The sequence below is a fragment of the Bacillus sp. FSL W8-0629 genome (assembly GCF_038593225.1).
GTDB classification, from domain to species: domain Bacteria; phylum Bacillota; class Bacilli; order Bacillales; family Bacillaceae; genus Bacillus; species Bacillus altitudinis.
Genome location: NZ_CP151975.1, coordinates 2,264,238 through 2,494,923 on the forward strand (window position 1 = coordinate 2,264,238; position 230,686 = coordinate 2,494,923).

Sequence of the window (230,686 nt, forward strand, 5' to 3'; positions counted from 1 at the left end):
ATCCATGTTTGATATGGCTTTTCAAAACCTTCAAGCAGCTTGAGTGTTCTATTGTACAAGGCGACATGAGCTTTAATATGCTCTCTTCTTATTTTCAAGCTATTTTTCCCAACACCCCAAAAATCAAGATGGGTATGAAAAAAATCGAACCAATAATCATGATCAAGTTGTAAGTCAAAAGTATTCACTTCCTCCCACAAATTACGGAAGTATCTTTTCTTTCCTCGAAATTTTTTCAATATATGCCTCCTGCTAGCTAAAATGCCATGAGCTAATGAAACGATCTCAACACAAAAAGCCCGTTTTTGGACAATGAGCGGGCTTTCACTTTTGATATAACGTACCTTTTTCACTGACAATCATAGACACCGGTATGTCGTGCGCTTCAGCCGGAATATGCCTCGTCTGCTGTAAAGACAAGCAAAGGGCAATGGTTACGCCGTGGTAGTCCGCTAAGTAGCGATCATAATAGCCCCCACCAAACCCAATCCGGTAACCACGTTGATCGAAGCACACCCCAGGGACAATGATCAAATCAATGGCTTCTTTATGTACAACTGTAGCCTCAAGAGGGTCTGGCTCCATTAGTCCAAAGTAGCTGGATGTCATCTTTGTTTCAGGTGTATATTCATAAAACACCATCTCTTTTGTTTTCGGAAAACAGGTGGGAATACAAACTGTTTTTCCTTCTTCCCACGCTTTTTCAATCAGAGGCATTGTCGGTATTTCTTTTCCCCTAGACATAGTCAAAGCAATCGTTTTCGCCTGTTTCCATTCTGACAGCTGCAGCACGTGTTCATGAAGTAGAGAAGCGTGGCGATTGAACTCTTCAGCGCTTATCTGATCAAGCATGGCCAATGTTTGAAGGCGGAGCTCCTTTTTCATACAGGTTCATCTCCCATCATAAAAAAACAGCAGGAAAATTCCCTGCTGCTTACTTTGTTTCACGATGTAAAGTTTGTTTTTTATCACGTGAGCAATACTTTTTGAATTCAACGCGATCTGGATTGTTTCGCTTATTCTTTTTAGTAATATAGTTACGCTCACCGCATTCAGTGCAAGCTAGAGTAATATTTACGCGCATGTTTTTCCCTCCAAACTAAAATCAATTCACATTCAGACCTAACTATAATACCACTTCTAGCTAAGGAATGCTAGAATGTTTTTTCACCAATTTCATTTTTCAATGCATTCCACCTGCATCCTGATCCATATTGTCTGGTCATGTGATGAAAAATCGCCTTCTCCCCTATAAAAACACGTTCTTTGTCGTACTGTATACATGAGAACCCCCTCTTTGTTCCACAGCTTTTTTTCATCTGATCCGTCTTCTTTTATTTTAACAGCGGGCAAGGTTTTCATACTTGGTTTCCCTATAAAAAGAAAAATGATGAAAAAAAGGTGATTTTTTCAGCAATTCCTTTTGAAACTAGCTTTTTTATGGTATAAAAAAGAAGGGTCGAAAACTGTCTGAAACAATCATGAGAGCCTTTTTTGGCTTTCAGCATTAAAATATGAATAAAAGGTGATGAAACATGGAAATTGCAATTATCGGATTGCTTGTTGTCAGTATTGTACTGATCGCATTCTCATATTTTCAAAGAGAGCCGATTAAAGAAGTCGAACAGGAACTTGAAACACTTCAACTATCTGCAATGCAAGAAATCTATAAACTGAAAAAGAAAATGAAGGTTCTTGAAGAAGAATTGCTTGAAACAAACATCGTTGTCCGCAAGCATTCAGAAATTGATCCATCTATTGCAAGACAAATCATTTCAAAGCATCAAAATGGCATGTCTCCTGAGGCGATTGCGCGCGCTGAGCATGTATCTGTAGAAGATGTGAACATGATCATTAAAGACAACGAGAGGGTGCTTGTATGACGAAAAAAAGCATCCAAACGTTTGCAGCAGGTATGATTCTTGCAACTGGTGTTCTGGCGATCGTCTTTTTCCTTACTGGAAAAGATGAAGCGGCAGCTGATTCTACAACAAAAGAAACCCTCGCAGCGAAAGTGACAGACACTGACGTGAAAAATTACTTAGACTCTAAAAAAGAAGTCTCCGTCAGCCGTGAAACATATCAACAACTTCTTGATTATAAAGAAAAAGCGCTGAAAGCAAATGAAGACGGCGATTCTCAGAACGATAAACAAACAACGGACAAGCCAAAAGGCAAAACGGTTAAATTCGTGATTAAAAACGGTATGAGCACAAGTGATGTTTCAGACATGCTTGAAAAGGACGGAATCATCAACTCGTCTAAAGATTTTAATGATTACGTGATAGACGCAGGCTACCATAAAGAAATTCGTGCCGGCAAATTCAATTTAAAAACAGGTATGACATTTAAACAAATTGTCAAAGCCTTAACAAAATAACATCAAAAACCCCCCTGGCGGCATTGACCTCCAGGGGGGTTTTTGATTATCCAAATCGTCCTGATATATAATCATTTGTTCTTTGATCATTTGGCTCTGAGAACATCACATTCGTATCATTGACCTCAACAAGCTCGCCCATCAAGAAGAACGCTGTTCGGTCTGATACCCTTGCCGCTTGCTGCATATTATGCGTCACAATGGCAATCGTATATTTCTCTTTCAGTTTCATGATTAATTCTTCAATCTTTAATGTTGAAACAGGATCAAGCGCAGATGTTGGTTCATCCATTAATAGAATATCCGGGCTTGTGGCAATGGCTCTTGCGATACAAAGACGCTGCTGCTGACCGCCGGAAAGACCTAATGCAGGCGCACTTAATCGATCTTTCACTTCATCCCAAAGGGCAACATCACGAAGCGCTTTTTCAGCGATTTCTTTCAATTGCTGCTTGCTCTTCACCCCGTGAATTCTTGGCCCGTAGACGACATTATCAAAGATAGATTGAGGGAATGGGTTTCCTTTTTGAAAGACCATCCCGACGTTTTTACGCAGTTCCACTAGATCGACACGGCCTTTTAAAATATTGTCACCGTTATACATCATATCCCCGGTGATTTTCACACCTGGCACTGTTTTGACCATGAGATTTAAGGTCTTTATAAATGTTGACTTTCCGCAGCCGGACGGACCGATAATCGCTGTGACCTCATGCTCTTTAATGTCTAAATCAATATGCTTCAGTGCGTGATGCTGTCCGTACCAAAGGTTCATATCATTCACACGAAACACTTCTTTTTTGGCTGTTTCAGTTGCTACTGCATTCATCAAAATCCACCCGCCTTATCCGAATCGACCATTAATATAGTCTTCTGTTTTTTGCTGCGCAGGACGTGTAAAGATACGTTCAGTCGCATCGTATTCCACTAGATCACCGTTCAGGAAAAAGGCTGTATGATCAGATACACGTAACGCTTGCTGCATATTGTGTGTGACAATGACAATCGAATAATCATGTTTTAATTCCGATAATAGTTCTTCAATTTTTGCATTTGAGATCGGGTCTAAGGCAGAAGCCGGTTCATCTAATAAAAGCACGCTAGGTTTCATCGCAAGGGTACGTGCAATACAGAGGCGCTGCTGCTGGCCGCCTGATAATGATAAGGCAGAGCGGTGCAAGCGATCTTTGACCTCATCCCATAGCGCTGCCTTTGTTAAACTTTCTTCTACCGCATCATCAAGCACTGATTTCCTTTTTTCACCCGCATATTTTAGCGCATGCGTAATGTTGTTGTAGATGGATTTAGGAAATGGATTTGGCTTTTGGAAGACCATCCCGATTTCTCTTCTTAAATTCACCACATTAATACGGTCATCCAAAATATTTAACCCTTCGTACATGATCGCCCCTTCACTTCGTGCACCTGGAATTAGGTCGTTCATGCGGTTAATGCTGCGTAAAAAAGTCGATTTTCCGCACCCTGATGGGCCGATTAATGCAGTAATTGCATTTTTTTCAATTTCAAATGAAATTTGATTGACTGCTCTTTTTTCACCATAATAAATACTTAAATCCTGCACCTGTAGAATCTGTTCCGCTTGAAGTGGAGCCTTTTTTGCTGCAATCTCTTTTTTTTCTGCTAGCATTTGAACCATATCCCCTTCACACCTCTCACTATTTATTTTGACGTAAGCTTCTTATGAATAAATGAACCAAGCCATCTAGCTGCTAAGTTGAATACTAATACAGAGAGCACAAGTACGGCTGATGCACCATTTGCAATGGCCTCTGCATCTGGAATAATCCCCTGTGTATTGACGTTCCATATATGAACGGCTAATGTTTCTGCCGGTCTAAAAATATTGAGTGGTGACGTATCGGAGAAAGGACTCCAGTTTGTAAAATCAAGACGCGGTGTTGAAAGGCCTGCTGTGAAAAGAAGAGCAGCCGCCTCACCGAAAACTCTTCCCGATGCTAAAATTGCTCCAGTTATAATGGATGGAATCGCACCTGGGATCAGAACCGTCTTCACTGTATGCCACTTTGTCACACCGAGCGCAAGCGATGCTTCCTTTTGATCCTTTGGTACAGATCGAAGTGCATCTTCTGTCACCCTGACCATCACTGGCAGGTTAAAGACAGTCAGCGCAAGGGCTCCTCCGATGATCGTATAGCCCCATCCTGTTAAATTAACAAACATCAGCAAACCAAACATACCGATGACGATCGATGGCAGAGAGGATAACACTTCAATACATGTACGAATAAAATCGGTTACTTTGTTTTGAGGTGCATATTCTGCCATGTACACCCCGCCGCCCACGCCAAGAGGCACGGTAAACAGCATCGTAATAAATAAAATGTAAAACGAGTTAAACAGCTGATCCCTAATACCGCCGCCAGAGCCAATCGCACTTGAGCGGGTAGTCAAAAAGTCAAAATTTAATTCTTTGGCACCGTTGAAGATGATATAAGAAAATAAGCCAACAAGTATCGCCGTAATAATGGCGGCACATAATCCAAAAACAATTGTGGCAAAACGATCGGTCATTTTGCTATTCATTAAATCTTCCTCCTAGATGACAAGTATCTGATAATGAGTATGAACATAAATGATACAACTAGAAGGACAAGTCCCATTGACCAAAGTGTATTGTTTTCAACACTTCCATACGTTGTATGTCCCATGTTTAACGTAATAATGGTTGTTAATGTACCAGCTGTGTCCATAATACTTTCTGGTAGATTACGCGTGTTTCCAATGACCATCTGAACGGCAAGGGCTTCTCCAAATGCTCTTGCCATTCCAAGCACGACTGCTGTCATTAATGTCGGAAGCGCTGCCGGTACAAGAACACGTCTGATCGTTTGCCATCTTGTTGCGCCTAATGCATACGATCCCTCACGTAAACTTTTTGGAAGTGAAGCCATTGCGTCAGTTGCAATGGATGTAACAGTCGGCAAAATCATAATAGAAAGGACAATCGTTCCTGCTAAAACACTGTGCCCTGAACCGCTTGACTTAAAATGTCCAATAAACGGCACCAATACTGTAAGACCTATGAATCCGTAAACAACGGATGGAATCCCTACAAGCAGTTCAATCACTGGCTGGAGAATTTTCCGTCCCCATGCAGGTGCAATTTCTGTCATAAAGATCGCTCCTGCGATGCCTAGCGGTGCTGCTATGAGTGCTGATAGAAGCGTGACAGCGATTGATCCAAAGATAAATGGAAATGCGCCGTATTGCGGATTTTCTGCTGTAGGGTTCCAATTGATACTGGTTAAGAACTCAATTGGGCTTACACCATTTACGATGAAAGATTGTAAACCCTTAATGCCAAGGAAGATTGTGATGGCAATTGATACAGCAATCATTAAGAATGCGCAAAATTTCACCAAAATACTTCCTCTTACTTCATCCATTTGCCTATTTTTTTTCGAGCTGATCAGTCGATCGCTCGCTTCTGTATGTTCTATCTGTTTCATCTTTTTCTACACTCCTATGAATGTCATAAAAGGAAAAGTGAAAAGCTCCACTTTTCCTTCATCATCAATTCAAGACCTTTTACTTATCTGTTTGTTTGCCTGTTGCGTCTCTTTCTACTTTCATATTAGAGACTGAGATGTAGCCTTGGTCTTTAACGATTTCTTTTTGTACTTCGTCACTCATCAAGTAATCTAAAAATTGTTTTGCTAAACCTTCTGGCTCACCTTTTGTATAAGAGTGCTCATATGCCCAAATTGTATATTTACCGCTTTCTACATTGCTTTCTTCTGGTTTCACACCATCAATGCTAAGCGGTGTAATTTTGTCATCTGTTAAATAAGAGAATGCTAGGTACCCAATCGCACCTGGTGTTTCTGCAATCAACTTTTTCACTGTGTTTGAAGAATCCTCTGTGATTCCTTCTGCAGGAGTCGCGCCGTCAAGTGCATATTTCACAAATGTTGCACGAGTTCCTGATGAGTCAGGTCTGTTCACAAGTGTGATTTTTTGGTCTTTCCCGCCAAGCTCTTTCCAGTTTTTGATTTTACCAGTGAAGATTTTTTTCAATTCGTCCTTTGTGATGTCTTTGACACCAACTTCAGGGTTAACAGCTGCCGCCATTCCAACAACTGCTACTTTGTGGTCTTTTAAAGCTTTTGCGTCGATTCCGTCTTTCTCTTCTGCGAATACATCTGAGTTCCCAATTTGTACAGATCCTTCTGATACTTGAGAAAGTCCTGTTCCTGAACCGCCGGCTTGTACTTGAATATCGGCTTTTGGATGTTTATCCATGAATTTTTCTGCTGCCGCAAGAACTAAAGGCTGCATCGCAGATGATCCTGAGATGGTAATGGAACCTGATGCCTCATCTTTGTTTGAAGCATTTCCTTTACTGTCTTTTGAATCTCCGCTTGAGCTACTGTTTCCGCATGCTGTGACGAATGCTAACAATGCGATAGTAAGGAAAGTAAGCAGCCATAATTTGTTCTTTTTCATTTCAAGAATACCCCCTGAATAATTTGTCCTACGAGTAATACATTAAAGGTTCTTTATTAATTTCGTTTAAATGGAATGTTAAGGTTTTGTAAATGTCGAAGATTTGTAGAGAAATTGCGGGGTTTTTTATGATTTTTGTCAATTTATATCGAAAAGTTTGAAGAAAATATAAAAAAACGCCCACAAAAAGTGAGCGTTTTTACCTAGAAAAGGTCTAGTTATTTGTTTCTGCTTCATTTTCAATTTTGTTTTTGTTCTTCGCTTGTGTATCATTGCTTTCCTGTTTTGATTTCAGTTCAAAGTACTTGTCTAATACTTGTTCACCAATATCATTTGTAATCGGATAGCGCTGGTTGTAATCTTGATACACCCAAGGCACGACAACTGAAATCGCTACTTCTGGATTATCAGCAGGCGCATACGCAACAAGTGTTGTGTTATACGTTGGTGTGCCGCGTTTACTTTTAATCGGGCCGTCATAGAATGATTGAGCGGTCCCTGTTTTGCCAGCTGGATTGTATTTTTTGTTGCCAAAATTCGAATATGCTGTCCCTCTTGGGTTCTGCATCACAAGCTTGAATCCTTGCTGTACGCGTTTGATCTCATCACTTGTCATATCGAGCTTATTCAGTACATCCGGCTTGACGGACTCTGTTACAGCCCCAATGCCTCTTTGCGGATCTGGCTCTCTCACTTCTTTTACGAGCTGAGGACGTAAACGATAGCCGCCATTGGCAATCGTAGAAACGTATTGCGCCATTTGCAGCGGTGTAAACGTGTCATATTGTCCAATCGCATAGTCAAGTAAGAGACCGGATTGTGTAGACGTTCCACGATAGCCAGTTGCTTCGTTTGGCAGGTCAATACCTGTCTCCACTCCAAGACCAAATTTACTAAAATTGTAACGGAACGTATCAAACGCCTTTGTATCAATTGGGAGCGGCTGATTCTTACGATATTCCCCTTTCCCAATTGCAATCGCTGTTTTAAACATATACACGTTTGATGAACGTTCTAGTGCGGTTAAATCATTAATGAGTCCCATATTTTGATAGGATTTTTTCGGCGGTGACTGAGCGATATAGAGCGGTTCATCGTATTGGGTGCTTCCAATGTGAAGGACGCCTGTTTTATAACCTGTCAGTACCGTTGCCCCTTTTACTGCTGATCCCATCGCATATGATGATGTCATCGTTCCTAGTGCATAGTCATCAAATTTGTATGTCCCATTCTTATTGGTAATCTGTTTACCCGCAATCGAGAGCACTTCCCCATTTCTCGGGTCCATCATGACAACAAACGCACGATCAAGAAGTTCTGTGCCGCCTCTTTGCTTCGCACTTTTCAAGTTCTTTTCGATGATTTTTTCCACCGCTTTTTGCAGCTGAATATCAATCGTCAGCACAAGGTCTTTTCCGCTCTTTCCTTCTGTTAACACTTTAGAGCTTGTGACATTGCCTTCTTTATCCGTTGTACTTTGTTCTTTTTCTTTTTGACCTTGCAGGACATCTTCATATTGATATTCAAGATAGCTTTTTCCTACACGATCATTTCGGCTGTAGCCGAGTGATAGATAATGTTCAAGCAGTGACGACGGAAGACCTTCATCACTTGAAGACACACTGCCGAGCATACTGCGGAGCAGTCCTTTATAAGGATAGCTGCGTGACCAGTCTGTTGTGACATCTACACCTGGCAGCTCGTCCAAATGCTCAGAGACGTAAGCAATTTCACTTGGTTTAACATCTTCGTTTTTAATGAATTGAGGCGTAAGTGCATAGCCTGCATCCATTTGTCTTTTAATCGCAAGCACTTGCAAATCTTTTTTCGTCAGTTGATTTAATTCCTTGTCTGTGATGCGTTTCAGCTGGAGCTCGTATAGTTTATCATCAGAGACCTTTTCGTCACCCTTTAAATCGGCTTCTTTTTGAACAAGCTTTTTCGCTTCATTCGGATGGGTTAAGATCCAGAAATCTTTTTTATCACGATCTGTGATTTTCTTCGTACTTACATGAATCATATCTGCTAATTTTGTTGCCACTTTGAGCCGCTCTTCTTGTGAAGTCGTCGAGGTTCTCGTATATGTAATGGCATTTAGCGCTTTATTGCTGACAATCGTGTTATAGTTTCGATCATAAATTTTTCCGCGCGGAGCAGATGAGCTGACATTTACGTCTTCTTGTTTTTCTGCCTGCTTTTTATAATCTTCTCCATTCACAATCTGCACAAAACCGAGTCTGACCACAACACCGGTAAAAATAATAAACGCAGCTAAAAATAATAAATTCAGCCGGATCGGAAGTGTTTTGCGCCCTTCCTTCGCGTCTTTTTTGTTTTTCTTGTTTCTCATCACATCACCTTTTCTATCAAGAAAGAAATGGCACCCCTTTTTGTGTATAAAAGGTGCCATCATCATTTTAGCGGTTTTTCTATCATTTATCTAGAAATTTGATGTTCCATTGGTAAGAAATTTTACCTTTCTCCCTTCATAAGGTTCGTTTGAGAAACAGGCTTTTGACCGTCAGCCTCTTCTATATCAGCTGTTTTCTCTTTTAAATGAATGTCCTTTACAAAATAATAAATAAGGGTGTGCCCCGCTCCGAGTACGACAAGTGAAGCAGGAATCCCAAGCCGATCGCCCAGTAAGGTGACAGATAAAAGAAAAAAGACAATCGAACAAATACGCCCTGCATTTAAAAATAGTTCTCTGACGACAATATATTCAATTCGGGCTTTTCTTGCATATCTGGCATGACCGATGACATCGTAAGTTAAAGAGACATACGGAACAAGCAGAAGCGGGTAGCCGATCGCAATGGCTACTGCGTACATAAGCAGTGATACATAGGACAAGTGAAAGACGATTAAAAATAAAGCGCCGTATAAAATAAGCCCGCCAAACATAATCGCTTTTTTGCGCCATTTTTTCTTAATCAAACGGGTAGCAAAAAAATAGGCAAAAAAGGCAACACCTGAATTGACTAGACCAAATGTGCCTAAAGCAAGCTCACTGTTTGTTGCAATAAACACAAAGACACTGATTAAAAAGACAAACACGCCTTCACGGAGCCCCTGAAAAAAGTGAGCAGTTGTGATCTTACGCCAATTCTCGTCCGCATGGCGCTCTTTCCAAATTTGCTTAATGATAAATTTTCCTTTTGATTGTCTCCTCTTGAGGAAAAAACTCATCACCACCGCTAGTGAAAACAAAAAAAGCGATAAAGTGAAAATCACTGTATAGCCTGTATCATCCGTTAATTGAGAAATCACAATTCCTGCAATGAGCGGCCCAATCATACCAGCTGTAGAGGTAAGCACTCCTAAAAATCCATTAAAGAAATCCCTTGTTTCAGGTTCAGTGATCTCAAAAGTGAGCACGTTAAAGGCAAGCCAGTAAAAACCATAGCCGATTCCAAGCACACTGCCTAATAACACGAGCCGAGCTGCCGCTTGCTCTCCTGCCATGAGAACAATTAAGTAAAAAGCGGCTAAGAAGATGACACCGAAACGAAGGACAAATGCACGATCTATTTTTTTAGCGAGCCGACCAGCAAATAAAAAGGTAATGGGCTGAAGGACAACTATCGCCAAGTTATAAATCGCAAGGTCTGTAAATCGCCCAGACTGTTTCCATAAATACACGTTCACAAACGTATTCGAAAGCGCAATCGCAAGTGCGTATAATCCGCCAATCGTGAGGAGGAGCAATAAATCTCTTGTGACATCCATGTCCCCGAACATTTTCTTTAATCTGCTCATATCATTCATTCTCCTTTTCTACACAATAGTCTGTCTCATCAAAAGGCAGATATGTAAAAAAAGGAGGGAAAATATAAAAAGACCCGCTCTCAGAGAGAAGCAGGTCTTTTCAAATCAAATCATTTATTTAGCTTCGCTGTAAAGGCGAGCCACTTCATCCCAGTTCACAACATTCCAGAATGCTGAAATGTAATCAGGACGACGGTTTTGGTAGTTTAGGTAGTAAGCATGCTCCCAAACGTCTAGTCCTAGGATTGGTGTTTTTCCTTCAGTTAAAGGAGAATCTTGGTTTGGTGTGCTTGTGATTTCAAGTTTGCCATTGTTCACAACAAGCCATGCCCAACCAGAACCAAAGCGTCCTGCAGCTGCTGCAGCGAAATCAGATTTGAATTTTTCAAATCCGCCTAATTCTTTTTCGATCGCATCTGCAAGTTCACCAGTTGGTGCGCCGCCACCGTTTGGTGAAAGAAGCGTCCAGAATAATGAGTGGTTTGCATGTCCTCCGCCATTGTTACGTACAGCTGTACGAATGTTTTCAGGCACAGAGTTCAAGTTAGCCACTAGCTCTTCAATTGATTGATCTTCAAGAGCTGATACACCTTCGATTGCTTTGTTTAAGTTTGTTACATAAGTGTTATGGTGTTTTGTGTGGTGAATCGTCATTGTTTCCTTGTCGATATGTGGTTCTAATGCATCGTAAGCATATGGTAATTCTGGAAGTTTAAAAGCCATGGTTAAATTCCTCCTTAGAAATGTATGTACTGAAATGCTTCCTTAGTAAGCAAGCAATTCACCCTAATCAAAGAGTATCAAAAGAAACGGCTTGTTTCAACGTTATTGCTCATGATCTGAAACATTTCAGTGTTTATTTTGTATTTAACCCTTCAGAAAGAGTGTTAAACACCGATTTTCCATTTAGCGAAGCACATAAAACAAAAAGATTCCCAGCATCAGTGCTTGAATCAACCCTTTTGCAAATACGCCTGACACAAAACCAATTAATGAGCCAAGCCCAACTTTCACACTTGTCTTCAGATCTTTTTGATGAACGAGCAGCTCTGCGATGACACTGCCGATAAATGGACCAATGATAATTCCAGCAATCGGAATCACAAAAGGACCGGCTAAAAGCCCAATGGTACTTCCCCAAATTGCCGCCCGGCTGCCGCCAAAGCGTTTCACCCCAATCAGATTGGAGACATAATCCGCAGCAAATAACACAGCTGTAAACATGGCTTGAATGAGCCAAAAGGTGAGCGTCAATTTCTCAAAGCTAAAAAAGAGCCCATATAAAATAAACCCAAGAACCATGAAAACCACACTAGGAATGATTGGATAGACAAGTCCCACAAACGCAATGATAAATGCACAGCCGATCAAAATCCAATACAGCACGTCCAATCCGCTGCCGCCTCCTTTTTATATGCTGTATACATTATGCCTCATTCCTTCTATCTTAACCAGTAATGAAGGCCGTACTTGTACTGGATGGATAGACATTGATACAATGTGAGAAATAGAAAAGAATGTAGGAAGTGAATCGGTTGAACGTATTTAGTTTATTGTTAAAAGGAATTTATTCACCAAAAGATATTGCCAGAGCACGTTTTACTGGGGTTGGAAAGGCCATTTTATTCATCTTTATCCTTTCGATCATCGCAGCTGTCCCCCAGGGCTATCATATGAGCCAAGAGATTTCAAATGCGATGTCAGGATTTCAACATGTGATTAAAAAAGATTTACCCGACTTTTCCATTGAAAAAGGAACACTTCAAGCGGATCAAAGCACGCCGATCGAAAAAGAAGAAAACGGCATCACGATTATCTTTGATCCCAATGAAAAAATAAAATCAAGTGAGCTTGAATCAAAACAAACAGCCATTGCGTTATTGAAAGAAAAAGCAGTGATTGCCATTGACGGACAAATGACAGATATTCCATACCAGCTGCTTGGCGGAACACTCACAAAAGATGAACTTGCCAGCGTCACAAACCAGAATCAAGCGATCATTATCCCTGTCATTTGTGTCTTGCTGTACCTATCTACTGCTGCTCTCATGTTCATCAGTGCAACATTCTTAGCCATGCTTGGCACATTTATTAAACGAATGCAGCAAAAAGAGCTGTCCTTTCAAATGCTTTGGAAGCTCTCTGCCTATTCACTCACATTAACAACCGTCTTTTTCGCCATCATGAGTGCATTAAACACGCCGGTTGCAAACTCATTTTTATTAAATTGGGTGATTAACTTTATTTTCTTATATCTTGTCGTTAAAGAAATACCTGCAAAAAAATAAGCTCCCTCATTTTGAGGAGCTTTTTTATTTGTTTTGACCCTATGACTCATCTGGATGGATGATCGCAAACAAATAGTGATCCTCCCACTTATCATTGATCTTTACTTTTTTACGATGAAGTCCCTCATTTTCAAACCCTGTCTTCTCAAGCACACGAATGGAACCAATGTTAGATGGTTTTACGCCAGCCTCAATGCGGTGAAGGTACAGTTCATAAAAGGCATAATCGATAATCAAACGAATCGCCTCTGTCATATACCCCTTCCCGCCTTGCTTTTCATCAAGTACATATCCAAGCAAAGCCCCTTGAATGGGTCCTCTTTCAACAGAATTGAGTGAGATCGTTCCAATTAATGCATCTGTTTCATTTAAGAAAATACCGTGCATATAGGCTTCATCTTTTGCACGCCTTTGCATACTGCGGTTAATCCGTTCCTTTTGACGAGGTACAGTAAAAAAATCATCCTGAACCAAAGGAGTGAATTGCTGAAAATAAGTGCGGTTTTCTCGTTCAAGTGTTAATAGTGCTTCTGCATCACTTTCTGTTAGTGTTCTCACATATATATGCTGACTGATTTTCTTCATATACTCTCCCCCTGTTTTGATTTTATCATAATAAAGAAAGGGCTTAGGCTTGCTTTTTCCAAACTTTTTTCACTTACAAGTCATACTAGAACTCACTAGAACCACCCTTCCTAGCTTTTTCACTCTTTTTTGTTCTATCAACTCAGGGACATGCATAATCTGAAGTAAACTCTTAAAAGCGGTGAGTAAAATGCGGCGAATTATTTTTTTACTAGTCAGTTTGTTTGTCCTCTTTATTATCTTTTTTGATTTAAAAAATGGAACGATCCCCGTTCAGGATGGCCCTGCTGTTCCCGCCAGCGCCTTTCAAACAGCTGAAAAACAGGCATATAAAACTGTCACTGTTAAACAAGGTCAAACCGTCGTCTCTATCGTACATACAAGTAAGCCATTAGATGAAGTGATCGAAGACTTTGAAGCACTGAATCAAGGCGTCAAAGCGAACGAAATTCGGGCAGGCAGCACATACAAGTTTCCGGTCTATAAGAGATAAAACGTTAATTCCTTGTCATTCATACAAAGAGACTGTTACAATATGAGATGTAAAACACGTCGTACACTGCAAACGAATTGCATGTACACTAAGGAGCGATTGACAAGTGAGTGAAGTCACACATCGTACAAAAACGCGTCCCGTCAAAGTGGGACCTTTAACTATAGGTGGAAACAATGAAGTCGTCATTCAAAGTATGGCGACAACCAAAACACATGATGTCGAAGCGACAGTAGCTGAAATTAAACGTTTAGAAGAAGCTGGCTGTCAAATCGTGCGTGTCGCATGCCCAGATGAGCGTGCAGCAAATGCGATTGCGGACATTAAAAAACAAATCAACATCCCCCTTGTTGTCGACATTCATTTTGACTACAAGCTTGCACTGAAAGCCATTGAAGCAGGTGCAGACAAAATTCGTATCAACCCAGGAAACATCGGAAGACGAGAAAAAGTCGAAGCTGTTGTGAAAGCGGCAAAAGAAAAAGGCATTCCAATTCGTATTGGGGTAAACGCCGGTTCGCTCGAGAAAAAAATTCTTGATAAATACGGCTATCCAACAGCAGATGGTATGGTTGAAAGTGCACTGCATCACATTAAAATTTTAGAAGACCTAGATTTTCATGACATCATTGTCAGTATGAAAGCATCTGATGTAAACCTTGCGATTGAGGCATACGAAAAAGCAGCAAAGGCCTTTGATTATCCTCTTCATCTTGGGATTACAGAATCAGGTACGTTATTTGCAGGTACGGTCAAAAGTGCAGCTGGTCTTGGCGCAATCTTGAATATGGGGATTGGTAACACACTCCGTATTTCATTAAGTGCTGACCCGGTCGAAGAGGTCAAAGTGGCACGTGAATTATTAAAATCATTTGGCCTTGCATCAAATGCAGCAACACTCATCTCATGTCCAACTTGTGGACGAATTGAAATTGACCTCATTAGCATTGCAAATGAAGTCGAAGAATATATTTCTAAAATTAAAGCACCGATCAAAGTAGCTGTTCTCGGATGTGCTGTAAACGGTCCAGGTGAAGCGCGTGAAGCTGATATCGGCATCGCTGGCGCTAGAGGTGAAGGCCTCTTATTCCGCAAAGGTGAAATCGTTCGGAAAGTGCCAGAAGAAACAATGGTCGAAGAACTGAAAAAAGAAATCGATAAAATCGCTGAAGAACATTATGCAAAAATGGAAGCTGAAAAAGCAAAACAAGCGAACGCATAACAAAGAACGCCTGACATCACTGTCAGGCGTTTTTCTGTTCCTGTCCTGTTAAAAGAACGGGGTGATAAAGATGCCGAGGATGACGGAAACGATTCCGATCCCGATTGACCACGCGCCAAGCGCATGTGCTCCTTTTCTTCTTGCAATATAACCAACGACGATTGCCGCTACGCCTAATAGCACCGGCAAGACAAATAATGAGATAATCGCAATCGCGAGTGCTGTATAGCCTATCCCCTTACTGCCTGAATCGTCACCTACATGGTCACGTTCTCTTCTGTCTTCACGATCTCTTGATGCTTGATATGGCTCTGCTATTTCAGCAGCTGTTTCCTCTAAATAGCCATCATCATTACTAAAGTGTGTGTCGATTTCACGATCATTTCTTCTGAAATCTTCGTCTCTTTCCATGATCAATTCCCCCTTTTGGTTAATAGAAAGGAGCTTTTTTAGTATGAGCAAAAATGTCTGTTTCATGTTTGCTAAAACTTGCTGGAATTGTGAATTGATTATGTTACACTTTAAGAGGATAAATATGAGGAGTGTGGGCATGTTACGTTTAGGAATTGATATCGATGGCACAGTCACGGCGCAGGACACCTTTGTCCCCTACTTAAATGAGTCGTTTCAATGTGACATCACACTAGATGATATGACGGAATATGATTTGACGAAGCTTTTAAAGATTTCAAATGAAGAATTTTGGGGCTGGATGAATGAGTATGAGCCTCTTATTTATAAACAGGCAAAGCCTGCCGAGGGTGCAAAAGAAATCCTCAATCAAATGAAACATCATCATCAATTGATTTATATCACAGCCAGAAGGCAGCATCACTCAGACATCACCTACAAATGGTTTGAGGAGAATCATGTCCATTACGACGATATCGAGCTTGTTGGCGGACATCATAAGGTGGAAGCTGTTCAAAAACATAAGATCGATGTGTTTTTTGAAGATCACCATGGCAATGCCACAATGATTGCAAAAGAAGCTGATATTCCAGTGATTCTGTTTAACTCACCGTATAATCAAATGCCAATTGATGAACGGATCATTCGCGTTAATAACTGGCAAGAAGCATCCCAATGGATCAAACAGTATGAAAAGCGTCTGCAAACTGCTTACTAAAACAGATCAAAAGCCGATACGTTTTTAATGTATCGGCTTCAGATTGTTGACAAAGGGCTAAAATGAAATTTATTTTAGCCCTTTGTCTTCGTTTCAGCGTGATAGAAAACCTTTGCAGCCCTAGGAAGGACGAGTACTGGCGCGGAGCGAATTTGACATTCGTGAGCACCAGCACGCAGGACTGACAAAGAATGCGACGGTTTGTCTACACGCTGAAGCCGATCCGTTTAATGTATCGACTTTTTGATTGTACGATGATGTCCTTCTTTTATTAAAAAATGATAAAGTGCACCCATCATACCTGCCTGATTGAAGTAATAGCACGTTTCCAGTGTCACCTGTATGTTTTTCCATGCATGCAAAGTATGTAAATGTTTCTCAATGTTTGGAATCAAATCGGGCCTTGCACTCACGCCCCCGCCAATGAGGATTTTCTCTGGATTGAGAACTGTTGCCACATTGTAAATACCAATTGCGATTCGTTTGTACCACTGATCGATCATCTTCTCAATGGCCGGATCTTGCTTGGCTTTTTCAAAGATTTCTTGACCGTCGATTTGCTGACTTTGTGGAATGCCCTGCTGCTCTTTGTAACTTCGTATCAATCCAGCTGTCGAAGCACTGCTGTTGAGTGTGGTAAACTGACCATTTTCTGTTTCTGTCAGCATCATACCAAATTCACCGCCGCGAAAAGAGGCACCGCGAACAAGCTCGCCACCAGCAAAAATACCGCCGCCGACACCAGTCCCTAGCGTCATACATATAAAGCTGTCACACTCTTTCGCATGACCACTAAATTTTTCAGCCAGCGCTGCACAGTTCGCATCATTTTCTACTTCTACACGAAGTGATGTTTTTTCTTCCAAAAGCGTTTTGACATTTTGGCCATTTAAAGCAATAATCGCTCCTGCAAATTCCGTATAACCCGTTTGACTGTCAACAAAACCCGGAAGACTCATCGCAATCCCTTTGATATCCCAAGTCCTTTGATACTCTTTCACCACGTTCTCCATGTCCTCTAAAAATGGCTCAAGTTGTCGGCAGTTTGTTTCGTAGTCGCCGCTCGTGATCAGCTCACCATTTCGATCCATGACCCCATGCTTTGTTTTTGTTCCGCCTACATCGAAAACAACATAATATGCCACCTTTGACCACTCCCCCTATTTCTAAAGACTCAAATCTGCTTCTATAGATGATCTGTTGTTCTCATTTTAATGAAACAGTTATCCTTTGTAAAACGTTTTCAACATGACAAAACAAAAAGCCAGCCCATCGGCTGGCTTCTTTCATGAATGAACTTCTTTCGGTTCGCAAGAAGGACACGTTCCGTAAATTTCAAATTTATGTCCGCTAATGTGATAATCCTCTAGATCGGCATCAAGCTTGTCCATAGGGCAAGCATCGATTTCCTTTGTTTTACCGCACGTCAAACAAATAAAGTGATGATGATGATGGGAAAACGAACATTTAAAACGGAACAGTTTCTCCCCTGATAATTCCGTTGTCTCTAATATCCCAAGATCTTCATATAAAGACAGGTTTCGATAAATCGTATCAAAACTAAGCCCTGGGTAATCTTCACTTAAAGCTGTTAATACATTTTTAGCGGTCAAGTATTTATCAGAATCAGAAAACAATTGAAGCATATCTTCACGTTTGCTTGTATATTTATAGCCTTTTTCCTTTAATAAATCAAGCGCTTCTTGTACGTTCATGATGATTCCCCCTTCTGAATTTCCCAATACTAATACAGCCGATTAAAATCAAGATAGACAGCATCACAATGGTTCCACCCGGCGCTAAATCAAGATAATAACTTAAAATCAAGCCGACCATAACAGACAATTCCCCAAATAAGATGGAAAGGAAAATCGCCTGTTTAAACCCTTTGGCAATCCGAATACTTGCCGCAACTGGCAGTGTCATGAGTGCGGACACTAGGAGTGTACCGACAATACGCATCGATGCTGCGATGACAAGTGCAACGACTAAAATAAAAATAAAATGAATCCACTTAGCTGAAATACCAGAAGCCTTCGCATGTTCTTCATCAAAAGAAAGCAAAAACAATTCTTTATACAAGAGCACAACCACTAATACAACGACCAGTGAGATCCCAACAATAATCCAAAGATCGAGCCTTGAAACCGCACTGACACTTCCGAACAAATAACTGAACAAATCTGTATTAAAACCATTTGCAAGTGAAATGAAAATAACAGAGATCCCAATACCACCCGATAAAATAATGGGAATCGCCAGCTCCTGATAATGTTTATACACAGAGCGCAGACGTTCGATAAACAATGAGCCAGCCACAGAAAAAGCCATTCCTAAGTAAAGCGGGCTAACCCCTGTCAAAAGTCCAAACTTTTTATCAAGGAATAAACTTGCCGCTATCCCAGCAAGTGACACGTGACTAAGCGCATCTGCGATGAGAGAGAGCCTTCTCACGACAATAAATACACCAAGTAAGGGCGCAATAAAGCCGATCAGCATACCTGCGATAAACGCATTTTGTAAAAATTCATAATGAAAAAATGGAAATAGCATTATTCATGTCCCCCATGATGGTGATGATCGTGATGAATCACTTGAATGTCATGCCCGTAAAACTGAGAAAGCGCCTGATCATCCATCGAATCAAACGTTTCCGCATCTCCATGAAAATGAAGTGTCTGATTTAAACAAGCCACATGCGTGACTTTGTCAGAAACGGTTCCTACATCATGTGTAACGAGAATTAAAGACATTCCTTTTTCTTTGTTCAATGTTTCTAACAGCTGATAAAAGCCCTCTACTGTTCTTTGGTCTACACCCACAGTCGGTTCATCTAAAATAAGCAGCTTCGGCTGACTGACGAGTGCACGGGCAATAAATGTACGCTGCTGCTGACCGCCTGAAAGCTCACCAATGTTTTGATGTTTTAAGTCTTGTATACCAACTGAGCGGATCGCCTCATCTACTTGAAGCTTATCCTGCTTACTCATGCGTTTGAATAAACCAATCTTCGCCGTTAAACCACTTGCCACGACCTCGTATACAGAAGCAGGAAACCCTGTATTAAAGCTATTCGCCTTTTGAGAAACAAATCCAATTTGATCCCAGTCTTTAAATTTTTGAGCAGGTGTGCCAAACAGCTTTAATTCTCCCTGCTGGGGTTTAATCAAGCCAAGCAGGCATTTTAATAAGGTTGTTTTACCAGAACCATTCGGTCCAACAAGTGCTAGAAAGTTTCCTTCCTCTACTGTTAAATGAATGTGATCAATGACATTTCGCTGTCCATATGAATACGAAATGTCCTTCATTTCAATAATTGGCTTTGCCATAAATCTTCCACCTTTAATCCAATATAAAAAGAATGATTACGATTTATACAACAAAAAGAAAATGGCAAAAGCCATTTTCTTTGTCCATACATACATTTCATTATATAAAAGAAAGATAAAAAAGTAAAATAAAAGCTAATGAATGGCTGTTTTGAATTTACCGCCTTTTGTTTCATGCGTATCCATAATCGTAATAAAGGCTTGACCATCAATTTCAAACACGATAGATTTCAGCTTCGTAATTTCAAGTCTTGTCACGACGGCGTAAATGACATCTTTTTCTTCATCGGTATAACCGCCTTTTCCTCTAAGCTTGGTGGTTCCCCTGCCGAGACGATGAAGGATTGCATCTGAAATTTCATCATAATAATCCGAAACGATAATGACCGCTTTTGTTTCATCTAGTCCTTGAATGACAGCATCAATTGTTTTCATTGCCAAATAATATGTCATGACAGAATACATAGCTTGCTCCGGTCCGAAGACAAAGCCCGCCCAAATAAAAATGAACACATTGACGATCATGACAAACTCACCGACGGAGAAAGGAATTTTTTTCGTCAGAAGAATTCCTAAGATTTCCGTTCCGTCCATTGAGCCTCCATTCCGTATCACAAGCCCAACGCCAAACCCGAGTAACAGCCCTCCAAATACAGTAGCTAAAATCGGCTGCGTCGTAAATGCTTCTACATGATGAAGTGAAGATTCAATCACGGCCAAGCTGACAATCCCAATCACAGTGGAAACCAAAAAGGTTTTCCCAATATGTTTGTATCCTGATATCATAAATGGAATATTTAAAATGACAACAATCGTCGCGAAATTAATGAATGGGTTATCCGTAAAAAGATAATCCAAAATAAGCGAAATACCGATGATGCCTCCATCAATAATATTGTTTGGCACTAAAAATAATTCAATGCTGACTGCTGCACATGCAGCTCCTACTAGAATCAGAAAAATTCTCAAAATAAAATGAGGCACTGATTCCTTTTTATGCTGTTTACTATTTGCCATACGTTCTCCCTTCTACACATGTTTAGTTTTCAATGAACATTTTATTCACTTTACTATTTTATCATTTCACAGAGTAAAATAAAATTTTTTGCACATTTTCCGTTTTCGCCCATACATTGATACAGAGGGGAGGAATGGAATTGATTTTAATTCAAAAAATTGTGTTGCAGCGTCTGAATCAGATCACAGCAAATGACTTGTTAAGGTATGCGAAACAGTATGGGGTCAGCTTAACATCCAATCAGGCTGCAGAGGTCGCCAAACTCATGAATGGGAAAAACGTCAATATTTTTAATGATGCAGAGCGCAACCGGCTGCTTAAGCAAGTGGAAGCGATTACGTCTAAACAGACAGCACAGACCGTCAATGATCTGTTTAATCAATTCACAAATTAGGCAAAAAAGGGCCGCATTTAGCGGCACCTCATCACATTGCATGCACTTTTTATTGACCCGTAATCTTATCTAGTAAACCTTCATCAAATTGCTTTTCTTTCAGCATCGCAATTTCGAATTTATAAGGTGGTTTCTTGTTCTTTTTATCTTCACCTACATAAGGCGTTTCTAGAATCTTCGGCACATCTTGAAGCTGTGGATGATGAACGATATAGCTCAGGGCATCAAAACCAATTTCTCCAAAACCGATATTTTCATGTCGGTCTTTTCTTGCGCCTTGTACATTTTTACTATCATTAATATGAAGAACTTTGATTCGGTCGATCCCGACAATTCGATCAAATTCTTCTAATACTCCATCAAAATCACTCACAATGGGATAACCTGCATCGTGCGTGTGACACGTATCAAAGCAAACAGAAAGTGCTTCGTTATGTGTCACACCGTCAATAATTTGGGCAAGCTCTTCAAAGCTTCTTCCGCACTCTGATCCTTTTCCCGCCATTGTTTCCAGCGCAATTTGAACCTCCTGCCCCTTCACAATGACTTCATTGAGACCTTCAATGATTTTTTGAATTCCAGCATCTGCACCTGCTCCGACATGCGCACCTGGATGAAGAACAATTTGTCTTGCACCTAGCGCTTCTGTACGCTCTATCTCAGAGCGAAGGAAGTCCACTCCAAGCTCAAATGTCGCTGGATTCACTGTGTTCCCAATATTGATAATATACGGTGCATGAACGACGATATCTGTCATACCATGCTCTTTCATATGCGCTTGTCCAGCTTCAATATTGAGATCTTCAATTTTTTTACGGCGCGTATTTTGCGGTGCACCTGTATAAATCATAAAAGTATTTGAACCATAAGAGGCAGCTTCCTCACTCGCTGCAAGTAGCATATGTTTTCCGCTCATGGATACATGTGATCCAATCTTCAACAATGTGTCCCCCTACTTTCCGTTACGCTTTGACTTTCTACGTTCTTGTCTTTTGATTTTATCCATCTCACGTGTCATTTTCTTTTTATATCCAGGTTTGACGGCTTTCGGTTTTCTGACAAGACGTTTTGCTTTTTCTTCAATTTCATTTGGTGCTTTTTTACGTCTTTGACGCTTCAAACGATCATCTGCATCTCGCCATTCGCCATGAACAATCGTTTTGTTTTCAAACACAACACCCATTTTTTCAATTTGAACGAGTGCATCCTCATCAGCAAGATCATAAATGGTCATTGCAATGCCAGATGAACCAGCGCGAGCCGTTCTTCCCACACGGTGAACATAAAAATCAAGATCGGATGGGAGCTCATAGTTAATCACGTGGCTGACGCCCTTAATATCAATCCCGCGGGCAGCAAGATCAGATGCCACAATATAGGTGAACTCCAAATCTTCAATTTGTTTCATCACTTTTTTACGTTCACGAGGCGTTAAACCACCATGAAGTACCCCAATTTTCATTCCTTTTTCCTGTAGGAATGAGGCAATTTCATCAACAGTTGATTTCGTATTGGCAAAGATGATCCCTAAATAAGGCTGTACATTCGTCACCATTTCATGAAGTAATTTTAATTTATCACGCTGTTTAGATGGAACTAAAATATGCTGAATGTTTTCAGCCGTAATGCGTTTCGGTTCAACATGTGCATATTTCGGATTATCCATATATTTTTTGAGGAAAGGTTTTAATTTTTCTGGAATAGTTGCTGAGAACACGAGCATTTGCAACTGTTCTGGCATTTGTGAGCCAATACGATCCACATCTTCTAAAAAGCCCATATCCAGCATCAGGTCTGCTTCATCAATGACAAGAGATGTTGCTTTGTACACATTCAGCGCTTGCTCATGAATAAGATCAGCAATACGTCCAGGAGTGCCGACCACTAAGTGCGGCTGATTCTTTAGCTTTTGAATGGATTTCTGCTTGTCCGTTCCGCCAATGTAAAGCTTTGCCTTGATTTCTTCTTCTGGAGGCGTATTTTTTAAGATCGTTTGTGCTTCTTTAAAAATTTGATTCGCTAATTCTCGTGTCGGTGCAGTAATGACCACTTGTACTTGCTCTTTGCTTGGATCAATTGAATGAATAAGCGGCAATAAATACGCATGGGTTTTCCCTGTCCCTGTTTGAGACTGTCCAATCACGCTTTCACCTTTTAAAACAGCAGGTATGATTCTTTTTTGAATATCAGTCGGCTCATAAAAGCCCAGTTCATGAATAGCATCTATAATAAAAGACTTTAATTCATATGTCGTAAATTTCGTTTCTTTCATGTTTTCACTCCTTAAGGCAATGCCTTTTTGCTCATCTCCTCATTATAGCTGATTTTCCGCAAAAAAACCATGTCCGCTTTTCTCACAGGAAACCAAATGATACTTCCCTGCATAACCTATGAAGAGAAAGAGAATGCAGTAAGGGAGGTACAAGTATGTTAGGGCAAAGGCCTATGGGCGATTTTCAGCCGCATCGCCCCTCACGCCGGCACCTTGGAAATGGCGGACAGCCCGGAATTTTTCAACGGAGACAGCAGGCTCCGATCGAACAGCCTTTTCAAGGGCAAGGCAACCAATTTCAACAAATGATGCCTCGCTCTCCGTCTGTACAAGGCGGCGGTCTACGCGGGATGGGTGGCATTCCTAGAGGCGAAAGCCGTGCACTAGGCGGCGGAGCCGGAATTAAGGGCATGCTGGCAAAATTTCTTCCTGGAGCTGGAGGAGCAGGGATCTCTGGAGCTGGAGGTGGTGCGGGATTACAAGGAATCCAGAGCTTCGCAAACCCCGCGAACCTTTCAAGCATGTTAGGAAATGTTCAAAAAGTACTCGGAATGGCGCAGCAATTCACGCCTATGATTCAGCAATACGGTCCTTTAGTCAGAAATTTGCCTGCCATGATTAAACTCTATAGCCAGCTTGGCAGTGCGGATGATGATGAAACAAATACGAATGATGCAGACAAAGAACCAAAAGAAATCACTGCAGAAACAGACGTTCCGCACGAACAAACAGCACCGGTTGATGATGAAATAGAAGAAGGAAAAGAAGAAGAACCAGAGGACATCCTTGTCAAAAAAGGGACTGTACACACATCAGCTGCTCCTGAAGCAAAACCGAAAAAAAGATCGGGCAGTTCCATTCCGAAACTATATGTCTAGTGATCTTTTAAAGGCGAAGTGTTTCCCATGTATAACAATCTTTGATATATGCGCTTACTTTGGCTATAATGAAGGAAGAGAATGATCAAAAGCCGTTTTTCACGGCTTTTTATATTGTTCTTCTCTAGCAGCACTTCCCTACAGGAGGACGAATAAATGAATGTAATTAAAATTTCGCCGCGTGGCTATTGCTATGGCGTTGTAGATGCAATGGTCATTGCTAAAAATGCCGCACTTGATAAAAACTTGCCACGCCCAATTTATATATTAGGTATGATTGTGCACAACAAACATGTCACAGATGCCTTCGAAGAAGATGGAATTTACACACTGGACGGACCAAACCGTCTGGATATTTTAAAACAGGTTGAAAGTGGCACAGTGATTTTCACCGCTCACGGCGTATCTCCTGAAGTCCGTCAAATTGCAGAAGAAAAAGGCCTTGTCGCCATTGATGCGACCTGTCCAGATGTCACGAAAACACATGAACTCATTTCAGAAAAAACAGCTGATGGATATGACATTATTTATATCGGGAAAAAGGGTCACCCTGAGCCAGAAGGAGCCGTCGGTGTTGCACCTGACAAAGTCCACCTTGTCGAAACAGAAGCTGATATTAAAGCGCTCGATTTAACGTCAGATAAACTGCTCATCACCAATCAGACGACAATGTCTCAGTGGGATGTTCATGATCTGATGGAGCTCATTAAAGAAAAATATCCTCACGTCGAGTACCATCAAGAAATCTGCCTTGCGACACAGGTACGTCAGGAAGCTGTGTCACAGCAAGCAGGCCAAGCCGATCTGACCATTGTGGTCGGCGATCCAAAAAGCAATAACTCAAATCGTCTGGCGCAAGTGTCAATGGAGATTGCAGGAACGCAGGCTTACCGAATTGGTGATCTCAGTGAGTTAAAGCTTGAATGGCTCCAAGGGGTAAAAACAGTTGCCGTTACTGCAGGTGCTTCCACACCAACACCTATTACAAAAGAAGTCATTCGTTTCTTAGAAAACTACGAACCTGATGATGAATCGACATGGAAAATTGAACGGACGGTTCCTCTTTCTAAGATATTACCTCGCGTGAAAACAAAGAAATAAAAAAACGTCAGAGCTGCTATGCTCTGACGTTTTTGCTTACACAAATTGAAACGGGTTTGTGTTTGATTCTGATACAAAGAACTGCACATCATATTTTTTATCTGTACATAGCGATTCTAGTTTTGTCTTCACGCCTTCTTTCATGATCTTTTCTGCGTAATGACCCGGGTCCACTACATTCAGTCCGAGCATCATGGCATCGTGAGCGACATGGAAATAAAGGTCGCCAGTCACGTACACATCTGCCCCCATTCTTTTCGCTTGATGGATATATTTATTTCCGTCTCCTCCAAGCACAGCTACTTTTTTCACGACCGCTTCCTGATCTCCTACAAAACGCGCTCCATTCACATCTAACTTCGTTTTCACAAATTGAGTGAAGTCTTTAAGTGTCATAGGTTCTTTTAATTCTCCAATACGGCCAAGGCCTTTTTGAATAGGAGGAAGATCTGTCGTGTGTACACTGTAAGCCACTTCTTCATAAGGGTGTGCTTTGATCATTTCACGAATCACTTGTTTTTCAATACTTGCTGGGAAAATGGTTTCGATTCGTACTTCTTTCACAAATTCCAATTTACCCGTCTCACCAATAAATGGCACAGCTTCTTCTGATGGCAGAAAACTGCCTGTCCCTTCATTTGAAAAAGCGCAATGACTGTAGTTGCCAATATGGCCAGCTCCCGCATTTCCTAAAGCCGTCCTGATGGCCTCTTCAAATTCCACTGGAACATACAAGGCTAGCTGCTTAATTGGATCTTCGTATGTTGGAACTAGCACTTTTGTTTCCCCGAGCTCTAAAGCCTCTGCAAGCAAGTCATTGACTCCTCCATCAGCCACATCCAGGTTTGTATGTGCTACATACACCGCAATATCATGTTTGATGCATTTCTCAATGATCCGTCCTGCCGGCTGATCTGTCGCCACATGTTTTAATGGACGGAAAATTGGCGGATGGTGGGCAATAATGAGATCCACCTTCCGCTCAATTGCCTCATCTACCACATTTTCTAATACATCTAAGGTGATCATGACATTGGTCACTTTTTTATTCAGCGTTCCAATCTGGAGCCCGATTTTATCACCTTCCACCGCATATGCCTTTGGTGAAAATTGCTCAAATAATTGGATGATTTCATGCCCGTTCACTGTTTTAGCCAACAGTCAAAACCTCCTTTAGAATTTTTATTTTCGCATTCAGCTCTTTCAGACGTTCTTTGTTCTCTTCCGTCGACGCTGCTTGTTGAATCTGGCCTTCTATATGCTCCATGTGCTGAAGCTCATTCATCCATTTGCGCCGGAAGACATCATTTTGCTCTTTGGCAAGAAACGGACCAACGAGCATGCCTGTTTCAATCGACATGCCTTCATAGGCTTTATCTTTGTCGCCAGTTTCGGCAATGATGATTTCGTATATTTTGCCATCTTCTTCTAAAATCACTTCATCCATCAGTTCATACCCCTCTTGATAGAGCCATAAACGAATATGGTGGGCATGAATATTAGGCTGAAGAATAAGCCGCTCCTGCCCTGTGAGCTTGTGTTTACCTTCATTTAGAATGCTTGCAATGAGTGCTCCGCCCATTCCTGCAATTGTGACAGCATTCACTTCGCCTTTTTCAATCACTTCAAGGCCATTGCCTTTTCTGACTGAAATCTGCTCATCTAATTCAAGCCTATGTACTTGCTGCTTCGCAGATTGAAGCGGTCCATCAGTAATTTCACCAGCAATGGCTTTCAATGCTTTATGATGTAATATCGCATAACATGGCAAATAGGCATGATCTGAGCCGATATCAGCAAAGACCGCCTCTTTTGGTAAAAAGTCTGCGACTCTTTTTAATCGTTTTGACAAATTCATTTCATTCATCCATATCACTACTTTTCTTTAATGTTCATACTTGTCTATCTTATATAAATTATGGACTTTTTAAAAGTCGTTTTCAAATGAAAAAAGCTCTTCTGATGAAAAAGAGCTTTTTGCGCTTTATTATTTAATTTTGGATACCCATTCTGACATTTCATCGAGCTTTTCATTCGGAATTAGCCCGCCCGGCATCCCATTTCCGCCTTCTTGAATTTTCTTCTTGATGTCTGCCACTTCAAGCTTGTCGCCAACACCTTTTAATGCAGGACCAGCGCCACCTTCGTAGTTTTCCCCATGACAGCTAATACAGTTCTGCTTATACAATTCTTCCGGCGTCGCATTTGCGGTCTCTTCTTGCTTTTGCTCTTTGCCCCCAGAGGCAATTTTGTCTTCATCTTTCAGCCCCTTCATTGATAAGAAAAAAGTGAGTCCAATACCTAAAATGGCAATCAATAAGAATGGTATAAGTGGATTCCGTTTCATTTCTTTCATCCTCCCCTTTGTGAAAAACCCCTTTGAGACTATGCAAACAATTCTAATTCTACTTTAATTTTACAAAAAGTAAACGAATTATGATACAAAACTTTGGTCAAGTTCACAGATTAGACAAAAATGATTCAAAATGAGAAAAGAAAGCCTTCAGCACATTTAGATGTATTTTTTATACATCTTTTCTCTAAGAACGTTGCAAATTCATTTGTTATTCAGTAAAATATAATCAGATCAAAAAAGCGTTTTCATTTTGATGAAGAAAGAACGGATCTCTCTCAAGATCCGTCCGGTTTCTATTCTAAGAAGTCTTTTAATCGTTTACTTCTGCTTGGGTGTCTTAATTTACGAAGAGCTTTCGCTTCAATTTGGCGAATACGCTCTCTTGTTACGCCAAACACCTTTCCTACCTCTTCTAATGTGCGTGTTCTTCCGTCATCTAGTCCGAAACGCAGTCTCAGCACATTTTCTTCACGGTCCGTTAGCGTATCTAATACATCTTCAAGCTGCTCTTTTAAGAGCTCATAGGCTGCATGGTCTGATGGAGAAGTCGCCTCTTGGTCTTCGATAAAATCACCAAGATGCGAGTCATCTTCCTCACCAATAGGTGTTTCTAAAGATACTGGCTCTTGCGCAATTTTAAGAATTTCTCTTACTTTCTCTGGTGTTAAATCCATGTCTTCCGCAATTTCTTCTGGCGTTGGTTCTCTACCTAGATCTTGTAGAAGCTGTCTTTGAACACGGATTAATTTATTAATGGTTTCCACCATATGAACCGGGATCCGGATTGTTCTCGCCTGATCGGCAATCGCACGTGTGATCGCCTGTCTAATCCACCAAGTCGCATATGTTGAGAATTTGTATCCTTTGCGGTAATCAAACTTCTCAACCGCCTTCATGAGCCCCATGTTTCCTTCTTGAATCAAGTCAAGGAACAGCATACCACGACCAACATAACGTTTCGCAATGCTGACAACGAGACGAAGGTTCGCTTCCGCTAATCTTCTTTTTGATTCCTCATCGCCTTCTTCAATCTTTTGAGCATACGTAATCTCTTCTTTAGCAGATAGCAAATTGACGCGCCCGATCTCTTTTAAGTACATACGAACAGGATCATTAATTTTGACACCTGGTGGTACGCTTAAATCATTCAGGTCAAATTCCTCTTCTGCCTTAGCCAGCTGCTGAACATTTGGGTCTTCAGTCTCTTCATTTTCACTGATGAGTTCTACACCCTGTTCGCCTAAGTATTCATAGTATTCATCCATCTGGTCTGATTCAATTTCAAAGCTAGACATACGCTCTGCAATTTCTTCGTATGTTAAAACGCCCCGTTTTTTACCCGTTTCAGTGAGCTTATCTCTCACCTGTTCAAAGGTTAATTCAGTTTCAGTTTCGTGGGCTTGTTTATCAGCCATTATGGATCCCTCCTTCCAAAGCTTGCAACGAATTCTAAAGTAACTTGCGATTTGCTTCTGCTCTGCCTTTCTCTCTCTATCAAACAGAATGAGCAAATAGGAATAAAATAAATAATGATGAAGGCAAGATGCTTGCGGTCTTATGCTCCTCCCATTAAAGGATTCATTGCCAGCCGTAAGTCTTGTCATAAATAGTAGACGTATTACTTCAGCGAACGGTTCAACTGAATAATTTCTTTTGCAAGTGTTGCCGCTTTGAAGAAATCTTTTTGCCTCTCCGCCTCTGCACGTTCTAGTTCTTTTTCCTTTATCATTGACAAATTCCGATGATTCAACACTTTTTTTACATAATCACTTAATTCAGCTTCACTTAGTTCGTCTCCAACTTGAATCATGAATATATCCGTCAGGAGCTGATTGATCACATCATCTTCTATACGGTTCATCAGATGCTGCGGGGTCGGCTCCTTGCCTTCTTCATACAATGCATAAATGTATGTTGCCAGCGCTCTGTGCGAATCTATATTAAATTCAAACCCTATCCTATCAAGCACTTTTCGGATCACGTCATCATTTTTCAACATATGTGCAAGGAGCATTCGCTCTGCGTTTTCATATGCCGGCCTTAGACGTTTTCGTCTTACCTGTGTTGACAGATGTGCACGCCGCTTTTCAAGTCCATTTTCTTCTTGCGAGCTTTTGGCCTCTTGTCTCTGCTGCTTTTCAAAAAGCTCCAATTGCTCCTTTAATGAGTCAAGTGAAATGGAGAACTCCCCAGCCAGCTGCTTCATGTAAATCTCTTGTTCCAAGGAACCGTTTAATCGGCTAATTTCTCGGAGAACCTGCTTCATGTAAGTCAGGCGGTCTCCTTCGTCAGACAAATTCTTTCCTCTTCGGAAAAAGTTCATCTTAAATGTCATTAATGTCACACTTGCATCTATGATGTCATTCCTAAATTTCTCGCCGCCATATTTACGAATGTAATCATCTGGATCAAGTCCATCTGGTATCATGGCAACGCGAACTTTACATCCTCTTTTTCCAAGCAAATCTGATGCTTTCATGGTCGCTTCATACCCGGCCGTGTCAGAGTCATAACATAAAATGATCTCTTCAACGTTCCGCCTAAGAAGCTTTACGTGCTCTTCTGTTAAAGACGTACCCATTGTTGCAACACTTTCGCCAACACCACTTGTGACAGCCGAGATGACGTCAGCAAATCCTTCGAAAAGGACTGCACGTTCGCGTTTTCTAATATGCATACGCGCGTCATGAAAGTGATAAAGCAGCTTACTTTTATGAAAAAGTGGCGTTTCAGGACTATTCATATACTTTGGCTGCTGATCACCAAGTGATCTTCCAGAAAAAGCGACGACCGTCCCGTGATGATCATGAATTGGAAACATGACACGATCTCTAAAGCGGTCAAAAAAACCTGTGCCGTTTTCTCGTTGAATCAAAAGACCAGCCTTCTCCATCATCGCAGGATCAAACCCTCGTTTTTCTAAAAACTTGGTCACGAAATCCCACGAGTCGAGAGCATACCCGATCTCAAACTTGGCAATTGTTTCATCCGTAAAGCCCCTGGACCTTAAATAATCGAGTGCGTTTTGACCTTCCTTTGTATTTACCAGCAAATGGTGGTAAAATTTCTTAAGAAGCTCATGCGCCTCAATCATTTTATGATCTGCTGTATCCTCTTGCTGTGAGGAACTGATCTGCGCATTCGCTACATGATCCGGCAAATCAATATGGTACTTATCAGCAACATGTGAAACGGCTTCAATAAATGAGTAGCCTTCCATTTGTCTGAGGAACGAAAATACATTGCCTCCTGCACCACAGCCAAAACAATGGAAGATTTGCTTATCTGCTGAAACAGAGAATGAAGGAGTATTTTCACCATGGAATGGACAAAGACCGAAGTAATTCCGACCTTGTTTTCTAAGCTGTACGTATTCTCCAATCACTTCGACAATGTCTGCGTTTTTTTGGATTTGCTCCAAAAGTTCATCTGGTATACGTTTGCTCATCCTAATAACACTCCGTCGTACATTATTCGCCTTTTAATTCAAAAATCCTTCATGATTCGACAGGATTTTTTGTAGTTGGGCAATAAATCGCTTTTTATCCTCTTCTAAAAGCTTTTTGGGACCTTTTCCGTATACACCTTTTCTTCGCTGTTTACTGGAAACATGCCTGCGTTCCAAATCAAAATCAATTGTTTCGTTTGTGTACATTCGTCCTCTTTCAGACAGAACAATGACTTGTCTTGGAAGCAGTAAGGAGGCCAGACCAATATCCTGGGTGACAACAATATCGTGCTTGACAGCTAAGTTCGCAATGACTAAATCTGCTGCTTCCTTATGTGTATCAACAAACCGCCAATCTTCAAGTGGTGATCGTTTGGTTTGAAAATGCTCATATGAAGCAATGAAAGTCACAGGTACTTGAAATTGAGATGCGACAGAAAGGATTTCGTCTTTTACAGGACAAGCATCTGCATCGACATAAATCGTCCTTTCTTTTTTACGTTCATTCAGGTGACTAATTCTCCATCCCTCCACCTTATTCCTGCTTTAGAGAAGCAAAAAGACCATACTTTTCCCCCATAAAGCAATCAACAGTAAAACTCATTTTGTCGAAAAGTTATGTTCAGAATCACTTGACTTCTGCCAATATTAGTTTATTCGTTCTTGACTTAACTTAAACCTAAAATCAATCATTTTATCACAATTTTTTATTATAATACAAATGCAGCAAATATGCCATTGTTTTTGTTTACCCGTTTCCCACCATAGGAAAAACCCAGGAGGAGCATCCTGAGTTTATTCGGAACCTCTTTTGGTCAGCATTTGATGAATGACATTTGCTGTCTCCTCAACTGCTTTATTCGATACATCCACAACTTGACAGTTAATTCGGTCAACCACTTTTTCGAAATATTCTAGTTCCTCTTTAATCCGCTCGATATTCGCATAAATGGCACGGTCATTTAAACCGAGTGATTTTAAACGTTCTTTACGGATATGATTTAGTTTGTCTGGACTAATTTTCAGACCGATGCATTTTTTTGGATCAACTGAGAATAACTCCTCTGGCGGATCAACTTCAGGAACAATCGGAACGTTTGCTACCTTCAAGCGTTTATGTGCTAAGTACTGAGAAAGTGGTGTCTTAGACGTACGCGATACACCAATCAGCACAATATCAGCCTTTAGAATACCTCTTGGGTCCCGGCCATCATCATATTTCACAGCGAACTCAATGGCTTCTACCTTTTTAAAATAGTCCTCATCTAATTGACGTACACGACCTGGCTCATGTTTCGCTTCATTTCCATATGCCGTCTCCATTTTATCAATAAGTGGACCGATAATGTCATAGTACACGACGCCATTCGCTTCTGCTTCTTCTATTAAGAATTGGCGCATTTCTGGCACAACAAGAGTAAAGCAAACGATCCCATTATCTGCTTTCGCCAATGAAATCACTTCTTTAATCGTACCGACATCCTCTACATATGGGATTCTTCTAATATTTGAATGGTCGGATGAGCCGCCATCAAATTGGCTAAGTGCCGCTTTGACCACGAGCTCTGCCGTTTCTCCTACTGAATCTGATACAACAAAAATTACGCGATTACTCATAACATCCCCTCGCAGTCTTCTGTAATTAGATAATTTCGTTCTCTGATAAGCTAACAAGTATTTTCGTCATGTTTGTTTTCGTAATTCTGCCGACCACTTCAAAGCCTTTATCCGTATCTTTTATAACAGGAAGTGCATCTATTTGCTTTTCAATCAAGTGCTTGGCCACATCCATAATAAAATCTTCTTTGCGGCAAACGGTAATGTTCGGCATTCTTGTCATAATAATATGGACAGGTATAGATGGAAGCTCTTGTTTCCCAATACTTGCTCGAAGGAGGTCTTTTCTTGATAACACGCCTGTTAAAATAGAGTGATCGTCCACAACGAATAATGTGCCCACATCCTCTAAAAACATCGTACAAATCGCATCATAAACCGAAACATTTTCGTGTATCACGACCGGAATGGACTGAAAATCTTTCACTTGAAGTTTTTTCAGCTTATCTGCCAGAAGCTGCGTGCCTGTTTTGCCTGTAAAAAAGTAGCCGACCCTTGGTCTTGCTTCTAAAAAGCCAGACATCGTTAAAATGGCTAAATCCGGTCTGAGGGTAGCCCTTGTTAAGTTCAGCCGATCGGCGATATGCTCTCCAGTGATCGGACCATTCTCTTTGACAATCTGTAAAATCTGCTCTTGCCGTTTATTTAACTCGATTGTACTCACCACCTTTAAATAGAGAGAGCGAATCTTTACTTTATGTATATCAATTTCATAACTCATCATATTATAGCGCATCTTCGTCCGAATGAAACAAAAATCCACTCAAAAACCGTGAATTAAATGAGTAAAAAACGATTGCCCTTCGAAAAAGGCAACCGTTCTTAGGTATTTATTTTACAATTAAATTGTTCATATTCGCAAATGATTGAATGACTTTTGCAAGTTTGACCATTTGTGCCAAACGATTTTGTTTCAGTTTTTCATCATCCGCATGAACCATGGTATGGTCGAAATAATGAACAATTGGTGCTTTTAACGTATCTAACGCTTCAAGTGCTGAATGGTACTGTCCTCTTGCCATATACTCGTTGACGGCTTTTTCCGCTTGCTGATACGCTTCAAATAGCTTTTGTTCGTGTTCATTTTCAAACAGTTCAGGCTGAATCTGTGCGTCTTCCCCTTTTTTACTGATTGAAATGACGCGGCCTAGTGCCTCAGCCGTTTCTTTGAAACTCTCCTGTTTCACGCTCTCTTCAAGAACAGCCGCTTTTTTCACAACCGCATATGGTTCAATATTTTCAACATCAAGGACTGCTTCCACCACGTCATGACGGATATGTTCTGCTTGAAGGACATATTTCAAACGGTGTGTTAAAAATTCAATGAGAGCCGCTTCATGTTTTGTCTCTACTTGAGCTAGTGCTAAAAGCTCTTTAAATGAAAGATTCCATTGGCGGTCGAGCAGGATTTGAACGATACCGCTCGCTTGTCTTCTTAATCCATAAGGATCTTGAGAGCCCGTTGGAATGACATCAATTGAGAAGAATGAACAAATAGAATCTAACTTATCCGCCACTGCAACAATCGCCCCAATAAGTGTTGACGGCGCATCGTCACCGGCAAAACGCGGCATATAGTGCTCGTTGATACTCTTTGCCACTTCTTCATGTTCGCCAAGTGCTCTAGCATATTTTTCACCCATGATTCCTTGCAGTTCTGGGAATTCATAGACCATCTGAGTCACAAGGTCAAATTTAGAAATACTGGCTGCTCTTGCAGCGCGTTTAGACGTTTCTTCATCTGCACCCACATGACTAGCAAGGCGGACGGCAATGTCTGTTACTCTTTTCAGCTTGTCGCCAATCGTGCCAAGTTTCTCATGGAATACGACTTTATCAAGCCTTTGAATGTTGTCTTCAATGACAAGTTTTTCGTCTTCTTTATAGAAAAATGCCGCATCTGATAAACGTGCACGAAGGACCTTTTCGTTCCCTCTTGCCACATTTTCAAGTGCCTCACTGTTCCCGTTTCTGACCGTAATAAAGTGCGGCAGTAATTCCCCTTGTTCATTTTTCACTGGGAAATAACGCTGATGCTCTTTCATTGTCGTAACAAGCACTTCTTCTGGCAGCGCAAGAAATTCTTCTTCAAAAGAACCAAATAGAACGGTTGGATATTCAACGAGATCGTTCACTTCTTCTAGAAGCTCAGGATCAACTGGAATGACCCAGCCTTTTTCGGAAGAAAGGGCATGTAATTGCTCAGTAATTAATTGTTTTCTTTTATCTGAATCAACAATGACAAATTGATCTCTTAATGTTTGCTCATAAGAAGCTGGTGTGTCAATGCTGGCTGTCGTCCCTAGGAAACGATGTCCTCTAGTCTCCCGTCCGCTTTTCACTCCTGCAATTTCGACAGGAATGATCTCTTGACCAAATAAGCAAACAATCCATTTAATTGGACGGATATAGCGTAAATCCTCGCTTCCCCATCTCATGTTCTTTGGAAAACTCAATGAAGCGGCAATGTCCCCCAATGCTGGAAGAAGGTCTTTGACTTGCTTACCTTCTTGAAACTTTTGGACATGAACATAATCCACACCTTTGATGTCTTTGAAATACAGATCATCTGTTGAAGCGCCTTGCCCGCGGGCAAAACCTTCGGCAGCTTTTGTCCAATTGCCTTCAGCATCTTGAGCAATCTTTTTAGCCGGTCCTTTTGCTTCTTCTTTGATGTCCTCTTGTTTTTCTGCAACACCTTTGACGAGTACAGCTAGACGTCTTGGTGAATTATATAAAGCAACGTCTTCGAATGAAATATTTTGCGCTACGAACCAAGCTTTTACTTTGTCACCTAGCTGCTTTGTGCTTTCTGGCATGAAACGAGCCGGCATCTCTTCTAAGCCGATTTCAAGTAATACATCTTGTTTATTCATGAGAAGCCGCCTCCTCTTTTAGCATAGGGAATCCTAGTTTTTCTCGTTCTTCGTAATATGTTTTGGCTACTTTTCTCGCTAACTGACGTACTCTTCCGATATAGCCTGTTCGCTCAGTCACAGAAATCGCGCCTTTGGCATCAAGCAGGTTAAATGTGTGAGAACATTTGAGTACATAATCATATGCCGGGTGAACAAGCCCTTTGTCCATTTGGCTATGTGCTTCTTTTTCATATGTTGTAAATAAATCGAACAGCATATCCGTATTAGATGTTTCAAACGTATACACAGAATGCTCGTATTCAGCCATTAAGAATAAATCTCTTACAGTAAAGCCATCTGTCCATTCAAGATCAAATACATTTTCTTTGTCCTGGATGTAAGAAGCAAGACGCTCAATTCCGTATGTGATTTCAACAGAAACTGGCTTACATTCTAAACCGCCGACTTGCTGGAAATACGTAAATTGCGTAATTTCCATTCCATCAAGCCAAACTTCCCAGCCAAGTCCTGCGCAGCCAAGAGATGGGTTCTCCCAGTTGTCTTCAACAAAACGAATATCATGTTTCAGCGGGTCAATGCCAAGCGCCTTCAATGATTCCAGATACAGTTCTTGAATATTGTCAGGTGATGGCTTAATGATCACTTGAAATTGATGATGTTGATACAATCTGTTTGGGTTTTCTCCATATCTGCCGTCAGCCGGGCGTCTTGAAGGTTCTACATAGGCTACCTTCCATGGCTCTGGCCCAATGCTTCTGAGGAACGTGTATGGGCTCATCGTTCCAGCACCTTTTTCTGTGTCATATGCCTGCATTAATACGCAGCCTTCATTTGACCAATGCTTTTGCAGTGTCAAAATCATGTCTTGAATATTCAATGATCGCACCTCCATCTTTTTTACACCATCCGCTATGTATGGCGGTGGGGCCTAGAACCTTTTTGCAAAACACAAAAACTCCCGTCTCTATGCTCACAAGGTTCCTTGCAAACATAGGGACGAGAGTTTTTCCCGCGGTTCCACCCTATTTGCTGGTGTCGTAGCACCCAGCCGCTTTGTTTTACGTTGCTCAAGAATGCCTTTCGTTACGTGTCCATCCTTAGCTCACACCGCCCTAAGGTCGCTTTTATGGCTGATACGTAAGTACTTCTTTCTGTCAATGCAACATATTTGATCTTAGATGATCTTACAAAAAGTCACGAGAGATGTCAACTTTTGTTTTCACCGTCCATTAGCTTTTTCATGGATTCCATTTGATTCATGAATTTTTTTGATTTTAAATAAAGACCTGAATACTCTTCATAATAATGATCGAGCACTTGACGAATTTCTTGTTTCGTTTGTGGTTTCACGTCAACCTGACCAAGCCTTGATAAATCAAAATAATGAAACAAACGGAGCAGTCTTGCTGCTGCTGGGGATAAGGGCAGTTTATATGGATCTTTAGAAAAGCATTGCTTACAGATGAATCCGTTATCTCTAATTGAGAAATGGAACTGCCCTTCTTTTTGACCGCAGTGTACACATTGGTCCAGTTCAGGCTTCAACCCCATCACTGACAGCATTTTAACCTCTACGATAAATAAAATAATATCAGCATCTGTGCCTTCATTGAGATGGCGTAAAGATTGAAGAAGAAGTTCAAACAAGTAAGGGTTTGGCTTCTTTTCTTCTGTTCCTTTATCAAGTAATTCTGTCATATATGCGGCATATGCGGTCAGAAATAAATCTTCCCGAATGGTTCGCATGCTTTCCATCATTTCACCTTGCTGGAGCGTTCCAAGTCCTGTTGATGATTGGATCAGGAAGGTTCCGTATAAAAACGGCTGGCTTATGGCTGACAGGCGGCTGTTCGATTTCTTAGCGCCCCTTGCCATCACACCAATTTTCCCATGTTCTCTAGTGAGCAGCGTGACAATTTTGTTTGTTTCGCCATAATCTGTTGTTCTAAGGACGATTCCTTCACTTTTAATGAGCATTTGTCTACACTCCGAGCGTTGGAGGGGGTCAAGAATTATAAGATTGGAAAATCAAGTCGTGCTATTTCTTCTTCAAGTACATCGGGTCTTTCCAGGTTCTCCTTTTCTAACTCTTTGAAAAGCAGATACGTGTCAACGCTTCCTGTTTGTGAAAATACGTTCCATGTAAAATTCAACATAAAAACCCCACCTTTCTTTATTAGAAGCAGCAACGCTACATCCAACATATTAACTTTATCTTGACCAGGCTACCTCCATTTCATGATAAACAATTTTTACTAATCGAACCGCACCATTGTCAGATCTACTAACAACTGTATCGGTTTTTAATATTCGTCTTCTCTAAATCCGAAATCACGAAGATGTGTGGATTTATTACGCCAGTCCTTCTGCACTTTTACCCAAAGCTCTAAATACACCTTTGAGCCTAAAAGTGCTTCAATGTCTCTGCGCGCTTTTTGTCCCACTTCTTTTAATAAGCTGCCGCGCTTACCAATCACAATCCCTTTTTGTGAATCACGTTCGACGACGATGGTCGCTGCAACATGAATCTTGCCGTTTTCATCTGGCTTGATCGATTCAATCGCAACCGCAATACTGTGAGGGATCTCTTCTCTCGTTAAATGCAGCACTTTTTCACGAATTAATTCAGAAATAATAAATCGCTCTGGGTGATCTGTTACTTGATCTGCCGGATAAAATTGAGGGCCTTCTGGAAGATAACCTTCAATTTGCTGAAGAAGCGTATCAATGTTGTTGCCTTCAAGTGCTGAAATTGGCACAATTTCCTTAAATGGGTAACGTGTGCGGTATTCATCAATTAAAAGGAACAGTTCATCCGGATGAATTTGGTCAATTTTATTGACGACAAGGAACACCGGTGTCGATGTTTGCTTTAGTCGTTCAATGATGAATTCATCACCTTTTCCATAGCCTTCCTGTGCGTTGATCATAAACAAGATCAAATCAACTTCCTTGAGTGTATTTTGAGCCACCCTCATCATAAAATCGCCAAGTTTGTGCTTCGGTTTATGAATTCCTGGTGTATCGATAAAAATCGTTTGTGACGTGTTCGTTGTCAGAACACCTTGCACTTTGTTTCGAGTCGTTTGGGGCTTATCACTCATAATCGCAATCTTTTGCCCAATCACACGATTAAGAAAGGTCGATTTCCCTACATTTGGTCTTCCAATAATTGATACAAATCCTGATTTGAAGCTTTCGTTAGTCATTTAAATCCTCCGGTGAAAATGCGCCTGGCAATAGTTCGTTTACTGTCGTTTCGTATATATGTCCTTTTAAGTTCGTTAGAATCACTGGCATATCAGGTGCACATAGCTCTGAAATGACCTGTCTGCATGCGCCGCATGGTGAAACAGGTCGATCTGTATCAGCCACTACTGCAAGCATTTGAAAAGATGTGATGCCCTCTGAGTAAGCTTTAAAAAGTGCTGTTCTTTCTGCACAATTACACATACCATATGCTGCATTTTCAATATTGCAGCCGCCATACACTTTTCCGTCATGCGATAATAATGCTGCACCGACTTTGAATTTAGAATAGGGTACATATGCAAAATCTCTTGCTTTGACTGCTTCTGAAATCAACTCTTGTTTGTTCATTCTAGTTCCCACTTTCAGAAGAAATGGTACCACTGTCACATTTATATTTTACATAATTCACGTGACATTTTCACGCCCATTTCTAAAAATGTTAATAAATAGTAATATTGTTCTATTGCATGATCTTCGGTAAGAAGATCATCAACCCAATCATAACCGAAATGGCGGCGTAAACGCAAACAGCGCCTGCTGCCGCGTCCTTCGCTCTCTCAGCAAGAGGATGCTTCTCTTCTGTGAAAAGATCTACTGTATGTTCAATCGCTGTATTCACAAGTTCTAACGCAAACATCCCGCCGCATAAAAGCAGAATGATCATCCATTCAACCGGATGAATGTGAAACCAAAAGCCGCAAATCACCACGATGATGGCTGCGACTGTGTGAAACCGAAAATTCCGTTCATTCAAGAAAGTTCGCCATATTCCTCTAAATGCATAATAAAAACTCCGAAAAAAACGGACAAGCGGCGTTCGCTTCTTACGATGATCTCGAAAGGCCATAATCATCCAAGATTTTTGTCTGTTTGGCGAACATTTCTTTTTCATCTTCTTCTGTCATATGATCATAACCAAGCAAATGAAGAAAACCATGAATCGTTAAAAATCCTAGCTCTCTCATGAAGGAATGTCCATATTCCTCTGCTTGCTCTTTCGTACGATCAACACTAATGATAATGTCACCAAGTACAGGCGGAATGTCATCAGCTCCAATGATTTCAATTTCCCCTTCGCCTTCTTCCTCAAGGGCAAATGAAATTACATCTGTTGGTGCATCTTTTCCTCGGTATTCTTTATTAATTTGATGAATTTCTTCATTTGAAACGATCGATACTGATACTTCTGCTTGATCTTTTACTTCAAGAGCATCCGCAGCAAATTGAAGAAGTTTTTCCACTTCTTCAAGCTGCTCTTTCGATACTTGTCCTGTTTCATCTATTAAATCGATTAACAATGTCATTTACTTCACCTTCTGCTTCGGGGCATCTGGATATTCAATCCGAGAATGGAAAATCCCCTTTAATGTTGTACAAATTGTTTGGCTAATAATATTTAATTCTTTAAATGTCAGATCACATTCACTAAATTGTCCATCCTGCATCTTATCTGAAATAATGCCTTTGACAAGCTTTTCAATCCGCTCAGGGTTTGGATTATGCATCGAACGAACCGCCGCTTCCACGCTGTCAGCTACAGAAATAATGGCCGCTTCTTTCGATTGCGGTTTTGGACCAGGATAACGAAATTCTTCTTCTGTCACCTGATCATCCCGTTCTTTTGCCTTATAGTAAAAGAACTTCAGCAGGGACTTTCCGTGATGCTGTTCTGCAATGTCCACAAGTTCCTCTGGAAACTTCTTTTCTCTCAGCATTTCAGCACCATCTGTCGTATGGGCAATAATAATATTCTTGCTCAGCTGAGGAGAAAGCTTGTCGTGCGGATTATCAATGTTCATTTGGTTTTCAATAAAGTATTGTGGCCTTTTCGTTTTCCCAATGTCATGATAATAAGCTCCAACCCTTGCTAACAATCCATTTGCACCGACTGCTTCACATGCAGCATCCGCTAAATTCGCCACCATGACACTATGATGATATGTACCTGGCGTCTCTGTTAAGATCTTTTTCAGCAGCGGATGATTCGGGTTCGATAATTCAATAAGCTTCATGGTCGAAAGAATGCCAAACATGCTCTCAAAGACTGGCATTAACCCAATAACCAGAATAGCCGATGCAAACCCTGACACAATCGCCATGATGAGGTTTACACCTATTTCAAGCCCTGATGGAGAAGAATTTTGAATCAGCGTAATGGACAGCACGACAAGTACATTAACTAAAGCCACCCAAAGCCCGGCCTGCAAAATTTTCGATCTCGCATTATGTGTTCTCAAAAATAAAATTCCCGCCATCCCGCTTATTAGATAATAAGCACAGATGACATAGTTAAAGACACCTGTTACTCCTTGATTAAACATCATACTGCCGCAAAGGGCAAATACAAGGCCGGAGAAGATCGCCAGCCGCTCATTGATCAGCAGCTTAATCAGCATCGTGCCAAGTGCCACAGGCACGACATAGCCTATGGTCGTATACTTCGTTTCCTGGAAGAGACTGAATACTTCCATGATGATTAAAATAATGGTGAAAATGAGCGAGTACAGCAGTAACGATTTATTCTTATGGACGAGCGACTTTTTCCTCGATTCCAGTGAGTGGACAATCGCCGCTAAGAAGAGACCGATTAAGATGATAAGACCGCTTACAGGCTTAAACAAATTGGAACTGTTTAAAAGGCCGGTCAGTTCTAATTTGCGATAAACTTCGCGGTCAATGAGCTCGCCTTCTTCTACTAAAATTTGCCCTTGCTTGATTTGAACCGGCTGGATATTATCAGCTGCTTCTTGTCTTTTCTTCTCTGTTGCGACCGGGTCAAATACATAGTTTGGAATAATCGCAAATTCACCAATTTCTTTCGCTGCATTTAAATATTTTGATGGAATCGAATTGTTTTCAAGCTCTGCTTTCACTTGTTTCTTTTCATCTTGCAGCTTAGAAGCTGTGATTTCTTTACCCATGAGAGAATTGACCACTGTGATGATGGAATCCTTTGTAAAAGAAAGGTTTTCGTCACTTGCTTGGAGCAGTGCTTTAATCGATTGATCCGAAACAGCTTCCTGCATATCAGTTGTGAGTTTCTCTTTTACACGCTTCACCATCTCTTGATCTGTTGGCGGGTTCTCTTTATCATCAGCTGCTGCTTTCTTCTCTTCTTTAATGGCTTCAAAGAGGGATGAAATGAGGTCAACACGATTATCAGAATACGCTTTTTTGAGTGTATATTGGTCTTCTACTTGATCCGTTGCTTCTTGTTTCTTTTCTTCTGTTGCTTCTTGATCATCAACGGTAGACGGAGAATAGATGGTCTGCTCGCTCACTGAAAACAAATCTAGGTCGAGCGATTCAGGCTTTACATGGAAGAAGAGCACCACAAACAGAATGGCTGCTAAACCAGCGTATAGCAGTACGTTTAAATAGCGTGAGCGCTCCATTTTTTGAGGTTCTTTTTTAGACAGCAGTCTTTTTCGCTTACTGCCTTTCTGATTCTTTCTCAAGGAAAGTACCTCCTTTTTTACTTTAAACCACGATCGAAACAAAATGACCCGATTAAGGCGATCGGGTCACTCAGTTCATTTTTGCTTTTCGTATGCTCCAATGATCTTCGCCACAAGCGGGTGTCTGACCACATCTGTCTGATCTAATTCAATGAATGAGATACCCTTGATCTCAGCAAGCATGTCCTTTGCAGCTGCAAGGCCTGACTGCATACCTTTAGGCAGATCAATTTGTGTAATATCTCCTGTAATGACCATTTTAGAACCAAAGCCTAGTCTCGTCAAAAACATTTTCATTTGAGCTGGTGTTGTATTCTGCGCTTCATCTAAAATCACAAATGCATCATCAAGCGTCCGCCCTCTCATATAAGCAAGAGGGGCAATTTCAATGACACCGCGCTCAATTAAGCGTTCCGTATGATCACTGCCAAGCACATCGTGCAGAGCATCATATAGAGGTCTTAAATAAGGATCGACTTTTTCTTTTAAATCTCCTGGCAAAAAGCCAAGACTTTCCCCTGCTTCAACAGCTGGCCTTGTCAGGATAATCCGTTTGACATGTCCATTTTTGAGGGCATGTACTGCGTTGACCACTGCCAAATACGTTTTACCTGTACCAGCAGGGCCAATCCCAAAGACCAGATCATCTTTTTTCATTGCCGCAGCATATTCACGCTGGCCGATCGTTTTGACTCTGATCGACTTTCCTTTGGCATTTTTCGTAATTTCATCTTCATACATATTTTCAAAATAATTGAGCTTGTCTTTTTGCGCCATTTTAATGGCATAGACGACATCCCGTTCAGAAATCTCAATTCCTTTACGAATGAGATGTAAGAGAGATGTTATCAAACGGCTCACAGTATCTCTCGATGCTTCCTGACCAGAAACATACACTTTCTCTCCACGTGTGATAATGGAGACATTCAGCTCGTTTTCCATCAGTTTCAGATAAGCATCTTGATTGCCAAATAAAGCAATGGCTTCGTTTGGGCTATCCAATTTTTGTTGAATCTCAAGTAAATGTTCTGTCATTCTCTAGTCTCCCTGAACAATAGGTGTTGGTTGAACAATATCTTCTATTACTTGGTAAAGGATGATTAACTTAACTTTACCATTCCCTGTTGTCTCGTGCAAAACTTTTTCACTTTTCACCTCACCTGTTTGACCTAGCTTTTCTTCTAATTCTTTTTTACCCATTTTAATCCCTGCTTGAACCGCTTCTTTATTTGTGTATTCTCGATTTATTTTTTCACTTTCTCGTGTGATTTCCTTTTCATAGGAGAACGGTAGTTGCATATTCAAAAAATGAAGCGGGTGAACTTCTGTTTCTGTTTTCGGCTGCTGAAAATCATCTTTTTTAAAGGAAAATCCCCAAAATGGGATGGAGCCTCCAAACAAGGATAGCTTGTGCTTTGTCTTCATTTTACCCGTAAAGACATCAAAAGATGTTCGGAGAGGGACAGAAACTTCAGATCGGTACCATGTTTCACCATAGATTTTCGCTTTTGCTCCGACCGTTTTTTTCTGATCTTCACTCCCAATTAAACCTGAGACGAGCATCTGCCCTTTTTTCACATGTTCATCGACTTGGGCAAGCGGTTCCCCCTTTTCTACATACATTCTCGTAATGACCGCCTTTTTCTTGGCAACGATGTGCTGAGGACTCGTATATTTCTCCTTTTCAGGTTCATTTTTTTCGACCACTTTCATTTGAAACGTCGTTCCGTTCAGTTCAACTCCGACCCATGTAATGCTCTGAATATTGGTCGTCAATGACTTTTGTATTTTTTCAGGTGTCCCCATAAGAAACTGAAAACGCCCTTTTTGTACCCCTATTTCGTCCAGATGCTTTCTCATTTGGTGTTCTGTTTCTGGATTCGCACCTTTAATCTCAATTTTCCACACCATATTTGAAAGAGCCAATATCGTCACTAGGAAAAAAGCCATCCCGAGGGTAAATCCAATATTTCTTCTCGACCATAGAAGAAGAAACGGGAACCCTTTCTTTTGATGAAATGAACATTTCACCTCATGATGTCTGCGCACTTTTCTAAAGGCATGTACATCTGAGAGGCGAATAAATAAGCGCACGCTGTCTTGACGGCGGCTCACTTGAAAAATTGTGATCCCCTGTCTCGTGCACTCATTGATTAACCGCTCAATACCGCTTCCTCTTATCTCCACTTCCACTCTGCCAATAAAATAAGCAAACCATTTGTTCTTCACGTTTCTCCCCTCCGTCAGTTAAGAATCAATATAACGGACCTCATCGATTTTCCCCTCTAATAAGATCTCTTCTGGCAAAATCGTTTTAATCACAAAGTCTTTTCCTGAAATAATGCACTGTCCTTGCTTGAGCATCAGCCTTACCTCTTGATCACTGAAAAGTAAAAGCCCTTTATGGTTCTCTATGTAAATATGGAGTCTGCCAACCATCGTAATACGGGGAAGATCCATCATCACGTCCGGAGGGATTTCAAGTGTTCTTGTCAGCCATGCTTTAAGTCGATTTTTTCTTTTTCCCATTCAATAAGAACCCCTTCCCACCTCATGTGTATGAGATCAAACTGAAAGATGGTGAGACTGATGAGAAAGCCTCTATATCATCCTATTCCTCAGCGGTTCATATCATGCTAATGAATCCCGTAAAACAGCCGTTTCATCATTTTGACTAAGAAAAGTCTCCATTACACAACAAAAAAGCCCCCTTAAGGATGAGGGGGCTTACTTCTTTATCTTTTATATGGTCGTTTCATCGTTCGATGCGGCTTTTTCGCACGAGGCTCTCCAAATACTTCACCAAGGATCATCCCTTGAACGACCGTATCTTGGTTGAGTTTCTCAATCATTTTCGGCTTCATTCCAGCAGATGCTGCTTTTGGCCTTGTAAGTTCTCTTTCAAGCGATTGAAACTCTTTATTCAGCTCGCTTTTTCTTTCTTCCATTTCGGCAAGTGTAGCTGTATAACGATCCTGTAAGGATTGTGAACCTTGTTTTTTCATCCCGCCATGATCATGTACATCGCCAAAATCGTCAAGCTGGTCCGTTACGACCGGATCTGGACTTGTTTGTTTTGTTTGCTTTTGCGGCACTGGTTTACGCTGAGGAGCCGGTTTGTTTTGCTGGTTCTTTTGTTCGTTCTCCTCTTGTTTACCGATTTTCCCAAAAACCGCAGAAATGATACCGATGATAATCGCGATTAATAGCGGATTTTCAAATAGAATGTCCAATGGGCTCCCTCCTTAAAGCGTGAGAGGATGCTTATTTGTTTTCATTATCAGATGGACCTTTTGTCATTTTGCCAAATGAATCTCTCATATCCGTATCAGCATCGATATTCTTAATGTTCATGTAGTCCATGACACCGATATTACCTTCACGTAGTGCTTCGGCCATTGCAAGTGGTACTTCCGCCTCTGCTTCTACTACTTTCGCGCGCATTTCTTCAACTCTCGCACGCATTTCTTGTTCTTGTGCAACAGCCATTGCCCGGCGTTCTTCTGCTTTCGCCTGTGCAATGTTTTTGTCGGCTTCTGCTTGGTCTGTCTGCAGGATTGCCCCGATGTTCTTACCGATATCAACATCTGCGATATCAATCGAGAGAATTTCAAATGCTGTACCTGAATCTAATCCTTTACCAAGAACCGTTTGAGAAATCATATCAGGATTTTCAAGAACCTTTTTATGATTATCTGATGAACCGATTGTCGAAACAATCCCTTCACCTACACGAGCAATGATCGTTTCTTCCCCTGCACCACCGACAAGTCTGTCAATGTTTGCACGAACTGTAATACGTGCTTTTGCTTTTACTTCAATCCCGTCCATCGCAACACCTGAGATAAATGGTGTTTCAATGACTTTAGGGTTTACACTCATTTGGACAGCTTCAAGTACGTCACGGCCTGCTAGGTCGATTGCCGCACAGCGAGCAAAGTTCAATTCGATATTCGCACGCTGAGCTGCGATCAGTGCGTTGATCACGCGGTCTACGTTACCACCTGCAAGATAGTGGCTTTCTAATTGGTTAATCGTCGCATCAAGACCTGCTTTATGCGCTTTGATGAGCGGGTTGACCACTCGGTTTGGAATCACTCGGCGAAGCCTCATTCCTACAAGTGTAAAAATGCTCACTCTTACGCCAGCCGCTAGGGCAGAAATCCACAGCATCACCGGTACAAAGGTGAAGAAGATCGATAGAACGATCAAACCTGCTGCGATAATCACAAATAATAGTAAAGTAGATGGATCCATTTTATTCCTCCTATAAAATCAGTATATCTATACTTTCCTCACGACAATGCGTGAGCCTTCCGCTTTCACAATTTTTACTTGTTCATCCTTATCGATAAAAGCACCTTCTGACACAACATCAATGCGCTCGTCTCCGAATACAATCGTACCAGATGGACGAAGTGCTGTTGCTGTCACTGCGATTTGTCCTACAAGATCATCTCTTGTTTCATTTGAGACATAACCACTTTCTTTATTGGTTGAATCGGTTAAAATGAACTTTTTAAAAAATTTCATACGTTTCCCCAACACCTTTGTCAATAAAATAACTGCTATGATTGAAACAGCAGTGGCAATCAAGATGGAAATCGCCATTTCTGTAAAGCTTCCAGCTGCTAAAAATAAGCTGACAACGACACAGATTAGTCCAATGACACCCACGATTCCCCCTGGCAAAAATAATTCCAGAATGATCAACACAATCCCTGCCAAAAACAGGAACAATGTCTCATATCCTGCAAAACCTGCCACGAGATGACCATAAAAGAATAGAAGAAGCGCTGTGACTCCCATGGTGCCTGGAACCCCAAAGCCGGGAGAATATAATTCAACAATTAATCCTAAGCTCGCAATGGATAAAAGGATAGGAATGACGATCGGATGCGTGAGAAAACGCGCAACCTTTTCAGCAAAGCTCACTTCATCGTATTGAACAGAGGCATCTGCTAAGTTCAGCTTCTGAACCAAGTCATCCATATTTTTCGCTTCTCCTTCTGCATAACCGAACTGAAGCGCCCGATCTGTGTTAAAGGTCAGCAATTCTCCTTTTGGTGCACCAGCTTCTTTTGCGTCTATATCTACATCTGCCATCGCAAGAGCATATTTTGGATCACGCCCCTGCTTTTCAGCAGCGTCACTCATTTCAGCAAGCCATAGAGATTCAGATTTTTGATCGGCAGCGTTGCCTTCACCGTCAATGATCGCAGCAGCCCCCATCTTTCCGTTTGGGGTCATATAAATTTGATCGGCATTTAGGGCAATGAATGCCCCGGCTGAAAGCGCTCTATGATTCACAAACGCTGTCACTGGGATGTCGGATGCACGAATGGTATCGGCTATTTCAAGTGCCGCATCGACTGCACCACCTGGTGTATTGATGTCGAGAATGATGTGCTTCGCCCGTTCCGACTTTGCCTGCTCAAATGATCGTTCAATGAATTTAGAAAGTCCTTTTTCTACTGTATCTTCAATTGGGATTACATGAACTTTCTGATCTGCTGATTTCGCGGTCAATTGAACCCCTAATAACAAGCATATTATAAAACAACTGAAGAGAGCAATAGAAATTTTCATTTTTTTCATCTATTTGGTGATCCCCCCTCTCTTTCTTTCATTTTACCGTTCCTTTACATACGTTACAAATGTATCATAGGTTTCATTTTTATATGACAGGTTTATGGAGGCATAAAAAAAGTACCCTTCTAACATGAGAAGGATACTTTTTTATTGAGACAGTTGCTCGCTGACAAGTCTGTTAATCACAGCACCATCAGCTTTACCTTTTACTTTTGGCATAATAGCGCTCATCACTTTACCCATATCAGCTTTCGATGAAGCACCGGTTTCGGCGATTGTTTCTTTCACAACCGCCTGCAGTTCTTCTTCAGAAAGCTGTTCAGGTAAATAAACGTCTAAAATGTCAATCTCTTTTTGAACTTTATCTACTAAATCTAAGCGATTAGCTTTCGAAAATTCATGGAGGGAGTCTTTACGTTGCTTAATCTCGCGGGAAAGGACGGTTAGTTCCTCATCTCCGGTCAAACTGTCTTTCTTAAGCTTTATTGCTTCATTTTGCAGTGAAGCCTTTACCATACGAATGACAATAAGCTTGTCTTTCTCTCGGTTTTTCATAAAAAGCTTCATATCAGAATTTAATTGCTCAAGAAGACTCATAAAATCCACCCTCTTTAGAATTTACGTTTTCTAGCAGCTTCAGACTTTTTCTTACGCTTTACGCTAGGCTTTTCATAAAATTCACGCTTTCTTGCTTCTTGCAATGTTCCAGTTTTGGATACACTGCGTTTAAAGCGACGAAGAGCATCTTCAAGCGATTCGTTTTTTCTAACGACCGTTTTTGACATTCTCTTTCCCTCCCTCCGAATACACCAATCGACTGCATTAAAAAAAGATATACATATGCAAAACATGTACCTAGACATTATAATATAAGCCTAGGTTGAGGTCAACTAAGTGATTTGGAAATATATTTTCGTCATGAGCAGGTAGACAAGTCCATATATTCATTGGTAAGAGGAGGACTTTTCTATGATGGCGATCATTTATTTTTGTGCACTTATTTTCATTTTTTTATGGGCAATGGGTTTGCTTAGGAAAGGATTAATGGCACTCACGTCGTCTCGTATTGAGAAATCACTTCTTCTCTTTACAGATCATCCAGTCAAAGCATTCTTGGTCAGTATTGTGTTTACAGGGGTTCTTCAAAGCAGTTCGGCGTTTATGGTCATCGTTATCGGCTTTGTGAGTACAGGCATTCTCACGTTTAAAAAATCCATACCCATGATTCTTGGAACGAATATCGGCTCAACATTTACGACAGAATTTATTGCCATTAAGATGGACGTGTTTATGTGGGTTCTGATTGCAGCTGGTCTTTTATGTATCATTTTGGGCAGGAAGTCTTTTCGATATGCAGGAAAAAGTTTATTTGGGCTTGGCATGATCTTTTTTTGTATTCAAGGTTTTTCAAAAATTGCAGGTATGATGACCAGTCAGCCAGAGACACTGCGTTTCCTTGAAATGATGCAGCATTCCGATTGGACAGCTCTTCTCTCTGGTACAGTGTTCACGGCGATTGTTCATTCAAGCTCTGTATGTATCGGTATTTTGATGGGATTTATGAATGAAGGGACTGTCGCTCTAAAAGAAGGCATCAGCTTTGTTTTAGGGTCCAATATCGGAACATGTATTACTGCCGTGATGGCTGCTATCTCTGGCGGTTATGCAGCCCGCCAAACCGCGTATGCACACGTCGTGTTTAATGTTCTAGGTGTTCTTTTATGTCTTCCTTTTCTCACCTTTATCACAGAGTTTGTTGCACTTTTAGCAAGCTCTCCTGCCCAGCAGATTGCGCACTTTAGTCTGCTGTTTAATGTTGCAAGTTCTCTCCTCTTTTTCCCGTTCATCCGCCCTTTTCACGCCTTGATTTTGTTCCTTCTTCCAAATCAGTCAACATAAAAGAAACCGGCTTGCCTAATGGCTGCCGGTTTTTCATTCATTATGAGGTCATTCTCACTTGATCCGTCTGCACGTCATCACTTATACGGACGAATTGTCCTTCGTTATAAGGATAGCCTGCTTTCGTAATCTTCACTTTTACCAAACGGCCGATCATGTCCTCTGTTCCTTCAAATACGACCTTCATGTAGTTATCAGTATATCCTACATACAGATTGTGCGTTCCGTCTTGTTCTTTGAAGGATTCTTCTGGAATAATCTCTAAGACGTCGCCTTCATATGCCGATGCATATTCTTTTGCAAGCTGATCAGAAAGAGCAATGAGGCGGTGAACGCGTTCGTTTTTCACATTCTCATCTACTTGTTCTTCCATTCTTGCAGCAGGCGTACCTGTCCGTTTGCTGTAAGGAAACACATGGAGCTCAGAGAATTGATGGTCTTTGACAAAATTGTATGTTTCCATAAATTCTTCTTCTGTTTCTCCTGGGAATCCAACGATCACATCTGAAGTGACAGCAAGACCTGGCAATGCTTTTTTGAGCTTCGTTAAACGCTCTGCAAAGAATTCCATTGTGTATTTACGGCGCATTCTTTTCAGTACAGTATTAGAGCCAGATTGAAGCGGAATGTGCAAGTGTCTCACAATTTTATCTGACTGATCGAGCACTTCAATCACTTCGTCTGTAATTTGACTTGCTTCAATGGATGAAATGCGGATTCGTTTTAATCCAGCCACACGTTCATCTAATTCTTTCAGAAGCTTAGCAAAGTTATAATCCTTTAAATCTTCACCGTATCCACCTGTATGAATACCTGTTAATACAATTTCTTTGTAGCCAGCATCGACAAGCTGCTGCGCTTGATTGATGACTTCTTCTGGATCGCGAGAACGCAGTAATCCGCGAGCCCAAGGGATAATGCAGAATGTACAGAAATTGTTACAGCCTTCTTGGATTTTTAATGAAGCACGTGTTCTATCAGTAAACGCAGGAACATCTAGTTCTTCAAAGACCCGTGCTTTCATGATATTGCCAACTCCGTTGATCGGCTGTCTTTCTCTTCTGTATTCTTCAATATAACCAAGCAGTTTATGTCTGTCTTGTGTGCCAACCACAATATCAACACCAGGAATCGCCATGATTTCTGCCGGAGACGTTTGTGCGTAACAGCCTGTTACACAAATGACACCATCCGGATTATGACGAATGGCTCTTCTAATGACTTGGCGGCTTTTTTTATCGCCTGTATTGGTGACGGTACATGTATTAATGACATATACGTCTGCTTTTGATTCATAATCTTTTCTTTCATAGCCAGCTTCTTTAAACAGCTGCCAGATGGCTTCTGTTTCGTAGTGATTGACCTTACAGCCAAGTGTATGGAACGCTACTGTTCCCATCATGATTCACCTCTTAATAACTCTGTTTGATAAGATATAGCAGAAAGCGCGTAAAGAGGAGCTGTTTCTGTTCTTAAAATGCGTGGTCCAAGCCCGCAAATGACTGCACCATGCGCTTCAAGTTCTTCAATTTCCTTTTCTGCTAAACCGCCTTCTGGACCAAAAACCACTAATAAGGTTTGTCCGCCCTTCATCTGTTGGAGCACCGTTTGAAACCGGCTTTGCTCGCCTTCTTTCGATGATTCTTCGTATGCAACGACACATTTATCGAATTCACCGGCCAGTTGAATCAGCTCTTTAAATGTTGATACTGGATGAACGCGCGGAATGATATTCCGGTAAGACTGCTCGGCAGCTTCTTTCGCAATTTTTTCCCAGCGATCTCGTTTTTTTAATGACTTTTTTTGGTCAAGTTTTGTAATCGAACGAGTCGCTTGAAACGGAATAAAAGCACTTGCGCCAAGCTCGGTGCCTTTTTGGATAATCCATTCAAGCTTATCCCCTTTTGGCAGACCGCTTGCAATCGTCACCTTGATCGGAAGTTCTCGATTCTGATTCGTCCAGCCTTCCAAGTGACAAATCACTTCTTCCTTTGTTATTGTATCAATTTTACTGAGCGCTTCAAAGCCGTCTGTCGTTAAGCAAAGGATGTCTTCTCCTGCTTTCATCCGCATGACGTTTGCAAGGTGATGAACATCTTCACCCTTTATGACGATGTTTCCCTTTTCCGTCACTTCTTCTTTTGTGAGGTCGATAAAATATCGTTGCATACGTGTCCTGACACCTACTCGCTTTATTTTTTCGCTATTATGCTGACCCAATCTTCCATTGACAGCACTTCAACAATCTCAAAACCGGCTTCTTCTAAAGCAGTTTTGACTTGTAATTTCTTTTGTCCGATAATGCCTGATGTAATAAAGTAACCGTCTTTCTTCAATAGATCATACGCTTGATCTGTAAAGCGCATGATGACCTCTGCAAGGATGTTGGCCACAATCACATCGCGTTCACCTGAAATCCCATCAAGTAAATTATTTTGTTTTACCGTTACTTGCTCGCTCACACCATTTAATTCGATGTTCTGCTTTGCACTTTCCACTGCAACGGTGTCGAGATCAAATGCATGAATGTCTTTTGCACCGAGCATTGCAGCGGCAACACTTAAAATGCCAGATCCTGTTCCAACGTCAATCACCGTGTCGTTTTCCTTCACATAGCGCTCAAGCGCCTGAATGCAAAGAACCGTTGTTGGATGTGTACCGGTTCCAAATGCCATTCCAGGGTCCATTTCGATGATCAATTCATCAGAATGAACGGGTGTGTACTCTTCCCATGTTGGGACGATGGTAAATTTCTCAGAGATTTTCACAGGATGATAGTATTTCTTCCATGCAGTCGCCCATTCTTCTTCGTTTACTTCACAAATTGACAGTGTATTTCGTCCAAGGTCAATATCGTATAGAAGAAGATTATTGATGGCTTCTTTGATCTCATCTACCGTTTCCATCAAAAAGCTATTCATCGGAAGGTAGGCTTTGACGATGACCCCTTCCTCAGGATAATCATTCGGATCGAGCTGGTAGATCTCACCGTATACATTTTCACGTTCCTTGACTAAATCAAGCGGGTCCTCAATCACGACACCACTTGCACCTGCTTCATGCAAAATATTGGTGATCGGTTCCACCGCTTCATTTGTTGTATGGACGCTTATTTCTGACCACTTCAATACTACCAACTCCTTATCCGTCTTACTCGCCTTTAAATGCGCGTTTCACCTTATCGAAAAAGCTCATTTCTTGTTCGTCCGGTTTATTTCCGCTCACTTCAGCAAATTTTCTAATGATATCTTTTTGATTTTCAGTTAAATTCGTCGGTGTTACGACGCGTACAACGATATGCTGATCGCCTTGACCATAACCGCGTACATTTTTTACACCTTTTCCTTTGAGTCTAAACTTCGTGCCCGTTTGTGTGCCCGCAGGAACTTTTAATTTGACTTTCCCATGTAATGTCGGCACTTCAATTTCATCACCTAGTGCAGCCTGCGCAAAGGTAAGCGGCATTTCGCAGTAGATGTCATCTCCATCTCGTTCGAAGAATTCATGCGCCCTCACATGGAAAACAACAAATAGATCGCCTGGAGGTCCTCCATTTACACCTGGTTCACCTTGACCAGATACTCTAAGCTGCTGACCATCGTCCACACCTGCTGGGATCGTCACATTGATTTTCTTACGCTTACGCACTTTACCAGATCCACCACATGTTGAACACTTATGTTCAATTTGTTTACCAGTTCCGCTACAGTAGTTACATACTCTGCGGTTGACTACTTTACCAAATGGCGTGGATTGCTCGACATTTAGTTGACCTGATCCGCCGCAATGTGAGCATGTCTTCGCCTGTGTTCCAGGTTTTGCACCTGATCCATGACACGTTTCACATGATTCCTCGCGGGGAATCTCGATCGTTGCTTCTTTCCCAAATGCCGCTTCTTCAAATGAAAGGGTCATTGTATATTGAAGGTCCGCTCCTTGACGCGGTGCATTTGGATCTCTTCTTCTGGCTCCGCCGCCAAAAATACTAGAGAAGATGTCATCAAATCCGCCGAAGCCGCCAAAGTCTCCTCCACCGCCAAATCCGCCGCCACCAAATCCTTGGTTTGGATCGGTGTGACCGAACTGGTCATACTGTGAACGTTTTTGATCGTCAGAAAGGGTTTCATAGGCTTCTTTTACTTCTTTGAATTTCTCATCTGAGCCAGCTTCTTTATTAATATCAGGGTGATACTTTTTTGAAAGCTTGCGGTATGCCTTTTTGATTTCGTCCTTTGAGGCGCTCTTACTCACGCCAAGCACTTCATAGTAATCACGCTTACTCATCTCTTCACACTCCCGATTTTCTCACATAAATACGATTGTATCATTTTAAATTGATCTTTTTCAATTCCTTTTCATCGTTGAAAAGAAAAAAGTCAAAGCCAAGAGATCCTGACTTTGACTTTCTGACGAGTACGTTTCAGCAGTCTTTTTCAAAAGTAAAGGTGATTATTTTTTCTCTTGATCGTCGTTTACTTCTTCGTATTCTGCATCCACTACATTGTCATCTGCTTTTTGAGCACCTTCAGCGCCTTCTTGCTGAGCTTGTGCTTGTTTTGCAGCTTCTTCATAGAGCTTTGTCGTTAGTTCTTGAACGATTGTTTGCAGCTCATCTTTTTTCGCTTTGATGTCTTCAAGCTCGCCTTTTTCGATCGCAGCTTTTAGTGCATCTTTCGCGTCGTTTGCTTTTTTCACTTGCTCTTCATCGATTTTGCCTTCAAGATCTTTTAATGTTTTTTCTGTTGTAAACACTAATTGATCTGCTTCATTGCGCACTTCGATTTCTTCTTTTTTCTTTGCATCTGCTTCAGCATTTTCTTCTGCTTCTTTGACCATTTTTTCGATCTCATCATCAGAAAGACCTGAAGAAGATTTGATTGTGATGTTTTGTTCTTTTCCAGTACCCATATCTTTCGCACGTACGTTTACGATACCGTTTTTATCGATATCAAAAGATACTTCGATTTGTGGTACACCGCGTGGTGCTGGTGGAATGTCAGTCAATTGGAAACGACCTAATGTCTTGTTGTCTGCTGCCATTGGACGCTCACCTTGTAAGACGTGAATGTCTACAGCAGTTTGGTTGTCAGCAGCCGTTGAGAATACTTGAGATTTACTTGTTGGAATTGTTGTATTACGTTCAATCAGCTTTGTGAATACGCCGCCCATTGTTTCAATTCCTAAAGAAAGTGGTGTGACGTCAAGAAGAACAACGTCTTTGACATCTCCCGTGATAACTCCACCTTGAATTGCCGCACCAAGTGCAACCACTTCATCAGGGTTTACGCCTTTATGAGGCTCTTTACCTGTTTCTTTTTTGATTGCTTCTTGTACTGCAGGAATACGAGTTGATCCACCAACAAGGATAACTTTATCAATCTCGCTAGCAGATAGACCAGCATCTTTCAGTGATTGACGTACAGGTGTCATTGTACGCTCTACAAGGTCTGCAGAAAGCTCTTCGAATTTAGCACGCGTTAGCGTTAATTCTAGGTGAAGAGGACCTGCATCTCCAGCTGTGATAAATGGCAGTGAGATTTGTGTAGAAGATACACCAGAAAGATCTTTTTTCGCTTTTTCAGCAGCATCTTTTAAACGCTGAAGCGCCATTTTATCTTTAGAAAGATCAATGCCGTTTTCTTTTTTGAACTCAGCCACTAGATGATCGATGATGACTTGGTCAAAATCGTCTCCACCTAGACGGTTGTCCCCAGCAGTTGAGCGTACTTCAAAGACGCCGTCTCCAAGCTCAAGGACTGATACGTCAAATGTACCGCCACCAAGGTCATATACAAGGATCGTTTGATCTTCATCTGTTTTATCTAAACCATAAGCAAGTGCAGCTGCTGTTGGTTCGTTGATGATACGTTCTACTTCAAGACCAGCAATTTTACCAGCATCTTTTGTTGCTTGGCGCTCTGCATCGTTGAAGTAAGCAGGAACTGTAATAACCGCTTTTGTTACTTCTTCGCCAAGATAAGCTTCAGCGTAAGATTTAAGGTGTTGAAGGATGATTGCAGAGATTTCCTGCGGCGTGTAGTTCTTGCCCTCAACTTCTACTTTATAATCTGTACCCATATGTCTTTTAACAGACATGATGGTGTTTGGGTTTGTAATTGATTGACGTTTTGCTACTTCACCTACTTGGCGCTCTCCATTTTTAAAAGCGACAACAGATGGTGTTGTACGTGCTCCTTCAGCGTTTGCAATAACTTTTGGCTCGCCGCCTTCGAGTACTGCAACACATGAGTTTGTTGTTCCTAAGTCAATACCAATGATTTTACTCATATTCGATGACCTCCCATTATGTAGTTATTGATTTACTTTTACCATTGATGGACGAATAACTCGGTCTTTGAGTTTATAGCCCTTTTGCAATTCTTCTACAACGATGTTTGAATCGTAGCTTTCATCTTCAACTTGCATGACGGCTTGGTGAAGGTTTGGATCGAACTCTTTGCCGACAGCTTCAATTGGTTCAACGCCTTCATTTTTCAACGCTTCTACCAGCTGGCGGTAAACCATTTGCATACCTTCTAACAAACTTTTCGTCTGCTCATTGTCTGGATCGATTCCAAGCGCTCTTTCAAAGTTGTCGAGAGCTGGGAGAAGGTCGCTGACAACATGTTGAGAACGATATTTTTGCACGGTCTCCACTTCAGTTCGAGCACGGCGTTTATAGTTTTCAAAATCTGCTTGAACACGCAGAATTTTGTTTTCTTTTTCATCTAGAAGCTGCTGCAATTCATCAATCTTCTCTTGGAAGGCAGACTGTTCATCGTGCTTTACTTCCTCAGTTTCTGCTTGAACTGCTTCTTCTTGTGCTTCAACCTCTGCTGCTTGCTCAGGTGTCTGTTTTTCTTCTGACATTGTGTTCACCTCCCTCAAAAGATTCAATTATACGAAGGGGCTGTGCCCCCACCTTTTATCACCCTACTCATCATACAAATTGGAAAGTGCGTTTGACAAGTCTTTTGATACATGATGCAAAAGACTAACGACTCGCCCGTAATCCATACGGGTTGGACCAATGACAGCGATGGAGCCGAGTGATTTTTGATCAATCGCATAAGTTGCTGTGATTAAACTGCAGTTCTCCATTGCTTCCAAATTGTTTTCTGAACCGATTTTAATGGTGATTCCTTGCTGATTTGGATGAAACAGCTGCATGACATCGTTCTTTTGTTCAATCAGCATCATGAGTGAACGAATGCGGTCAATGTCATGAAACTCTGGCTGGTTCAACATATTAATCTTCCCGCCAAAGAAAAGTTTTGATTCATTTTGTGTTGAAGTGAATGTGTTACCAAGTGCATCTAAAATATGATCATAGTCTTTTAAATGCGTGCGAAGGAGCATCACTACTTCTTTATACATCCTGTCCTTCAGCTGATCCATCGGGACTCCGGCTAAGCGGCTGTTTAAAATATTCATCAGCTTCTCAATATCGGAGACATCAAGATGCTCAGAGAAGGTAATGGTTTTGTTTTCAACATGCCCGCTGTCTGTAATCATAATCGCTACTGCTTTATTAGGCTGGACAGGGACAAGCTGAATTTGCTTCAATCGATTTTCACTTAGCTTTGGACCAAGGACAATCGATGTGTAGTTTGTGAGATCTGATAAAATTTCCGCCGATTTTTGAACTGTTTTTTCCAGCTCAAAAATTTTCTCCTGAAATACTGACTGGATGAGCACAAGCTCTTTAGATGACAGTTTTCGCGGAGAGAGCAAATGATCTACATAATAACGATATCCTTTTTCGGAAGGAATTCTTCCTGATGAAGAATGGGTCTTTTCAATAAAACCGAGTTCCTCCAAATCAGCCATTTCGTTTCTAATCGTCGCAGAGCTGAATGTAATGTCTTCTTTTTTGGAAAGAGTCCTTGATCCAACTGGCTGCGCCGAACGAATAAAGTCATTAATAATGACTTGTAGAATCAAAAGCTGACGATTTGTTAACATCATCATCACCCCTGTTAGCACTCTCTTTCAACGAGTGCTAATTGTATAAACAAAATTACCAAACTCAAATTAAAATGTCAATTATAACTCACCGAGAAACGCTTGAAATACTTCATTCCCTAACAATTTTCCTTTTCTTGTTAAACGAATGCCAATCTCATCCTGTTCAATGAGACCTTTTTCTGCTAATTCTTCAAGAACGGCGGGAAAGAGTGCTTCTGGTGATGCTCCAAATTTCGCTTGAAAATGAGCACTTTTCACGCCTTCAATTTTCCGCAAACCTAAGAACATTTCTTCTTCGATCTGTTCTGCTTTTGTCACCTGATGCGTTTCCTTATATGGAAACCCTGTTTGTTCAATGAGCTCTAAGTAATGCTTCACTGGTCCAGCGTTCACATTGCGGACGCCATCTACATACCCGTGCGCTCCTGCGCCAAAACCAAAGTAATCTTCGTTGCTCCAATAGGTGAGGTTATGCTGGCTTTCAAAACCTGGTTTGGCGTAATTGCTAATCTCATATTGTTTGAGTCCGTGCCGCTCCATTTCATCCATGACGAGCTCATACATTTCAGCCTCACGTTCTTGCGGTGGTAAATGCAGTTTCCCTTTTTGCATCAAATTGTAAAAGACCGTCTTTGGCTCGACAATCAACGAATAAACCGAATAATGTTCTGCACCTAATGAAAAAGCGGTCTCTAGTGAATGCATGACATGATGCTTCTCTTGATGAGGCAAACCAAACATAAGATCAAGACTAATGTTGTCAAACCCAACTGCTCTTGCTCGCTCGAAAGATGTGAGAACATCTTTCTTTTGATGAACCCGTCCGATTTTTTTGAGCAGGTCATCTTCAAATGTTTGAACACCAAAGCTCAGCCGATTAACGCCTGCTGATTTTAAGACATTCAATTTCTCAAGCGATAGTTCGTCTGGGTTTGCTTCTACTGCAAACTCGATTAAGTTTTTGGTTGGTTTTAATACGCGGTGAATGCTGTCCATAAGCTGATCTAACTGGCTGGTTGTCAGTGATGTCGGGGTTCCCCCGCCAATAAAGATCGTCTTTAGTTCTTGCTCCCCTTTTTGATCGATCGTGTGCTGCATTTCTTTTTCAAGAGCGGCTAAGTATTCATCGACCGGCTGGGTTTTAATGAAAAATTTATTAAAATCACAATAGTGACAAATGTGCTCACAAAATGGAATGTGAATGTATGCTGCTTTCATTTGTTGACACCTTCTTTACAGGTAAAGAGCCGCAGTTTATCGCTGCGGCCTCTTCGTTTGTTTTCGACTATAAACCGTCAAGGCGAGCATTGTAAAGCAGGTTGCCTTGAGGATGTTATTTTTTCGGTGTGCTGTCGTCCATTTTCAGCACAGCCATAAATGCTTCTTGTGGGACTTCTACAGAACCCACTTGCTTCATGCGCTTTTTCCCTTCTTTTTGCTTCTCAAGAAGCTTTCTTTTCCGGGAAATATCTCCACCATAACACTTCGCTAGTACGTTCTTGCGCATTGCTTTAATGGTAGACCGAGCAACAATCTTTTGACCGATCGCTGCCTGAACTGGTACTTCAAAGTGCTGGCGCGGAATCAGTTCTTTCAGCTTTTCTACAATGATCTTTCCGCGTTCATATGCATAATCGCGGTGAACAATAAAGGAAAGCGCATCGATTTTTTCGCCATTGAGCATGATATCCATTTTCACTAGAGTGGATGGGCGATAGCCGATCAGCTCGTAATCAAAGGATGCATACCCTTTTGTATTGGACTTTAATTGATCAAAGAATTCGTATACGATCTCTGCCAGTGGAATTTCGTACACAATGCTCACGCGGTTTGCATCAAGATATTGCATATCAATGAAATTGCCGCGCTTTCCTTGGCAAAGCTCCATCACAGAACCAACATAATCATTTGGCACCATCATTGTTGCCTTCACGTATGGCTCTTCAATTCGCTCAATCTTTTGCGGATCAGGCAAATTGGACGGGTTATCTACAACGATTTTTTCTCCGTCTGTCATATACACATCGTAAATAACACTTGGCGCTGTCGTAATAAGGTCGATTTTAAATTCACGTTCAATCCGTTCTTGGATGATTTCCATATGAAGCATGCCAAGGAAGCCGCAGCGGAAACCGAAGCCCAGTGCTTGGGATGTCTCTGCCTCATATTGAAGTGAAGAATCGTTTAATTCAAGCTTTTCTAACGCTTCACGCAAATCGTTATATTTCGCTGTGTCAATTGGATAAAGGCCGCAGTACACCATTGGGTTCAGCTTTCTATATCCAGGTAGAGCTTCTTTCGCAGGGTTTACCGCACTTGTGATCGTATCCCCTACACGTGTATCGCCAACATTTTTAATAGCAGCTGTTAAATAGCCAACATCTCCAACAGTGAGTTCGTCTGTTGGCATTGCTTTCGGTGTAAATACGCCGACTTCAAGCACTTCAAATTCTTTGCCTGTCGCCATCATCTTGATTTTTTGACCCGGTTTGACGGTTCCTTCGACAATTCGTATGTAAGCAATGACGCCACGATACGCATCGTAGAGAGAATCAAAAATGAGGGCTTGAAGTGGTGCTTCTGGATCTCCAGCTGGTGCCGGCACCTTTTCGACGATTTGTTCTAAAATATCCTCGATCCCGATGCCCGCCTTAGCAGAGGTAAGAACAGCTTCAGATGCATCCAACCCGATGACATCTTCAATTTCTTGTCTTACACGTTCAGGTTCTGCACTCGGCAGATCAATTTTGTTAATGATCGGCAGGATTTCTAAGTTGTTATCAAGAGCTAAATAAACGTTCGCAAGTGTCTGTGCTTCAATGCCTTGTGCTGCATCCACCACAAGAATTGCACCTTCACAGGCAGCTAGGCTTCGAGATACCTCATAGGTGAAGTCGACATGCCCTGGTGTATCAATCAGGTGCATAATATATTCTTCTCCATCCTTCGCCTGATATTTCAGCTGGACAGAGTTTAATTTGATCGTAATGCCGCGTTCACGCTCTAAGTCCATGGAATCAAGTAATTGTTCTTTCATTTCTCGTTGCGTAATCGCCGCTGTTTTTTCCAAAATACGGTCAGCCAATGTGGATTTCCCATGGTCAATATGGGCGATAATGGAGAAATTTCGAATTCTTGATTGCCGTTCTAATCGTTTTTCTTTATCTGTCACAATCTATCACTCCTACTATAAAACGCGGGTTGCGCTAGGTTAGATTATATCAATAGGGCTGTAAAGATTCAATCGAAATCAAGAAAAGCCGCTCATCGGTTAGCGGCTTTCACGAAAAGGTGTGATATCTTATGAAATAACATCCAACATGATGCTTACTACAGTTTATTTACCATTCACCCAATCATAAAGTGTACGGGCTGCATGCGTCATACCATCTGATAATGCTTTTCCAGCCTTAGAGAAGGCATTAAAGCTCTCCATTTCTTCTAGCTGCTTTTGTTTTTCTGCTAAGTCTTTTTGTGTGACAGCTGTTCCGAGGATAGAAGCTTCTTTTTCTTGATCATCATTCGTTTGGACAGTGAAGGCCCCTTTTAATTGCGGATCATGATACCCTTTCATTTGCAACATGCCATTATTGGCTTGCTGCATTCCTAAAAAGACACCGAATAGCAATACGAGCGATAAAATAATGGTTTTTCCGATAAATGAGCCCATGTCCTCCACCACCTTAAGACCGTTTTTTCTCATCCTTTGCTTTGCCGTCTACCTTTTCTGCGTCCCAGAAAATTTCACTGAACACATCAGCTGCTGCATTGGATGCGTTTTTCAGTTCTTCCATATTATTATCCACACCGCCAAATTCTAATAGGAGGGCTTTGTCAGATAAATCTTGATTATAGATTCCATTATCACCAATTTCTCCTTTGGCAAACACACCGACACTTAGTCCTTTATATTTTTTCTCCATCAAATGGTGGAACTCTGTCGCCAGCTTTAAGTTTTTCTCATAGCTTTGATTCTTCTTCCCTACAACAAACGCGATTCTCGCATATTTCTTGCCTTTGATTTCTACTGTCGTATCTTTCTTTCTTCTTGAATCCCGGTGAATATCGATTAAGTAATCTAGGTCATCATTTTTAGCGAGAGCTTCTTTTACAACCAATCTGGATTCATTATACGATTGTGGGTACTTCAACCCTTTTTTCAGCAGTCTTTTTTCAATTTCTGTTTTATCCACTGTGTTGCCGATTCCTTGCTGATCGAGCGCTTTACCAAACATCTCCCCGACAAGGGTGACGTTCACTTTTGAGTGGCGCGCATTGTTTGGGTTTGTTTCTCCTTTTAAAAATGGTAAATATGATTCCGTATTATGTGTGTGATAAATGTACACAGCTTTTCGTTTTCCTGTCGACTGGTCCGGCTCTTTTGCAGGCGTTTTCGGTTCATCTTCATCAAGCTTGTCCAGCTCAGCTAGATTTGCTTCTTTTTCATCTTTGATGACTTCACTTGGAGGCGGCGATTCCATTGGCATATTCGTATAGTCTGTACCTTCACCTGCTAGGATGATTTTTGTATCAAAATGTTCAAAGCCTGGCAGCTCTCTTCCTAGAAAACTGCGGGGGTCTTCTAAATTGATACTTGTGGCAAGTTTGAGTGACAGCCCAGAGAAATGAAATCCTTTTTGATCTTCAGGGACTGCTGAGGCAAAATATTGATTTTCCATCCCCATTAGAGTTGCAAAGAATGCCCCTGACAGCTCATCTGCCACACCATATAATGATGCTTGAGGCCTAAGCTCAGGTTTTAAAGACGTCAAAGCCCCTGACATGACAAACACAACCACCAGAGAGACAATAAATAAAAAAATACTCTTCACTACTTTTGTTCCATTAATCGCAACGACCAACTGTCGAGGACGGCGAGGTCTTTTTTTCATGATTTACTCCCTCCAGCACGCTTTCTAGTAATTACACTATGAGCGAGCTAGAGAAAGTAGAACTGATTAATGATTATAGGAACCCATGTTGTCTTGAGAGATTTTTTGATGAAGTGCTGTATTTAACCCATTGGCGAGTACGTTCGCCATGTCATCAATGAATGTATCCACTTCCTTCGGTGTGACCATTAGATTTTGTCCAAGCGGTGCAAGCACTTCATGGATCAACTGTCTTTTTTCTTCTTCAGGAAGCGTTCCAACGATTCCTAAAAAGGATTGACGCATTTCATCATCTGGCAAATCTTCTTCATTCAGCACTTTTTTCTTCCCAAATGTCAGACCCGCTGGTACTAAAGATCGGGAAGGTCTATCATCTTTCAGTTCTCTACCAAAATGCTTTAACACGTAATCAATCGTGTCACTTGCGATCGTCACTGCATCGACCACTGTCGGTACACCAATGGCAATGACTGGAATCCCCAAGGTCTCTTTGCTTAATTCTTTTCGTTTATTTCCGACACCCGATCCTGGATGTATACCTGTATCAGAAATTTGAATCGTTGTATTCACCCGTTCTACTGCACGTGCAGCTAGTGCATCGATGGCGATCACAAAATCTGGTTTAGATCGTTCAATGACACCTTGTATAATGTCACTTGTTTCTATACCAGTCAGTCCCATGACTCCAGGCGATAATGAAGACACTGGGCGATAGCCTTCCTGCACATTCTCAGGCTGTAATTCAAATAAATGGCGTGTCACCAGCAAATTCTCAACTGTGAGCGGCCCTAATGCATCCGGCGTGACATTCCAGTTTCCGAGTCCTACGACAAGACAGCTCGCATCTGCCTGAATGCCGTGATCTTTTAAAAACTGAGCAAAATGATGGGCAAAAACTTCAACCACTTTTTCTTGCATCTCAGAGTCTTTCTCCCGAATTCCTTGCGCCTCAAGCGTCAAGTATGTCCCTGCCTTTTTTCCGGTCAACTCTTCTCCTTCTGTCGTAATCTCCACAGTGCGGATGCGGATGCCGTGCTCTTCCTTCTCCTTCTCAACAATTCCTTGAATACCGTCCTTTTTGACCACATTCGGATCGTTCTCTTGTTCTAGTATCTCTTTTGTTTCAACGGCCAAATCGGTCCGGATTTGATAAGCGCTTAAATCGAGTTTCTGTTTCTTCATGAAAAGGCTCCTTCCATCAAGTAATTAACAGTAGTCTTTCCATCTCTTTCAAGAAACATTCGAGCGCTTCATCAATGAAAAATACTTTACATTTATATTGCATTCTAAAGGTGTGTTTGATAGAATACAATTTGTTCTATTGTGAAGATTTAACCTTAAGACAATTGTGTTTAGGTTGTATCTTAGGAGGTGAAACACATGCCAAATATTAAATCAGCGATCAAACGTACAAAAACGAATAACGAACGCCGTGCACACAACGCAACAATCAAGTCTGCGATGCGTACTGCGATTAAACAAGTTGAAGTTTCTGTAGCTAACAACGATGCTGAGCAAGCAAAAGCTGCTCTTTCTTCTGCTGCAAAACGCATTGACAAAGCCGTTAAAACTGGTCTTGTACACAAAAACGCAGCTGCGCGTTACAAATCAAGACTTGCGAAACAAGTAAACGGACTTTCTGCATAATGTTTGCAACGCCTCAGTGATGAGGCACCTGTTTAACTGTACGTCCGTCCTGAACGGCTCAGCCATAAGGACAGACTGGCAATTATACATCTAAACAAAAACGACCCTCTTTTGAGAAGGTCGTTTTTTTTATGTTCAAGCCCCTAATAACCGAAGCAGGAACAATTCTAATAATAGCTGCTTGTCCTTTTTACCCGTTTTCATTTCATAATCAATCGTGGAGAGCTCTTTGACGATGTACTTTAGCTCTTCTTCTGAAAACAGTCTTGCCTGATCCATCGCGAGTTTGACCCGAAATGGGTGGACTTTCAAGTTTGACGCAATTTGTTTTTGCCCGTATCCCTGCTGAGCAAAGTACTTTGTCTGCAATATCAACCGAAATTGATTTGAAATGAGTGCCAATATTTTAATGGGCTCCTCATTTTGCTTTAGGAGATCATAAAACATTTGCATCGCTTCAGACCGGCGCCTGTTCACGATTTGGTTAATCAGTTCGAAAATATTCTGCTCCAAACTTCGTGCAACGAGCTGATTGACATCCGCCAGCTCAATTTCCTCTCGCTGCCCAATATATGTACTTAGCTTTCGAACCTCTTGAAAAAGTGAGGACAGGCTCCCGGCACATAACATGACAAGCTGTTCTGCTGCTTCAGCCGAGATTGTTTTTCCTTCTGTTTTCACTAATGTAATGGTGAAATCTGTTGTTTCTTTCGGATTTAACTCTTTCGCCTCAACCACAGCCGCTTTCTTTTTTAACAATTTGGTGATTTTCTTACGTTCGTCCAGTTTTTCATATGGTGCTAATAACACGAGAATCGTGTAGGGTGCTGGCTTTTCTAAATAAGCTTCTAACACAGAAAGCTGATGCTCGATCTTTTCTTTTTTCTTTTCTGCAGTGAGGAAATAAGGGTTTTTGATCACAACGAGACGCCGCTCTCCCATAAACGGAAATGTTTCTGCGTCCGTCACAGCCTGCTCAAGCGGCACCTCTTCCATATCGAAGACAGAGTAATTAAAATCCTTTGTTTCTTCGTCGACGACAGCTTGTCTCAATTTTGCAGCTGTCTCTTGAAGTAAATACGTTTCTTTTCCATATAAGCAATAAACGGGATGGATATCCCCTTTTTTTAAATTGTTCCATACTTCAAAGACCATTCGCTTAAATCCCTCTCTTTCACTTCCTCCTCTATCCTAAAGCGTGTAGAGACATTAGTAAAGAGGAAGCTGAAAGTGCCGCCTCCTCATTTATAGTAAACGTCTCACGTAAGCTCCCGGGTCAGCTTACAGTCAGACGATATTCACAAAATGATCATGAAAATGGAAAACGGTTACTTTACCTTCTAGCAATTCCAAATGAGTTCAAGTATACTAAAAATAGCCAGGAGGGATGAAAATGAATGAATTTGAAAAGAATGTTCAAAGCAAGCGGAATGATGTGACCGACTCAGCTGTTGGTTTTATCGTCACATTCGGATTTTTCGCCTCAATGTTTATTTTGGCAACAGTGATACACCTCGTTGGATCTTAACTACATGAATGCAAGATGACTGCCGTTTTGGCAGTTTTTTTATTGATTTTGTAAGATATCATATGGAGGATGAGCGTAAAATGTTCCATCCTCTTCAAGAAATTCATAGGTCACACTTCCATCGATATCTGTACGATACACCTTTGTTTGATACTCATTTAATTTTTTCAAAACTTCTTGATGAGGATGGTGATACCGATTTCGTTCACCTGCTGAAATCAGTGCATATGACGGGTTCAAATGCTGAAGCCATTCTTCACTTGTTGATCCTTTACTCCCGTGATGTCCAACCTTCATGACATCCACTCGTAGTTTGGGGTAAGCTTGAATGATGTCTCGTTCCCCTTCTTGTTCAAGATCCCCAGTCAGCATAAAACGCTTGCCGCCAAGCGTAAAGGTGAGGACCAGTGAATCATTATTTTTACTCGTCACCTGGTCACGTGCGGGATGCAGAACGTCAAATTTTTGTCCTCCAATTCTCAGCTGATCCCCTCTTTCCAACTCATCTACAGGAATCCTTTGATCAGCCGCTTCCTTTAAGAGCTGCGCATCCTCTGGATTTCGAGCAAAGCCTTTTGGGATTGCAAGGCGCTTGACTTTATTTCGCTTTATTAACCGCATCGCTTCTCCCATATGATCTTGATCTGCATGGGTAAGGATGAGGACATCAAGTTTTGCTATGCCTTTAGAATGCAGAAATGGAATAAGCGTTTGATCCCCAATTGTAGATACTTTACGTCTTTTTTTCCATGGCTCTTCTTCAAAAGAAAGTCTGCCTCCTGTATCGACTAATATATGCCCGGTTCGATAAGGTAGCTGAATAAACAAACTATCCCCTTGTCCTACATCTAACATCGTGACCTCTCCTTTTTGAAGAAAATTCGGCGTGAAATAGTGTACAGCCAGCACACAAACGAGAATCAAAATCGGCACAAGATAAGATTTGATAGAAGTTTTACATTCCATCACAACGAATAGAAAAACAATGGAGGAAACCTCTAGGAGCACATGCCACCATGTCGATTTCATAAAAATGAGAGTAAGACTATCGTAAGCAGCCATATGTGCAGACAATTGATGACTAAACTGGATCACCCAATCAAGCAGCTGAAACAGTGTTTGTCCAAGCGGAAGATAAATGATAGATAAAAGAAAAAAGAATAAGGACAGAGGCATGACAACCATTGTATAAAAAGGAACAAACATCATATTTAAAGGAACACTCAGCAAGGAAAATTGTTGAAAATAATATAAAAGAACAGGAAGCGAAGCAAGCTGTGCAATCAAGGAAATGAGGAATAACTGCATCACCGAACTTTTTGCTTTTGATAAAATACTAGTGGATAGCAAAATAAATAAGGTCACCACAAATGACAGTTGAAAACCGACATCAAATATATAAAGTGGTTGAATGGCTAATAAAAGCAAGAACGCTGCACTTAACACGACCGCAGAAGGCTGTTTCATTTCTTTTGGCAGGCTTGTGATGACTAAATAAATTCCAGCCATGAGACAGGCTCTTAACACAGACGGTGCAGCACCTGTTAAACAAGCATAAACCGGCAAAAAGGATAATAAAAGAATACGCGCTGTCTCTCTTGTCACGCCAGCGCGGAGTAGACACCAAAATAGACAAGCGAGCAATGTTTGAACATGAAGTCCTGAAATGGCTAATAAATGAATGATGCCAAGCATTTGATAATCTCTTAATGTATCAGGGTCTATTAAATCACGATCGCCAAAAATAAGTGCCTGCACAATCCCAACAGAACTCTTCGGAACGTGATCTTCTAGAAATTTCAACCCCTTCTGCCTAATAGATGAAAGGTAATGTGAAGGGCTGTCATGTTTCGTGCAGCTTTTCATAGACTGCGTTAGGAAAATAGCATCAATGCCTTTTGTTTTTAGAAATTGATCATATTGAAAGCCATTCGGTATGGTTGCATGTTTGGGCAACCGCATCTCACCTGTCATATGACAGCTCATACCTGGCCCAACATCTTTTAGCGCTTCTTTTTCACGCTCCGTTTGAATCGTATAAAATGCCGCTAGTCGACGATTCTCTGATGAAACAGTCGCTGAAAAGCGATTGCCATCTATTTTCGGAATCGTTTCAATCACAACCGAATCAGAAAATGCTTTTTCTTGTACAGGATGATCCGTTTCAAAAGACTGATGCACCATAAAAATGAGCATATAGATCATTCCACACAAACTGACCATTAGAAAGAGCTGGGGTGTTTTTTTCAGCAGACTGAAAAGAAGACATACAAGAAGAAAAAGGAGAAAATACAAATGAAGATGATATGCGGCCAGAGCAATTCCAACAGCTGCTGAAATCGCCCCGAACGGCAAATACTTAAACATAGGAAGTAAATAATTGATTCGCCTTTTCATGCATTTGACGAATTTCTGTTTCGCTACATCCTGATTCACTTAGTTTGCCTATTAAATCCGCAACAAAGGCTAATTTTTCTTGGTTTTTTAAGTCAATAATCATCTCATCTAGTTCAACCTGTTCTGTTTGAACTCCGGCCTGTTCAAATAAATCAACAGCATATGGGTGATTTTTATAATCCTTCGCATAATACACTGTTCGAATACCTGCTTGAATAATCGCTTTACAGCACTGCAAGCAAGGAAAATGCGTCACATATATTTCAGCATCAGCCGTTGGTGCACCAAATTTGGCACATTGTAAAATAGCGTTCATCTCCGCATGGATTGTACGAACGCAGTGATGATCTATCACATAGCATCCTACATCTGCACAATGTACGTCGCCGGCAATGGATCCATTATATCCACCTGCAATGATGCGCTTGTCTCTTACAATCGTTGCCCCAACAGCTAGCCGCTCACAGGTGCTTCGCAAAGCAAGCAAATGGCTTTGAGCCATAAAATATTGATTCCATGAAATTCTCTCCACGAGCTGATCCCTCCAGAATGATGTATGGTATTAAGTGTACATGCCTTTCTTCTATACCGTCAATTCTACTTAACCGTCAGTTGATTTTTCAGCCGTTCAATGGTCTTCTCTCCAAAACCCGAAATATTCCGCAAATCTTCAATTTGCTGAAATTCTCCATGTTCTTCTCTATACGCAATGATGGCTTCCGCTTTGGCTGGGCCTATTCCGTTAATGGTCTGCAATTCCGCTGCATCAGCTTGATTGACATTCACCCCTTGACTCTGTTCATTTCCGGGCGGCGTATCAACCGCTGCTGTTTGTCCCTGCTTGTCACCTTCCCCCTTCTTTCGTACATAAATCATCATACTGTCCTCTAATTTTGCTGCTTGATTGATGTCAACTGTATCTGCCTTGCTCGTAAAACCACCTGCTCTTTTAATCGCTTCTTCAACTCTGTCCTCAGCCATAAATGCATAAACGCCCGGCTTCCGTACAGCTCCTTTGACCTCTACTACGATGGATGTTGGCTCTTTTTCTGCACTCTCTTGTTTTTCTTCTAATGTGACCCGCGTTTCATGTTGTTCTTTCAATACACTTGGCTCGGCGCTGCCTTTCTCTTTTCCTACTAAAAAGCAGAAACAGATGATGATAAGGATGATGATTCCCGCTATCAGATAAAGACGGTATTTTTTCAACGAATTGAGCTGCTTCACTTGTTCACGCTTCTTTCAATCATATTTTCACGCTGCTTCACATACTGTTTAGAAGATAACAGATCCTATGCGTCTAAGGAGGGAGAACGTTTGAATATAGGGTTAATCGGTACAGGAAACATGGGTACCATACTTACTGAGGCATTTATTGAATCAAAAGCAGTCAATCCCTCATCCATCACCATTACAAATCGGACCATCGAAAAAGCGTTCAATATAAAAAAGAATCACCCAGAGGTCGAAGTGACGAAACAGCTTTCAGGAGCTGTAACAGATAAAGATTTCATCTTTGTTTGTGTCAAACCACTTGATATTTATCCGCTTTTAAAAGAGCTGAGCCCACTTTTAAAAGAACAGCAAACCATTGTCATCATTACAAGTCCGGTTCATCCTGAACAGCTTCAAGACATTGTTCCTTGTCAAACAGCCAGACTGATCCCAAGCATCACCAACCGCGCATTATCAGGCGCATCACTTTTAACATTTGGTTCATCATGCAATGTCACGACAAAAGCAGCGCTCAGACAACTCGCTTCCCGCATTTCAACACCAATAGAAATTCATCATTCAATCACACGGGCAGCCTCAGATATTGTCAGCTGCGGTCCTGCCTTTATTAGCTTTCTTGTTCAGAAAATGATTGAAGCCGCTGTTGAAGAAACGGATATTTCAAAAGAAGAAGCCACCACCTTATCAGAAGATATGCTTGTAGGACTTGGCCGTTTGATTGAAAAAAGGGTGTATACCCTGCCTACACTGCAAGAGAAGGTGTGTGTAAAAGGCGGCGTCACCGGCGAGGGCATTAAAGCACTTGAAGCAGGTGTTCAAGATATGTTCCATCAGCTTTTTCAGAACACTCATGACAAGTTCGATGAGGATGTAGAAGCGGTTGCGCATCAATACCCACCGAGTGTGTTTACTGATGATCTCAGAAATTAAACATGTTCGCAACAAGCGAAAAAAGGGTTTTAAAAAAACCATCGTCCATTAAACGATGGTTTTTGGTTTCTTCGCTGAAATAAAATATCTTTCTGCACATTCCTGAGGTGCTTCATTTGTAAAATCAGCGGTCACTTCAATCTGTTCAAAGCCAGCGGACTCAAGGAACGCTGCATAAGTTTCAAAAGGAAATGTACGTTGTTCGTGCGTTTCATCATAACGCTCATACACGTCTCCGTCTTTTACAAAAAAGCTTAAATCATGAATAACCGAATATGGGTCATCCCCTTTATCACTCTGCCAAATGTAGCTGATTTCTTCATCTTGATCGGCATAAGTAGAGCCAGGAAATACCTCTTCCATTTTATAAGGGGTATGAACATCAAACAGTAAAACCCCACCTGTCTCTAAAAGCTGAAACATGTTTTTAAAGGTTTTTTTGACGTCATTTTCGTTTTTTAGATAATTCAAAGAATCACAGCAAATAACCGCTGCTTGAAAAGTTTGTTCAAACCCCTCAAGCTCTCTCATATCTTGATGTAAAAATTGAATAGACTGCTTATGAGCCTGTGCTTTTTGCTGCGCAAATGCCAGCATCTCTTCACTTAGGTCAATTCCTGTGACCATGTGACCTTTTGCAGCTAACCGAAGAGAGATCTCTCCAGTTCCACAACCTACATCGATAATCGCACTATTCGGCTTGATATACCGCTGTATCCACTGAACCCATTCATCATAAGGGGCATGTGTCATGAGCTCATCATACACACCTGCAAACCCTTGATAAATCATGAGTTAATGCCAAGCGAAAGCGTTTCTCTCGGCGCATCTCCCCAAAGCTTCTCTAAGTTATAGTATCCTCTTTCCTCTTTGTGGAACACATGAGCAATGACATCTCCTAAATCAATCAAGACCCATCTTGCTTCGTCAAAGCCCTCCATCTTTTTAACTTCGATGCCGCCTTCTTCTGCAAGGTGTTTCACTTCTCTTGCAATGGCCTGTACTTGTTTGTCAGAATTCCCGTGACAAATGAGAAAATAATCTGCAACAAGTGAGATCCCTTGCATATTCAGGGCAATAATGTCCTCTGCCCGTTTATCATCGCACGCTCCTGCTGCGATGTTTAAAATTGATGATGCATCCATCAAAATTCCTCCTTAGTTGTTCTTTTGCACAAGTGAGTTATAAGTAGCAAGTGTATCTGGGAAAACTGGCTGATTCTTTTTCATTAAAAAGCTGACGGTGTTTTTTAAAGATTGAATCAAGGCAAGGTCCAAATCCTGCTCTGCTAACTCTCTTACTTCCTCTACACCAGGAAAATGGCGTCCTGGCTCTATATAGTCGGCGACATAAATCACTTTTTCAAGCAATGTCATGTTCGGTCTGCCGGATGTATGGAATTCAATGGCTGTTAAAATATCTTGGTCGTCAATTCCAACTTCTTTTTTGACCAAATAGGCACCAACTGGGGCATGCCAAAGCTCAGATGAATATTTAAGCAATAGAGGGTTCATCTGTTCTTGCTGGATGATGCCCTTCATTTCTTCTTTCGGTCTAAATTTAGCATAATCGTGGAAAATAGCCGCGACCTCTGCTTTTTTCACATCTGCACCAAAACGTTCAGCTAATGAAATGGCCGTCTCCATTACCCCAATTGTATGTGTATATCTATGCTCTGTTAACTGCTGTTTGACACAGTTTAAAGCTTCTTCACGATTCATATAAATGATGCTCCTTTATATAACACTCAACCGCTTTCGGAATCAAATAATCAACAGGTTGCCCCTGCTTCATTCGCTGCCTAATCAATGTCGATGATACATCAAAAGCCGGAACATCTGCAAACAAAAGAGGATACGCCGTACTTCCTTCATAACCTGGTCTTTTCATCCCAATAAAGGTGATCATCTGAAGCAAATCATCGATTCTGTGCCATTTCGGCAAATACTCGACCATGTCCGCTCCAATCATAAAAAAGAACTCATCTTCAGGATGGCGCTTCTTTAACAGCTCAACCGTATCTACTGTATAAGATGGGCCCTCCCGCTCCATTTCAATAAGCTCAACTCGAAAATGAGGATTTGTCTGAATCGCTTTTTCCACCATTTTTACGCGGTGATGACTCTCTGCTCGTTTTCGGCCCGTTTTATGAGGGGGCTTGTGATTTGGGATAAACCAAATTTCATCAAGCCCTACTTGGAAACGCACCTCACTTGCCATCAGCAAATGCCCATTATGCGGGGGATCAAACGTACCACCGAACAATCCTATTTTTTTCATATCATATCCACCTTTACGGCAGCTTAATTTGTTTATTTTCCTTTGATTCCTTATAAAGGACAATCACATTTCCGATCGTTTGAACGAGTTCAGCTTTTGCACCTTTTACAAGTGCTTTTGCAACCTCTGTTTTGTCCTCGTCGCAGTTTTGCAATACGCTGACTTTCAAAAGTTCTCTTGCTTCAAGCGCCTCGGAAATTTGCTTGACCATATTGTCATTTACCCCGCCTTTTCCAACTTGAAAAATAGGTGATAAATGATGTGCTTGCGCACGTAAAAAACGTTTTTGCTTACCTTTTAACATGGTGTTCCTCCTAATTTCTCTATGACAATTGACTTCATTTTTCGGGCGTCAGGTGTAATGCCCGTCCATAGTTCAAAGGCTCTTACCGCCTGACCAACAAACATGCCGACGCCATCGACTGTTTTCAAACCTAACCCGGCTGCTTCGCTTAGCAGCTTTGTTTCTATTGGATTATACACAATATCACAAACGACCGCTGTTTTTTTTGCGTTCGCTAAAGAAATTGGGGTTTCTTCAACATTCGGATACATACCAATTGAGGTCGTATGGATGATGACATCATATTCCCCAAGCCCCTCTTCTGCTGTATTTAATGCAATGGCACGAGATGTGATTTTCCCATCGGCACTTTCAATTAAAGCCTCAGCTTTTTCAATGGTGCGGTTGGCGATATCAAATTGTTTCGGTGCATACTCAGCAATCGTCGTGTAAATCGCTCTTGCTGCTCCACCAGCACCAAGCAGGAGAAATGACAGCTCTGATAACGGCTGATCCAACGCTTCAAGCAATGAATGAAGAAAACCCTCTCCATCTGTATTGTACCCAACGAGTTGACCATTTTCGAGGCGAACTGTATTGACGGCACGCAGACGTTCAGCTGTCACATCAATTTTGTCAAGGTACTGCATGATGTCTACCTTGTGCGGAACAGTGACGTTAAAGCCGCTGATTCCTAAGGCTTTCATACCGCTAATGGCATCTTTCAGGTCGTTTTCTTCTACTTGAAAGCCATGATAATGTCCATCAATTCCAGCATCCTTTAATGCTGCATTATGAATATCTGGAGACATTGAATGGCCAACAGGGTTACCGATTACTCCGTATAAAGGTTTCAAAGTCTCTCCCCCTCTGAACATTTAAATTAACGAACGTCTCATAAACACGTGCACGCCTTTTGGCGCATACACTTTGATTTGTTTCCCAGCATCATTCGCAGTCACCCAGCCTAATCCTGAAAAGACAATGTCCATTTTTGGCTGATCGATGGTGAAAGTGTGCGGAACGAGCGGCGGGAAATCTTCCATTCCCTCTTTTGATGGCGGTGAAAGCAGTTCACCTGCATGCTTTTCATATAAGTCATCTGCATTCTCCATCTTCGTTCTATGAATGTTGAGTTCATTTGGCATATAGCAAACAAAGGATGTTCTGCCGCCTTTTACATAATCAAATCGAGCCAGTCCGCCAAAGTAAAGCGTTTGAGCTTCATTTAACTGGAACGTTCTCGGTTTCAATTCTTTTTTCGGCGTTAAAATCTTTAAGTCATTTTTGCCGACATAGTGCGCCATTTGATGGCGGTTGATGATCCCCGGTGTATCGAATAAAGCAGACCCGTCATCAAGCGGAATTTCAATCGCATCAAGTGTTGTCCCTGGGTATTGGGATGTGGTGATCACATTCTCTTCTCCAGACACCTCTTTGATAATGCGGTTAATAAATGTTGATTTCCCAACATTTGTACAGCCGACAACATAGACATTTCTGCCCTCACGGTAATGATCAATGGCCTCCATAACCTCAGGCACACCTTGTCCTCTGCTCGCACTGATTAAAAACACATCAATCGGATTGAGCCCATTTTCTTTTGCTTCCCGCTTCATCCATTGAACGAGACGGTCTTTTTTCACGGATTTCGGTAAAATATCTACCTTGTTGCCGACAAGTAAAATGGGATTACCACCAACAATACGGCTCAGTCCATTAATCCAGCTTCCGTTAAAGTCAAAAATATCAACGACCTTGACGATCAGAGAATCAGTCTCGCCAATGCTGTGTAAAATATTTAAAAAGTCGTCTTCTGTTAAAGATACATCCTGAATTTCATTGTAGTTCTTTAACCTAAAACAGCGCTGACAGATCACATCTTCTTTCAATAGAGATGCTGCCGGCGCATATCCTAATTGATCTTTATCTTCCGTCTGAATGGCTACACCGCAGCCAATACAAACAACCTTTTCCATTATTACTCTTCCTCCCACTGAATGTGGCCCTTACGCTTTAAGGCTCCTAAAATTCTACGTTCAATCTGCCTGTTAAACTTCGTGAAAAATCCGTCCGATGCCGCAACAGGTACAACCAAAATGGTATGGAAGCCATGCCTGTTTCCGCCAAGCACATCTGTCATAAGCTGATCGCCAATGACAACCACATCTTCTTTCTTCAATTGCATATCAGCGACGGCCTTATTAAAGGCTCTTCCCATCGGTTTTCTCGCTTTATAAATAAACGGGATATGAACCGGCTCAGAAAAAAGCTTGACCCTTTTTTCATTATTGTTCGATACAATCGTCACCTGTATCCCGTGATCTTTCATCTCTTGAAACCATTCAATTAAACGCGGGGTCGCACTTGGACGATCCCATTCTACTAGTGTGTTATCTAAATCCGTAATAATTCCTTTTACATTTCGTTCTTTTAGTTTTTGCGGCGAAATGTGGAAAATACTTTTCACAAATTCATCCGGTAAGAAATACTTCTTTAGCACAATTTGCACCCTTTCTTCCATTGGTTTTTCAGCGATTGTGTCGAATCAAATCACAATTTGTCTGTCTATCGAATACAATGAAAAAGTTTTCGACATATGATGAGGACCTTCAACAGGTGTGGATAATTTTACACACATTATCCACCTATATTTCATCACGCTTTCATTCAATTATAAACACTCTACCCACAAGTTATCCACTTAACCATGTGGATAACAGAACGATTGTTCTTGTTTCCCATTCATGGTAGATTAAAGGTACTTCAAAGACATTCGATCAACCTATGATGATATGTCTTTTCCTCGAGTTTTATGCCAACTTTTTCAGGGGAGGTGTTTTTCCCATCATATGGGTTTCTAGTATGAAAAAGCTGTCAGATGATTTACTTATAGAATCGTATTATAAAGCAAATGAAATGAACTTAAATCGCGACTTCATTGAATTAATTGAGACAGAAATGAAAAGACGTTCGCTCGGGCATATGCTCTCTGTTTCCTCTTAATTCCATATATCCAGGAACCATGCCTCCCGAGCACTCTCCTTTTTTAAACTCAGGTGACTGATATTATATCACTTGCGCTATAGGCTTACTACTATTTTCCGTAAAAAACACCCCTTCTGATCAAAGAAGAGGTGTCTTATTTGCAAGGCTGTTCATTCCAAAACCATAACCCTCCACCTACGACCAAAATGACGACAAGGAACACAACAAGAAAAGCGTAACCGATTCCTGCTCCTTGAGCTGGATAAGGTGAACACGCAGGGTAAGGATAAGGACATCCCCACATATCAGTTACCTCCTTCTAAGAAGATATACTGTTAGACTATGCTGGATGGATCGTCTTGTTTAGGCAGATGGCCTGCATTTAAAAATGTTTAATGACATCACGCTCTTTAATTTCGTTATAAATGATTCTTGCCCCTTTTGGTGTCATATGATTGCCAGAAGGGTCAATGAGGCCAGACTGAATCAAGGCGCTGTCACTATCTTCACCCGCTTCTCGGATGAACGCTTTCCAATTGTCGACAAGCGGCACTTGCTGTTTTTCAGCTACTTGTCTTGTGATGTCATTGTATGAGTTTTGCCAAGCTCTCGCCCCGCCTCTCTCAGCAAAATAAGATGACTTATATCTAGAATAATAATACAAGCCCTTTTTGCCTCCTTCCACCACAGGCACGCACGTCATGAGGATCGGGGTAATTCCCTCTTTCCTACTTTCAGAAATGAAGTAGGATAAGTTTTCTTTAAATCGATTTTTGGTCACACGGGGATGTTTCCCGTCTAGAATCGCCGCATCATTTGTTCCGAACATGATGAGGACGTAAGTTGGTTTTTGTTTTAAAATATCCTGCTCAAAGCGAAGTTTCGCATCTTCTGTTGTCTGCCCGCCAATCCCGGCATTCTGTACCTTGATTTGGCCGCGCTCGACGTTTTTCATGAGATTCACCCATTTTTCAGATGTGGGATAATCTCGAAAATCCCAGTTCGATCCTCTTGTGTTACTGTCACCAAATGCAATCACACTTTCCTGCACTGGTTTTGAGCACCCAGCAGCAACACATAACAGGATGAAAAGGAAAACAAATTTCTTCACAACATTCACCTCCAAAAGCCCTCTTCATATAGTAAACGACAAGACTTTTGGTTTCAATGAATGACTGTTTCTTATTGTAATTGAACCGGCAGATAATCTCTGTTATGGTGCACCAGTTCGCTCACTTTCACAAACTCATAGCCCCTTTTCTTTAGTTCAGGTACGACTTGTTTCAGCGCTTCTACTGTCTGCTTACGATTTCCTCCGCCATCATGTAAAAGGATGATATCACCGCCCTGAATATTCTCAATAATACGGCTGGCAATTTTGTGTGCACCTGGCCTAGACCAGTCCTTCGGATCTTGCGTAAAGGACCACATCACGACATCGTATCCTTGCTTAGAAAGAATGCGGAATGACTTCATCGTCAAGCGCCCGCCCGGGGGACGAAATAATAAGGGTCCGCCAGGCTGGAGAGAAGCGATATGAGCCGCTGATTCTTTTAATTCTTGCTTGATTTCTTTCGATGACAAAAGGTCAAAATACGTATGGTTCATCGTGTGATTGCCAAGCTCATTTCCTTCGCTCACAATCCGCTCTGCGAGCAGGGGATATGCATGAATACGGCTTCCGATGACAAAAAAGCTGGCATTCACTTCATGCTCTCTCAGTACGTCTAGTATTTGATTTGTGTATACCGGATGAGGCCCATCATCAAAGGTTAACGCAATCTTTTTCCGTTCCTCTCTCATGTCCCAAAAGGCTCGTCCCGTTTTTTCTAGGTCGATTCTTTTTAATGTACGCGCCTCTATGTTACCAGGAACAAAAGCGCATATTACCAATATACATAACAAGATATGCAACCCTTTCATCAGACCGCCTCCACAGAACATCATTACACATTAAATTGCCCGCTTTCTGATGAATTCATTCAAGTTTCGTGATCGTCTACTCTTCTTTTTCACATAAAAAAAGCCGGCCCATCAGGCCCGCTTTTTGTCTCACGTTTGGTTTCTCTCTTCAACTGTCGAACGTTGCTTAGAATTCATACAGACACTCTCCTTCTTGGATTTGATTTTGAGCCCATAGCAATTTTTGATAATACTGGTTGGACTTCTGGTATTGTTGAGAGGCTTCTAAGGCTGTCGCAATTTCTAGTGAGATATCCTCTATATAAGAGTATAGGCTAAGTTTTTCCAAATAATCAATGGTTTTTTGCAGTTGTTCTTCATTGATTTCCTGAACATATAAAGCATCCAGATACTCAAACATATGACAGAACAGCTGGTCTTCATGCTTCTTTGCGGCCAATTTCCCATCCTCTAATATGCGCCTTGCTTCAATCTGCTCATTTTGTCTAAAAAGCAGCTTGGCCAGTGTATAAAGTGTATGAGGCAGCGTGGGAAGCAGTTCTTTTTTGGCGAGGTCAGCCGATTCGGTTAAATATCGTTCTGCTTCTTCTCGATAACCTAACTCCCCGTAACATTTCCCTAAATTATAGAGTGCTGAGCTATAGATGCGTGGGTGATCAATTTCGGATGCGAGTTGTTTCGCCTTTTTCAAGTGAGGCAGTGCTCGATCTTTACGTTTTAAATCTTGATAATTTCCCGAGATGACAAAGAGGCACTGAATAATGCGAATGGAATATGCATCATGCTGATCGTATATTTCAAGCGCTTTTAAAATATGGTGCATGGAGACATGCGTTTGTTTCATTATATAGTAGGCTTCTGCTACTTTAAAATGAAACTCGGCCTGCTCAATATCATCAAATACCATAGACAGCTGTTTTTCTGCCATGCGATAATATTTGACGGCCTCCAAATATTCTTTTTGACTAAACTCATGCATGCCACGAAAAAATGCATGGTAATAATGCAGCATATCAGATAACTCATGATTGGAATTTTCGATTTTATCGACAAGGTTAGATACTGAGAAAGGTTGATATTTTGAAGGGTGTATATAGTCGAGCATAATTTGGTGCCGAAAACACATGAGCTGATAATAAATCAGTAAATGCTGGTCCTCTTCCATACGTTCAATTTCCGCTTCTACTTCCGCTTTCAAGATTTCCGCATCTGGAACACTGAACTGCCGTATCATTCGATACCATTCATTAATTTTCATACCGACATGTGAAGAAAGAACCTTCCCCATGTTCCGAAAAAACCCCTTCCTTTTCGGTCTAATATTACATATTTTAGCACGCTTCTAGACCGCCAAGCACCGCAAAGAAACCGCAAACATATGAGAGGGGCAGCACAAACATACGCACAGAAGCACGTTTCTTTCAAATAAGATGATTTTTTCATCGTACAGACACAGACAATCCTTCCTTCACATACATTTGAGGATATAGGCAGCGGCCTAAACATGGTGGAGGTGAAAATCGTGACAGGAGTATTTACAGCGATGGGATTGATGGTCAAAGAATTGGTGTTTTTAGTGTCCTATGTCAAAAACAATGCCTTTCCACAACCCCTTTCGGGAGATGATGAGAAAAAATACTTAGCCCTCATGGCTCAGGGCGATGAACACGCAAGAAACATGCTGATTGAACATAACCTTCGGCTCGTCGCCCATATTGTCAAGAAATTTGAAAATACCGGGGAAGACGCTGAAGACCTCATCTCCATCGGGACGATCGGACTCATTAAAGCCATCGAAAGCTATTCCTCTGGAAAAGGAACAAAGCTGGCAACATATGCGGCGCGGTGTATTGAGAACGAAATCCTCATGCATTTACGCGCACTCAAAAAAACAAAAAAAGACGTCTCTCTGCATGACCCCATCGGTCAGGATAAAGAAGGCAACGAAATTTCATTAATTGACGTCTTAAAATCAGAAAATGAGGACGTGATTGATACCATTCAGCTCAACATGGAGCTTGAAAAAGTAAAAGAATATATCGACATTCTCGACGGCCGGGAAAAAGAAGTGATCGTCGGCCGGTTCGGTTTGGACTTAAAGAAAGAGAAAACGCAGCGGGAAATAGCCAAGGAGCTCGGAATATCGCGGAGCTATGTGTCCCGGATTGAGAAGCGAGCGCTGATGAAGATGTTTCATGAGTTTTACCGGGCAGAGAAGGAGAAGCGGAAACGGGAGAAGGGGAAGTGAAAATGAACTTCCCCTAACTTCTAACAAAAACAGACCTTATTAGGTCTGTTTTTTATTTCGGCACTAAGCTACTGTCTCGCTGCATTTCTTTTGATAATAGCTGCCGCCTTAGCCCTCAAGAACAATGGCAAGATTTTGGTGATGAATTTTGGGTCATGCACTTAGACATGAAGGAAATCAACTGATTACACCCCACTGTTTAGAGAATTGTGGAAAATGAAGGACAAACGGTTTGCATATAAGTTTTGTATTTCAACTTTTATGTTTAGAAAAATAATAGCTATTCAGACTTATAATAATTTCACAAATGAAATATCAGCACTTTTTAATGTTACATACGAATTCACCACCGAACGTTTCGTGACTTTAAACCCATGCTATAAGTCATGAATTATTTTGTCTTATTTTGTCGAAAATCATCAATTTAATATTTTTTATATTATAATGTTTCCTGTATTACTAAAATGTGTATATAGAAGGGTGCAGACTAATGAAAAAAGCTAAACTAATTTTATTCTTATGCTTTATGGCAGTTCTAACTGCTTGCGGTAACACTAACAGTTCAACTGATCCAGCAAAAAAAGAAGAAACGAGCAAAGAGGCTTCAAAAGAATCAGCACAAAAAGAGAATAAACCAACGTCAGGACGCTTATCAAAGATTGGGGAGTGGAAGAAAGATAAAAATGGTTCTACACTGACTTTGAAAAAGATAAACGACAAACAAAAAGAAATAGATTTAAGTCCTATTAAGATGAAAATACAAGATGTTAAAGTTTTTGAATACAGTAATTTAGGTGAAGACGATAAAGAGCTTCTTTCTGATAATCAATATGAAAAAGATAAATATCATAGAATACAAATTACTTACACGACTGAAAACACTTCCGATAAAGATGTTTTGTTTTCTGGTGTTAAAGTTATTACCACTAATACAAAAAAACAAATTGAAGTCAATGAGTCTAATTTGTATACGGATAAAGGTGTTGGTTCTTTTTATGGTAAAGTCGAAAATGAAGGTATGGTTGTAGTTCCTTTACTTGTAGATGATGTTTCAGATTTGAGCTCAATCACACTTCACTTAGGAGATGTATTTCTAAATGACGAACCTGAATTATTGCATGATGGGGCAAAAGTGAAATTCGATTTTTAAATTCTGCACCCCCCTTTTGACTTTAATAATGAAATCCTCATGCATTTACGCGCACTTAAAAAAACAAAAAAAGACGTCTCTCTGCATGACCCCATCGGTCAGGATAAAGAAGGCAACGAAATTTCATTAATTGCCTTCTTAACATCTGAAAATGAAGATGTGACTGATACCATTCAGCTCTACATGACCGGTCCGGTTTGAAGTTAAAGAAAGAGAAGGCGAAATGAGCAGGGAATTTTAATAGAAAACATTTTGCAACAGAACAGGCCTTATAAGGTCTGTTTTTATTTGTTTAGGCTCTTACCATTTATGAATTATCTTTTAATTTTAAAAATGGTTTCAGTATATTTTTTTGCCCTTCAAATCTGAAAAGTATATAATTAATATACTTGTATGACAAATAAAGAGGGGTGATTTCTATTACATTCAATCCTGTTTCCAATAAAAAATTATACATACAAATTTATAATCAGATCCTTTCTGAAATACAGTTAGGCTCTTTTCAAATAGGAGATAAACTTCCTTCAGAAAGGGAATTATGCGAACAATTTGGTGTCAGCCGCGCACCTGTTAGACAAGCCCTCAGTGCACTAGAAATGAATGGTATTATTTATTCACGTCAAGGAGAAGGTGTTTTCGTTAAGAGTACGACCATACACAATGAAGGGTCCATCTCTATGACATCGGCATCACCTGAGGATATCGTGGAAGCTAGAATGCATATCGAGCCTTTAATTATTCATTTTGCTGCTTTGAGAGCGACTGACGAAGATATTTTAGAACTGAAACAAACCATTAAAAAAATGGAAGAAGAAACACATTCAGGTGTATACGTCCCGGCAACTGACGAGCAGCTACATATGGGAATTGCAAAAGCGTCACATAATGATTTATTCATTACCTTTATGTCTTCCATTACGAACGCTATGAAGCAGCAGGAAATGTGGAGGTTTATACGTGATCGAACCGTTACCCGTTCTGACTATCGTGAGGTCAACTTTCAGGAGCATAAACTGATTATAGAAGCACTCGAAGAACGGAACGCAGCAGAAGCTGTGAAACGTATGACTGCCCACATGCAAAACCTATATGATCGATATTGGAAAAGCTAGGATCTTCCACTTCCAAATAAGACGCATACAACAAGTAGAAGCCTTGCTGTTATGCGTCTTTGTCTTTTTAAATTCATTTATTTTCCGATGCTCGGCACCCTTCGCATATTCCGTATAAGACTTTAACCCCTTCAGAGCCGTAAGCGATGTCAATGATTTCTCCACATTCCCGGCAAACGATCGTATTTTGTGGTACATTTGTCTCTTTTTCCATGAAAATTTCAGCTCCAATCGTTTTATCCTCATGTATTGTCTCGTTTTCTTTCAGAACTTCTCCTGACAGCTAAATCACCACAATATTTCCCCTTACTACTTCCATCATAGTTTTTTTTATGACCCTCGTTTAAATAGACTTTTCTATACTGGATTTTTCTGTACTTGCTTTTACAACTAGTGCTTTTCCTGACTGTTTAACTAAAAACACAATAATAAAAGAAGCCAGTATCATACTAATACCTAAAAAAATCATACTGATGTGAAAAGAACCTGTGACATCCTTAATGTATCCGACTATATATGGCCCAAAGAAACCGCCAAGATTGCCAATACTGTTGATTAGTGCGATCGCTCCACCGGCGGCTGCTCCTGTTAGAAAAGAAGGGGGAATGGCCCAAAATGGAGAATAAGCACCAAAGGCTCCGCACAAGGCAATGGTTAAGAACACAAAGGATAAGATCACACTGGAATTTGCTATATAACTGCTAATGATCATGGCCATCGCACTGACAGTTAAGCAGGCAGATACATGCCATCGCCTCTCGTTTTTCTTGTCAGAATGATTCCCGACCAGCACCATTACAATGATAGCGACGGTATACATGAAACCTAACAGCCAGCCCATTCCCTGCGTACTTAAGGAAATGGTGTCAGATAATCCTTTAGAGATTGTCGGCAAAAACATATTGATGCCGTAAAACCCAACCATCCAGCAGAAATAGCCTGCCGATAAAATGAGTACATCTCGATCTTTTAAAGCTTGAGTAAATGTATATCGCTTGACCTGTTCTTTTTCAAGCTTTTCTTTTGTTGTGACATGAATCAGCCACTCTTTTTCATCTTGATTCAGCCATTTTACATCTTCAAGTTTGTCATCCAAATAAAAGAATGCAATTACTCCAAGAATGAGTGCTGGAATCGCTTCTAAAATAAACAGCCACTGCCATCCAGACATATCCAGCCAATCAACACCTAATAGAAATGTAGAAAGTGGTGCACCTAGGGCATTCGCTCCCGGAATCGCCAGCATAAATCCAGCAATGGCTTTGGCATGATGTTTGGTTTGATAAAAACCGCTCAAATAAAACACCATACATGGATAAAAACTAGCTTCTGCTGCACCCAATAAGAAACGTGCTGTATAAAACTGCCATGGTTCTTGGACAAAAGCCATTAAAATCGCAATAATTGCCCATGTCACCATAATTCGGCTGATCCATTTACTCGCACCGATCTTTGCCATAATGGCACTTCCCGGAACTTCTAATAAAAAATACCCTAAAAAGAATATTCCAGCCCCAAGTCCAAATACAGCATTTGAAAATCCCAAATCTTCATTCATTTGAAGAGCAGCAAATCCAATATTCACACGATCTAAAATAGCGATAACAAAACATAAGGATAAAAATGGGATAAGGCGAAGTGTAACTTTACGAGTCGTCGACTTTTCTAATGCTTGTTGATTCAACATGATTCCCCCTTCAAGTTGCTTTGTCCAACTGCGTGAAGATGTCTAAATGGCATGACATATTTTTATTAAGCGCTTACAAAATATCATTTCATCAATCATTTTGACTGTGACTCTACTTCCTTTTTATTTAAAATAGAGTCAGGCATGTTCATGTGCCTGCTCCATTTCTTTCTACTAGTCCATATGTGAACCACCATTGATATCGATTTCTTCTCCTGTAATGTAGGATGCTTCTTTAGTAGCCAAAAATGTAATGGCGGCTGCGATTTCTTTCGTTTCACCTGGTCGGCCAAGTGGTATATTATCAATTACTTTTTCGGCTTCATCGATAGGAAGTGACTTCCAAATATCCGTATTCACAAGGCCTGGTGCCACACAATTCACTGTGATACCATCTTTCCCTACTTCACGGGCAAGGTTTTTAGAAAAACCTAATACTGCTGCTTTGGAAGCTGAGTAATGTGCTCCTCCAAATACGCCTCCTCCCCTTTTAGCCGATACAGAAGACAGGTTGATAATACGCCCATATTGCTGCTTGATCATTGGTTCTAGCACGGCTTGTGTACACAAGAACAAACCAAACATATTTACATTAAATACTCTTGTCATATCTTCAAGTGTCATGTTCTGAACGGTTACTTTTTGAGAAATACCTGCATTATTCACCAATATGTCAATGCGGCCAAACGCCTCAAGCGTTACAGCCACCATTTGATCAATTGATTCCTTATTTGTTACATTTACTACTACGCCTAACGCTTTTCCTCCGGCTTTTTGAATGGCTTCTACTGTGAAGCGAATCCCTTCTTCATTGATATCTGCTACCACGACAGCAGCACCCTGTTTAGCAAGTGTTAGAGCGATTGTTCGGCCAATTCCTTTTTCAGAACCGCTCCCTGTTACAATAGCTACTTGATTGTTTAATGTAAACATTGTAAATAACCTACTTTCAAATGTGATTGTTCAGCATGTCTTTTGCTGTATTTATGATGTTTTCGATTGTTATTCCATTTATTTCTAAAAGTTTTTCGTAAGGTGCAGATTCTCCAAAACGGTCTTGCACTCCGATCCGTTTGACTTTTCCTCGACCTTCTTCTGCTGCTACTTCACATACAGCACTGCCTAATCCGTTCAAAATGTTATGATCCTCTACAGTGATCATACGTCCAATATCAAGACACTCCACAACCGCCTCTCGATCTAGAGGTTTGATCGTATGCATATCTAAAAGTGATGCTTCAATCCCTTGTTCTTCTAATTTTTTAACCGCTTCCAAAGCAAGATATACTGTATCACCATTTGCAATGATCGCAATATCTTTGCCAGACCTTAATTTTTTGGCTTTTCCAATCACAAACTCCTCATGTTCATCATAAATCATCGGCACAGCATCTCGGGTAAAGCGCAAATACATGGGGCCATACGTATTCGCTGCCTCTTTGATCAATTTTCTCGTCGAATAGTAATCAGAGCCCATGATGACCGTCATGTTGGGAAATGTTCTTAAAACGCCCATATCTTCTATCGCTTGATGACTTCCACCGTCATTTCCCGGTGTCAATCCTCCGTGCGAGCAGGCAATCTTTACATTCAAATTCGGATAGCATATTTCTTGGCGGATTTGCTCTGCCATGCGCAGCGAGCCAAAAACTGCGTAAGTGCTTACAAATGGAATTTTTCCAGTTGTCGCAAGACCAGCTGCCAGCCCGGCACCATTTTGTTCGGCAATTCCAACGTTCACATGCTGATTGGGAAGCTGCTTAATGAATTCTCCTGTTTTGCATGATTTGCCGATATCAATATCAATCACGTAAATATGTTGATTCTCTTTTCCTAACTTAACAATTTCATCACCGAAGGCTTCACGTGTCGCTTTTTTCTTAATGACCGCTTTTTCAGTTTGGCTCATGATCTCAAACCTCCTGCTAATTCTTCTAATGCTTGTTCATACTCTTTCTCATTTGGCGCAACACCGTGCCATGAGCAGATATTTTCCATGTAGGAAACGCCTTTGCCTTTAATCGTGTCTGCTACAATACATTTCGGCTTTCCATTTTTCATGTTTTTCACTTGATTCAATGTTTCGACTATCTCTTCCATCGAATGTCCGTCAATTCGCTTTGTTTCAAACCCGAATACTTCAAACTTCATTTCTATGTCTTGCAGCGGCATGATTTCCTCGCAGAAACCATCAATTTGCAGACGGTTATTGTCAACAAAAACAATTAAATTATCAAGACGATATTTGACTGCGGTTTGAACCGCTTCCCAAATTTGTCCTTCTTGACATTCGCCATCGCCTACCATCGCAAATACCCGATAATCTTTTTCATCCCGTTTACCCGCAAGCGCCATACCAACCCCACAAGAAAGTCCTTGGCCTAATGAACCTGTTGAAATATCAATTCCAGGGCATTTCTTCATATCAGGATGACCTTGGAACGGTGAACCGTACTGTCTCAATTTGTATACGTTTTCAAAAGGGACATAACCTTTTAGCGCTAAGGCAGCATATTGAATAGGTGCAACATGGCCTTTCGATAAAACAAAACGATCTCGATCTTCCCAGTTAGGATTTTGAGGATCGATATTCATCTCTTTGAAATAAAGGGCCGTGATGATATCAGCAGCTGATAAAGAGCCGCCAGGATGCCCCGATTGCGCTTCATAAATCATCGTAATCGCCGTTTGTCTAAGTTCAATCGCTTTTGCTTTTAAATTCGCCAAACTTACATCTTTCACTGGATCACCTCATTTTATTATTTGAAATCCAATCTTATATTCTTAGTTACTTGTTCACTTGTATGACAAGTAATTTATGAGAACACTATACAATTCTTGCAAGCATTTGTCTATCTATTTTTTGAATTTTTAAACAATCAATGCAGATTTGTATTAGATGCTCTTTAGATTACATAGAGCAAAATTTTAGAAAAACAGTATCCAACATAAAAAAACATCACTCGTCATTTTCATTGAGTGATGTTTCACATTCTGTATTTATCTCACTACCCCGTTTTCTTTTAAAAAACGCTCAAACAGCTGATTTCCTTCCTCTTCAATTTTGTCATCTTCAATAGAATACTCGCCAATCAACAGCCCTAAATCTTCATATTTTTCATAATGCTTTAAAAGCGTTATCCCATACCATGTATGATCAAAGAATAATTGCCACTTTCCTGTTTCTAAACTCTTAAAAAACACTCCTTCAACATCAAGACCCTGTTCGTAATAGCCAACATGTACATGCATGGTATCATCTAAACGACACATTTTATTCTCCTTCTCGTTCCCCGTAAGAATTTATAGATCTTGCTGAAAATCAATCGTCCTCAACTCCACCCATTCAACACTATCAGGTATCGATTTTGTTTTTAGAAAATGTTGAACGATTTCATAAGCGTGATGTCGATCGACGTAGCTGCATGAAGGTACATACAATGGTGCGCCTGCAACGACGTGCTTGATTGTTTCTATCTTCTCTACTTTTTTAAAAGGAACCAAAAAATCTGGATATCTCATGAGAAAAAAGCCATAAGGGTCATGATAAAAGAAAACAAGACTTTCCGTTTCCCAATCTTCATCCACTTCAATAGAAGATTCTCCATTCCCTTGTTTCCAATAGTCTTCACCCTTATGGAAGAAGATTTCTTTCATCCATTCTTCTCCTGGATTTTCCACTGGAGCACCGGTTGGTCCATAATACAAAAACATTCCATTCTCTCCTTATTCATTTATTGATCCCTTGTTCTCTTTCCTTCAAATGTGTAAAATGCACGCGTCTGTTTATTTAATTTTAGCATGCTGAATAACTGTGGATTTAATTTTTCAGCATCTTGGGTGCTTACCCATTTTACTTCTTCAATATCATGATCAGGATCTAGAATATTCATCTCTCCCCCGATGATTTCCCCAAAAAACGTAAAAATAAGTGCGTGATGCATGTTATCTTGAAAAAGTATTTCTCTAACAGAATGAAGTTCATTTACTTTGATCACATATCCTGTTTCTTCTCTCACCTCACGGATCACCGCCTGATGCAACTGTTCCCCTTCTTCCACTGCACCACCGGGAAACTCCCAATAACCTTTCACATTTTTCACCATGAGAATATGTTCATCCATGTCATAAATCAAAGCTGACACCACGTCTACTCTCTTCAACTGAATCCTCCTCACCCATTGTCGAAAATATAAAACGAGCTGTTCATATCAATCTTTTCTCATTATACTGTATCCTTGTTACGAAAGATTGGAGGGCTTAGCTCGTGGATCATTATGCTCTTGCTGATTGTCCAAATCAGATTTACGAGGAACATCGTCTCTCTTTTGAGACAATTCAAGGAGTCAAACGAGAAAATCATTGAAAAACAGACAAGTAAAAAACCTCCTTCATTTAGCGGGAGGTTTGTTTATTTGATTCTCTTTCAATTGTTTCTCATCGTATAACAAATATCTGATCCGCTGTAGATAATGGAGCGCAATGTGACCGAGACAGAACATAAGCCCGATCATTGAAAGTATATAGATGGGCAGCATCAAACTAGGTACATTGTTTATGACAAAAGCCAAACCAACCACTGTCAGCATAACGAGACTTATAAATCTTATCAATACCACTTGAAGTCCCCCTTCATATTCACCATAACAGATTTTCCCTTTATTTTCATGACCTGCCTAAAAAAAGATGCGAATCCGCTAAGATTCACACCAAAAGGGATATTACCTATTCGACTCACTTCTCTTCTCACGCGCTTCCTTCCACTGCTCAAGCTCAGACACCGTCAATAATTGATATCCCTGTTTAGTGAGTTCTTTGATAATCGTGACGGCTGCGTTGGCTGAGGTGTCATAGATGTCGTGCATTAAGACGGTTTCACCGCTAGATGCATGGGCTAGAATGTAGTTCGCGACGTATTGGCTGTTTCGATATTTCCAGTCTTCAGGATCCACATCCCAAAGGGTCACTTTCATGTGAAGAGCTTCGTTGATTTGCCCGTTTGTCCCGCCATATGGTGGTCTAAAATGGGTCGGTGTGAACCCGCTCGCTTTTTCAATGATTTGCTGCGTGTCTTCTACTTGTTTGATGGCTTGTTTTAAAGGGAGTCTTGTGAGTAAAGGGTGGTTATGGGAATGGTTTCCAATTTCATTTCCACCCTTTCTGATTTCACTTAACATATCGGGATAATACTGAACCCTGTTGCCTAATACAAAAAATGTGGCATGTCCTTTGTTCTCTTTTAATGCTGTTAAAATTTTTGAGGTCGTTGATGGATTGGGCCCATCATCAAATGTGAGTGCAATGGCTTTTTGATTCGGATGAAATGTGGATGTTTTCGGCAGTTTCACAATCTTTCTTGTTGGAATCGGTTCTTTTTTCTCGTTTTTGTTCATTTCTTTCTTAATATATTCAGGTTTTAATATTCCTTTCAGCAGTGTTTTCTTAATCGCTAACACTTGAGAGCCTTGATGATTTGGAGCGATTTGTCCTCTTGGAAAGTAGAATTCGATATAGCAATCTTTGATGGCAAAATACTGATAGTTCTTCGCCACAGGAGACGTTCCCTGTTTGAGCAGCGGCTGATTTTCAGCTAGCGTTCGATCTTTTTTTAATTCCTCAAAAGTCATATGAGATAATTTTTGAAGATTGTCCTTCTTTGATAGAAAAATATCGTTGATTGATAAAAATGTCTGTTTCTTGAAATCAAAGTTCATCACCTTCGTTTGATTGACGCCTTGCTTTCCGCCCTTCACTTCATATGTATTGAATTTGATTGCGACTGTTTGCTTGGCATAATGAATGATCTCATAATCGATGTTTAATTCGTATCGTTTTTCTTCATTGACATCACTCGCTTGACTAAATGATGTTTTAAACCTTTCTAACGCTGTCTCTGCAAATCTTTTGATCTCCTGATCTAGTTTTTCTTGATGAAACAGCGGATAGTTGACAGCATATCTCATGAATTTCCCGTCATTCACAAGTGTGACAATTTCAACTTGTTTGTAGCTCGCATCTTGTTCTACTTTTTTTCTCTCTGTCCCGCTTGCTTGCTGATTATGATAAAATCCAGCGATTCCGATGACAATCGCAAGTCCGCATAGAACAAGAATGACTTTCCCTTTGATTGACACAATGATTCTCCTCTCGTGATGCCGTCCTGTCTAAATGGCGTGTGTTTGTAGGATAGACTTTTCTCAGCCCCTTTTTAGTTTGCAAAAAACACATTTGTCACATTTTCGACATATTTTACGAGAGACATATAAAAAGGGCTTGATCAGCCCTTATTTTTGCATATACAGTTGGAATAACTTTGTTTCTTCATCAATAGAGCGTGCCTGGTCAAAAGCTGCTCTGACTGTCTTTGAGTTGTTCACCAGCTCATACAGCATGGTGAGAACAAAAATAAATGACGCATTTCCATCAATGTAGTCATCGGGCGCTGTATAGGATATCGCCCCTGTTTCTAAAAAAGCTTCTGCCACCTTTTTTTCGCCTAATGTACAGCCTGTACATATAATGTGGACTCCATTTAACGAAGCATACCGCTTTATGTCATCCGCACCAAAAGCAGCACCTCTCGGCTCACCCTCTTCGTATACATCTTCTCCTAACTCCGGTATGAGAAACGCTCCTTCTTCCCCGTGAAAGGATAAAAGAATGAAGTCCGTCTCGCCTCTATTTTTCCCTGATAAAACATCAATCAGGTCATTCGGTCGGCCTATCCAATGCATATCGACTTTTGCTCCAAAGTTTTCAAGTGCTGCACGCAGCGCAAAGGATTCCAGCTCACTATTTGGTCCGGCTGCCAATGTGATGCGCATGACTGGCTGGCTCATTTATATCCCCTCCAAACGATGATAAACATAGCACCATTTTTTCCTCATCTACATAAGCACCATTTATTTTTAGTGCTTTTTCCTCTACCACATACGACTTAAATCCAACAGACTTGTAAAGATGTTTGGCTGAGTCGTTTGTTGTGACCACTGTTAAATACAGTTGTTCGATATCTTTTCTTTCGCGCGCAAAAGAAAGAACTTTTGTCAGGAGCGCTTTCCCAATTCCTTTTCCACGGCCATTAGCCTTTACATACATCGCTGCCACATTGGCACGGTGCTTTAATTTCTGCAAGGTTTCTTGTATGAGTGTAACCGAGCCGACCAGCTGACCTTGATGAAAGGCGCCGAATGTCCACATAGATTGTGTAGAGGCAAAACGAGCCTTATATTTATTCTTCGTATCTAGCTTCTCTTCCTCGTAACTCATAGCAAAACTCTCTGGATTTAATCGGAGTGCTTCTAATCTCAAGTTCGCATATTCTTGAGCATCTTCTGGTGTTAACAATCGAATATTCAGAAAATCGCCTCCATCAGAATGAATTGATACTTCCAATTTTATCTTGAAAGGCGCTTTTGATCAAAGAATATTGGTTCATTTACATATAGCACATTTCTTATAGACTTTTAGGCTCTCTTTCGTTTTTGTGAAAACAAGGTCATTTTGATCATGTTCACTCGATATTTCCTATCCAAAACGATTCTTTTCTCACTTATCTTTTCACTTTTTTTATATTAACCTATAACTAATTCATAAAAAAAAGAAAAAAAAGGATTGATATGAACAAAAACATATCATAAGATAGAATAGTAATAAAAAGACAAAAAAGGGAGGAATTTGATATGACAGAAACAAGAAATGAAATCAAACTACATGTTCTTTTTGGTGCTTTAGCAGTAGGATTCCTTATGCTAGCTCTTTTTTCCTTCTCGCTACAAGTACTGCCAGTTGCTGATCTAGCAAAAGAATTTGGTATTCCAGGCAGTGTTGCCGCTGTAGTTCTTAATGTGGTTGAAGCGGGTGGAGCTGTCACTACAATTGTCTCCATTTTAACTGCTGTAGGTTCAGGCGGTCTTTCTCTTATTGCTGCGGCTGGTAAAGAGACAATTCGTCAATACCTTAAAAACGAAATTAAGAAAAAAGGCCGTAAAGCCGTTATCGCTTGGTAATTTATTTAACGACTCAATAGAAGGAGACTCTGTTCTCCTTCTATTTAAATTTTAGTGCAGGTGAGAAGATGTTATATCCATTATTATCACTACTTCTATCCATTAGACTGGAGCAACAGTATTCTAATATCGCTCAGTTCGTTATACGAAAAATTCCATTTCTCAAGTCGTTTTCTTCAAAACAGTACATATTTTTTTCTTGTATTCTTGATATCATATTCGGATGCATGATTGTATTCGTTATATCTTCATTTCTTTACTCCCCCGTCTATCAAATAGAATGGGAAAGTGCTTTTGTGATGTTTTTATTTCTATTTTCTATCGTCAAAGGAATTGAATCTTATAGAAGAACTCATCTTCTTCCTTTTAAAGAATTGATACAGCTAGCACCTGTTTCCTCTAGACAACTTTTTCAAACGCTTCTGTTTTCAGAATTGATTTGGCTTGTGTTTACGAGTTTGAGCACTTATTTGATCTATTTTTTGTTCCAATATGATATTGTTCAAACACACGATCTGGCATTCTGGTTAAAACATGTCAATGTGATGCTGACAAGTATCTTCCTATTTATCATCAGCAATAAGATATTCGGTGCTTATATCTATAACATCGTCGTGAAAAAAATCGGGGCTATTCGTGTCCTCTTTTTTGCAAGCATCGCTTTGCTTTTTTTCTTTTTCGGAAGGGTTCTCATATTAAACATCATTTTCCCTTTTTATCACACCTTCCGGCAACTATTTAAATCGATCTCATCGCTTGCAGAGGATTCGTTTTGGATCACTCTTTCAAACAAGCTGATCTCTTTATATCAACATGATCTTCAGCAAATGCATCATGCTTTATTTTCAGATGGCTCTGTTTTTCTACAATTTCAAGCTCTGTTCCATTCACCTATTACATTGATTGTTGTGCTATTAGGTAGTGCGCTTGTCATGAGAAGTCCTGTTCGATGGATTCCAACGGAAAAAGATCAAGACCAAAGCTCAAAGCATTTTCGGGATTTATTTTATTGGTACTTTCAAGTACTGCATAAAATTCAGGGTTCGCTGTTTAGACAAAATGTGTTGATCCAAAAAGACATCAAGCTGCTGAAAGAAAAAAGGTGGCTCTTATCTAAAGAATTTTTTAATTATATGTTCATGTCATATGAAGCCTTCTTTTATATTGGTGTTTTTACCGGATTGATCTCGATCATCGATCATCAAGCCTTGCAAATTCAGCTGCTATTCACACTCAATATTATGATACTAGCGAATCAATCTTATGAGATGAGAATGCTGACACCTTCTATTTTTGCTTTAAGTGCTGAAAAAAAGAACATTTGGCTTTACGAGCTTTCTCAAATATCTCTTTTGCAATTTTTCTTATCAAAAATCCAGTTATTTTATTGTTTATTTTCCATACCAGCGCTCTTTTTACTATTCATTAATCTATCTATTATGACTGTGTATCAACTGTTTCATGTTCAGATGCTCATTCAACTGGTGGTATTAGGGGTTGGCTTTTTCATTTTTCCTTTGATTCAGCTTTACTTGTTTCCATTCACAACGAAATTCAATTTTATTCATGAGCATGAAATAGGGACAACAAATGAGGAACTAGAGATCATCGATAAAGGTCAGGCATTTGCAAGAAACTTTCTTGTTCTGCCTTTTATGTACTATTTGATTTTGACCTCTTTTCTCCCTATATTGCAGCAATCCTCAGGGCTCGTAAACGTGCTGTTCGCTATATATTTTGTGATCGTTTCAGTGATTTGCTGGATATTATGCCGCAAGACCATTTATAAAGGAATTGAGTATGTTGAAAAAAATAAGATATTTTCTATCGGAGAATAGATTGATTCTACGCCTCGGCTATCTTTATGCCAGTGTATTTATTGTAGCTTTGCTCATTGGAAGTCTCCTTCCTTATGATCAGATTCCTTATTTAAAAAAGGATGAAGACATGTTTTTTCTCTCTATTTTTTCAAACAATTTACAGGTTGGGCTTGCCATTCTAGGTATCGGGGCTTTTACTGGCGGCATTATGTCTGCTGGCATTCTTTTTTATAATGGCTATATCATTGGAAAACTCATTCAGTTTTTGATAGCTCAGCATGAAGTGCAGCAGTTATTCACTGGCCTCATGCCACATGCTTTTGTTGAGGTTCTTGGTTTGATCCTATTTTCAATCGTCAGTGCTTTTCCATTTATTTATCTTTACCGGTTTATGAAAGGTAAGGCCATTGATGTAAGAAAGCTGACTCGGACTGTGATTCAGTTAATCTTTGCCGCTGTAGTGCTCTTGTTGATTGCCTCTCTTTTAGAGGAATATGTCAGCCATGTACATCTATCTTAGAAGAAAGGAGAATGTGGTTCTATGGAGCTACTTCTACGCCCTAAGCAATTTTTCAACCAACATCAATCGACCAAAACTGTTATAGGCTTAGTCTTACTATCTTTATTTGTTTCAACTGTTTTTTTAACATTTTTCATTATTGATTTGTTAGTAGAGGAACCATTATCTGCGGGAAAACAATTAGCCAGCATTGTGTTTATCTTTTTACTGACAATCCCACTTTATTTCATATTGAATTTTCTCGGTACTGTCGTGACTTCAATTTATATGTACTTTTTTCATAAAACGTTTATTTTGCGCAAAATGTATTTTGTCATCTTGCTTTATAATGCGTTTCTTCTATTAGTGAATAGCGCAGCAATCTATTGTGTGATGGTACTCGATTTAGATCATTATTTTATCTTCATCCAAGCGGTTTCGTTTTTGATCAACTTGTACCTTTTACGCATCCTATATGATGGGATCATTTATTATGCTAAAGGGTCAAAAAAAGCCGCCCTTGCGACCGTCATCTTGTATATGCTGGTGACCACTGTTTTTGTTATTGGAGGATTTATCAATGGCTAGTTTGCAAGTGTCTCAGCTATCTTTTCGTTATGAAACAACTGAAGAAAGCTCTCCCCTCCTTGATCAAGTATCCTTTCATCTGAAAGAAGGTGATCGTGCTTGTATTATCGGAAAAAACGGCAGCGGTAAATCGACACTTTTAAAGATCATCGCAGGTCTGCTTCCTTCAGTATCCGAAACGGTTTTACTCAATGAACAGCATCATCCTGGGTCAGCTCTTTATAAAGGGTTGGTCGCGTACATCCCAGATAAGCCTTTGGTTTATGATGCGCTGACTGGTATCGAGCATATGACTCTTATACAGTCGCTATGGAAAATGAATCAGTCAGAAAAAGAGGTATACAAAAAGACCTTTCTCTCGCTTTGTGATGCATTTGATTTAACTCATGCACTTAAGATGCCTGTCAAACAATATTCACTAGGTATGAGATATAAGCTTTTCTTTAATTGTATGGCGGCCAGATCACCAGAGCTAATCATTCTTGATGAACCTTTTACATCTCTTGATGAGGCATCTCAAATGCAGTCTATTTCTTTATTAAAAGAAGAATTCTCTGATCAATGTGTTTTATTTACAAGCCATCAGCGCTACCTTTATTCAGAATTAGGAAATCGTTTTTTCGAGCTTGATCACGGACAACTAAATGAAATAGAGCGTTAAACATACAAAAGGCATCCCATCACAGGATGCCTCACTTCTTTATACCATTATCTTACCATTTACAGCGTTTGACCGGGCGGCAGCAAGGGTTCTTGATATCACTGCCACAGTCATATTCTTCCACAATATACTCATTTCGAGTAGATTGCGTCACAGGGTAGTAGTTTTCAATTCTTTTGATGTTTTTATTGACGTTTGTGATATGAGTTGGATGAATTTTTCTAATCGTTTGTTCATTTGTTGTCGTGTTGACAATTTGACGTGTAGGGGATACAACCGTTTCAACTTCTCCATGATTCCCTCTGCGAGGCCCAAAGAAAAAATTGTCTAATCGATTCCGGCTCATTCTCAACACCCCTTCAAGTTGTCTTTCACTTACACTCTATCGTATGTCAGAGGCACGATTAGTGATTAGATGCTTGTCTATTTTTGAAAAAATCCGCTTGTGATCTAGTAGTCTCTTTCTTTACAACAGGACAATTTTAACATATTATACAAATGATCTCTTGTGAAGGAAAGGACATTCATTGATGACGACAAGACATAAACTTTTTTCATTTTTCATCCTGCTCGTCGTAGTTATCACCCTTCCCTTGCTGTCGCCTATGGTTTTTACAAATGCGACTGAAAGAGGAGCGATACGGCATGCCATTTATCAAGAAGGCTACCCTTACCAAAGCTATTTTGCTATTTTGCAAAAAAAGGACGATGTAGACCCTCAATATGGTCAGCTGTATGATGTGTATTGGCAGGCTAGGAAAAGCGAGACAGGAATGACACCTTCCGTCTGTTATTCAAAAAAGATAGAAGACCATGAATATAAGGTCAGCTGCGGAACTGCACCATAACATTTTTCAATAACTTTATAATTAGAGGTGAACGATTTGATCAACACAACACAAACCATCGAACGAAACAAACTGGACATTGCACTTGAACTGACGCAATTGCATTTGAATCGATATGAAGCAAATCATCCTGATCAGCTGAGTGAAATTTATGCGAAATATTATGCGCTTCTTGAAGTACTGGACGTATCCTCATCTGATCAATTAATGGATTTACTGCCAGATGAACTGAAACAAATACTTGATTAAAAAAGCCATCTATCCTGTGTGGATAGATGGTTCAGATTGTTGACAAAGGGCTAAAATGAACTTGATTTTAGCCCTTTGTCTTCTTTTCAGCGTAATAGAAAACCTTTGAATTCTAGGAAGGACGAGTACCGGCGCGGAGCGAATTTGACATTCGTGAGCACTGGCACGCAGGACTGACACCGAATGCGAGGGTTTGTCTACACGCTGAAACCATCTATCCTGTGTGGATAGATGGTTTCCTTTAGACACGTGCAGCCATATCGGTTTCGATTTGCTCTAAGCTTCTTCCTTTTGTTTCGACTAATACAAAGCGCGTGAACAACAGGCCAATTAAGCAGATGACCCCAAATGAAGAGAAAATGACGCCAAAGCTGAATTGGTCAGCCAAGATAGGAAACACAAGGCCAACTGCTAATGATCCCGTCCAGTTAAAGGCAGAGGAAATGCCCGCTCCAATACCCCTGACAGAAAGTGGGAAAATTTCACCGATGATAATCCATGTGATCGGTGCCCATGAGAAGGCATAGCACAAAATAAAGCAGCAAAGTGAAATCAATGTGACCCAGTTTAATATGCCTTCACTCACTCCGAGCGCACCTAATGCCGCTGGTGCAAAGAAAGACAGGGCCATCCCCGTTCCCCCAACTGTGAGAATCGTTCGGCGGTCGAACCGGTCGACGAATTGTAAAAAGATTACGGTCGTCACAACAAATATGACACCAACAATGACGGTAAAACCTGCGGCAACTTGCGGAGCAAGACCTACATTTCTTGCGATACTCGTTGCATAATACACAATGGAGTTCGCCCCCTGTATTTGCTGGAGTGTCGCCATTCCGACCCCAATAAAGAGAGCCATTCGGAATTTCTTTTGAAATAATTCACGAATGCCTGAGCGTTCTTCTTTTGCCACTTCTAAAATTTCTTGCATTTCTGCTTCAATCTCTTCACGTGATGAACGAAGTGATCCTAATACTTCACGTGCCTTATGAGCCATTCCGTGTTTAATTAAATATCTTGGAGATTCAGGAAGTTTCAGCATGCCAATATAAAGCACGATCGCAAATAAAGCAGCACTTCCCAGCATCCAACGCCAGCTGTCTGGAATTGGTTCAAACACAAATGCGACGATATAGCTAAGCAATAATCCACTCACAATCATCAGCTGATTCAGGCCGGACAATTTCCCGCGAATTTTAGCTGGAGCGATTTCAGACATGTAAGCAGGCACGAGCGATGAGGCTGTCCCTACAGCTGTTCCTAAGAAAATCCGGGCAATGGTTAATGAGATTTCTTCTGGTGCAATGGCTGAGCCAAGCGCACCGACAAAAAAGATAATCGATGACACCAAAATGAGCTTTCTGCGGCCAAACTTATCCCCCATCAGACCGCTTAAAATGGAACCAATGATCGCCCCGCCCATTAATGAAGAAACGACGATGCCAAGCCATAACGGGCTGAGCTGAAATTCTTCCTGAATGTGCCCTTCTGCCCCTGCGATAATACCAATATCATATCCAAATAAGATACCTGCAAAGGACCCGAAAAAGAAGATAAATTTACTTGATACTTTTTTCTCCAAGTGGATGACCCCCCTCACTTAATAAACCGCTTTCATTTCTCCCTGCCATTCTACCGTTCACAGTAGAATGCATTTCACCCTTCTTTATAAAACCACATATTCTGCATTCACAAGCTTTGAAAAATGAACAATTTGATCAACTGTTAAATTGAGAGATACGACTGTATGATGACCTCCGCCGTGCTTAATCCATGCTTTGATGCCATCTTGAAAGTTCGGTTTGATTTTCCAGAGGACTCGTGCCACCGGTAAATGAGGTGCTGCTTCCTGCGGCTCAAAGGCTTCTACTTCTTGAATCAACCATTTGAAATGTGTTCCAAAATCAGCAATGGAGACAACAACGCCCTCGCCTGCTTTTCCATCAAACACAAGACGTGCTGGGTCTTCCCGGTTTCCAATGCCTAGCGGAGACACGACAATGACAGGTTTTGTATGTGCAAGCGCAGGATCTACTTCTAGCATATGAGATTGCAGCACTGCTTCCTGACCAGCAGTCATTTCATATGTGTAATCTTCCATAAAACCAGTCGATTGATGATGGCTCATCACCTTTAATAAACGATCCAGTGCGGCGGTTTTCCAATCCCCTTCACCCGCAAAGCCATATCCCTTTGCCATCAGTCGCTGAACGGCTAAACCCGGAAGCTGCTTCATGCCATGTAAATCTTCAAAGTTTGTCGTAAAGGCATTGTAGCCGCCTTCATCTAAAAAACGTTTGATGGCAATTTCATATCGTGCCTGCACTTTCACACTTTGTTCCCATTCTTCCGCCGAATAGCTCCCATAATCCACGTCATATAACGTTAAGTACTCAGCAAACAGAGCATCAACTTCTGCTTCTTCCACAGCATTTACATAGTTCACAAGATCGCCAATTCCAAAGTAATCAACGGTCCATCCCAGCTGGATCTGCGCTTCAATTTTATCTCCTTCTGTCACCGCAACGTGGCGCATATTGTCACCAAAACGAGCCACTTTAATGTGGAAGCTCTCATGATAGGCAGCCGCAACGTCCATCCAATCAGCGATTTGCTGCTTCACCTCCTGCTTCGACCAATGACCTGCAACGATTTGATTTTGCTTATTTAAACGTGCATTGATATAGCCGTACTCTCTGTCTCCATGTGCCGATTGATGGAGATTCATATAGTCCATATCAATCGTGTCCCACGGAATGTTTTCATAGTATTGCGTGACGAGATGCAAAAGAGGCTTTTGCAAAAGAGCCGTACCACGTATCCACATTTTTGCTGGAGAAAACGTATGCATCCAAGTCATCACACCGATGACCTCATCACGATAGTTGACCTCTTTCATCAGCTGTGTGATTTGATCCGCACTGACCGCCAGTTCCTGCAGAATAATTGGATAAGGCAGCAAACCGCTCTCATTTAAGGCATCTGTTATCTTTTGCGCATCTGCCTTCACTTGCTTCAGTGCCTCGTCCCCATATAAGTGCTGTGACCCGACGACAAACCAACATTCTTTCTTCTGACTTGTTAACATAGAAATCCCTCTTTTCTTTATCTTGAAGGTTTTTGTCCGTAATACGCATGTGTTCCATGTTTTCTTAAATAATGTTTATCTAAAATCACCTGCGGAAGAGGCTCCGCATATTCGTTCAATTGCTTTGCAAACAGGTTCATTTTCGCTACTTCATCTAAAATGACACTGTTCGTTACCGCACTTTTTGCATCTTTTCCCCACGTAAAGGGACCATGACCTTGTAGCAAAATACCAGGAACCGCCATGACATCTATTTGTCTTTTCTCAAACGTTTCAATGATCAAGTGTCCTGTTTCCACCTCATACCCGCGATTCACCTCTTCTTCTGTGAGAAATCGAGCGCACGGAACAGGTCCGTAAAATGTATCTGCATGTGTTGTGCCCATTGCTGGTAAATCAAGTCCAGCTTGCGCCCATACCGTTGCCCACATTGAATGGCTATGTGAAATGCCGCCAATTTCCTCAAAGTGTTTGTAAAGAACAGCATGTGTGGCAGTATCGGAAGAAGGATTGAATTCTCCCTCGACCACTTGACCGTCAAAATCGACCACGACCATGTCTTTTGCTGATAATTTGTCATACGCTATGCCGCTTGGCTTAATGACAAACAGTCCACTGTCACGATCGCACGCACTGACATTGCCCCATGTAAATTTCACAAGTCCGTACTTTGGTAGATCTAGATTCGCTTGAAACACTTCTTCTTTTAACCGCTCTAACATACAGGTGCCGCTCCTTTCTGTGGCGTCAAATGTTCTACTGCCGCTTTTTCTATCGGGAGTCCTTCTTGATAGCGCTTTATAAATGCCTCAAAACCTTTAACATCCAGTGGATCAGGATCAATAAGCTCTTCTAATGTATGGGCAAATACTTGATGCTTGAGAAAATGGCTCAGTGTTTGCTGCTGGTGATTGATCATATATGAAGCAAGGACCGCCATCCCAAACGCACCGCCTTCTCCCGCCGTTGATACGACGGATACAGGTGTCCCGAGTGCAGCAGCGACCATTTTTTGCCCAACTATCGGTGTTTTAAATAAACCGCCATGTCCTAGTAAGCGATCAATCTTGACTTGTTCATGTGCTTTTAACCGATCCATCCCGATTTTCATTGCGCCAAATGCAGAGAAGAGATGTGTCCGAATGAAATTAGCAAGGGTAAATCGGCTTTGAGGAGATCTAACAAAAAGGGGTCTTCCTTCTTTTAGTCTCGTAATATTTTCACCAGAATAATAGCCATAGCTTAAAAGCCCGCCCCCATCATGATCTGCTTCTAAAGCTTGATTTAATAGGGTTTCGTACAATCTTTCTGTTTCAACTGGCTGACCCATTGCTTCAAACGCTTCTTTGAATACATTCATCCAAGCGTTAAGGTCACTTGTACAATTGTTGGCATGAACCATCGCGACTGGCAGGCCATCTGGTGTCGTGACAAGGTCCACTTCTGGGTACACACCTTTTAGATGTTGCTCTAACACAATCATGGCAAATACAGATGTCCCAACTGAAATATTCCCAGTTCTCTTTTCCACACTGTTTGTTGCGACCATCCCTGTTCCTGCATCACCCTCTGGCGGGCAAAAAGGGATACCTGGCTGCAACTGTTTGCCTTGGTCTAAAATCGCTGCTCCAGCTGCTGTTAACACACCAGCTTCTTCGCCTGCTAAATAGATGCGCGGTAAAAGATGACGAAGCTTCCACGGGTAGCCTTTTTCTGCAATCAATGCTTCAAATTGATGAAGCATCACTTCGTTGTAATCCTTCGTTTTTTCATCAATGGGGAACATTCCCGACGCATCGCCAATTCCGATGGCCTGCTTCCCTGTTAACAGCCAGTGAATGTAGCCGGACAAAGTGGTCACATACTCTAACCGGGACAGATGTTTTTCCTCTCCTAGTATCGCTTGGTATAAGTGAGCGATGCTCCATCTTTCTGGAATATGAAATTGGAATACATCTGTTAGCTTTTGACTCGCCTCGGTCGTTGTTCCATTCCGCCACGTTCGAAACGGGACGAGGAGCTCTCCTGTATGATGACAGGCGACGTAGCCATGCATCATCGCAGATATCCCGATGGAGCCAATGGTTTGAATCGTCACCCCATACAATTGTGCAGCCTGTTCTTTCATCTGACGGTACGCCACTTGAAGACCTGTAATGATCTCAATTAAGTTGTACGTCCATATTCCTTCTTGAAGAGAACTTTCCCATTCAAATGCACCTTGCGCAATTGGCTGAAACTCTTCATCTATTAAAATGGCTTTAATTCGTGTCGAACCAAATTCAATGCCCAAAGATGTCCTGCCTTCTCTAATGGCTTTGGCCGTCTCTTCACGATTCATTTTGTTCACCCCCATGATGATAGCGGTTTCAAATATCTATTTCGTTTGATCCATCTTTACCTGTGCACAAAAACAATATAATATTTGTCCGTACATATGTCAATAATAAATATAATTGTGCATACAAAATCAGACAAAAACTTTCATATTCTCTAAGGATTAGACGGTAGACACTGCAAGCGCCTGTTTTTGATTAAGCAACCATGTTAAAATATGTCCATACAAGTTCTTCTCAATCCGAGTAGAGGATCAACTGTGAAAGAAGTGAAACGATGAAAAAGAAGTACCAGATCATTATGGATGATATAAAAAGCAAAATACTGACAGGGGATTACCGGATCGGGGAGCGTATTCCAACCGAATCAAGCTTACAAGAGATGTATCAAGTAAGCCGGCATACGGTGCGAAAAGCCATCTTGGAATTATCAAGTGAAGGTTTTTTACGAAGCGAAAAAGGCTCGGGCACATTTGTCACCAATCAATATCAAACAAAACCTGCTGGACATGCTCATATGAAAACGATTGGTGTCATCACCACATACATATCAGATTACATTTTCCCGTCGATCATTCGGGGCATCGAAAGCCGATTAAATGAAGAGAACTATTCTTTGTTACTGGCGAGTACAAATAACGATGTGGAGCAAGAGAAAAAAGCGCTTGAAATGATGCTGTCCTTTGGTGTGGACGGATTAATTGTCGAACCGACAAAAAGCAACTTATATAATCCAAACATTTCGTACTACCTATCCTTTAAAGAGCAGGATGTCCCGCTTATAATGATCAATGCCTACTATGAGCAGTTAGAGGTTCCCTTCCTTTGTTTGGATGATGTGAAGTCCAGCTATTTAGCGACAAAGGAGCTGATCACCTCTGGACATCAGCACATTGGACTGATTTCAAAAACAGATGATTTACAAGGGAAATATCGAATGAAGGGCTATATTCAGGCACTTGGTGAAGCAAAGCTCAATTTCCTACCAGAGCATGTCCTTTTTTTCGATACAGAATCGAAGCAGTATTTAGGGGATCATATCAAAACCTTTTTACAAACACACCAGCATGAGCTGACCGCCCTTGTTTGCTATAACGATGAAGTCGGATTAGAAGTAGCAAATGTATGTAGTGAAATGGGTTTATCTATTCCAGATGATCTTTCCATTATTGGACAGGATAACTCGTATATTGCCCAAAAAAATGCCCATGTGAAACTGACAACGCTGACACACCCTCAAGAGCAAATGGGACGAGATGCGGCAGACTGGATGATTAAAAAAGTACAAGGGAAAAAGAATCTCCCTGATCAAACATTTTATGAGCCTGAACTCGTTCCTGGTGAAACGATTAAAACGCTGAACGCAAGAAAAAATGAGCCCTCTTCATAGGAGGCTCATTTGGCTTTAGGCTCTTGTTCAAGCATATTCATCACGTCATAGGCAATTCGGTCAGGAGAATCTTGCGTGATACGATTGCGATAGTTAGACAAGACGACCACTCCTGTTTTTGAATGAGGGCGGAAGCCCATGAAGCTGGAGAAACCAGAAGTTGCACCATTATGGCAAATCAATCCCGTATCATCTATGACCCACCCGAGTCCCATTGACATGTTTTTCCCTATCTTCACCTTTGGCTCGTGGGTCATTTTCCATGGAGAAGCGACGTCTGCACTCATATGTGCAGAGAGAAATGAAAGCAAATCAGTGATCGTCGAACGAATCGCACCAGCCCCTTGATAGTCATGCATCTGAAGCGGAGGAACCTCTTTTCCATTCTCTTGATGACCGAGGATCATCTTCTCTTTGACATCCTCCTTGATCGTAATAAAGGTGTTCGATAGTTTCAGCTCATCCACGATATATTCAGTCAGCAGCTCTTCATATGTTTTGTGAAGAGACCATCCCATGATCAACCCGAGGAGTCCCATCCCTACATTGGAATAACGAGATGGGTATTCTTTTCGCTCATTCCATTTTTTCGAGTGTAACAGTTTCATTAATTCATCAAGGGAGTATTGACAGTACATATCTCTTCTCACTTTTGGAAGGAACCTTAGTTGTAAATCTCTGAGAAAACGATGTGAAGGAAGTCCAGACGTATGGGTTGCCAGCTGTTCCAATTGGATGGGGTGATTCTTTCTTATTTCGGGACAATACAGTGAAATGGAATCGTCTAGCTTCATCTGCCCTTTTTGAATCATGCTTGCCAATATACTTGTCGTAAAGACTTTTGAAATAGAGCCGATTTCAAAAATGACCTCCTCAGGCTGCACGCGCTGCTGTATGGGGTGATCTCCGAAATGAAAAACGTGTCTTTCTCCTTGATGAATCAGTCCGATCACAAGCAGTGCCTGTTTCTTTTTTTCCGTATAAGAAGAGGCAATTCGCTGTACTTCTTGTTTGAGCATCATCAATGGATCATCATCCTTCCCCTTCATTTTGATCTACAATCAATTGATCAAGCTTTGTATAAATGGATGTCAATGTGTTGATCTCTTCGAGGCTTAATTTTGAATAGTATTTTTCAATGATCGCAAGTTCTATCTTTCTCATATTCTCCAAGTACGTCTTTGCCTTTTCAGAAAGTTCAACGTGCAATTCCCGACGATTTTGCGGGTTGATGCTGCGGCGAACCCATTCTTTTTTTTCAAGCGTGTTTAACAACTGGCTCACAGCACTTTGGGTGATGCCTAGTTGCTGAGCAATTTGAATAGGTGAGCTCCCCCCTTTTCGCTCTACGAAATCAAGGACAATGTGCTGTTTATCAGTTAACTCATCTACAAATAACTCTTCAAACTCTAATCGGAGCTTTTGATGGATGCGCGCTTCGATTTGGTTTAATTCTTGGATCATCGTTGTTTTGGATGTCACTGTCATCACCTTCATAATTAAGATAACTTAAGTATAAAGGTATGTTAATTATTAATCAACAAAAATCCCTATCTTTTATCAAAGATAGGGAAAATGCCGATTATACTTCTTCTTTAGGTGAAGGTACTGCACATACGCCATCTGCACATGCTTCTTCAAATGAAGCATCAGCCGCTTTCTCTGTTTGTGCTGCCTCTTCTGTCCAAGCCGTTTCAAGTGCACGAAGGAACGTATCTGCTGGCTGTGCACCAGCAACCGAATATTGATCATTGATCAAGAAAAAAGGCACAGCAGAAATCCCGAGCTGTCTTGCTTCTTTTTCGTCTTCTCGTACATCGTCTGCAAATTCTTGCCCGTCTAGAACCTTCTGCACTTCGTTCTGATCAAGACCTGCTTTTTCTGCGATATCTAAAAGGGTTTGACGATCACCTACATGCTTTCCATCTGTAAAATACGCTTGAAACAGCTCACCCATGACGAGATCGCCTTTTCCCATTTTTCCAGCATATTGTGCGAGCTGGTGGGCATCAAAGGTGTTTGTCAAAACGAGTGGATCGAATTGAAAATCGATTCCTTTCTCCTTGCCCGCCTGTTTCACCTGTTCATTCATTGCGATGGCCCGGCTACGGCTCATGCCATATTTTTTGACAAGCATATCATGCACATCATAATCCACTGCAACAGGTGCATTCGGATCAAGCTCAAAGCTTTTAAACTCTACTTCTACCTGTTCTTTATGAGGGAATTGCTCAAGCGCTGTTTCCAACTGTTTTTTTCCTATATAACAAAAAGGACAGGCGATATCTGACCAAATTTGTACTTTCATCTTCATCTTCCTTCCGTTGCTTACGTTTTTTCTTTCGAGATGTAACTATTATAGTTACATCTTATCGTTTATGTCAAGTGATCCTTCTTTTTAAGTTTAAGAACCATGTATTAAAAAAACCTTTCCTTCAAAAAAGGAAAGGTTTTCATCACGGCTATTCTAAGTTCGCATGGTGACCGTACATTTTATGGGTGTCGAGCTTCTTCATTTCCATCAATCTCAAGATGACCGCATCGTACATAAGAAGCAAAGTTTGCTCAAATAATGAGCCCATCGGCTGAATCGTATGATGGTTTCCTTCATGTTGATCCTTTGGCGCACCTGACAGTAAGATGACTTCATCCGATAGATCAGCTATAGGTGACTCAGCTGAAAGTGTGAACGACGCCACGCTTCCGCCAATCGCCCTTGCCTTTTTCGCGAGCACAAGCAGCGTCTCTGTTCGGCCAGAACCGCTCCCTACAATCAATAAATCCTCAGATGTAAAAGCAGGCGTATTCGTTTCACCGATCACATAAGCTTCGACACCAATATGCGTGAGTCTCATCGCAAACGATTTCCCCATCAAACCAGACCTGCCAGCCCCTGCGACGAAGACCTTTCGAGCCGCTAAAATGCTTTTGACAAGCTGCTCTGCTTGTTCGTCTTGAATCGCGGGCGAGTGCTCAGAAAGCTCGCTTAGAATCGCTCTCACATAGTCACTTGTTTTCATGATTGTGCAATCAACTGCTTCATTTGCGCAGCCACTTCTGCTTTATTGTCTTGGCTCGCAATACCGCCGCCGACAATAATCAAATCAGGGTTTAATTTGACGACTTCAGGCAATGTATCAAGCTTAATACCGCCTGCAATCGCTGTTTTCGCCTGTTTGACCACTTGTTTAATGGTCATGAGATCAGCAAATGAGTTTTGACCAACCGCTTGCAGGTCATAGCCTGTGTGCACACAAATATAATCTACCCCAAGCTCATCAAGCTCTTTCGCACGGCCGGCGATATCTTTGATACCAATCATATCGACTAAAATTTGTTTCCCTCTTGCTTTTGCTTCCTTCACCGCTCCTTGAATGGACATATCTTCTGCCGCCGCAAGAATGGTCACAATATCCGCTCCAGCCTCGGATGCCTGCTGCACTTCATAACCGGCAGCATCCATAATTTTGAGATCCGCCAGCACACGTAAATTCGGAAACGCCTGTTTAACTTCTTTTACAGCACGAAGTCCTTCGTTGATCACAACAGGTGTCCCAATTTCCACCACATCAATAGACGCTTCTACTTCTTTGATCAGCTCGATCGCTTCTGGTATATTCACTAAATCTAACGCTAATTGTAATTTCATCTACATTCACTCCTGTTTCATCATGTCATCTTCAAGAGCTCCGCGGATGATGCATCTTGAATCTTTCTTGCATGAAACGAGTATAACAACAGGAATGGCGCAATCCTAGTACGCACTTTTTTTTTACATACTATACTTTTTCGCATATGGGCACAAAAAAGATACTGTCTTTCGACCAGTATCTATTTGTAGGTATTTCTATTTATCGTCCTTTAAAAAATTGCTGTCGAGATATTGTTTGCCCCAATCATACATCGCCTCTAAAATTGGCATTAAGCTTTCTCCGAGTTCTGTGAGAGAATACTCAACCTTTGGCGGAACGACAGGATAAACCTCCCGGTGCACAATGTGATCTTCCTCTAATTCTCTTAGCTGATTGACAAGCATTCTTTGCGTAATCCCAGGCATTAACGACTTTAACTCACCAAACCGTTTTGTCCCTTCTCTGCCAAGGTGCCATAAGATCAACATTTTCCACTTACCGCCGATAATATTCAGCGTCAGCTCTTTTTCGCAATTGAACACTTTATTTTCCATACGTGATGACAACAACATACACTCCTTTAATTTCAAACCACTTTATCATATACTTCGGCAAAATGGATTGCCCTAGCATACAGTCTTTGTTATTGATTTTGTTTTTTGACGAAAGCCATCACAGCCTTTGTCATCTCTTGCGCTTCTTTTGGCGCTCTGTCAGATCCAAACCATTTATTTAAATCACTGTGGCTCAGCGAATGAACCCGAAACACAAACCGAGAGCCTTGATCATGATTGAGTTTTTCTGCAAATCGGTACACGTCAGGATTTTCCCAGCCTGTGACCAAATAAACAGGCGGTACATTCGTTTGATTCATATAAGTGACCGGTGATGCCTTTGTCCAGTTTTCCTCTTGTTTGCCAAAGACTTTTTTATACGATGGAATGGCTTGTATAAATTGATTGATGTTTAACGGCCCATCTAAAATCACAATAGAATTGATCGTTTTTGGCGACAGCGCCACACGTTTTAAGTAAGTCGAATCTGTAGCAACCAATGCTGTCAAATGACCACCCGCTGAGTGACCCATGACATTGATTTTTGACGAATCGACTTGATATTCATCTGCATGATCCTTGACCCATTTAATAGCGCTTGCCGTATCATCTGCCATCTGCTCGAAGTTGGCATCAGGGTGAAGCCTGTAATTCATTGAAACAAACACATACCCTTGACCCGTAAAATAATCAGCCTTTGAAGCGACTCTATTCTTATCGCCGCCTGTCCAGCCGCCGCCATGGAGATAGATCATGACTGGATGCTTCTTCTTTTTGTCTTCATCTTTTCCCTTTGGCATATATATATCCAGTGTTTGCTGTTTATTTTGTGTGTCTGCATAATGGATGTTCATCGTCGGCTTAGGCTGGTTGAAACGGAACACAAAGAATGCGCATACCAATAATCCAGCGATGACCGCCGCAAATAAGAGCCATTTCATGATTCGATTCAATGTCATTGCACCTTTCTGTGTTGGGATGGGGAAGTATGATTCGCACATATGTAGAGCGACTAGCCCGATTCATTTGATACGACTTGTATGACTTGAACTGTTTGACAGTAAAAAGAGAAATACTGTTCTTCATAATCTTCGACAAAGTAATTCAAATATTCCCAGCCTCTATCCAAAAGTTGAACGTTCAAAAAAAGATAGGAATCGTTTGTTAACTCCAAATCTTTGATTTGACCAGAAGAGACATTGGTAAATTTCAGATGAATGTCTGCTTGCAGGTTCGGGGAATCATATGGGGTGTACATTACAATACAGTTGATCAAGTCGTAATGTTCATTATACTCTTTAAAGTAGTGAAATTCATTGATTTGCTTTAGATGGGTGATATTGAAATCAGGGATTTGTTTCTGGATTTTTTCATTTAAAAACCATGTCATTGTTTGGCCTCCAAGAGGTTATTGTATAAGTGCAATAATTCGTTTTCTTGTTTCTTCATGGTATTGAACATAGGAATGCAATAAAGGATACGATTCAAGGATCTGTTGATATGATTTGATCTGAGGATATTGCTCTTCAAATGACTGACGCAGCACGTTTAACTGTTTTTTCGGTATTCGTTTATGATCGACCACATAACTTAAGCTGCCTGCAACAAGTGAAAAAAACATATAAAAATCATCTGAGTACATACCGGTTTCTTCTTCAAAAGAGATGATTTCATCTGGATAATCAGAATCTAATAAGTATTGATAACGTTGTTTTACATCATCGAATAAACCTTGTTTATCTCGGCTGAATCTCATGGATTTTCTCCAATCTCTCATTGTTTTTAATTCTTATTTAGACGCTAATGAGATCTTCCTATACACTGCAAATAAATTCTTGTGAATCGAAACATACGTTTTTCGATTCTATTGCGAGTAACATCCCATTAGGATGGTAACTATGTATCAATTCTTCAAATCTATCATTACCTTCACCCCCATTATAATAAAGACTCGCCACATTCATAAATCGTATTTCATGTTGAGTAACTTTATTTAATTCTGATACTTTTAAGCTCAGTACTAATTCTTTTTGAAACAAATCAAATGTGACTCCGAGTACATTAAAACCCCCATCTAGATAATCGATCCATTTTTCTACACTACTAAACAACTCATTCACTCTCTAACGTATTCTCTTGTTTTTTGATAATGAATCCTATTCTGTCACAGGGTTTGTAAATATTCTTCAAATGAAATAAAGTCCACCTTTTTACAGATTCATTTAAAATTTTCTACTTTCCTGTAATAGTAACCTCTGTTTAAATGAAAGGAACCTAATATTTGAATACACAGAACAATGTAGATCGTGAAATTTACCATCTAATTTTTATAGTTTCTAAAGAGTTTATTTTTAAAATCATCAGGAAGTTTTTGATTCGGAAATACAACTGAAACCCAACCTAATACAACCTCATCTAAAGGTCTCCACGTTTTCAACATATGATTGTCCTTGATTTCAATTTTATGAGTTGCTAATACTCCGATTTCATAATCTCTTTCTCCATAAATCATCCATTTCGCAGAAGGAGACACCCATAAGATGCGAGATGCAGTATTCATGATGCTGTCATTCAAACTCTGCTGCGGGTAATCCGCTAAAATATCAAGGTAATCACTAGATGAGATATGTAACGGTATTTTCACCCAAGGATAATAACCAAAATCCTGATAAAAATGATCCATACTTTTCTGATCTTCTAATACAGCCATAAATATATTGTCGTCACCATGAATCAAAGCCGCATGCTTTAACATATCCCAGCTGTCATCAGATAATAACCAATGAAATTCTTCAAATAAATAATCATGCTGTCCTGTTTTAAACACTTGTTCAGGGAATGTTTTTTTACAATGAACTAGCGAATGAATAAATGATAAATAATGTTCAAATTCTTTCGGATTAGTGATAAACAATTTTATGCCCCTTTTGAAGAATAATGAGTTGCAAATTGAGTGACATAATCATTGACTTTCTTTTTGTCATTTAATAATAGCTCTAACCAATCTGTTAAGCTAGGATGATCTAATGGTTTCCATCCTTCTTCTAAGAATGTCTTTGGTGCTTTTTTAGATGCCAAACCTAATATACAAATTTCCAGCTCTCTATCTCCCCAAATTGCCCACTCCAAAGAATGAGATAACCAAACAACGATATTTGAGTTAGTGATAATAGCATCAGCTATGGAGCTTTCTGGACTGGTCCATAAGGCATTTACATAGTCCTCATCAGAAATGTCAACACTCGTCCTCAGCCAATTATAATAACCAAATTCCTTCATATAGTATTCTACTGGATCTGGCTTAAGGACCGCCGTTAAAAAGTCCTTATCTTGTGTTAAAACTGATAGCTTTTTTATTGTTGTTAAAACCTCATCACTCAATGCCCAATCAAACTCTTGAAACAAAAAACAATCAAAATTCTTTTGGAATACTTGTTGTGGCAGATGTTCATCTTGATAAAACACATTCTCGACTAAAGACTGATAGGATCTGAATTCATTTTCTGAATGCATAAATAAGTGTTCAAGCCGTTTCAAATCTTTGCTCCTCTCTTTTCACCTTTTAAGACGATCTAGTAGTTTATTTAATTCTTTCTCTGTTTCTTACAGTTTTTAAATAATAGAAACTTCTTTTCTCGTCATTATCCCATTTAAGATATTTTGACAATTATGTCGTTTATATGACATATCCAAACGAATCCATATATCATCATTTTATCAAAAAGTCTCCATTTCTACTCATAAAAAAAGCATCCGTTTAGGATGCTTCAATCAAATGATATTTTTTCAAAATACGATAGGTGATTTCTTTTGCTTCTAGTCCGGTGCCTTCGATATTTGTAGCGAAAATGTAGGTTTTATTTTCATGTTTGATAAAGCCTACGTACCAGCCGATGCCTGATCCGGAGCCTGTTTTTCCGTATAGCGTGGCGTGTTTCTCTTCTTCTTGTATCATCATTCGCTTGACGGTTCTCATAACAGATAGGTCAAATGGGAGACTTTCTTCATATAGCTGTTTAAGGAAATGGACTTGTTCTACTGGAGAAATGCGCAACGTACTGCTTAGCCAAAATTGATCGATTCCGCCAGATATGTCTTGATTCCCATAATGAATGGCTTTTATCCAATGGCCCATGCGTTCTTCCCCGATGTCACGTGCCATGGCTTGATAATACCAGACGACTGAATCTCTCATGCCAGAGCCCAGTGTATGGTCCTTATTCCAGTTATCAATCTCTCTTTTTACTCCGTCCCAATATTTGATGTCGTATTCATCTTTAACTGCACCTGTTTGAAGTCCAATTAAGGCATTTGCTATTTTAAACGTTGATTGAGGTGCAAAGCGCTTGTTCGCTCTTTTTTTGTTATACACCCATGGTGATTTTTCTTTTACTTCTTGAATCACAAATGTGCCTTCCTGCTCTTTCATGAATTCATCGACGGACCATTTTGGAGATGTTCCTTCACTTGATGCAGGCTTGCTCATACAAAGTACTGCAAGCATCACGCCAGCAATCAGCCATTTCATCTTCTTTTTTTGCAAACAATCACCCTCTTTGCTCATGATTGCAATCGATTGTAGCATGCTGACTGATCAGAAATAAGAGCCGCTCGTCCTCTTTTTCAATAAAAAAAGCCGGTTTTATCCGGCTTTCTGTTTATTGTACGTTCAATTTTTTCTCTTCAATCGCTTGCTTTGCAATTTTCGAAATCGTCATATCGTCCATTGGTGGGTTATGAAGGCCAGCACGAATGTCTCGATAGTAACGCTGAAGCGGGCAGCTAAGGCTTAAGCTTTTTGCACCGACTAAACGCATGGCTTTATCGACCACTTGCAGACTATCATTAACGACTGTATGCTTCACAGCACCGAATTCATTGATTAACAGCTCTCTTTTCTCTGGCTGCTCATACAATGTTGTCGTTGAATAGATGACATGGCGTGCTTGCTTTAGTAGTAAATCGATTTCGCCAATCAGTGTTTGGACATTTGGCAGTTCGCTAATCGTTCCGCTAATACTGTTCGGTGAATGGGTGATGGCATACTGAACAGCATAGTCTCTTGCCGCTTGTGCAATCCCTAAATAGCAGGAAGGAATATGTGCGATCCAAGGGTTTAACGTACCGCCCCGAGGTCCTTTTTGCACTTCAACCAACATGTCATCTGGAACTTCCACATGATCTAGAATTAAATCATGGCTCTCTGTTCCTCTCATGCCAACAACATCCCACGTTTCTTCTATAGAAACACCTTTTGTATCACGGTGAATTAAGAAGAAGCCCATCGCTTCTTTTTCTTCGATCCATACACCGACGAGAAAATATGTGAGTGCTGGTGACATCGTTGTGAATGTTTTCCTGCCGCTGATCACCCATTGATCTCCTGATCTCGTTGCAGTTGTTCCAGGTTTGCCTCCTCTTGTTGGACTACCTGTCTGCGCTTCACTGACAGCCCGGTTCACAAGAGCCCCATTTTTGATTTCTTCAGCAAAAAATTGCAGCTGTTTCTCATTCCATAGTTTCTTTTCATAAATTTCACCAACAACTCCTTGGTGCCAGCCGATCGATAAGGCAGTTGCTCCATCCATACTTCCTAGTGTTTCTTGAAAAAGGACCATATCCTTTACAGATTGACCCCCGCCCCCGTACTCAACAGGCAGAGACAACGTTGTATAGCCCAGTTCTACTAATGATTCGATATTCTGTTTAGGAAAATAGGCACCCTCATCATGTTCTTTTGCAGATTGTTCGATCGTTTCACGAAGGGATTCTAGTTGATCTAGCCAATTTTTTTGAAAATCTGTATCGACAAATAATGCTTTAGACAAAACGTATCCAACTCCTCTGTTTCTCGCAATCTATCATATCCGATTTATCCAATAGGTATTATTAAAACACACTTTACTTATAGGATTTAATGTGTTAAATTTTATCAATATTAAGTACATATGTCAAAGGAACGTGATGCTTTTATGATTTCTGCTACTAATCTACATAAATCCTATGGGTCAACTCATGTGTTAAAAGGAATTGATTTCACCGTACAAGAAGGTGAAGTGGTCGCCATTATTGGACCGAGCGGATCAGGAAAAACAACCCTTCTCCGCAGTTTAAACAGCCTTGATATCCCAGACAAAGGAACGCTGACAGTTGGAGAAGCCACGATTCAATTTGAACAATATCGAAAAAAAGATCTTCTAAAACTCAGACAGCAATCGTCTATGGTGTTTCAGCATTATCACTTGTTTCAAAATAAACGAGCACTTGAAAACATCACAGAAGGATTGATTGTGTCCCAAAACATGTCTAAAAAAGAGGCGGAAAAAATCGGAGAGCAATTGTTAACGCGAATTGGGCTACTTCATAAAAAAGATGCGTTTCCAAGTGAATTATCCGGCGGTCAACAGCAGCGGATTGGGATTGCTCGTGCTCTTGCCATGAATCCTGCGGTGCTTTTGTTTGATGAACCAACGTCCGCACTGGACCCAGAGATGGTCGGAGAAATCCTTGAAATGATGAAAGATATTGCGAGCCAAGGCATGACGATGGTCATTGTGACGCATGAAATCTCGTTTGCAAAGGATGTAGCGGATACAGTGATCTTTATGGCAGATGGGGAAATCGTTGAAAAAGGCTCACCAGAAGACGTCCTGATGAAGCCTCAGCATGAACGGACGAAACAATTTTTATCAAGAATTCATCGCGGGATGTGGCAAGGATTGGAGGAAGACAGATGAAGCGCAAGACTTTATTCACCGCTGCTAGTATCCTTCTGTTTCTCCTCTCTCTCATTGGCTGCAGCAGTGTGAAAACGACAACAGATGATGGCAGACAAATTGTCAAAGTCGCACTAAGCGCAGAAGTCAATCCGCCTTTTTTAGCCACAAATGACCGCAACGAACCGATTGGCTATAACATCGATTATTTAAATGAAGTCGAGAAACGTTTGCCACACATTCATTTTGATTATATCTTTGGCGAGGAAGAATCCAATTTAATTGGGATCGGCGCTGGGAAATTTGAAATGGCGGCTAATTGGTTTTTTAGTAATCCTGAACGTGAAAAACGCTTTCTTTATCCTAAGGTTCCATACGGCTATTCGATGACAGGTTTAATTGTGAATGAATCAGAGCAAGATATTCAATCTCTAGACGATATGACATCAAAAAAGCTCGCTCCCGTCAGTCCTAGTGGCGGCCTTCGTTCCATATTAAATCAATATAATGAAGAAAATGATCGGAAAATTCCGCTCACGACCATTGAAAGCCCTTCAAACGAACTCAATTTAAAACGAGTCGAAAGTGGACGGTCCGATGCGGCTTTTATGAATATTTCGACCTTTGATACGATTCAAAAACATCTTCACCTGAAAGTCAAAGTGGGCGGCATTGTCTCAAAAGAACCTATTTATCTTGTCTTACAGCCTAGTCAAAAGAAACTAGCATCACAATTGGACCAAGTGACACAAGAGATGATAGAAGACGGAACATTACCTGACCTTGCGAAGAAATGGTTTGGCGTTGATTTCTTTCAAGATATTGACTATATATCAGAGCAAGGCTATCAATATGAAGAAAGGAAGGAAGCGCCATGACGTTTACAGCTGGAGATTGGCTAAGAATCTTTTTACAGGTGGTGGATCGCCTGCCACTCACATTTCTGATGATTGTGGTGTCATTGTTTTTTGCCATCATCATCGGATTGCTGTTTGCTTGCATTCGAATCAAACAAATTCCAGTGCTGAAACAATTGGCGGTCATTTATTTGTCATTTACACGAAGTACGCCGCTCATTGTTCAGTTATTTCTGATTTATTTTGGCCTGCCTCAGCTTTTACTCATGGCCGGAATTCAAATCAATCATTGGGATCGTGTGTTATTTGTGATGATCACATTCTCGTTACATACGGGCGCTTATTTATCTGAAGTCTTTCGCAGTGCATATTCCTCTGTTGGGAAAGATCAGCTTGAAGCAGCTTACATTGTTGGGATGACAGATACGCAGGCATTAATGAGGATCATTATTCCGCAAGCCTTTCTCATTGCACTTCCGAACCTCGGAAATTACACCATTGATCTCGTGAAAGATACCGCCATTGCATTTACAATCGGACTCATTGATATGATGGGACAGGTCAAAATCATCCTAGGCAATAACTACGGGATAGGGATGTTTGAAGTGTACGTCATCATTGCAATTGTGTATTGGCTGATTTGCATCAGTATTGAACTGATCACGATGCTACTGGAAAGAAAATTTGTGAAAGGCCGCACCAGCCTGTCACGCTAAGGAGGCGATTTGATGCAAACCATTGATATATCATTTGCGATTGACCAAATACCACATATTCTAAAAGGCGTTCCCTTTACCTTATTGATTGCACTTGTTTCTATGGCTGTGAGCCTTTTGATTGGATCTGTTTTTGCTTTCATTCGCCTCTTTCGTATCCCTGTGCTCCGCCAGCTGGTCACGCTCTATGTCTCATTTTTTAGAGGAACACCTCTCATTGTTCAGTTGTTTGCTTTCTTTTATGGCATTCCATTTGTTCTGACCAAAATGAATAGCACTTTTGGGTTGACCTTTCACCCGGATATGGTCTCCCCGCTTACCGTTGCCCTTATCACCTTCAGCCTGCATTCAGCCGCACATTTAACAGAAGTGGTCCGCAGCGCACTCCTTGCGGTAGACAGAGGGCAGCTTGAAGCGGCGAAAATCGTTGGCATGACCACCAGACAGGCGATGATGCGCATTATTATACCGCAAGCGTTTGTGGTTGCCCTGCCAAACCTTGGGAATCAGCTCATTCAGCTGTTAAAAGCCACATCCCTTTCGTTTACAATTGGTGTACTGGAAATCATGGGGATTTCTCGCATCATTGCAAATGACGGCTACAAATTTTTAGAAACGTATCTTGTCTCTGCTTTGATCTATTGGATGCTTAGTATTTTCTTTGAACTCGCTTTTGCTTTGTTAGAGAAACGAGTCAGCGTGTACGGAAAATCTCTTGGACGTTAAAAAAAGAGAACGGCATCTGCCATTCTCTTTATCGTCCTACTTATTCAGCACTGACTAAAATTTTCACTTGATCTTTTTCATTGATTAATGCATGGAAGCCATCTTCGATCACATCGTCCAGCTTAATTTTCTTCGTGACGAGTGTATCTGCAGAGAAATAGCCTTTTCTCATTAAGTTTAATACAGATGGAAATACGTCTCTATAGCCGATGATTCCTTTGACTGTACGTTCTTTAATGACAATGTCATTCGGCATAATTTCTGCGCCTTTTTCCCAAATGCTTACAATGACTGTTTCACCTGAAATTCTAGTTGATTGGATTGCTTGCTTCAATACAACAGGTACACCTGTCACTTCAAAAGAAACATCGACTCCACCATTTGTACGGCGTGAGATTTCTTGAACAACATCTTCATACTGAGAAGGATCTACAATGATCGCTCCAAGTTCTTTTGCTTTTTCTTGGCGCTCTTTTGATAATTCCACTGCATAAATGTCAGTAGCACCAGCTGCTTTTAATGCTTCAATGACAAGTAAACCGATTGGTCCACAGCCAAACACAGCTGCTGTATCACCAGCTTGTACTTTACTAGAACGAACGGCATATAAAGCAACTGCAGAAGGTTCAACAAGTGCACCTTGCTCATATGAAATTTCGTCTGGTAACAAATGAAGTAATTCTTCATCGACAGATACATATTCAGAGAATCCTCCACCGCCACCAGCGAGTCCTAAGAAGCCCATGTTTTCATCTAAGTTGTAAGCACCTTGGTGCCCGTGAGTTGCAAAAATAGGTTCAACAACCACTCGATCGCCTACTTTGTAATTACTCACGCCTTCTCCAACTTCTACAATTTCACCAGAGAACTCGTGTCCCAGTGTAATGGGTGCTTTTTCTTTTGTAAGTGGATGAGGTTCATTCACAGGAATGAAGATTGGTCCGCCTAAATATTCATGTAAATCACTACCACAAATGCCGCACCATTTTACTTTCAGTTTCACTTTTCCTGGAGCAACTGTTGGTTCGTCAATTTCCTCTAGTCGAATGTCCTTTTGATCGTGCCAGCGTAGTGCTTTCATTTGTAAGACTCCTTTTCTCATCAATTTAATTAACTTACTTAAATAATGATAACATAATTTTTTTAATTTTCTAAGTAAGATGCACTATTTTTTTGACAGTCAATGGACGAAAAATGACAAAACATAGCAACAGACAAATAAGAAGCATACATAGGCAGCCAATCATGACAGAAGTACGTATCGATAAAACATGCGCCAATGCGCCGCATATTCCTGTCATCATCATCGTCAGAACAGCTTCACATAACGCATAAAAACTTGCCACTCTCCCCATAACCTCTACCGGGATATTCGTTTGATAAAAAGTCATAAAACCGGTGTTTGCAAATGCTAAAAAGAAAGCGAGAACAAAAAAGCCAGCTGCTGCGACAGTCAATGTGCTTGAAAAAGCATAGATCAAGTATCCAAAAGCCACAAACAAACTCCCCGCACCAAGCATCACTGAGATAGGCAGCCTTTCGACAATGACCGTATTGAGACATGCCCCTGCGATAATCCCTGCTCCAGCTACACTGACAAGAAACCCATATTCGGTATTGGTCAACATCAGCACTTCCTTTGCAAAAGCTGCTTCAAGTGAGTCAATCGCAGTCGGCAGCACCGTGATGGCGGCACTAAATAATAAATACACGGCCATCACTTGCCGGGATGTGAGACTGAAACGAAATACAAGTTTTGCATCTTCCTTTAATACCGAGAGAGAAAAGCCCTTTTGTGCCCCGGCTGCTTTTGACAAAATCGGTAAACACATCGTCAAAACAGCAGATATCAAAAGGCAGATTGCATTTACATAAATTGAAAGGACTGGTGTACCAATGAGAAAAAGCAACCCTGCTACGGCGGGTCCGAGTAAAAATCCACCAGACTGAAGCAAAGATCGAATGGCATTAAACCGTTTTCGTTTATCCGCCGGGATTAGTGCTGTCATATACACCATCGAAGCTGGATGAAACATGGCTTGTGCCATATGAATGAGAAATAGCATCACATATACGATCAATAAGTGGCCTGAAAATAAGGCAAAGGGTAAACAAGCAATCAGAATGGCCCGGCATAGATCTAGACTGATCATGACATTCCGCTGATTCAGTCTATCTATTAAACTACCAGACCAGCTATTTGTTAAAAGAGCCGAGACAGGTCTTAACATATAGACGGCTGTTACAGCAAGAACGGAGCCCGTTTCCTGAAAAATCAGCAGATGGAGAGCAATCATATAAATCCATTCTCCTATGTTCGCAATACCAATCGCTCCAAGTAACATGCTCATATCCCGCCAATGTTTTTTCATCGTGGTGCCCTCCTTTTTCATAAAAAAATCCCGCCCCCAAGACATTTCTGTCTTGAGGACGGGATTGACTCCGCGTTGCCACCTCAGTTCATTCACCTGTTACCAGATGAACCTTAGCAGGTTATCGCTAACCCATCTCTATAACGGGAGAATGCCGCTGCACCACCATCACAATGAATCCGGTGCAGAGCTAAGAGGCTTGGTTCTGTAACGCTTCCCAGCTCCTTCTCAGCTTCACGGAGTTCTCTGTGTGAGGCAGCCATTACATACTCTTCTCTATTTGCGCTTTATCTTTTTTTCATCACGATCTTCAGCTGAATTGTTCTATATTGTACTGCGCCTCCGTCAGGGCGTCAATGTTTTTTCATGTTAATCCGCATAAATCATTTTTCTCGTCATGCCGCCATCAACAACCAAATCGGTTCCTGTCACAAATTGATTGTCTTCGTCTGTTAAATAAAAACAAGCTTTGACAATATCCTTTGGTGTTCCTACTCGATTGGAAAGATGCTGCTGATGGTCAATTTCTCGCAGGCTTTTCTCATCCTTCGTTTCAATCCATCCAGGGGAAATGCTGTTTACTGTTATGTGATCCTGACTAAAAGAAGCAGCCAGCGCATGAGTAAGTGCTGATATCCCGCCTTTTGATGCAGCATACGCTTCTGTATGAGGCTCTGACATGGTCGCACGGGTAGATGAAATATTCACAATGGAACCGCCGTTTGGATTCTCTTTGATATAACGTGCCGCTTCCCTTGCACATAAAAAAGCACCTCGTAGGTTTGTATGCAGCACATGATCAAACTCATCAACCGTTAGCTCATAAGGCGATTTTGTACACATAACCCCTGCATTATTGATGAGAATATCGATCGTTTGATAACGAGCCACAGCAGCCGACATGATGTCTTGAATATCCTTCTCTTGTTTCACATCCGTCTTTTTAAAAAAAGCCTCAAAGGACTCCTTTTTCAGCTGATCTTCCAAGCGCTTGCCCTTCTCTTCGTCAATATCCGCAAGCACAACACGCGCCCCTTCTTTCGCATAGCCATACGCAATCGACTCACCAATTCCATTGGCTGCGCCAGTGATGACAACTGTTTTATTGTGAAAGTTCATCGTTTATCCTATCCTTTCTCTCATGAGATGTTGTCGTCTATCATACCACTCATGTATACATGATACCTAGTCAAATGGGACATAGAAAAACCACCACCTAAATCATACATTAGGAGGGTGGTATATTTGTAATTCTCCATATTGACGACATAGTCGTTTGCTTCTTGTGTAAAGTCTGGGAAAGTTTGTGTATATCATTCAGTCATTCTATTCGGCTCTTTTTCTGTATGACTTAAAAAGCAGCCTTTAGTATATCTAAGTAGTCCGCTTTCGTAACGGCACGAACATTGCTTTTTGTAGAGTTGTTTTGTTCTGCTAGTTCAGCCATTTTTTCAAAATCTTCTACTTTTACATAAGATAATTCTTTTAGTGATGGAATACCTAAATTCTTTGTGAATGTATACATACCATCCATTAATTTTTGAATCGCCACATCATCTGCATCCGTTTTATCTGCAAAGCCCATGATGTTTGCAAGCTCTATGTGCAATGATTTGTTTTCAGCTGCATTAAATTGTATGACATAAGGTAAAAACACAGCATTTGCGATACCATGAGGCGTATCATAAAGACTGCCGAGCGCTTCGGCTAAACAATGCACGGCTGCTACATCAGCGGAACCGAAGCATAAGCCAGCGAGTAAACTGCCTTCCTGCATTTTGTATCTTGCTTCTAAATCAGACCCGTCTTCATACGCCTTCGGTAAATAGGTCACAATGGTTTTCATTGCGCTTGCCCCCATCGCCTTAGAAATAGGGTTTGTTTCTTTACATGTATAGCCTTCAATCGCATGGACCAGTGCATCAACACCTGTTGCCGCTGTTATACTTTTTGGCACCGTAGAAGTAAGAACAGGATCCAAAATCGCAATAGTTGGTCGAAGCAAGGCATGTTTTAAGGTGATTTTTTTATGTGAAGCAGCTAACGTAATCACAGATGAACGGGTCACCTCAGAGCCAGTTCCAGCCGTGGTTGGAATACAAATTAAGGGTGATACATTTGTATAGGCCTTCTTCCCTGCTATATACTCTTCAGGATTACCGCCATTTGGACCTAATAAAGCAATGGCTTTTGCCGTATCCATTGGGCTGCCTCCGCCAATCGCAATAACCGCTGATGCTTGTACTTTTCTAAAGAGCTCTGCACCCATTAGACATTCATGATCTCTTGGGTTTGGAGATACTTGATCAAAGACGACAACGGCATAACCAGCTTCTTGCAAATACGCTTCAATAGGCGTCACCAATCCTGCGCTTTTTACACCAGGGTCAGTCACAATCATAATTGTAGCACTAGGCAAAACAATGTCCTCTACAATAGAGGCAATATCTTTAGATTTTCCAGTCCCCATGATCATTTTCGTATGACAATCATATTCAAAATTTATCATTGATTTTCTACCCCTTCATTTGTTGATTTAATCGCTTGTTTTTCTACTCCCCACCATTCTATTCCTTTTAAACCTGGAATGGTAGAAGCGTAAAAAACAGGGTTCTTTCCTACCTTTCTTTGTCCCATGTAATCATTTAGAGCAGCAAAAGCAAATTTGCCTAAAATCGCAATGGCAACCAAGTTAACAATAGCCATAATCGCCATCGACAAGTCCGCTAACGTCCAAACGATTTGTAAGTTGGCGAGAGCACCAAACATGATCATCATTAAAACAGTGATTCGATACACGAATAGCGCGGTTACACTGTGATGAATAAAACCGATATTGGCTTCACCGTAATAGTAGCCACCTACAATGGAGCTAAATGCAAAAGTAAAGATCGCAAATGCTAAGAAAATACTAGCCCAAGAACCGAAATGCTGCGCCATTGCAGCTTGAGTAATTTCAATACCTGACAAATCACCTGCTGTTTCTACTGTTGATAGCATAATAATAAATGCTGTACAACTACAAACAACTAATGTATCAAAAAATACGCCTAATAATTGAACAAACCCTTGTTTTACTGGGTGTGAAACATGGGCAGCAGCTGCTGCATTTGGCGCACTTCCCATTCCTGCTTCATTGGAAAATAAACCGCGTTTGACACCGTTCATTATTGCAGCGCCGATTCCGCCTCCAACCATTTGCTCTAATCCAAACGCACTTTTCATAATACTTGCTAATGCTGCGGGTACATCAGCGATATTTGTCACAATCACATAAAGTGCTAAGATAATATAAAATGAGGACATGATTGGCACAATGATTTGGGTAAAGCGAGCAATTCTCTTTACACCACCAAAAATGATGAGAGCCGTAAGAATGGTTACGAATACCCCCATGCCAATTGGACTGATACCAAATGAATATCGAAAGGCATTTGTGATGGTGTTCGTTTGTACTGCATTAAAAATCAAGCCAAAACTAAGAATAACAGAAAAGGCAAAGATCCTACTTGGCCATTTCAGTCCAAATTGCTTTTGTATATAATAGCCTGGCCCCCCTTTAAAACCATCACTTGTTCTCACTTTATATATTTGAGCGAGTGTGCTTTCGACAAATGCAGAAGCTCCCCCTAAAACTGCTGCAAACCACATCCAGAAAATAGCTCCAGGACCACCAACTGTGATGGCAATAGCAACACCTGCCATATTTCCAGTTCCAATCCTCGTCGCTGCTCCGATAAAGAAAGCTTGCATTGAAGAAATGTCTTGACTCCCTTTTATTTTTGGAGCTTTTTCAAAAATAGAACGGAAGATCTCTTTTAGTAAGACAATTTGCATAAACTTCATTCTCATCGTAAAGTAGATTCCAATCCCTATTAACATAACGACTAAAATATATGTCCATAAAAAGTCATTTATTGAATTGACAATCGTTTCAAACAAAGCCATCCCCCCTATAAAATCTGAACATTCTAAATAATGAAAGCGCCTACTTTTATCATAGTAAAAATGTTATGATCTATCTATAGAAGTTTTCTGATTGCATCAATCGGCTCATCCGATTTAGGAGGGATTGACGTTGGAAATAAAGCAACTGATGATGTTTCAAACAGCATCAAAAGTATTAAACTTTACAAAAACAGCACAAATACTTGGCTATGCTCAATCTAGTATCACGGCAAATATCGCTGCATTAGAAGAAGAGTTAGGAACCCCTCTATTTGAAAGGCTTGGAAAAAGGGTAATTTTAACAGAATCTGGCATGAGGTTTCAAGATTATACGGATAAGATTTTAGGTTTAACAGGAGAAGCATTAGAGGCTGTTGGCGGGATGAGTGAGCCAAGCGGCATTTTGAGAATATGTGCATCTGAAACACAATGTACCTATCGACTTCCTCATATTTTAACGGACTTTCAAACAACGTATCCTAAAGTAGAACTGATTTTCCGTCCCGGAATAGCTGAAAAGGATGTTTTAAATCTATTACTGGAAGGACAAATTGATGTCGCCCTATTATCGATGAATCCTGTCGTATCCTCACATTTAATTGTAAAAGAATTAAAAGATGAACCGATGGCCATTGTATGCTGTCCAACAAATCCATTGAGCAAAAAACAAAAAGTACATCCTATCGATTTAGACGAGCAAAGATTGTTGTTAACTGAAGACTGCGATTATCGTTATGCCTTCGAACACTCTTTGACACAGGCAGGAGCAAAACCGAGAAGTAAACTAGAACTAGCAGATGTAGAAGCCATAAAAAAATGTGTAATGGCTGGTCTAGGAATTGCTGTACTTCCCGAAATTTCTATAAAAAGAGAAATAACAGAAGGCTATATGATTAAAATCAATTGGATGGGGCCCTGTCTCACAACGAAAATCCAACTATTCTGGCATAAAAATAAATGGATGTCTCCTGCTTTGAAGGCGTTTGTTGATTTAACAGAGGAATATATCCTTCTCAATGGGTAATGTGAAATATTTATTTGGGCAGCCTTCAATTTCTTTCACCATTAAATATTAACGAGTTATCCAATCATTTAAAGTAAATCACGTGTATACAAAAAGCCCTCTACATAGCTATAGAGGGCTTTTTAGAAGAACAAAGGATTAATAGGATCTGATACTCTTCAAACCAATGATCATAAAGATCACCGTACAAGCAATTAAAACCGTCGCATCTAATAATAAGATAGAAAGATTAACATTGCCGCTCATGATCTCACCAAAACCAGACATCATCCATGTTTGCGGTATAGTCAAAGAAATCTTCTTCATAATGTCTGGAACGATATCTAGAGGCCAATAAATACCACCCAGCATGCACGATCCTACAATGACAATTGCACTAAAGATTTCAGCTTGTTTTTTTGTTTGAGATAAAGTAGCTATCATAAACCCTAAACTTACGACAAGGCCTATAACAAAAGATCCGAACAATAAAATAAGAAACAGGTTGCCTAAGTAGACATTAAAGAAAATAGATAAGATGGTCAAAAGAACACCCAATTGTATCCATCCAAGAAGGAAATATGCCATTAAATAGCCCAGAAGTACATATATTTTATGGATTGGACTCGAAAGCAATCTTTGCCATGTATAATTTTTATACTCCAAATGTATAGATGACAAAGAGCTTGAAATCGCAAACATCATAAACATAATGGTAAAGCCAAGCGGTATTAAATTTGGTTGCTGGCTTGCTTGACCATCTTGATTTTTTTCAACCAACGAAATGGTGCCAGATTCATTTAACTTATTCAATGCAGTGGTGAGAGAAGCACTTCTCTGATCTTTCACACCGTAATTGATCTGATAAATGATCGCTGCTGCCTCTTTTAAATAGGGAGATAAGACTGCATATTCCTCAGTTTTCTTATAAACTGTCACATCAAAAATCTCTTTATTTTCTTTTAAATGGGACTCTAATTGATCAGAGACTTTAACCGACGCAATTACCTTTTCATCAGATACTAATTCTTCCGCTTCAATTTCAGACGCCTTTATCCAAAGAAATGTCGTGTTCTTTTTGAGCATTTTTAATATTTCCTGATTGAGTTCGTCTTGTTGAGGATTTTGAACAAAAGCAACTGTGGGTTTCTTTGTATCTGATGCCGTGCTGCCAAAGATAAAACTAAATATGATTGGCATAACAAATAAAAAAATGAGAGCCAATGGAGACTTTAATGTTTCTTTTAACTTTAACGTGATAATGGCTAATATTTTATGCATAGCGATGCTTCCTTTCAAAAGACATTCTTAATAAAGCAATGATGAAGAAAGCTAGTCCCATCCCACAGCTAAGTAATAATCCGCTTTGAATTTCACTAAAATCAGCACCTGCCATACTTTTCAAAAACATTTGAAGTGCAAGAGAATTAGGTAAAAAATAGCTGATATTCATCAACCATTGTGGGAATAAGTATAAGGGCACCATACTCCCACCTAAAGCAGCTAACACTTGAGTTCCTAAAATCCCCACACTGTTAAACGTTTTTTCTCTATTGATAAAAGAACCAATCAGCACCCCTAAACCCGCAGCATTTAATATAAAACTAAATCCGATCATAACAACAGTAAAAGGCTCTCCCCAATTCACCTTAAAGACAAAACTAGTAAATAAAATAATGACCGCAAGTTGAATCATACTCATTAAAAAAATGCCCAATAACTTTCCAATGATATAACTAGTATTGCTTAACTTTGATACTAGTAGTCTTTTATAGACTTCTTCTTCTTTTTCCTCTATCATACTGCCAACCAAGAAAACAACAGTCATTAATAAAAAAAGCACACCCATCCCGCCTGCGTAGTATTGGAAGGATGTAATCGGCTGGCTGTTGATATGAATATTCCTTTCGTTCACTAGTTCATTTTTCAGTTGATCAGACACGACCTCCACTTCTTTACCTTGATTCAACGGCACCAGAATACGATTCATATGATAATTTTGAAAGAATTGCAAAACCACATTTTCTAGGACCATTTCCTGTAAGCTTGAATTAGGTCCTTTCAAAATATTCAATTGCACATGATCGTGATTTAATATGCTTTTTTCAAAATTCGGCTTGATGATTATACCCATTGTAATGTCTCTACTATTTAAATCTTTCTCTAGCTGATTTTTCGAGGTGACCTTCACTTCAAATATGTCACTGAGTTCACTCTTAGACAATGTTGAAAGAAACATTTTACTTGTAGCGGACTTATCTTGATCTGTTATTCCTACTCGAAATGAATTGATCCTAATTTCGCTATCTTTCTTCATGTTATCTCCAAATGCTGCACCTAATATAGCAATTAATATGATAGGCATAAAAAAAAGAGTAAAAAAGCTTTTCTTGTCCCTAAAAAACAATAATAGATCTTTCAGTACAACCCAAATACTCATATACTCACCTCTATTCGGTCTAGTCTCGTAATTTCTTACCTGTGAAATACAAGAATACATTTTCTAAATTTGGTTCTACAACTTCTGCTGAAATTAATTGAACATTTAATGCAGTTACACCTTGAATAAGTTGACTTAGTAAATGCTGAGGATTGTCATCAAATAATTTGATTTGATTTCCCTGCACCATAAAGTCATTCAGTGGGTGATATTCATTTATATATTGGCACACTCGCTCCATATCCTTTTGTCCTTGTTCACATTTAATCGTAAAAATGATTTCTCTTTTTTCTCCAACAAGCTCAGCCAATTCATTTAAATCACCTACCTTAATGAAAGAACCTTGATCCATAATAGCTATTTTTTCACATAGATATTCGACTTCCTCCATGTAATGACTCGTATAAATAATCGTCATTCCTTCACTATTTAGCGTTTTAACTGTTTCTAATATATGATTTCTGGATTGCGGGTCTATACCCACTGTAGGCTCATCCATTATTAATAGTTTTGGCCTATGCAAAATCGCACATCCGATATTCACTCTTCTTTTCATCCCTCCTGAGAATACTTTCACCTTATCATTCGCTCTATTGCCCAGACCAATTAATTCAAGGATTTCTTGTACTCTGCTTTTTAGTTCTTCTCCTTTAAGTCCATACATTTTCCCCCAAAACGTTAAATTTTCTTTTGCTGACATATCTAAATATAAAGCGATCTCTTGCGGAACAATGCCAATCAATTGCTGTGCATGCTTTGTTTCTTTATGTAGATCAATGCCTCCAATCGTAATAGTCCCGCTCGTTGCATGTATAAGTCCTGTCATGATACCGATTAAGGTTGATTTCCCTGCACCATTAGGGCCCAACAGTCCAAATGATTCACCTTGTTTTAAGTGGAAGCTAACCCCTTTTAATACTTGTTTACCTTCATAATTTTTGATGATGTTTTGTACTTTTAGCAATCGCAATCTCTCCTCTATTCTTCCTATCTATCATAATCCTGTCCAATCATTGCCAACTGTTTTATGGTATGTCTTTCAACTAAAGATCATTTTTTCCAATTTACTCATTTTATCACGTTATGAAATGTAGAAGAACAGTATAGGTCTTTTTATATTTATAAACAAAAAAACTTACAGGAAAAATCCTGTAAGTTTTTTTCGATGGATCATTATTTAGAAATCATGCCATGCGGGTCAATCACAAATTTCTTCGCCACACCCGAATCAAAATCGCTATATCCTTTAGGGGCCTGATCAAGGGAAATGACTGTCGCATTAACGGCTTTGGCGATTTGTGCTCTTCCGCTTAAAATAGATTTCATCAAGCTGCGGTGATATTGCATGACAGGGGTTTGGCCTGTCACAAAGGTATGGGCTTTGGCCCAGCCAAGTCCAATTCGCACTTTCAGAGATCCAACTTTTGCATCTTCATCCACAGCACCTGGATCTTCTGTGACGTAAAGTCCTGGAATTCCAAGTTTACCGCCAACTTTGGTAATATCCATAATTGTATTTAAAACGGTGGCTGGTGCTTCTCCTTGATCTCCATGACCCGAAGCTTCAAAACCGACACAATCGACCGCACAGTCGACTTCTGGCTCTCCAAGGATGTTTGTCATTTGTTCACCGATTCGATCATGTTTTCGTAAATTAATCGTTTCGCAGCCAAAGCTTCTCGCCTGCTCGAGCCTTTGTTCATTGAGATCGCCGACGATGACAGCAGAAGCGCCAAGGAGCTGAGCGGAATGCGCTGCTGCAAGACCTACTGGCCCTGCACCAGCAATATAGACAGTAGAGCCTGGTTTTACGCCAGCCGAATACGCACCATGAAAACCTGTCGGGAAAATATCAGAAAGCATCGTCAAATCAAGTATTTTTTCCATCGCCTGATCTTTGTCCGGAAATTTGAGTAGCTGGAAATCAGCATATGGCACCATGACGTACTCTGATTGGCCGCCAACCCATCCGCCCATATCTACATATCCATAAGCTGATCCAGGTCGATCGGGGTTCACATTTAAACACACATGGGTTTTTTGTTCTTTACACATGACGCAGCGACCACAGGCAATATTAAATGGAACTGATACGAGATCACCCTTTTGGATAAACTCTACATCTCGTCCAACTTCAACGACTTCACCAGTAATTTCATGACCAAGGACAAGTCCTTCAGGCGCAGTTGTACGCCCTCTTACCATGTGCTGGTCGCTCCCGCAAATGTTTGTTGTCACCACTTTTAAAATGACGCCATGCTCACACTTACGTCCAACATTGGCTTTAGGTACACCAGGGCCATCCCTTAAAACCAAATCAGGGTATCCAATATCCTCAACTGCTACATTTCCTGCTCCTTTGTAAACGACACCTTTGTTTCCCGACATGTTTTCATTCCTCCCTTTTTGTTTAAAAATGAAGTCTCTCCAAAATTCTCTCTTTCTCGGGCTTTTTCCTTCTTTTAACCGCACATTGACTCAAAAAATAAGTGATAAATGTCTATCTAGGAGAGAAAAATGTATTTTCCAGTCAAATAAAAAAGAAAATATTGAAAAAAAAGCTAAACATTTGCAGAACATTGTCGATATAAGGAATAAGCCAGACAGGTATCCTTAATCGACAAACAAATTCCTTATATATACTATCATTCCTTACACACCTGGCTGGCCCCTACATATGAAATGAATGCAAAAGACTCTTCTTGTGAAGAGTCTTTTTTATTGATGAATGATCAATTCCCACATGCAAAAAAGGCCCTTCTGGCGAAGAGCCTTTTTTTGAGTGCTTGTTCATTACCTGGGAAATATTTTCATCATTTTAAGGCTTTGATACAGATGTATGTATCATAATGGTAAACAGAGACGTCTCTAAAGTGATACGCTGAAAAAAGACAGCTGATGTCTTCTTCACTGTACGTTGAAAGAGACTGTGAGCGTTTTTGTTCCTTCATTAGTTCCTGCTTTTGAAAAGATAAGAATACTTCTCCATCCACTTGAAGAACACGATATACCTCTTTCATGACTTGTTCGATATCTGGCAAGTAATAGATGGTCTGCACTGTGAACAATTTATTGAATGATCTGTCTTCAAAAGGTAATTGCTCAGCTTTTCCAAGTGTGATAACGGCTTTTTCCTGCTCGACAAGCCTCTTATGTTTTCTTTTCGCGTATTTTACCATATGACGCGAAGCATCGATTCCATATACTTTCCCTCGATCAAGTTTTTCCGCTACTTTAGATAATGTCATACCTCTTCCAGTACCAATTTCTAAAATCCGGTCGTTTTCTTGTATATTTAAGAGTTGAATCGTCCATTGATTGATATTATGATGATTTTTTTCCATATAGCGGGCAACCCATTTTGAGAACAAGCCCTTTGGTTCCCTCATTTGTTTTCCAATCCAGCTTTGAATCAATGTCAACACCTGCTTTGCACCAGTAAATAAAACTATTTACGAATTTTCTTACTTTTCATATCGGCTCTCGCCTAACAAAAGTTAAGACCTAGTCCTAATTTCTTTGTCTTTTATTAGACGGCACCTTTTCTGAAAATGTTTCGCACGTAATGAAAAATATTTAAACAAATAGGCATTTTCATTAATTGTGCTCAGATTGATTTCGTTTTCTGCATGAGCTGCATATTTTATGAATGTATCTTGATTAGATAAAGGTGGTGCTAGATTATGGGCTTTGGCGGTTATTCTGGAGGCTACTGCGGTGGCTACGGTGGCGGTTTTGCAGGCGGATTCGCATTGCTTGTTGTACTGTTCATTTTGTTAATCATCATCGGTGCAAGCTGGATTTGCTAATGTAAAAGGAGCAGGAAACGATAACGTTTCCTGCTCCTTTTCTTTAATACCAATAGGTTGGATAATTGTACATATAGCGTCTGAGCATTTCTTCTTGCTCTCTTTGCATTCTGTATGGATTGCCGTACCCGTGCTTTAAAGAATGCGGAATAGACGCATACCCGTGCCCCACTGACGGAAACCTCATATATGGTGACATCGACATTCATTGATCACCTCACAATCTCCTTTTACGGTTATCATATGTGCAGGTGATCAATGTGGAGCGTGTCTAAACCTGGTCCTTCTCCCTTGTATAACAATCAAGCATTGCAAGCATCATAAACATGTCAATCTCCTCCTTTTCATGTTTTTATTGTCCTTTTTAGTTCATGTACTTTAGTTGTTTCTGCTTCATTTCTTCATAAAACGTTTCGACTTGTTGTTCATAAAGAACGGTTTCAATGTCCTTGTATTTACGCTGGATCGTCAAAGTAATAAAAAATAAATGGATTGTCATATACGCTCACCTCCCTTCAGTTCGCAGCACGCGAAATAGCCCGCAGATCTTCTTTATCAGTTGACCTGCGGGCACACAAAAATGCAGATCAAAAGACAGTGTCTTCTAACCTGCGATGGATGATACGTGAAATCCTCGTTTACTTAAACAGTTTTGTAGCGTGAACCGTAAAAGGTAAAGGAAGGACACGAGCTCTTCCACAGGCTGATGACATGATGAAATTGGTTGTTGAATTGATCACAAGTAGATACGAATAACATATTCTTCAGCCTCCTTTACGTTTTTAATTACTTTGTAAGTATATCCAGCAAGCACCATTTTGTAAACCTGTTTTTAGTAAATTAGATGATTTTTGTGTGTTTGACTAAATTTCTACAGTGATTCTTGTCCGATTATCCAGTGCAATTAAAAAAAGTCTCCTCATCACATGAGGAAACTTCAGAATGTTGACAAAGGGCTAAAATGAACTTGATTTTAGCCCTTTGTCTTCTTTTCAGCGTGATAGAAAACCTTTGAATTCTAGGAAGGACCAGTACCGGCGCGGAGCGAATTTGACATTCGTGAGCACCGGCACGCAGGACTGACAAAGAATGCGAGGGTTTGTCTACACGCTGAAAGTCTCCTCATCATATGAGGAGACTTTTTGCTTAATCTTCATCTAGTTCTTGTAGCTTTTTTTGAAAAAAGATCGCACGTTTCACGCAAAGGAAAGCAGCCAATAGGAAAACACAATCAACTGCCAGCATCAGCATTTTTGGTGATGCTGGCAGTTGCTGATTCGGTAAAATCGTACCAATATATAAAAAGGTGCTGACAGCAAGCAAAATAAAAGCGTATTGCTTGTAATCTGTCACTAAACCATCCCACTTTTTCTTCACTTGATTCACCTTCCCGTTATCAATGTCTATTGATAGCTTACCATAGTGAGAGAAAGCGAGGGGCATGTAAATCTATCCATTCGTTACTGCGTCGAGCCCTTGTTCAATATCATGTAATAAGTCATCAATATCCTCAATACCGACAGAAATACGGATTAAACCATCTGTGATACCAAGCTCTTCTCTGCGCTCTTTTGGAATGGATGCATGGGTCATGCGAGCAGGAACAGAGATTAAACTTTCAACCGCCCCTAGGCTTTCTGCGATTGTAAACAATTTCAATTGGCTTAAAAACACGTCGACATTTTCTTCTTTTCCAATATCAAAAGAAATCATACCGCCAAAGCCTGTTGCTTGAGTTTTTGCAAGCTCATGACCTGGGTGAGCGGTTAAACCTGGGTAATAGACACGTGTAATCGCAGGATGCTGTTCTAAAAACTCAGCAATTTTCTGTGCGTTTTGTTGATGTGCTTCCATTCTTAGTCCGAGCGTTTTCATCCCTCGCATTAGAAGCCACGCATCTTGCGGTCCAAGAATACCGCCTGTAGAGTTTTGAACAAAGTGCAGTTCTTCACCAAGCTCTTCAGTAGCTGTCACGACAAGTCCGCCCACCACATCACTATGGCCGCCTAAATATTTTGTGGCACTGTGCAAGACAATGTCAGCCCCATATGAAATCGGCTTTTGAAAATATGGGGTAAAAAACGTATTATCGACAATCATCAAGATGCCAGCTTCTTTTGTGATCCGGCTAATGGCTTGTAGATCGGTCATTTTCAGCAATGGATTGGTTGGTGATTCAATATAGACGGCTTTTGTTTCTGGTAAAATTGCTTTTTTCACTGCTTCAGGATCACTTGTGTCTACAAATGTGGCTTTAATGCCAATCCGGTTGAGCACCTTTGTCATCACACGATAGGTTCCGCCGTACACGTCGTCAGTCAGTACGATATGATCTCCGCTGTTAAACAGCATCATCACAGCTGTAATTGCAGCCATCCCTGAACCGAATGCATAGCCGTTTGCCCCGCCTTCAAGATCACGAATGACTGTTTCCAGTGCTGTTCTTGTTGGATTCGCAGTTCTGGAATATTCATATCCAGTGTGCTCGCCTGCTTTAGGCTGCTTATAGGTGCTGACTTGGTAAATGGGAACAGACACGGCTCCTGTTTTTTCATCACCAGTGATTCCACTATGAATCATCATTGTTTTTGGCTTCATTTTATTTTCCTCCCTCATAAATACCTTTACTTAGATAACGTTCACTGCTATCAGGAAAAATAGTGACGATCACCGTCCCAGGTGATGCCTTTTTCGCTTCCTCTAAAGCGGCAAATAGAGCGGCTCCAGACGAGCTTCCTATCAGAACACCTTCCTTTTCAGCTGCTTCTTTCACCATTCGGAAAGCATCATCGTCACTGACGGTATAAATCTCGTCAAATAAAGTCGATTCCATATAATCTGGAATAAATTCAAGGCCAATTCCTTCCGTTCTATGCGGTCCCGGCTTTCCGCCATTTAAAATAGATCCTTCTGGTTCCACGATCACTGTTTTTAGCGCTTCTTTTTGCTCTTTTAAATAGGCAGCACAGCCTTGAAACGTTCCGCCAGAGCCCGCTCCTGCTACAAACACGTCTATGTTCCCCTGGAGGTCGGACCATATTTCTGGCCCGAGCGTTTTATAGTAAGTCAATGGATTTACTTGGTTTTTAAATTGTAAGACACAATACGCATTGTCAAGGCTTGCCTCTAGTTCAAGGGCTCGATCAATCGCACCCTTCATCCCATCTTTTCTTGGTGTATGAATAATCTCTGCACCAAGCGCCTTCATGAGCTGTTGTTTCTCTTGACTAAAATGTTCTGGTACACAGAAGATCGGATGCAATTGATGTTTTCTTGCACTTAGCGCAAGCCCGATGCCTGTGTTTCCTGCAGTTGCTTCAATAATGGTTCCGCCTGGGCGCAGTTTGCCCGATGCCAGCGCTTCTTTAATCAGCATATCACCTAAGCGATCCTTAATACTTCCGCCTGGGTTCATCATTTCAAGTTTTGCATAAACGTCAACACCTGCCGGCACACCCATCCCTGACAGTTTTAAAAGCGGTGTGTGGCCAATTAATTCCGTAATATCATGTATGACAGCCATATAAATCCCTTCCTTTGTATGGAAAAGAAGGGGGAAACCCCTTCTTTTATTGTGTTTGCTTTATCATACGCAGGACAAGGTCTGTTGAGTGAATCGCTGCTTGCTCTAGAAATTGATCAAAAGAGATATTGGATTCTTTCCCAGCAATATCTGACAACGCTCGAACGACCACAAATGGCGTTTCAAATAGATGGCAAACTTGCGCAACTGCTGCTGCCTCCATTTCCACTGCATACAGCTCTGGAAATTTCTCTCTCACAAACGCGACACGACCAGGATCATCCATAAATGAATCTCCTGTTGCAATCGTTCCTTTTGCCACTTGAATATGATCGATTTCTGAAGCAGATTCCTCTGCCAGCTTCACAAGCTGATCATCTGCGATGAAAGCAGCTGGTAATCCTGGCACTTGTCCATATTCGTAATCAAAGATCGTCACGTCCACATCATGATGTCTAACATCAGTAGAGATGACAATATCACCTACATTTAATGAGTGATGGAAACCGCCAGCTGATCCTGTATTGATCACATAATCTGGCTGAAAGCGGTCAAGCAGAAGTGTTGTGCTGACCGCTGCATTTACTTTTCCAATCCCTGATTTTAATAAAATCACTTCTTTATCTTCATAAACACCTGTTGTAAATTCACACCCAGCGATGTTTTCTTGTGTGGCATTCTTTAGTTGGTCTCTTAAAATCGTCACTTCTTCTTCCATTGCACCTATCACTGCGATTTTCAAATCAAAAACATCCTTTCATTCCCTTTTCTTCGCTTCTACGATCCACACAAAATCATTCATTTGATGAAAAGATGTGCTAAAACCTTCTTCTTCAAAGATTTGCTTTAACACACCTATGGATGGATAATATTCCGTTTCTAAATCCTCTGCAAGCTGATCGAACCCAGCGGCTTTCGCTTTGTTCGTTGCAGCTTGATGTGCTGCTTGATTTTGAAACATTGTATCAGCAAAGACTATTTTACCACCTGAGGGAAGGATGTTGCCATAGGTGTGAATGGCTTGTTTTTTTTCTTCGTCCGTTAAATGATGGAAAGCATATGAACTGACGATCGTATCAGGCTCAAAAGGTGGGGATGGAAACGATAAAAAATCTCCGTCATGAAATACATTTGGTATTCCTTTTTGAAGAGCCGCTTTCTTCATGGCCTCTGAAGGTTCAACGCCAAACACTTTCTTATCTGCTTGAAGCAGTGCCGCCGTTAGGTTTCCTGTGCCGCTTCCAAACTCAATGACATGTTGACCTGCACGGCGAGTAATCTCTTTTAGAATGGCCGGATACCGGCGAAACACTTCTTTATACTGCTCGTCATGACCACTTACAGTGTCATCATAAGATTCAGCCCAATGATCAAATAAAGAAAGAAACTCACGTCCCATTTTTCTTTCCCTCCACTTTATCTATTTATTCCTATCCGTATAGTATGTTTTATTCCGTCGAACAGTTCCTATCCTACCACATCTTCTGATTCTTTCCTACTAAAAAATACTGAGTGGGGTGGAAAAATATTTGCCCTTTTGAATGGGAGAGATTATGATGAATCTAGAGCATGGAGGGATGAATGAAATGGATTTTCAACTGGATTTTTTAAAGGACAAAATTGAATTTTTTGAAGCAACGTCTTTAAAAGAACTTGAACAAAAGATCCAAAAACAAATTGAACATAATCAGGCGATCTTGCTGACTGTTCATTCTGTGAGTCATCAAACGACTGTCATTGATGATAAGATTTTGTATACAGCAGTTGTTCATTTTAAAGCGAATGTCTCATAAAAAAAGATCAGCGTGTAGGCAGTCAGGTCTGTGCGCCGGTGCTAGTCCTTCCTAGACTGCAAAGGTTTTCTATCACGCTGAAAAGAAGAAAAAGGCTAAAATGAAGTTCATTTTAGCCTTTTTGTATGCATCTTTTTTATTTTAATTTTTCAACCTTCACAGGTTTCCAGCCTTTTTCGTCCACCCACGTAATTTCTACACGGTAGCGTTCACCTGTTGATTTATCACGGATGGTTCCTTTTGCATCTTGAGGTCCTCCGTTATTTCCTAACCAAATAACAGTCATTTGATCTTCTGAGATTCCTGTCGCATAGGACATGGCTTTGATCATTTCTTTCCAGTCTTTTGAGTTAGCATCATAGGTTGCTGTATGTGATCCCGATTGCTCTGTTCCTACAGGCTCCCAGTTATCGTTTTCATATGTTTTGTCTACGTCACTTGTTTTACCGCCATCTGTTTCTGTGGCATCTTTTAACGCATCTTTGTTTGGCTCTTCTTCATCATCTGTTTTCTTTGTATCGTCTTTTTGATCAGATGAATCATCTTTTTTTGCATCCGCATCATCGGATGTATCTTTCTTTTGATCTTTCACATCTTCTTCTGAGTTTTGTTTATTTTCACTCGATGCAGGTGCTGTTTTGGATGGTTCGTTGGCTACATCTTTCGGTGGTCTATTAAAAATTAACAAACTCGATGCGACAACCAAAATAAGCACCACAACGATACCAATTAATATGTTAAGCACCATATTCGCCTTTCTGCGCTTATCACGATGTTCAAATCGAGAATTTCTACTCAAAATCTCTGCACTCCTTTGCCTCTGTTCCCTAAGTCGTTACTATTCTAACATGACATGAAGGGATGTTCTATGTCTGTTTCTTTTCAATTTCATTGACCTTTTTTACAATATCATAAAACGCTTCATTTGTCTTAGCCCGGCCACTTGCCTCATCAAGGTGAACAACGACGAGAGCGTATTTTGGTTTTTCTGCCGGAAAGTATCCGGCAAACCACTTGTGATAAAGTGGATTCCCCTGTTTATCTTTGCTGCCGGTTTGGGCAGTGCCTGATTTCCCTGCTATATGGAACGGCAGGTCTTGAAATCTTCTTCCTGTTCCTTTGTCAGACGTCACCACCTGCCTTAAGTACTTTTGCAAGGTTTGAGCTGTATAGCGGTCAATACTGTCACCATCAGGTCGTTTGTTTTGAAAGGATAGCATCGTTGTTCCGTTTTGATACATCACTTTATCTGCAATCCTCACTTCTTTTCGTTCTCCGCCCCTTGCAATCGTTGCCATCATATTGGCAATTTGTAAGGGGGTTGTTTTAACATTTTTTTGACCAATTGCCGTTTGCGCAATGGCTTTTTTGACATGCTTGTCTCTTTTATCTCCCCACACACTGCCTGTTTCTTCACGATCAAACTGTTTGAATTGTTGCTTATGGTATACATCCCCTTCCCAGCCGGCTCGATCCACAAGCCCAAGCTTTGAAGCTGTCTTTTCAAGGATTTGATCATCTGTTTGGATGAGCTGCTCAGCGAGTGTCGCAAATGTATAATTACAGCTTTGCGCAAAGCTTTCAGACAGATTCAGTACTTCCTGCTTTCCTTCTGGCTCTCCATATAAATTCTTTCGACAATCATACATCGTTTGTGGCTGGTTCAAGTTTTTTTCAATCGCTGCGGCAAGTACGACCGTTTTAAATACAGACCCGGGAGCCATTGCGGTCAGCATGTAATTTCTTGCCTCATGCCGGTTTTTGCTGGTCACATTTGGAACACTCGCCATCGCCAGCACACTGCTATTTTGAATGTCGAGCAGAACCGCTCCGCCTTTTTCAACACCTTGTGCTTTGAGAACATTCTCCATTTCCCTCTGCATGTCTACGTCCATGGTTGTCTGCACTTGCAGCGGATAAAACGAATGAGCTTCTGCTGTATATTTGACGTCCATCCCAAACAAAGGGTTTCCCCTTCCGTCCACATGATATAACAATTTTGTGTCTTGCTCTGGTAATAGAAATTCGTCAAATGTACTTTCCAAACCGAATGTACCGATCTCAGTGCGGATTGAAAGCTCTTTTTTGTCCGGATAACGCTTTCTCAAGAGTTCTGGATTCTCGCTTGTGAAACCTAATGTGTGGAGGGCAAGTCTTTTTTTGTCCTTCTCTTTCATATATACGCCGTAAACACCTGAATATTTCATATCATTGATGTCTTTCAGCTTTTTTTTCGTGATATCATCTTTTAAAATGAGTGGTTTCTTCGTTACTGTCAGCTGGCTCTTCAATTCATCTTCTTCCATCTCAAGTATAGAAGCAGTTTGTTTTAAGTGAGGGAGGTCGTATTGCAGGAAAGGAAATATGATGACCGCAGGCTCTTCTTTTGTGAGAAGTGCCTCGCCGTTTCGATCTAAAAATTCACCGCGTCCGTCTGAAATGACTACTTCTTCTGTCCGCTGCCTGACACTTTCTTGGATCAAATTAATATCCAGCTTTGAAAAAGATTCTGTGAAAAACAACTGAATTTCCGCTAGTCTAAATAGGAGACCGAGCAATAAGATAAAAATAATGACACCTGTCCATTGGATTCTTCTTGTTTTCAGCATAAAAACACCTCGTCCCTATTGTGGACGAGGTGTTTATCGTATAAACGTAATTATGAAATTTTTACAATTTGGACGAACATTTCTCCGCCAGGTGTTTGAACCGTGACTTTGTCGTCTACTTGTTTGCCTAAAAGGCTTTTTGCAATTGGTGAATCGTTTGAAATTTTGCCTTCAAACGGATCAGCTTCTGCACTTCCTACAATCGTATAAGACTCTTCTTCACCGTCCGGTAATTCAACGAATGTCACCGTTTTACCGAGTGAAACAATATTTGAGTTACCTTCATCTTCAATAATTTTGGCATTACGAATCATATTATCAAGCGTTGTAATACGACCTTCTACAAACGCTTGCTCTTCTTTAGCAGAATCATATTCCGAGTTTTCAGAGAGGTCTCCAAAACTTCTAGCGATTTTAATACGCTCTACAACCTCTTTACGTTTAACCGTTTTCAAATATTCAAGCTCTTCTTCTAATTTGCGCTTTCCTTCTTCTGTCATTGGAAATACTTTCTCTTGTGCCATGAATCATTCACTCCTTCTATTAATCCTCATCATACAAGCTTTCTGCATGTGAGTGACGACTGAAATATACAAGAATGAGGACATATTCCGGCCCTCATTCCTTCTGTCCCATATTCGTAAAAGTCCATCTTACATGGCGTCCCTTTTAGATGCAACTATTATGCCTTTTTATTAGGCAGGAACAGCAGCGGTCTCATGATGATATATTATCTTCATCGCACAAACTGTGGAAAGGCACAGGAAGCTCCTGTACCTCGTTCGGCCATTTCGATCATATGTAGAAGAATAGCTTATCCATTCTCCATCTTCCAATACATAATATGGTCAGTGTACGATATGTCTATGCTATATTATTACAAAATTGCATTTTGATCAAGAATTGTTTGAAAATTTGTGATGATTTGTTTGTCGTTTTTTTAATATACTTTTACAAAGCAGGAATAACTGAAACTTTCAGCATCCCATCGTGATTTTCCTGTCTCCATTTCGCAGCATTGTTTTCCTATCATATCAAATCTTTTACTCAGGGACTGCTTCTTACAATGCTCACCGATGATTTCGGACTAGCCATTACTAAAGTATTGACTACAAGAGCATGATGTTGAAAAGACCTTTACGTCGTAAAGGTCTTTGTTCTTCTCCACCATTTACTCTCCGCGGTTTTGAAGAATCGTTTGAATTTTTGTCACCATGAGATCAATGGCTACATGATTTTGTCCGCCTTCTGGGATGATGATATCGGCGTATCGTTTTGACGGTTCAATGAATTGATTGTGCATCGGTCTGACGACAGATACATATTGTTCAATCACGGAATCAATCGATCTGCCTCTTTCTTTCGTATCACGTAAAATACGACGAATGATCCGAAGATCTGCATCTGTATCCACATACAGTTTAATATCCATTAAGTTTCTTAGACGTTCGTTTTCAAGAGCAAAGATTCCTTCAACGATGATGACATCTTTGGGTTCAACATGTACCGTCTCTTCTGAACGTGTGTTTAGTTTAAAATCATAAATCGGTTTTTCAATGGACTCGTACTTTAGCAGCGCTTCTACATGCTCAATCATCAGGTCATTGTCAAATGCAAGCGGATGATCATAATTGGTCAGCAGGCGCTCTTCAAATGGCATATGACTTTGATTTTTATAATATAAATCTTGCTGAAGCATGAGGATTGAATGTCCTTTAAATTTTTCGTAAATGGAATTGGTGACGCTCGTTTTACCTGAACCCGAGCCGCCAGCGATCCCAATCACCACTGGTTTTTTCCCCATGTGCCGGTTATTTCCCCTTTCTCATCATGTTGCTAGGGTATACTTTTTGATCAAGCTTAAATTTCACAATTTGCAGTGGATGACGAGCGGCATCGAGTTCGTTCCCTTTTTCGTCCCAAATTGTCTCAATCTTGCATGTGAAATTTTCGATTTCTGGACCGAAAAATTCAACTTCGTCGCCAGCTTTAAAGAAATTACGCTGCTGTAATGTGACAATTTGTTCTTGTTCATCATAATGAAGTACAAGACCGACGAAATCAAAGGTCGTTTTCTTTCCGTGAATGCCAAACATTTGTTCATCCGTTCCTGGTACACCTTCAAAAAAGGCAGGAGCCGTGTCACGGTTGGCACATTTGTCTAATTCATCGAGCCATTCTTGTTGAATGACGAAATTGTCTGGATCCGCACAGTAAGCATCAATGACTTTACGATAGACACTGACAACTGTTGCTACATAATGAATGGACTTCATTCGTCCTTCGATCTTTAAGCTATCAATTCCCATTTCGATCATTTGCGGTATGGATTCGATGAGTTTTAAATCTTTTGGACTCATCGCAAATGGTGCGTCTTCTTCACTGAATAAAGGCGCTTCCTCAGAGCCTTCTTGTTTATAAAGATCATAATCCCAGCGGCAAGATTGGCAGCAGCCTCCGCGGTTTGAATCTCTCGCTGTCATATGGTTACTGAGCACGCAGCGGCCAGAATAAGCAATACACATGGCCCCGTGAATGAACGTTTCGATTTCAATATCCACTTTTTCTTTCATTTCTTTAATCTCTAGGGCGCTTGTTTCACGTGCAAGGACCACACGCTCAAGCCCTTCTTCCTTCCAAAACTGCACCGCTTTCCAATTTGAAAGAGACTGCTGTGTGCTCAAGTGAACTTCAAGCTTTGGAGCTACTCGTTTGCATGTTTCAATGATGAGTGGATCAGCGACAATAATTCCCGCTACACCGGCTCCTTCAATCCCTTGAAGATATTCTTCCAGCCCGTCCATGTTTTCGTTGTGGGCGAAAATATTCGTTGTCACATAAATGCGAGCACCGTATTTGTTCGCAAATGCGACACCTTCTGCCATTTCTTCGATTGAAAAGTTATCTGCATTTGAACGAAGTCCAAATTCTTTCCCGCCAATAAAAACAGCGTCTGCTCCATAATGCACAGCAATTTTTAGTTTTTCTAAGTTTCCTGCTGGCGCTAGCAGTTCTGGTTTTTTTGTAATGACACGTTTTCCATCGATCATTTCAGAAATTCCATCTTTTAAAAGTGCCATTTCCTCTGCCTCCTTTTATCTTAATAAACCGTTTCTTTAAAGAAGAACCCTGTATCGATTGAACGGTTGACAGGCTGGATCTCTTCAATACGCTCCACCCATTCATCTTTCTGATCTTCATAGGCTTCCTTATCAGTCACTAGTAAGTCAATGGCTTTTCGATAGAGGGATGTCACCTCTGTCATATAAGAAAGTGACTTTAAAATTCCGTCAATTTTAAATGAGTCAATGCCTGCGTCGACAAATTCTTCTAATTCATCAATCATACATACATCATTTGGACTCATAATGTGTGTGCCATTTTCATCTTCAAAAATAGGATATTTGTTTTGACGCTCCTGGTCGTGAAGAAATAGACCTTCTTCCATATTTCTGCCTTCCACGTCCATTTGTTTGCCTTGATACTCAAAATAGTTGCCAACAAGTGTCCGTTTGGATTGGAACATACAGGTCATGCCGTGGACTTGAATTTCAATCTCCACTTCAGCGTTTTCTTTGATATCAATCACGCTATCCATATTGAGTTCTTTGGCAAGAACAGCACGTGTTGCGCCTTTTCTGCCCCAGTAGTTACAAGTGTAATAGTTTGTCCCAGTTGTTTCTGTACTCCAGTGCAGATTCAAGTTGACACCTGTTTCTTTTGCGGCCATGATCACGGCCGGATCTCCAAAAACGACACCATCCACGTTTAACCCATCGAGAAAGGTTAAATAATCTCCAAGCAGTGCCACACGGTCATTATGAAAAATCGCATTCATGGCGACATATACTTTTTTGTGATGTGCATGTGCGAGTTGAACCGTTTGTTTCACATCTTCTCTTGAAAACTCACCTGCAAGACGGATTCCATATGTTTGTTCACCTATTAAAAATGCGTCAGCACCTGCTTCAATGAGCGGCAGTACATCCGACACCTTGCTTGGCGTCACAAGCAATTCTGGTTTTTTCATGATTGGTCACCTCTTTTTGTACTAATAGCGATCCCATCTCCAACCGGAATGATACACGTTTGGTAGTCAGGATTTGACATCAGCCATTGATTGTATCGATCAATTTTGCCTATTAATTGTTTTTTTCGTTTATCTTCAATTTCTTCTTCATAATTTGTCGCAACTAAGCCTTTAAATAATACGTTGTCTGTAATAATCATTCCGTCATCGGACAGCATCGGTTCAAACAGCTCAAAAAAGCGTTGATACTGACCTTTTGCCGCATCAATGAAGATCACATCATAGGGCGCCATCGTCTGAACCGTTTTAGCTGATTCGATCGCATCGCCAAAAAACACGTGAATTCTATCTTTGAAATGCAATTCTTCAATATTCCGTGTCGCTTCCTCATAACGTTTCGCATTTCGCTCAATCGTATAGATTTCAGCATCTGGCAGAGCTTCTGCCATTCGAATCGCTGAATAGCCAATCGCTGTCCCAACCTCAAGAATCTTCTTCGGTTTTTTCAAAGAAAGCAGCTGCAATAACAGTTCAATGCTCACCTTTTCCATGATTGGCACATGATGCTCTTTCGCATACTCCTCTAATTGAGCGATGGCATTAGGACTCGGCTCAATTAAATCTTCAATATAATCATTTATTTGATCATCTTCGATTGTCATTATATGTCTAGCTCCTTCATGACCTGAAAAAGAAGAGTCCTGCCTGCTGCAGCTCTCTTTCTCGTCAATCTTTCGTTCATCTAAGTAAAAACAACCCGATATATTTTACCACAAAGATGTGGTAATTGCGAACCTATAAAATGGATATAACAACGAAAAAAACTGCAGGCAATTTCACCATTGTCTACAGTCTTTTTCCTTTCACATGAGCGCTAGTTGCTGCCTGTGATGTATTTCGCTTTTGCTTTGTTGTGCTCATTTAACGTTTTCGTAAAGACGACTTCCCCATTTTTCTTTGCTAGGAAGTAAACAAAATCTGTTTTCTCTGGATGGAGTGCTGCTTTCCAAGAAGATTCTCCAGCATTGGCAATAGGTCCAGGCGGCAGCCCTTTGTTTGTATACGTATTATAAGGTGATTTCACCTTTAAATCTTTGTAATAAACACGGGACTTATGCTCGCCAAGCGCATAAAGAACGGTTGGATCTGTTTGAAGCGGCATGTCCTTTTTCAACCGGTTATAAAACACACTTGAGATTTTTGACCGGTCTGTTTTTTCGGTTGCTTCCATTTCTATCAGGGATGCCATCGTTAGGACATCATGGATGGACATCTTTCTCTTTTTCATGTCCTTTTCATACGTTTTCACATATTGATCTGTTTGTTTAATCATCGTGTCAATGATGGTTTCAAGTGATTCATCCTCACGATAAAACGGATACGTCGCCGGGAATAAATATCCCTCTAACGGATGCTTGACCTGTTTCCCGTTCACTTGTGATGTCACCGTTTTCGGGTATTTTTTCATCAATTTTTTAATAAAGGCTGGATCATCCAGCTTCGCTTCAACTTCCTTCGCTGAAAAATTCGTCTGGTTTGCAATAATAGATGCAATATCAGACAACTGTTTCCCTTCAGGTATCACAAGCTGAAATGCGTAGTCTGTCCCGCCAGATGTCAGCTTTTGAATTAGCTGATCCGCATCCATTGTTTGTTTGAGATGAAAATAGCCCGCTTTAAAGCCTGACGCTTTTTTGTACTTTGCATAGTAAGTGAAAATCGTGTCATTTGAAATCAGCTCTTTTTCTTTTAAAATGCTCGCAATTCCGCTGACAGATGTCCCATTTGGAATATGAATATTAATGGTTTGTTTGCTTTTTTGATCGACCGGCCCGAGTGCTGATTTTACATATAAAAAACCTGATAATGCTGCAATGATGATCACAGCAAGTACAGATAACAGGACGATCCCCATTTTTCGTTTAAAAAATGGTCGTTTCTTTTGTTCTGAAAACATGCATGGCCCTCCTCACATCTAGCTTTTATAGTACATGATTCGACGGAGTTCGGCAATTACTTGCTCATGCATGTCATGACAGAACTTGCCATAGTGCGGCTAAACCGACACCGCCTCCACTTCCAATTGCAGCCATGACATAACTTCCATTCGGTAAGGCACGGGCTTCGTAAAACAGTCTCACCATCATAGCAGCTCCCGAGGCGCTATATGGATGCCCAAGACAAAGCGCACCGCCTCTTTTATTGATACGGTCATAAGGAATACCTAGTGTCCGGGCAATGAGTACTACTTTGAGCGCAAACGCTTCATTGATTTCAAAAAGTGCAACATCTTCTATCTTCACCTGTTCCTTATGTAAAAGTTTCTTGATTGCATCAATTGGTGAAGCAGCAGGATAATGCGGGTCCATAGCGGTCACGGCACTCCCGATATACCGCAGCATAGGGCTGAAGCCTTTTGCCTCCGCTTCCGCTCTTTCCATCACAACGACGGCAGCTGCACCATCTGCTTCTTTACAGCTATTGGTCACAGTCACAGTACCTTTGCCTGGTAAAAAGATAGGTTTTGCCCGCTTTATCAAGCTTGCAATCGGTCTTATTTTAGCTGCCGCTTCATCTGTACTCATCCCGCTAATCGGAACAATTTCTTCTGAATACGTTCCTTGCTTGAATGCGGTTATACTTCGTTCCCAGCTTAAAAGTGCATAGTCATCTTGCTCTTTTCTCGCAACTGAAAATCTCGACGCCGTCAGCTCTGCCGCTTCCCCCATATGAGGGTCCCCTATCCACTCTGGAGAAAAGCGGGCCCTTTCTTTCATTGGTGACCGAGAAATGCTTTCCGTTCCACCAGCGATATACATTGATCCCTCCCCCGACTGAATCATGATGCACGCCGTTCTAATGGCTTCAAGACCGGAAGCACACTGCCTATCAATGGTCATACCCGGAATATGTAATGAAAGCCCTGCTTCTAACGAGGACAGACGGGCAATGTTGCCACCACCCCCGACGACATTGCCTAAAATGATGTCATCTGGCTTGGTCACGTTTGAAAAATGCTGGATCAAGGGCGCAGCTAGATGCTCTGGCCGGTAATCCTTCAACATTCCATTTTTCTCACCGAAGGGCGTCCGCTTCGCTTGTACAATCACGGCTTGCATGATAATTGTTCCTCCGCCCACTTTTTCATACTGGCACGAGCGATTTTCCCTCCTGATGTTTCGATCATTTTGTCCGTGACGAGCCATTTTTTTGGTACTTTGTATGCCGCTAATGTTTCTTTTACAGCTTGCCGAATGGTTTTTGTTTGCTGTACATTCTCAATAATGGCAACAGGGATTTCGCCCCAATATGGATCAGGAAGTCCAATCACGATTGACCGATTCACCTCTGGCTGTTCATTCAGCACACGCTCAATTTCCTCTGGAAAAATATTCAGCCCCCCATAGACAATCATGCCATTCTCGCGGCCGCTCATATACAAGTAACCATCTTCGTCGAGCCACCCCATGTCATATACGGTCAGCCACTCTTCGGGCGGCTTTCCATCTTGTAAATAGCCTGAAAAAGACATTGGGCTTTTCACATAAATTCTCCCTATTTCATTTGGCTTGCAAACGGTTTGATCTGCCCTCCTGACTTCAACCTGAATAGAAGGAAAAGGCTTTCCGACAGAAGTAGGCTTTTGCAAAAAGTCATCTGAAGATAAATAGGAGACAAAACTCAATTCTGATGTTCCATAAAAATCAAAAAATGTGATGTGAGGATAGCGGTTGACGAGCTGTTTTTTTGAAGAGTTTCCCCAATCTGCACCAGACGACAGGACAAGAAGCGGATTCTTTCCGAAAGCATCCATTTGCAGTAACGATTCTGTCATGGTCGGAACCGTATAAATAGCCGTGATGTCTCCTTTCTCTAAGGTTTTCTTTGCTTTCTCTGGCACAAATTTTTCTAACAATGTCACAGTGCCACCGAAATAAAGTGTGCTGATCGCACCGTATAAAAAATGAGAGGATAAAAGTGTGCCCAAAATCAGCACATGATCTTTATGTGTGATCCCAAAGACGGATGTTGTCATTTGAAAGCTCTCGATCCATGACTGCTGGCGTCTTATAAAGGCTTTGGGCGATCCCGTTGATCCTGAAGTAAATCCCATATAAAAAGCAGGATCTTCCTCCGTATCACTTTTGTTCGATTGAACGTTTATGCTGAGGCTGATTCTTTCTTTCCATTCAGATAAAGAGAGCACTGGCATATCCAGCTTGTACTTTTCAATTCTTTTGATATATCGATCTTCCACAATGACAAGGTCTGCCTCGCTTAATAAGAGCTTTTCCGCGCATTCCTTATCACTCCACCGCGGATCAAGAGGCACCGCTGTCCATCCTGCAGAAGCTGCACCAGCAAATAGTTGGAGAAACGGAACACCATTTGATAATAAAAAAGCGACTCTTTTTTGCTGATGAGGCGTTTCTTTTAACCATTGTGCAGATGACTTCACACGCTCATGCCATTCTTCATAAGTGATCTTCTCTTTTTCATCTCTGATCGCCATCTGATCTGGCTTCACTTTTGCATGAGCTGCATAGCTTTCCGTTATTCTCATCAAACTGCTCGCCTCCCTCTATGTAAGTCCCTTTTTCGATATGACATCGCTTGAATGATTTTCACCGTGAAGACGGCACATATCCCTGCTTTGATCAGATCACCCGGTAAATAAATGACGCTGAACAGAGCTGCTTGCGTGATCTTTATATGCATCATCATGGCTTGAAAGGGAATTCCGCCTATATATAATATCCCGATACTGCATACCGCATAGATTAAAAATAGTCGTAAGGCCGTCACTTTCTTCAGCCGGTTCAGCCACAGACTGATCATAAAGGCAGCCACTGGATAAGCAAGTAAAAAACCACCGCTTGGCCCAAAAAAGACCCCTATTCCGCCTCTCCCTCCAGATAAAAGAGGTGCGCCTGCTGCCACTATTAGAAGAAACAGAAGTAAACTAATCAGGGCTTGCTTTGGTTTTAACAGCCCTCCAGCAAGCAAAAGACCTGCGGTTTGTAAGGTGATTGGTACAGGTGTAAACGCAAGAAAAATAGGCGGAATCAATCCTAACATCCCAATAACTGCTGTCATGAATGCCATTTGCATCATATCGTGAATTTTCAATTTTCATGCCCCTCACTCGATGTTTTTGATAAAAATATCGTAAAAGGTCGAGTGATATATGTCAACTAAATTTCAATAATAGTTTACATATAGAATGTAAAAAAAGACCTGTGAAGAAAGATCACAGAGATCATGTTCACAGGCCTTTTATTCGTTCTATTCTTCTTCATCTTCTTGATCTAAGAACGTATTTAACGTTTCTTCAATCATGTCCCACTCTTCATCCGTTTCAATTGGCTCTAATTCGCCATCTTCACCGTCTTCGTTTGGTGTGAAGCTTGATGCATGAATTTCAATTTCTTCGTTATCTTGTTCAGAAATTGGGTAGTAAAGAACATATGATTTGTTAAAATGGTCGCTTTCAAAAGTAAATAGTACTTCGCAAAGCTGCTCATTTCCATTATCATCAACGATTGTAATTTGCTTTTCTCCGTGTTCCATTTGATTCACCTCATTTTAATTTAAGCTGTCTAAGTACCCTTGCAGGATCATAACAGCCGCCATTTTATCAATGACTTTTTTACGCTTTTGTCTGCTCACATCTGCAGAGATGAGCATTTTTTCTGCTGCCATCGTTGACAGACGCTCGTCCCAAAGCACAACAGGAACATTGTACGTGTTTTCTAACACTTTCGCAAATGATTGGCTGGCCTCGCCTCTTGGACCGACCGTACCGTTCATATTTTTTGGAAAACCAAGTACAATTTTATCCGTTCCATATTGCGAGACGATCTCAGACAGGCGGCTGAGACCAAAGTCTCCGCCTGCTTCATCAATTTTAATGGTTTCAATCCCTTGAGCTGTCCATCCCATTTCATCACTGATTGCCACACCAAGGGTTTTCGTGCCTAAATCTAAGCCTAAAATTCTCATGTTTTACGCCTCTTTATGTGTCTCTAAGTACGATTTAACCAATTCCTCAATTAATTCGTCTCGTTCTAGTTTACGAATTAGGTTGCGTGCATCCTGATGTCTTGGAATATAAGCAGGGTCGCCTGACAGCAAGTATCCGACAATTTGATTGATCGGGTTGTATCCTTTTTCTTGGAGTGCGTCATAAACTGTTATGAGCACTTCATTCACATTGGTTTCAGCTGAATCATCAGAGAAGTTAAACTTCATTGTCTTATCAAATGAACTCACTGCTTCTTGCACCTCTCTTCCAACATTCTACTAGCAAGCTTTTTTCTAACCGCTCATCTAATACCATTATTCTACACTACATTGACTGATTATAAAACGGATTTGACAGATTCTTCGACAGTTGCCAGTGCTTCTTCAAGCTTTTCTGGCTGTTTCCCGCCTGCTTGTGCCATATCTGGGCGTCCGCCTCCGCCTCCGCCGCAAATTTCAGCTGCCTGCTTCACAAGTTTTCCTGCATGAAGACCTTTTTCAATGACGTCTTTTGTCACACCAGCTGAAATGTTGACTTTTCCATTTTGAACGGCACCAAGTACGATGACAGCTGAACCTAATTTCGCTTTTAAGTCATCAACCATCGTTCTTAAATGGTTCATGTCTTTGGCGTTTACTTTTTCAGTTAACACGTTCACTCCGCCAACTTCGATGACTTTTTCTAAAATAGAGCCAGCTTCTGCTTGACTTAATTTCGCAAGAAGTGATTCATTTTCTCTTTGAACTTCTTTTAAATCAGCTTGCAAGGAAGCGATGCGTTTTGGTACATCTTTTGTATTTGATTTCAATTCATTAGCTGCCTTTTCTAAAATCGCAAGCTGATCATTTAATTCTTCATAAGCCCCTTTACCTGTTACAGCCTCAATACGGCGTGTTCCAGCACCAATACCCGATTCAGATGCAATTTTAAACAATCCGATCTCCGCAGTGTTTTGAACGTGACAGCCTCCGCATAACTCGATACTGTAATCACCCACTTGCACCACACGGACAATATCGCCATACTTCTCGCCAAACAGCGCCATTGCGCCCATTTCTTTTGCTTCAGCAATTGGTTTCAGGTCAATGGCAACCGAAATGCCTTCCCAAATCTTTTCGTTGACGATTTTTTCAATTTGTGACAATTCTTCTTTTGTTACTTGTCCAAAGTGAGAAAAGTCAAAGCGAAGTCTGTTTTCATTCACAAGTGAACCCGCTTGGTTAACGTGGCTACCCAATACATCTTTTAGCGCTTGGTGCAAAAGATGTGTCGCTGTGTGATTTTTCACAATGCCTTTTCGAAGCGCTGATTCGACTTCTGCAGTGACTTCAATGCCTTTTTGAACCGTACCACTTACGACGACTCCTTCGTGGACATGCTGGCCGTTTGGCGCCTTTTTCACATCTTTGATATCAATGATCGCTTCGGCACTTTTTAACGTTCCTTTATCCGCCACTTGTCCGCCGCTTTCTGCATAGAAAGGTGTTTCATCTAATAAAATTTGCACCGTTTCCCCTTCGTGAGCTTCTGTGACAATTTCACCGTTTTGAAGCAATTCGATAATACGAGCATCTGCAGTTAAATTTTCGTAGCCCACAAACGTACTTTCTGCTTTAATATCGCCTAAAGCCCCGCCTTGAACCTGCATACTGCCTACATCTTGTCTGGCATTTCTTGCACGTTCACGCTGCTTCTCCATTTCTAGCTGGAAGCCTTCACGATCAACTGTCATGTTCTCATCTTCTGCATATTCTTCCGTGAGTTCGACCGGGAATCCATATGTGTCATAAAGCTTAAACACATCTTTACCGGAAATTTGTGAGCTGCCATTGTCACGTTCTTTTTTGATCACTTCTGATAAAATGGCTAACCCTTCATTCAGTGTCTCATGGAAACGCTCTTCTTCATTTTTGATCACTTTTGCAATAAATTCTTCTTTTGCTTGAACATCTGGATAGAAATCCTTCATGATCTCCGCAACAACTGGAACTAGGTCATACATAAATGGACGGTGGATATGGATCGTTTTTGCATAACGCACAGCACGGCGCAGCAAACGTCTTAACACATAACCTCGGCCTTCATTAGAAGGAAGTGCTCCGTCACTGACGGCAAAGGCAACAGTACGGATGTGGTCAGCAATGACTTTAAATGCTGTGTCTTTTTCTTTTGACTCCCCATAGCTTTCTCCAGAAATCGTTTCTACTGCACGAATAATCGGCATGAACAGGTCTGTATCAAAGTTCGTCGGTACGTTTTGAATCACAGAGACCATACGCTCAAGACCCATTCCTGTATCAATGTTTTTCTTCGGAAGCGGTGTGTATGTACCATCTGGATTATGGTTAAATTCAGAAAAAACAAGATTCCATACTTCTAGATAACGTTCATTTTCTCCGCCTGGATATAATTCAGGGTCGTTCATGTCGTTGCCATATGTTTCGCCACGATCATAGAAAATTTCTGTATTCGGACCACTTGGCCCCTCGCCAATATCCCAGAAGTTGCCCTCTAGACGAATAATTCGTTCCTCAGGGACACCAATTTTATCTCTCCAAAGAACATACGCTTCTTCATCCTCTGGATGTACCGTTACAGATAACAGATTCGGATCAAAGCCAATCCACTCGTCACTTGTGAGGAATTCCCAAGCCCATTCGATTGCCTCTTCTTTGAAATAGTCTCCAATAGAGAAGTTGCCCAGCATTTCAAAAAACGTATGATGGCGTGCTGTTTTCCCTACATTTTCAATGTCATTTGTACGAATTGATTTTTGTGCGTTGCAAATACGTGGATTCTCAGGCACGACGCGGCCATCGAAGTATTTCTTTAATGTTGCCACCCCGCTGTTAATCCATAAAAGTGTTGGATCGTCATGCGGTACGAGGGACGCACTCGGTTCGACAGCATGTCCTTTTTCTTTAAAAAAATCTAAAAACATTTGACGTACTTGAGCTGAAGTTAAAGTTTTCATCATAAATCCTCCCTTTTTTATTCCTCAATCTTCACACAAACGAAAAAACATCCCGCCCTATGCAAGCAAAAAACTACTTACACAGGGACGAGATGCTCTCGCGGTACCACCCTGATTATAGACATATGCGTCTATCACCTTCACATCCGATAACGCCGGAAGAGAGCGGCAGTGTTTATCTGCACTCGGGACTAGCTTCCGTTAAAGGTCTGATAAGGCTTTTCTCAGCAAACAAAGCCTCTCTCTGCAACAGCTTTTTAACGTACTCGGGTCCGTCATTGAATTCAATATGTATGAATCGAAATTATTATAGACAACTCGGCTCGTCTTGTCAATGAACGCTTCGTCTCATGTGAATATATTGCACAATAATGACCCTCATAATGGCTGCGGACGGCACGGCTAAAATCATTCCAATCAAGCCAAACAGCTCACCTCCAGCGAGTAACACCAGCATGATTACGACAGGATGCATATGCAGGCTTCTCCCGACAATGATCGGACTCAGTACATTGCTTTCTAAAAATTGAAGCACGGCTACTGTAATTAGCACAATGATCACTGACTTCACTGAGATGGTAAAAGCGATAAAGACAGCTGGGATCGCTCCAATAATCGGGCCAAAATACGGAATGACATTCGTTGCACCGATTAACATACCTAGTACAAGCGGATATGGAATATGGAACAGCCAAAGAACAATGGCAGCAGCTCCTCCAATTAAAGAACAGACAAGCAATTGCCCTCTAATATAATCCCCAAGTGAGTCATCCACTGCTTTCACAAAGGCATGTCCCCTTTTTCGGAAGCTTGGCGGGGTTAAATACCATGCTGCCCGCTTCATCGTGTTCATATCTTTCACCATATAAAAGACAAGAAAAGGAATAAGTGCAGCAACTAAGGCGTAATCAAGCAGTACTTTACAGCTAAGAATCATCCGCTCTGCCCCATTTGCGGCATACGTCTCAGATTGGACAATAAAACGATCCAGCCGTTCATGTAGTCCATCAGGCCAGTGGCTTGTATGACGATGAACATGTGATAAAGCACCATTATACGTTTCGGCAAGCATGGGAATTTGCTCCGACAATTCATTTAACTGAGCGATTAAAACCGGTGCCCCTTTATACACAGCCAAACCAATGCCGCCAAAAAACAGCACATATATCAATAAGAGACTGACCGTCCTTGGCAAACCTCGCTTATGTAGTCTTTCAACAATGGGATAAAGAAGATAAGAAATAAAAATAGCGATAAGAAGCGGGATCAAAACCGCTTTGAGCAATAAAAAAATAGGCATCCATAACTCGTCGAGCTGAACCAAAATGAGTAAAGACGCAAGGACAAGCAGTACACCTGCAGCATATATTAGAAACTCGATCGGACGTTTCTTCACCTTTTTCACCTCTCTTCTTATTGTTTAACCAACTTCTGCAATTATCCATGTAAATAAAATTTGTCCTAACTTTGTTAAAAATGAATACACATGAAACATACGGCTCCATCCAAAGTCACTGTTTGCTGTAAAATCTCGTTAGAAAACATTCCATTATTTTCTTATTTTTGCCTCATTTATGCTAGAATCCGCTTTAGCTCAATCATTAGAAGAGGAGGTTCTTCATGATCACATTCGAAGAAGTCAACAAGCATTACGGCCAGTTCCATGTACTTAAGGACATTAACCTACATATTCAAAAAGGTGAGGTTGTTGTGATCATCGGTCCTTCAGGGTCTGGAAAAAGCACGATGCTCAGATGTATCAATCGTCTTGAAAGCATTGATGAAGGAAAAGTCCTTGTCAATCAAGTGTCTGTTCAGCATCCGAAAACCAACATCAATCTCATCAGGCAAAATATCGGGATGGTGTTTCAGCACTTCCATCTTTATCCGCATAAGACGGTGCTTGAAAACATTATGCTTGCACCGATGAAGGTTAAAAAAGTGAGCAAAGAAGAAGCAAAGGAAACAGCTGAATTTTATTTAAATAAAGTTGGCATTCCTGAAAAAGCAGACACCTACCCTTCTAGACTCTCAGGAGGACAGCAGCAGCGTGTGGCAATCGCAAGGGGACTTGCAATGAAACCTGAGGTCATGCTTTTCGATGAACCAACATCAGCTCTTGATCCAGAGATGATCGGTGAGGTGCTAGATGTGATGAAACAGCTGGCAAGGGAAGGGATGACAATGGTCGTTGTCACGCACGAGATGGGGTTTGCCCGTGAAGTCGCAGACCGTATTGTGTTTATTGATGAAGGAAGAATTCTTGAAGAATCTACACCAGCTGCCTTTTATGAAAAACCGCGCGAGAAACGCGCTCAGCTCTTTTTAAGCCGTATTTTAAATCACTAGGGGGAATGAATTTGATGAAAAAAATGAAACGCTTTGGCCTATTACTGTTGATGACTTGCTGTATGATCGCTCTCGCTGCTTGCGGATCTGCCGAGAAAGGCTCAACCGATGCAAAACAAGGCAGCTCATTAGAAGCCATTAAGAAAGACAAAAAAATCGTTTTCGGTGTGAAAAACGATACTCGTTTATTCGGTCTAAAAAATCCTAGTAGCGGGGATATTGAAGGGTTTGATATTGATATCGCAAAAGCGATCACTAAAGAAATGCTCGGTGATGAAGGAAAAGCAGAATTCAAAGAAGTGACATCTAAAACAAGAATTCCTTTACTGCAAAAAGGAGATATTCATGCCATTGTTGCCACAATGACGATCACAGAAGAGCGTAAAAAAGAGGTCAATTTCTCAGATGTTTACTTTGAAGCAGGACAATCACTGCTTGTGAAAAAAGGCAGCGACATTCAATCGATTGATGATCTTAAAAAAGGTACGAAGGTGCTTGCAGTGAAAGGGTCCACTTCTTCTCAAAACATTCGCGAAAAAGCACCAGAAGCATCCGTTTTAGAATTTGAAAATTACCAAGAAGCCTTTACAGCCTTAAAATCAAATCAAGGGCAAGTTCTGACAACTGATAATGCAATTTTATTTGGCATGGCAGACGAAGATTCAAATTATGAAGTCGTTGGCGGAACATTTACCGATGAGCCTTATGGCATCGCTGTGAAAAAAGGCGATGAAAAATTGACAGAAGCCATTAATAAAGCGTTAAAGGCATTAAAAGATAATGGAGAGTATGACAAGATTCATAAAAAATGGATCAAAGAATAATCAATTGACTCGATCAATCTCAACACCCTCAGGAGAGCCGCTTGCCGGCTCCTCTGTTGATTAGGAAGGAAGTGAACTGATTGCTGCGGTTTTCCATTTTAACTGAGAACTTCCATCTTTATTTAGAAGGGTTTAAATATACGATTGGTGCAAGTGTCATTGCGTTGATTGGAAGCTTTTTCATCGGTACACTCATTGCCATTATGAGAATTGCGCCACTAAGGCCGCTCAACTGGTTAGGGACGGCTTACGTGGAATTTATTCGCAATATTCCGTTATTATTGATCACCTTTGTGTTCTTTTTTGGTTTACCGGTACTTGGCATTGTGGCAGATGGCTTTACAGCAGGAACCATTGCCCTCTCCATTTATACGTCTGCTTTTATCGCTGAAGCCATTCGTGCAGGTATACAAGCTGTACCGCTTGGACAAATGGAAGCAGCTAGAGCTTCTGGTCTGTCATATAGCGGAACGATGCGATATATTATTCTGCCGCAGGCAATCAAAATTGTCATTCCACCACTTGGGAATCAATTTATCAACCTTGTGAAAAACTCGTCTATTTTAGGTGTCATTGCAGGGTTTGATCTGATGTACCAAGGAGACCTTATCGCTTCGAGAACGTTTGTGACATTTGATGTATACATCTTTGTTGCCATGTTCTATCTTCTATTGACCATTCCGCTTAGTCTAGGCGTTGGTTATTTAGAAAAAAGATTAGCACGAAGCCACTAGAAAGGAGGAAACACAATGGATTTTATAGGTGCCTACCAGCCCGATCATCTCGCCTTTTTACTTGAAGGATTTGCTGTCACCTTAAAAGTGGCTTTTATCTCCATCATTTTAAGCTTTATCATCGGATTAGTCGTTGGCACATTGAGGTTCGCACAAATCCCTATTTTATCAAAGGTGCTTGCGGTCATTGTGGAAACCGTTCGGAACCTGCCGCTTTTGCTGATCATCTTTTTTACGTATTTCGCCCTACCTGAAATCGGTATTAAGCTGAGCATTACAGCCTCTGCCATTGCGGCTTTAACCGTGTTTGAATCCGCCATGCTGTCAGAAATCATTCGCAGTGGATTAAAATCAATTGATAAAGGACAAATCGAAGCGGCCAGATCCTCTGGTTTAACCTATATTCAAACATTAAAAATGATTATCATGCCACAGGCGTTACGCCGAATGGTCCCGCCGATTGTCAGTCAATTTATTTCTCTTTTAAAAGATACATCGCTTGCCGTTGTGATTGCCCTTCCAGAGTTATTGCATCACGCGCAGATTTTAAATGGTCAAAGCCAATCTTATTTACTTCCTATTTTCCTCTTGGCGGCCATGATGTATTTTGTTGTGAACTTCAGCTTGTCTATACTTGCACGGAGATTAGAGTACAGGCAGGCATAAAAAAAGGACATCCACTCATGGTGGATGTCCCTTTTTGTTTAAAGCATTCGCATAACTCGTTTTCTCATCTTTTTCATATCCCGCTTAGATGGCATATCATATCGACTTGCAAAGTGATATGCGAGTGCACCTGCACCAAGCGTTAATAGTGAAGAAGTCATTTTGCCCATTCGAAATTCCCCCTTAACACTTATAGTTGAATTGAACGTTCATCGTCACTAAACAGGTCGTCTAAACTGCTTAGTGTACCGTCTTCCTCCACTTGGTGAGTAGATATTTTGCCTTTTGACAGTGTCAATTCAATAAAACAGCCCCAGCAATAATATTGATTGACCCCAATTTTTCCGATGTCTTTACATTTGCAATTTGGGCAAATGAGCATACTCAGCACCTCTTTACGTTCGGTTTAGAACAAGTGCTTCCTTTTGAACATCCATCAAGGTTCCGGCAGCATGCAGCTGCTTTCGAATCCCTGATAGCTCTGTAAAGAAGCCGTCCGAGAGTTCATATGCTACGATTGTGCCCGAATTTGTACAAAAGTATACATCTTCCAAAACACCTAATGTTTCACCATCTGGCGTATGGATCATTTTCTTTTTTAATTTCGAAAAGAAGAAGGATGGGGCGGAGGTATCTATCTCGATGCCCTTCTGGCAGCTCACATATAGACCTTTGTCTGTCAGTTTGTCGCCAGCTGAGAATGGAATGAAAGCACAGTCTTTCTTTTTCCCATCTAAAACATATCCCCCGCAGCTGCCGCCGGCTAAAAAGCAAATATCTTTGATCGCCCCAAGTGAATGAGACAGCTCGTCTGTATAGATCGTCAGTCCTTCAAGCTCTCGACATGTTCTCAAAATGTGATCAACCACCTTTTCGGAACAGTCTTATCGTGTGCGTTTCCTCTATGACTCATACGAAGAAATGGCTTCCATGAAGGAAGCCATTTACTCTTGCATAAAATCAAACGGAGTGATTCCCTCCATGCCAATATTGGCATCGTGTACACTGAAAGGAAGTTCTTTTTGGAGGGCTGCTAGCTCAGCGTCCATGATTTTTTCCGTTTCAGTAAGACGCATGGTTAAAGACGTTTGTCTGAGGGAGTCTTCATTATTTTTCACGCCCCACTCTAATGCTGATTCCTCGCCGCACAAAATTAAAAACTTTTTACTTCGTGTAATGGCCGTGTAAAGCAAATTTCTTCGAAGCATTCGATAATAACTTCTCACGACTGGCAGCACCACGATTGGGAATTCACTGCCCTGAGATTTATGAATCGAGCAACAATAAGCGTGTGTAAATTGATGAAAATCTTTTTTCGTAAACGTGATTTCGTTTCCATCAAAGGAGATGACCGCCATATCTTCTTTTTCCGTGTTTTCTTTCGCATAAAAGATCGAGACAATTTCGCCAATATCTCCATTAAAAATGTTATTCTCGGGCTGATTGACAAGCTGAAGTACCTTATCGCCTGTCCGGTAGACGACATCACCAAATGGAATCTCTCTTCCTTTTGGCTTTTTAGGATTCAAAATTTGCTGAAGCATTTTATTCAGTTCATTAATGCCTGCTTTTCCTTTATACATCGGGGCAAGCACTTGAATGTCCTTTGCTGAATAACCCTTTTGAGCAGCATTGCTGACCACTTTCTCGATGACTTCTTTCATTTGGTCACTAGAGCATTGAATAAAGGATCGATCCTTCGAGCGCGCAGTAATATCCTTTGGCAATACACCATTTTTCATATCATGCGCAAGCTCAACAATTGTTGAACCGTCTGCCTGCCGGTAAATATCAGTTAGTGTAACTGCCGGTATAGCTTGTGACGCAAGCAGGTCTCTTAACACTTGACCAGGTCCGACAGATGGAAGTTGATGTTCGTCTCCAACCATAATGACTTGAATATGATCTGGGATCGCCTTAAACAAATGGTTCGCCAGCCAAATATCCAGCATACTCGATTCATCAATGATGACAAGCTTCCCTTCAATCGGCTGGTCTTCATCATGTGAGAAGCCTTCTGATCCATTCCAGCCTAGCAACCGGTGAATGGTCACAGCAGGAAGTCCAGTGGATTCTGTCATTCGTTTCGCAGCACGTCCAGTTGGTGCGGCAAGCACGAACGGAAATGCTTCATCTTTTTTATAATCACCCGGGTCAAGAGATACGCCGTGAAGATCGCTGTAAAGCTCGACAATCCCTTTAATGACCGTCGTTTTCCCTGTACCCGGTCCGCCTGTTAAAAGCAGCATTGGAGACATGAGTGCCTTTTGAATGGCTTCTTTTTGGGTTGGTGCATACTGGACACCAAGCCGTTCCTCCAGTTCACCGAGTGCAAGCAGAAATTCTGATTCAGGAAATTGATCTGCATATTCCGTTTGAGCGACAATTTTTTGAATGCGTTTTGCCACACTTTGCTCCGCATAAAAGAGCGACGGATGATAACAGCGCTCATCTTCAATAATCATTTCTTTCCCTTCACCAAGTGCAATGATCTGATTGGCAACGTCCATTTCAGTCACTTTGTAGTCATTGCCGGTTTGATTCAGCAGTTTACGGGTTTCGACGATCAGATCTTTCGTTTGTATGTACGTATGACCGTCCTGCAGGCTTGCTGTCTCAACGGTATACAAAAGGGCTGCACGAATGCGGTCTGGATCATTTCCAGATATCCCTGTTCTAGCGCCGAGTTCATCTGCTTTAATAAAGCCAATCCCCTCGACGTCTTTGACGAGCTGATAAGGGTTTTCTTCAATTTTCTGCAACGTTTCACTCTCGTAAACTTGGTAAATCTTCATGCTAAGCTGAGGACCAAAACCATATTGATTCAGGCTGATCATGATTTGCTCAAGCCCTTGATGCTCTTGAAGTGCGGCAGCCAGCTTATCGGCCTTCTTTTTTGACAGGCGAGGGACATCATACAACACAGACGGATCACGCATAATTTGATGAAGCGTCTGATTGCCAAGCTTGCCGACGATTTCTTCCGCCGTCTTTTTCCCAATCCCTTCAAACAAGTCACTAGAGAGATAATGAATGATGCCTTGCTTTGTTGTAGGGACTTCCTTTTGAAAATGAGTGGCTTGAAACTGCTCGCCAAACTTCGGATGACTTGTGACCTTGCCATAGAAGGTGTAGGTTTCCTCCTCATGAAGCGCTGGGAAGTACCCTGTGACAGATGCTGTCTTTTCCTCTAAATTCTCTGATGTTTCAATGACTTTTACTTTTAACACCGAGTATAAATTACCTTCGTTATGGAAAATAACGGCTTGAACCGTCCCTTTTAAAAACGGTTCATCTTCAAGCTTCATTTGATCTGGATGTTCCTGCACAGGTCTTCCCTCCTTCCGGTTATTCTGCCTCTTGAATCAGCTTTTGCGCATGCAATGCAAGCATATGATCAGGCTGCACGTCAATGGCTTTTCCTAGCATTTCAAGCGCTTCGTCCTTTTTCTCTAAATACGCATACGCAACGCCCGCATTATAAAAAGCGTCTGCATGCTGCGGATCTCGCGTAATCACTTCAGTAAAGACTGCGACCGCTTCCTCCAGCAGATGTTCATTCGCTAAGCACATGCCAAATTGAAATCTTGCTTCGTTATCTTCTTCGTTTAGCTCAACTGCACGCTGAAGATAAGGCATCGCAAGCTTTGGCTGCTCTAATTTCATCAGTGTCTGCCCTAACATATAAAACAAATCACTGTTTTCCATTCCAGCTTGTAGCGCTTGCTCAAAATAGTCTTTCGCTTTCATAAAGTCTTCTTTCATCGTGTAAACATTTCCTGCTCCGTAATAGGCTGCAGCTGCTGTATGATCAAGTTCAATGGCTTTTTGAAAGAAGTTCAAAGCACGTTCAAATTCATGAACACTTGAAAGTAAATTCGCAAAGTTAATATATGGAACCGGGTCCTTTGGGCTTTCTTCAATGGCTTTCGTAAAAGCTTCAGCTGCCTGTTCGATGTTCCCTTGATTTAAAGCTTCAATACCGATTTCGTTATGATTCATTCGCTCTCTTCATCCTTTCATTAAAAAACCTCAACAGCGACGTTGAGGTTTTTAACACATGTTACACATACGACAGCTTTTGGCCATCTTTAAAGACATCGTCAATGGTCCCGCCGCCAAGACATTCTTCGCCATCATAAAAAACAACAGCTTGTCCTGGAGTGACAGCACGAACGGGTTCATCAAAGATCACCATTGCTTCCTGCTCACCTGTCATTTTGACTTTTACATGATGGTCTTCTTGACGGTATCGGAATTTCGCTGTGCATGTGAGTTCACCGTTTTCGCCGACAATATGAGGACGCGTCCAGCTGATGTTAACAGCTGAAATACTTTCAGAGTATAAAAGCGGATTGTGGAAGCCTTGTTCAACAAATAAGATATTTTTCTCTAAGTCCTTCCCAACAACGAACCACGGATCACCGCTTCCGCCAATGCCAAGTCCTTGGCGTTGACCGATCGTGTAATACATGAGTCCATCATGTTCACCTTTTACTTCTCCGTCCATTGTCTGCATCACACCGGGCTGTGCAGGCAAATATTGGCTAAGGAACGTTTTAAAGTTTCTTTCCCCAATAAAGCAGATGCCCGTAGAATCTTTTTTCGTTGCTGTTGCGAGCTCTGCTTCTTTCGCTAATTCACGCACTCTTTTTTTCTCTAAATCGCCGATTGGGAACAATACTTTATCAAGTTGTTCTTGAGTCAGCTGATTCAAGAAATAAGTTTGGTCTTTGTTTGTATCAAGACCTCTTAGCATTTTCACTTCATCGCCGGTTCTGTCGACACGGGCATAGTGCCCTGTTGCCAAATAATCCGCTCCAAGCGACAATGCATGCTCAAGAAATGCTTTGAACTTAATTTCTTTATTACACATGACATCTGGATTCGGCGTTCTGCCTGCTTTATATTCATCAAGAAAATATTGAAACACTTTGTCCCAATACTGTTTCTCGAAATTCACTGCATAATATGGGATTCCAATCTGGTTACAAACACGAATGACATCCTCATAGTCCTCCGTTGCTGTACATACACCATTTTCATCTGTGTCATCCCAGTTTTTCATAAATATGCCGATCACATCATAGCCTTGCTCCTTTAGCATGAGCGCAGCAACTGATGAATCGACGCCTCCAGACATACCGACCACAACTCTTGTGTCTTCAGGTCTTTTTGTCATCTTCATCAACTCCAATTTCAATGAAACAACGTGCGCGTTTCGTTCTTCAGGTGCCTAGCTGTTTCATTTTTCACACACGAACAAAAGGGGAGCCATTTATTTGGCTAGGCGTTTCACGACAGCCGCTATCTTATGCGCCGCCTGCTTCACATGTTCCTCTTCATTTCCAAGACCGAAGCTTATTCTGACTGAGGATGTCAGCTCTTTTGCTTCTTCACCATACATGGCGCTTAATACGTGCGAAGGAAGGACAGATCCAGCCGTACATGCTGACCCGCTCGAAACAGCAATCCCTTCCATATCTAAGTTCACAAGTAACGATTCAATAGAAACGCCCGGGAAGTGGACATTTAAAATATGCGGCAATGTCTCTTTCGGATGTCCATTGATAGAGAAATTGAGTGATTCCTCTTCGAATACTTGCAGCATCGCTTCTTTGAGCTTACCATAATGCACTGCTTTTTCTCTTCTATTTTGCTTTGTTAATTGAACTGCTTCTGCAAGTCCAATGATTCCCGCCACATTTTCAGTACCAGCACGGCGTTTTCTCTCTTGTTCTCCTCCGAATAGCTGCGGTGAAAGTTTTACACGCTCATTCACGTATAAAAAGCCTGTTCCCATCGGGCCATTTAGTTTATGACCGGACGCAGATAAGAGGTCGATATGAAGTTCTGTGACATCAATTGATATTGTCCCAAATGCCTGTACTGCGTCTGTATGAAAATAAGCAGTGTGTTCGTGTAAAAGTTGACCAATTTCTTTAATTGGCTGAATCACACCCGTTTCATTATTGCCGTACATGATAGTCACAAGAATTGTATCGTCTCTTAGTGCTTGTTTTAATTGATCAAGATGAATCAATCCAGTGTGATCCACATCTAAATACGTCACATCAAAACCAAGATTCTCTAAGCGTTCGCATGTATGCAGCACTGCATGATGCTCAGTTTTTGTTGTGATGATATGTTTTCCTTCATGCTGCCTTGCCATTGCCACACCTGTAATGGCCAAGTTGTCTGCCTCTGTTCCTCCGCTTGTGAGGATGATCTCCTGCTGCTTACAGTGTAATTCTCCTGCAATGACTTCCCTTGCTTCATCGAGCCACTTTCTTGCCTCGCGCCCATATGAATGAATACTAGAGGGATTGCCAAATATCTCTGTAAAGTAAGGCATCATCTTGTCCACAATCCGTTGATCCATAGGAGTTGTGGCTGCATGATCTAAATAGATACGTTCCATTTACGGTACACCTCTGATCTAAATATAGAACATATACGCCTCTTGATCCTCGTCATCTTTATAGCTTGCCAAGTCTTCAAGAGTTGTATTGTCCAGTACGTCTTTTACTGCATCACGAATACGAATCCAAAGTGCACGCTTTGCTGGTTCTTCGTTTTCAATCACTTCAACAGGACTAATAGGTCCTTCTAATACACGAATAATATCACCGGCTGTAATCTCGTTTGGCTCATGGGCAAGCACATAGCCGCCATACGCTCCGCGGATACTTTTCACAAGACGTGCATTGCGAAGTGGTGATACAAGCTGCTCTAAATAATGCTCAGACAAATCATTGTTTTGAGCGATTGATTTTAATGATGTAGGGCCTTCGCCATGTTTTTTGGCTAATTCGATCATGATCGTCAGACCATATCTGCCTTTAGTAGAAATTTTCAAGTTAAACACCTCTGCGTTTTCTATTTCTATGTCATCAATTATTTTTCTGATTTCATATACGCTTATATAGACCAAAAGCAATTATATCATACTTTTAGCCAACTTTCATTTGCGGGTTCTGAGCTCAAAACGAGGACGCATCCCTTTTCTATTTGAAGAAATTTCGGTACTCTATACAAACAAGACATTGCTTTAGGAGAGATAATCATGAAACCTTTAGCGTATCGGATGCGCCCAAGTCATATTGGAGACATTATTGGGCAGGAGCATCTCGTTGGGGAAGGTCAAATTATTAGACGAATGGTCGAGGCAAAACATTTGTCCTCGATGGTTTTATACGGACCGCCGGGAATCGGCAAAACATCCATTGCAACTGCAATTGCTGGCAGTACAAGCATTGCCTTCCGTACATTGAATGCGGTGATTCATAACAAAAAAGATATGGAAGCTGTCGCCGCTGAAGCGAAAATGAGTGGTCAGGTCATCCTGATTTTAGACGAAGTCCACAGACTCGATAAAGGGAAGCAGGATTTCCTTCTTCCGTATTTAGAAAATGGCATGATCATTTTAATTGGCGCGACAACAGCTAATCCGTATCATGCGATTAACCCAGCCATCCGCAGCCGGACACAAATATTTGAGCTGAAGCCGCTGGAAACAGAGCAAATTAAAGCTGCATTATCTCGAGCTTTACAGGATGAACATCGCGGGCTTGGCGGTTATTCGGTCAAAGTTGATGAGGAGGCAATGAATCATTTTGCAAATGGATGCGGAGGAGATGTGCGTTCCGCTTTAAATGCGCTTGAACTAGCCGTCTTATCGACAAAAGCGGATGAATCTGGACAGATCACGATCACTCTAGCTGCAGCAGAAGAATGTTTACAAAAAAAGAGCTTCTCGCATGATAAAAACGGTGATGCCCATTATGATGTCCTCTCGGCTTTTCAAAAATCCATTAGAGGATCTGATGCAGATGCTGCGCTGCATTACCTTGCAAGACTCATTGAAGCGGGAGACCTTGAAAGCATTTCGAGACGATTACTTGTGATGGCTTATGAAGATATTGGCCTAGCCAGTCCGCAGGCAGGGCCACGTGTGTTAAGCGCTGTTCAAACAGCTGAGAGAGTTGGTTTTCCAGAAGCACGAATTCCACTCGCTAATGCCGTGATTGAACTGTGTCTTTCTCCAAAGTCAAACTCCGCTTACCAAGCGATTGATGCGGCACTGCATGATATTCGCACGGGGAAAATTGGTGAAGTTCCCGTTCATTTAAAAGATGCCCACTATAAAGGAGCAGCAGCACTTGGAAGGGGCGCCGATTACTTATATCCGCACGATTATGAAAATGGCTGGGTGAAGCAGCAATATTTACCTGACCCGCTGAAAAACAAACAATATTATGAACCAAAGCAAACTGGAAAATTTGAAGGTGCACTAAAGCAAGTGTATGAAAATTTAAGACGGCAAAAATAAAAACAGCCCCCTGCTCTAAGCAGGCGGGCTGTTTATTTATCTTTCACACGTGTAATCGGAATGTCTTTTAACAGTTTCATAATGACATGACCACCCATAATCAGTCCAGCCACAGATGGAACAAATGCATTGGATGATGGCGGCATTTGTGCCTTACGAATTTTCGCTTCATCATTTCCAACTTCTTTTCTCACATCTTCACGAATGACAATCGGACTTTCATCAGAGAAAATAACTTCAATTCCCTTACGAATGCCTTCCTTCCGCAGGCGTGTTCTGACGACTTTCGCAATTGGGTCTGTATGTGTTTTCGAGATGTCATCAATTTTAAAGCGTGTCGGATCTGTTTTATTTGCAGCACCCATACTCGAAATAATGTTCACATCGCGTTTCAGGCACTCTTTCATTAAATGAATTTTATAATGAATTGTATCTGATGCATCAATGACATAATCAAGTGGATACTCAAAGAATTGTTCATATGTTTCTTCTGTATAGAACATTTTGAGCGCAACAACTTCACATTCTGGGTTGATGTCAGCAATTCTTGCCTGCATTAAGTCAACTTTAGGCTGACCAACCGTTGATAGCAAAGCTGGCAGCTGCCTATTTACATTTGTAATATCAATATCATCTTTATCAACAAGAACAATACGGCCAACACCTGAACGAGCAAGAGCTTCTACTGCAAAAGAACCTACGCCGCCTACTCCAAGCACTGCAACTGTACTGTTTTTTAATATATTTAAGCCTTCCTTGCCAATGGCAAGCTCGTTTCTTGAAAACTGATGTAACAAGTGCCTCACTCCACCTTTATTTAAAATGAATCGAAAGAATCATATCATATTCAGCGTTCTCCGTCATCCTTCTCAAATAGAAAAAAACACAAAAAAGTCCCGATCACGCCGCCAGCTTTTCCTTCGTTTTGAACCCCGCACCATGCAGGTGGGTGCTTTCTTCCTCACTTTATAAGTCCTCAGAAGAGGCATTTATGCAGAAAGGAAAGGCAAGCTCCCGTAGAAAAAAATGTTCGGTCAAAACTAGGTAACCACCGTACGTATCAGGACTTTATTTATTGGTTGATGAAAGCATATCATAGGCATGTCCCTTTTTCAAGCGTTTACATGCCTATAAACATGCGCCTATTTTACTGTTTTACTTTTGTTTTAATAGCCAAACTCAGTTCATCTAGCTGCGCTGCGCTTACAGTGCCAGGAGCATCTGTGAGAACACAGCTTGCACTTGCCGTTTTCGGGAACGCAATGGTATCTCTTAGGTTAGATCGGCCGGCAAGCAGCATCACTAGGCGGTCAAGTCCAAGCGCAATTCCGCCGTGCGGAGGCACACCATGCTCAAATGCATCAAGAAGGAAGCCGAACTGATCGTACGCTTCTTCTTTAGAAAAGCCAAGTAAACCAAACATTTTCTCTTGAATGTCCTTTTCAAAAATACGAATAGAACCTCCGCCAAGCTCATAGCCGTTCAGCACAAGATCATACGCTTGAGCTTTCATATCTTCTGGACTTGTTTCAATTAATTCAAGATCATCACGAACTGGCATTGTGAAAGGATGATGAGCAGCATAGAAGCGGCCTTCTTCTTCATCTTTTTCAAGCAGCGGCCAGTCGACTACCCATAAGAAATTGAAGACAGACTCATCGATGAGTTTAAGCTCTTTGCCAAGTTTCAAACGAAGTGCGCCAAGCGCATCATGGACAACAGACGTTTTGTCAGCGACAAAAAGTAAAAGGTCTCCCTCTTCAACTTGAAGCTGTTCTTTTAATTCTGCTTGTTTTGACTCATCAAAGAATTTAGCGATTGGTCCTTTTAACTCTGTCCCTTCAGCTTTTAGCCAAGCAAGACCTTTTGCACCATAGTTCGCTGCAAATGCACCAAGTGCATCGATGTCTTTTCTTGAGTAGTTTGCTGCAGCCCCTTTGACATTAATGGCTTTGACAGCTCCGCCATTGTTTACAGCACCGCTGAAGACTTTGAAATCTGAGTCTTTTACCGTGTCTGAAATGTTGACAAGCTTCATGTCAAATCGGGTATCTGGCTTGTCAGAACCATAGGAATTCATCGCTTCATCGTACGTCATACGAGGTAATGGCAATGTCAGGTCAACGCCTTTGACATCTTTCATCACCTTTGCCATCATCTCTTCAGCAAGCGTCATGATGTCTTCTTGGCTCATAAAGGACATTTCAATATCGACTTGTGTAAATTCCGGCTGACGGTCAGCACGCAAGTCTTCATCTCTAAAGCAACGAGCGATTTGATAGTAGCGGTCCATCCCAGACACCATGAGCAATTGCTTAAATAATTGCGGAGACTGCGGCAGCGCATAGAATTCTCCTTCGTGTACACGGCTTGGCACAAGATAGTCACGCGCACCTTCTGGCGTACTTTTTGTTAAAATTGGTGTTTCAATGTCTAGAAAGCCGTGATCATCTAAGAAATGGCGGAATGCTTTTGTGACTTCATGTCGCATTTTCATCGTTTCAAACATCGCAGGACGGCGAAGATCTAGGTAGCGGTATTTTAAGCGCACATCTTCTGATACCTCATCTGCTTGATCAGAAATCACAAATGGAGGCGTCTTGGCTTCATTTAAAACAGTGACTGTGTCGACTTGAATTTCAATTTTGCCTGTTTTTAAATTTGGGTTGATCGTAGCTTCTTCTCTTGCGACCACTGTCCCTTTAATATCAAGGACATATTCATTCCGAATCGATTCTGCTGTCTCAAGAGCCTCTTTTGATTGGTCTGGATGAAAGACAACTTGCACAATGCCTGTACGATCACGCAGGTCAATAAAGATTAATCCGCCAAGGTCACGACGTTTTTGTACCCATCCTTTTAATACAACGGTTTGACCGATTTGGTCTTCTGTTACTTCTCCACAATAAAAAGTTCTACCAAACACAAACATTCCACTCCTTCTTTACGCTTTCTGGTGGGCTTTCATCATTTGAATCAGCTCATCAAGCTTCACTTCAATTTGTTCACCCGTTGTCGTATCTTTTACGTTTACAATTTGCTGCGCTAGCTCATCTTCACCAAGAACTGCAATAAACTTGGCTTTCAAGCGGTCTGCCGCTTTAAATTGTGCTTTTAGCTTTTTCCCTGTATAGTCCATTTCACTTGAAATGCCTTCTTTTCTTAGGCGATTCAATAAGCCAACAGCATAATCTTTTGCTTGATCTCCTAATGCCGCAATATATAAATCAATGCCGTCTTGAACAGGAAGCTCGATCTTCTCTGCATCAATCGCTGATAGGAAACGTTCAATACTCATCGCAAAGCCGATACCTGGTGATTCAGGACCGCCAATTCCTTCAACAAGTCCATCATAACGGCCGCCGCCGGCTAATGTTGTGATCGCGCCAAAGCCTTCTGCATTACTCATGATCTCAAAGGCAGTGTGATTGTAATAATCAAGACCGCGCACTAAGTTCGGATCGACGACATATTCAATGCCTAGATCGGTTAAGTATTGTTTTACTTTTTCAAAATAAGTCCGTGATTCTTCATTTAAGTAATCTTGAATGGATGGTGCCGTTGCCATCAGTTCGTGATCGCGGTCCTTTTTACAATCAAGAATACGCAATGGATTTTGATGTAAACGAATTTGGCAGTCGTGACAGAATTCATCAATTCTTGGTTCAAAATGCTCGACAAGTGCTTGACGGTAATCTGCACGGCTTTCTTTGTCACCAAGGCTGTTAATAACGAGTTTTAAGTTGGAAAGACCTGCTTTCTCATACACACTCATCGCTAATGAAATGACCTCTGCATCAATGGCAGGATCTTTTGAACCGATCGCTTCAATTCCGAATTGATAAAATTGACGATATCTTCCCGTTTGTGGACGCTCATAGCGGAACATTGGTCCAATGTAGTACAGCTTTGTAGGCTGTGCAGGCTGTGCAAACAGTTTATTTTCAACATAAGAACGGACAGTCGAAGCTGTTCCTTCTGGGCGAAGTGTGATGCTACGTCCTTTTTTATCTTCAAATGTGTACATCTCTTTTTGAACGATATCTGTTGACTCGCCTACTCCTCGTGCAAACAGTTCTGTATGCTCAAAAATCGGTGTGCGGATTTCTTTGTATTGAAAGGCTGCACATGTATCTCTCGCAATTTGTTCAACATACTGCCAGCGTTCTGATTCTCCCGGTAAAATATCCTGTGTGCCTCTTGGAATATTAAAACTCATTTTTCGTCCTCCTACGACCATCATTCATTTTTTATGTGGACATATAAAAAACCCCCGCCTCTACTATGTGTATAGTAGGGACGAGAGTTATACCCGTGGTGCCACCCTAGTTGGAACATGATCTAGCCATGTTCCCGCTCAAATCCTTAACGCAGATTCACGTTCTCCGCCTATTGACTCATTTTTTGAGTGTTCAGCAGGAAACCTACAGAGTGTTCTTTCGTGATAAATGCCATGCGGATTCGCTTTCAGCCTAAGGCGATTCCTCTCTGCTCACGCAATTTACCCTACTATTCTCTATCATCAGTTCCACATTTTAAATTTTCAAGTGTGTTGATTTATATTATAATAAGGTCGGTGCTGCCACTCTGTCAACCCTTGCCGTGTCTCTTTTTCTTTTCCAGCTCTTCTTTTGACGTGCATCCGTATTCAGATGCCGTTTCTTCAAGGAAGCCTGGTTGATCCATTTCGTCGTGCTGCCAGCGGTCGATATCACGATGTCCATTATATTGCACTCGTCCTAATTTTCTGCTTAATCTCATGTTTGTACATCCTTTTATCACATTTTTATTTAGTATAAACAGATTGATTCAATTTTATTAGGGAAACTGCAAGGAATTCATCCATTACATAACGAATTAACATTCATCGGTTTTACAAGGGAGGGGAAAACACCGTTTTGAATCTGAAAACACACCATCACATGATGTTGCTGCTCACCTGTTTTGTCCTCATTGCCAGCACTTGGCCAATGACACATGCGACGGCTCAAACAGATCAAGCTGTCGTTGCAACAGATGAAATCAATGTGCGAACCGGACCTGGTTTAAGCTACGGGATCGCAGCAGTTGTGAAACGAGGAGAAAGCTACCCGATTCTCACTGAACAAGGAGAATGGGTACAGATCGGGCTATCGAACGGACAAAAAGGCTGGGTCGTCTCATGGCTGATTACCAAGTCATCTGATGCACAAAAGCCTGCTAAGCAAAAGACACAAGGTCAAAGTACGCAAGGAAGCAGTTCGATTACGTCAACAGCCTCTGACCTTCGCATTCGGACAGGCCCAGGGACTTCCTATCAAGTCATTGGCACTTTCCCGCAGGGCGCTTCCGCTAAAAAGCTGGACACAAGCGGTGAATGGACAAAAATATCGTACAAACAAGCAGAAGGCTGGGTCCACTCTGATTATATTTCTGGCGGACAAAACGCTTCTTCATCCAGTTCAGCTGAGCCCGCTCGTTCTAAACAGTCCGGCACAGTTGGCGTATCAAGCTTGAATGTTCGAAAATCGGCGGCACCGAACGCACAAGTGGCCGCTTCACTTTCCCGCAACACTCAAGTCACCATTTTACGGGAGCAAAATGGCTGGTATGAAATCGAAGCAAAAGGCGTTAAAGGCTGGGTTGCAAGTTATTATATTGTCTCAAACCAAGGAGCAAGTGCAGCACCTGAAAAGAATTCATCCTCTTCGTCATCTCATCAGAAAGCGTACATCGTTTATGATGGAACGAATATTAGAAAAAGCGCTTCTACCTCCGCTGGAATTGCAGAAAGAGCAACAAAAGGAGCTGCTTATCAAATTGTTCGTACGCAAGGTGACTGGTACGAGGTGACATTATCAAACGGCGGAACAGGCTACGTGGCGAGCTGGGTCGTTCAAACAAAGAAAAATAGCAGCGAAGCACCAAGACCTCAGCAGGATTCATCGTCTGGCACTGGATCTTTAAAAGGCAAAACAATTGTTCTTGATCCTGGGCATGGCGGAAAAGACAGCGGCACGATCGGCGCAGACGGTGCATTTGAAAAGAATATCACGATCAAAACCGCTCATTTGCTGGCGGGTAAGTTAAGAGCTTCTGGAGCAAATGTCTATTTAACAAGAAGTGATGATACATTCATCAGCCTTCAATCGAGGGTTGCCACTTCACATTACCGAAATGCAGATGCATTTATTAGTCTTCATTATGATAGTTTTATGGACCAAAGTATCAGAGGGAGCACCGCATATTATTATCAAGCATCCAAAGATCAACGTCTGGCGACAAGCGTTCATACGGAAGTCGCAAAACGATCACAGATCCCTGATAAAGGAGTCAAATTTGGAGATTATTTTGTTTTAAGAGAAAACAAGCGCCCTTCCCTTTTATATGAACTCGGCTATTTAAGCAATCCTCAAGAAGAAGCGATCATTTATAGCGCCTCTTACCAAGAACGAGTGACAGAAGGAATGACAGAAGGATTAAAACAATATTTCCGATAGAAAAAAGAGGCCGCTGTGCCTCTTTTTTGTATGATCTCAAAAGAAAAAGACTCTAAACAAACTCTCAGCAAGAGTTTATCCACAGTCTAATGTCTTTCTATTCTTTGCTGTCCATCAACATGGTGACAGGCCCTGAATTGGTCAATGAGACGTCCATCATCGCCCCAAAACGTCCAGTTTCAACATGGATGCCTTTTTCTCTAAGCGTTTCATTGAAGCATTCGTAAAGTGAATTCGCCATATCCGGTTTGGCAGCTTTCATAAAGTTCGGCCGTCTGCCTTTTCTCGTATCACCATAAAGAGTAAATTGAGATACAGACAGCACGCTTCCTTTTACATCTAACAAAGAATGATTCATTTTCCCGTTTTCATCTTCAAAAATACGCAAGTGTGCGAGCTTTTCAGCTAAGTAATGCACATCTTCTTCTGTGTCTTCATGTGTAACCCCAACGAGCACCATATAGCCTTCATTGATGGCACCTGTGATCTCTTCTTCTACTTTCACAGATGCACTCGTCACACGCTGAACAACAAGCCTCATAGACGATATACTTCCTTTCTAATTCATGAATCGGCGAACAGAGTAAATGTCTTTGATTTGTTTAATGCGTTCTACCACTTTGTGCAAATGGTTAATATTTTGGATAAAGATCGCCATATGGATCGTCGCCACTTTGTTACGATCAGACTTACCAGAAACGGACGAGATGTTCGTTTTGGTTTCGTTGACTGCTTGAAGCACCTCATTAAGTAAGCCGCGTCTGTCATATCCTAATATTTCAATTTCCACATTGTATTCTTTACGGTTTCGAGCAGGCTGTTCATGCTCCCACTCAACCGGGATTAACCGTTCCTGCGCTTCTCCTGTCTTCACGTTCGGACAGTCATCACGGTGAACAGATACGCCACGGCCTTTTGTAATAAAGCCAACAATGCTATCACCAGGAACAGGATTACAACACTTAGATAAACGGACAAGCAAGTTATCAATGCCTTTCACTCGCACGCCAGCTTCTCGTTTTTTCCCGTGATATGGTTTTGACTCTACAGACACTTCTTGAACGGTTTTCTCTTGTTCTTCCTGATCTCTTTGTTTTCTTTCTTTTTCCGTTAAACGATTCGCCACTTGGAGTGCCGTAATTCCGTTATAACCGACAGCTGCATACATGTCCTCTTCATTTGAGAAATTAAATTTATCGGCCACTTTTTGCAGATTTTCAGTGGTCAAAATGTCTTTGACATCGAACTCAAGGTTTTTGATTTCTTTCTCCACAAGTTCTCGGCCTTTTTCGACATTTTCTTCACGGCGCTGTTTCTTGAAAAACTGTCTGATCTTGTGCTTCGCTTGGGAGGTTTGGGCAAGTTTGACCCAATCCTGGCTCGGTCCATAGCTATGCTTAGAAGTCAGAATTTCAATAATGTCACCTGTTTTTAGCTTATGATCAAGTGTGACCATTTTACCGTTGACTTTGGCTCCGATTGTTTTATTCCCAATTTCCGAATGAATCCGGTATGAGAAATCAATTGGTACGGAACCAGACGGCAGCTCGATGACGTCACCTTTTGGTGTAAATACAAACACCATATCAGAGAAGAGATCGATTTTTAACGATTCCATAAATTCTTCCGCATCTGTGGATTCATTTTGGAATTCAAGGATTTCTCTAAACCAAGACAGCTTCTTCTGGAAAACGGCTTCTTCCGTCGATTCTGCTGACTCTTTGCCTTCTTTATACGCCCAGTGTGCCGCAATTCCGTATTCCGCAATTTCGTGCATTTCCACTGTACGAATCTGAACTTCAAGCGGGTCCCCTTTTGGACCAATCACCGTTGTATGAAGAGACTGATACATGTTCGGCTTTGGCATCGCAATATAATCCTTAAATCTGCCTGGCATCGGCTTCCAGCATGTATGGATAATACCAAGTACCGCATAGCAGTCTTTAATGCTGTCAACCAAAATACGTACAGCCAGCAAATCATATATTTCATTAAATTGCTTATTTTGCATGACCATTTTTCGATAAATACTATAAATATGTTTCGGTCTGCCGGAGAATTCAGCCTTAATGTTCACCTCAGACACGCGGTCTTTTACTTCATTGACAACCTCGTCCAAGTATTCCTCACGTTCCGCTCGTTTGCGCTTCATGAGATTCACAATCCGGTAGTATTGTTGCGGATTTAAATAGCGGAGGGCTGTATCTTCAAGCTCCCACTTAATCTTTGAAATCCCTAATCTGTGCGCAAGCGGTGCAAAGATTTCAAGGGTTTCATTTGAAATTCTTCGCTGCTTTTCCTGCGGAAGGTGTTTGAGTGTTCTCATATTGTGAAGACGGTCTGCCAGCTTAATTAAGATGACGCGAATATCCTGCGCCATTGCAACAAACATTTTACGATGGTTTTCAGCCTGTTGTTCTTCTTGTGATTTATATTTAATCTTTCCGAGCTTTGTCACACCATCAACAAGCATGGCTACTTCTTCGTTAAAATGCTCTTTTAAATCTTCTAATGTCACATCCGTGTCTTCGACAACATCATGCAAGAAGCCGCCAGCAATGGTCGAAGGATCCATTTCAAGATCAACAAGAATTCCCGCCACTTGAATAGGATGGATAATATAGGGCTCACCGGATTTCCGGTATTGCTCCTTGTGAGCATTTTCAGCATATTCGTATGCACGCTCTATAAATTGAATATGTTCAGCGGACAGGTATTCTCTTGCCTTATCAATGACCTGCTGCGCCGTTAAAACTTGTTCGTTCGCCATGGAATCACCTTTTTAAATGAAAACTGTATTGTAGTTTATTATCAAGAAAAATCCGATAGATGTAAAGAGAAGAAGTCCGCTAAAAGATTTTTGATAGGAAAAAAGCACCCTTCTTACTGAGTGCTTTTTGCGTAAAACTCCATTAGTATTGCATTAACGTCAAGATGTCGTAACCGTCAAGCTTCTTTCTGCCATCAAGATACGTCAGCTCAATTAAAAATGCAATCCCTGCCACAACGCCGCCTAATTCCTCAACCAGCTTGATGGATGCTTCAATCGTTCCACCTGTCGCAAGCAAATCATCTGTGATCAGTACACGCTGACCAGGACGAATTGCATCTTTATGAATCGTTAATACATCTTTACCGTATTCCAAACCGTAATCGACTTTGATGACTTCACGAGGAAGCTTTCCTTCTTTACGAACTGGGGCAAAACCTACACCAAGTGCGTATGCTACAGGGCAGCCAATAATGAATCCACGCGCTTCAGGTCCAACAATGAGATCAATGTCTCTTTCCTTCGCGTATTCAACGATTTGATCCGTTGCATAACGGTACACTTCGCCTTTATCCATTAACGTTGTAATATCTTTAAATTGTACACCTTCCTTTGGGTAGTCAGGTACAACTGTCACATATTGTTTTAAATCCATCTTTTCCTTTTCCTCCTCGTACGTCAAAGCACAGGTGAGACTTCGCTCATCATGCTATTCAGCCATTCCTTCAGCTCTTTGGCTGAGGAATATGTTAGTGTTTGATCGAGTTCCATCAATCGTTGTTTTGCTGTATAAGACGATGATGCGGTTAAATCTTTTTTAGGGGCATCACGCACTATTGACAGCACACCATTCTCTATTTTAACAAAACCGAGTTCAAAAAACACCTTTGTCATAAAAATGATTGTATCTTTTGTCCAACCTCTATGTTTGGCAAGCTCCATGCCTTGTTCTTTAATAGGAAAACTTCCCCGTTTGAACAAGAACCCATAAAACCATTTGAATTGATCACGGCTCGGGAATGAGGACATAAAGTGATCTTCTTTCCGCTGAAACACCGTATAAATTCTTGCTGGTTGTTGATTTTCTAAAAGCAGCTTGAGCAAGTGTTCATCGGCAGGAACATCGGCAAAGATCACATACTTTTCCTGCACATCAAACGTGGATACATTTTCTGCATCAATAAGGTGAATCGGAATATCCACCAGCTCCGATTGCTTTTTTGTTTCTTCGTCAAAACAGAAGACCATTGTTTTTGCTGGATCAAGTGTTGATACTTTCTTTTCCCAATCTTTTTTCCCGCGTAAATCAAACAGCTGCCATTCATCGACTCTAGCGTCTTTTAGCATGAGCTGAGGTTTCTTTCGGTTATTCCATTCATTAATCGAGACCTCGCCAACGACAGAAATTTGACTCCCTGGGACAAGTTCTTCTTTTAGCTTGCCTTGGTGAAAACCGACACAGTCGAGCAGCTTGTCTTCGTCTTTTAGTGACATTTTAATGTGATTTTGATTGGCCCCGATCGTTCGGATGTCTTCAAGCTGGGCGTCTTCAATCATAATGAACGGCTTAGGATTCTGCATGCCAAACGGGGACAGCAGTCCCACTTCTTCAATGGCTTGCACCGTCATTTCGTCCACTTTACATACTGCATCGACCCGTTGAATTGGAATAAAATCTTCTTCAGTCAACGTTTCATTTGCATATTGATTCAATCTTTCCCTAAGTAAAGGAACATCATCCGCTTGAAGTGTCATTCCTGCTGCCATCGGGTGTCCACCGAAATGCGGCAGGATGTCACGGCACTTGCTCAAATGGAAAAACAAATCAAAGCCAGGAATACTTCGGGCTGACCCTTTCGCCATCTGCGTTTCTTCATCTATTCCAAGCACAATCGCCGGACGAGAAAATGTATCCGTCAATTTTGAGGCAACAATGCCGACAACGCCTGGATTCCAGCCAGCTTTTGCTACGACGATAGCAGACTGGTCAGCGCCTGTCTCTTCGACCATTTGAATGGCTTCTTCCGTGATCGTACTCACAATTTTCTGCCGTTCTTTGTTCAATTCTTGTACAAAACGAGCGAGTTCTTCTGCTTCATCCATATCCTCAGTCATGAGAAGATGAACAGCCGGATCTGCCTGCTCAATTCGTCCAACAGCATTCAGCCTTGGCGCAATTTGAAAGCCGACCGTCTCCTCATTTGCTTCTTCAAGAGTGGCGCCTGCTTCTTTTAATAACGCTTTTAACCCAGGCCGTCTAGACTGTCGAAGCTGCATCAGACCTTTTTTGGCAATCCATCTATTTTCATCATGCAGCGGGACAAGATCCGCAATTGTACCGATTGCAGCAAGATCTAATAATTCTACTGGGAGTTTACCGAGGAGTGCATGTGCCACTTTAAACGCAACACCGACACCCGCCAGCTCTTTAAACGGATACTCACACCCTGGCTGCTTAGGATGTACAATCGCAAGTGCCTCAGGCAGTTCCTCGCTTGGTTCATGGTGATCTGTGATGATCAGGTCTAATCCTATTTCTTTTGCAATACGTGCTTCATTTACAGCAGCGATCCCTGTATCCACAGTGATGACAAGCGATGCTCCTTGCTCTTTGATATATCGGAAAGCCTGTTCGTTTGGCCCATATCCTTCTTTAAATCGATCTGGAATATAAAAGTCTACCTTCGCAGATCGTTCTTTAAGTGTATGTAAAAGTACAGAAGTACTTGTCACACCATCTGCATCATAATCTCCGAAGATCACAATCGATTCCTGCTCTTCGATCGCTTTGTTGATGCGCTCTACTGCTTCTTTCATTCCTTTTAATAAGAATGGATCATGAAATTCGGCTTTTTGATCAAATAAAAAAGACCTCGCTTCTTCTACTTCTTCGAGTCCTCTTTGTACAAGAAGTGATGCAGTCAGCGCTGAAATATTCAGATTTTCAGAGAGTGATTTCACTTTTTCTTCGCTAGGATGTTCATATTCCCAACGCATTTTGGATAATAACATAAATTCACCCCTCAACCACACTATTATACTAGAGTGGACTGAGGGGTTTCAATTTTTATTTTATGAAATTGTACTGGAAGATTATTTTTCCTTCCGGTCAAAAGACGCTGGCTGTTCTTTTAAAGGTGTGACATTCGTTTTCTTTTGAACGTCTTTGTCTACCTTTTTTGGAGAAGCAGTAGGGGCAGTCACAGCGGCTGCACGTTCAGCTTTTAATGCTTTTAATTCACGTTTCAGTTTCACAATTTGGAAAATCCCCGCAAAAGCCACAATGAGTCCGCCCATCAGAACAGAACCGATAATGACAAGGATCAGCGGCCATTCAGCCGTTCCAAATAAGTAGTCTACCTGTACAGGCCGCACGTTAATAACAGCAAATACTGAGACAATTAATACGAAAATAAATGCGAGTATGATGGTCCATTGTTGTTTATTCATCTACAAATCCCCCAAGCTTTTTCTTTTATTCTTCCCTCTTTCTTGTCCTTTTTAAACACAGAAAGAACATGGCGGAAGGTTTTCTATCAGCATGGGCGCTTAGCTGCTGAGTTTTTCTTTAATGAGGCTCTTTAATTCTTTTCTTTCTCCAGAGATGACAAGGGTGTCTCCTTCTTCAATCACCGTATCTGGTCCTGGATTTAAAATTTTCTCATGTGATTTTCTCACAATGGCGATGACTGTTACTTGATAGTTTTGGCGAACACTCAGGTCTCCGATCGTCTGGTTAACAGCCGGTGCGTTCTTTTCAATCTTAAACCATTCAATGATGAGTTCATCAATGGCCACCTCCACTGTCTCAAGCGCTTTTGGTTTATAGACCATGCCGCCTAAAATAGCCGAGATTTGTCTTGCTTCTTCATCGCTAAGCAAGATACCAGAAATACATTCTTCGTGATCATCTTCTTGAAAATGATACATCTCTCTTCTGCCGTCATCATGTGTGATAATGGCAAGCTTCTCATTATTTCTTGTGATCATTTCGGCTTTGTGACCGATACCTGGCAGTTCAGTTTCCCGAACCTTCATAACAGCCCCTCCAATGAATAAAAGCGAAATGCCCCAAACGGACACTTGCTTTCTATACTGATCTAAACGTATGTCATTATAGCAAAAGACCATTTCAAGATCAATGAAACCCGAAATGTTTTTACATATCATCTTATTGTTGTGACGTTGACAAATATGATGCATGAAAAAAAGACTGCCAAGCTGGCAGTCTTTCTTGTTTAAATATCTTGTTCTGTGTCGATTTTCGCCGGCTTTTTCAGCTCACGACCTTTCCATATCAGCCAAATTTGTGCCGCAATGTAAAGGGATGAATACACCCCTGTTAATAGACCGACAAGTAAGGCAATGGAGAAGTTTGTAATAGATGCTGAACCGAAAATGAGAAGTGCAATCACCACTACAAGTACGGTAAGCACGGTGTTCACAGAACGCGTAAAGGTTTGCTGTAAACTTAAATTCACAATGTACGATAAATCTTCGATCGTTTTCGGTTTGCGTTTCTTCATTTGCTCACGCACCCTGTCGAAGGTGACAATCGTGTCATTGATCGAGTACCCAATGACCGTGAGTATCGCTGCAATGAAGGTGACATCCACCTCTAAGCGCGTAATACTAAAGAAGGCAACGATAAAGAATGCATCGTAAAGCAGAGAGATTATCGCTGCAATCGCCATTTTATACTCAAATCGGACGGATACATATAAGATAATCCCGATCGAAGCAATGATGACAGCGTATAATGCGTTACGAGCAAGCTCTTTTCCGACCGTCGGAGACACTGTACTTACGTTAGGCTCCGTTCCGTATTTATCTTTGAAATAATCTTTCACTTCAGCAATTTTTTCTTTATTCGGAACACCGACAAATCGAGCTGCTGCTTGATTTTCTTTTTGCCCCGATAACACAACACTGTCTGTCTCAAGGTCTAGCTTTTTAAAATCTTGCTCCACCTGTTCTGTTGACAGTTTATGGTCACTTTGAATATCAACTCTAGTACCGCTTGCAAAGTCAATACCTGCATTGAGCTTGAAGATTGACAGCACAATGATTCCAGCAATGGTAATGGCTGCTGAGAAAATCATAAAGCCTTTACGTTTGCTGACGAAATCCCATTTATCAAATGGTGTTTTCGGTTCAGTATTTTCAGTTGTTTCATGAATATCAATGATGTCTTTCTGACGAACACCAAACCAGCCTTTTCTGCGATCGAGATAGCGGCTTTCTACAAGTAAGCCAAGAAGGAATCTTGATAGGAAGACAGCCGTGATAAAGCTTGTCAAAATTGATAGGATAAGCATGGTTGCAAACCCTTTGACAGAGCTTGTTCCAAAGAAGAATAGAACCCCGCCGGCAATAATACTTGTTAAGTTTGCATCAAAGATCGTGGCAAACGATCTGCGGTTACCCGATCTGAAAGCAGAACGGACAGATTTACCGAGCTTGAGCTCTTCTTTAATCCGCTCATACGTAATAATGTTGGCATCGACAGCCATCCCTACCCCAAGAATCAATGCAGCGATTCCAGGCAGTGTCATGACCGCACCCATCCAGTCAAAGACTTGCAATGTGATATAGATATAAGCTGACAGTGTAATGACAGCAACAAGACCTGGTAATCGGTAATAAAACAGCATGAATAAGAAGATAAATGCTATTCCTACAATTCCTGCGAAGACTGTTTCGTTTAGTGCTTGCTCACCAAACTGTGCACTCACAGATGTTGAATATTTTTCGGTTAATTTTACTGGCAATGCGCCGGCATTTAAAATGCTCGCAAGGTCTTTTGCCTCTTGAACCGTAAAGTTTCCTTCGATTTGTACGTCACTGCTGTTAATTTCTTGGTTTACATTCGGCGCAGATACATACTTATGTTTTGATTTAGAGACTTCTTTTTTGAAGGAATCTCCCTTATGATAATCAAGCCAAATGACAAGCTGATTGTTTGGTGCCATCGCTGCTACTTTTTTTGTCACGTCACCAAACTTTTTCGCATCCTTTAGTTTGACCGTCACGATCGGCTCATTCGTTTGATTGAATGTTTGTTTTGCACCATTTTCAACAAGATCAGATCCGTTTAGGAGTTCTTTGTCATTCGTATCTCTGAAGGAAAGCTGTGCTTCAGTCGATAGAATCTCCCGTGCTCTGTTTTGATCTTTTACACCCGCAAGCTGTACGCGAATGCGGTTGTTTCCTTCAATCGAAATGTTCGGCTCACTGACCCCAAGCACGTTGGCTCTTCGGTTTAAAGCCTCTACTGTACTGACGAGAACACCATTTGTGATCTTGTCTTCTTTTTTCACTGGGTGTACATCATACAGAACCTCAAATCCACCCTGTAAGTCCAGCCCTAGCGTCATATCTTTCGCAACGGGCTTCGTTAATAAGCCCACACCAGTTCCGATTAACAGAACCACTAAGAAAAACGCAAGTATGCGCCCTTTTTTCATTATGTATTTCCTCCTTAAACACCTGAATCCATTTAGATGGCTTATTTCAACAGTTCGTCCAGCATATTCTTGCCATCTTCACTGTCCAAAAAAGCAGACGTTTTAAACGACTGAACGGTTGCATAGTTCATAAATTCGCCAATTTTCACAGATAAAATATCTGCAACCATTTCATGAATTGGATACTCTTGTTTTTTCTTCCACTTCTTATTCTCTAAGTATGACCATAATTCCTCTAAATCTACATCTTTATAGCCCAAAACGATGAATTCTTCAAGCTTACTGAACAGAAAAGGCTTTAGATGGTCTTTGTATATAGCAGCCGGATGTTGTGTCATTGTGAGGCTCCCCCTTTTCAGTTTTTTATCGAGAGACTTGTCATGCTTGGACGATATACACGCATATCTTATTGTATATGATTCTATGTCGTTTGAGAAGGCAGGTGATCTGTGATTTGACGAAGCAAACGTTTTTAAAAGGGACGATTATTTTAATTTTAGCAGGTTTTATTACAAGAATATTGGGTTTTGTCAATCGAATTGTGATTGCAAGGTTCATTGGTGAAGAAGGCGTAGGGCTTTATATGATGGCAGCGCCTACCTTTTTTCTCGCCGTGACGCTGACACAATTCGGACTTCCTGTTGCTATTAGTAAGCTAGTCGCAGAAGCAGAAGCCCGTGGTGACAAACAGAAAACAAAACGCATTCTAGTGATGTCCCTTGCGATAACAGGAACACTCAGCCTGATTTTCACGCCGCTCTTTTTATGGTTTGCCCCTATTATGGCCGAAAATATGCTGACAGATCCTAGAACGGTCTATCCTCTGCTTGCCATTACACCCGTCGTACCCGTTATTGCGATCTCTAGTGTGCTAAGGGGCTATTTCCAAGGAAGACAGCAAATGAGCCCGCTTGCGATGTCGCAAGTACTAGAACAGGTCGCAAGAATTTCACTCGTGGCAGTATGTACAACAGCGTTCCTGCCTTATGGAATTGAATACGCAGCAGCAGGCGCTATGATTTCATCTGTCATCGGCGAAATGATTTCACTTGCTTACTTACTGATTGCCTTTCGTTATAAAAAGACCATCCGTATCCGAAAACGTTTTTTCAAGGCAATTCATGATGGGAAGGACACGTTTAAGCAGCTCATGAGTATTGCCCTGCCAACGACAGGTAGCCGTTTCATCGGCAATATCTCTTGGTTTTTAGAACCGATTGTAGTCGCGCAAAGCCTTGCGATTGCCGGTTATGCAGCTGTGGAAGCAACAAGGCAGTATGGAGAATTGACGGGACTTGCGCTCACCCTTTTGACACTTCCTAGTTTTATCACGTATTCTCTCTCCACCGCACTGGTTCCAGCGATTAGTGAAGGGATGGAACAGAACAAACGCAAAACGGTCGAATACCGGCTCAAGCAGGCGATGCGCCTTTGTTTATTAAGCGGGGGCATTTCATGTATTATCCTTTTCGTGTATGCAGAAAATTTAACCCTCTTCATGTATGGTTCATCTCATGCCGCTGTCTATGTAAAATTCATGGCGCCCTTCTTTTTGCTCTATTACTTTCAAGGGCCGCTGCAGGCTGTCCTGCAAGCATTAAATTTAGCGGGGGCAGCGATGACCAACAGTTTGATAGGAGCTGTTGTGAAAACAGGCATGATCTTTGTTCTTGCTTCACAGCCAAGCTTTGGCATTATGGGCGCAGCGCTTGCGATCCTCATTGGCATCGTTCTTGTCACGTTGCTCCATGCGGCAACTGTCGGTAAAGTGCTGCCTATTCATTTACCATTAAAAGAATATGGACTTTGCGTCCTTGTGATCATCGGCACTGGGGCAGTCAGCTTATGGATGAAACATCAAGCGAGCGGACTCTTTTCCGCACCTTTAGAGCTTGTCATGATGATCTTTTTGACATGCGTGCTGTATGTCATTCTATTAATCTGTCTTGGGCTAGTGAAACGAGAAGAGCTGCGCCGCATCCCGTTTATTGGGAAACTGCTGTAGCTCATCTTTTCTTTATAATTTCATCTTTCAAATCAATATAAAAATTCTTCTGATTAAAGCTACAGTAAGAGATTTGCTCGATATCATGATAGCCTCTTTTGGCAAGCTCCTTTATCAGCCACTGTTCATCATGGTTGATCTGCTTGAGATGATCATGCTGAACCACACCGTCTGCAATAAGCGGGAGCTCAAGCGCTGCATGTTTGCGCTTGTTTTCTTTTTCAACAACGGCGAGCTTTCCTGAAGGCTCTAAGATGGCATATGAGACATCCTGGATACTATCGATGTTATTTTCTCTTAATTGAATCAGCAAATCATCAAAATTGTATCGCTGTTTTCTCATCGCACCCTCGTCTATTTTTCCGTTGATGATGAGCAGGGCCGGCTTACCGTCGAGAAAACGACGGACACCTTGGAATTTTAATGACAAATAGGCAAGGGTGATTTGAATGAAGGTTAACAGCAGGATCGGCCATACTGTATGTAACATGTGATCCTCTACTTCTTCTATGGCGAGCACCGCAATTTCAGCGATCATCATAAAAATAACAAGATCTAAAATACTCAGTTCCCCAATCTCCCTTTTGCCCATTAAACGAAAGATAAACCAAATGAGAAAATATAAAATGATCGTTCTCATGGAGATAATTAAGATGTCCTGCATATGATGTAAACCCTCCTTCTCCACCATAGCTTGTGTCAAAACACTTTATTTATGTAGAAAAGAAAGCCTCGGTTTTTATCACGAGAATCATGTCTATTTTTTCTTCTCCGTGAATACATTTTAGTAAAAGACAAGCTTCGGTCAATTGGAGAGGAGACGAATCACATGCAGGAAACGAAACAAATAGGAAAAGGCATTTTATCTGGCTTAATTGCTATTTTTGTCGTGATGATTGTCACAAGCTTACTTGTATCACTGATGCTTACCTTCACAAGTATGCAGGAATCATCGTTTAAATGGATGATCATGATCTTGTCCTTTGCGGCACTTTTTCTAGGAGGAATGATTTCTGGAGGGAAAGCAAAGGAACGGGGCTGGCTCATTGGCGCCATGACCTCTTTTATCTTTTCACTCACTGTTTTTTTATTTCAATATTTAGGGTTTGGAGAAACCTTTTCACCAGAACAATTCATCTATCATGCAGCCTTTTTGGGAATTTGTATGCTAGGGGGAATGATTGGCGTTAATCTTCGGGGCAAATAAAAAAAGAGCGAATGATATCGCTCTTTTTTTATCGCTATGTATTGGAGGATTAACCTTTGTCAGCTAATTCTCTAATAGCACGTCGGTCGAAAGTTAAACGGTTGTTTTCGCTTGTTTTGATGACCACTTTTGATTCATCAATGTAGTCGATTTCACCGTGTAAACCACCGATTGTGACGATTTTATCGCCTTTTGATAAAGATTGCTGCATCTGACGCACAGCTTTTTGTTGCTTTTGCTGTGGACGGATTAACAAGAAGTAAAGCACAGCAAACATGACAACAATCATAATGATTGAACCCATACCACCATCCATTCTATCTCACCCCTTTCTAAAGCATTGTAAAGCTTTTCGTTTATGCGTTAAAAGTTTTTCGCATTCGGCTTGTTAAAGCCATAACGCTCAAAAAACTCTTCTCTAAAATCACCTAAACGATCCTCACGGATAGCTTCTCTCACTTGCTCCATTAATTTTAACAGAAAATGAAGATTATGATAAGTTGTTAATCGAATTCCGAACGTCTCATTTGTACGGATCAAATGTCTAATATAAGCGCGTGTGTAATTTTTACATGTGTAGCAGTCACAGTTTTCATCGATTGGTCTGAAATCACGCTCATATTTAGCATTTTTCACAACAAGGCGTCCTTCACTTGTCATGAGCGTACCGTTTCTGGCAATTCGCGTTGGCAGTACACAGTCAAACATATCGACACCGCGAATCGCGCCGTCAATTAATGAATCTGGTGAGCCGACACCCATTAAGTACCTTGGCTTGTCATCCGGTAAAAATGGCGTTGTGAACTCCAGCACTCGGTTCATCACGTCTTTTGGTTCACCAACAGATAAACCTCCAATGGCATAGCCTGGGAAATCAAGTGAAACAAGATCTTTTGCACTTTGTTTACGAAGCTCTTCGTATTCTCCGCCCTGTACAATGCCAAACAGTCCTTGATCCTCTGGACGCTGGTGCGCTGTTAAGCAGCGCTCTGCCCATCTGCTTGTCCGCTCTACAGAACGTTTCATATAATCGTACTCTGCTGGGTACGGAGGACATTCGTCAAATGCCATCATAATATCTGAGCCGAGCGCATTTTGAATCTCCATCGCTTTTTCAGGAGAAAGGAACAACTTATCTCCATTTAAGTGATTACGGAAGTGAACGCCTTCCTCTTCAATTTTTCTAAATTCACTTAAAGAAAACACTTGGAAACCGCCTGAATCAGTGAGAATCGCTCGATCCCAGTTCATAAATTTGTGCAGGCCGCCTGCTTCTTTGACAATGTCATGCCCCGGGCGCAGCCATAGATGATACGTATTGCTTAAAATGATGCCTGCTTCCATTGCTTTTAACTCTTCAGGCGCCATTGTTTTCACTGTAGCCAGTGTACCAACTGGCATAAATACAGGTGTTTCAAAGGAGCCGTGCGGTGTATGAACGCGCCCAAGACGTGCACCTGTTTGTTTGCATGATTTAATGAACTCATAACGTATCGGTAATTGCGACAAAAATGAGCCCTCCTGTCTTTGTTGTATGATGTTATTGAATCAGCATGGCATCGCCAAAACTGAAGAATCGGTATTCCTCTTTTACAGCCTCATTATACGCTTTTAGGACGTGTTCTCGTCCAGCTAATGCACTGACAAGCATAATTAAAGACGATTTTGGCAAGTGGAAATTCGTGATCATGCCATCAATTGCCTTAAATGTATAGCCTGGATAAATAAAAATCGACGTCCAGCCGCTTGACGCTTTGAATTCACCATCATAAGCACTTGCAATGGTTTCAAGCGTTCTTGTCGAAGTTGTTCCGACTGAAATAATCCGCCCGCCTTCTTTGCGTACGCGATTAAGCTCTTCTGCCGTTTCTTCATTCATTTCGTAAAACTCTGCGTGCATTTCATGTTCTTCAATGCGTTCAGCACTGACCGGTCGAAATGTGCCAAGTCCTACATGGAGCGTAATAAACGCAATATGCACTCCTTTTGCTTTCAGTGCATCCAGCAGTTCATTTGTAAAGTGAAGACCGGCAGTAGGCGCAGCAGCCGAACCAACCTCTTTGGAATAAACGGTTTGATAACGCTCACGATCGTCAAGCTGCTCTTTAATGTACGGAGGCAGCGGCATTTCACCTAAAGATTCAAGTACTTCATAAAAAATGCCTGTATACTGAAACTCAACTTTTCTTCCGCCATGTTCCAGTTCTTCTGTACATACCGCTTTTAATCGTCCATCACCAAATGTAATGACTGTTCCGTTTTTCACACGTTTTGCTGGTTTCACGAGCGTTTCCCATTTGTCTCCTTCTTCTTGTTTCAAAAGAAGCAGCTCCACTTTAGCACCCGTATCCTCTTTCGTTCCAAACAGACGTGCAGGCAATACACGTGTATTGTTTAAAACGAGACAATCACCCTTTTGAAAGTAATCTGTGATTTGCGAGAATGTATCATGTGTGATGTCACCTGTTTGTTTATGTAAGACCATCAGTCTTGATGCATCTCGTTTTTCAAGCGGCACTTGTGCAATCAATCTTTCTGGTAAATCAAAATCAAATAGTTCTAACTTCATTTCCTTCACCTATTCTGTAGTTAACTAGTTAACGTTATTTCATCCGTCCGAAGACATTGAGTAAAATGGTTAGGACGATGCTAATGACAATGCATGTAATCACAGGAAAAAAGAACGTTACGTTCCCTTTTTTCACGAAAATATCGCCTGGAAGTTTCCCAACCAATTGAAACACTAAACCTGCGGCAAAAAGGACACCACCTAAAATCATCAACATTTTAGGGAATTCAGTCACGAATCGGAACCTCCATATGAAAATGTTCATACGCTTCTCTTGTGACGACCCGCCCTCTTGGTGTTCTTTGCAGAAAACCAATTTGCAGTAAATACGGTTCGTACACATCTTCAATCGTATGTGATTCTTCTCCAATTGTCGCTGAGATCGTATCAAGTCCAACAGGACCGCCTCTAAATTTTTCAATCATACTTAAAAGCAGCTTATGATCGATATGATCAAGTCCGAGTCTGTCAACTTGCAGACGCTCAAGAGCATCTTCTGCAATGTCTTGTGTGATCGCATGATTTCCGAGCACCTGCGCAAAATCTCTTACTCTTCTGAGCAAACGATTGGCGACCCTCGGTGTGCCTCTAGATCTTCTTGCAATCTCTTCAGCTGAACGAATGTCGATCCCAATCTCAAACAGCTCGGCTGTTCTTGCTACAATGTGAGCCAAATCTCTTTGCTCATAGTATTCCAATCTTGCATGAACTCCAAACCTATCACGAAGCGGCGCTGTTAAAAGCCCAACACGGGTTGTAGCACCTACAAGCGTAAATGGCGGTAAATCAAGCCGCACAGAACGTGCTGTATCTCCTTTTCCAATCACGATATCTAGACAAAAGTCCTCCATCGCTGGATATAGCACTTCCTCTATTGAACGCTGCAAGCGATGAATTTCATCAATAAACAGAACATCGCCAGGTTCAAGAGATGTTAAGATCGCCGCCAAATCGCCAGGGCGTTCAATCGCTGGTCCAGACGTTGTACGCAGCTGAACATTCATTTCATTGGCAATGATCGACGCAAGCGTTGTTTTCCCAAGTCCCGGCGGTCCATATAAAAGGACGTGATCCAGTGTTTCCTGCCTCATCCGGGCAGCTTCAATAAATACGCTGAGATTATCCTTTACTTTCTGCTGGCCAATATATTGACTAAGCGTCTGTGGACGCAGACTTTGCTCAATGGCTGATTCATGGTTGTCTGCTTCAGTTGAGACGAGCCGTTCATCCATGAGACATCACCCTATTTCAACATTTTTTGTAAAGCTTTTTTCACATATTGATCGGTTGTAAGATTCTTCTCTTCTTTTAATAAAGGAAGAACCTTTTTGATTTCACGATCACCATACCCAAGGACACTTAAGGCTTCAACCGCTTCATCTAAAGCGCTTTGCTGCGTTTCAATCTGGATATGATCCTCGTGGTTAAATAAGTTTCCTATCATTTCAGGCACCACATCTGCGAGCTTCCCTTTCAGATCTAGAATGATCTGACGTGCTGTTTTTTTGCCAACACCCGGGAATTTAATGAGGAAAGCTTCATCCTCTCGTTCGATCGCTGAAATGACAGCGCCAGGGTCACCGGAAGCAAGAATCGCAAGCGCACCCTTCGGTCCAATCCCTGTGACATTTAACAGTTTTGTGAACAACGCTTTTTCTTCTCGTGTTTGGAATCCATATAACGAAAAAGCGTCTTCCTTTATGTAATGATACGTATAAATCGTTTCTTGTTTTGTTACTCGATAGATAAACGGATTTGGGGTATAGACTTGATATCCCACTCCGCCGTTTTCAATGACAACATATTGCGGGCACACATAATCAATGGTCCCTTTTACAAACTCTATCACCGTTTTCACCTCTTTGACTGTTCTCCATTGTAACATAAATCGAAGAGAAAACCGTAATAAAAGTTAACATACGTTCGCTCAGCCTTTTTTCATAGTTAACCCATGAAAAAGAGCTTGCGGTCTTCACACCAGCAAGCTGTCATACGATTAAAACGATTGTTCATTTCGGTAAGGTTTCATGACTTCAAGCACATGCTCAAATTCATCTTTTGTTCGAAACGGAATGCCTTGTACAAGCTGCTGCTCTACATGACTTTCCAAGCGGGACGTATCAATTTGAAAAAAGAGATGAATAGGCTCCGCCCACCCGTCAGGCCTTCCATGAAACGTAGAAATCACGCCGTCTTCTGATAATCCGATATATCCATTTGCTTTACTCAAAGGTGATATATCGTCAATTTGCTTTCTAAAAAGGGCAAAATCCTCTCGCTGTTCTACCAATGTCCAGCCCTTATACTGGGCCCAAAATGTGTCTTTGTCTTCTAATGATGCCCGCTGTCTTTCAATACTTACATCGCCGTCTAGATAGACCTTTTCAAGCTGAACGTTGATGGTTTTTGACTCTTTTTGCAAGTGTTCTGCTGCTTCCATATCAACAGCGAAAAAGAGTACACTTGTCATGATAAGTCCTGTAACGAAATACTTTATTTTCACTTTCACTATTTACACCTCTTTAGAACATAAGATCGATGCATGACATATGTAGTTTGACCCATTTTGCTACACATTAACCAAATCGATGTCTTGACACATATTGAGAGTCTTTCGTTGTATCCTTCGTGCGTAAATGTTATGTTTTATACAATCCATTGCTCTACCGAATTACATGGTTTTTTCATCATTCGTTTTTCAGCCGCATAAACTGAAACCAAAGAAGGTGAAGTCAATGTCAGATGTCAAAAGATTAGCCGAATCGATTCAGTATCAAGAAGAAAAGCGTTTTAATAAGCTCGTCTTTAAACCGGCTGAGCTTGAGCTGTGCGGCAAAGGAAGAAGTGCCTATGTATTTTCATACAAAAAAGACGGCAAGAAAATGGCGTTAAAAGTCTTTTTTCCTTCTTATCGAAACATCGCCCGCAAAGAGGCTGCAATTTATGAAAAACTTTCCGGCTCCTCCTATTATCCTGAGATTTATGAGTCTGGGGATCAGTATATTTTAATGGAATATATTAAAGGTTATACTTTCTATGAATGCCTGACAAAAGGAATTCCGATCAAAAAACAAATGATTGAACAAGTAGATGATGCATTGGAAGAAGCACGCGCGAAAGGTTTAAATCCTTCTGATATTCATCTGCGAAATTTAATTTTAACAAAGGATGGCCGCGTCAGGGTCATTGACGTCGCCCGCTTCACGCAAACGAAAACATGTCATCAATGGGATGATTTAAAAGCTGCATACGCCTATTATCAAAAACCTTTTTTCCCTAAAAAAGCACCGCGGCTGTGGCTTGAAGTAATTGCCTATTTGTATAAGAAAAACTGGCTGTCTCGAGGTCAGCTGAACAATCGAAATGATTTTACTGCATAATGAAAGCCGCTCGAAAAGAGCGGCTTTCAGATTGTTGACAAAGGGCTAAAATGAACTTTATTTTAGCCCTTTGTCTTCTTTTCAGCGTGATAGAAAACCTTTGAATTCTAGGAAGGACGAGTACCGGCGCGGAGCGAATTTGACATTCGTGAGCACCGGCACGCAGGACTGACACCGAATGCGAGGGTTTGTCTACACGCTGAAAGCCGCTCTCTTTGAGCGGCTTTCTGTTTTATTCTGTTTCTACATGGATACTATTCACATTTAATAGGTTAATGATTTCATTATTCAGCTTAAACCAATGATTGGCTTCCTCAATTTTTTTATACACATCATAGGTAGCTGGACGTTTTAGCTCGAAATCGAGCACTTCCCCATTGTTCATATGAAATGTTACCTTAAATACTTTCATCATAAGATCACCTTCCACTCTGTCTTGTTCACTAACCGAATCGGTCAGCTCTTTTCATTCATTCTCTATTCAATCCGTTTCCCCTGCTTCTTTCCTTCTAAACACAAGAAGTTTAAATTTTGTTTAAATTCGCACAACATATCTATCTATGTACTCTTCAAAAGAAGTATATTGAATGAAAAGGAGGCTACCTTTATGAAACAAAAGAAAAAACGAACATCTCCAGAGAGACAAACAGTCCTGTTTCATTTAACAGATGCCCTCATCCCAAGTGTTGAAACGATGGCGATTGCAGTAAGAGCATTTTTGCACCTCGTAAGAAAAGCCATTTCAGCCGTTTTATAAAACCCCGCACTAGAGGAGTGCGAGGTTTTTTTTAGGATTGATAGATTTGGCTGCCTTGATTGATAAACTCTTTTGCCTTCTTCTCCATCTCTCTTTTCACTTCTTCTGATTGGTTGCGGATGTCATGGGAAATTTTCATACTGCAAAACTTTGGTCCACACATGGAACAGAAATGAGCGGTCTTAGCACCTTCAGCAGGCAATGTTTCATCATGGAATGCCAGCGCACGTTCTGGGTCAAGAGACAGATGAAATTGATCCCGCCATCTGAATTCAAATCTCGCTTTCGATAAGGCATCATCACGCTTTTGAGCAGCAGGATGTCCTTTTGCTACATCAGCTGCATGTGCGGCAATTTTATAGGCGATGACGCCTTCTCTTACATCTTCTTTGTTCGGCAGACCTAAATGCTCTTTTGGTGTCACATAGCACAGCATGGCGGTTCCGTACCAGCCAATCATCGCCGCACCGATCGCGGATGTAATATGATCATATCCCGGTGCAATATCTGTTGTTAGAGGACCTAACGTATAAAAAGGTGCCTCTTTGCATATCTCCATCTGCTTATCGACATTCTCTTTGATTTTATCCATTGGAACATGACCAGGTCCTTCAATCATGACCTGTACATCATGTTTCCAAGCGATCTCTGTCAATTCCCCTAACGTTTCCAGCTCTGCAAACTGCGCTTCGTCATTTGCGTCCGCAATGGATCCCGGTCTGAGCCCGTCCCCAAGCGAAAAGGCAATGTCATACGTTTTCATGATTTCACAAATTTCTTCAAAATGGGTATACAGAAAGTTCTCTTGATGATGAGCGAGACACCATCTTGCCATAATGGCTCCGCCTCTTGAAACAATTCCTGTGACCCGGTCGACTGTGAGCGGAATATACCTTAACAGGACGCCCGCATGAATGGTGAAGTAGTCAACCCCTTGCTCTGCCTGTTCAATTAATGTGTCTCGGTATACTTCCCACGTCAAATTTTCTGCGATTCCATTCACTTTTTCAAGTGCCTGATAAATCGGGACAGTTCCTACTGGGACTGGGCAATTGCGGATAATCCATTCTCTCGTTGTATGAATATCCTTTCCTGTAGACAGGTCCATCATCGTATCTGCCCCCCATCTAATTGCCCATGTCATCTTCTCCACCTCTTCTTCAATGGACGACGTCACAGCTGAATTGCCAATATTCGCATTAATTTTCACGTGAAAATTCTTCCCGATGATCATCGGCTCACTTTCAGGATGGTTGATATTCGCTGGAATGACCGCTCTTCCACTAGCCACTTCCTCTCTAACAAACTCAGGACTTAGCTGTTCTCTCAAAGCGATAAACTCCATTTCAGGCGTAATGATCCCCTTTTTTGCATAATGCATTTGCGTCACACAAGCACCTTGTTTCCCGCGGAGCGGCACATGATGAAAATCTGTATGGGCAGCTTGAAAGGATTCTTTCCCATTCAAGCGATATCCATTATCTTCTGGCTTTACTTGACGCCCTTCATAGCTTTCAGTATCTTCTCTTTCTTTAATCCATTTTGATCTCAGACGCTTTAATCCCTTTGTGACATCAATATGAGCCTCCTCATCTGTATACGGTCCACTTGTATCGTACACACGAATCGGTTCATTTTGGATATCACCTGCTTGTGTCACTGTATTTGTGAGCACGATTTCTCTTTTTGGCACCAAAATGTCAGGTCTTGAACCTTGTTCATATACCTTTCGACTGCCTTCAAAATTTGATAATAAAGATTGCGTTGATGGAACATTTGTCTTTTCATTCATTTGCTGTTCTCTCCTTCTTTTCGTGTGACCGGTCAGGATGGAATCAGCACCAGCAAAAAACCAGATTCTATGTAAAGAACCTGGTTTCGTCGTCAGAAAAAAACATGTATGCCATTCATATGGCACATGTATCATATTCAACTTCCCCACGCTGGTACGAGCCAGATCAGGTCCAAAGGGTTAAGAAGCTTGTCTTCTCTCTCAGCCCGCATTTCCGGGCACCCCTAGTCACTTATATTGATTTCCACAACAGTGTAGCATAGCTGAGAAATGAAAAAAAGAAGTTTCAGGAAAATAGTTCCTTTCCCCTACAATGAATACACGATCTTCACGATATACATCTTTCTATACACGATCTATCTCTCTCATTTCGATTAAATTAGAAATAATCATTGATCCTTTTCTCCTAATATGTATAATTAATCTAAACGGAGAATTTTTATACAAACATGATTCAAAGGAAGTTCTAGTCGATTGCAAACATTTCTTACATTTATCGTCGTTGGATTCTCAATTGCTCTACCTGTTGGAGCGATCACGGTTGAAATGACAAAGCAGGGATTAAAAAACGGATTCTTTCATGGATTAACTGTAGGCGCTGGTGGTATGACCATCGATATATTACTCATCTTGGCTTTATATGCTGGATTTGCTCAATTTTTATCTTTGCCCTTTATCCAAATTCCGCTCTGGCTGATCGGTGCCATCTTTTTAATGATTCTTGCCTACGATTCGATTAAAAATGCGGATCAAGACATCCATTTAGCAGGAGAAAAAGTGAATAAATCATTCGCTAAAACATACCGAAATGGGCTGCTCGTCGCAGTATCCCCTGGAAACCTTGTGTTCTGGGTATCTGTGTTTGGTGCTGTACTGGCAGATGCTTATAAAAATACAAATTCATCTGAATTTATATTGGCTGCTACGGGTATTTTGGCAGGGATTCTTCTTCATGACATCGGTCTTCTCACGATTGTTTCCCTAACAAGAAAAGTGATGAACCGAACCATGATTAAGTGGACATCCATTATTGCCGGTATTTTATTACTTGGATTTGGCTGTTATTTCTTTTATGAATTTTATATCGGGATCAAAGTTTATTTTTAAAGAAAGGCTAAAGTTCGTCATGAACTTTAGCCTTTTTTATTCCAGCCTATCGGGTCATGCCTGTCTGACCTGTTTCAAATTGCGTTTTTCTCATATCTCTGAAGCGTGTAAATGCACCTTCGTCTTTAATGACTTGGACAGCTCTACCATCTGCATAACGAGTCGCTGCTTCTTCTACTTGTGATACACCCTCTGGTGTCAAGCGCCCATCTGTTTTAAGAGCAATATACACATTTTCATCCGTCACCATAACTTGTGAGTCTGTCACATGGTTCATTTTGTTCACTCGGTTGGCGATTTTTCTTGAACGCTGGATGTTCTCTTGTTTATCGTAGCCAGAGAACGACATTTGGTTATGATAGTTCATATCTCCATGACTGTAGCGTCCATCTCCACCAGTAAGTGGCATCCTCACTTGATCCTGTGTAGGGCGTGAACGATAATCAACATTCGTTGTATTTCTTCCGTTCATTCCCTCCATAAGCTCAGAAACCGGTCCTTGATGATCTTGATTGTTGTCTGTTGCCTGTTGATTGGAGTGGTATCCAACTGGCTGGCCAGATTGATTATGACGTGTATCTACACCCGCATTGTTATTTGTACCACATGCCGTTAATCCAATAGGTAGAAGCACTAAGGCGATTGTTTTTTGCCATTTTTGTCTCAAACGAAAAACCCCCTGTACAAATTGAATCTCATGAGCGCAAAACAGGCTCTGTTTTAGCATGTACAGTTGAGGACAAAAACAAGCTGTCAGTTATAAACAAAAAAAGGAACGATTGAGATCGTCCCTTGTGTCATTAATCTTCTTCGTCTTCTTCTGGTCTTGCAAAAACAGATGGGTTTTGATAAGGCTGCTGCATATAAGGCTGTGCTGGATAAGCACCCATTTGACCATATGGAACAGGGTTTGGATAATGTCCAGGCCAAGGTTGATGATGCTTCATCCCATCATCGCATCCGCAGTCTTCCTTGCCGTATGCTTCATTTGGAGCGTTTGGATAAAAGCCTTGATTGGCATTGGCATTTGCATTTGCATTTGCGCCTGCATTTGGATGCATATGGTGGTGCCAGTGATGCCCATCGTTTGCATGATGCTCATGATGTTCACCGTAATAAGCCGGTGCTTGATACGCAGGATAATAAGGCTGAGCCGCCGGGTAAGGATACGGCATCATGTGATGGTGATAATACGGCTGTACCGGATAACAAAGGCCTGATCCCGGTAAAATAGGAGAAGCGGGTACCATTTGCTGCGGATATGGATACATTGCTGGCATGTAATGACCATAACCATAATAAGGATCATATGACTCTTGATGATGGTGGTAATGCTCTTTATTTTCAGCCATGCCCCCTACTGCTGCCCCTCCAACATTCGGCATTTGCGGGAAATTAGGAAGGTTTGGGTAATTACTATGTTCCATATCTTTTCCCTCCTCTTTTTGATGTGGGATATGAATGAATGGATCATATCCCTTTGCCACTTCATCTTTGAAATGATCCTTATTTTCATGATGAAAATGGTCCTTGTGATCTTTATGATCCTTTTTCTCATGAACATGATCTTTCTTTTCATGAACGTGATCTTTTTTCTCATGATGTTCTTTTTTGGGAGGAGGCGTGAATGGCTGGTAGAGATTCGTCTGATAATAGTTTACATCAACTTGTGGAAAAACTGGCTGTTCAATCTTTGGTACTGGTGGCACATAAGGTACCGGTTCATTCGGCTTTTCCTTCGGCTTCGTATCTTGAACTTGCACGACATCCTTTGGCTTTTCTTTTACATACGGGTGTTCTTTTGCTTTTGGCATTTCTTTTGCTTTGTGATGATCGGTTTTCACAGGAACACCACTAGATGGAATTTTGATTTTCATTCCTGGCATGATCAAATCTGGATTACTGAGCTGCGAATTTAATTTTTTCAATTCTTGAAAGTCGACTCCGTACTTCTTTGAAATTTTCCAAAGGGAGTCTCCTTTTTGCACAATATGAATTTTCAACGTTTTCCCCTCCTATGCAAAACGTGAACGTAGCGGTTATGTCAGAAGTACAATATGTTTCAACATAAATTTATGCCTATTTACAAGCCGATATGATAAAAACTTGTTTTCTGATAGGAGGGGACACTTCATTATTTAATGGTGAGCATCTTATTTAAAGCGAGCAATGCCTCTTTTGTCGTCTCTTCATTCACTTGAATCAAACCGACTGGCTCTCCTTTTTCAATGCTTTCAAGTGACCATAGTAGATGAGGCAGATCAATACGGTTCATTGTCAAACATGGACACATATCTGGATTAAGGGATTCGATTTGTTTGTCAAGGTGCTGGTCAATGATGCGTTTCACTAAATTCATTTCTGTTCCAATGGCCCACTTGCTTCCTGCTGGTGCCTGCTTGATCGTATCAATAATAAATTTCGTTGAACCAGCTAGATCAGATGCCTTTACGACTTCATGCGTACACTCTGGATGAACAAGAATCTGTATGTCACGGTCTCGTTTTCTCGTTTGTTCAATATTCTCAATGGTAAATTTCTCATGAACAGAGCAATGACCTTTCCATAAAATCATTTTGATTCGATGAAGCGGTTGGTCGGTGATGAGCTTTTCTTCTATTTGATCCCAGACAGCCATTTCCTCTAGCGGAATCCCTAAATCATAGGCCGTATTACGCCCTAAATGCTGATCAGGAAGAAAAAGAATCCGCTCTTTTTGGGTCAGCGCCCACTCCAATACTTTTTTAGCGTTTGAAGATGTGACAGTCGATCCGCCATGTGTGCCGACAAATGCTTTAATATCAGCCGTTGAGTTTACATACGTCAGTGGAAGGATCGTATCTCCAAACAGCTCAGTGAGCTTATCCCACGCCCTGTCTGTTTGTTTCATATTCGCCATATCTGCCATTGAACAACCTGCTCTCATATCTGGCAAAAAGACGTGCTGATTCTTTTTTGATAGCATATCGGCCGTTTCTGCCATAAAATGAACCCCGCAAAATACAATGTATTCTGCTTCGTGATTGTCAGCAGCAATTTGTGCAAGCTGCAATGAATCACCTGTCACATCAGCAAATTGGATGACTTCATCTTTTTGATAATGATGACCCGGTATAAAAAGCTTTGATCCAAAGGCGCGTTTAATCTCTAATACTCTCTCTTTCATTTCATCATAAGAGCGCCGTTTATATTCATCTGGCATCATGGCTGTATGCTGCGCTGCTAACACATCAAGCATGGACATGAGTCGTTCCCCCTTTATGGCTGAATTCCATATTCATACTAAAATCGAATGATGGAGCAGAATGTGTGAGGAATCCAAGTGAAATAAGGTCTACACCTGTCCCCCGGTAGTTAGCCACATTCTCCAACGTGATACCGCCTGATGCCTCTGTCAATATGGTTTCAGGGGTCATTTGTTTAAAGCGCTTCACTTCGTCTGGAGAGCAGTTGTCAAACATGATGACATCTGCTTTGGCATCAATGGCTTCCATCAGCTGTGCTTCTGATTCAATTTCCACTTCAATTTTCACCATATGACCGGCGTATGCTCTTGCTTTCTCCACAGCTTCCCTGATAGAACCACAAGCCGCAATATGATTATCTTTAATCATCACACCATCGGATAAGCCGAAACGATGATTCTTTCCGCCTCCGACTTTTACTGCGTACTTCTCCAGCATGCGCAAACCGGGTGTCGTCTTTCTCGTATCACAAATCGTAATAGATGGATCAGCTAATCGCTCTACTGCTTCATGCGTTAGTGTAGCAATCCCTGTCATTCTTTGCAGGATATTCAACACCACCCGCTCCCCTTTCAGCAAGTCGTTGACGGGGCCTGTTATTTGTGCCAGTACAGCCCCTTCATGAATCCAATCACCTTCCTGGAAAAACAGCTCAGTTTGAACTTGTTCATTCAGCAGTTTGTATCCCATATCAATGACTTGCGTCCCGGCCAATACGCCTGATTGTTTCGCCATGATGTAAGCTGTTCCTTTCTTGTCTCCAAAGATGGCATCAGCGGATACATCTCCAAACCCAATATCTTCTTTTAAAAAATGAGTGAGCATTTGCTTTAACTGTAAACGTTCCATTTGGCACCAATCCTTTCATTTTTTACGATATAAATATGGCCCTGTTCATGTACAATCTGTTTTGCTCGCCACGAAGCATCATGCCGATTAGGATAATCTGTGCGATAATGACCGCCCCTGCTTTCTGTTCGGAGTAATGCAGATTTGACAAGGCATATGGCTAAAGCCCATTGATTAGTTATTTCGATCTGTTCATTTGTGATATTCTTCACATTGATTTGCTGAAAAGAGACTTGTTCTAAATGATTGAGCAAAGTCTGTAAGCCTTTCTCATCTCTCACAATTGCGGCATATGCCGTCATCCATTTTCTGAGCTGAGCCAGTGACACCGTTGGGACAGACCATACTTCTTGAATGGAAGGAGCAAGGTTTTTATCTTGCCAGGCTTGCAACCGCTCAATATACCGTGCTGCGTTGTTTCCTAAAACGAGACCTTCTAAGAGCGAATTACTTGCCAGTCGATTGGCGCCGTGTAAACCTGTACAAGCTGCTTCACCAATGGCAAAAAGTGATGGAACTGTTGTTTCTCCATGTTCATTCACCTTAATTCCACCCATTAAAAAGTGCATACCAGGTGAAACTGGCAGCCTTCCGCTTGCCATATCAACTCCCGCACGCTGACACATCGAAGCAATCGCAGGAAAACGTGCAGAAAAATGCGGAATATCACGGATGTTCAGATAAATGGAATGACCGAGTTGCTGCTCATGGAAAATGGTCCTTGCCACCACATCTCTAGGCGCTAAATCGCTCTGCGGGTGGATTCCTTTCATGATCCGCCTGCCTGATTCATCTTCTAAATAGGCGCCCTCTCCCCTGACTGCCTCTGATACGAGACCGATCGCTTTACCTGAAGTGGTCAAAAGGGTCGGATGGAATTGCACAAATTCGAGATCTACTAGCTGTGCCCCTGCGCGATAGGCCATCATCAGACCGTCTCCTGTCACAGACGGATCATTTGTGTTTGTCTCATATAAGGATCCACAGCCGCCAGTGGATAATACAACTGCATCTGCGGTCATTGTATGTACATGACCTTTTTCGTCTTTCCACACAACACCGGTACATATCCCTTCATGAACCAATAGATCCATGACATGATGGTTTTCGTATACATGAATGTGTGAGCCGAGCTTCCCTTTCAAAAACTGCACGAGGGTTTTTCCCGTTTGATCTCCCCCTGCATGCAGAATACGATGGGTCGTATGGGCTCCCTCTTTACCTAACTGCGGGATTCCCGTTTCATCTCGATCAAATGGGCAGCCCTCTTCTACGAGCTTCTTTACAAGATCTTTTCCATGACGGACGATCTCCTGTACAGTTTTGTCATCATTGTGACCACACCCCGCAGCTAAAGTGTCTTGCACATGCTGATCGACAGAATCATGTGCGGAAAAGGCTGCAGCGATTCCCCCTTGTGCGAGCATGGAATTACTAGAGGAAAATTGTTTTTTTGTCATCATGATGACTTGGCAGTTCTCTGAGATCGTATTCACAAAGGAAAGAGCCGCAATGCCCGACCCCACCACAATGACTTTTTTGATAGATGACACAATCGCCCCTCCTGTCATTTACACCTGTCTTGACACATATCATTACACAACACTACAATAAATACAAGAAAAAATTTTCACACAGGAGATGGATGGATTTGATTTATTTAGATTATGCAGCTTCTACACCTGTTTCTGAGGAATCACTGCATGTATTTCAGCAGTTGAGCAAAGAATGTTACGGAAATGCGAGCAGCCTGCATGATGCAGGAGGAAGAGCAAATGAAATCTTGGCTTACAGCAGACAATCACTTGCAGCGATTCTAGAGGGCGAACCTGATGGCATTTACTTTACAAGTGGCGGAACTGAATCCAATATCCTTGCGATTCAATCGATCATAAATGGGCTGCCTCCACATAAACAGCATGTCATTACCACATCAGTAGAGCACCCTTCCGTTCATCATGCGGTCAATGCCTTGGAGCGTCTCGGTGTGAAGGTGACGGTCATAGAACCGAATCAAGAAGGAATTATCACAAAAGAGATTCTCAAACAGGCTCTATTGCCTGAAACCGGACTAGTATCCATCCAGCATGCCAACTCAGAAACTGGGATTATTCAACCATTAGCTGAATTAGCAACGCTCTTAAAAGAAAGAGATATTCTTTTTCATACAGATGCAGTGCAGACATTCGGAAAAATGCATGTGTCGATTAAAGAACTTGGGGTTGATGCCCTCTCCATTTCGAGTCATAAAGTGTATGCACCTAAGGGCGCCGGTGCTGTCTATATGGGAGCACATGTCCCTTGGAAGCCTATATATCAACATACTGTACAGGAAAATGGTCTACGCCCAGGGACAGTGAACGTACCTTGCATTGGTGCTTTTGTGGCCGCGAGCGAGCAAATCATGCTGAAAATAGAGCATCAGCAGCAGCTGGATATTCAGCTTCGTGATTATTTTCTTCAGCAGCTTAAAAAAAGGCAGCTGCCTGTCCGCATGCTGCAAGAAAATGACCAGCGCCGCACGCTGCCTCATATTATTGGTTGTTTTTTTGAAGGGTTTGAAGGACAATATGTAATGTTAGCTTGTAACCGGCAGGGAATTTGTATATCTACTGGAAGTGCATGCGCTTCTGGTTATCATCACCCTTCCCCTGCTGTAAAGGCATTACATGTATCAGATCGTGATGCCCTTCAATTCATTCGACTATCATTTGGACGAGGATCATCAAAGGATGACATCGATCAGCTTTTGCATACATTTGAGCGCTTGCAAAAGGAGAAGAAAGGAGCATAAAACGTGGAACAAGAGAGAAAACTCATTGGCGAAGAAAGAAGAAACGCCATTTTAAAGTGGCTGAAAGAGACAGATACACCACTCACCGGAAGTTTTTTAGCCAAAAAAGCCGCTGTCTCACGACAAGTCATTGTACAAGATATTTCATTACTCAAAGCAAAAAACGAACCCATTATTGCCACAAGCCAAGGCTATGTGTATATGGCGCAGCATACACCGGAAACTGAAATTGAACAGATTATCGCTTGCAAGCACGATCCTCATCGTACAGAAGAGGAGCTCACACTGATTGTAGACTACGGTGTAACGGTGAAAGACGTGATGATTGAGCACCCTGTCTACAGGGAGCTAACGGCCTCTATTCGAGTGAGTACGCGCAAACAAGTGGCTGACTTCGTTCATCATATTTCTAATACAGGCGCTTCCTACTTATCAGAGCTGACAGACGGCGTACACTTACATACCCTTACTTCCTACAGCCAAAAGCAGCTTGACCAAGCCATTCAAGCGCTTGATGACGCTGGATTTCTCATTAAAGACTAAAAAAATAGTGTCCCCTGCAGGACACTATTTTTCATTCGTTAATTCATATGTTTGATAGCTGCCGAGTAGTTTCACTTCACAGCCAATCGCTTCTAATTCTTGAATGGCGCCAGGGACAAGTACATCATCCATCTCTTTTTCGATATCAATGATAAATAAATAGTGTCCAAGGCCTGTTTTTGTCGGACGCGATTCAATTTTGGACAAATTGAGATTCCGCCATGAAAAAGCTGATAACACGCGGTGCAATGCACCAGACTGATCATCCTTTGGCAGGCTGACAACAATGGTTGTTTTTGGCTTTGAAGAAAAACCAGAATTCATTGGGAACGATGCCTTCGCCTCTTTATGTAAAATAACAAAGCGTGTATGATTGTGCGGATAATCATGAATGTCTTTTTTCGCAATCGTCAATCCGTACGTTTTTGCGGCGATTTCATTCGCAATCGCACCAACAGCTTCATCTGGATGCTCACTGATGTATTTTGCTGCATAGCCTGTTGATTCCACTGGCCGATGCGGAATATCAGGGAACTGCCTCTTCAAAAATTGATGACACTGCGCAATGGCGTGCGGATGTGACTGAATCACATCTAATGTCTCCCAGCTCTCCGCTCTCGATGGATGGACAAGCAGGTGCTGGCGAATCGGTGCTGTCATTTCGCCCACAATGGACAAAGCGTCCTCATGAATTAAATAATCAATCGTTAAGTTCACAGATCCTTCGAGTGCATTTTCAAGTGGAACGACCGCCAAATCTACTTCTCCCTTTGACACGGCATCCATACATTGCGGAATGGTTGCATAAGCCCGTTGCTCTGCTTCTTTTGGAAAACAAGAACAGACAGCCAAATGAGTAAATGTGGCCTCTGGTCCAAAGTAACCTACCGTTAATTGCTTCATCTGCTATGATCTCTCCTTTTACGCCCCAGAACCTAGAATTTCAACTTTTTCGACAAATTCAAGTTTTCTTAATTGATTCATGACTGTATTGATATCATCTGCCATGCCGGCCGTACTGATCGACAGGGTAACATTCGCTCTTCCTTGCAGCGGAATCGTTTGGTGAATGGATAACACATTACAGCCAGAGTCAGCCACAATTTGCAGCAGCCTAGACAGAGCCCCAGACCGATCCTCCAGGTGGAAAAACAATGTGATGATCTGCTCTTTGACCATCGTATAAAATGGAAAAACAGCATCTCGATATTTATAAAAAGCACTGCGGCTTAAATCCGCTTTTTGAACAGCATCGGCAACTGAATCCGCTTTTTTGCGATCGAGAAGCTTTTTGACTTCAAGCGTTTTTCGCATCGCATCCGGAAGTACATCCTCTCTTACTAAATAGAACGTTTCTTCTTTCACCTGTTTTCTCCCCTTTTAAAAACGGGAGAGCCCATGAACTGGACCCTCCTTTTGATCAATCGATAAATTCAAATTCAAATTCAAGCAGACGAATGATGTCTCCATCTTTTGCACCACGTTCACGCAGGGCATCATCAACGCCCATTCCGCGCAGCTGTCTAGAGAATCGTTTCACTGACTCGTCTCTTGAGAAATCTGTCATCTTAAACAGTCGCTCAAGTGCTTTACCAGTTAAGACAAACGTACCATCAGGATCTCTTGAGATCTCAAATGCTGCTTCTCCTTCATCAAACTTGTACATCACACGGTTATCAGAGAGCTCTTCTTCATTGTAGAGCGGGAATTCCGGTGTTGTTTCAAGCTGATTGGCGATTTCAAATAAGAGCTCACGAAGCCCTTCTCTTGTGATCGCACTAATTGGGAATACTTTATAGTCATCTGTTAATTTTTCTTTAAATGCCGCTAGATTGTCAGCTGCATCCGGCATGTCCATTTTGTTCGCTACAATGATTTGCGGACGCTCTGTCAATCTCATATTGTATTGCTCAAGCTCTTCATTGATCGTCACGTAATCTTCGTATGGGTCACGCCCTTCAAGTCCAGACATATCAATGACATGGACAATGACACGTGTACGTTCAATGTGGCGTAAAAATTGATGACCTAAGCCAACACCTTCGTGCGCTCCTTCGATCAGTCCTGGCAGATCCGCCATGACAAAGCTTCGGTTATCGTCTGTTTCAACAACTCCGAGGTTTGGCACAAGCGTTGTAAAATGATAATCCGCAATTTTTGGTTTCGCAGAAGAGACAATCGAAAGCAGCGTTGACTTCCCGACACTTGGGAAACCAACAAGTCCAACATCTGCAAGTACTTTTAATTCTAAGATGACGTCACGTTCTTTACCTGGCTCACCGTTTTCAGACAGCTGTGGTGCAGGGTTTGCTGGTGTTGCGAAGCGTGAATTTCCACGTCCGCCACGTCCACCTTTGGCAATCACAGCCCGCTGTCCATGCTCTGTCAAGTCAGCTAGTACTTGTTCCGTCTCAGCATCTGTCACTACTGTACCCGGCGGAACTTTAACAATCATTTCTTCCGCATTTCGGCCATGCTGGTTTTTACTCATTCCATGCTCACCGCGGTCCGCCTTGAAATGACGCTTATAACGAAAGTCCATTAACGTTCTAAGTCCTTCGTCTACTTCAAATACTACATCTGCACCATTTCCGCCGTCGCCGCCTGCTGGCCCGCCTTTTGGCACATATTTTTCACGACGGAACGCCACCATACCGTTTCCGCCGTCACCGCCTTTAACATACACTTTAACCTGATCTACAAACATAACTTCCTCCGTTTCTCTGCATCACATATCTCGTTCTTGCCTCAAACAAAGCTCAATCATGGACTCGTGATTCGTCACATGAAATTGCGTTATACTCATACATGGATAGTTTGCGTCATGAAACGCATTTAACGCATCCAAACTTGTTAATTTTCCTTTGAAATCAAAATATAAGATCACATCATTCTCTTCATGATCCGTTTGGAAAGTGACCGTTAAATGATTTTCAGTTTTTTGGCAAACTGATTGATCGAATATCGAAAACAACTCCCGTGATACCGTTAGCAGCTGCGATTCATATGCTGATAAGTCTCGGGTTTCACCAAGCACTTCATATTCTAGGGTGATAAAATGCGACTCCCAATTAAAGGTTAGAAAGTAATAGGCCAATTGGGGAATTTTTAAATTTGAGAGTTTGGATTCATGCTGTGCTTCAATGACCATTTCTTCTATTATTTCGAACACTCGGTCATATTTTTCTAATGTCAAGTTGCCTTTGATTAACTGCAATTTATTCATCCAGTCGTGTCTTGAACGACTAAGCAGATGGATCAATTCATTCGTTAATGCAACGTGAGTTAATTTTTCGTTTTGTTTACTTGGTATCTCTTCCATTATCGCACTCCCAATCGTTTGGTCTCTCTTTTAGGAGTCTTATCATCAATATGTCTCCCTGAATTATAACAGAGAAGACAGCTTAGAAAAACACTAGTTATGTGAGGAAAGGTTGTTTTTTCTGATCGTATAGGAGAAAATGAGGCAAAGTCAGCAAACATTCTTTGATATTTATGGAGTGCATCTTCTTTTATCATCTTCGGTACTACTTGTAAAAAGCGCAAAAGCTCCCTGAATAGTGAAAAAAACTCCAGTCAATGACCGGAGTTTTTAGCAATTATTGTGCCGCAGGATATACGCTCACTTTTTTACGGTCACGACCGAAACGTTCGAATTTAACTGTTCCGTCGATTTTAGCGAAAAGAGTGTCGTCGCCTCCGCGTCCAACGTTTTCACCTGGATAGATTTTCGTTCCACGTTGACGATAAAGGATAGAACCACCAGTTACGAATTGACCATCAGCACGTTTAGCGCCTAAACGTTTAGACTCAGAGTCACGTCCGTTCTTTGTAGAACCTACCCCTTTTTTAGATGCGAAAAATTGAAGATCTAATCTAAGCATGAAGTTCACCTCCTATTTTTTTGTAGATATTCTCACATAATCGTGATAATCTCGTTCAATTGTTTCTAAGGAAACGACCATGCCTTCTAAAAGCAACTGGGCTTTTTCAAAGGTGACTGGATCTGTATCAGCTGGCAGTTCAAAAGAGAAATACCCGCCTTCATCTCCAATATCAAGCAGTGGATCCATTCCTGTCAGTGCAATAATTGAATTGACTGATCCGAAAACAACAGCAGATACACCTGCACAAACGAGATCCTGACCTTTTTCAGCAAACTCGGCATGTCCAGTCATCTGAAAAGACGTAATGCTTTCATCTGCCGGCGACCGAGTAATGGTTGCTTTGATCATATCACTCACACGCCTTAAGCGTTGATTTTTTCGATAACAACTTTAGTGTAAGGTTGACGATGACCTTGTTTCTTGTGGTTGTTTTTCTTCGGTTTGTACTTGAACACAGTAATTTTCTTACCGCGACCTTGTTTTTCAACTTTAGCCGTTACTGTTGCTCCAGCAACTGAAGGGTTACCCACTTTGACAGTGTCTCCGCCGACAAACAATACGTTTTCGAAAGTAACTGTTTCACCTGCTTCAGCAGCTAGTTTTTCAACATAAACAGTTTGACCTTCTTCAACTTTTACTTGTTTACCACCAGTTTCGATAATTGCGTACATCTCTGCACCTCCTAATAAACTCAGACTCGCCGAATACAGGGGGCCAATAGGCACTTTACACCTGCTCCGCGCGGTTGTAGCACGGGTGCTACATATCCATAACATTAAAAAATATATCAAATTAGACGCTGAATGTCAATGTATTTTCACCATTAGTACGGCAAAAGAAGATCTTCCATGGAAGAGGTGGTTCTTCGATCTGAAAAATAAGCATGGAGCAATTCATTTTCATCGAGCTGGCTCATTTTCACACCATTCCGTTCGATAATAATGGGATGCTTACAGCCCCTTTGGAATCGCGCCATCACTTCATATATTTTCTCCTCAGCACTCGCTCTCAGCGGAATGAGTTTCTCTACCTTTTGCTCTTTTTTACCGTAATAACGTTCTAGTAAAAAACGTACCCTGATATAATGCCGCTGCCGGTGCTCCATCACAAGCGAGTAGGCTAAAAAAGTGAGCAGGATCCAGCCGTTGAATTGCAGCGGAGCAAAACAGAGTAACCCTGCTGTCAAAAGACCGAAGAAAATGAGAGAGCCTTTTATTGCAAGGGCATGTGCCTGTTGGAAAGGGTAAAAAACAGATAAGAGCAAAAAGAATAATTTCCCGCCATCAAGTGGCCAAATGGGCAAAAGGTTCACTAAAAAAATCGCTACATTATAAAAAGTAAACATCGTAAAGACGTCATATGAGATAAGTGAGGCTTCCATGAGAAGCCAGGCGACGAGCTGGAGCGGGACATGCTGAAGCGGTCCGCATAAAATGACCGCCAACTCTTCTTTTAGCGGACGGTTCCCATGCTCTTCTACTTCTACCGCCCCGCCAAATGGCAGTAAAAAAATCCGCCGAATCCGCCAATGATAATAACAAGCAGCCGCTGCATGTCCAAGCTCATGGACACAGACGATGATGAGCAGACAAAGCAACGGCTTAATTTGACCTGATAGCATGGCAAATGCCATGACTATCCAAAGGAGCGGGTGAACATGGACCTTTGTCAGCATGAGCAGCCATCTATTCAAAGGTCATCACCTGAATGGGATCAATAAACTGTTCATTTTGCTTAATGGCGAAGTAATATGTCCCCTTGCCTTGTTTATCAAGCGCAATTTGACCAATTTTTTCCCCTTTATCGACAAAATCGTATAAAGCCACATCAGCTTCTTTTAGTTGGCCGTACCAGCTGTAGCTGTTATCTGCATGCTGCACCACGACTGTGAGCCCCGTATCACTTTTCTTTTTCACTTCTACGACATAGCCTTCTTTCATACTATCGATGGCTTCAGCAGATGTTTCAACTTTCACTCCGGCACCATTTTGCGTAAAGGATTCCTGCACTTTTCCAGAGGCAGGGACAGCCAGCTCTTGATTGGCTTGTACGTCCTTTTGTCCTTCTTTTTTATCGGTTAAAAAGGCAAGTGGGTTTCCGACAGTCTTCTCAAACCACCGGTTGGCGGCGGCAAATTGAAAATCTTGTTCAAAGGTTTGACTGATCATCGGCTTCAGCTGCTGAAAAGGCCCCGCCTGTCCTTTAAATGAAATAGCGGCAATCAGTACAAGAGAGGCAGAAAGTAAACATTTAAGCACAAATGTATTTGAATGAAATAACGGATGGCGAAATTTTTTCGGCTGATGAGAAGTTGACTCGTAGGAAGCCGAGCCAGAATGCTTTTCTTCTTCTGTTAACATGACCCATGGCGGAATATCATCTTTCTTCTTGAAAGCTGCCTTCTTAGGGGCTGCAGCTGGCTGCTTCATTTTGCGGCGCTGCGCTATTTTCTTTCGATACTCGTCCACTCTTTTCATAAGATCACCCTTTACATACAAACAGTTTGTACATTTTATGTGGCGACCTCATATGATATGCACCAAAAAGACCGATTCTCATCGAATCGGTCTCATCTCACGTGAATCATTATGCTCTTACACCGAAAAATGCTTTCAGCTTTGCAAACATCCCTTTGTTCTCTTCTTCAAAGGATTGAAGAGGAACAGATTCACCTAGTACGCGGCGAGCAATATTGCGATACGCAATGGAAACTTTATTTTTAGCATCCATGACAATCGGTTCACCATTGTTTGAAGCCTTAATGACATCATCATCATCGGCTACAATGCCGAGAAGATCAATTGATAAATGATGAACAACTTCATCCACATCCATCGAATCGCCATTTTTCGCCATGTGTGTACGAATGCGGTTCACAATCAAACGAGGCGGTTCAATATCCTCTTGTTCCAGCAAGCCGATAATTCGGTCTGCATCTCTCACAGCTGAGATTTCAGGTGTCGTGACCACAATCGCTTTGTCAGCACCTGATACAGCATTTTTAAAGCCTTGCTCAATTCCAGCAGGGCAATCAATGACAACATAATCAAAGTCTTGTTTCAATGATTGAATTAATTCTTTGATCTGCTCCGGCTCTACCGCCGTTTTATCGCTTGTTTGAGCAGCAGGTAAAAGATACAACAGATCCTCGAACCGCTTATCCTTCACAAGCGCTTGGTGAATCTTGCATCTTCCTTCTACTACATCGACTAGATCATAAATAATGCGGTTTTCAAGCCCCATCACGACATCTAAATTCCGAAGGCCGATGTCGGTATCAACTAGACACACTTTTTTCCCTTGAATTGCTAGTGCTGTGCCTAAGTTTGCAGATGTTGTTGTTTTGCCAACGCCGCCTTTTCCTGAGGTAATCACAATAGCCTCGCCCAATTTCACATTCCTCCCTCAAGCCTTGTCAGATTAGGTCTTATATGAGCCAATTGCTGCAGGCGTTCAATGATCATATTGCCATCTATATCTAAATAAGCACATTCCATTTCATTTCCATCTTCTTTTTGATCCGGTGCACGGTTAAACACCTGTGCGATGCGAAGCTGGGTTGGAATCATATGAGATGCCGCAATCACAGCTTGTTTGTTTCCATTACATCCAGCATGCGCTACACCTTTTAATGCACCGAGCACAAAAATATTCCCCCCTGCACGAATGGTTCCGCCAGGGTTGACATCTCCTATTAATAAAAGATCCCCTTCGACATAAAGCACCTGTCCAGAGCGTACAATTTTTGCTACAGAAGTAATCTCAGCCTCTGCTTTTAAACGTCTCGCCTCTTCAGTTGACATGACGTCACTTTCAATAGAGTGAATGACGAGATGTTCATTTTCAGACACCGCTTCAGTTAAACGCGCCTCTTGATCCTCTGTTAAATATCGAAAACCAAGTTTAATATGCACATTGACTTTATGTCCTTCTCTTCCATCTGTATATTGCTCAAGTAAAAGAACCTCTCGCAAGCCAGAAAGAAGGTCTTCAAACGAACAGTCATCATTTAGCTGTAATGTTAATCCGTTTTTTGTACCTTTTATTGTCACATACTGCTGTTTTTGAGTTTTCAAGATGCTCACCTCAACAACATACTCATTTCGCCGTAATTGGACAAACTCCTGCTTTTATTCGTCGATCAGTCCTTGTTTCACATTGATGAAAAAGAGCCTAAGCGGCACAACAAGTATGAGAGACGCAGCAGTATTTAAAAGAATCGTTGGAATAAAGCGTTCGATGACATACGTATTAAAAGGCATAATACCTGGTTGAATCGTCGCTTGAACGCCGTACACATAAAACTCCATCACTGCAACAGCAATCATCGATAGAAAGACAACGACTAACATATTCGTTTGGAGAACTTTGAAGGCTTTTGCTAACAAATAGCAGAGCGCACCAAAGCCAAACATATGAACACCAAGAATACCTGTATACGAAATATCATATAAAAGTCCAAAGATAAATCCATAAATCACACCATATTTTTGATTCACAAAAGCTGTCATAAATACAAGTGCGAGTAAGATGAAATGAGGTGCTAAAATTTGATTATCTGAAACAAATGGGAGCTTCACTAAATCGACAAAAATACTGTCAAATACGAAAATAAACAACATGACGAAAGCAAGAAGGACACGTTTCACGAGCCTTCCTCCTTCGTTAATTGAGATGCATCTGCCGAACTTGTACTGCGATTCACAACAATCACGCGGTCTAAATTATTGAGTTCAGCAGCTGGTTCTACATAAATAATTTTTGTCAGTCCGTAATGGTCCGGCTCAATTTCGCTTACCTTTCCAATCGTCAAGCCCTGCGGGAATACGCCCCCTGCTCCAGATGTTTCAACAAGATCTCCTTTTTTGACATCCCCATCAGCATCGGATTTTAAAATGTTCATTGTCAGCATTTTTTTCTTGCTGTCATAACCGTTAATAATTCCATTGAGTTCTTCTTTGCCCTTTTTCGCAAAAATTTTCGTTGAAATTCTATTATTTTGATCTGTAGAGCTTAGCAACCTTACAGTCGACGTAAAATTGTTGAGCTTATCACTTTCAATTTTCCCAATTAACGCACCACTCTCATTGGTGACCGCCATATCTTTTTCAACGCCTTGTTTTTTCCCTTTATCAATCATGACAAAACTATCCCAAAGGGACGGGTTTCTCGCAATGACTGTTGAAAGAATGGGCGTGTAGTCACGAATAGAGTTCACATATCCGAGCTGCTTGCGAAGCTTTTTGTTCTCATCTTCTAGTTCTTGAAGTTTCGCCTCATATTGGGTTTGTCCATCAAGTTTTTTTCGAAGACGCTCGTTTTCATCATATGTGTTCTTTAAATCTTGTACGTTCCCATAAATACCGGCAATAAATTGTGATGGTTTATGAAAGACACCTTGAAAAAAGCCTGTCGTATCCCCCACTAATTTTTCCGGCCATGAAGCACCTCTGCCGCTTTTCACTGAAAAACCAATCATGGCCACCAGTACGATGACACAGACAAGGAGCAACATTAATCTTTTATTCATAAAAAACTGCGGCATGTCTTACACCTCTTTATTTACGCCCAATTATCGATTATCTTTAGATTTTCCTTTGAACAAGTGAATATGTTCTAGTGCTTTCCCTGTTCCGATCGCCACACAGTCAAGCGGATCTTCAGCAATAATGACCGGCATTTTTGTTTCATCACTAATGACTTTGTCAAGATTACGCAGCAATGCACCACCGCCTGTTAAAACGATTCCACGGTCCATAATATCTGCTGCCAGCTCAGGTGGCGTTTTTTCAAGTGTCATTTTGACCGCATCGACAATTGTTTCCACCGTATCGCGAAGCGCTTTTGCAATTTCTTCTGCCGTAATAGAGATCGTTTTTGGCAGACCTGTTAAAAGGTCACGGCCGCGAATGTCCATCTCATCATGTACGTCAGGCTGCGCAGAACCGATTTCCATTTTAATCGCTTCTGACGTGCGATCACCAATCATAAGATTATACGTTTTACGAATGTAGCTGCTGATCGCATCATCCATCTCGTCTCCTGCCACACGGATCGATTGAGATGTCACAATACCGCCAAGTGAAATAATGGCTACTTCTGTTGTACCGCCGCCAATATCTACAACCATGCTTCCAGTTGGCTCCCATACAGGAAGGTTAGCGCCGATTGCCGCAGCAAATGGCTCTTCAATAGGGTATGCGTCACGAGCACCAGCTTGTCTTGTTGCATCAATGACAGCACGCTCTTCTACTGCTGTAATACCAGATGGTACACACACCATCACGTACGGTTTACGAGCAAAAAGCCCTTTACCTTTTAATGCTTGATTAATGTAATATTTCATCATTGTTGCTGTCGTCTCGTAGTCTGCAATGACTCCGTCTTTCATTGGGCGCAGTGCCACAACATTACCAGGTGTACGACCGATCATGTTTCTAGCGTCATTTCCAACCGCCACTATAGACTTCGTATCAGTTTCCAAAGCTACGACCGAAGGTTCTCTCACAACAATGCCTTTTCCTTTAATAAAAACAAGCGTATTCGCTGTTCCAAGATCTATTCCAAGGTCTTTTGTACCAATTCCAAACATATGTATGTATCTTCCTTTCTTAAACCAAAATTCCCTTTAGGGAAAAACTCATAAACTCTATTATATCGTAAAACATTGAAAAAAAAAGTGTTACAAATACCCTTTTTCCTTCAAACTCACAAATTTTTGATCACCGATCACTAGATGATCAAGCAGCTGTATTCCAATCAGCTTCCCACATTCAAAAAGTCGCTGTGTGACTTCAATATCTTCCCTGCTGGGCGTCGGATCTCCAGATGGATGGTTGTGCACACATATAAATGAAGCGGCCGAACGTTTAAAGGCCTCTTTAAAAATTTCGCGCGGGTGAACAATCGACGAATTTAGACTTCCGATAAACACAGTATGTTTATGAAGAACTTGATTTTTGGTATTGAGATAAAGACAAACGAAATTCTCCTGCGTCAAAAATCTCATATCTTCCATCACAAAATTCGCACCATCCTCCGGCGTGCGGATCACATAACGATTGTCCGTCGTTTGATGGTGTAATCTAGTGCCGAGTTCTAAAGCAGCTAAAAGAGAGATCGCCTTCGCTTTTCCAACTCCTCGAATCTTTGACAATTCTTCAATAGAAGCTTCCTTCACAGAACGAAGACCACCAAATGTTTGCAAAAGTCTTGCGGACACTTGAAGAACTGATTCCTTTTTTGTGCCTGTTCTCAAAAGAATCGCGACAAGTTCATGGTTTGATAAGCTGCTTGGGCCATATTTGACAAATCGTTCGCGCGGCTTTTCATCATGAGGAAAATGCTTCAGCAGCATAGGGAAATGATTCAAGATCTACACTCCTTTTTTGATTCCTTCCCGTCATCAAAAAGGGGTGATACCAAATGTTTCAAGCACTCTGACTGTTTTAGCAATAGGGAGTCCTACAACGGAAAAATAATCACCGTCTATTTTTTGTACAAACAGTGCACCTTTTCCTTGAATGCCGTAGCTTCCAGCTTTATCAAGAGGCTCACCGGTTTCAATATAACGGTCTATTTCATCTTGTGTAAGCGGCCAAAATGTCACGTCTGTCTGTTCATAAAATGTTTCTTTTCTATTCTCTGATTGAATCGTGACACCAGTCAAGACTTGATGTGTCTTACCTGACAATAATTGAAGCATTGAGGCTGCATCTTCCTTGTCTTTTGGCTTTCCAAGACATTTGCCATCAATTGCAACAATTGTATCTGCACCAATGATCACAGCTTTGGGATGTATTTTTTGAATATCATTTGCTTTTTGTTCTGCCAACCATTGGACGTTCTCAGCAGGAGAAAGGTTTCGATTTATTTCTTCTTTTAAATCACTTGCTTGAATGTCATAAGAAAACCCTGCTAAATCAAGCAATTCTTTTCTTCTAGGTGATTGAGATGCGAGTATTAACTGGTTCATGTTTGTTCATCCTTTCAGGGTTTAGCCTAAGAAGTAAGATACCCATTCATCCTATCAAATGAACATCTTACCGACAATTAACGAAAATGCCATTTTCATGTTCCTACATCATTATGTTGGAAGCAAAAGAAAAAAACTAGTCATTTTTAGACTAGTTTGGCTGTTAAAAACATGATTTTACGTATTTAGTTGATCTAATAGCGCTTGCTGAGATTTCCAGCCATTTTCAGCAGATGGGTCATTTAAAAGCTGTACAGCTTTCAGCAAACTGCTTTTGGCTGGTGCGTCGGTTGTTTTGGCATTTTCAAGCTCAGAAATCAACTGAGTGACTTCTTTTTGATCCACATCTTCTCCTGCAATCACCTTAGAGGATAAGACAGATGCCTTCTCTATTAAACCTGTCAGCTCATCCGGCACTTGAAATGAGAGCTCTTTTCCTCCCCATGCTTCAAAATGCTGATCGATCAATTTTTTCCCAACGGCACTTGTCATGCCTTGTTCTGTGGCAAGTCCGGCAATAACATAATAGCCATCATCCATTGATACCTTTTTACCTGCATATCCTGCCTCTTTTAAACTGTCAACTAAGTCATCTGCTCCTTTTTCAGAAGAAAACTTTCCAGCCTGCACCACAAAGGTTGAAAAATGACCTGATGCACTTTTTTCACCTTCATTGTCCTTTGACGTATCTGCAAGATCAGCCGGTGGTGCATCTCCCCCAGCTTTCGCCGAAGGCCCGCTTCCAGATGCTGAGACGCTGATATGATCGCCTCCTGATGGATTGGCAGATCCATCTTTGCTTAAACTTAGTGCAAATACACCGAGGCCTGTCCCTAGAACGACTGCAAACACAATCGTTGTCATCACTCGTTTGAAGGGACCGCGGTTTTTACTGAACTTCTGGTCAAAAGAACCTTTTTTCTTTTGATAAGGTGTGACAACCTTTGGATCCGAATGATAAATGTGATCAGCTGCATCGTCCCATTGAAAATCTTCTTCTTTCGGTTTAGACGGTTCTTCCCCGGAAGCGGCTGTCTCCTGTTCCGACTGCCTCTTTTCCTCCCAGTTCGAAAACGTCACTTGATCCTCTTGCTGTTTTTGAGGCTGATGCTCTTCTCCATGCAGCATTTCTTCCTTGCCATTAATATTGACCTTTAACCCTTGTTTTTTTGCCTGCCTTTTTTTCACTGTCGTTCCCCGCTTTCTGACATTGTTTGTAAGAAAGACCTTTCTGTCCAATGAAATAGCGCGAATGTAACCCGTCCTTCTTTCTGTTTCACACTTTAACATAGCCAATAAAAAAAAGAACAAGACTTTTGTCGGCAGGTTCAAAAAGTGTTCGCCAATTTTCTCATCCGAAAAAATCGCGAATTGGGTTTAACAGATCACCACAAAAAAGATAAAACCAGAAAGAACAAGCGATGGCAGGAACAAAAGGAAAGGGTTCATTTGCCTTGTAAGAAAACACCTTTGCGTAAACCATTCCCGTGACAGACGAAAGAAAAAGAATGATCAGAAACGGCTTAAATCCGAAGCAAAATGCAAGCACACCAAATAGTTTGACATCCGCTCCCCCCATACTATTTGGCTTGAAATGTTCTAAACTATAAAACAAAAGAAGACAAATAAGAAGAGATGCCGCTCCTTCCCACCAAATAAAAAGCGGTTCTAGCGTGCGGTATATGACGAAAAGAGGAAAAAAGAAGAGAAAGAGCTCGTTGGGTACTCTCATATAAAAAAGATCGCTCACGACAGCAATCACGAATAAACTACATAGACTCACAAGAAAAAGGCCCTCAAAAGAGAAACCAGCATGTCTATAAACGAGTAAAAAAAGGCCGCCTGTCAACAGCTCAACCATTGGATAAAGCAAAGAGAGCCGGGTTCTACAATGCTTACATGACCCTTTCAATACAATATAAGAAAAAAGCGGGAGCATGTCGTGAAAAGAAAGCGGCTCTTTACAAGCTCCGCAGTGTGAACGAGGAAAAAGAATAGACCGCTTCATTGGAAGCCTCTCACCAACAAGATGAAAAAATGACCCCATGACCATGCCTGTGAAAAACATAAAAAAATCAATCAAATTAGGTGACTCCTTCCGGAAATAGAATAGACCGGATTGTACCATAGCGATTCACCTTTGATCACCTTGAGAAAAAGTGATTTTCCCCTCTCCTACATATCAAAAGAAAAAAGACGCACATTGCATAGAAGCAATTTGCGTCTTTTCCTTACTGTAAAATACGACTTCGTACATCTGAGATAAAATAAAGGGAACCTGTCACCAGAATCATTGCTGAAGGGTCATCTCTTTTCTTCTGAATGAAGTCAAGCACTGCACGAGGGTCTTCATCAAACGATTTTGCTTCTAAATGACTGCAAGCATAAAGCTTTTCCGCTGATTCTGCTCTTGGAAAGTCAAAGGAAACAAAGTGAATCGATGAACTAATCCTTTCAAGCTTTTCGATCATTTGTTTGTAAGGTTTATCTTTTAACGCACTAAAACATACATGAACCTGTTTACTAGAAAAATGAGCTTGTACAGTTTCGATTAAACGGTCCATTCCTTCTTCGTTATGAGCACCATCTAAATAAACAAGAGGCTGATCTTGGATCTTTTCAAATCTTCCAGCCCACACTGCTTGCCGAATTCCTTCATACACTTGCTCATTTAGCACATGGATATATCCTTCTTGCTCCAGCCATTCGATCAGTAGAACGGCAAGGGAAGCGTTCTGCATTTGATGCGTTCCGATTAACCCTGTCTCTAGCTGCGAGTACTCCCTTTTTGGGGTAGTGAATGTGAAGCGTTCACCTGTTTCCGTCGGCTGCTGGTCCTTAAAGGTACAAGTATCCTGTAACGAGATAAACGGCGCATTCTTTTCTTCGGCTTTGTGTTGAATCACAGTAAGAGCTTCCGCTTGATGAACGGCCGTGATTATCGGAATCCCAGCTTTAATAATGCCAGCTTTTTCTGCTGCAATCTGATCAAGTGTGTCGCCTAAAATGGCCATATGATCGTGACCAATCGACGTAATTGCTGTTAAGATGGGCGCTGCCACATTTGTAGAATCAAGTCTTCCGCCAAGTCCTGTTTCCAAGAGGACAAAGTCTACTTGGTGCACATGGGCAAAATAAGCAAACGCACATGCTGTAATAATCTCAAACTCTGTTGCTGCACCAAGCTCTGTATCATCTAATTCATCAACTAAAGGCTTGATTTCGTTCACCAAACTCAGCCACTCTTCGTCCAAAATCGGCTCCCCATTAACACTAATTCGTTCATTGAACGTTAAAATAAATGGCGAAGTGAAGGTTCCAACTGAATAGCCCGCTGACTGTAAAATGGATCGAGTAAATGCAATCGTTGATCCTTTTCCATTTGTTCCAGCCACATGCACCGCTTTTATTTTTTGTTCAGGATGGTCTAGTCTGTCCATCAGCCATTTCATTCGTTCAAGTCCCGGTTTGACACCGAAAGCGAGTCTGCTATGAATCCATTCAATGGCTTCATGATAGGTTGTAAACAATGTCATCTCTCATTTCATACGAAATTTTCAAAAAAGACGACTCCAATTCATTAGGAGCCGTCTTTTCACTCTTATGCTTTCAGCTCTTCAATACGCTTTTGAACAGCTTCGCGTTTTGCGACATAATCACGTTCTTTCGCACGCTCTTCTTCTACGACACTTTCAGGCGCTTTTTTCATAAAGCCTTCATTGCCAAGCTTTTTCTGAACTCGTTCCACTTCTTTTGTCAGTTTATCAAGCTCTTTTTGCAGACGAGCAATTTCTTCATCTAAGTTGATTAAGCCTTCAAGCGGCAGAATGAGTTCTGCTCCAGAAATAACAGCCGTCATCGCTTTATCACTAGCTGGGACATCTGTGCCAATTTCAAGAACACTTGGGTTCGTGAAGCGCTCAATATATGAACGATTTTTCTCTAAACGTTCCTGAACATCAGATGTAGATGCTTTAATGTAAAGCTCAACTTGTTTGCTCATTGGCGTGTTCACTTCACTGCGAATGTTACGAACAGAACGAATCAGTTCAACAAGCAGTTTCATATCAGCAGAAGCTTGTTCGTTGGAAAGCTCCGGCTTCACTTCAGGCCATGCCGCTACAGTAATGGACTCACCTTCATGAGGTAGATGCTGCCAGATTTCTTCTGTTAAGAACGGCATAAACGGATGTAGAAGTCTCATCGTTTGATCTAATACATACGCAAGGATCGAACGAGTCGTTTTCTTCGCTGCTTCATCTTCTCCATAAAGCGGAAGTTTCGCCATTTCAATGTACCAATCACAGAAATCATCCCAAATGAAGTTGTATAAATGTCTGCCCACTTCACCGAATTCATACTTGTCAGCAAGCTGTGTGACACTTTCAATTGTTTCATTTAAGCGTGTTAAAATCCATTGATCAGCAACTGATTTTTCTCCTGTCAAATCAAGCTCATCGTACGTTAAACCATCCATATTCATGAGAGCAAAACGGGATGCGTTCCAAATTTTGTTCGCAAAGTTCCAAGTGGATTCAACCTTTTCAAAGCTAAAACGTAAATCTTGACCTGGAGAGCTTCCAGTCGCTAAGAAATATCTCAATGAATCCGCTCCGTACTTGTCGATAACCTCCATTGGATCAATTCCGTTGCCAAGTGACTTACTCATTTTACGCCCTTGTTCATCGCGGATAAGACCATGAATGAGGACATCTTTAAATGGTTTTTCTCCTGTGAATTCAAGACCTTGGAAGATCATACGAGATACCCAGAAGAAGATGATGTCATAGCCTGTTACAAGCAGATTGGTTGGGTAGTAGCGCTTGAAGTCTTCACTGTCTGCATCTGGCCAGCCCATTGTAGAGAAAGGCCAAAGCGCTGAACTAAACCATGTATCAAGTACATCGTTATCTTGCTCCCAGTTTTCAATATCTTCTGGCGCATCAAGTCCCACGTATACTTCCTTCGTTTCTTTATGATACCAAGCCGGGATGCGGTGTCCCCACCATAGTTGACGAGAAATACACCAATCACGAATGTTTTCCATCCAGTGTAAATACGTCTTTTCAAATCGGTCTGGAACAAATTGAACTTGCTCATCACCTTTTTGCAGATTGATGGCTTCATCTGCGAGCGGCTGCATTTTCACAAACCATTGTGTTGATAAATATGGCTCCACTACAGCGCCACTGCGCTCACTGTGACCAACTGAATGCATGTGGTCCTCAATTTTGAACAAAATGCCTTCTTCTTGAAGATCTTTCACAAGCTGTTTACGACATTCGAAGCGGTCCATTCCTTTGTATTGAAGTGCGTTTCCATTCATTGTGCCATCTTCATTCATCACAAGAATGCGCTCTAGGTTATGACGGTTTCCAAGCTCGAAGTCATTCGGGTCATGAGCCGGCGTAATTTTTACAGCTCCTGATCCAAATTCCATATCGACATAGTCATCCCCAACGATTGGAATCTCTCGACCTGTAATTGGTAAAACAACTGTTTTCCCAATCAAATGCTGATAGCGTTCATCTTCAGGATGTACAGCGACTGCCGTATCTCCAAGCATCGTTTCAGGTCTTGTCGTCGCAATTTCAATCGAACCTGATCCATCTGCAAGCGGATATCTCAAGTGATAAAACGCACCTTGCACATCCTTGTAGATGACTTCAATATCAGAAAGGGCCGTTTTTGTTGCTGGGTCCCAGTTAATGATGTATTCTCCGCGATAGATCAATCCTTTTTCATACAATTGAACAAACACTTGGCGGACCGCTTTATTCAAGCCTTCATCTAATGTAAAACGCTCACGCGAATAGTCTAGACCTAGACCCATTTTCGCCCACTGGCTGCGAATAAAATCGGCATACTCTTCTTTCCACTTCCACGTTTCTTCTACAAATTTTTCACGTCCGAGATCATAGCGGCTCACACCTTCTTCGCGAAGCTTCGCCTCGACCTTTGCTTGTGTTGCAATACCCGCATGGTCCATTCCTGGTAGCCATAAAACATCATAGCCCTGCATCCGTTTCATACGAGTCACGATATCTTGAAGAGTTGAATCCCAAGCATGCCCTAAGTGTAATTTTCCTGTCACGTTTGGTGGAGGAATGACGACTGTATATGGATCTTTCGTTTTGTCATTTTGTGCTTCGAAGAATTTCCCTTCAAGCCAGTACGTATAGCGGTCTTTTTCAATCGCATTTGGATCGTACTTTGTTGGCATTTCTTGATTATTTGTTCCCATTTGTGTTACCTCCACATTTTTTCGGCTGATGAAACATAAAAAAAGCCTTTTCATCCTTATAAAAGGACGAAAAAGCTTTTTCGCGGTACCACCTTTTTTCACGAAACACTTAGACGTGTCCCGTACTCTCTAAAGGATAACGGGGATCTCCCGAATTTCTCTACTACATGTTTCAAGAAATTAAGCTCACAGGCGACCTTCCAAACAAGTGCATCCTAGAAAACCTTTCAGCTATTGGTTTCCCTCTCTTTAGGGGCTTGCTCGTACTCTTCCTGATCCACGCTTACGATATATCACGTTCATCAGCTTATACTCATCTTTTATTAATATTACTAAATGCCTTTTGTTTTCGTCAATCATCTTTTCCGCTTTTCTTCTTCTTTATACAAATTGGGCAGGCACCCTTTGCCTCTTTGCCCATATGATAATAACAAAATAAAGAAGGAGGGCGTTTTATTTTGAAAAAGATCAATCCTTACACACTCCCCCCATGGCTTAGACAAATTCGGGCAGTTGCCTCCCAAGTCGTTCTCCCGATTGCCATATTTCAAGGCTTTCGCACGATCATTTTTCCCACAACATTTGACGTCCTCATCTTAGGAATTCTTATATTTCTCGCCTGTGCCTTTCACCTTGATTGGTTTTAAGAGAGCTGAAAGCTGCAGGCTCACTCTTATGTATAGGTCCCTCGTTAGACATTTCATAGCGCAACAGCAAACAACCTCGTCACTCTTCTGATGACGAGGCGTTTTGTTCTTCTTCAAGGCGTCTAGCCTGCTCAATTTCGTGTATTTTCATGACGGTCGGCTCAGAATTTTTCATTTGCCAATACGCCCTTAACAGCTCTTGACAACTTTCCATCTCATCCTGTCCGCCTGCTTCATAGGCTTTCACCGTATCAAACAAACTCTGCGGATAAGCGAGGTAGCTCAAGAACAAATGAATCTCTTCCTCACGAAGTTTATTTCCCTTTTGATACGTATAAAACAAAGATGTGCATTCAGGACAAGGAGTAGGGTAGGTTTTGAATGTGCGATAGTAAAAAGTCAAAAGGTCATAAATGGGGGCAGCCTTTTTGGACCGCTCAAAATTGGTGAAATGTCCTGTACCTACATCATTGTACAAAAAGTGATGGATCGACAATTGCCCATGGTTTAACACAATACGTGTCGTCTCTTGGTCTTTCATTTCCTCATGCCAATCCTCTAAACGTTCAAGTGCAAATTCACTTGCAGACATCGCTTCTGAAAAATACATAGCAGCAGCCAGCTCAAATGGCGACATATACCATGTTTGTTCTGCCCGCTCGATAAATCGTTCATACATGTCTTTCTCTGTTTCCCATTTGCTTTTCATTTGGGTGTAGTGAGCCTCTATTTCCTGCTCAGTAATGTCCATCATGACTTCTGTTCGTTTATGAAGTCTTGCAATCTCTTGAAATAAATATTCATGTTTATCGTCCTGCTCTTCTCTCTTTTCATTGGTCAGCCATGGCATGAGATAATACGTGTACTGGCTTTCCCGATGATTAGAGAAAAAGGAACCGCTCTTCGTGCGATAAATCGGCACAAACGAGCGATAGCCTTTTGATTCTAGTTCAAGCATTTGCTCTGTAAACTGCATGTGTCGATGGGGCTTTACCCGCTTTAGTGCAAATACGCCCTGCTTTGTATACACTCTAACGACAGCTGGACTGACAGGTTCGATATATTCAGCCTCAAGCCCGTATTCGTATAGGACAGATTGGATTTCATCCACGTTCTCTCACCACATTTTCTCGGTCCATCATCTCATACTATGCATTGCTTTTTTGATATTCAGGAATATAAAGAATCTGCCCTTCTTCAAGCTCTGCATCCACCGACAATGAATTCGTTCGAAGGAGCTGCTGCACATTCAACTGATATCGCTCACAAATACGATCGACCGTATCTTCTTGCTGAACTATACATATTTTCATGCGAGAAAAATCTTCCTCCTCCTGCTTAGCGAACAGCTTCGTTAAATAAAGAGAATTCTCACTGCCAGACGCTTCTCTCTGGTCATGTTCAAACTCCTCAGCTTCTTGAGCTGATTCATACACCTTTGGTGCTTCACGTTCATATAATCGTTCGAACTGATAGCTGTCATCCCGCTCTTCCTGCGTCTGTTCCATCTGATAAGTAGGTGATTCAAAGGCTGGATAAGCTGGCGGCTCTTCTTCTTCCTTGCTCTCTGCTTCAGGGTCTTTCCTCACTTCCACCTCAAAGAACGTATCATCCCGCTCCTCTTCTTCTAACAGCTTAGGCGGGTCAAAGAATGGCGGCTCTTGTACTTGAGCTTCTGGGAAGGAACGATACCCAAGCGCCACGGCTTCTTCTTCCTCGTATTCCTCCTCTTCTTCTGCTTCTTCCACCATCACCGTCTCGATGTCTATTTCATCCTCTTCTTGTTCAGTTCGCGCTTCATGTTGCAAAGCGGCCTGCTGTTCCGCATTTTCTTCATGCTCTTCACGTGGCAGCATTTCTTGCTCTTCATATTCAGGCTGCGCCTGATATTCATAAGTGACATCGCCATATTCCTCTTCAGCACGATGGACAAATTCATATGGCTCTTCTACAAGTGGTTCAGGCGTTCCTTCATCTAACAGACCTTCAATGGCCAAATCAGCCTGAATCGTGAGCAAACGGCTTTCTGTCAGCTGGTAATCAAATGCATCAATAAACACAAATACATCATTTAAATGACTAATTTTGTTCTTGGGGATCGTGATATCCACCGGAAATTGATGCAGCAGCTCCGCCGTTCCGTCCTCTCTTACCTTCACCTCATCAGCCTGCCTGTATGATGCATAGGAACTGGATTCACCCATTAGCTCCTCTTGATTTATGTTGTATTCTCCTGTTAGCTCGAGTGAACCTCTAATGGAAACATAATCATTCACTTCTTGAACGAGAATGTCAGGATCGAGAGAAATTGACAGTAGCTCACTGACTTCCTGTCCGTTTTTGAAATAAATGGACTCTTCTACCGAAAACTGTAATCGATTGTTTTGAGACAAGTCGGTGTCCTCCTTTCATCTAATCCTTCAAAATAAAATTAGATGTCAATACAGGTGTATGAAGGAGGCGGTGAAAATATGATTGGTTTTATGCAAAGCAAAAAGCCGATATGTCTCCATATCGGCTCAGCGTGTAGACAAACCCTCGCATTCGGTGTCAGTCCTGCGCGCTGGTGCTCACGAATGTCAAATTCGCTCCGCTCCAGTACTCGTCCTTCCTAGACTGCAAAGGTTTTCTTTCACGCTGAAAAGAAGACAAAGGGCTAAAATAAAGTTCATTTTAACCCTTTGTCAACGATCTAAGCCGATATGTCTCCATATCGGCTTTTGGTTACTGAGCTAATTTTTGAAATACCTTTTCAACTGTCTCAATTGTATACTCGATGTCTTCATCCGTATGAGCAGTTGAGAGGAACAGCCCTTCGAATTGTGAAGGTGGAAGGAAGATGCCGTGATCAGCCATTTCCTTGTAGAATTCAGCGAATAAAGCGAGGTCAGCTGTTTTCGCTGTATCGTAATTGACGACTTGTTCGTTTGTAAAGAAGAATCCGATCATGGAACCGGCACGGTTAAATGTTAATGGAATCCCATGTGCTTTCGCCGCTTTTGAAATGCCTTCTTCCAAACGATCTCCTTTGCGTCTAAACTCTTCATAAGACTCAGGTGTCAGCTGTTTTAATGTTTCAAGACCTGCTGTCATCGCAAGCGGGTTACCGGATAACGTTCCTGCTTGATAAATCGGGCCGCTTGGCGCAATTTGTCTCATAATGTCCGCTCTACCGCCATAAGCACCAACTGGCAAGCCGCCTCCGATGACTTTACCAAGACATGTCAGATCAGGCGTAATGCCAAAATAGCCTTGGGCACAATGATAATCCACACGGAAGCCTGTCATGACCTCATCAAAAATGAGTAAAGAGCCATATTGCTCAGTGATGTCTCTCAATCCTTGCAAGAAACCTTCTTGTGGAGGGACAACCCCCATATTTCCTGCAACTGGTTCTACAATGACACCTGCAATGTCGTCTCCAAATTCTTGAAAAGCGACTTTGATGCTTTCTAAATCATTGTATGGAACGGTGATCGTATTGCTTGCTGTACCTTCAGGGACACCAGGGCTATCCGGAAGTCCAAGCGTTGCCACACCCGAACCAGCTTTAATGAGCAAAGAATCACCGTGGCCATGATAACAGCCTTCAAATTTCACAATTTTGTTTCTGCCTGTAAAACCACGTGCTAGACGAAGCGCACTCATCGTCGCCTCTGTTCCAGAGCTGACCATACGAATGACCTCAATAGAAGGAACTCGTTCTGATACAAGCTTAGCTAATTCATTTTCAACTAAAGTAGAAGCACCGAAGCTTGTACCATGTTCAGCTACTCGCTGAATGCTTTCAACCACACGGTCATTCGTATGCCCTAAAATAAGCGGTCCCCACGATAAGACATAATCAATATATTCATTTCCGTCAATATCGTATATTTTTGCGCCTTTGCCTCGTTCCATAAAAATCGGGTCTGTATTGACTGATTTAAATGCGCGCACAGGGCTGTTCACACCACCCGGCATTAACTGCTGCGCTTCTTTAAATGCTTGCTTTGACTTTTCATAGCTACGTCCCATTTCAATGTCCTCCTGTCTATCCGTTCTTTATTCTGAGAGCCATTTCGCTGCATCTTTTGCATGATACGTAATGATTAATTCTGCGCCTGCACGTTTCATGCTAGTCAGCATTTCAAGAACAAGCTCTTTTTCAGAAATCCAGCCATTTTGAGCTGCTGCTTTCACCATTGCATACTCTCCGCTCACATTGTACGCAACAACAGGAAGTGTAAATTCATTTTTCACATCACGCATGATATCTAAGTATGAAAGTGACGGCTTCACGATCAGGAAGTCAGCGCCTTCTTCTACATCAGACTGCGCTTCTCTCAGTGCTTCTAAGCGGTTTGCAGGGTCCATTTGATACGTTTTACGATCTCCAAACTGCGGTGTGCTATGCGCCGCATCACGAAACGGACCGTAAAAAGCACTTGCATATTTCACAGCATATGACATCACAGGCACATGAACAAAGCCGGCCTCATCAAGCGCCTCACGAATTGCGATAACAAAGCCATCCATCATGTTTGATGGAGCAATGATATCTGCACCTGCACGAGCCTGACTGACAGCGGTTTTCGCTAAGAGCTGAAGAGATTCATCATTTAAAATTTCTCCATCTTCAACGATTCCGCAATGTCCGTGATCTGTATATTGGCATAAGCAAGTATCAGCAATGACCACAAGCTCTGGGAAATGCTTTTTGATTTCAAGCGTTGCTCTTTGAACAATCCCATGATCGTGATAAGCTTCACTGCCTACATGGTCTTTATGGTCTGGTACCCCAAAAACAATGATAGATTTAATCCCAAGGTCAACAAGCTCTTGGACTTCTTCTTTCACAAGATCAACTGAAATGTGATAGACACCCGGCATTGAAGGGACTTCTTTCCGGACATTCTCTCCCTCTACAAAAAAGATGGGATAAATGAAATCAGAGGGTCTTAAAAATGTTTCTCTCACCAATTCTCTCATTCCTGCGCTTGTACGCAATCTGCGGTGTCTGTTAAATTTCATCATTGGTTCAACTTCCTTTCAGATAAACGGCACATCAAATCAAGCATCCCGTCTATCGTATAAGTATCTGGGGTTTCAGAAGAAATCCCGTATTGAAGCAGTGCCTCTTGTGTAAGAGGACCGATGCTCACAAAACATGTGTCTGATGCAGCTAATCTATCGATATCAGCCTCCATGGCGTGCATAAAAGAATGAACAGTGGAGGAGCTTGTAAATGTAATAAAATCAAATGATTGCTCCATCATTGCCGACTTGAGTGCGATAATTCCGTCCTCATCCTTCACTGTTTCATATATAATCCACTCTTTTACGTCAATGCCAAGCGGAACGAGGGTATTCTTCACCACATCTCGTGACAGGTGGCCTTTTGCTACAAAGACACATTCTTCTGGGTGTACATGTTCAATTAAAGCATCTGCCAGTTCTTCTGCTATAAAACGTTCTGGAACCACATCCACTTTTAAGCCGTGCTGCATCAGATAGGCAGATGTTTTTTCACCTACGGCCGCCACTTTCAAGTGGGATAAGCTTTGATGTAATTGATGCTTCTCTATATAACTGAGAAAAAAAGACGCACCATTTACACTTGTAAACACAAGCCAATGGCTTGCTTCTAAGTCTTCTAAAAATGCCTTCGCTTTTTCTTTTGTCAGCGTTGGCTCAAACCTGATAAGAGAGGTTAAAACAGCATGGCCGTTCAGCGCTTCAATTTTCTGCTGAAACGCACCCGCTTGACGTTCATTTCGAGTGACAAGCACCGTCTGTCCGTAAAGCGATTTGGCTATCGTCATTGGGAAGACAGATCCTTTTTCACCTTGTCGATCAAATCCTTTGCTCCCTTATCAGCCATCTGCTTCGCACATGCTGTTCCAATTGCCTCAGGATCAGTACCTGTTACGGTTTCTCGAATAATCGTATGCCCATCCGCAGATGCCACAAGACCTGTCAATTCAATTTCATCACGCTCATTCATCGTTGCGTAACCAGCGATCGGCACTTGACAGCTTCCATCCATTTGTTGAAGGAAGGCTCTTTCAGCAAGGACCGTTTTCTTTGTATACTCATTTGTGAATTGAGCTAACAGCTGCAATAGCTCTTCGTCATCTCCCCGGCATTCTATCGACAATGCGCCCTGCCCTACAGCAGGAAGGCAAGTATCAGGAGATAAAAATTCCGACACGACTTCTTGACTCCAGCCCATTCTAGACAATCCGGCAGCCGCTAGAATAATCGCATCATATTCTTCATTTTTCAGTTTTTCAAGTCTCGTATCAATGTTTCCACGGATCCATTTAATCTCAAGATCTGGTCTCTCCTGAAGAAGCTGGGCACTGCGCCGTAAGCTGCTCGTTCCCACAACCGCTCCCTTTGGCAGTTCATGAAGACGGAGATGATCCTTTGAAATCAATGCATCCCGCACATCTTCACGCTCAGGAATACAGCCGATGACTAAACCTTCCGGAAGAGAGGCCGGCATATCTTTCATGCTGTGTACCGCCATGTCAATGTCATGGTTCAGCATTGCCTGTTCAATCTCTTTAACAAACAGACCTTTTCCGCCAACCTTTGATAAGGTCACATCTAAAATTTGATCACCCTTTGTCACAATCTCTTTAATTTCAAAAGAATAAGAAGGGTTTAGTTCAGACAACTTTTGAATGACCCATTTTGTTTGTGTAATCGCAAGTTTGCTTCGTCTAGAACCTACTTTAATTGTACGCATTACGTCTTCCTCCCGACAATGCCCTTAAGACTCATCATTATTGAAACCAATGAAAGGTTGATAAGCTACCAAGCAGAAAATAATTGATCATCAGCACAAGAAATGAAGCGACATTCCATCGCGCCACGATTTTGCCCTGCATATTTCTCACCAGTCTAATGTATAAGTAAAAGCCGTATAAAAACAGCATAATAAACGAACCGAGCACCTTTGCATCTGTCCAGTACAACGTATCATACGAAATATATGCCCATATAATGCCAAGAATTAAACTAAGCAAGAGCATCGGCACGCCAATAATATTTAAGACATACGCCATATGATCAAGCTTTGATAAGTCTTCAATTCTCAAAAGCCATTTTCCCCATTTTTTCTTTTTCAGCAAACGATATTGAAATAGGTAGAGTAGTGAAAAAGCAAATGAAAGTGAAAAAGCGCCGTATGATAAAATGGCCATCGTAATATGAATGACGAGCAGCTCACTCGTCAGCTTTCCCGTCAGTTCGGCAGAATGAAGATCAGATGGTGTAAAGGTGTGAATCGCCATCATGGAAAAACCAATCACATTTGTAAAAAAGACAATAAATTCAACGCGTAATACTTTTGTCAAAACAAGTGACAATGTCACAAGCACCCACGTATAAAAATATAACCCCTCTGCTACATTCAACACAGGGAATCGGTCTGTTTCCATCATAATATAAAACATGTAGACTGTTTGCAGCAGCCAGACAATAGAAAGCAACCAGAAAGCCATTTTTCCAGCCTTCCGGTTGTGTTGAAGAAAATCTATGAAATAGAACAAGACACTGAGTGCATAGATCAAGGTCGTCGCTTCACCTAGTCTCGCTACAATGGATTCCATCATCGCCTAATCACTCACTGGCAACTGTAGCAAGGCCTTGTGCCATATTTGTTTTAAACAGCTGAAACGCCCCTTGCTCCACCTGCATCGGCTCTGCCTTTTGCTCTTCATCTTCAACCTGTAAATCAAAGATTTCTTTAAAGAGTAAAAGTTTTTCCTCTGCATTCGGCTCCCCGGCAATTTCTTTGGCCTTTAAGATAGGATCTTTCAGCATTTGATTGATGATGCTTTTCGTATGTTTATTTAACAACTTCATTTCACGATTTGTGAGGTTTGGAAGCTTTCGTTCGATGCTTTGCATCGTATCCGCTTGAATCGAGAGTGCTTTTTCTCTTAAAGCAGAAATCACAGGAACCACTCCGAGCGTATTAAGCCATTGCTTAAATTCCACAATTTCAGCTTCGATGAGAAGCTCCACCTCTTCAGCTACTGCACGTCGCTCTTTCAGGTTAGCTGCCACAATGCCCTCAAGGTCATCAATGTCATACAAAAAAGCACCTTCTACTTCAGAAATAGCTGGATCTAAATCACGTGGTACTGCAATATCCACCATGAATAGAGGTCTGCCTTTTCTCTGTTTGTTCGCTTTTTCGACCATTTCCTTTGTGATCACAAATTGTTTAGCCCCAGTAGAGCTAATTAAAATATCCGCTTCAGATAATGTCTTTTCTAATTGATTCAAGCTCTTAGGCTCTCCTGAAAAGCGGCCGGCCAGTTCTTTGGCCTTTTCAAACGTTCGATTGATGACTGTTACCTGGCCAATCCCTTGACCTTGAAGGTTTTGAGCCGCCAGCTCGCCCATTTTACCCGCACCAAGAATAAGGACATGTTTATCAGAAAGACGTCCAAAGATTTTTTTGGCAAGTTCCACTGCCGCATAGCTGACAGATACAGCATTAGACGCAATATCTGTTTCCGCATGAGAGCGCTTCGCAACTGTTACCGCCTGCTTAAACAAATAATTGAAAACGGTACCAATGGTCTTCTCCTCTTGAGCGACTTTAAAGCTTGAGCGCACTTGACCGAGTATTTGTGTTTCACCAATGACCATAGAATCAAGTCCACAGGCAACCCGGAATAAATGCTCAACCGCTCCATCATTTTCATAAAATTTCAAATATGGAGAGACATCTTCTTTTTCTAAACCGAACCAATCTGCTAAAAATCTTTTTATATAAAACCGACCAGTATGAAGCTGATCTACAACTGCGTAGATCTCTGTTCGATTACATGTTGAGATGACGATATTCTCTAGAATGCTTTTTTCTTCTTTAAGCTTGGACATCGCTGTTCCGAGCTCGCTCGGTTCAAAGCTCAGCTGTTCCCGTATCTCAACAGGGGCTGTTTTATAATCTAAACCCACAACAAGAATATGCATAACTTCAGCTTGCACCCCCAACGCCCTGTCTAATTTATAATAATTACAATATAGAATTTATTATTTATAATGATTATAACATATATTCATTTTTAACTGGATAAAAATTGTGAACAGATTTCAAAAATGTTGTGATATAGTAGAAAAATGTTCGACATCGAATGCCATATCATCACTTCAAGCAATTTACCAGATTTGGCGCGTGCGGACAAATGATCTGCTTATAAGAAGGTGACATCTTTGAAGAAGAAATCTATTTTGCTGCCGCTCACTTTGCTGGCTGTAGCACTATATGCCATTCTCTCAGGAGATCAATTTGACATTTGGAAAGATCAGGAGAAATGGTATACACTTGTACTGCTTTTTGGCCTTGCTTTCTTATATCAAGGAAAGAAGGAACAGGAAACCTCTCATGTGTTTATCGGTATGCTCATGACAGGCCTTGCGCTACACTTTATCCTTCAGCCGACATTAGAACACTGGCCAGATACATTTACGATGATTGTGTTCATCGTCGGCCTCGCACTTTTGATGAAATCATCACAGAAAAAGGAATATCGAATAGAAAGTGTTGTTCTCATTGCACTCGGTCTATTCCTTTATTTCTTTCAACAAATTACGAAGCAACTTAGCACACTTTCGATCCCTACTTCCGGTTTTGAATTGTACTGGCCATATGTATTGATTGCCGTCAGTCTCCTCTTATTATTTTTAAAAAGGAAATAACTTATACAATATAATTGTTTGAAAAGCCATCAATTGGATGTTTTATAATACACATCTTACGAGAAGAATAAGATCCAGTTTAACTGATATAGACGACAATAACCGCCTTATCTGCAGTTGCTTGTGTAGCAACATTTTGCAGGTAAGGCGGTTTTGTTTTTCTCCCCTTATGTCAAGTATCATTAAATTGATATCAGTGTCACTGTCAAGCAATTATTGTCATTTTTATGGTTTCGTCTTAAGTTCATTTTCATCAGGTAATCTAAATCCAAATTCTTTTTCCCATAAATCATTTCCGCTATCAAACATTTCATTTAGTATATCCACTTCATCAGCTTGATTCCCAAATCCAGCATCATGAGCTAAAATAATGCCGAAATACGACATACAATCGTAATAATAGTTTTGTGGTAACAGCATATGTAAATGCCAAACCTCATCAATTTCAGTATTTGGGGCAAAAGAACAATCGGGATATTTTTTGATCATGAACCAAAATTTTTTGTATTGATCTACTAATCGAGTGACATTCTCTTTATCCATTCCTTCAAAATAGTAACCAAACTTCAAACATGCTTCTACTAAGTCCACCGAAAAGTCAGGATAACTCACTTTATCCATTCATTGAATTCCCCTTTTTAAAATATTTTTTAGAATCAAAAATCGAATGATTCCTATACAAAGACATAATGGAATGATGTAAGCAATATTGAAAAATTTCGAACTTTCCAACATGAATGTAATCACTGTAATGATTAATATCGTTCCTAGCTGATTCAATGTATTCATACCTGCAAGTGCCATACTTCTATAGTGAGGATCAAAAAAAACTAAAAAAGATGCTTTGATTAAGCTCATAAACAACGGGTTAATGAGTGTCAAAATAAAAAAACCAATTAAAAACAGTGAACTATTGGGCGCTAAAATCATTAGAATTAACCCAAACATGAGATATATCGTTATAAGATAGACTTTCGAATGTATTTTTTGTATATCCATTCTTCGGATCAATAGATTTCCTAGTAAAACAGATACTCCGCCAATTAGCCAAAATAATGATACAGTAAGATCACTTGCCGAAAACGTTTCTTTCAGAATAATAAACGAATAATTCATTACTACAGGTAAAAACATCCCATCAATAAACATGATGAACAAATAACTCTTTGGTACTTTTTTAAATATTTCAACATTCGCGAAAGATATACTTTCGATTTTCAACTGGGCAACAATTGGATACAAATACTCATAAACCAACAAACCAATAAAAAAGAGCAGAAAAACAAGATACATTTCTGATCCAAAGAATATAAACAAAATTGGCCCACTAAAGAAACCAATTGTTTTAGCTGAGAGTAAAAACATATTACGATATGCAATATCTTTATGGGGTTGATTGGATAAAAACATGTTAAATCCCGATTCTAAAATAAACGATAAGCCATTTATAAAAAATTGAAAAGCAAGCATTAAAAAAAACATTAGATTAAATAATTGATTGTTTAAAGCAAAAAACGAAGCAAGGGTTAGGATAGACAATGTGGTGACGAAAAATTTTGCCGTGTATCTAGATAAAACTTTAAATAAATAGTTGCTCACAATATTACTTAAAATAAACGAAAAGCCACCAATCAAATACATACTGCCTGCATAAAAATATGAACCAGTCATCTCAAAGAAATAAAGAGGCAATCCAGTCCAAACTAGTGCCCCTATGAAAACAATCATAGTATCCAAATAAACTAATGTACTCACTCTACTAATATTCATGTACACTATTCCTTATTTAAGTGTTAAGAAACAGAGATTCTAAAAAACCTCTGTTTCTCATTATACTCTCTTACTTTTTCTTTAATTCCTTTTGTATTTCTTTCATTTCATTTAGCGAGTAATTATAGCATGTTCTCGCTTTCAGTTTTGATTGTTTTTCCTTCATTTCATTTAGTGAGTAATTGTAACAAGTTCTTGCTTTTAATTTCATTATTACCACTCCTATCTGAAATATTTTCAATATCATATTACTGCACTT

The 230,686-nt window shown here is 41.2% G+C and carries 247 protein-coding genes, 1 other RNA gene, 2 pseudogenes, 1 riboswitch and 5 other annotated features (1 of these 256 running past the window's edge); of the genes and pseudogenes, 48 read left to right on the forward strand and 202 right to left on the reverse strand.

Features of this window, described 5'->3' with window-relative positions:
• The 3 genes from NSQ17_RS11645 to rpmG form a co-directional block, all read right to left on the reverse strand.
• On the reverse strand, nt 1–239 hold the 5' portion of the coding sequence (locus NSQ17_RS11645) for a hypothetical protein (protein WP_061419592.1). Its footprint begins 226 nt before the window's first position; the window shows 239 of its 465 coding nt (coding positions 1–239); it begins with the start codon at nt 237–239; the stop codon falls past the left edge of the window.
• A gap of 85 nt (nt 240–324) precedes the next feature.
• On the reverse strand, nt 325–885 hold the full coding sequence (locus NSQ17_RS11650; protein ID WP_047945468.1) for a 5-formyltetrahydrofolate cyclo-ligase: 561 nt from the start codon (nt 883–885) through the stop codon (nt 325–327).
• Nucleotides 886–934: 49 nt separating this feature from the next.
• Nucleotides 935–1,084: a 50S ribosomal protein L33 gene (gene rpmG, locus NSQ17_RS11655; RefSeq protein ID WP_008360061.1), complete on the reverse strand. Its 150-nt coding sequence runs from the start codon at nt 1,082–1,084 to the stop codon at nt 935–937.
• A 451-nt stretch (nt 1,085–1,535) separates the two neighbouring features.
• Here rpmG and NSQ17_RS11660 point away from each other — a divergent pair, with 451 nt between their 5' ends.
• Nucleotides 1,536–1,883 carry a hypothetical protein gene (locus NSQ17_RS11660; RefSeq protein ID WP_003217285.1) on the forward strand — a complete coding sequence of 116 codons (348 nt, stop codon included), beginning with the start codon at nt 1,536–1,538 and terminating at the stop codon, nt 1,881–1,883.
• Nucleotides 1,880–2,380, forward strand: a complete 501-nt coding sequence (locus NSQ17_RS11665) for an endolytic transglycosylase MltG (protein ID WP_008342335.1) — start codon at nt 1,880–1,882, stop codon at nt 2,378–2,380. Before NSQ17_RS11660 ends, NSQ17_RS11665 begins: the two co-directional genes overlap by 4 nt.
• Nucleotides 2,381–2,426: 46 nt before the next feature.
• Here the strand turns inward: NSQ17_RS11665 and pstB (NSQ17_RS11670) are convergent, their stop codons facing one another.
• From pstB (NSQ17_RS11670) to NSQ17_RS11710, 9 genes are all read right to left on the reverse strand, one after another.
• Complete coding sequence (pstB, locus tag NSQ17_RS11670; RefSeq protein WP_017367606.1) at nt 2,427–3,209, reverse strand: phosphate ABC transporter ATP-binding protein PstB; 783 nt, start codon at nt 3,207–3,209, stop codon at nt 2,427–2,429.
• A 15-nt stretch (nt 3,210–3,224) separates the two neighbouring features.
• The gene (gene pstB / locus NSQ17_RS11675) at nt 3,225–4,028 is read right to left on the reverse strand and encodes a phosphate ABC transporter ATP-binding protein PstB (RefSeq protein WP_008342339.1); all 804 of its coding nucleotides are present in this window, start codon (nt 4,026–4,028) and stop codon (nt 3,225–3,227) included.
• Between the two features lie 32 nt (nt 4,029–4,060).
• Nucleotides 4,061–4,945, reverse strand: a complete 885-nt coding sequence (gene pstA, locus NSQ17_RS11680) for a phosphate ABC transporter permease PstA (protein WP_007501259.1) — start codon at nt 4,943–4,945, stop codon at nt 4,061–4,063.
• Nucleotides 4,945–5,871: a phosphate ABC transporter permease subunit PstC gene (gene pstC / locus NSQ17_RS11685; RefSeq protein ID WP_017357999.1), complete on the reverse strand. Its 927-nt coding sequence runs from the start codon at nt 5,869–5,871 to the stop codon at nt 4,945–4,947. The genes pstA and pstC overlap by 1 nt, the downstream gene beginning before the upstream one ends.
• A gap of 79 nt (nt 5,872–5,950) precedes the next feature.
• Nucleotides 5,951–6,868 (reverse strand): phosphate ABC transporter substrate-binding protein, encoded by a 918-nt coding sequence (locus NSQ17_RS11690; RefSeq protein WP_017367609.1) that lies wholly within the window; start codon nt 6,866–6,868, stop codon nt 5,951–5,953.
• A gap of 214 nt (nt 6,869–7,082) precedes the next feature.
• On the reverse strand, nt 7,083–9,218 hold the full coding sequence (locus NSQ17_RS11695; protein WP_035702956.1) for a penicillin-binding protein 2: 2,136 nt from the start codon (nt 9,216–9,218) through the stop codon (nt 7,083–7,085).
• Between the two features lie 122 nt (nt 9,219–9,340).
• Entirely contained in the window at nt 9,341–10,627 is a 1,287-nt protein-coding gene (locus NSQ17_RS11700) for an MFS transporter (protein WP_008342348.1), read from the reverse strand.
• A gap of 123 nt (nt 10,628–10,750) precedes the next feature.
• Nucleotides 10,751–11,359: a superoxide dismutase SodA gene (gene sodA / locus NSQ17_RS11705; RefSeq protein WP_007501264.1), complete on the reverse strand. Its 609-nt coding sequence runs from the start codon at nt 11,357–11,359 to the stop codon at nt 10,751–10,753.
• A 183-nt stretch (nt 11,360–11,542) separates the two neighbouring features.
• Nucleotides 11,543–12,028, reverse strand: a complete 486-nt coding sequence (locus NSQ17_RS11710; RefSeq protein ID WP_007501265.1) for a DUF456 domain-containing protein — start codon at nt 12,026–12,028, stop codon at nt 11,543–11,545.
• A 143-nt stretch (nt 12,029–12,171) separates the two neighbouring features.
• Here NSQ17_RS11710 and NSQ17_RS11715 point away from each other — a divergent pair, with 143 nt between their 5' ends.
• Nucleotides 12,172–12,924 (forward strand): DUF1189 domain-containing protein, encoded by a 753-nt coding sequence (locus NSQ17_RS11715; RefSeq protein ID WP_335350349.1) that lies wholly within the window; start codon nt 12,172–12,174, stop codon nt 12,922–12,924.
• Between the two features lie 39 nt (nt 12,925–12,963).
• Here NSQ17_RS11715 and NSQ17_RS11720 read toward each other — a convergent pair whose 3' ends face one another.
• Nucleotides 12,964–13,509 (reverse strand): GNAT family protein, encoded by a 546-nt coding sequence (locus tag NSQ17_RS11720; RefSeq protein WP_045034379.1) that lies wholly within the window; start codon nt 13,507–13,509, stop codon nt 12,964–12,966.
• 190 nt (nt 13,510–13,699) lie between these two features.
• On the opposite strand from NSQ17_RS11720, the gene NSQ17_RS11725 reads away from it, so the two are divergent.
• Both NSQ17_RS11725 and ispG read left to right on the forward strand, forming a co-directional pair.
• Nucleotides 13,700–14,002: a hypothetical protein gene (locus tag NSQ17_RS11725; RefSeq protein WP_024718827.1), complete on the forward strand. Its 303-nt coding sequence runs from the start codon at nt 13,700–13,702 to the stop codon at nt 14,000–14,002.
• 106 nt (nt 14,003–14,108) lie between these two features.
• On the forward strand, nt 14,109–15,224 hold the full coding sequence (gene ispG / locus NSQ17_RS11730) for a flavodoxin-dependent (E)-4-hydroxy-3-methylbut-2-enyl-diphosphate synthase (protein WP_008342357.1): 1,116 nt from the start codon (nt 14,109–14,111) through the stop codon (nt 15,222–15,224).
• 48 nt (nt 15,225–15,272) lie between these two features.
• Here the strand turns inward: ispG and NSQ17_RS11735 are convergent, their stop codons facing one another.
• On the reverse strand, nt 15,273–15,635 hold the full coding sequence (locus NSQ17_RS11735; protein ID WP_008342359.1) for a DUF308 domain-containing protein: 363 nt from the start codon (nt 15,633–15,635) through the stop codon (nt 15,273–15,275).
• A 139-nt stretch (nt 15,636–15,774) separates the two neighbouring features.
• Here NSQ17_RS11735 and NSQ17_RS11740 point away from each other — a divergent pair, with 139 nt between their 5' ends.
• Nucleotides 15,775–16,353: a nucleotidase gene (locus NSQ17_RS11740; RefSeq protein WP_008342361.1), complete on the forward strand. Its 579-nt coding sequence runs from the start codon at nt 15,775–15,777 to the stop codon at nt 16,351–16,353.
• A 227-nt stretch (nt 16,354–16,580) separates the two neighbouring features.
• Here NSQ17_RS11740 and NSQ17_RS11745 read toward each other — a convergent pair whose 3' ends face one another.
• The 5 genes from NSQ17_RS11745 to NSQ17_RS11765 form a co-directional block, all read right to left on the reverse strand.
• On the reverse strand, nt 16,581–17,498 hold the full coding sequence (locus tag NSQ17_RS11745) for an ROK family protein (RefSeq protein WP_058336639.1): 918 nt from the start codon (nt 17,496–17,498) through the stop codon (nt 16,581–16,583).
• A gap of 141 nt (nt 17,499–17,639) precedes the next feature.
• A complete protein-coding gene (locus NSQ17_RS11750) occupies nt 17,640–18,068 on the reverse strand; it encodes a Fur family transcriptional regulator (RefSeq protein WP_003217433.1) in 429 nt (142 codons plus the stop codon).
• On the reverse strand, nt 18,046–18,906 hold the full coding sequence (locus tag NSQ17_RS11755; protein WP_007501274.1) for a metal ABC transporter permease: 861 nt from the start codon (nt 18,904–18,906) through the stop codon (nt 18,046–18,048). The genes NSQ17_RS11750 and NSQ17_RS11755 overlap by 23 nt, the downstream gene beginning before the upstream one ends.
• Complete coding sequence (locus NSQ17_RS11760) at nt 18,906–19,682, reverse strand: ABC transporter ATP-binding protein (RefSeq protein WP_008342368.1); 777 nt, start codon at nt 19,680–19,682, stop codon at nt 18,906–18,908. Before NSQ17_RS11760 ends, NSQ17_RS11755 begins: the two co-directional genes overlap by 1 nt.
• Nucleotides 19,683–19,817: 135 nt before the next feature.
• Complete coding sequence (locus NSQ17_RS11765) at nt 19,818–20,699, reverse strand: YitT family protein (protein WP_017367617.1); 882 nt, start codon at nt 20,697–20,699, stop codon at nt 19,818–19,820.
• Between the two features lie 140 nt (nt 20,700–20,839).
• Between NSQ17_RS11765 and NSQ17_RS11770 the strand changes: the two genes are divergently transcribed.
• The gene (locus tag NSQ17_RS11770; RefSeq protein WP_008342377.1) at nt 20,840–21,094 is read left to right on the forward strand and encodes a DUF2624 domain-containing protein; all 255 of its coding nucleotides are present in this window, start codon (nt 20,840–20,842) and stop codon (nt 21,092–21,094) included.
• 49 nt (nt 21,095–21,143) lie between these two features.
• On the opposite strand, the gene NSQ17_RS11775 is transcribed toward NSQ17_RS11770, so the two are convergent.
• Nucleotides 21,144–22,037 carry a deoxyribonuclease IV gene (locus NSQ17_RS11775; protein WP_017358005.1) on the reverse strand — a complete coding sequence of 298 codons (894 nt, stop codon included), beginning with the start codon at nt 22,035–22,037 and terminating at the stop codon, nt 21,144–21,146.
• Between the two features lie 9 nt (nt 22,038–22,046).
• Nucleotides 22,047–23,366 (reverse strand): DEAD/DEAH box helicase, encoded by a 1,320-nt coding sequence (locus NSQ17_RS11780; RefSeq protein WP_024718822.1) that lies wholly within the window; start codon nt 23,364–23,366, stop codon nt 22,047–22,049.
• 155 nt (nt 23,367–23,521) lie between these two features.
• On the opposite strand from NSQ17_RS11780, the gene vrrA reads away from it, so the two are divergent.
• The gene (vrrA, locus tag NSQ17_RS11785) at nt 23,522–24,244 is read left to right on the forward strand and encodes a VrrA/YqfQ family protein (protein WP_342467444.1); all 723 of its coding nucleotides are present in this window, start codon (nt 23,522–23,524) and stop codon (nt 24,242–24,244) included.
• Between the two features lie 156 nt (nt 24,245–24,400).
• Nucleotides 24,401–25,345 carry a 4-hydroxy-3-methylbut-2-enyl diphosphate reductase gene (locus tag NSQ17_RS11790; protein ID WP_007501283.1) on the forward strand — a complete coding sequence of 315 codons (945 nt, stop codon included), beginning with the start codon at nt 24,401–24,403 and terminating at the stop codon, nt 25,343–25,345.
• A 36-nt stretch (nt 25,346–25,381) separates the two neighbouring features.
• Here the strand turns inward: NSQ17_RS11790 and NSQ17_RS11795 are convergent, their stop codons facing one another.
• From NSQ17_RS11795 to rpsU, 25 genes are all read right to left on the reverse strand, one after another.
• On the reverse strand, nt 25,382–26,503 hold the full coding sequence (locus NSQ17_RS11795) for a Nif3-like dinuclear metal center hexameric protein (RefSeq protein WP_048001530.1): 1,122 nt from the start codon (nt 26,501–26,503) through the stop codon (nt 25,382–25,384).
• Complete coding sequence (locus tag NSQ17_RS11800) at nt 26,496–27,212, reverse strand: tRNA (adenine(22)-N(1))-methyltransferase TrmK (protein ID WP_178896842.1); 717 nt, start codon at nt 27,210–27,212, stop codon at nt 26,496–26,498. Before NSQ17_RS11800 ends, NSQ17_RS11795 begins: the two co-directional genes overlap by 8 nt.
• 120 nt (nt 27,213–27,332) lie before the next feature.
• Nucleotides 27,333–27,692 (reverse strand): cytochrome c550, encoded by a 360-nt coding sequence (cccA, locus tag NSQ17_RS11805; RefSeq protein ID WP_008342390.1) that lies wholly within the window; start codon nt 27,690–27,692, stop codon nt 27,333–27,335.
• Nucleotides 27,693–27,994: 302 nt separating this feature from the next.
• On the reverse strand, nt 27,995–29,116 hold the full coding sequence (rpoD, locus tag NSQ17_RS11810; RefSeq protein ID WP_008342392.1) for an RNA polymerase sigma factor RpoD: 1,122 nt from the start codon (nt 29,114–29,116) through the stop codon (nt 27,995–27,997).
• Between the two features lie 203 nt (nt 29,117–29,319).
• Entirely contained in the window at nt 29,320–31,149 is a 1,830-nt protein-coding gene (gene dnaG, locus NSQ17_RS11815; RefSeq protein ID WP_008342393.1) for a DNA primase, read from the reverse strand.
• A 33-nt stretch (nt 31,150–31,182) separates the two neighbouring features.
• Entirely contained in the window at nt 31,183–31,683 is a 501-nt protein-coding gene (locus NSQ17_RS11820; RefSeq protein WP_008342395.1) for a YaiI/YqxD family protein, read from the reverse strand.
• Nucleotides 31,684–31,944: 261 nt separating this feature from the next.
• Nucleotides 31,945–32,766 (reverse strand): pyruvate, water dikinase regulatory protein, encoded by an 822-nt coding sequence (locus tag NSQ17_RS11825; protein WP_008342399.1) that lies wholly within the window; start codon nt 32,764–32,766, stop codon nt 31,945–31,947.
• A 25-nt stretch (nt 32,767–32,791) separates the two neighbouring features.
• Complete coding sequence (locus NSQ17_RS11830; protein WP_024423017.1) at nt 32,792–33,430, reverse strand: helix-turn-helix transcriptional regulator; 639 nt, start codon at nt 33,428–33,430, stop codon at nt 32,792–32,794.
• Between the two features lie 166 nt (nt 33,431–33,596).
• Nucleotides 33,597–35,642: a glycine--tRNA ligase subunit beta gene (gene glyS / locus NSQ17_RS11835; RefSeq protein ID WP_342467445.1), complete on the reverse strand. Its 2,046-nt coding sequence runs from the start codon at nt 35,640–35,642 to the stop codon at nt 33,597–33,599.
• The gene (gene glyQ, locus NSQ17_RS11840; RefSeq protein ID WP_003217487.1) at nt 35,635–36,522 is read right to left on the reverse strand and encodes a glycine--tRNA ligase subunit alpha; all 888 of its coding nucleotides are present in this window, start codon (nt 36,520–36,522) and stop codon (nt 35,635–35,637) included. The genes glyS and glyQ overlap by 8 nt, the downstream gene beginning before the upstream one ends.
• 329 nt (nt 36,523–36,851) lie before the next feature.
• The gene (gene recO, locus NSQ17_RS11845; protein WP_008342406.1) at nt 36,852–37,622 is read right to left on the reverse strand and encodes a DNA repair protein RecO; all 771 of its coding nucleotides are present in this window, start codon (nt 37,620–37,622) and stop codon (nt 36,852–36,854) included.
• A 35-nt stretch (nt 37,623–37,657) separates the two neighbouring features.
• The gene (locus tag NSQ17_RS11850; protein ID WP_008342408.1) at nt 37,658–37,801 is read right to left on the reverse strand and encodes a YqzL family protein; all 144 of its coding nucleotides are present in this window, start codon (nt 37,799–37,801) and stop codon (nt 37,658–37,660) included.
• 147 nt (nt 37,802–37,948) lie between these two features.
• Nucleotides 37,949–38,854 (reverse strand): GTPase Era, encoded by a 906-nt coding sequence (gene era / locus NSQ17_RS11855; RefSeq protein ID WP_007501305.1) that lies wholly within the window; start codon nt 38,852–38,854, stop codon nt 37,949–37,951.
• The gene (locus NSQ17_RS11860; protein WP_008342410.1) at nt 38,847–39,245 is read right to left on the reverse strand and encodes a cytidine deaminase; all 399 of its coding nucleotides are present in this window, start codon (nt 39,243–39,245) and stop codon (nt 38,847–38,849) included. Before NSQ17_RS11860 ends, era begins: the two co-directional genes overlap by 8 nt.
• A gap of 112 nt (nt 39,246–39,357) precedes the next feature.
• On the reverse strand, nt 39,358–39,744 hold the full coding sequence (locus NSQ17_RS11865; protein ID WP_024718818.1) for a diacylglycerol kinase family protein: 387 nt from the start codon (nt 39,742–39,744) through the stop codon (nt 39,358–39,360).
• Complete coding sequence (ybeY, locus tag NSQ17_RS11870) at nt 39,722–40,201, reverse strand: rRNA maturation RNase YbeY (RefSeq protein WP_007501310.1); 480 nt, start codon at nt 40,199–40,201, stop codon at nt 39,722–39,724. Before ybeY ends, NSQ17_RS11865 begins: the two co-directional genes overlap by 23 nt.
• The gene (locus tag NSQ17_RS11875; RefSeq protein ID WP_342468100.1) at nt 40,202–42,292 is read right to left on the reverse strand and encodes an HD family phosphohydrolase; all 2,091 of its coding nucleotides are present in this window, start codon (nt 42,290–42,292) and stop codon (nt 40,202–40,204) included.
• 138 nt (nt 42,293–42,430) lie between these two features.
• Complete coding sequence (locus NSQ17_RS11880) at nt 42,431–43,390, reverse strand: PhoH family protein (RefSeq protein ID WP_008342419.1); 960 nt, start codon at nt 43,388–43,390, stop codon at nt 42,431–42,433.
• A gap of 3 nt (nt 43,391–43,393) precedes the next feature.
• Complete coding sequence (gene yqfD / locus NSQ17_RS11885) at nt 43,394–44,584, reverse strand: sporulation protein YqfD (RefSeq protein ID WP_041090989.1); 1,191 nt, start codon at nt 44,582–44,584, stop codon at nt 43,394–43,396.
• A gap of 18 nt (nt 44,585–44,602) precedes the next feature.
• A complete protein-coding gene (yqfC, locus tag NSQ17_RS11890; protein WP_012010618.1) occupies nt 44,603–44,884 on the reverse strand; it encodes a sporulation protein YqfC in 282 nt (93 codons plus the stop codon).
• A 206-nt stretch (nt 44,885–45,090) separates the two neighbouring features.
• On the reverse strand, nt 45,091–45,588 hold the full coding sequence (locus NSQ17_RS11895; protein ID WP_024718815.1) for a hypothetical protein: 498 nt from the start codon (nt 45,586–45,588) through the stop codon (nt 45,091–45,093).
• 31 nt (nt 45,589–45,619) lie between these two features.
• Nucleotides 45,620–46,612: a flotillin-like protein FloA gene (gene floA / locus NSQ17_RS11900; protein ID WP_008356247.1), complete on the reverse strand. Its 993-nt coding sequence runs from the start codon at nt 46,610–46,612 to the stop codon at nt 45,620–45,622.
• A 27-nt stretch (nt 46,613–46,639) separates the two neighbouring features.
• The gene (locus NSQ17_RS11905; protein WP_073413896.1) at nt 46,640–47,953 is read right to left on the reverse strand and encodes a nodulation protein NfeD; all 1,314 of its coding nucleotides are present in this window, start codon (nt 47,951–47,953) and stop codon (nt 46,640–46,642) included.
• Nucleotides 47,954–48,094: 141 nt separating this feature from the next.
• Complete coding sequence (locus NSQ17_RS11910; RefSeq protein ID WP_007501319.1) at nt 48,095–48,544, reverse strand: GatB/YqeY domain-containing protein; 450 nt, start codon at nt 48,542–48,544, stop codon at nt 48,095–48,097.
• 14 nt (nt 48,545–48,558) lie between these two features.
• Nucleotides 48,559–48,732, reverse strand: a complete 174-nt coding sequence (rpsU, locus tag NSQ17_RS11915; protein WP_003152957.1) for a 30S ribosomal protein S21 — start codon at nt 48,730–48,732, stop codon at nt 48,559–48,561.
• 184 nt (nt 48,733–48,916) lie between these two features.
• Here rpsU and NSQ17_RS11920 point away from each other — a divergent pair, with 184 nt between their 5' ends.
• On the forward strand, nt 48,917–49,846 hold the full coding sequence (locus NSQ17_RS11920; RefSeq protein ID WP_039167243.1) for a Na/Pi symporter: 930 nt from the start codon (nt 48,917–48,919) through the stop codon (nt 49,844–49,846).
• A gap of 40 nt (nt 49,847–49,886) precedes the next feature.
• On the opposite strand, the gene mtaB is transcribed toward NSQ17_RS11920, so the two are convergent.
• The 12 genes from mtaB to gpr form a co-directional block, all read right to left on the reverse strand.
• A complete protein-coding gene (gene mtaB, locus NSQ17_RS11925; protein ID WP_342468101.1) occupies nt 49,887–51,245 on the reverse strand; it encodes a tRNA (N(6)-L-threonylcarbamoyladenosine(37)-C(2))-methylthiotransferase MtaB in 1,359 nt (452 codons plus the stop codon).
• Nucleotides 51,245–52,015 (reverse strand): 16S rRNA (uracil(1498)-N(3))-methyltransferase, encoded by a 771-nt coding sequence (locus tag NSQ17_RS11930; protein WP_035390848.1) that lies wholly within the window; start codon nt 52,013–52,015, stop codon nt 51,245–51,247. Before NSQ17_RS11930 ends, mtaB begins: the two co-directional genes overlap by 1 nt.
• A gap of 23 nt (nt 52,016–52,038) precedes the next feature.
• On the reverse strand, nt 52,039–52,974 hold the full coding sequence (gene prmA / locus NSQ17_RS11935; RefSeq protein WP_017358022.1) for a 50S ribosomal protein L11 methyltransferase: 936 nt from the start codon (nt 52,972–52,974) through the stop codon (nt 52,039–52,041).
• A gap of 22 nt (nt 52,975–52,996) precedes the next feature.
• Complete coding sequence (dnaJ, locus tag NSQ17_RS11940) at nt 52,997–54,130, reverse strand: molecular chaperone DnaJ (RefSeq protein WP_217966985.1); 1,134 nt, start codon at nt 54,128–54,130, stop codon at nt 52,997–52,999.
• Nucleotides 54,131–54,295: 165 nt separating this feature from the next.
• The gene (gene dnaK, locus NSQ17_RS11945) at nt 54,296–56,134 is read right to left on the reverse strand and encodes a molecular chaperone DnaK (RefSeq protein ID WP_008342469.1); all 1,839 of its coding nucleotides are present in this window, start codon (nt 56,132–56,134) and stop codon (nt 54,296–54,298) included.
• A gap of 24 nt (nt 56,135–56,158) precedes the next feature.
• Nucleotides 56,159–56,716, reverse strand: coding sequence for a nucleotide exchange factor GrpE (gene grpE / locus NSQ17_RS11950; protein WP_096881636.1), 558 nt, complete (start codon nt 56,714–56,716; stop codon nt 56,159–56,161).
• Nucleotides 56,717–56,779: 63 nt separating this feature from the next.
• Nucleotides 56,780–57,811 (reverse strand): heat-inducible transcriptional repressor HrcA, encoded by a 1,032-nt coding sequence (gene hrcA, locus NSQ17_RS11955; protein WP_008342473.1) that lies wholly within the window; start codon nt 57,809–57,811, stop codon nt 56,780–56,782.
• 81 nt (nt 57,812–57,892) lie between these two features.
• Nucleotides 57,893–59,032, reverse strand: a complete 1,140-nt coding sequence (gene hemW / locus NSQ17_RS11960; protein WP_035702733.1) for a radical SAM family heme chaperone HemW — start codon at nt 59,030–59,032, stop codon at nt 57,893–57,895.
• A gap of 115 nt (nt 59,033–59,147) precedes the next feature.
• A complete protein-coding gene (gene lepA / locus NSQ17_RS11965; protein WP_008342476.1) occupies nt 59,148–60,986 on the reverse strand; it encodes a translation elongation factor 4 in 1,839 nt (612 codons plus the stop codon).
• A gap of 165 nt (nt 60,987–61,151) precedes the next feature.
• The gene (locus NSQ17_RS11970) at nt 61,152–61,484 is read right to left on the reverse strand and encodes a YqxA family protein (RefSeq protein WP_017358024.1); all 333 of its coding nucleotides are present in this window, start codon (nt 61,482–61,484) and stop codon (nt 61,152–61,154) included.
• Nucleotides 61,485–61,497: 13 nt separating this feature from the next.
• On the reverse strand, nt 61,498–62,706 hold the full coding sequence (locus tag NSQ17_RS11975) for a stage II sporulation protein P (protein WP_007501337.1): 1,209 nt from the start codon (nt 62,704–62,706) through the stop codon (nt 61,498–61,500).
• 66 nt (nt 62,707–62,772) lie between these two features.
• Nucleotides 62,773–63,888: a GPR endopeptidase gene (gpr, locus tag NSQ17_RS11980; RefSeq protein WP_326241883.1), complete on the reverse strand. Its 1,116-nt coding sequence runs from the start codon at nt 63,886–63,888 to the stop codon at nt 62,773–62,775.
• 198 nt (nt 63,889–64,086) lie between these two features.
• Between gpr and rpsT the strand changes: the two genes are divergently transcribed.
• Nucleotides 64,087–64,353, forward strand: coding sequence for a 30S ribosomal protein S20 (rpsT, locus tag NSQ17_RS11985; protein WP_008342485.1), 267 nt, complete (start codon nt 64,087–64,089; stop codon nt 64,351–64,353).
• 135 nt (nt 64,354–64,488) lie between these two features.
• On the opposite strand, the gene holA is transcribed toward rpsT, so the two are convergent.
• Nucleotides 64,489–65,508 (reverse strand): DNA polymerase III subunit delta, encoded by a 1,020-nt coding sequence (gene holA / locus NSQ17_RS11990; RefSeq protein ID WP_039167230.1) that lies wholly within the window; start codon nt 65,506–65,508, stop codon nt 64,489–64,491.
• Nucleotides 65,509–65,746: 238 nt separating this feature from the next.
• Between holA and NSQ17_RS11995 the strand changes: the two genes are divergently transcribed.
• The gene (locus NSQ17_RS11995) at nt 65,747–65,881 is read left to right on the forward strand and encodes a YqzM family protein (protein WP_008342491.1); all 135 of its coding nucleotides are present in this window, start codon (nt 65,747–65,749) and stop codon (nt 65,879–65,881) included.
• Between the two features lie 39 nt (nt 65,882–65,920).
• Here NSQ17_RS11995 and NSQ17_RS12000 read toward each other — a convergent pair whose 3' ends face one another.
• The 3 genes from NSQ17_RS12000 to NSQ17_RS12010 form a co-directional block, all read right to left on the reverse strand.
• Nucleotides 65,921–68,248, reverse strand: coding sequence for a DNA internalization-related competence protein ComEC/Rec2 (locus tag NSQ17_RS12000; protein WP_342468102.1), 2,328 nt, complete (start codon nt 68,246–68,248; stop codon nt 65,921–65,923).
• Nucleotides 68,241–68,810 (reverse strand): ComE operon protein 2, encoded by a 570-nt coding sequence (locus tag NSQ17_RS12005; RefSeq protein WP_058336626.1) that lies wholly within the window; start codon nt 68,808–68,810, stop codon nt 68,241–68,243. The genes NSQ17_RS12000 and NSQ17_RS12005 overlap by 8 nt, the downstream gene beginning before the upstream one ends.
• Nucleotides 68,811–68,875: 65 nt before the next feature.
• On the reverse strand, nt 68,876–69,505 hold the full coding sequence (locus NSQ17_RS12010) for a ComEA family DNA-binding protein (protein ID WP_326242667.1): 630 nt from the start codon (nt 69,503–69,505) through the stop codon (nt 68,876–68,878).
• A gap of 90 nt (nt 69,506–69,595) precedes the next feature.
• Between NSQ17_RS12010 and comER the strand changes: the two genes are divergently transcribed.
• The gene (comER, locus tag NSQ17_RS12015) at nt 69,596–70,444 is read left to right on the forward strand and encodes a late competence protein ComER (RefSeq protein ID WP_008342498.1); all 849 of its coding nucleotides are present in this window, start codon (nt 69,596–69,598) and stop codon (nt 70,442–70,444) included.
• Nucleotides 70,445–70,492: 48 nt separating this feature from the next.
• Here comER and NSQ17_RS12020 read toward each other — a convergent pair whose 3' ends face one another.
• The 8 genes from NSQ17_RS12020 to NSQ17_RS12055 are packed head-to-tail and all read right to left on the reverse strand — an operon-like array spanning nt 70,493 to nt 75,510.
• Nucleotides 70,493–71,236: a class I SAM-dependent methyltransferase gene (locus NSQ17_RS12020; RefSeq protein ID WP_144668045.1), complete on the reverse strand. Its 744-nt coding sequence runs from the start codon at nt 71,234–71,236 to the stop codon at nt 70,493–70,495.
• Complete coding sequence (gene rsfS / locus NSQ17_RS12025) at nt 71,233–71,589, reverse strand: ribosome silencing factor (RefSeq protein ID WP_008342502.1); 357 nt, start codon at nt 71,587–71,589, stop codon at nt 71,233–71,235. The genes NSQ17_RS12020 and rsfS overlap by 4 nt, the downstream gene beginning before the upstream one ends.
• 12 nt (nt 71,590–71,601) lie before the next feature.
• Nucleotides 71,602–72,165: a bis(5'-nucleosyl)-tetraphosphatase (symmetrical) YqeK gene (gene yqeK / locus NSQ17_RS12030; RefSeq protein WP_058336622.1), complete on the reverse strand. Its 564-nt coding sequence runs from the start codon at nt 72,163–72,165 to the stop codon at nt 71,602–71,604.
• Complete coding sequence (locus tag NSQ17_RS12035) at nt 72,155–72,724, reverse strand: nicotinate-nucleotide adenylyltransferase (protein ID WP_058336621.1); 570 nt, start codon at nt 72,722–72,724, stop codon at nt 72,155–72,157. The genes yqeK and NSQ17_RS12035 overlap by 11 nt, the downstream gene beginning before the upstream one ends.
• Nucleotides 72,725–72,737: 13 nt before the next feature.
• Entirely contained in the window at nt 72,738–73,028 is a 291-nt protein-coding gene (gene yhbY, locus NSQ17_RS12040) for a ribosome assembly RNA-binding protein YhbY (RefSeq protein WP_008342507.1), read from the reverse strand.
• Nucleotides 73,022–73,864, reverse strand: a complete 843-nt coding sequence (gene aroE, locus NSQ17_RS12045) for a shikimate dehydrogenase (RefSeq protein WP_039167211.1) — start codon at nt 73,862–73,864, stop codon at nt 73,022–73,024. The genes yhbY and aroE overlap by 7 nt, the downstream gene beginning before the upstream one ends.
• A 21-nt stretch (nt 73,865–73,885) precedes the next feature.
• Entirely contained in the window at nt 73,886–74,986 is a 1,101-nt protein-coding gene (gene yqeH, locus NSQ17_RS12050; protein WP_007501357.1) for a ribosome biogenesis GTPase YqeH, read from the reverse strand.
• Between the two features lie 2 nt (nt 74,987–74,988).
• Nucleotides 74,989–75,510: a YqeG family HAD IIIA-type phosphatase gene (locus tag NSQ17_RS12055; RefSeq protein WP_008356191.1), complete on the reverse strand. Its 522-nt coding sequence runs from the start codon at nt 75,508–75,510 to the stop codon at nt 74,989–74,991.
• 362 nt (nt 75,511–75,872) lie between these two features.
• On the opposite strand from NSQ17_RS12055, the gene NSQ17_RS12060 reads away from it, so the two are divergent.
• Nucleotides 75,873–76,013, forward strand: a complete 141-nt coding sequence (locus NSQ17_RS12060) for a sporulation histidine kinase inhibitor Sda (RefSeq protein ID WP_003217327.1) — start codon at nt 75,873–75,875, stop codon at nt 76,011–76,013.
• A gap of 136 nt (nt 76,014–76,149) precedes the next feature.
• Here the strand turns inward: NSQ17_RS12060 and NSQ17_RS12065 are convergent, their stop codons facing one another.
• The 4 genes from NSQ17_RS12065 to NSQ17_RS12080 form a co-directional block, all read right to left on the reverse strand.
• Complete coding sequence (locus NSQ17_RS12065; RefSeq protein ID WP_003217499.1) at nt 76,150–76,299, reverse strand: hypothetical protein; 150 nt, start codon at nt 76,297–76,299, stop codon at nt 76,150–76,152.
• A 78-nt stretch (nt 76,300–76,377) separates the two neighbouring features.
• Complete coding sequence (locus tag NSQ17_RS12070) at nt 76,378–77,106, reverse strand: GDSL-type esterase/lipase family protein (protein WP_024718803.1); 729 nt, start codon at nt 77,104–77,106, stop codon at nt 76,378–76,380.
• A 71-nt stretch (nt 77,107–77,177) separates the two neighbouring features.
• Complete coding sequence (locus NSQ17_RS12075; protein WP_024718802.1) at nt 77,178–77,918, reverse strand: polysaccharide deacetylase family protein; 741 nt, start codon at nt 77,916–77,918, stop codon at nt 77,178–77,180.
• A gap of 166 nt (nt 77,919–78,084) precedes the next feature.
• Nucleotides 78,085–79,206 carry a tetratricopeptide repeat protein gene (locus NSQ17_RS12080; RefSeq protein ID WP_024718801.1) on the reverse strand — a complete coding sequence of 374 codons (1,122 nt, stop codon included), beginning with the start codon at nt 79,204–79,206 and terminating at the stop codon, nt 78,085–78,087.
• Nucleotides 79,207–79,437: 231 nt separating this feature from the next.
• Between NSQ17_RS12080 and sigK the strand changes: the two genes are divergently transcribed.
• The 4 genes and pseudogenes from sigK (at nt 79,438) to NSQ17_RS12100 (ending at nt 82,428) form a co-directional block, all read left to right on the forward strand.
• Nucleotides 79,438–80,166, forward strand: coding sequence for an RNA polymerase sporulation sigma factor SigK (gene sigK / locus NSQ17_RS12085; protein WP_072368109.1), 729 nt, complete (start codon nt 79,438–79,440; stop codon nt 80,164–80,166).
• Between the two features lie 490 nt (nt 80,167–80,656).
• Entirely contained in the window at nt 80,657–81,316 is a 660-nt protein-coding gene (locus NSQ17_RS12090; RefSeq protein WP_058336616.1) for a hypothetical protein, read from the forward strand.
• Between the two features lie 27 nt (nt 81,317–81,343).
• Nucleotides 81,344–81,496 (forward strand): annotated as a pseudogene (locus NSQ17_RS12095) (RNA polymerase subunit sigma-70); the annotation flags it as partial.
• Nucleotides 81,497–81,726: 230 nt separating this feature from the next.
• Nucleotides 81,727–82,428 carry a FadR/GntR family transcriptional regulator gene (locus NSQ17_RS12100; RefSeq protein ID WP_178930350.1) on the forward strand — a complete coding sequence of 234 codons (702 nt, stop codon included), beginning with the start codon at nt 81,727–81,729 and terminating at the stop codon, nt 82,426–82,428.
• Nucleotides 82,429–82,501: 73 nt separating this feature from the next.
• On the opposite strand, the gene NSQ17_RS12105 is transcribed toward NSQ17_RS12100, so the two are convergent.
• From NSQ17_RS12105 to NSQ17_RS12155, 11 genes are all read right to left on the reverse strand, one after another.
• Complete coding sequence (locus tag NSQ17_RS12105; protein ID WP_017358037.1) at nt 82,502–82,642, reverse strand: GapA-binding peptide SR1P; 141 nt, start codon at nt 82,640–82,642, stop codon at nt 82,502–82,504.
• 129 nt (nt 82,643–82,771) lie between these two features.
• Nucleotides 82,772–84,112, reverse strand: a complete 1,341-nt coding sequence (locus NSQ17_RS12110; protein WP_024718794.1) for an MFS transporter — start codon at nt 84,110–84,112, stop codon at nt 82,772–82,774.
• A 177-nt stretch (nt 84,113–84,289) separates the two neighbouring features.
• On the reverse strand, nt 84,290–85,048 hold the full coding sequence (gene fabG, locus NSQ17_RS12115; RefSeq protein ID WP_008342528.1) for a 3-oxoacyl-ACP reductase FabG: 759 nt from the start codon (nt 85,046–85,048) through the stop codon (nt 84,290–84,292).
• 16 nt (nt 85,049–85,064) lie between these two features.
• Nucleotides 85,065–86,024 carry a transketolase C-terminal domain-containing protein gene (locus tag NSQ17_RS12120; protein ID WP_017358040.1) on the reverse strand — a complete coding sequence of 320 codons (960 nt, stop codon included), beginning with the start codon at nt 86,022–86,024 and terminating at the stop codon, nt 85,065–85,067.
• Complete coding sequence (locus NSQ17_RS12125) at nt 86,021–86,857, reverse strand: transketolase (protein ID WP_017358041.1); 837 nt, start codon at nt 86,855–86,857, stop codon at nt 86,021–86,023. The genes NSQ17_RS12120 and NSQ17_RS12125 overlap by 4 nt, the downstream gene beginning before the upstream one ends.
• Before the next feature lie 258 nt (nt 86,858–87,115).
• Complete coding sequence (locus tag NSQ17_RS12130; protein ID WP_056705295.1) at nt 87,116–87,388, reverse strand: DUF3986 family protein; 273 nt, start codon at nt 87,386–87,388, stop codon at nt 87,116–87,118.
• Between the two features lie 30 nt (nt 87,389–87,418).
• Complete coding sequence (locus NSQ17_RS12135; protein WP_335350361.1) at nt 87,419–87,829, reverse strand: hypothetical protein; 411 nt, start codon at nt 87,827–87,829, stop codon at nt 87,419–87,421.
• 20 nt (nt 87,830–87,849) lie between these two features.
• On the reverse strand, nt 87,850–88,278 hold the full coding sequence (locus NSQ17_RS12140; protein ID WP_342467446.1) for an NUDIX hydrolase: 429 nt from the start codon (nt 88,276–88,278) through the stop codon (nt 87,850–87,852).
• 558 nt (nt 88,279–88,836) lie between these two features.
• On the reverse strand, nt 88,837–90,249 hold the full coding sequence (locus tag NSQ17_RS12145; RefSeq protein ID WP_342467447.1) for a polysaccharide deacetylase family protein: 1,413 nt from the start codon (nt 90,247–90,249) through the stop codon (nt 88,837–88,839).
• Between the two features lie 150 nt (nt 90,250–90,399).
• Nucleotides 90,400–90,954 (reverse strand): hypothetical protein, encoded by a 555-nt coding sequence (locus NSQ17_RS12150; RefSeq protein ID WP_024718788.1) that lies wholly within the window; start codon nt 90,952–90,954, stop codon nt 90,400–90,402.
• Nucleotides 90,908–91,462, reverse strand: coding sequence for a GNAT family N-acetyltransferase (locus NSQ17_RS12155; protein WP_125589997.1), 555 nt, complete (start codon nt 91,460–91,462; stop codon nt 90,908–90,910). The genes NSQ17_RS12150 and NSQ17_RS12155 overlap by 47 nt, the downstream gene beginning before the upstream one ends.
• A gap of 335 nt (nt 91,463–91,797) precedes the next feature.
• On the opposite strand from NSQ17_RS12155, the gene NSQ17_RS12160 reads away from it, so the two are divergent.
• From NSQ17_RS12160 to NSQ17_RS12180, 5 genes are all read left to right on the forward strand, one after another.
• Nucleotides 91,798–92,124 carry an uberolysin/carnocyclin family circular bacteriocin gene (locus NSQ17_RS12160; protein WP_017358050.1) on the forward strand — a complete coding sequence of 109 codons (327 nt, stop codon included), beginning with the start codon at nt 91,798–91,800 and terminating at the stop codon, nt 92,122–92,124.
• A gap of 299 nt (nt 92,125–92,423) precedes the next feature.
• A complete protein-coding gene (locus NSQ17_RS12165; RefSeq protein WP_342468103.1) occupies nt 92,424–93,962 on the forward strand; it encodes a hypothetical protein in 1,539 nt (512 codons plus the stop codon).
• A gap of 1 nt (nt 93,963) precedes the next feature.
• Entirely contained in the window at nt 93,964–94,464 is a 501-nt protein-coding gene (locus NSQ17_RS12170; RefSeq protein ID WP_024718785.1) for a stage II sporulation protein M, read from the forward strand.
• A 21-nt stretch (nt 94,465–94,485) separates the two neighbouring features.
• On the forward strand, nt 94,486–95,031 hold the full coding sequence (locus NSQ17_RS12175) for a hypothetical protein (RefSeq protein ID WP_045034088.1): 546 nt from the start codon (nt 94,486–94,488) through the stop codon (nt 95,029–95,031).
• On the forward strand, nt 95,024–95,692 hold the full coding sequence (locus NSQ17_RS12180) for an ABC transporter ATP-binding protein (protein ID WP_024718783.1): 669 nt from the start codon (nt 95,024–95,026) through the stop codon (nt 95,690–95,692). Before NSQ17_RS12175 ends, NSQ17_RS12180 begins: the two co-directional genes overlap by 8 nt.
• A gap of 52 nt (nt 95,693–95,744) precedes the next feature.
• Here NSQ17_RS12180 and NSQ17_RS12185 read toward each other — a convergent pair whose 3' ends face one another.
• Nucleotides 95,745–96,038, reverse strand: a complete 294-nt coding sequence (locus NSQ17_RS12185) for a CotD family spore coat protein (protein WP_008342559.1) — start codon at nt 96,036–96,038, stop codon at nt 95,745–95,747.
• Nucleotides 96,039–96,222: 184 nt separating this feature from the next.
• On the opposite strand from NSQ17_RS12185, the gene NSQ17_RS12190 reads away from it, so the two are divergent.
• Nucleotides 96,223–96,540 (forward strand): hypothetical protein, encoded by a 318-nt coding sequence (locus tag NSQ17_RS12190; RefSeq protein WP_135009326.1) that lies wholly within the window; start codon nt 96,223–96,225, stop codon nt 96,538–96,540.
• A 27-nt stretch (nt 96,541–96,567) separates the two neighbouring features.
• Nucleotides 96,568–96,789 carry a hypothetical protein gene (locus NSQ17_RS12195; RefSeq protein ID WP_224558471.1) on the forward strand — a complete coding sequence of 74 codons (222 nt, stop codon included), beginning with the start codon at nt 96,568–96,570 and terminating at the stop codon, nt 96,787–96,789.
• 241 nt (nt 96,790–97,030) lie between these two features.
• Here the strand turns inward: NSQ17_RS12195 and NSQ17_RS12200 are convergent, their stop codons facing one another.
• The 4 genes from NSQ17_RS12200 to NSQ17_RS12215 all read right to left on the reverse strand — a co-directional run bounded on the left by NSQ17_RS12200 (nt 97,031) and on the right by NSQ17_RS12215 (nt 102,218).
• Nucleotides 97,031–98,371 (reverse strand): sugar porter family MFS transporter, encoded by a 1,341-nt coding sequence (locus NSQ17_RS12200; RefSeq protein WP_007501378.1) that lies wholly within the window; start codon nt 98,369–98,371, stop codon nt 97,031–97,033.
• Between the two features lie 84 nt (nt 98,372–98,455).
• Nucleotides 98,456–99,877 (reverse strand): L-arabinose isomerase, encoded by a 1,422-nt coding sequence (gene araA / locus NSQ17_RS12205; RefSeq protein ID WP_342467448.1) that lies wholly within the window; start codon nt 99,875–99,877, stop codon nt 98,456–98,458.
• Between the two features lie 17 nt (nt 99,878–99,894).
• A complete protein-coding gene (locus tag NSQ17_RS12210; protein ID WP_007501382.1) occupies nt 99,895–100,599 on the reverse strand; it encodes an L-ribulose-5-phosphate 4-epimerase in 705 nt (234 codons plus the stop codon).
• Nucleotides 100,593–102,218, reverse strand: coding sequence for an FGGY-family carbohydrate kinase (locus NSQ17_RS12215; protein WP_342467449.1), 1,626 nt, complete (start codon nt 102,216–102,218; stop codon nt 100,593–100,595). The genes NSQ17_RS12210 and NSQ17_RS12215 overlap by 7 nt, the downstream gene beginning before the upstream one ends.
• A 272-nt stretch (nt 102,219–102,490) precedes the next feature.
• Between NSQ17_RS12215 and NSQ17_RS12220 the strand changes: the two genes are divergently transcribed.
• Entirely contained in the window at nt 102,491–103,603 is a 1,113-nt protein-coding gene (locus NSQ17_RS12220) for a GntR family transcriptional regulator (RefSeq protein ID WP_342467450.1), read from the forward strand.
• A gap of 5 nt (nt 103,604–103,608) precedes the next feature.
• Here the strand turns inward: NSQ17_RS12220 and NSQ17_RS12225 are convergent, their stop codons facing one another.
• The 13 genes from NSQ17_RS12225 to NSQ17_RS12285 all read right to left on the reverse strand — a co-directional run bounded on the left by NSQ17_RS12225 (nt 103,609) and on the right by NSQ17_RS12285 (nt 113,617).
• On the reverse strand, nt 103,609–104,625 hold the full coding sequence (locus NSQ17_RS12225) for a serine hydrolase (protein ID WP_285527254.1): 1,017 nt from the start codon (nt 104,623–104,625) through the stop codon (nt 103,609–103,611).
• Between the two features lie 10 nt (nt 104,626–104,635).
• Nucleotides 104,636–105,091 (reverse strand): MarR family transcriptional regulator, encoded by a 456-nt coding sequence (locus tag NSQ17_RS12230; RefSeq protein WP_202394234.1) that lies wholly within the window; start codon nt 105,089–105,091, stop codon nt 104,636–104,638.
• A gap of 94 nt (nt 105,092–105,185) precedes the next feature.
• On the reverse strand, nt 105,186–105,911 hold the full coding sequence (locus NSQ17_RS12235) for a DsbA family oxidoreductase (protein ID WP_019743620.1): 726 nt from the start codon (nt 105,909–105,911) through the stop codon (nt 105,186–105,188).
• A gap of 154 nt (nt 105,912–106,065) precedes the next feature.
• Nucleotides 106,066–106,623, reverse strand: coding sequence for a 6-phospho-3-hexuloisomerase (gene hxlB / locus NSQ17_RS12240; RefSeq protein ID WP_045034094.1), 558 nt, complete (start codon nt 106,621–106,623; stop codon nt 106,066–106,068).
• The gene (hxlA, locus tag NSQ17_RS12245) at nt 106,620–107,252 is read right to left on the reverse strand and encodes a 3-hexulose-6-phosphate synthase (RefSeq protein WP_024718772.1); all 633 of its coding nucleotides are present in this window, start codon (nt 107,250–107,252) and stop codon (nt 106,620–106,622) included. The genes hxlB and hxlA overlap by 4 nt, the downstream gene beginning before the upstream one ends.
• A 198-nt stretch (nt 107,253–107,450) precedes the next feature.
• Nucleotides 107,451–107,807, reverse strand: coding sequence for a winged helix-turn-helix transcriptional regulator (locus NSQ17_RS12250; RefSeq protein ID WP_029708013.1), 357 nt, complete (start codon nt 107,805–107,807; stop codon nt 107,451–107,453).
• 71 nt (nt 107,808–107,878) lie between these two features.
• Nucleotides 107,879–108,748 (reverse strand): alpha/beta hydrolase, encoded by an 870-nt coding sequence (locus tag NSQ17_RS12255; RefSeq protein ID WP_342467451.1) that lies wholly within the window; start codon nt 108,746–108,748, stop codon nt 107,879–107,881.
• A 53-nt stretch (nt 108,749–108,801) separates the two neighbouring features.
• Nucleotides 108,802–109,179, reverse strand: a complete 378-nt coding sequence (locus NSQ17_RS12260; protein ID WP_342467452.1) for a hypothetical protein — start codon at nt 109,177–109,179, stop codon at nt 108,802–108,804.
• An 18-nt stretch (nt 109,180–109,197) separates the two neighbouring features.
• Nucleotides 109,198–109,545: a YxiJ family protein gene (locus NSQ17_RS12265; RefSeq protein ID WP_342467453.1), complete on the reverse strand. Its 348-nt coding sequence runs from the start codon at nt 109,543–109,545 to the stop codon at nt 109,198–109,200.
• Nucleotides 109,546–110,109: 564 nt separating this feature from the next.
• A complete protein-coding gene (locus tag NSQ17_RS12270; RefSeq protein WP_212361380.1) occupies nt 110,110–110,709 on the reverse strand; it encodes a hypothetical protein in 600 nt (199 codons plus the stop codon).
• On the reverse strand, nt 110,706–111,326 hold the full coding sequence (locus NSQ17_RS12275) for a hypothetical protein (protein WP_212361347.1): 621 nt from the start codon (nt 111,324–111,326) through the stop codon (nt 110,706–110,708). The genes NSQ17_RS12270 and NSQ17_RS12275 overlap by 4 nt, the downstream gene beginning before the upstream one ends.
• Before the next feature lie 220 nt (nt 111,327–111,546).
• Nucleotides 111,547–112,332, reverse strand: coding sequence for a BPU family class D beta-lactamase (gene blaBPU, locus NSQ17_RS12280; protein WP_342467454.1), 786 nt, complete (start codon nt 112,330–112,332; stop codon nt 111,547–111,549).
• 115 nt (nt 112,333–112,447) lie between these two features.
• Nucleotides 112,448–113,617 (reverse strand): acyl-CoA dehydrogenase family protein, encoded by a 1,170-nt coding sequence (locus tag NSQ17_RS12285; RefSeq protein WP_096881663.1) that lies wholly within the window; start codon nt 113,615–113,617, stop codon nt 112,448–112,450.
• A gap of 120 nt (nt 113,618–113,737) precedes the next feature.
• On the opposite strand from NSQ17_RS12285, the gene NSQ17_RS12290 reads away from it, so the two are divergent.
• From NSQ17_RS12290 to NSQ17_RS12305, 4 genes are read left to right on the forward strand one after another with little or no spacing between them, the layout of a single operon-like run.
• Nucleotides 113,738–114,526 (forward strand): amino acid ABC transporter ATP-binding protein, encoded by a 789-nt coding sequence (locus NSQ17_RS12290; protein WP_008342612.1) that lies wholly within the window; start codon nt 113,738–113,740, stop codon nt 114,524–114,526.
• Complete coding sequence (locus NSQ17_RS12295; RefSeq protein WP_100325260.1) at nt 114,523–115,383, forward strand: amino acid ABC transporter substrate-binding protein; 861 nt, start codon at nt 114,523–114,525, stop codon at nt 115,381–115,383. Before NSQ17_RS12290 ends, NSQ17_RS12295 begins: the two co-directional genes overlap by 4 nt.
• Nucleotides 115,380–116,078, forward strand: a complete 699-nt coding sequence (locus NSQ17_RS12300; protein WP_008342617.1) for an amino acid ABC transporter permease — start codon at nt 115,380–115,382, stop codon at nt 116,076–116,078. Before NSQ17_RS12295 ends, NSQ17_RS12300 begins: the two co-directional genes overlap by 4 nt.
• 12 nt (nt 116,079–116,090) lie before the next feature.
• The gene (locus NSQ17_RS12305; protein WP_342467455.1) at nt 116,091–116,804 is read left to right on the forward strand and encodes an amino acid ABC transporter permease; all 714 of its coding nucleotides are present in this window, start codon (nt 116,091–116,093) and stop codon (nt 116,802–116,804) included.
• Nucleotides 116,805–116,844: 40 nt separating this feature from the next.
• On the opposite strand, the gene NSQ17_RS12310 is transcribed toward NSQ17_RS12305, so the two are convergent.
• The 5 genes from NSQ17_RS12310 to NSQ17_RS12330 all read right to left on the reverse strand — a co-directional run bounded on the left by NSQ17_RS12310 (nt 116,845) and on the right by NSQ17_RS12330 (nt 123,124).
• Nucleotides 116,845–117,885 carry a 2,3-butanediol dehydrogenase gene (locus NSQ17_RS12310; protein WP_058336599.1) on the reverse strand — a complete coding sequence of 347 codons (1,041 nt, stop codon included), beginning with the start codon at nt 117,883–117,885 and terminating at the stop codon, nt 116,845–116,847.
• 70 nt (nt 117,886–117,955) lie between these two features.
• On the reverse strand, nt 117,956–119,176 hold the full coding sequence (locus NSQ17_RS12315; protein ID WP_096881665.1) for an MFS transporter: 1,221 nt from the start codon (nt 119,174–119,176) through the stop codon (nt 117,956–117,958).
• A gap of 51 nt (nt 119,177–119,227) precedes the next feature.
• Nucleotides 119,228–119,468, reverse strand: a binding site (T-box leader).
• A 77-nt stretch (nt 119,469–119,545) separates the two neighbouring features.
• The gene (locus NSQ17_RS12320; RefSeq protein ID WP_025207689.1) at nt 119,546–120,295 is read right to left on the reverse strand and encodes a glucose 1-dehydrogenase; all 750 of its coding nucleotides are present in this window, start codon (nt 120,293–120,295) and stop codon (nt 119,546–119,548) included.
• Nucleotides 120,296–120,527: 232 nt separating this feature from the next.
• A complete protein-coding gene (locus NSQ17_RS12325) occupies nt 120,528–121,685 on the reverse strand; it encodes an iron-containing alcohol dehydrogenase (protein ID WP_342467456.1) in 1,158 nt (385 codons plus the stop codon).
• The gene (locus NSQ17_RS12330; protein ID WP_342467457.1) at nt 121,682–123,124 is read right to left on the reverse strand and encodes an alanine/glycine:cation symporter family protein; all 1,443 of its coding nucleotides are present in this window, start codon (nt 123,122–123,124) and stop codon (nt 121,682–121,684) included. The genes NSQ17_RS12325 and NSQ17_RS12330 overlap by 4 nt, the downstream gene beginning before the upstream one ends.
• A 130-nt stretch (nt 123,125–123,254) precedes the next feature.
• Here NSQ17_RS12330 and NSQ17_RS12335 point away from each other — a divergent pair, with 130 nt between their 5' ends.
• Nucleotides 123,255–124,148: a LysR family transcriptional regulator gene (locus NSQ17_RS12335; RefSeq protein ID WP_342467458.1), complete on the forward strand. Its 894-nt coding sequence runs from the start codon at nt 123,255–123,257 to the stop codon at nt 124,146–124,148.
• A gap of 138 nt (nt 124,149–124,286) precedes the next feature.
• On the opposite strand, the gene NSQ17_RS12340 is transcribed toward NSQ17_RS12335, so the two are convergent.
• The 5 genes from NSQ17_RS12340 to NSQ17_RS12360 form a co-directional block, all read right to left on the reverse strand.
• Nucleotides 124,287–125,408, reverse strand: coding sequence for an ABC transporter permease (locus NSQ17_RS12340; protein ID WP_342467459.1), 1,122 nt, complete (start codon nt 125,406–125,408; stop codon nt 124,287–124,289).
• Nucleotides 125,401–126,567, reverse strand: coding sequence for an ABC transporter permease (locus tag NSQ17_RS12345; RefSeq protein ID WP_338705655.1), 1,167 nt, complete (start codon nt 126,565–126,567; stop codon nt 125,401–125,403). Before NSQ17_RS12345 ends, NSQ17_RS12340 begins: the two co-directional genes overlap by 8 nt.
• 19 nt (nt 126,568–126,586) lie before the next feature.
• The gene (locus tag NSQ17_RS12350; RefSeq protein WP_342467460.1) at nt 126,587–127,531 is read right to left on the reverse strand and encodes an ABC transporter ATP-binding protein; all 945 of its coding nucleotides are present in this window, start codon (nt 127,529–127,531) and stop codon (nt 126,587–126,589) included.
• Nucleotides 127,532–127,740: 209 nt separating this feature from the next.
• On the reverse strand, nt 127,741–128,955 hold the full coding sequence (gene fdhA, locus NSQ17_RS12355; RefSeq protein ID WP_017367682.1) for a formaldehyde dehydrogenase, glutathione-independent: 1,215 nt from the start codon (nt 128,953–128,955) through the stop codon (nt 127,741–127,743).
• A 425-nt stretch (nt 128,956–129,380) separates the two neighbouring features.
• Nucleotides 129,381–129,983, reverse strand: coding sequence for a methyltransferase domain-containing protein (locus tag NSQ17_RS12360; protein ID WP_017367683.1), 603 nt, complete (start codon nt 129,981–129,983; stop codon nt 129,381–129,383).
• 318 nt (nt 129,984–130,301) lie between these two features.
• Here NSQ17_RS12360 and NSQ17_RS12365 point away from each other — a divergent pair.
• Nucleotides 130,302–130,376, forward strand: a pseudogene (locus NSQ17_RS12365) (YjcZ family sporulation protein); the annotation flags it as partial.
• Nucleotides 130,377–130,419: 43 nt separating this feature from the next.
• Here the strand turns inward: NSQ17_RS12365 and NSQ17_RS12370 are convergent.
• From NSQ17_RS12370 to NSQ17_RS12400, 7 genes are all read right to left on the reverse strand, one after another.
• Nucleotides 130,420–130,575, reverse strand: a complete 156-nt coding sequence (locus tag NSQ17_RS12370) for a hypothetical protein (RefSeq protein ID WP_223255651.1) — start codon at nt 130,573–130,575, stop codon at nt 130,420–130,422.
• 165 nt (nt 130,576–130,740) lie between these two features.
• Complete coding sequence (locus tag NSQ17_RS12375; RefSeq protein ID WP_008342648.1) at nt 130,741–130,875, reverse strand: YrzI family small protein; 135 nt, start codon at nt 130,873–130,875, stop codon at nt 130,741–130,743.
• A 647-nt stretch (nt 130,876–131,522) separates the two neighbouring features.
• Nucleotides 131,523–131,753: a YrhC family protein gene (locus NSQ17_RS12380; protein WP_342467461.1), complete on the reverse strand. Its 231-nt coding sequence runs from the start codon at nt 131,751–131,753 to the stop codon at nt 131,523–131,525.
• Between the two features lie 72 nt (nt 131,754–131,825).
• Nucleotides 131,826–132,974: a bifunctional cystathionine gamma-lyase/homocysteine desulfhydrase gene (locus NSQ17_RS12385; protein WP_327878395.1), complete on the reverse strand. Its 1,149-nt coding sequence runs from the start codon at nt 132,972–132,974 to the stop codon at nt 131,826–131,828.
• Between the two features lies 1 nt (nt 132,975).
• Nucleotides 132,976–133,899: a cysteine synthase family protein gene (locus tag NSQ17_RS12390; protein ID WP_007501427.1), complete on the reverse strand. Its 924-nt coding sequence runs from the start codon at nt 133,897–133,899 to the stop codon at nt 132,976–132,978.
• Nucleotides 133,900–133,945: 46 nt separating this feature from the next.
• Nucleotides 133,946–134,641 carry a 5'-methylthioadenosine/S-adenosylhomocysteine nucleosidase gene (gene mtnN, locus NSQ17_RS12395; RefSeq protein WP_007501428.1) on the reverse strand — a complete coding sequence of 232 codons (696 nt, stop codon included), beginning with the start codon at nt 134,639–134,641 and terminating at the stop codon, nt 133,946–133,948.
• 15 nt (nt 134,642–134,656) lie between these two features.
• Nucleotides 134,657–135,298: a class I SAM-dependent methyltransferase gene (locus tag NSQ17_RS12400; RefSeq protein ID WP_017358093.1), complete on the reverse strand. Its 642-nt coding sequence runs from the start codon at nt 135,296–135,298 to the stop codon at nt 134,657–134,659.
• Nucleotides 135,299–135,485: 187 nt separating this feature from the next.
• Here NSQ17_RS12400 and NSQ17_RS12405 point away from each other — a divergent pair, with 187 nt between their 5' ends.
• Nucleotides 135,486–135,692, forward strand: a complete 207-nt coding sequence (locus NSQ17_RS12405) for a YrzA family protein (protein WP_024718362.1) — start codon at nt 135,486–135,488, stop codon at nt 135,690–135,692.
• Between the two features lie 136 nt (nt 135,693–135,828).
• Here the strand turns inward: NSQ17_RS12405 and NSQ17_RS12410 are convergent, their stop codons facing one another.
• From NSQ17_RS12410 to NSQ17_RS12485, 16 genes are all read right to left on the reverse strand, one after another.
• Complete coding sequence (locus tag NSQ17_RS12410) at nt 135,829–136,491, reverse strand: YrrS family protein (RefSeq protein WP_251210944.1); 663 nt, start codon at nt 136,489–136,491, stop codon at nt 135,829–135,831.
• A 67-nt stretch (nt 136,492–136,558) separates the two neighbouring features.
• Nucleotides 136,559–138,301 (reverse strand): penicillin-binding protein 2, encoded by a 1,743-nt coding sequence (locus tag NSQ17_RS12415; RefSeq protein ID WP_342467462.1) that lies wholly within the window; start codon nt 138,299–138,301, stop codon nt 136,559–136,561.
• A gap of 50 nt (nt 138,302–138,351) precedes the next feature.
• Entirely contained in the window at nt 138,352–138,825 is a 474-nt protein-coding gene (greA, locus tag NSQ17_RS12420; protein ID WP_007501433.1) for a transcription elongation factor GreA, read from the reverse strand.
• A 647-nt stretch (nt 138,826–139,472) separates the two neighbouring features.
• Nucleotides 139,473–140,105 carry a uridine kinase gene (gene udk, locus NSQ17_RS12425; RefSeq protein WP_007501435.1) on the reverse strand — a complete coding sequence of 211 codons (633 nt, stop codon included), beginning with the start codon at nt 140,103–140,105 and terminating at the stop codon, nt 139,473–139,475.
• Nucleotides 140,106–140,112: 7 nt separating this feature from the next.
• Nucleotides 140,113–141,381: a U32 family peptidase gene (locus NSQ17_RS12430; RefSeq protein WP_342461842.1), complete on the reverse strand. Its 1,269-nt coding sequence runs from the start codon at nt 141,379–141,381 to the stop codon at nt 140,113–140,115.
• A gap of 20 nt (nt 141,382–141,401) precedes the next feature.
• The gene (locus NSQ17_RS12435) at nt 141,402–142,331 is read right to left on the reverse strand and encodes a peptidase U32 family protein (protein WP_008342670.1); all 930 of its coding nucleotides are present in this window, start codon (nt 142,329–142,331) and stop codon (nt 141,402–141,404) included.
• On the reverse strand, nt 142,328–142,993 hold the full coding sequence (locus tag NSQ17_RS12440; protein WP_024718364.1) for an O-methyltransferase: 666 nt from the start codon (nt 142,991–142,993) through the stop codon (nt 142,328–142,330). The genes NSQ17_RS12435 and NSQ17_RS12440 overlap by 4 nt, the downstream gene beginning before the upstream one ends.
• A gap of 212 nt (nt 142,994–143,205) precedes the next feature.
• The gene (gene mltG / locus NSQ17_RS12445; protein ID WP_045034105.1) at nt 143,206–144,288 is read right to left on the reverse strand and encodes an endolytic transglycosylase MltG; all 1,083 of its coding nucleotides are present in this window, start codon (nt 144,286–144,288) and stop codon (nt 143,206–143,208) included.
• Between the two features lie 73 nt (nt 144,289–144,361).
• Nucleotides 144,362–145,450: an acetyl-CoA C-acyltransferase gene (locus NSQ17_RS12450; RefSeq protein ID WP_342467463.1), complete on the reverse strand. Its 1,089-nt coding sequence runs from the start codon at nt 145,448–145,450 to the stop codon at nt 144,362–144,364.
• The gene (locus NSQ17_RS12455; RefSeq protein ID WP_342468104.1) at nt 145,438–146,895 is read right to left on the reverse strand and encodes an acyl-CoA synthetase; all 1,458 of its coding nucleotides are present in this window, start codon (nt 146,893–146,895) and stop codon (nt 145,438–145,440) included. The genes NSQ17_RS12450 and NSQ17_RS12455 overlap by 13 nt, the downstream gene beginning before the upstream one ends.
• Nucleotides 146,895–147,461 (reverse strand): biotin transporter BioY, encoded by a 567-nt coding sequence (locus tag NSQ17_RS12460; protein ID WP_024718368.1) that lies wholly within the window; start codon nt 147,459–147,461, stop codon nt 146,895–146,897. Before NSQ17_RS12460 ends, NSQ17_RS12455 begins: the two co-directional genes overlap by 1 nt.
• 156 nt (nt 147,462–147,617) lie before the next feature.
• The gene (locus tag NSQ17_RS12465; RefSeq protein WP_017358102.1) at nt 147,618–147,902 is read right to left on the reverse strand and encodes a DUF1292 domain-containing protein; all 285 of its coding nucleotides are present in this window, start codon (nt 147,900–147,902) and stop codon (nt 147,618–147,620) included.
• 15 nt (nt 147,903–147,917) lie between these two features.
• Nucleotides 147,918–148,334, reverse strand: coding sequence for a Holliday junction resolvase RuvX (gene ruvX / locus NSQ17_RS12470; RefSeq protein WP_003216519.1), 417 nt, complete (start codon nt 148,332–148,334; stop codon nt 147,918–147,920).
• A 3-nt stretch (nt 148,335–148,337) separates the two neighbouring features.
• The gene (locus NSQ17_RS12475) at nt 148,338–148,604 is read right to left on the reverse strand and encodes an IreB family regulatory phosphoprotein (RefSeq protein WP_024718370.1); all 267 of its coding nucleotides are present in this window, start codon (nt 148,602–148,604) and stop codon (nt 148,338–148,340) included.
• A gap of 89 nt (nt 148,605–148,693) precedes the next feature.
• Complete coding sequence (gene alaS, locus NSQ17_RS12480) at nt 148,694–151,330, reverse strand: alanine--tRNA ligase (protein WP_041506819.1); 2,637 nt, start codon at nt 151,328–151,330, stop codon at nt 148,694–148,696.
• Nucleotides 151,331–151,410: 80 nt separating this feature from the next.
• Nucleotides 151,411–151,618: a binding site (T-box leader), on the reverse strand.
• A gap of 43 nt (nt 151,619–151,661) precedes the next feature.
• Nucleotides 151,662–152,726, reverse strand: coding sequence for an AI-2E family transporter (locus NSQ17_RS12485; RefSeq protein WP_017358104.1), 1,065 nt, complete (start codon nt 152,724–152,726; stop codon nt 151,662–151,664).
• 224 nt (nt 152,727–152,950) lie between these two features.
• Here NSQ17_RS12485 and NSQ17_RS12490 point away from each other — a divergent pair, with 224 nt between their 5' ends.
• The 4 genes from NSQ17_RS12490 (at nt 152,951) to NSQ17_RS12505 (ending at nt 155,903) form a co-directional block, all read left to right on the forward strand.
• Complete coding sequence (locus NSQ17_RS12490) at nt 152,951–153,679, forward strand: amino acid ABC transporter ATP-binding protein (RefSeq protein WP_007501456.1); 729 nt, start codon at nt 152,951–152,953, stop codon at nt 153,677–153,679.
• 14 nt (nt 153,680–153,693) lie between these two features.
• Entirely contained in the window at nt 153,694–154,503 is an 810-nt protein-coding gene (locus NSQ17_RS12495) for a transporter substrate-binding domain-containing protein (protein ID WP_041506818.1), read from the forward strand.
• Nucleotides 154,504–154,583: 80 nt separating this feature from the next.
• Entirely contained in the window at nt 154,584–155,237 is a 654-nt protein-coding gene (locus NSQ17_RS12500; RefSeq protein ID WP_268363284.1) for an amino acid ABC transporter permease, read from the forward strand.
• Nucleotides 155,238–155,252: 15 nt separating this feature from the next.
• Nucleotides 155,253–155,903 carry an amino acid ABC transporter permease gene (locus NSQ17_RS12505; protein WP_008342693.1) on the forward strand — a complete coding sequence of 217 codons (651 nt, stop codon included), beginning with the start codon at nt 155,253–155,255 and terminating at the stop codon, nt 155,901–155,903.
• A gap of 38 nt (nt 155,904–155,941) precedes the next feature.
• Here the strand turns inward: NSQ17_RS12505 and NSQ17_RS12510 are convergent, their stop codons facing one another.
• From NSQ17_RS12510 to NSQ17_RS12545, 8 genes are all read right to left on the reverse strand, one after another.
• Nucleotides 155,942–156,073 carry a YrzQ family protein gene (locus NSQ17_RS12510; RefSeq protein ID WP_008342695.1) on the reverse strand — a complete coding sequence of 44 codons (132 nt, stop codon included), beginning with the start codon at nt 156,071–156,073 and terminating at the stop codon, nt 155,942–155,944.
• Nucleotides 156,074–156,093: 20 nt separating this feature from the next.
• Nucleotides 156,094–156,285, reverse strand: coding sequence for a hypothetical protein (locus NSQ17_RS12515; protein ID WP_003216308.1), 192 nt, complete (start codon nt 156,283–156,285; stop codon nt 156,094–156,096).
• A 13-nt stretch (nt 156,286–156,298) separates the two neighbouring features.
• The gene (locus NSQ17_RS12520; protein WP_039167084.1) at nt 156,299–156,757 is read right to left on the reverse strand and encodes a PRC-barrel domain-containing protein; all 459 of its coding nucleotides are present in this window, start codon (nt 156,755–156,757) and stop codon (nt 156,299–156,301) included.
• A 90-nt stretch (nt 156,758–156,847) separates the two neighbouring features.
• A complete protein-coding gene (locus NSQ17_RS12525; protein WP_342467464.1) occupies nt 156,848–159,232 on the reverse strand; it encodes an ATP-dependent RecD-like DNA helicase in 2,385 nt (794 codons plus the stop codon).
• Nucleotides 159,233–159,251: 19 nt separating this feature from the next.
• A complete protein-coding gene (locus NSQ17_RS12530; protein ID WP_008342707.1) occupies nt 159,252–159,905 on the reverse strand; it encodes a tetratricopeptide repeat protein in 654 nt (217 codons plus the stop codon).
• Nucleotides 159,906–159,966: 61 nt separating this feature from the next.
• Entirely contained in the window at nt 159,967–161,085 is a 1,119-nt protein-coding gene (mnmA, locus tag NSQ17_RS12535; protein WP_008342709.1) for a tRNA 2-thiouridine(34) synthase MnmA, read from the reverse strand.
• Between the two features lie 96 nt (nt 161,086–161,181).
• On the reverse strand, nt 161,182–162,324 hold the full coding sequence (locus NSQ17_RS12540; RefSeq protein ID WP_041506813.1) for a cysteine desulfurase family protein: 1,143 nt from the start codon (nt 162,322–162,324) through the stop codon (nt 161,182–161,184).
• A gap of 18 nt (nt 162,325–162,342) precedes the next feature.
• Complete coding sequence (locus NSQ17_RS12545) at nt 162,343–162,762, reverse strand: Rrf2 family transcriptional regulator (protein ID WP_008342713.1); 420 nt, start codon at nt 162,760–162,762, stop codon at nt 162,343–162,345.
• Between the two features lie 207 nt (nt 162,763–162,969).
• Here NSQ17_RS12545 and NSQ17_RS12550 point away from each other — a divergent pair, with 207 nt between their 5' ends.
• A complete protein-coding gene (locus NSQ17_RS12550) occupies nt 162,970–164,235 on the forward strand; it encodes a replication-associated recombination protein A (RefSeq protein ID WP_342467465.1) in 1,266 nt (421 codons plus the stop codon).
• Between the two features lie 32 nt (nt 164,236–164,267).
• Here the strand turns inward: NSQ17_RS12550 and NSQ17_RS12555 are convergent, their stop codons facing one another.
• The 5 genes from NSQ17_RS12555 to NSQ17_RS12575 all read right to left on the reverse strand — a co-directional run bounded on the left by NSQ17_RS12555 (nt 164,268) and on the right by NSQ17_RS12575 (nt 168,996).
• On the reverse strand, nt 164,268–165,032 hold the full coding sequence (locus tag NSQ17_RS12555; protein ID WP_008342718.1) for a tRNA threonylcarbamoyladenosine dehydratase: 765 nt from the start codon (nt 165,030–165,032) through the stop codon (nt 164,268–164,270).
• Between the two features lie 92 nt (nt 165,033–165,124).
• Nucleotides 165,125–165,305, reverse strand: a non-coding RNA gene (gene ssrS / locus NSQ17_RS12560) — 6S RNA.
• 77 nt (nt 165,306–165,382) lie between these two features.
• Nucleotides 165,383–167,161, reverse strand: a complete 1,779-nt coding sequence (gene aspS / locus NSQ17_RS12565; RefSeq protein ID WP_026050119.1) for an aspartate--tRNA ligase — start codon at nt 167,159–167,161, stop codon at nt 165,383–165,385.
• Between the two features lie 18 nt (nt 167,162–167,179).
• Entirely contained in the window at nt 167,180–168,454 is a 1,275-nt protein-coding gene (gene hisS, locus NSQ17_RS12570) for a histidine--tRNA ligase (RefSeq protein WP_008342721.1), read from the reverse strand.
• Nucleotides 168,455–168,527: 73 nt separating this feature from the next.
• Nucleotides 168,528–168,767 (reverse strand) — a binding site (T-box leader).
• A gap of 58 nt (nt 168,768–168,825) precedes the next feature.
• On the reverse strand, nt 168,826–168,996 hold the full coding sequence (locus NSQ17_RS12575) for a YrzK family protein (RefSeq protein ID WP_003216250.1): 171 nt from the start codon (nt 168,994–168,996) through the stop codon (nt 168,826–168,828).
• 137 nt (nt 168,997–169,133) lie between these two features.
• Between NSQ17_RS12575 and NSQ17_RS12580 the strand changes: the two genes are divergently transcribed.
• Nucleotides 169,134–170,714, forward strand: coding sequence for an SH3 domain-containing protein (locus tag NSQ17_RS12580; protein ID WP_144679885.1), 1,581 nt, complete (start codon nt 169,134–169,136; stop codon nt 170,712–170,714).
• A gap of 97 nt (nt 170,715–170,811) precedes the next feature.
• Here NSQ17_RS12580 and dtd read toward each other — a convergent pair whose 3' ends face one another.
• The 8 genes from dtd to NSQ17_RS12620 all read right to left on the reverse strand — a co-directional run bounded on the left by dtd (nt 170,812) and on the right by NSQ17_RS12620 (nt 180,289).
• On the reverse strand, nt 170,812–171,255 hold the full coding sequence (gene dtd / locus NSQ17_RS12585; protein ID WP_017358114.1) for a D-aminoacyl-tRNA deacylase: 444 nt from the start codon (nt 171,253–171,255) through the stop codon (nt 170,812–170,814).
• Nucleotides 171,256–171,273: 18 nt separating this feature from the next.
• Nucleotides 171,274–173,484, reverse strand: coding sequence for a bifunctional (p)ppGpp synthetase/guanosine-3',5'-bis(diphosphate) 3'-pyrophosphohydrolase (locus NSQ17_RS12590; RefSeq protein WP_017358115.1), 2,211 nt, complete (start codon nt 173,482–173,484; stop codon nt 171,274–171,276).
• Between the two features lie 142 nt (nt 173,485–173,626).
• Nucleotides 173,627–174,139, reverse strand: coding sequence for an adenine phosphoribosyltransferase (locus NSQ17_RS12595; RefSeq protein WP_008342729.1), 513 nt, complete (start codon nt 174,137–174,139; stop codon nt 173,627–173,629).
• Between the two features lie 23 nt (nt 174,140–174,162).
• Nucleotides 174,163–176,496 (reverse strand): single-stranded-DNA-specific exonuclease RecJ, encoded by a 2,334-nt coding sequence (recJ, locus tag NSQ17_RS12600; RefSeq protein ID WP_035390967.1) that lies wholly within the window; start codon nt 176,494–176,496, stop codon nt 174,163–174,165.
• An 81-nt stretch (nt 176,497–176,577) separates the two neighbouring features.
• A complete protein-coding gene (locus NSQ17_RS12605; RefSeq protein ID WP_024718382.1) occupies nt 176,578–176,934 on the reverse strand; it encodes a lipopolysaccharide assembly protein LapA domain-containing protein in 357 nt (118 codons plus the stop codon).
• Between the two features lie 99 nt (nt 176,935–177,033).
• Nucleotides 177,034–177,522, reverse strand: a complete 489-nt coding sequence (locus NSQ17_RS12610; protein ID WP_008342734.1) for a cation:proton antiporter regulatory subunit — start codon at nt 177,520–177,522, stop codon at nt 177,034–177,036.
• A 200-nt stretch (nt 177,523–177,722) separates the two neighbouring features.
• Nucleotides 177,723–179,951, reverse strand: coding sequence for a protein translocase subunit SecDF (gene secDF, locus NSQ17_RS12615; protein ID WP_342467466.1), 2,229 nt, complete (start codon nt 179,949–179,951; stop codon nt 177,723–177,725).
• A 41-nt stretch (nt 179,952–179,992) separates the two neighbouring features.
• Complete coding sequence (locus tag NSQ17_RS12620; protein ID WP_003216788.1) at nt 179,993–180,289, reverse strand: post-transcriptional regulator; 297 nt, start codon at nt 180,287–180,289, stop codon at nt 179,993–179,995.
• A gap of 116 nt (nt 180,290–180,405) precedes the next feature.
• Between NSQ17_RS12620 and spoVB the strand changes: the two genes are divergently transcribed.
• On the forward strand, nt 180,406–181,956 hold the full coding sequence (gene spoVB, locus NSQ17_RS12625) for a stage V sporulation protein B (RefSeq protein WP_019743030.1): 1,551 nt from the start codon (nt 180,406–180,408) through the stop codon (nt 181,954–181,956).
• A gap of 1 nt (nt 181,957) precedes the next feature.
• On the opposite strand, the gene NSQ17_RS12630 is transcribed toward spoVB, so the two are convergent.
• Nucleotides 181,958–182,620: a DUF421 domain-containing protein gene (locus NSQ17_RS12630; RefSeq protein WP_024718383.1), complete on the reverse strand. Its 663-nt coding sequence runs from the start codon at nt 182,618–182,620 to the stop codon at nt 181,958–181,960.
• 165 nt (nt 182,621–182,785) lie between these two features.
• On the opposite strand from NSQ17_RS12630, the gene NSQ17_RS12635 reads away from it, so the two are divergent.
• Nucleotides 182,786–183,163, forward strand: coding sequence for a TIGR04086 family membrane protein (locus tag NSQ17_RS12635; protein ID WP_007501492.1), 378 nt, complete (start codon nt 182,786–182,788; stop codon nt 183,161–183,163).
• A gap of 49 nt (nt 183,164–183,212) precedes the next feature.
• On the opposite strand, the gene yajC is transcribed toward NSQ17_RS12635, so the two are convergent.
• The 7 genes from yajC to NSQ17_RS12670 all read right to left on the reverse strand — a co-directional run bounded on the left by yajC (nt 183,213) and on the right by NSQ17_RS12670 (nt 188,241).
• Complete coding sequence (gene yajC, locus NSQ17_RS12640; protein WP_003216659.1) at nt 183,213–183,479, reverse strand: preprotein translocase subunit YajC; 267 nt, start codon at nt 183,477–183,479, stop codon at nt 183,213–183,215.
• 47 nt (nt 183,480–183,526) lie between these two features.
• Nucleotides 183,527–184,672 carry a tRNA guanosine(34) transglycosylase Tgt gene (gene tgt, locus NSQ17_RS12645; protein ID WP_008342748.1) on the reverse strand — a complete coding sequence of 382 codons (1,146 nt, stop codon included), beginning with the start codon at nt 184,670–184,672 and terminating at the stop codon, nt 183,527–183,529.
• Between the two features lie 31 nt (nt 184,673–184,703).
• A complete protein-coding gene (queA, locus tag NSQ17_RS12650; protein ID WP_039167059.1) occupies nt 184,704–185,732 on the reverse strand; it encodes a tRNA preQ1(34) S-adenosylmethionine ribosyltransferase-isomerase QueA in 1,029 nt (342 codons plus the stop codon).
• A 34-nt stretch (nt 185,733–185,766) separates the two neighbouring features.
• Nucleotides 185,767–185,967, reverse strand: coding sequence for a DUF2905 domain-containing protein (locus NSQ17_RS12655; protein ID WP_008342752.1), 201 nt, complete (start codon nt 185,965–185,967; stop codon nt 185,767–185,769).
• Nucleotides 185,960–186,964 carry a Holliday junction branch migration DNA helicase RuvB gene (gene ruvB / locus NSQ17_RS12660; protein ID WP_007501501.1) on the reverse strand — a complete coding sequence of 335 codons (1,005 nt, stop codon included), beginning with the start codon at nt 186,962–186,964 and terminating at the stop codon, nt 185,960–185,962. Before ruvB ends, NSQ17_RS12655 begins: the two co-directional genes overlap by 8 nt.
• A gap of 11 nt (nt 186,965–186,975) precedes the next feature.
• The gene (ruvA, locus tag NSQ17_RS12665) at nt 186,976–187,581 is read right to left on the reverse strand and encodes a Holliday junction branch migration protein RuvA (RefSeq protein ID WP_017358123.1); all 606 of its coding nucleotides are present in this window, start codon (nt 187,579–187,581) and stop codon (nt 186,976–186,978) included.
• A gap of 147 nt (nt 187,582–187,728) precedes the next feature.
• On the reverse strand, nt 187,729–188,241 hold the full coding sequence (locus tag NSQ17_RS12670; RefSeq protein WP_342467467.1) for an intercompartmental signaling factor BofC: 513 nt from the start codon (nt 188,239–188,241) through the stop codon (nt 187,729–187,731).
• 226 nt (nt 188,242–188,467) lie between these two features.
• Here NSQ17_RS12670 and NSQ17_RS12675 point away from each other — a divergent pair, with 226 nt between their 5' ends.
• A complete protein-coding gene (locus tag NSQ17_RS12675; RefSeq protein ID WP_017367714.1) occupies nt 188,468–189,112 on the forward strand; it encodes a serine/threonine protein kinase in 645 nt (214 codons plus the stop codon).
• Between the two features lie 232 nt (nt 189,113–189,344).
• Here the strand turns inward: NSQ17_RS12675 and NSQ17_RS12680 are convergent, their stop codons facing one another.
• Nucleotides 189,345–189,527, reverse strand: a complete 183-nt coding sequence (locus NSQ17_RS12680; protein WP_008342761.1) for a hypothetical protein — start codon at nt 189,525–189,527, stop codon at nt 189,345–189,347.
• 192 nt (nt 189,528–189,719) lie between these two features.
• Between NSQ17_RS12680 and NSQ17_RS12685 the strand changes: the two genes are divergently transcribed.
• Nucleotides 189,720–189,869, forward strand: a complete 150-nt coding sequence (locus NSQ17_RS12685) for a hypothetical protein (protein ID WP_017367715.1) — start codon at nt 189,720–189,722, stop codon at nt 189,867–189,869.
• Between the two features lie 31 nt (nt 189,870–189,900).
• On the opposite strand, the gene thiC is transcribed toward NSQ17_RS12685, so the two are convergent.
• On the reverse strand, nt 189,901–191,661 hold the full coding sequence (gene thiC, locus NSQ17_RS12690) for a phosphomethylpyrimidine synthase ThiC (protein WP_058336774.1): 1,761 nt from the start codon (nt 191,659–191,661) through the stop codon (nt 189,901–189,903).
• A gap of 126 nt (nt 191,662–191,787) precedes the next feature.
• Nucleotides 191,788–191,897: riboswitch (TPP riboswitch) on the reverse strand.
• A 238-nt stretch (nt 191,898–192,135) separates the two neighbouring features.
• On the opposite strand from thiC, the gene NSQ17_RS12695 reads away from it, so the two are divergent.
• Nucleotides 192,136–192,768, forward strand: a complete 633-nt coding sequence (locus tag NSQ17_RS12695; RefSeq protein ID WP_041090919.1) for a LysE family transporter — start codon at nt 192,136–192,138, stop codon at nt 192,766–192,768.
• 46 nt (nt 192,769–192,814) lie between these two features.
• Here the strand turns inward: NSQ17_RS12695 and NSQ17_RS12700 are convergent, their stop codons facing one another.
• From NSQ17_RS12700 to nadB, 5 genes are all read right to left on the reverse strand, one after another.
• Nucleotides 192,815–193,435, reverse strand: a complete 621-nt coding sequence (locus NSQ17_RS12700; protein WP_058336586.1) for a YhcN/YlaJ family sporulation lipoprotein — start codon at nt 193,433–193,435, stop codon at nt 192,815–192,817.
• Between the two features lie 133 nt (nt 193,436–193,568).
• Nucleotides 193,569–194,771 carry a SafA/ExsA family spore coat assembly protein gene (gene safA / locus NSQ17_RS12705; RefSeq protein ID WP_342467468.1) on the reverse strand — a complete coding sequence of 401 codons (1,203 nt, stop codon included), beginning with the start codon at nt 194,769–194,771 and terminating at the stop codon, nt 193,569–193,571.
• 131 nt (nt 194,772–194,902) lie between these two features.
• The gene (gene nadA, locus NSQ17_RS12710; RefSeq protein WP_342467469.1) at nt 194,903–196,012 is read right to left on the reverse strand and encodes a quinolinate synthase NadA; all 1,110 of its coding nucleotides are present in this window, start codon (nt 196,010–196,012) and stop codon (nt 194,903–194,905) included.
• On the reverse strand, nt 195,999–196,862 hold the full coding sequence (gene nadC / locus NSQ17_RS12715) for a carboxylating nicotinate-nucleotide diphosphorylase (RefSeq protein WP_017367720.1): 864 nt from the start codon (nt 196,860–196,862) through the stop codon (nt 195,999–196,001). Before nadC ends, nadA begins: the two co-directional genes overlap by 14 nt.
• Nucleotides 196,844–198,415 (reverse strand): L-aspartate oxidase, encoded by a 1,572-nt coding sequence (nadB, locus tag NSQ17_RS12720; RefSeq protein ID WP_135009353.1) that lies wholly within the window; start codon nt 198,413–198,415, stop codon nt 196,844–196,846. The genes nadC and nadB overlap by 19 nt, the downstream gene beginning before the upstream one ends.
• A 92-nt stretch (nt 198,416–198,507) precedes the next feature.
• Here nadB and NSQ17_RS12725 point away from each other — a divergent pair, with 92 nt between their 5' ends.
• Nucleotides 198,508–199,656: an IscS subfamily cysteine desulfurase gene (locus tag NSQ17_RS12725; RefSeq protein ID WP_135009354.1), complete on the forward strand. Its 1,149-nt coding sequence runs from the start codon at nt 198,508–198,510 to the stop codon at nt 199,654–199,656.
• Nucleotides 199,657–199,659: 3 nt separating this feature from the next.
• On the forward strand, nt 199,660–200,199 hold the full coding sequence (locus NSQ17_RS12730) for a transcription repressor NadR (RefSeq protein WP_342467470.1): 540 nt from the start codon (nt 199,660–199,662) through the stop codon (nt 200,197–200,199).
• A 24-nt stretch (nt 200,200–200,223) separates the two neighbouring features.
• Here NSQ17_RS12730 and pheA read toward each other — a convergent pair whose 3' ends face one another.
• The 20 genes from pheA to NSQ17_RS12830 form a co-directional block, all read right to left on the reverse strand.
• Nucleotides 200,224–201,102, reverse strand: coding sequence for a prephenate dehydratase (pheA, locus tag NSQ17_RS12735; RefSeq protein WP_039167032.1), 879 nt, complete (start codon nt 201,100–201,102; stop codon nt 200,224–200,226).
• 18 nt (nt 201,103–201,120) lie between these two features.
• On the reverse strand, nt 201,121–201,564 hold the full coding sequence (locus tag NSQ17_RS12740; RefSeq protein ID WP_008342790.1) for an ACT domain-containing protein: 444 nt from the start codon (nt 201,562–201,564) through the stop codon (nt 201,121–201,123).
• A gap of 55 nt (nt 201,565–201,619) precedes the next feature.
• Nucleotides 201,620–202,906: a GTPase ObgE gene (obgE, locus tag NSQ17_RS12745; protein ID WP_007501521.1), complete on the reverse strand. Its 1,287-nt coding sequence runs from the start codon at nt 202,904–202,906 to the stop codon at nt 201,620–201,622.
• Between the two features lie 21 nt (nt 202,907–202,927).
• Nucleotides 202,928–203,521, reverse strand: coding sequence for a sporulation initiation phosphotransferase B (locus NSQ17_RS12750; RefSeq protein WP_007501522.1), 594 nt, complete (start codon nt 203,519–203,521; stop codon nt 202,928–202,930).
• 277 nt (nt 203,522–203,798) lie between these two features.
• Nucleotides 203,799–204,083: a 50S ribosomal protein L27 gene (gene rpmA, locus NSQ17_RS12755; RefSeq protein ID WP_003216586.1), complete on the reverse strand. Its 285-nt coding sequence runs from the start codon at nt 204,081–204,083 to the stop codon at nt 203,799–203,801.
• A 12-nt stretch (nt 204,084–204,095) separates the two neighbouring features.
• Nucleotides 204,096–204,434 carry a ribosomal-processing cysteine protease Prp gene (locus tag NSQ17_RS12760; protein WP_007501524.1) on the reverse strand — a complete coding sequence of 113 codons (339 nt, stop codon included), beginning with the start codon at nt 204,432–204,434 and terminating at the stop codon, nt 204,096–204,098.
• A gap of 14 nt (nt 204,435–204,448) precedes the next feature.
• A complete protein-coding gene (rplU, locus tag NSQ17_RS12765; RefSeq protein ID WP_003216781.1) occupies nt 204,449–204,757 on the reverse strand; it encodes a 50S ribosomal protein L21 in 309 nt (102 codons plus the stop codon).
• A 12-nt stretch (nt 204,758–204,769) separates the two neighbouring features.
• Nucleotides 204,770–204,843: a sequence feature (ribosomal protein L21 leader region), on the reverse strand.
• Between the two features lie 66 nt (nt 204,844–204,909).
• A complete protein-coding gene (locus NSQ17_RS12770) occupies nt 204,910–205,779 on the reverse strand; it encodes a M50 family metallopeptidase (RefSeq protein ID WP_024718398.1) in 870 nt (289 codons plus the stop codon).
• Complete coding sequence (locus tag NSQ17_RS12775) at nt 205,772–206,563, reverse strand: M23 family metallopeptidase (protein WP_024718399.1); 792 nt, start codon at nt 206,561–206,563, stop codon at nt 205,772–205,774. Before NSQ17_RS12775 ends, NSQ17_RS12770 begins: the two co-directional genes overlap by 8 nt.
• Nucleotides 206,564–206,672: 109 nt before the next feature.
• Nucleotides 206,673–207,476 carry a septum site-determining protein MinD gene (gene minD, locus NSQ17_RS12780; RefSeq protein WP_017358134.1) on the reverse strand — a complete coding sequence of 268 codons (804 nt, stop codon included), beginning with the start codon at nt 207,474–207,476 and terminating at the stop codon, nt 206,673–206,675.
• A gap of 2 nt (nt 207,477–207,478) precedes the next feature.
• The gene (minC, locus tag NSQ17_RS12785; protein ID WP_007501533.1) at nt 207,479–208,162 is read right to left on the reverse strand and encodes a septum site-determining protein MinC; all 684 of its coding nucleotides are present in this window, start codon (nt 208,160–208,162) and stop codon (nt 207,479–207,481) included.
• A 54-nt stretch (nt 208,163–208,216) separates the two neighbouring features.
• Nucleotides 208,217–208,735, reverse strand: a complete 519-nt coding sequence (gene mreD, locus NSQ17_RS12790) for a rod shape-determining protein MreD (protein WP_008342803.1) — start codon at nt 208,733–208,735, stop codon at nt 208,217–208,219.
• Nucleotides 208,732–209,631, reverse strand: coding sequence for a rod shape-determining protein MreC (mreC, locus tag NSQ17_RS12795; RefSeq protein ID WP_024718400.1), 900 nt, complete (start codon nt 209,629–209,631; stop codon nt 208,732–208,734). The genes mreD and mreC overlap by 4 nt, the downstream gene beginning before the upstream one ends.
• Before the next feature lie 27 nt (nt 209,632–209,658).
• Nucleotides 209,659–210,678 (reverse strand): rod shape-determining protein, encoded by a 1,020-nt coding sequence (locus NSQ17_RS12800; RefSeq protein WP_007501538.1) that lies wholly within the window; start codon nt 210,676–210,678, stop codon nt 209,659–209,661.
• 90 nt (nt 210,679–210,768) lie between these two features.
• Nucleotides 210,769–211,443: a DNA repair protein RadC gene (gene radC / locus NSQ17_RS12805; RefSeq protein WP_026050121.1), complete on the reverse strand. Its 675-nt coding sequence runs from the start codon at nt 211,441–211,443 to the stop codon at nt 210,769–210,771.
• Between the two features lie 48 nt (nt 211,444–211,491).
• Complete coding sequence (locus NSQ17_RS12810) at nt 211,492–212,061, reverse strand: Maf family protein (RefSeq protein WP_007501543.1); 570 nt, start codon at nt 212,059–212,061, stop codon at nt 211,492–211,494.
• Nucleotides 212,062–212,238: 177 nt separating this feature from the next.
• Nucleotides 212,239–213,249 carry an SPOR domain-containing protein gene (locus tag NSQ17_RS12815; protein ID WP_250026770.1) on the reverse strand — a complete coding sequence of 337 codons (1,011 nt, stop codon included), beginning with the start codon at nt 213,247–213,249 and terminating at the stop codon, nt 212,239–212,241.
• Between the two features lie 163 nt (nt 213,250–213,412).
• The gene (locus NSQ17_RS12820) at nt 213,413–214,144 is read right to left on the reverse strand and encodes a prepilin peptidase (protein WP_342467471.1); all 732 of its coding nucleotides are present in this window, start codon (nt 214,142–214,144) and stop codon (nt 213,413–213,415) included.
• A 148-nt stretch (nt 214,145–214,292) separates the two neighbouring features.
• Nucleotides 214,293–215,597: a folylpolyglutamate synthase/dihydrofolate synthase family protein gene (locus NSQ17_RS12825; RefSeq protein ID WP_342467472.1), complete on the reverse strand. Its 1,305-nt coding sequence runs from the start codon at nt 215,595–215,597 to the stop codon at nt 214,293–214,295.
• A 65-nt stretch (nt 215,598–215,662) separates the two neighbouring features.
• On the reverse strand, nt 215,663–218,305 hold the full coding sequence (locus tag NSQ17_RS12830) for a valine--tRNA ligase (RefSeq protein ID WP_024718405.1): 2,643 nt from the start codon (nt 218,303–218,305) through the stop codon (nt 215,663–215,665).
• A 59-nt stretch (nt 218,306–218,364) separates the two neighbouring features.
• Nucleotides 218,365–218,594, reverse strand: a binding site (T-box leader).
• Between the two features lie 166 nt (nt 218,595–218,760).
• Here NSQ17_RS12830 and NSQ17_RS12835 point away from each other — a divergent pair.
• Nucleotides 218,761–218,952: a hypothetical protein gene (locus NSQ17_RS12835; protein WP_024718406.1), complete on the forward strand. Its 192-nt coding sequence runs from the start codon at nt 218,761–218,763 to the stop codon at nt 218,950–218,952.
• A 79-nt stretch (nt 218,953–219,031) separates the two neighbouring features.
• Here the strand turns inward: NSQ17_RS12835 and ysxE are convergent, their stop codons facing one another.
• The 8 genes from ysxE to hemA all read right to left on the reverse strand — a co-directional run bounded on the left by ysxE (nt 219,032) and on the right by hemA (nt 227,931).
• On the reverse strand, nt 219,032–220,063 hold the full coding sequence (gene ysxE, locus NSQ17_RS12840) for a spore coat protein YsxE (protein ID WP_035391224.1): 1,032 nt from the start codon (nt 220,061–220,063) through the stop codon (nt 219,032–219,034).
• Between the two features lie 37 nt (nt 220,064–220,100).
• Nucleotides 220,101–221,345 (reverse strand): LysM peptidoglycan-binding domain-containing protein, encoded by a 1,245-nt coding sequence (locus tag NSQ17_RS12845; RefSeq protein WP_301231181.1) that lies wholly within the window; start codon nt 221,343–221,345, stop codon nt 220,101–220,103.
• Between the two features lie 331 nt (nt 221,346–221,676).
• Entirely contained in the window at nt 221,677–222,969 is a 1,293-nt protein-coding gene (gene hemL / locus NSQ17_RS12850) for a glutamate-1-semialdehyde 2,1-aminomutase (RefSeq protein WP_039167003.1), read from the reverse strand.
• Between the two features lie 27 nt (nt 222,970–222,996).
• Nucleotides 222,997–223,968 (reverse strand): porphobilinogen synthase, encoded by a 972-nt coding sequence (gene hemB, locus NSQ17_RS12855; protein ID WP_007501555.1) that lies wholly within the window; start codon nt 223,966–223,968, stop codon nt 222,997–222,999.
• Nucleotides 223,965–224,756 carry a uroporphyrinogen-III synthase gene (locus NSQ17_RS12860; protein WP_008342826.1) on the reverse strand — a complete coding sequence of 264 codons (792 nt, stop codon included), beginning with the start codon at nt 224,754–224,756 and terminating at the stop codon, nt 223,965–223,967. The genes hemB and NSQ17_RS12860 overlap by 4 nt, the downstream gene beginning before the upstream one ends.
• Nucleotides 224,753–225,688, reverse strand: coding sequence for a hydroxymethylbilane synthase (gene hemC / locus NSQ17_RS12865; protein ID WP_024718409.1), 936 nt, complete (start codon nt 225,686–225,688; stop codon nt 224,753–224,755). Before hemC ends, NSQ17_RS12860 begins: the two co-directional genes overlap by 4 nt.
• 37 nt (nt 225,689–225,725) lie before the next feature.
• Nucleotides 225,726–226,556, reverse strand: coding sequence for a cytochrome c biogenesis protein (locus NSQ17_RS12870; protein ID WP_007501558.1), 831 nt, complete (start codon nt 226,554–226,556; stop codon nt 225,726–225,728).
• Nucleotides 226,557–226,563: 7 nt separating this feature from the next.
• The gene (hemA, locus tag NSQ17_RS12875; protein ID WP_024718410.1) at nt 226,564–227,931 is read right to left on the reverse strand and encodes a glutamyl-tRNA reductase; all 1,368 of its coding nucleotides are present in this window, start codon (nt 227,929–227,931) and stop codon (nt 226,564–226,566) included.
• Nucleotides 227,932–228,171: 240 nt separating this feature from the next.
• Here hemA and NSQ17_RS12880 point away from each other — a divergent pair, with 240 nt between their 5' ends.
• A complete protein-coding gene (locus tag NSQ17_RS12880; RefSeq protein WP_135009361.1) occupies nt 228,172–228,657 on the forward strand; it encodes a hypothetical protein in 486 nt (161 codons plus the stop codon).
• Between the two features lie 225 nt (nt 228,658–228,882).
• Here NSQ17_RS12880 and NSQ17_RS12885 read toward each other — a convergent pair whose 3' ends face one another.
• Nucleotides 228,883–229,278 (reverse strand): hypothetical protein, encoded by a 396-nt coding sequence (locus NSQ17_RS12885; RefSeq protein WP_035701766.1) that lies wholly within the window; start codon nt 229,276–229,278, stop codon nt 228,883–228,885.
• Nucleotides 229,279–230,427, reverse strand: coding sequence for an MFS transporter (locus tag NSQ17_RS12890; RefSeq protein WP_301231174.1), 1,149 nt, complete (start codon nt 230,425–230,427; stop codon nt 229,279–229,281). It abuts the gene before it with no gap.
• Between the last annotated feature and the right edge of the window lie 259 nt (nt 230,428–230,686).

Bases quoted from the DNA above. Each gene is read 5' to 3' on its own strand.
- NSQ17_RS11650 (WP_047945468.1), bottom strand. From the start codon at position 885: ATGAAAAAGGAGCTCCGCCTTCAAACATTGGCCATGCTTGATCAGATA.
- rpmG (WP_008360061.1), bottom strand. From the start codon at position 1,084: ATGCGCGTAAATATTACTCTAGCTTGCACTGAATGCGGTGAGCGTAAC.
- NSQ17_RS11660 (WP_003217285.1), top strand. From the start codon at position 1,536: ATGGAAATTGCAATTATCGGATTGCTTGTTGTCAGTATTGTACTGATC.
- NSQ17_RS11665 (WP_008342335.1), top strand. From the start codon at position 1,880: ATGACGAAAAAAAGCATCCAAACGTTTGCAGCAGGTATGATTCTTGCA.
- pstB (WP_017367606.1), bottom strand. From the start codon at position 3,209: ATGAATGCAGTAGCAACTGAAACAGCCAAAAAAGAAGTGTTTCGTGTG.
- pstB (WP_008342339.1), bottom strand. From the start codon at position 4,028: ATGCTAGCAGAAAAAAAAGAGATTGCAGCAAAAAAGGCTCCACTTCAA.
- pstA (WP_007501259.1), bottom strand. From the start codon at position 4,945: ATGAATAGCAAAATGACCGATCGTTTTGCCACAATTGTTTTTGGATTA.
- pstC (WP_017357999.1), bottom strand. From the start codon at position 5,871: ATGAAACAGATAGAACATACAGAAGCGAGCGATCGACTGATCAGCTCG.
- NSQ17_RS11690 (WP_017367609.1), bottom strand. From the start codon at position 6,868: ATGAAAAAGAACAAATTATGGCTGCTTACTTTCCTTACTATCGCATTG.
- NSQ17_RS11695 (WP_035702956.1), bottom strand. From the start codon at position 9,218: ATGAGAAACAAGAAAAACAAAAAAGACGCGAAGGAAGGGCGCAAAACA.
- NSQ17_RS11700 (WP_008342348.1), bottom strand. From the start codon at position 10,627: ATGAGCAGATTAAAGAAAATGTTCGGGGACATGGATGTCACAAGAGAT.
- sodA (WP_007501264.1), bottom strand. From the start codon at position 11,359: ATGGCTTTTAAACTTCCAGAATTACCATATGCTTACGATGCATTAGAA.
- NSQ17_RS11720 (WP_045034379.1), bottom strand. From the start codon at position 13,509: ATGAAGAAAATCAGTCAGCATATATATGTGAGAACACTAACAGAAAGT.
- NSQ17_RS11725 (WP_024718827.1), top strand. From the start codon at position 13,700: ATGCGGCGAATTATTTTTTTACTAGTCAGTTTGTTTGTCCTCTTTATT.
- NSQ17_RS11735 (WP_008342359.1), bottom strand. From the start codon at position 15,635: ATGGAAAGAGACGAAGATTTCAGAAGAAATGATCGTGAAATCGACACA.
- NSQ17_RS11740 (WP_008342361.1), top strand. From the start codon at position 15,775: ATGTTACGTTTAGGAATTGATATCGATGGCACAGTCACGGCGCAGGAC.
- NSQ17_RS11750 (WP_003217433.1), bottom strand. From the start codon at position 18,068: ATGAACGTACAAGAAGCGCTTGATTTATTAAAGGAAAAAGGCTATAAA.
- NSQ17_RS11755 (WP_007501274.1), bottom strand. From the start codon at position 18,906: ATGCTATTTCCATTTTTTCATTATGAATTTTTACAAAATGCGTTTATC.
- NSQ17_RS11760 (WP_008342368.1), bottom strand. From the start codon at position 19,682: ATGGCAAAGCCAATTATTGAAATGAAGGACATTTCGTATTCATATGGA.
- NSQ17_RS11765 (WP_017367617.1), bottom strand. From the start codon at position 20,699: ATGGCAAATAGTAAACAGCATAAAAAGGAATCAGTGCCTCATTTTATT.
- NSQ17_RS11780 (WP_024718822.1), bottom strand. From the start codon at position 23,366: ATGAAAGAAACGAAATTTACGACATATGAATTAAAGTCTTTTATTATA.
- vrrA (WP_342467444.1), top strand. From the start codon at position 23,522: ATGTTAGGGCAAAGGCCTATGGGCGATTTTCAGCCGCATCGCCCCTCA.
- NSQ17_RS11790 (WP_007501283.1), top strand. From the start codon at position 24,401: ATGAATGTAATTAAAATTTCGCCGCGTGGCTATTGCTATGGCGTTGTA.
- NSQ17_RS11800 (WP_178896842.1), bottom strand. From the start codon at position 27,212: ATGAATGAAATGAATTTGTCAAAACGATTAAAAAGAGTCGCAGACTTT.
- cccA (WP_008342390.1), bottom strand. From the start codon at position 27,692: ATGAAACGGAATCCACTTATACCATTCTTATTGATTGCCATTTTAGGT.
- rpoD (WP_008342392.1), bottom strand. From the start codon at position 29,116: ATGGCTGATAAACAAGCCCACGAAACTGAAACTGAATTAACCTTTGAA.
- dnaG (WP_008342393.1), bottom strand. From the start codon at position 31,149: ATGAGCAAACGTATACCAGATGAACTTTTGGAGCAAATCCAAAAAAAC.
- NSQ17_RS11825 (WP_008342399.1), bottom strand. From the start codon at position 32,766: ATGAGTAATCGCGTAATTTTTGTTGTATCAGATTCAGTAGGAGAAACG.
- glyS (WP_342467445.1), bottom strand. From the start codon at position 35,642: ATGAATAAACAAGATGTATTACTTGAAATCGGCTTAGAAGAGATGCCG.
- recO (WP_008342406.1), bottom strand. From the start codon at position 37,622: ATGCTCATTAAAAGTGAAGGAATCGTCCTTAGAACAACAGATTATGGC.
- NSQ17_RS11850 (WP_008342408.1), bottom strand. From the start codon at position 37,801: ATGTTGAATTTTACATGGAACGTATTTTCACAAACAGGAAGCGTTGAC.
- era (WP_007501305.1), bottom strand. From the start codon at position 38,854: ATGACTAACGAAAGCTTCAAATCAGGATTTGTATCAATTATTGGAAGA.
- NSQ17_RS11860 (WP_008342410.1), bottom strand. From the start codon at position 39,245: ATGAACAAACAAGAGTTGATTTCAGAAGCAGTCAAAGCAAGAGATTTT.
- NSQ17_RS11865 (WP_024718818.1), bottom strand. From the start codon at position 39,744: ATGGCCTTTCGAGATCATCGTAAGAAGCGAACGCCGCTTGTCCGTTTT.
- ybeY (WP_007501310.1), bottom strand. From the start codon at position 40,201: ATGACATTGTTAATCGATTTAATAGATGAAACAGGACAAGTATCGAAA.
- NSQ17_RS11875 (WP_342468100.1), bottom strand. From the start codon at position 42,292: ATGGAGCGCTCACGCTATTTAAACGTACTGCTATACGCTGGTTTAGCA.
- NSQ17_RS11880 (WP_008342419.1), bottom strand. From the start codon at position 43,390: ATGACAGAACATTTACTTGAGATTCAACAAAAATTGGATAGCCCAAAC.
- yqfC (WP_012010618.1), bottom strand. From the start codon at position 44,884: ATGGGAAAAAGAAAAAATCGACTTAAAGCATGGCTGACAAGAACACTT.
- floA (WP_008356247.1), bottom strand. From the start codon at position 46,612: ATGGATCCATCTACTTTACTATTATTTGTGATTATCGCAGCAGGTTTG.
- NSQ17_RS11905 (WP_073413896.1), bottom strand. From the start codon at position 47,953: ATGAAAAAAATGAAAATTTCTATTGCTCTCTTCAGTTGTTTTATAATA.
- NSQ17_RS11910 (WP_007501319.1), bottom strand. From the start codon at position 48,544: ATGAGTCTTCTTGAGCAATTAAATTCTGATATGAAGCTTTTTATGAAA.
- rpsU (WP_003152957.1), bottom strand. From the start codon at position 48,732: ATGTCAAAAACGGTCGTTAGAAAAAACGAATCGCTTGAAGATGCTCTT.
- NSQ17_RS11920 (WP_039167243.1), top strand. From the start codon at position 48,917: ATGATGGCGATCATTTATTTTTGTGCACTTATTTTCATTTTTTTATGG.
- mtaB (WP_342468101.1), bottom strand. From the start codon at position 51,245: ATGGGAACAGTAGCGTTCCATACACTTGGCTGTAAGGTCAATCACTAC.
- NSQ17_RS11930 (WP_035390848.1), bottom strand. From the start codon at position 52,015: ATGCAACGATATTTTATCGACCTCACAAAAGAAGAAGTGACGGAAAAG.
- dnaJ (WP_217966985.1), bottom strand. From the start codon at position 54,130: ATGAGTAAGCGTGATTACTATGAAGTGCTTGGCGTGAGTAAGAGCGCC.
- dnaK (WP_008342469.1), bottom strand. From the start codon at position 56,134: ATGAGTAAAATCATTGGTATTGACTTAGGAACAACAAACTCATGTGTT.
- grpE (WP_096881636.1), bottom strand. From the start codon at position 56,716: ATGTCAGAAGAAAAACAGACACCTGAGCAAGCAGCAGAGGTTGAAGCA.
- hrcA (WP_008342473.1), bottom strand. From the start codon at position 57,811: ATGTTAACAAATCGTCAGCTTTTGATTCTACAAGTCATTATTAATGAC.
- hemW (WP_035702733.1), bottom strand. From the start codon at position 59,032: ATGAAAGCAGCATACATTCACATTCCATTTTGTGAGCACATTTGTCAC.
- NSQ17_RS11970 (WP_017358024.1), bottom strand. From the start codon at position 61,484: ATGGGCTCATTTATCGGAAAAACCATTATTTTATCGCTCGTATTGCTA.
- NSQ17_RS11975 (WP_007501337.1), bottom strand. From the start codon at position 62,706: ATGAAAAAAAGACCTCGCCGTCCTCGACAGTTGGTCGTTGCGATTAAT.
- gpr (WP_326241883.1), bottom strand. From the start codon at position 63,888: ATGAAGAAACAGAAACTCGATTTAAGCGCTTATCAAATCCGGACCGAT.
- rpsT (WP_008342485.1), top strand. From the start codon at position 64,087: ATGCCAAATATTAAATCAGCGATCAAACGTACAAAAACGAATAACGAA.
- holA (WP_039167230.1), bottom strand. From the start codon at position 65,508: ATGGTCTTTGAAGTATGGAACAATTTAAAAAAAGGGGATATCCATCCC.
- NSQ17_RS11995 (WP_008342491.1), top strand. From the start codon at position 65,747: ATGAATGAATTTGAAAAGAATGTTCAAAGCAAGCGGAATGATGTGACC.
- NSQ17_RS12000 (WP_342468102.1), bottom strand. From the start codon at position 68,248: ATGTTTAAGTATTTGCCGTTCGGGGCGATTTCAGCAGCTGTTGGAATT.
- NSQ17_RS12020 (WP_144668045.1), bottom strand. From the start codon at position 71,236: ATGATTTATCAAGGGTTTGCAGGTGTGTATGATGAGCTCATGACACAT.
- rsfS (WP_008342502.1), bottom strand. From the start codon at position 71,589: ATGGATGCATCATCAATTTTAAACATCGCAGCAGGAGCGTGCGATGAT.
- yqeK (WP_058336622.1), bottom strand. From the start codon at position 72,165: ATGAATCGTGAAGAAGCTTTAAACTGTGTCAAACAGCAGTTAACAGAG.
- NSQ17_RS12035 (WP_058336621.1), bottom strand. From the start codon at position 72,724: ATGAAAAAAATAGGATTGTTCGGTGGTACGTTTGATCCCCCGCATAAT.
- yhbY (WP_008342507.1), bottom strand. From the start codon at position 73,028: ATGTTAAAAGGTAAGCAAAAACGTTTTTTACGTGCGCAAGCACATCAT.
- yqeH (WP_007501357.1), bottom strand. From the start codon at position 74,986: ATGGAAAAGGTTGTTTGTATTGGCTGCGGTGTAGCCATTCAGACGGAA.
- NSQ17_RS12060 (WP_003217327.1), top strand. From the start codon at position 75,873: ATGAAAAAGCTGTCAGATGATTTACTTATAGAATCGTATTATAAAGCA.
- NSQ17_RS12065 (WP_003217499.1), bottom strand. From the start codon at position 76,299: ATGTGGGGATGTCCTTATCCTTACCCTGCGTGTTCACCTTATCCAGCT.
- NSQ17_RS12075 (WP_024718802.1), bottom strand. From the start codon at position 77,918: ATGAAAGGGTTGCATATCTTGTTATGTATATTGGTAATATGCGCTTTT.
- NSQ17_RS12080 (WP_024718801.1), bottom strand. From the start codon at position 79,206: ATGGGGAAGGTTCTTTCTTCACATGTCGGTATGAAAATTAATGAATGG.
- NSQ17_RS12090 (WP_058336616.1), top strand. From the start codon at position 80,657: ATGAAAAAAGCTAAACTAATTTTATTCTTATGCTTTATGGCAGTTCTA.
- NSQ17_RS12105 (WP_017358037.1), bottom strand. From the start codon at position 82,642: ATGGAAAAAGAGACAAATGTACCACAAAATACGATCGTTTGCCGGGAA.
- fabG (WP_008342528.1), bottom strand. From the start codon at position 85,048: ATGTTTACATTAAACAATCAAGTAGCTATTGTAACAGGGAGCGGTTCT.
- NSQ17_RS12120 (WP_017358040.1), bottom strand. From the start codon at position 86,024: ATGAGCCAAACTGAAAAAGCGGTCATTAAGAAAAAAGCGACACGTGAA.
- NSQ17_RS12130 (WP_056705295.1), bottom strand. From the start codon at position 87,388: ATGTGTCGTTTAGATGATACCATGCATGTACATGTTGGCTATTACGAA.
- NSQ17_RS12135 (WP_335350361.1), bottom strand. From the start codon at position 87,829: ATGTTTTTGTATTATGGACCAACCGGTGCTCCAGTGGAAAATCCAGGA.
- NSQ17_RS12150 (WP_024718788.1), bottom strand. From the start codon at position 90,954: ATGAGCCAGCCAGTCATGCGCATCACATTGGCAGCCGGACCAAATAGT.
- NSQ17_RS12160 (WP_017358050.1), top strand. From the start codon at position 91,798: ATGACAGAAACAAGAAATGAAATCAAACTACATGTTCTTTTTGGTGCT.
- NSQ17_RS12165 (WP_342468103.1), top strand. From the start codon at position 92,424: ATGTTTTTATTTCTATTTTCTATCGTCAAAGGAATTGAATCTTATAGA.
- NSQ17_RS12175 (WP_045034088.1), top strand. From the start codon at position 94,486: ATGGAGCTACTTCTACGCCCTAAGCAATTTTTCAACCAACATCAATCG.
- NSQ17_RS12180 (WP_024718783.1), top strand. From the start codon at position 95,024: ATGGCTAGTTTGCAAGTGTCTCAGCTATCTTTTCGTTATGAAACAACT.
- NSQ17_RS12185 (WP_008342559.1), bottom strand. From the start codon at position 96,038: ATGAGCCGGAATCGATTAGACAATTTTTTCTTTGGGCCTCGCAGAGGG.
- NSQ17_RS12190 (WP_135009326.1), top strand. From the start codon at position 96,223: ATGACGACAAGACATAAACTTTTTTCATTTTTCATCCTGCTCGTCGTA.
- araA (WP_342467448.1), bottom strand. From the start codon at position 99,877: ATGTTAACAAGTCAGAAGAAAGAATGTTGGTTTGTCGTCGGGTCACAG.
- NSQ17_RS12210 (WP_007501382.1), bottom strand. From the start codon at position 100,599: ATGTTAGAGCGGTTAAAAGAAGAAGTGTTTCAAGCGAATCTAGATCTA.
- NSQ17_RS12215 (WP_342467449.1), bottom strand. From the start codon at position 102,218: ATGAATCGTGAAGAGACGGCCAAAGCCATTAGAGAAGGCAGGACATCT.
- NSQ17_RS12220 (WP_342467450.1), top strand. From the start codon at position 102,491: ATGAAAAAGAAGTACCAGATCATTATGGATGATATAAAAAGCAAAATA.
- NSQ17_RS12225 (WP_285527254.1), bottom strand. From the start codon at position 104,625: ATGATGCTCAAACAAGAAGTACAGCGAATTGCCTCTTCTTATACGGAA.
- NSQ17_RS12230 (WP_202394234.1), bottom strand. From the start codon at position 105,091: ATGACAGTGACATCCAAAACAACGATGATCCAAGAATTAAACCAAATC.
- NSQ17_RS12235 (WP_019743620.1), bottom strand. From the start codon at position 105,911: ATGAAAGTACAAATTTGGTCAGATATCGCCTGTCCTTTTTGTTATATA.
- hxlB (WP_045034094.1), bottom strand. From the start codon at position 106,623: ATGAAAACAAGTGACTATGTGAGAGCGATTCTAAGCGAGCTTTCTGAG.
- hxlA (WP_024718772.1), bottom strand. From the start codon at position 107,252: ATGAAATTACAATTAGCGTTAGATTTAGTGAATATACCAGAAGCGATC.
- NSQ17_RS12250 (WP_029708013.1), bottom strand. From the start codon at position 107,807: ATGTTGTTGTCATCACGTATGGAAAATAAAGTGTTCAATTGCGAAAAA.
- NSQ17_RS12255 (WP_342467451.1), bottom strand. From the start codon at position 108,748: ATGACATTGAATCGAATCATGAAATGGCTCTTATTTGCGGCGGTCATC.
- NSQ17_RS12260 (WP_342467452.1), bottom strand. From the start codon at position 109,179: ATGACATGGTTTTTAAATGAAAAAATCCAGAAACAAATCCCTGATTTC.
- NSQ17_RS12265 (WP_342467453.1), bottom strand. From the start codon at position 109,545: ATGAGATTCAGCCGAGATAAACAAGGTTTATTCGATGATGTAAAACAA.
- NSQ17_RS12290 (WP_008342612.1), top strand. From the start codon at position 113,738: ATGTCAAAGGAACGTGATGCTTTTATGATTTCTGCTACTAATCTACAT.
- NSQ17_RS12295 (WP_100325260.1), top strand. From the start codon at position 114,523: ATGAAGCGCAAGACTTTATTCACCGCTGCTAGTATCCTTCTGTTTCTC.
- NSQ17_RS12300 (WP_008342617.1), top strand. From the start codon at position 115,380: ATGACGTTTACAGCTGGAGATTGGCTAAGAATCTTTTTACAGGTGGTG.
- NSQ17_RS12305 (WP_342467455.1), top strand. From the start codon at position 116,091: ATGCAAACCATTGATATATCATTTGCGATTGACCAAATACCACATATT.
- NSQ17_RS12310 (WP_058336599.1), bottom strand. From the start codon at position 117,885: ATGAAAGCACTACGCTGGCACGATCAAAAGGACATTCGACTAGAGGAA.
- NSQ17_RS12315 (WP_096881665.1), bottom strand. From the start codon at position 119,176: ATGAAAAAACATTGGCGGGATATGAGCATGTTACTTGGAGCGATTGGT.
- NSQ17_RS12320 (WP_025207689.1), bottom strand. From the start codon at position 120,295: ATGAACTTTCACAATAAAACAGTTGTCATCACTGGCGCAGCCAATGGA.
- NSQ17_RS12325 (WP_342467456.1), bottom strand. From the start codon at position 121,685: ATGATAAATTTTGAATATGATTGTCATACGAAAATGATCATGGGGACT.
- NSQ17_RS12330 (WP_342467457.1), bottom strand. From the start codon at position 123,124: ATGGCTTTGTTTGAAACGATTGTCAATTCAATAAATGACTTTTTATGG.
- NSQ17_RS12340 (WP_342467459.1), bottom strand. From the start codon at position 125,408: ATGCATAAAATATTAGCCATTATCACGTTAAAGTTAAAAGAAACATTA.
- NSQ17_RS12345 (WP_338705655.1), bottom strand. From the start codon at position 126,567: ATGAGTATTTGGGTTGTACTGAAAGATCTATTATTGTTTTTTAGGGAC.
- fdhA (WP_017367682.1), bottom strand. From the start codon at position 128,955: ATGTCGGGAAACAAAGGTGTCGTTTACAAAGGAGCAGGAAATGTAGCA.
- NSQ17_RS12370 (WP_223255651.1), bottom strand. From the start codon at position 130,575: ATGTCACCATATATGAGGTTTCCGTCAGTGGGGCACGGGTATGCGTCT.
- NSQ17_RS12375 (WP_008342648.1), bottom strand. From the start codon at position 130,875: ATGACAATCCATTTATTTTTTATTACTTTGACGATCCAGCGTAAATAC.
- NSQ17_RS12385 (WP_327878395.1), bottom strand. From the start codon at position 132,974: ATGAAGCCAAAAACAATGATGATTCATAGTGGAATCACTGGTGATGAA.
- NSQ17_RS12390 (WP_007501427.1), bottom strand. From the start codon at position 133,899: ATGGCTGTCATACATGATATTACGGAATTAATTGGCCACACACCGCTT.
- NSQ17_RS12400 (WP_017358093.1), bottom strand. From the start codon at position 135,298: ATGGGACGTGAGTTTCTTTCTTTATTTGATCATTGGGCTGAATCTTAT.
- NSQ17_RS12405 (WP_024718362.1), top strand. From the start codon at position 135,486: ATGGATTTTCAACTGGATTTTTTAAAGGACAAAATTGAATTTTTTGAA.
- NSQ17_RS12415 (WP_342467462.1), bottom strand. From the start codon at position 138,301: ATGCTGAAAACAAGAAGAATCCAATGGACAGGTGTCATTATTTTTATC.
- greA (WP_007501433.1), bottom strand. From the start codon at position 138,825: ATGGCACAAGAGAAAGTATTTCCAATGACAGAAGAAGGAAAGCGCAAA.
- udk (WP_007501435.1), bottom strand. From the start codon at position 140,105: ATGGGGAAAAAACCAGTGGTGATTGGGATCGCTGGCGGCTCGGGTTCA.
- NSQ17_RS12430 (WP_342461842.1), bottom strand. From the start codon at position 141,381: ATGGCACTTTTAAAAGATGGAATTTCTGAAATGATCGATGGAAAACGT.
- NSQ17_RS12435 (WP_008342670.1), bottom strand. From the start codon at position 142,331: ATGAAAAAACCAGAATTGCTTGTGACGCCAAGCAAGGTGTCGGATGTA.
- NSQ17_RS12440 (WP_024718364.1), bottom strand. From the start codon at position 142,993: ATGACAATCGAAGATGATCAAATAAATGATTATATTGAAGATTTAATT.
- mltG (WP_045034105.1), bottom strand. From the start codon at position 144,288: ATGTTTTCAGAACAAAAGAAACGACCATTTTTTAAACGAAAAATGGGG.
- NSQ17_RS12450 (WP_342467463.1), bottom strand. From the start codon at position 145,450: ATGCAAGCCGTGATTGTACAAGCGAAGCGGACGCCCTTCGGTGAGAAA.
- NSQ17_RS12455 (WP_342468104.1), bottom strand. From the start codon at position 146,895: ATGAGAATAACGGAAAGCTATGCAGCTCATGCAAAAGTGAAGCCAGAT.
- NSQ17_RS12465 (WP_017358102.1), bottom strand. From the start codon at position 147,902: ATGGAACACGGAGAAAAGCAAATTACAATCGTTGATGATAATGGAAAT.
- ruvX (WP_003216519.1), bottom strand. From the start codon at position 148,334: ATGAGAATTTTAGGCTTAGATTTAGGCACGAAAACCCTTGGTGTGGCA.
- alaS (WP_041506819.1), bottom strand. From the start codon at position 151,330: ATGAAAACTTTAACTTCAGCTCAAGTACGTCAAATGTTTTTAGATTTT.
- NSQ17_RS12490 (WP_007501456.1), top strand. From the start codon at position 152,951: ATGATCACATTCGAAGAAGTCAACAAGCATTACGGCCAGTTCCATGTA.
- NSQ17_RS12495 (WP_041506818.1), top strand. From the start codon at position 153,694: ATGAAAAAAATGAAACGCTTTGGCCTATTACTGTTGATGACTTGCTGT.
- NSQ17_RS12505 (WP_008342693.1), top strand. From the start codon at position 155,253: ATGGATTTTATAGGTGCCTACCAGCCCGATCATCTCGCCTTTTTACTT.
- NSQ17_RS12510 (WP_008342695.1), bottom strand. From the start codon at position 156,073: ATGGGCAAAATGACTTCTTCACTATTAACGCTTGGTGCAGGTGCACTC.
- NSQ17_RS12515 (WP_003216308.1), bottom strand. From the start codon at position 156,285: ATGCTCATTTGCCCAAATTGCAAATGTAAAGACATCGGAAAAATTGGG.
- NSQ17_RS12530 (WP_008342707.1), bottom strand. From the start codon at position 159,905: ATGAATCATAACGAAATCGGTATTGAAGCTTTAAATCAAGGGAACATC.
- mnmA (WP_008342709.1), bottom strand. From the start codon at position 161,085: ATGACAAAAAGACCTGAAGACACAAGAGTTGTGGTCGGTATGTCTGGA.
- NSQ17_RS12540 (WP_041506813.1), bottom strand. From the start codon at position 162,324: ATGGAACGTATCTATTTAGATCATGCAGCCACAACTCCTATGGATCAA.
- NSQ17_RS12550 (WP_342467465.1), top strand. From the start codon at position 162,970: ATGAAACCTTTAGCGTATCGGATGCGCCCAAGTCATATTGGAGACATT.
- hisS (WP_008342721.1), bottom strand. From the start codon at position 168,454: ATGAGTTTTAATATTCCAAGAGGCACACAGGATATTTTACCGGGAGAA.
- NSQ17_RS12575 (WP_003216250.1), bottom strand. From the start codon at position 168,996: ATGAGATTAAGCAGAAAATTAGGACGAGTGCAATATAATGGACATCGT.
- dtd (WP_017358114.1), bottom strand. From the start codon at position 171,255: ATGAGGCTTGTTGTTCAGCGTGTGACGAGTGCATCTGTGAAAGTAGAA.
- NSQ17_RS12590 (WP_017358115.1), bottom strand. From the start codon at position 173,484: ATGGCGAACGAACAAGTTTTAACGGCGCAGCAGGTCATTGATAAGGCA.
- NSQ17_RS12595 (WP_008342729.1), bottom strand. From the start codon at position 174,139: ATGGATTTAAAACAATATGTGACAGTTGTACCTGACTACCCAAAGGAA.
- recJ (WP_035390967.1), bottom strand. From the start codon at position 176,496: ATGTTATTATCCAAAATGCGTTGGGAATATGAACATCCTAGCGAAGAA.
- NSQ17_RS12605 (WP_024718382.1), bottom strand. From the start codon at position 176,934: ATGAATAAACAACAATGGACCATCATACTCGCATTTATTTTCGTATTA.
- NSQ17_RS12610 (WP_008342734.1), bottom strand. From the start codon at position 177,522: ATGAAGGTTCGGGAAACTGAACTGCCAGGTATCGGTCACAAAGCCGAA.
- secDF (WP_342467466.1), bottom strand. From the start codon at position 179,951: ATGAAAAAAGGGCGCATACTTGCGTTTTTCTTAGTGGTTCTGTTAATC.
- NSQ17_RS12620 (WP_003216788.1), bottom strand. From the start codon at position 180,289: ATGACACAACATCCGGCTGCTATATACAAAGACCATCTAAAGCCTTTT.
- NSQ17_RS12630 (WP_024718383.1), bottom strand. From the start codon at position 182,620: ATGCAGGACATCTTAATTATCTCCATGAGAACGATCATTTTATATTTT.
- NSQ17_RS12635 (WP_007501492.1), top strand. From the start codon at position 182,786: ATGCAGGAAACGAAACAAATAGGAAAAGGCATTTTATCTGGCTTAATT.
- yajC (WP_003216659.1), bottom strand. From the start codon at position 183,479: ATGGATGGTGGTATGGGTTCAATCATTATGATTGTTGTCATGTTTGCT.
- queA (WP_039167059.1), bottom strand. From the start codon at position 185,732: ATGAAGTTAGAACTATTTGATTTTGATTTACCAGAAAGATTGATTGCA.
- ruvB (WP_007501501.1), bottom strand. From the start codon at position 186,964: ATGGATGAACGGCTCGTCTCAACTGAAGCAGACAACCATGAATCAGCC.
- NSQ17_RS12675 (WP_017367714.1), top strand. From the start codon at position 188,468: ATGTCAGATGTCAAAAGATTAGCCGAATCGATTCAGTATCAAGAAGAA.
- NSQ17_RS12680 (WP_008342761.1), bottom strand. From the start codon at position 189,527: ATGATGAAAGTATTTAAGGTAACATTTCATATGAACAATGGGGAAGTG.
- NSQ17_RS12685 (WP_017367715.1), top strand. From the start codon at position 189,720: ATGAAACAAAAGAAAAAACGAACATCTCCAGAGAGACAAACAGTCCTG.
- thiC (WP_058336774.1), bottom strand. From the start codon at position 191,661: ATGAATGAAAAGACAAATGTTCCATCAACGCAATCTTTATTATCAAAT.
- nadA (WP_342467469.1), bottom strand. From the start codon at position 196,012: ATGTCCATGCTTGATGTGTTAGCAGCGCAGCATACAGCCATGATGCCA.
- nadC (WP_017367720.1), bottom strand. From the start codon at position 196,862: ATGGAACGTTTACAGTTAAAGCAAATGCTCACTCATTTTTTAAAAGAA.
- NSQ17_RS12725 (WP_135009354.1), top strand. From the start codon at position 198,508: ATGGATTTGATTTATTTAGATTATGCAGCTTCTACACCTGTTTCTGAG.
- pheA (WP_039167032.1), bottom strand. From the start codon at position 201,102: ATGAAGCAATTAACGGTAGGTTACTTTGGACCAGAGGCCACATTTACT.
- obgE (WP_007501521.1), bottom strand. From the start codon at position 202,906: ATGTTTGTAGATCAGGTTAAAGTGTATGTTAAAGGCGGTGACGGCGGA.
- NSQ17_RS12750 (WP_007501522.1), bottom strand. From the start codon at position 203,521: ATGGAAGAGATACCAAGTAAACAAAACGAAAAATTAACTCACGTTGCA.
- rpmA (WP_003216586.1), bottom strand. From the start codon at position 204,083: ATGCTTAGATTAGATCTTCAATTTTTCGCATCTAAAAAAGGGGTAGGT.
- NSQ17_RS12760 (WP_007501524.1), bottom strand. From the start codon at position 204,434: ATGATCAAAGCAACCATTACTCGGTCGCCGGCAGATGAAAGCATTACG.
- rplU (WP_003216781.1), bottom strand. From the start codon at position 204,757: ATGTACGCAATTATCGAAACTGGTGGTAAACAAGTAAAAGTTGAAGAA.
- NSQ17_RS12775 (WP_024718399.1), bottom strand. From the start codon at position 206,563: ATGAAAAGAGTGGACGAGTATCGAAAGAAAATAGCGCAGCGCCGCAAA.
- mreC (WP_024718400.1), bottom strand. From the start codon at position 209,631: ATGCCGCAGTTTTTTATGAATAAAAGATTAATGTTGCTCCTTGTCTGT.
- NSQ17_RS12800 (WP_007501538.1), bottom strand. From the start codon at position 210,678: ATGTTTGGAATTGGTACAAAAGACCTTGGAATAGATCTTGGAACAGCG.
- radC (WP_026050121.1), bottom strand. From the start codon at position 211,443: ATGCTGCTGAAGCATTTTCCTCATGATGAAAAGCCGCGCGAACGATTT.
- NSQ17_RS12810 (WP_007501543.1), bottom strand. From the start codon at position 212,061: ATGAACCAGTTAATACTCGCATCTCAATCACCTAGAAGAAAAGAATTG.
- NSQ17_RS12825 (WP_342467472.1), bottom strand. From the start codon at position 215,597: ATGACATTGTTTACAACCTATCATGAAGCCATTGAATGGATTCATAGC.
- NSQ17_RS12830 (WP_024718405.1), bottom strand. From the start codon at position 218,305: ATGGGAACAAATAATCAAGAAATGCCAACAAAGTACGATCCAAATGCG.
- hemL (WP_039167003.1), bottom strand. From the start codon at position 222,969: ATGGGACGTAGCTATGAAAAGTCAAAGCAAGCATTTAAAGAAGCGCAG.
- hemB (WP_007501555.1), bottom strand. From the start codon at position 223,968: ATGATGAAATTTAACAGACACCGCAGATTGCGTACAAGCGCAGGAATG.
- NSQ17_RS12860 (WP_008342826.1), bottom strand. From the start codon at position 224,756: ATGACGATAGCCAAATCGCTTTACGGACAGACGGTGCTTGTCACTCGA.
- hemC (WP_024718409.1), bottom strand. From the start codon at position 225,688: ATGCGTACAATTAAAGTAGGTTCTAGACGAAGCAAACTTGCGATTACA.
- NSQ17_RS12870 (WP_007501558.1), bottom strand. From the start codon at position 226,556: ATGATGGAATCCATTGTAGCGAGACTAGGTGAAGCGACGACCTTGATC.
- hemA (WP_024718410.1), bottom strand. From the start codon at position 227,931: ATGCATATTCTTGTTGTGGGTTTAGATTATAAAACAGCCCCTGTTGAG.
- NSQ17_RS12885 (WP_035701766.1), bottom strand. From the start codon at position 229,278: ATGGATAAAGTGAGTTATCCTGACTTTTCGGTGGACTTAGTAGAAGCA.
- NSQ17_RS12890 (WP_301231174.1), bottom strand. From the start codon at position 230,427: ATGAATATTAGTAGAGTGAGTACATTAGTTTATTTGGATACTATGATT.